This is a genomic window from Flavobacterium sp. 83, assembly GCF_000744835.1.
In the GTDB taxonomy this organism is placed as follows: domain Bacteria; phylum Bacteroidota; class Bacteroidia; order Flavobacteriales; family Flavobacteriaceae; genus Flavobacterium.
The window spans coordinates 461,374-692,059 of the sequence record NZ_JQMS01000001.1 but is presented as its reverse complement, the minus strand read 5'-3'; the positions used below and the strand labels follow the sequence as shown (position 1 = coordinate 692,059).

At 34.1% G+C, this 230,686-nt stretch carries 179 protein-coding genes, 8 tRNA genes, 6 rRNA genes and 2 riboswitches (2 of these 195 running past the window's edge); of the genes, 123 read left to right on the top strand and 70 right to left on the bottom strand.

Going from position 1 to position 230,686, the window contains the following annotated elements:
* Positions 1–153 carry the 5' end (the start) of an acyl-CoA dehydrogenase family protein gene (locus T410_RS03100; protein ID WP_035668615.1) on the bottom strand. It extends 1,026 nt beyond the left edge of the window, so only the first 153 of its 1,179 coding nucleotides appear in the window; its start codon is at positions 151–153; its stop codon lies off the left edge, out of view.
* A 433-nt stretch (positions 154–586) separates the two neighbouring features.
* Positions 587–799, bottom strand: coding sequence for a helix-turn-helix transcriptional regulator (locus T410_RS03095; protein WP_035668613.1), 213 nt, complete (start codon positions 797–799; stop codon positions 587–589).
* Positions 800–1,271: 472 nt separating this feature from the next.
* Here T410_RS03095 and T410_RS03090 point away from each other — a divergent pair, with 472 nt between their 5' ends.
* Positions 1,272–2,375: a redoxin domain-containing protein gene (locus T410_RS03090; RefSeq protein WP_035668612.1), complete on the top strand. Its 1,104-nt coding sequence runs from the start codon at positions 1,272–1,274 to the stop codon at positions 2,373–2,375.
* A 102-nt stretch (positions 2,376–2,477) separates the two neighbouring features.
* Here T410_RS03090 and T410_RS03085 read toward each other — a convergent pair whose 3' ends face one another.
* From T410_RS03085 to T410_RS03075, 3 genes are read right to left on the bottom strand one after another with little or no spacing between them, the layout of a single operon-like run.
* On the bottom strand, positions 2,478–3,191 hold the full coding sequence (locus tag T410_RS03085; protein WP_035668611.1) for a tRNA1(Val) (adenine(37)-N6)-methyltransferase: 714 nt from the start codon (positions 3,189–3,191) through the stop codon (positions 2,478–2,480).
* A gap of 55 nt (positions 3,192–3,246) precedes the next feature.
* A complete protein-coding gene (gene rimM / locus T410_RS03080; RefSeq protein ID WP_035668609.1) occupies positions 3,247–3,771 on the bottom strand; it encodes a ribosome maturation factor RimM in 525 nt (174 codons plus the stop codon).
* A 15-nt stretch (positions 3,772–3,786) separates the two neighbouring features.
* Entirely contained in the window at positions 3,787–4,347 is a 561-nt protein-coding gene (locus T410_RS03075; protein WP_035668607.1) for a 30S ribosomal protein S16, read from the bottom strand.
* 201 nt (positions 4,348–4,548) lie between these two features.
* On the opposite strand from T410_RS03075, the gene T410_RS03065 reads away from it, so the two are divergent.
* Positions 4,549–5,028 (top strand): DUF6252 family protein, encoded by a 480-nt coding sequence (locus tag T410_RS03065; RefSeq protein WP_035668602.1) that lies wholly within the window; start codon positions 4,549–4,551, stop codon positions 5,026–5,028.
* 154 nt (positions 5,029–5,182) lie between these two features.
* Positions 5,183–5,545 (top strand): RNA-binding protein, encoded by a 363-nt coding sequence (locus T410_RS03060; RefSeq protein ID WP_035668600.1) that lies wholly within the window; start codon positions 5,183–5,185, stop codon positions 5,543–5,545.
* A gap of 110 nt (positions 5,546–5,655) precedes the next feature.
* Here the strand turns inward: T410_RS03060 and leuB are convergent, their stop codons facing one another.
* From leuB to T410_RS03020, 7 genes are all read right to left on the bottom strand, one after another.
* Complete coding sequence (leuB, locus tag T410_RS03055; protein WP_035668598.1) at positions 5,656–6,717, bottom strand: 3-isopropylmalate dehydrogenase; 1,062 nt, start codon at positions 6,715–6,717, stop codon at positions 5,656–5,658.
* A gap of 38 nt (positions 6,718–6,755) precedes the next feature.
* Positions 6,756–8,282: an alpha-isopropylmalate synthase regulatory domain-containing protein gene (locus T410_RS03050; RefSeq protein WP_035668595.1), complete on the bottom strand. Its 1,527-nt coding sequence runs from the start codon at positions 8,280–8,282 to the stop codon at positions 6,756–6,758.
* 138 nt (positions 8,283–8,420) lie between these two features.
* The gene (gene leuD / locus T410_RS03045; protein ID WP_035668592.1) at positions 8,421–9,017 is read right to left on the bottom strand and encodes a 3-isopropylmalate dehydratase small subunit; all 597 of its coding nucleotides are present in this window, start codon (positions 9,015–9,017) and stop codon (positions 8,421–8,423) included.
* Between the two features lie 154 nt (positions 9,018–9,171).
* The gene (leuC, locus tag T410_RS03040; protein WP_035668590.1) at positions 9,172–10,566 is read right to left on the bottom strand and encodes a 3-isopropylmalate dehydratase large subunit; all 1,395 of its coding nucleotides are present in this window, start codon (positions 10,564–10,566) and stop codon (positions 9,172–9,174) included.
* Between the two features lie 573 nt (positions 10,567–11,139).
* Positions 11,140–13,767, bottom strand: coding sequence for a carboxypeptidase-like regulatory domain-containing protein (locus tag T410_RS03030; RefSeq protein ID WP_035668586.1), 2,628 nt, complete (start codon positions 13,765–13,767; stop codon positions 11,140–11,142).
* 1 nt (position 13,768) lies between these two features.
* Positions 13,769–14,554: a GLPGLI family protein gene (locus T410_RS03025; RefSeq protein ID WP_051929338.1), complete on the bottom strand. Its 786-nt coding sequence runs from the start codon at positions 14,552–14,554 to the stop codon at positions 13,769–13,771.
* 59 nt (positions 14,555–14,613) lie between these two features.
* Positions 14,614–14,811 carry a hypothetical protein gene (locus tag T410_RS03020; RefSeq protein ID WP_035668583.1) on the bottom strand — a complete coding sequence of 66 codons (198 nt, stop codon included), beginning with the start codon at positions 14,809–14,811 and terminating at the stop codon, positions 14,614–14,616.
* A gap of 370 nt (positions 14,812–15,181) precedes the next feature.
* Between T410_RS03020 and dnaE the strand changes: the two genes are divergently transcribed.
* From dnaE to T410_RS02995, 5 genes are all read left to right on the top strand, one after another.
* Complete coding sequence (gene dnaE / locus T410_RS03015) at positions 15,182–19,726, top strand: DNA polymerase III subunit alpha (protein ID WP_035668580.1); 4,545 nt, start codon at positions 15,182–15,184, stop codon at positions 19,724–19,726.
* 219 nt (positions 19,727–19,945) lie between these two features.
* Entirely contained in the window at positions 19,946–20,263 is a 318-nt protein-coding gene (gene trxA, locus T410_RS03010; protein ID WP_035668578.1) for a thioredoxin, read from the top strand.
* Between the two features lie 158 nt (positions 20,264–20,421).
* Positions 20,422–21,360, top strand: a complete 939-nt coding sequence (locus tag T410_RS03005) for a DUF58 domain-containing protein (protein ID WP_035668576.1) — start codon at positions 20,422–20,424, stop codon at positions 21,358–21,360.
* A gap of 87 nt (positions 21,361–21,447) precedes the next feature.
* Positions 21,448–21,521: transfer RNA gene (locus T410_RS03000), tRNA-Asp, on the top strand.
* A gap of 171 nt (positions 21,522–21,692) precedes the next feature.
* Positions 21,693–21,766, top strand: a tRNA-Asp gene (locus tag T410_RS02995).
* A 60-nt stretch (positions 21,767–21,826) separates the two neighbouring features.
* Here the strand turns inward: T410_RS02995 and T410_RS02990 are convergent.
* Positions 21,827–22,327 (bottom strand): DUF456 domain-containing protein, encoded by a 501-nt coding sequence (locus tag T410_RS02990; protein ID WP_035668574.1) that lies wholly within the window; start codon positions 22,325–22,327, stop codon positions 21,827–21,829.
* 56 nt (positions 22,328–22,383) lie between these two features.
* On the opposite strand from T410_RS02990, the gene T410_RS02985 reads away from it, so the two are divergent.
* The 3 genes from T410_RS02985 to T410_RS02975 are packed head-to-tail and all read left to right on the top strand — an operon-like array spanning position 22,384 to position 24,002.
* Positions 22,384–22,767, top strand: coding sequence for a hypothetical protein (locus tag T410_RS02985; RefSeq protein WP_152556926.1), 384 nt, complete (start codon positions 22,384–22,386; stop codon positions 22,765–22,767).
* Positions 22,768–22,809: 42 nt separating this feature from the next.
* Positions 22,810–23,286 carry a hypothetical protein gene (locus T410_RS02980; protein ID WP_035674006.1) on the top strand — a complete coding sequence of 159 codons (477 nt, stop codon included), beginning with the start codon at positions 22,810–22,812 and terminating at the stop codon, positions 23,284–23,286.
* A 2-nt stretch (positions 23,287–23,288) separates the two neighbouring features.
* The gene (locus T410_RS02975) at positions 23,289–24,002 is read left to right on the top strand and encodes a DUF4184 family protein (RefSeq protein ID WP_051929337.1); all 714 of its coding nucleotides are present in this window, start codon (positions 23,289–23,291) and stop codon (positions 24,000–24,002) included.
* Here T410_RS02975 and T410_RS02970 read toward each other — a convergent pair.
* Positions 23,999–25,096, bottom strand: a complete 1,098-nt coding sequence (locus tag T410_RS02970; protein WP_035668569.1) for a glycosyltransferase — start codon at positions 25,094–25,096, stop codon at positions 23,999–24,001. The genes T410_RS02975 and T410_RS02970 overlap by 4 nt on opposite strands.
* Positions 25,093–26,037, bottom strand: a complete 945-nt coding sequence (locus T410_RS02965) for a hypothetical protein (protein WP_035668567.1) — start codon at positions 26,035–26,037, stop codon at positions 25,093–25,095. The genes T410_RS02970 and T410_RS02965 overlap by 4 nt, the downstream gene beginning before the upstream one ends.
* Positions 26,038–26,092: 55 nt before the next feature.
* On the opposite strand from T410_RS02965, the gene ruvC reads away from it, so the two are divergent.
* The 5 genes from ruvC (at position 26,093) to T410_RS02940 (ending at position 29,875) form a co-directional block, all read left to right on the top strand.
* Positions 26,093–26,647 (top strand): crossover junction endodeoxyribonuclease RuvC, encoded by a 555-nt coding sequence (ruvC, locus tag T410_RS02960; RefSeq protein WP_035668566.1) that lies wholly within the window; start codon positions 26,093–26,095, stop codon positions 26,645–26,647.
* Positions 26,648–26,709: 62 nt separating this feature from the next.
* Positions 26,710–27,843: a radical SAM family heme chaperone HemW gene (gene hemW / locus T410_RS02955; protein WP_035668563.1), complete on the top strand. Its 1,134-nt coding sequence runs from the start codon at positions 26,710–26,712 to the stop codon at positions 27,841–27,843.
* A 73-nt stretch (positions 27,844–27,916) separates the two neighbouring features.
* Entirely contained in the window at positions 27,917–28,702 is a 786-nt protein-coding gene (locus T410_RS02950; RefSeq protein WP_035668561.1) for a cyclase family protein, read from the top strand.
* A 26-nt stretch (positions 28,703–28,728) separates the two neighbouring features.
* A complete protein-coding gene (locus T410_RS02945) occupies positions 28,729–29,100 on the top strand; it encodes an MmcQ/YjbR family DNA-binding protein (RefSeq protein WP_035668560.1) in 372 nt (123 codons plus the stop codon).
* A 64-nt stretch (positions 29,101–29,164) separates the two neighbouring features.
* Positions 29,165–29,875, top strand: coding sequence for a PH domain-containing protein (locus tag T410_RS02940; RefSeq protein WP_035674001.1), 711 nt, complete (start codon positions 29,165–29,167; stop codon positions 29,873–29,875).
* Positions 29,876–29,958: 83 nt separating this feature from the next.
* Here the strand turns inward: T410_RS02940 and T410_RS02935 are convergent, their stop codons facing one another.
* From T410_RS02935 to T410_RS02925, 3 genes are all read right to left on the bottom strand, one after another.
* Entirely contained in the window at positions 29,959–31,059 is a 1,101-nt protein-coding gene (locus T410_RS02935) for a DUF4407 domain-containing protein (protein WP_035668557.1), read from the bottom strand.
* Positions 31,060–31,227: 168 nt separating this feature from the next.
* Positions 31,228–32,829 (bottom strand): phosphoenolpyruvate carboxykinase (ATP), encoded by a 1,602-nt coding sequence (gene pckA / locus T410_RS02930; RefSeq protein ID WP_035668555.1) that lies wholly within the window; start codon positions 32,827–32,829, stop codon positions 31,228–31,230.
* Positions 32,830–32,909: 80 nt separating this feature from the next.
* On the bottom strand, positions 32,910–33,296 hold the full coding sequence (locus tag T410_RS02925) for a DUF423 domain-containing protein (RefSeq protein ID WP_035673998.1): 387 nt from the start codon (positions 33,294–33,296) through the stop codon (positions 32,910–32,912).
* A 210-nt stretch (positions 33,297–33,506) separates the two neighbouring features.
* Here T410_RS02925 and T410_RS02920 point away from each other — a divergent pair, with 210 nt between their 5' ends.
* The 5 genes from T410_RS02920 (at position 33,507) to T410_RS02900 (ending at position 38,336) form a co-directional block, all read left to right on the top strand.
* Positions 33,507–34,877, top strand: a complete 1,371-nt coding sequence (locus T410_RS02920; protein ID WP_035668553.1) for a saccharopine dehydrogenase family protein — start codon at positions 33,507–33,509, stop codon at positions 34,875–34,877.
* 385 nt (positions 34,878–35,262) lie between these two features.
* Positions 35,263–36,231, top strand: coding sequence for a hypothetical protein (locus T410_RS02915; RefSeq protein WP_035668551.1), 969 nt, complete (start codon positions 35,263–35,265; stop codon positions 36,229–36,231).
* 179 nt (positions 36,232–36,410) lie between these two features.
* Complete coding sequence (locus T410_RS02910; RefSeq protein ID WP_035668549.1) at positions 36,411–37,505, top strand: DUF3644 domain-containing protein; 1,095 nt, start codon at positions 36,411–36,413, stop codon at positions 37,503–37,505.
* A 293-nt stretch (positions 37,506–37,798) separates the two neighbouring features.
* Positions 37,799–38,050, top strand: coding sequence for a type II toxin-antitoxin system ParD family antitoxin (locus tag T410_RS02905; protein ID WP_035668547.1), 252 nt, complete (start codon positions 37,799–37,801; stop codon positions 38,048–38,050).
* The gene (locus T410_RS02900) at positions 38,043–38,336 is read left to right on the top strand and encodes a type II toxin-antitoxin system RelE/ParE family toxin (RefSeq protein WP_035668545.1); all 294 of its coding nucleotides are present in this window, start codon (positions 38,043–38,045) and stop codon (positions 38,334–38,336) included. The genes T410_RS02905 and T410_RS02900 overlap by 8 nt, the downstream gene beginning before the upstream one ends.
* Positions 38,337–38,469: 133 nt before the next feature.
* Here the strand turns inward: T410_RS02900 and T410_RS02895 are convergent, their stop codons facing one another.
* Positions 38,470–39,858 (bottom strand): dipeptidase, encoded by a 1,389-nt coding sequence (locus T410_RS02895; protein ID WP_035668544.1) that lies wholly within the window; start codon positions 39,856–39,858, stop codon positions 38,470–38,472.
* Between the two features lie 106 nt (positions 39,859–39,964).
* Between T410_RS02895 and T410_RS02890 the strand changes: the two genes are divergently transcribed.
* Positions 39,965–40,046 (top strand) — tRNA-Leu (locus T410_RS02890).
* A gap of 922 nt (positions 40,047–40,968) precedes the next feature.
* Here the strand turns inward: T410_RS02890 and T410_RS02885 are convergent.
* Both T410_RS02885 and T410_RS02880 read right to left on the bottom strand, forming a co-directional pair.
* Positions 40,969–41,694 carry a GDSL-type esterase/lipase family protein gene (locus T410_RS02885; RefSeq protein WP_035668542.1) on the bottom strand — a complete coding sequence of 242 codons (726 nt, stop codon included), beginning with the start codon at positions 41,692–41,694 and terminating at the stop codon, positions 40,969–40,971.
* Positions 41,681–42,757: an acyltransferase family protein gene (locus T410_RS02880; protein ID WP_035668540.1), complete on the bottom strand. Its 1,077-nt coding sequence runs from the start codon at positions 42,755–42,757 to the stop codon at positions 41,681–41,683. Before T410_RS02880 ends, T410_RS02885 begins: the two co-directional genes overlap by 14 nt.
* Positions 42,758–44,130: 1,373 nt before the next feature.
* Here T410_RS02880 and T410_RS02875 point away from each other — a divergent pair.
* From T410_RS02875 to acs, 8 genes are all read left to right on the top strand, one after another.
* Positions 44,131–44,550, top strand: a complete 420-nt coding sequence (locus T410_RS02875) for a helix-turn-helix domain-containing protein (RefSeq protein WP_035668538.1) — start codon at positions 44,131–44,133, stop codon at positions 44,548–44,550.
* A gap of 106 nt (positions 44,551–44,656) precedes the next feature.
* Positions 44,657–45,952: a DcaP family trimeric outer membrane transporter gene (locus T410_RS02870; protein WP_035668536.1), complete on the top strand. Its 1,296-nt coding sequence runs from the start codon at positions 44,657–44,659 to the stop codon at positions 45,950–45,952.
* Positions 45,953–45,985: 33 nt separating this feature from the next.
* The gene (locus T410_RS02865) at positions 45,986–47,521 is read left to right on the top strand and encodes an MFS transporter (protein WP_035668534.1); all 1,536 of its coding nucleotides are present in this window, start codon (positions 45,986–45,988) and stop codon (positions 47,519–47,521) included.
* A 10-nt stretch (positions 47,522–47,531) separates the two neighbouring features.
* Positions 47,532–47,756: a DUF6814 family protein gene (locus T410_RS02860; protein ID WP_035668533.1), complete on the top strand. Its 225-nt coding sequence runs from the start codon at positions 47,532–47,534 to the stop codon at positions 47,754–47,756.
* Positions 47,757–48,069: 313 nt separating this feature from the next.
* Positions 48,070–50,775 (top strand): sensor histidine kinase, encoded by a 2,706-nt coding sequence (locus T410_RS02855; protein ID WP_035668531.1) that lies wholly within the window; start codon positions 48,070–48,072, stop codon positions 50,773–50,775.
* A 3-nt stretch (positions 50,776–50,778) separates the two neighbouring features.
* Positions 50,779–51,141 (top strand): response regulator transcription factor, encoded by a 363-nt coding sequence (locus T410_RS02850; RefSeq protein ID WP_035668529.1) that lies wholly within the window; start codon positions 50,779–50,781, stop codon positions 51,139–51,141.
* A gap of 18 nt (positions 51,142–51,159) precedes the next feature.
* Positions 51,160–53,067 (top strand): AMP-binding protein, encoded by a 1,908-nt coding sequence (locus tag T410_RS02845; protein WP_035668526.1) that lies wholly within the window; start codon positions 51,160–51,162, stop codon positions 53,065–53,067.
* Between the two features lie 17 nt (positions 53,068–53,084).
* Positions 53,085–54,992 (top strand): acetate--CoA ligase, encoded by a 1,908-nt coding sequence (gene acs, locus T410_RS02840; RefSeq protein ID WP_035668523.1) that lies wholly within the window; start codon positions 53,085–53,087, stop codon positions 54,990–54,992.
* Positions 54,993–55,146: 154 nt separating this feature from the next.
* Here the strand turns inward: acs and T410_RS02835 are convergent, their stop codons facing one another.
* The 4 genes from T410_RS02835 to T410_RS02820 form a co-directional block, all read right to left on the bottom strand.
* The gene (locus T410_RS02835) at positions 55,147–57,996 is read right to left on the bottom strand and encodes an alpha-amylase family glycosyl hydrolase (RefSeq protein ID WP_035668521.1); all 2,850 of its coding nucleotides are present in this window, start codon (positions 57,994–57,996) and stop codon (positions 55,147–55,149) included.
* A gap of 67 nt (positions 57,997–58,063) precedes the next feature.
* Entirely contained in the window at positions 58,064–59,152 is a 1,089-nt protein-coding gene (locus T410_RS16395) for a SusE domain-containing protein (protein ID WP_051929336.1), read from the bottom strand.
* Positions 59,153–59,172: 20 nt separating this feature from the next.
* Positions 59,173–60,768, bottom strand: coding sequence for a RagB/SusD family nutrient uptake outer membrane protein (locus tag T410_RS02825; RefSeq protein ID WP_035668518.1), 1,596 nt, complete (start codon positions 60,766–60,768; stop codon positions 59,173–59,175).
* 17 nt (positions 60,769–60,785) lie between these two features.
* Positions 60,786–63,728 carry a SusC/RagA family TonB-linked outer membrane protein gene (locus tag T410_RS02820; protein ID WP_035668515.1) on the bottom strand — a complete coding sequence of 981 codons (2,943 nt, stop codon included), beginning with the start codon at positions 63,726–63,728 and terminating at the stop codon, positions 60,786–60,788.
* Between the two features lie 236 nt (positions 63,729–63,964).
* Here T410_RS02820 and T410_RS02815 point away from each other — a divergent pair, with 236 nt between their 5' ends.
* The 8 genes from T410_RS02815 to T410_RS02780 all read left to right on the top strand — a co-directional run bounded on the left by T410_RS02815 (position 63,965) and on the right by T410_RS02780 (position 75,456).
* The gene (locus T410_RS02815; protein WP_035673993.1) at positions 63,965–64,990 is read left to right on the top strand and encodes a LacI family DNA-binding transcriptional regulator; all 1,026 of its coding nucleotides are present in this window, start codon (positions 63,965–63,967) and stop codon (positions 64,988–64,990) included.
* Positions 64,991–65,180: 190 nt separating this feature from the next.
* Positions 65,181–66,701: an MFS transporter gene (locus tag T410_RS02810; protein WP_035668512.1), complete on the top strand. Its 1,521-nt coding sequence runs from the start codon at positions 65,181–65,183 to the stop codon at positions 66,699–66,701.
* On the top strand, positions 66,694–67,353 hold the full coding sequence (pgmB, locus tag T410_RS02805; protein WP_035673990.1) for a beta-phosphoglucomutase: 660 nt from the start codon (positions 66,694–66,696) through the stop codon (positions 67,351–67,353). Before T410_RS02810 ends, pgmB begins: the two co-directional genes overlap by 8 nt.
* Before the next feature lie 96 nt (positions 67,354–67,449).
* A complete protein-coding gene (locus T410_RS02800) occupies positions 67,450–69,753 on the top strand; it encodes a glycoside hydrolase family 65 protein (protein ID WP_035668510.1) in 2,304 nt (767 codons plus the stop codon).
* Between the two features lie 241 nt (positions 69,754–69,994).
* Positions 69,995–71,800: a glycoside hydrolase family 13 protein gene (locus tag T410_RS02795; RefSeq protein ID WP_238567337.1), complete on the top strand. Its 1,806-nt coding sequence runs from the start codon at positions 69,995–69,997 to the stop codon at positions 71,798–71,800.
* 33 nt (positions 71,801–71,833) lie between these two features.
* A complete protein-coding gene (locus T410_RS02790; RefSeq protein WP_035668509.1) occupies positions 71,834–73,492 on the top strand; it encodes an alpha-amylase family glycosyl hydrolase in 1,659 nt (552 codons plus the stop codon).
* An 81-nt stretch (positions 73,493–73,573) separates the two neighbouring features.
* Positions 73,574–74,251: a glycerophosphodiester phosphodiesterase family protein gene (locus tag T410_RS02785; protein WP_035668506.1), complete on the top strand. Its 678-nt coding sequence runs from the start codon at positions 73,574–73,576 to the stop codon at positions 74,249–74,251.
* Positions 74,248–75,456 (top strand): NAD(P)/FAD-dependent oxidoreductase, encoded by a 1,209-nt coding sequence (locus T410_RS02780; RefSeq protein WP_035668503.1) that lies wholly within the window; start codon positions 74,248–74,250, stop codon positions 75,454–75,456. The genes T410_RS02785 and T410_RS02780 overlap by 4 nt, the downstream gene beginning before the upstream one ends.
* Positions 75,457–75,499: 43 nt before the next feature.
* Here T410_RS02780 and T410_RS02775 read toward each other — a convergent pair whose 3' ends face one another.
* Positions 75,500–75,976, bottom strand: coding sequence for a TspO/MBR family protein (locus tag T410_RS02775; protein WP_035668501.1), 477 nt, complete (start codon positions 75,974–75,976; stop codon positions 75,500–75,502).
* A gap of 112 nt (positions 75,977–76,088) precedes the next feature.
* Between T410_RS02775 and T410_RS02770 the strand changes: the two genes are divergently transcribed.
* The 6 genes from T410_RS02770 to T410_RS02745 all read left to right on the top strand — a co-directional run bounded on the left by T410_RS02770 (position 76,089) and on the right by T410_RS02745 (position 81,056).
* On the top strand, positions 76,089–77,192 hold the full coding sequence (locus tag T410_RS02770) for a diphosphomevalonate/mevalonate 3,5-bisphosphate decarboxylase family protein (RefSeq protein ID WP_035668498.1): 1,104 nt from the start codon (positions 76,089–76,091) through the stop codon (positions 77,190–77,192).
* Between the two features lie 41 nt (positions 77,193–77,233).
* On the top strand, positions 77,234–77,428 hold the full coding sequence (locus T410_RS02765) for a hypothetical protein (RefSeq protein ID WP_035668497.1): 195 nt from the start codon (positions 77,234–77,236) through the stop codon (positions 77,426–77,428).
* Positions 77,429–77,484: 56 nt separating this feature from the next.
* Positions 77,485–78,423: a mevalonate kinase gene (locus tag T410_RS02760; RefSeq protein ID WP_035668496.1), complete on the top strand. Its 939-nt coding sequence runs from the start codon at positions 77,485–77,487 to the stop codon at positions 78,421–78,423.
* Between the two features lie 36 nt (positions 78,424–78,459).
* Positions 78,460–79,416 carry a geranylgeranylglycerol-phosphate geranylgeranyltransferase gene (locus T410_RS02755; protein WP_035668493.1) on the top strand — a complete coding sequence of 319 codons (957 nt, stop codon included), beginning with the start codon at positions 78,460–78,462 and terminating at the stop codon, positions 79,414–79,416.
* Between the two features lie 286 nt (positions 79,417–79,702).
* On the top strand, positions 79,703–80,611 hold the full coding sequence (locus T410_RS02750) for a pseudouridine synthase (protein WP_035668491.1): 909 nt from the start codon (positions 79,703–79,705) through the stop codon (positions 80,609–80,611).
* Positions 80,612–80,693: 82 nt separating this feature from the next.
* Positions 80,694–81,056, top strand: a complete 363-nt coding sequence (locus T410_RS02745; RefSeq protein ID WP_035668489.1) for a nuclear transport factor 2 family protein — start codon at positions 80,694–80,696, stop codon at positions 81,054–81,056.
* Positions 81,057–81,228: 172 nt separating this feature from the next.
* On the opposite strand, the gene T410_RS02740 is transcribed toward T410_RS02745, so the two are convergent.
* Complete coding sequence (locus T410_RS02740) at positions 81,229–81,621, bottom strand: lipocalin family protein (RefSeq protein ID WP_035668487.1); 393 nt, start codon at positions 81,619–81,621, stop codon at positions 81,229–81,231.
* A gap of 335 nt (positions 81,622–81,956) precedes the next feature.
* A tRNA-Phe gene (locus tag T410_RS02735) sits at positions 81,957–82,029 on the bottom strand.
* Positions 82,030–82,127: 98 nt separating this feature from the next.
* On the opposite strand from T410_RS02735, the gene T410_RS02730 reads away from it, so the two are divergent.
* The 6 genes from T410_RS02730 (at position 82,128) to T410_RS02705 (ending at position 88,394) form a co-directional block, all read left to right on the top strand.
* Positions 82,128–82,859, top strand: a complete 732-nt coding sequence (locus T410_RS02730) for a type III pantothenate kinase (protein ID WP_035668485.1) — start codon at positions 82,128–82,130, stop codon at positions 82,857–82,859.
* Complete coding sequence (locus tag T410_RS02725; RefSeq protein WP_035668483.1) at positions 82,856–84,106, top strand: membrane protein; 1,251 nt, start codon at positions 82,856–82,858, stop codon at positions 84,104–84,106. Before T410_RS02730 ends, T410_RS02725 begins: the two co-directional genes overlap by 4 nt.
* A 48-nt stretch (positions 84,107–84,154) precedes the next feature.
* A complete protein-coding gene (gene lptC, locus T410_RS02720; RefSeq protein ID WP_035668481.1) occupies positions 84,155–84,709 on the top strand; it encodes an LPS export ABC transporter periplasmic protein LptC in 555 nt (184 codons plus the stop codon).
* Between the two features lie 21 nt (positions 84,710–84,730).
* A complete protein-coding gene (locus T410_RS02715; protein WP_035668479.1) occupies positions 84,731–84,925 on the top strand; it encodes a hypothetical protein in 195 nt (64 codons plus the stop codon).
* Positions 84,926–84,928: 3 nt separating this feature from the next.
* On the top strand, positions 84,929–86,188 hold the full coding sequence (locus T410_RS02710; RefSeq protein ID WP_035668477.1) for a hemolysin family protein: 1,260 nt from the start codon (positions 84,929–84,931) through the stop codon (positions 86,186–86,188).
* Positions 86,189–86,297: 109 nt separating this feature from the next.
* Positions 86,298–88,394, top strand: a complete 2,097-nt coding sequence (locus T410_RS02705; protein ID WP_035668475.1) for a peptidylprolyl isomerase — start codon at positions 86,298–86,300, stop codon at positions 88,392–88,394.
* Positions 88,395–88,520: 126 nt separating this feature from the next.
* Here T410_RS02705 and T410_RS02700 read toward each other — a convergent pair whose 3' ends face one another.
* Both T410_RS02700 and T410_RS02695 read right to left on the bottom strand, forming a co-directional pair.
* The gene (locus T410_RS02700; RefSeq protein ID WP_035668472.1) at positions 88,521–89,438 is read right to left on the bottom strand and encodes a GYDIA family GHMP kinase; all 918 of its coding nucleotides are present in this window, start codon (positions 89,436–89,438) and stop codon (positions 88,521–88,523) included.
* 100 nt (positions 89,439–89,538) lie between these two features.
* Positions 89,539–90,855 carry a hydroxymethylglutaryl-CoA reductase, degradative gene (locus T410_RS02695; RefSeq protein ID WP_035668470.1) on the bottom strand — a complete coding sequence of 439 codons (1,317 nt, stop codon included), beginning with the start codon at positions 90,853–90,855 and terminating at the stop codon, positions 89,539–89,541.
* Positions 90,856–91,124: 269 nt separating this feature from the next.
* Here T410_RS02695 and T410_RS02690 point away from each other — a divergent pair, with 269 nt between their 5' ends.
* The 4 genes from T410_RS02690 to T410_RS02675 are packed head-to-tail and all read left to right on the top strand — an operon-like array spanning position 91,125 to position 97,070.
* Positions 91,125–93,293, top strand: coding sequence for a S9 family peptidase (locus tag T410_RS02690; protein WP_035668469.1), 2,169 nt, complete (start codon positions 91,125–91,127; stop codon positions 93,291–93,293).
* A gap of 6 nt (positions 93,294–93,299) precedes the next feature.
* On the top strand, positions 93,300–94,784 hold the full coding sequence (locus tag T410_RS02685) for a peptide MFS transporter (RefSeq protein WP_035668468.1): 1,485 nt from the start codon (positions 93,300–93,302) through the stop codon (positions 94,782–94,784).
* Positions 94,785–94,799: 15 nt separating this feature from the next.
* The gene (locus tag T410_RS02680) at positions 94,800–96,563 is read left to right on the top strand and encodes a peptide MFS transporter (protein WP_035668466.1); all 1,764 of its coding nucleotides are present in this window, start codon (positions 94,800–94,802) and stop codon (positions 96,561–96,563) included.
* Between the two features lie 45 nt (positions 96,564–96,608).
* Positions 96,609–97,070: a thioredoxin family protein gene (locus tag T410_RS02675; protein WP_035668464.1), complete on the top strand. Its 462-nt coding sequence runs from the start codon at positions 96,609–96,611 to the stop codon at positions 97,068–97,070.
* A gap of 3 nt (positions 97,071–97,073) precedes the next feature.
* Here T410_RS02675 and T410_RS02670 read toward each other — a convergent pair whose 3' ends face one another.
* From T410_RS02670 to surE, 5 genes are all read right to left on the bottom strand, one after another.
* Positions 97,074–99,110 carry a ComEC/Rec2 family competence protein gene (locus T410_RS02670; protein WP_035668461.1) on the bottom strand — a complete coding sequence of 679 codons (2,037 nt, stop codon included), beginning with the start codon at positions 99,108–99,110 and terminating at the stop codon, positions 97,074–97,076.
* 65 nt (positions 99,111–99,175) lie between these two features.
* Positions 99,176–99,676 carry a C40 family peptidase gene (locus T410_RS02665; RefSeq protein WP_035668459.1) on the bottom strand — a complete coding sequence of 167 codons (501 nt, stop codon included), beginning with the start codon at positions 99,674–99,676 and terminating at the stop codon, positions 99,176–99,178.
* A 36-nt stretch (positions 99,677–99,712) separates the two neighbouring features.
* Positions 99,713–100,825 carry a lipid-A-disaccharide synthase gene (gene lpxB / locus T410_RS02660; RefSeq protein WP_035668457.1) on the bottom strand — a complete coding sequence of 371 codons (1,113 nt, stop codon included), beginning with the start codon at positions 100,823–100,825 and terminating at the stop codon, positions 99,713–99,715.
* Positions 100,826–100,922: 97 nt separating this feature from the next.
* Positions 100,923–101,195, bottom strand: a complete 273-nt coding sequence (locus T410_RS02655; protein ID WP_035668455.1) for a hypothetical protein — start codon at positions 101,193–101,195, stop codon at positions 100,923–100,925.
* A gap of 68 nt (positions 101,196–101,263) precedes the next feature.
* Positions 101,264–102,061, bottom strand: coding sequence for a 5'/3'-nucleotidase SurE (gene surE / locus T410_RS02650; RefSeq protein ID WP_035668452.1), 798 nt, complete (start codon positions 102,059–102,061; stop codon positions 101,264–101,266).
* A gap of 210 nt (positions 102,062–102,271) precedes the next feature.
* On the opposite strand from surE, the gene T410_RS02645 reads away from it, so the two are divergent.
* Together T410_RS02645 and T410_RS02640 are read left to right on the top strand one after the other, a co-directional pair.
* Positions 102,272–104,551, top strand: a complete 2,280-nt coding sequence (locus T410_RS02645) for a carboxy terminal-processing peptidase (RefSeq protein WP_035668450.1) — start codon at positions 102,272–102,274, stop codon at positions 104,549–104,551.
* Between the two features lie 136 nt (positions 104,552–104,687).
* On the top strand, positions 104,688–105,527 hold the full coding sequence (locus T410_RS02640) for a DNA/RNA non-specific endonuclease (RefSeq protein WP_035668448.1): 840 nt from the start codon (positions 104,688–104,690) through the stop codon (positions 105,525–105,527).
* Between the two features lie 156 nt (positions 105,528–105,683).
* Here the strand turns inward: T410_RS02640 and rodA are convergent, their stop codons facing one another.
* From rodA to purH, 6 genes are all read right to left on the bottom strand, one after another.
* Entirely contained in the window at positions 105,684–106,919 is a 1,236-nt protein-coding gene (rodA, locus tag T410_RS02635) for a rod shape-determining protein RodA (protein WP_035668446.1), read from the bottom strand.
* Between the two features lie 17 nt (positions 106,920–106,936).
* On the bottom strand, positions 106,937–108,889 hold the full coding sequence (gene mrdA / locus T410_RS02630; RefSeq protein WP_035668444.1) for a penicillin-binding protein 2: 1,953 nt from the start codon (positions 108,887–108,889) through the stop codon (positions 106,937–106,939).
* The gene (locus T410_RS17190) at positions 108,886–109,392 is read right to left on the bottom strand and encodes a hypothetical protein (protein WP_035668442.1); all 507 of its coding nucleotides are present in this window, start codon (positions 109,390–109,392) and stop codon (positions 108,886–108,888) included. Before T410_RS17190 ends, mrdA begins: the two co-directional genes overlap by 4 nt.
* Entirely contained in the window at positions 109,385–110,209 is an 825-nt protein-coding gene (mreC, locus tag T410_RS02620; protein WP_035668440.1) for a rod shape-determining protein MreC, read from the bottom strand. Before mreC ends, T410_RS17190 begins: the two co-directional genes overlap by 8 nt.
* Before the next feature lie 94 nt (positions 110,210–110,303).
* Positions 110,304–111,332, bottom strand: coding sequence for a rod shape-determining protein (locus T410_RS02615; RefSeq protein WP_035668436.1), 1,029 nt, complete (start codon positions 111,330–111,332; stop codon positions 110,304–110,306).
* Between the two features lie 54 nt (positions 111,333–111,386).
* Positions 111,387–112,913 carry a bifunctional phosphoribosylaminoimidazolecarboxamide formyltransferase/IMP cyclohydrolase gene (gene purH, locus T410_RS02610; RefSeq protein WP_035673985.1) on the bottom strand — a complete coding sequence of 509 codons (1,527 nt, stop codon included), beginning with the start codon at positions 112,911–112,913 and terminating at the stop codon, positions 111,387–111,389.
* Between the two features lie 164 nt (positions 112,914–113,077).
* On the opposite strand from purH, the gene T410_RS02605 reads away from it, so the two are divergent.
* On the top strand, positions 113,078–114,328 hold the full coding sequence (locus T410_RS02605; RefSeq protein WP_035668435.1) for an ABC transporter permease: 1,251 nt from the start codon (positions 113,078–113,080) through the stop codon (positions 114,326–114,328).
* A 141-nt stretch (positions 114,329–114,469) separates the two neighbouring features.
* Here the strand turns inward: T410_RS02605 and accD are convergent, their stop codons facing one another.
* From accD to T410_RS02590, 3 genes are all read right to left on the bottom strand, one after another.
* The gene (gene accD / locus T410_RS02600) at positions 114,470–115,324 is read right to left on the bottom strand and encodes an acetyl-CoA carboxylase, carboxyltransferase subunit beta (protein WP_035668433.1); all 855 of its coding nucleotides are present in this window, start codon (positions 115,322–115,324) and stop codon (positions 114,470–114,472) included.
* A gap of 104 nt (positions 115,325–115,428) precedes the next feature.
* Complete coding sequence (fbaA, locus tag T410_RS02595) at positions 115,429–116,496, bottom strand: class II fructose-bisphosphate aldolase (protein ID WP_035668431.1); 1,068 nt, start codon at positions 116,494–116,496, stop codon at positions 115,429–115,431.
* Positions 116,497–116,556: 60 nt separating this feature from the next.
* Positions 116,557–119,118 (bottom strand): BamA/TamA family outer membrane protein, encoded by a 2,562-nt coding sequence (locus T410_RS02590; RefSeq protein WP_035668429.1) that lies wholly within the window; start codon positions 119,116–119,118, stop codon positions 116,557–116,559.
* Positions 119,119–119,155: 37 nt separating this feature from the next.
* Here T410_RS02590 and T410_RS02585 point away from each other — a divergent pair, with 37 nt between their 5' ends.
* The gene (locus T410_RS02585) at positions 119,156–119,887 is read left to right on the top strand and encodes an RNA methyltransferase (RefSeq protein ID WP_035673982.1); all 732 of its coding nucleotides are present in this window, start codon (positions 119,156–119,158) and stop codon (positions 119,885–119,887) included.
* 22 nt (positions 119,888–119,909) lie between these two features.
* On the opposite strand, the gene T410_RS02580 is transcribed toward T410_RS02585, so the two are convergent.
* From T410_RS02580 to T410_RS02560, 4 genes are all read right to left on the bottom strand, one after another.
* Positions 119,910–120,614: a porin family protein gene (locus tag T410_RS02580; protein WP_035668427.1), complete on the bottom strand. Its 705-nt coding sequence runs from the start codon at positions 120,612–120,614 to the stop codon at positions 119,910–119,912.
* Position 120,615: 1 nt separating this feature from the next.
* Complete coding sequence (gene ubiE, locus T410_RS02575; RefSeq protein ID WP_035668424.1) at positions 120,616–121,347, bottom strand: bifunctional demethylmenaquinone methyltransferase/2-methoxy-6-polyprenyl-1,4-benzoquinol methylase UbiE; 732 nt, start codon at positions 121,345–121,347, stop codon at positions 120,616–120,618.
* Positions 121,348–121,926: 579 nt separating this feature from the next.
* Positions 121,927–122,409 (bottom strand): dihydrofolate reductase, encoded by a 483-nt coding sequence (locus tag T410_RS02565; RefSeq protein ID WP_035668419.1) that lies wholly within the window; start codon positions 122,407–122,409, stop codon positions 121,927–121,929.
* Positions 122,410–122,422: 13 nt separating this feature from the next.
* Positions 122,423–122,755, bottom strand: a complete 333-nt coding sequence (locus T410_RS02560; protein WP_035668417.1) for a 2TM domain-containing protein — start codon at positions 122,753–122,755, stop codon at positions 122,423–122,425.
* A gap of 236 nt (positions 122,756–122,991) precedes the next feature.
* On the opposite strand from T410_RS02560, the gene T410_RS02555 reads away from it, so the two are divergent.
* Together T410_RS02555 and T410_RS16655 are read left to right on the top strand one after the other, a co-directional pair.
* A complete protein-coding gene (locus tag T410_RS02555) occupies positions 122,992–123,288 on the top strand; it encodes an isoamylase early set domain-containing protein (protein WP_035668415.1) in 297 nt (98 codons plus the stop codon).
* Between the two features lie 68 nt (positions 123,289–123,356).
* Positions 123,357–124,708 (top strand): IS3 family transposase gene (locus tag T410_RS16655; RefSeq protein WP_369793010.1). Its coding sequence is split into 2 segments (ribosomal slippage): positions 123,357–123,819 and positions 123,819–124,708, totalling 1,353 coding nucleotides; the frame shifts between segments, so codons are not numbered across the junction.
* Between the two features lie 80 nt (positions 124,709–124,788).
* Here the strand turns inward: T410_RS16655 and T410_RS02540 are convergent.
* The 4 genes from T410_RS02540 to T410_RS02525 form a co-directional block, all read right to left on the bottom strand.
* On the bottom strand, positions 124,789–125,613 hold the full coding sequence (locus T410_RS02540) for a thymidylate synthase (RefSeq protein ID WP_035668413.1): 825 nt from the start codon (positions 125,611–125,613) through the stop codon (positions 124,789–124,791).
* A 90-nt stretch (positions 125,614–125,703) separates the two neighbouring features.
* On the bottom strand, positions 125,704–126,333 hold the full coding sequence (locus T410_RS02535; RefSeq protein ID WP_035668411.1) for a bifunctional nuclease family protein: 630 nt from the start codon (positions 126,331–126,333) through the stop codon (positions 125,704–125,706).
* A gap of 137 nt (positions 126,334–126,470) precedes the next feature.
* The gene (locus T410_RS02530; protein ID WP_035668407.1) at positions 126,471–127,451 is read right to left on the bottom strand and encodes an electron transfer flavoprotein subunit alpha/FixB family protein; all 981 of its coding nucleotides are present in this window, start codon (positions 127,449–127,451) and stop codon (positions 126,471–126,473) included.
* Positions 127,452–127,523: 72 nt separating this feature from the next.
* Positions 127,524–128,270, bottom strand: coding sequence for an electron transfer flavoprotein subunit beta/FixA family protein (locus T410_RS02525; RefSeq protein ID WP_035668404.1), 747 nt, complete (start codon positions 128,268–128,270; stop codon positions 127,524–127,526).
* 454 nt (positions 128,271–128,724) lie between these two features.
* Here T410_RS02525 and T410_RS02520 point away from each other — a divergent pair, with 454 nt between their 5' ends.
* The 5 genes from T410_RS02520 to T410_RS02500 all read left to right on the top strand — a co-directional run bounded on the left by T410_RS02520 (position 128,725) and on the right by T410_RS02500 (position 136,274).
* Positions 128,725–129,705: a pyruvate dehydrogenase complex E1 component subunit beta gene (locus tag T410_RS02520; protein ID WP_035668403.1), complete on the top strand. Its 981-nt coding sequence runs from the start codon at positions 128,725–128,727 to the stop codon at positions 129,703–129,705.
* 134 nt (positions 129,706–129,839) lie between these two features.
* Positions 129,840–132,326, top strand: a complete 2,487-nt coding sequence (locus T410_RS02515; protein ID WP_035673979.1) for a DUF5686 and carboxypeptidase-like regulatory domain-containing protein — start codon at positions 129,840–129,842, stop codon at positions 132,324–132,326.
* 138 nt (positions 132,327–132,464) lie between these two features.
* Complete coding sequence (locus T410_RS02510) at positions 132,465–133,067, top strand: DNA-3-methyladenine glycosylase (protein WP_035668402.1); 603 nt, start codon at positions 132,465–132,467, stop codon at positions 133,065–133,067.
* Positions 133,068–133,172: 105 nt separating this feature from the next.
* Positions 133,173–133,703 carry an inorganic diphosphatase gene (locus T410_RS02505; RefSeq protein WP_035668400.1) on the top strand — a complete coding sequence of 177 codons (531 nt, stop codon included), beginning with the start codon at positions 133,173–133,175 and terminating at the stop codon, positions 133,701–133,703.
* Positions 133,704–133,814: 111 nt separating this feature from the next.
* On the top strand, positions 133,815–136,274 hold the full coding sequence (locus tag T410_RS02500; RefSeq protein WP_035668398.1) for a sodium-translocating pyrophosphatase: 2,460 nt from the start codon (positions 133,815–133,817) through the stop codon (positions 136,272–136,274).
* A gap of 65 nt (positions 136,275–136,339) precedes the next feature.
* Here the strand turns inward: T410_RS02500 and T410_RS02495 are convergent, their stop codons facing one another.
* From T410_RS02495 to T410_RS16865, 3 genes are all read right to left on the bottom strand, one after another.
* Positions 136,340–136,708, bottom strand: a complete 369-nt coding sequence (locus tag T410_RS02495; RefSeq protein WP_035668396.1) for a type II toxin-antitoxin system HigA family antitoxin — start codon at positions 136,706–136,708, stop codon at positions 136,340–136,342.
* Positions 136,709–136,711: 3 nt separating this feature from the next.
* Positions 136,712–137,008: a type II toxin-antitoxin system HigB family toxin gene (locus tag T410_RS02490; protein ID WP_035668394.1), complete on the bottom strand. Its 297-nt coding sequence runs from the start codon at positions 137,006–137,008 to the stop codon at positions 136,712–136,714.
* Positions 137,009–137,081: 73 nt separating this feature from the next.
* Positions 137,082–137,261: a hypothetical protein gene (locus T410_RS16865; protein WP_152556925.1), complete on the bottom strand. Its 180-nt coding sequence runs from the start codon at positions 137,259–137,261 to the stop codon at positions 137,082–137,084.
* A gap of 151 nt (positions 137,262–137,412) precedes the next feature.
* On the opposite strand from T410_RS16865, the gene T410_RS02480 reads away from it, so the two are divergent.
* The gene (locus T410_RS02480) at positions 137,413–138,960 is read left to right on the top strand and encodes a site-specific DNA-methyltransferase (RefSeq protein ID WP_035668392.1); all 1,548 of its coding nucleotides are present in this window, start codon (positions 137,413–137,415) and stop codon (positions 138,958–138,960) included.
* Positions 138,961–138,962: 2 nt separating this feature from the next.
* Entirely contained in the window at positions 138,963–141,596 is a 2,634-nt protein-coding gene (locus tag T410_RS02475; RefSeq protein ID WP_035668389.1) for a DEAD/DEAH box helicase, read from the top strand.
* Between the two features lie 66 nt (positions 141,597–141,662).
* On the opposite strand, the gene T410_RS02470 is transcribed toward T410_RS02475, so the two are convergent.
* The 3 genes from T410_RS02470 to metK all read right to left on the bottom strand — a co-directional run bounded on the left by T410_RS02470 (position 141,663) and on the right by metK (position 144,470).
* Positions 141,663–142,277, bottom strand: a complete 615-nt coding sequence (locus T410_RS02470; protein ID WP_035668387.1) for a deoxynucleoside kinase — start codon at positions 142,275–142,277, stop codon at positions 141,663–141,665.
* Positions 142,277–143,068, bottom strand: coding sequence for a hypothetical protein (locus tag T410_RS02465; RefSeq protein WP_035668384.1), 792 nt, complete (start codon positions 143,066–143,068; stop codon positions 142,277–142,279). Before T410_RS02465 ends, T410_RS02470 begins: the two co-directional genes overlap by 1 nt.
* A gap of 151 nt (positions 143,069–143,219) precedes the next feature.
* Positions 143,220–144,470, bottom strand: coding sequence for a methionine adenosyltransferase (metK, locus tag T410_RS02460; RefSeq protein WP_035673975.1), 1,251 nt, complete (start codon positions 144,468–144,470; stop codon positions 143,220–143,222).
* Between the two features lie 793 nt (positions 144,471–145,263).
* Between metK and T410_RS02455 the strand changes: the two genes are divergently transcribed.
* The 7 genes from T410_RS02455 (at position 145,264) to T410_RS02425 (ending at position 153,441) form a co-directional block, all read left to right on the top strand.
* Positions 145,264–146,547, top strand: a complete 1,284-nt coding sequence (locus T410_RS02455; protein ID WP_035668382.1) for an O-acetylhomoserine aminocarboxypropyltransferase/cysteine synthase family protein — start codon at positions 145,264–145,266, stop codon at positions 146,545–146,547.
* A 534-nt stretch (positions 146,548–147,081) separates the two neighbouring features.
* Complete coding sequence (locus tag T410_RS02450; RefSeq protein WP_035668380.1) at positions 147,082–147,291, top strand: hypothetical protein; 210 nt, start codon at positions 147,082–147,084, stop codon at positions 147,289–147,291.
* 229 nt (positions 147,292–147,520) lie between these two features.
* A riboswitch (SAM riboswitch) is annotated at positions 147,521–147,629 on the top strand.
* Between the two features lie 79 nt (positions 147,630–147,708).
* Complete coding sequence (locus T410_RS17185; RefSeq protein ID WP_238567336.1) at positions 147,709–148,671, top strand: alpha/beta fold hydrolase; 963 nt, start codon at positions 147,709–147,711, stop codon at positions 148,669–148,671.
* Between the two features lie 24 nt (positions 148,672–148,695).
* Positions 148,696–151,110, top strand: coding sequence for a bifunctional aspartate kinase/homoserine dehydrogenase I (gene thrA / locus T410_RS02440; protein WP_035668377.1), 2,415 nt, complete (start codon positions 148,696–148,698; stop codon positions 151,108–151,110).
* Positions 151,111–151,196: 86 nt separating this feature from the next.
* Positions 151,197–151,631 (top strand): OsmC family protein, encoded by a 435-nt coding sequence (locus T410_RS02435; protein WP_035668375.1) that lies wholly within the window; start codon positions 151,197–151,199, stop codon positions 151,629–151,631.
* Between the two features lie 46 nt (positions 151,632–151,677).
* Positions 151,678–152,850 (top strand): PLP-dependent aspartate aminotransferase family protein, encoded by a 1,173-nt coding sequence (locus T410_RS02430; RefSeq protein ID WP_035668373.1) that lies wholly within the window; start codon positions 151,678–151,680, stop codon positions 152,848–152,850.
* A gap of 180 nt (positions 152,851–153,030) precedes the next feature.
* Positions 153,031–153,441 (top strand): Rrf2 family transcriptional regulator, encoded by a 411-nt coding sequence (locus T410_RS02425; RefSeq protein WP_035668371.1) that lies wholly within the window; start codon positions 153,031–153,033, stop codon positions 153,439–153,441.
* Between the two features lie 148 nt (positions 153,442–153,589).
* Here T410_RS02425 and T410_RS02420 read toward each other — a convergent pair whose 3' ends face one another.
* Positions 153,590–154,372, bottom strand: a complete 783-nt coding sequence (locus T410_RS02420; RefSeq protein ID WP_035668369.1) for a sulfite exporter TauE/SafE family protein — start codon at positions 154,370–154,372, stop codon at positions 153,590–153,592.
* Positions 154,373–154,568: 196 nt separating this feature from the next.
* Here T410_RS02420 and T410_RS02415 point away from each other — a divergent pair, with 196 nt between their 5' ends.
* From T410_RS02415 to T410_RS02365, 11 genes are all read left to right on the top strand, one after another.
* Complete coding sequence (locus tag T410_RS02415) at positions 154,569–155,270, top strand: phosphoadenylyl-sulfate reductase (protein ID WP_035668367.1); 702 nt, start codon at positions 154,569–154,571, stop codon at positions 155,268–155,270.
* Between the two features lie 64 nt (positions 155,271–155,334).
* A complete protein-coding gene (cysD, locus tag T410_RS02410) occupies positions 155,335–156,234 on the top strand; it encodes a sulfate adenylyltransferase subunit CysD (protein WP_035668365.1) in 900 nt (299 codons plus the stop codon).
* Positions 156,235–156,393: 159 nt separating this feature from the next.
* Positions 156,394–157,638: a sulfate adenylyltransferase subunit 1 gene (locus T410_RS02405; RefSeq protein ID WP_035668363.1), complete on the top strand. Its 1,245-nt coding sequence runs from the start codon at positions 156,394–156,396 to the stop codon at positions 157,636–157,638.
* 87 nt (positions 157,639–157,725) lie between these two features.
* Entirely contained in the window at positions 157,726–159,816 is a 2,091-nt protein-coding gene (locus tag T410_RS02400) for a HEPN domain-containing protein (RefSeq protein ID WP_035668361.1), read from the top strand.
* Entirely contained in the window at positions 159,809–160,582 is a 774-nt protein-coding gene (gene cobA / locus T410_RS02395; protein ID WP_035668359.1) for a uroporphyrinogen-III C-methyltransferase, read from the top strand. Before T410_RS02400 ends, cobA begins: the two co-directional genes overlap by 8 nt.
* 2 nt (positions 160,583–160,584) lie before the next feature.
* Positions 160,585–161,229, top strand: a complete 645-nt coding sequence (locus T410_RS02390) for a bifunctional precorrin-2 dehydrogenase/sirohydrochlorin ferrochelatase (RefSeq protein ID WP_081897793.1) — start codon at positions 160,585–160,587, stop codon at positions 161,227–161,229.
* Positions 161,230–161,336: 107 nt separating this feature from the next.
* Positions 161,337–162,389, top strand: a complete 1,053-nt coding sequence (locus T410_RS02385; RefSeq protein WP_035668357.1) for an NAD(P)/FAD-dependent oxidoreductase — start codon at positions 161,337–161,339, stop codon at positions 162,387–162,389.
* 92 nt (positions 162,390–162,481) lie between these two features.
* Positions 162,482–162,598, top strand: a riboswitch (SAM riboswitch).
* Positions 162,599–162,844: 246 nt separating this feature from the next.
* Positions 162,845–163,846: a homocysteine S-methyltransferase family protein gene (locus tag T410_RS02380; protein ID WP_035668355.1), complete on the top strand. Its 1,002-nt coding sequence runs from the start codon at positions 162,845–162,847 to the stop codon at positions 163,844–163,846.
* A gap of 84 nt (positions 163,847–163,930) precedes the next feature.
* Entirely contained in the window at positions 163,931–166,612 is a 2,682-nt protein-coding gene (metH, locus tag T410_RS02375) for a methionine synthase (RefSeq protein WP_035668353.1), read from the top strand.
* Between the two features lie 79 nt (positions 166,613–166,691).
* Complete coding sequence (gene metF, locus T410_RS02370; protein WP_035668351.1) at positions 166,692–167,648, top strand: methylenetetrahydrofolate reductase [NAD(P)H]; 957 nt, start codon at positions 166,692–166,694, stop codon at positions 167,646–167,648.
* Between the two features lie 59 nt (positions 167,649–167,707).
* Positions 167,708–169,120 carry a pyridoxal-dependent decarboxylase gene (locus tag T410_RS02365; RefSeq protein WP_035668349.1) on the top strand — a complete coding sequence of 471 codons (1,413 nt, stop codon included), beginning with the start codon at positions 167,708–167,710 and terminating at the stop codon, positions 169,118–169,120.
* A 151-nt stretch (positions 169,121–169,271) separates the two neighbouring features.
* Here the strand turns inward: T410_RS02365 and gldA are convergent, their stop codons facing one another.
* Entirely contained in the window at positions 169,272–170,168 is an 897-nt protein-coding gene (gldA, locus tag T410_RS02360; protein WP_035668347.1) for a gliding motility-associated ABC transporter ATP-binding subunit GldA, read from the bottom strand.
* A gap of 149 nt (positions 170,169–170,317) precedes the next feature.
* Here gldA and T410_RS02355 point away from each other — a divergent pair, with 149 nt between their 5' ends.
* From T410_RS02355 to queA, 11 genes are all read left to right on the top strand, one after another.
* Complete coding sequence (locus T410_RS02355) at positions 170,318–171,571, top strand: dicarboxylate/amino acid:cation symporter (protein WP_035668346.1); 1,254 nt, start codon at positions 170,318–170,320, stop codon at positions 171,569–171,571.
* 442 nt (positions 171,572–172,013) lie between these two features.
* Positions 172,014–172,841, top strand: a complete 828-nt coding sequence (locus T410_RS02350) for a prephenate dehydratase (protein WP_035668344.1) — start codon at positions 172,014–172,016, stop codon at positions 172,839–172,841.
* The gene (locus tag T410_RS02345) at positions 172,838–173,986 is read left to right on the top strand and encodes an aminotransferase class I/II-fold pyridoxal phosphate-dependent enzyme (protein ID WP_035668341.1); all 1,149 of its coding nucleotides are present in this window, start codon (positions 172,838–172,840) and stop codon (positions 173,984–173,986) included. The genes T410_RS02350 and T410_RS02345 overlap by 4 nt, the downstream gene beginning before the upstream one ends.
* Positions 173,987–174,171: 185 nt before the next feature.
* On the top strand, positions 174,172–175,029 hold the full coding sequence (locus T410_RS02340; RefSeq protein ID WP_035668338.1) for a prephenate dehydrogenase: 858 nt from the start codon (positions 174,172–174,174) through the stop codon (positions 175,027–175,029).
* A gap of 73 nt (positions 175,030–175,102) precedes the next feature.
* Positions 175,103–176,185, top strand: coding sequence for a bifunctional 3-deoxy-7-phosphoheptulonate synthase/chorismate mutase type II (locus tag T410_RS02335; RefSeq protein ID WP_035668335.1), 1,083 nt, complete (start codon positions 175,103–175,105; stop codon positions 176,183–176,185).
* Positions 176,186–176,287: 102 nt separating this feature from the next.
* Entirely contained in the window at positions 176,288–176,935 is a 648-nt protein-coding gene (locus T410_RS02330) for a hypothetical protein (RefSeq protein WP_035668332.1), read from the top strand.
* Positions 176,936–177,135: 200 nt separating this feature from the next.
* Positions 177,136–178,113: a ribosome small subunit-dependent GTPase A gene (rsgA, locus tag T410_RS02325; RefSeq protein WP_035668329.1), complete on the top strand. Its 978-nt coding sequence runs from the start codon at positions 177,136–177,138 to the stop codon at positions 178,111–178,113.
* 52 nt (positions 178,114–178,165) lie between these two features.
* On the top strand, positions 178,166–178,618 hold the full coding sequence (gene dtd, locus T410_RS02320; RefSeq protein ID WP_035668326.1) for a D-aminoacyl-tRNA deacylase: 453 nt from the start codon (positions 178,166–178,168) through the stop codon (positions 178,616–178,618).
* A gap of 1 nt (position 178,619) precedes the next feature.
* Positions 178,620–178,946, top strand: a complete 327-nt coding sequence (locus T410_RS02315; protein WP_035668323.1) for a nucleotide pyrophosphohydrolase — start codon at positions 178,620–178,622, stop codon at positions 178,944–178,946.
* Positions 178,947–179,113: 167 nt separating this feature from the next.
* The gene (aroA, locus tag T410_RS02310) at positions 179,114–180,343 is read left to right on the top strand and encodes a 3-phosphoshikimate 1-carboxyvinyltransferase (protein WP_035668321.1); all 1,230 of its coding nucleotides are present in this window, start codon (positions 179,114–179,116) and stop codon (positions 180,341–180,343) included.
* Between the two features lie 161 nt (positions 180,344–180,504).
* A complete protein-coding gene (gene queA / locus T410_RS02305; protein ID WP_035668319.1) occupies positions 180,505–181,554 on the top strand; it encodes a tRNA preQ1(34) S-adenosylmethionine ribosyltransferase-isomerase QueA in 1,050 nt (349 codons plus the stop codon).
* A gap of 350 nt (positions 181,555–181,904) precedes the next feature.
* Here queA and T410_RS02300 read toward each other — a convergent pair whose 3' ends face one another.
* Entirely contained in the window at positions 181,905–182,639 is a 735-nt protein-coding gene (locus tag T410_RS02300; protein WP_035668317.1) for an SIMPL domain-containing protein, read from the bottom strand.
* Between the two features lie 188 nt (positions 182,640–182,827).
* Between T410_RS02300 and kynU the strand changes: the two genes are divergently transcribed.
* Positions 182,828–184,102: a kynureninase gene (gene kynU / locus T410_RS02295; RefSeq protein WP_035668314.1), complete on the top strand. Its 1,275-nt coding sequence runs from the start codon at positions 182,828–182,830 to the stop codon at positions 184,100–184,102.
* 103 nt (positions 184,103–184,205) lie between these two features.
* Entirely contained in the window at positions 184,206–184,634 is a 429-nt protein-coding gene (locus tag T410_RS02290) for a glycine zipper family protein (protein ID WP_035668311.1), read from the top strand.
* A gap of 76 nt (positions 184,635–184,710) precedes the next feature.
* On the opposite strand, the gene T410_RS02285 is transcribed toward T410_RS02290, so the two are convergent.
* Together T410_RS02285 and T410_RS02280 are read right to left on the bottom strand one after the other, a co-directional pair.
* Entirely contained in the window at positions 184,711–186,243 is a 1,533-nt protein-coding gene (locus tag T410_RS02285) for a cryptochrome/photolyase family protein (RefSeq protein ID WP_035668308.1), read from the bottom strand.
* 2 nt (positions 186,244–186,245) lie between these two features.
* A complete protein-coding gene (locus tag T410_RS02280) occupies positions 186,246–186,887 on the bottom strand; it encodes a flavin reductase family protein (RefSeq protein ID WP_035668306.1) in 642 nt (213 codons plus the stop codon).
* A 190-nt stretch (positions 186,888–187,077) separates the two neighbouring features.
* On the opposite strand from T410_RS02280, the gene T410_RS02275 reads away from it, so the two are divergent.
* Together T410_RS02275 and T410_RS02270 are read left to right on the top strand one after the other, a co-directional pair.
* On the top strand, positions 187,078–189,468 hold the full coding sequence (locus T410_RS02275; protein WP_035668304.1) for a penicillin acylase family protein: 2,391 nt from the start codon (positions 187,078–187,080) through the stop codon (positions 189,466–189,468).
* Positions 189,469–189,530: 62 nt separating this feature from the next.
* Positions 189,531–190,868: an NAD(P)/FAD-dependent oxidoreductase gene (locus tag T410_RS02270; RefSeq protein ID WP_035668301.1), complete on the top strand. Its 1,338-nt coding sequence runs from the start codon at positions 189,531–189,533 to the stop codon at positions 190,866–190,868.
* A gap of 154 nt (positions 190,869–191,022) precedes the next feature.
* Here T410_RS02270 and T410_RS02265 read toward each other — a convergent pair whose 3' ends face one another.
* Both T410_RS02265 and T410_RS02260 read right to left on the bottom strand, forming a co-directional pair.
* Positions 191,023–191,385 (bottom strand): cupin domain-containing protein, encoded by a 363-nt coding sequence (locus T410_RS02265; protein ID WP_035668299.1) that lies wholly within the window; start codon positions 191,383–191,385, stop codon positions 191,023–191,025.
* A 62-nt stretch (positions 191,386–191,447) separates the two neighbouring features.
* Positions 191,448–192,968: a helicase HerA-like domain-containing protein gene (locus tag T410_RS02260; RefSeq protein ID WP_035668298.1), complete on the bottom strand. Its 1,521-nt coding sequence runs from the start codon at positions 192,966–192,968 to the stop codon at positions 191,448–191,450.
* 374 nt (positions 192,969–193,342) lie between these two features.
* Between T410_RS02260 and T410_RS02255 the strand changes: the two genes are divergently transcribed.
* The 7 genes from T410_RS02255 to T410_RS02220 all read left to right on the top strand — a co-directional run bounded on the left by T410_RS02255 (position 193,343) and on the right by T410_RS02220 (position 199,925).
* Entirely contained in the window at positions 193,343–194,161 is an 819-nt protein-coding gene (locus T410_RS02255) for a MotA/TolQ/ExbB proton channel family protein (RefSeq protein ID WP_035668297.1), read from the top strand.
* A 75-nt stretch (positions 194,162–194,236) separates the two neighbouring features.
* Positions 194,237–194,848 carry a biopolymer transporter ExbD gene (locus T410_RS02250; RefSeq protein ID WP_035668296.1) on the top strand — a complete coding sequence of 204 codons (612 nt, stop codon included), beginning with the start codon at positions 194,237–194,239 and terminating at the stop codon, positions 194,846–194,848.
* 18 nt (positions 194,849–194,866) lie between these two features.
* The gene (locus T410_RS02245) at positions 194,867–195,415 is read left to right on the top strand and encodes a biopolymer transporter ExbD (protein ID WP_035668293.1); all 549 of its coding nucleotides are present in this window, start codon (positions 194,867–194,869) and stop codon (positions 195,413–195,415) included.
* A 39-nt stretch (positions 195,416–195,454) separates the two neighbouring features.
* Positions 195,455–196,249 carry an energy transducer TonB gene (locus T410_RS02240; RefSeq protein ID WP_035668291.1) on the top strand — a complete coding sequence of 265 codons (795 nt, stop codon included), beginning with the start codon at positions 195,455–195,457 and terminating at the stop codon, positions 196,247–196,249.
* A gap of 233 nt (positions 196,250–196,482) precedes the next feature.
* Complete coding sequence (locus tag T410_RS02230; protein WP_035668287.1) at positions 196,483–197,406, top strand: substrate-binding domain-containing protein; 924 nt, start codon at positions 196,483–196,485, stop codon at positions 197,404–197,406.
* A 16-nt stretch (positions 197,407–197,422) separates the two neighbouring features.
* Positions 197,423–199,093 carry a hypothetical protein gene (locus tag T410_RS02225; RefSeq protein ID WP_035673970.1) on the top strand — a complete coding sequence of 557 codons (1,671 nt, stop codon included), beginning with the start codon at positions 197,423–197,425 and terminating at the stop codon, positions 199,091–199,093.
* A 199-nt stretch (positions 199,094–199,292) separates the two neighbouring features.
* A complete protein-coding gene (locus T410_RS02220) occupies positions 199,293–199,925 on the top strand; it encodes a 7-carboxy-7-deazaguanine synthase QueE (RefSeq protein WP_035668285.1) in 633 nt (210 codons plus the stop codon).
* 121 nt (positions 199,926–200,046) lie between these two features.
* Here T410_RS02220 and T410_RS02215 read toward each other — a convergent pair whose 3' ends face one another.
* Both T410_RS02215 and T410_RS02210 read right to left on the bottom strand, forming a co-directional pair.
* Positions 200,047–200,589: a YfiT family bacillithiol transferase gene (locus T410_RS02215; RefSeq protein ID WP_035668283.1), complete on the bottom strand. Its 543-nt coding sequence runs from the start codon at positions 200,587–200,589 to the stop codon at positions 200,047–200,049.
* A 15-nt stretch (positions 200,590–200,604) separates the two neighbouring features.
* A complete protein-coding gene (locus T410_RS02210; RefSeq protein WP_035668281.1) occupies positions 200,605–201,321 on the bottom strand; it encodes a bifunctional 2-polyprenyl-6-hydroxyphenol methylase/3-demethylubiquinol 3-O-methyltransferase UbiG in 717 nt (238 codons plus the stop codon).
* 73 nt (positions 201,322–201,394) lie between these two features.
* Between T410_RS02210 and T410_RS02205 the strand changes: the two genes are divergently transcribed.
* Positions 201,395–201,889, top strand: coding sequence for a YkgJ family cysteine cluster protein (locus tag T410_RS02205; protein ID WP_035668278.1), 495 nt, complete (start codon positions 201,395–201,397; stop codon positions 201,887–201,889).
* A 60-nt stretch (positions 201,890–201,949) separates the two neighbouring features.
* Here the strand turns inward: T410_RS02205 and T410_RS02200 are convergent, their stop codons facing one another.
* A complete protein-coding gene (locus T410_RS02200) occupies positions 201,950–203,167 on the bottom strand; it encodes an exo-beta-N-acetylmuramidase NamZ domain-containing protein (protein WP_035668276.1) in 1,218 nt (405 codons plus the stop codon).
* A 110-nt stretch (positions 203,168–203,277) separates the two neighbouring features.
* Between T410_RS02200 and T410_RS02195 the strand changes: the two genes are divergently transcribed.
* From T410_RS02195 to T410_RS02130, 14 genes are all read left to right on the top strand, one after another.
* Entirely contained in the window at positions 203,278–204,513 is a 1,236-nt protein-coding gene (locus T410_RS02195; RefSeq protein WP_035673969.1) for an ABC transporter permease, read from the top strand.
* 932 nt (positions 204,514–205,445) lie between these two features.
* Positions 205,446–206,959: ribosomal RNA gene (locus tag T410_RS02190) — 16S ribosomal RNA — on the top strand.
* A 124-nt stretch (positions 206,960–207,083) separates the two neighbouring features.
* Positions 207,084–207,157 (top strand) — tRNA-Ile (locus T410_RS02185).
* 94 nt (positions 207,158–207,251) lie between these two features.
* Positions 207,252–207,325 (top strand) — tRNA-Ala (locus T410_RS02180).
* Between the two features lie 192 nt (positions 207,326–207,517).
* Positions 207,518–210,400, top strand: a 23S ribosomal RNA gene (locus tag T410_RS02175).
* A 144-nt stretch (positions 210,401–210,544) separates the two neighbouring features.
* Positions 210,545–210,654: ribosomal RNA gene (gene rrf, locus T410_RS02170) — 5S ribosomal RNA — on the top strand.
* A 1,485-nt stretch (positions 210,655–212,139) separates the two neighbouring features.
* Positions 212,140–213,653: ribosomal RNA gene (locus tag T410_RS02165) — 16S ribosomal RNA — on the top strand.
* Between the two features lie 124 nt (positions 213,654–213,777).
* Positions 213,778–213,851: transfer RNA gene (locus T410_RS02160), tRNA-Ile, on the top strand.
* A 94-nt stretch (positions 213,852–213,945) separates the two neighbouring features.
* Positions 213,946–214,019, top strand: a tRNA-Ala gene (locus T410_RS02155).
* A gap of 192 nt (positions 214,020–214,211) precedes the next feature.
* Positions 214,212–217,095 (top strand): 23S ribosomal RNA (locus tag T410_RS02150).
* Positions 217,096–217,239: 144 nt separating this feature from the next.
* Positions 217,240–217,349, top strand: a 5S ribosomal RNA gene (gene rrf / locus T410_RS02145).
* The 16S, 23S and 5S rRNA genes sit together here with 4 tRNA genes alongside, the layout of an rRNA operon.
* Before the next feature lie 1,163 nt (positions 217,350–218,512).
* A complete protein-coding gene (locus T410_RS02140; RefSeq protein WP_035668274.1) occupies positions 218,513–224,746 on the top strand; it encodes a gliding motility-associated C-terminal domain-containing protein in 6,234 nt (2,077 codons plus the stop codon).
* Between the two features lie 62 nt (positions 224,747–224,808).
* Positions 224,809–225,726 carry a type IX secretion system membrane protein PorP/SprF gene (locus T410_RS02135; RefSeq protein WP_035668272.1) on the top strand — a complete coding sequence of 306 codons (918 nt, stop codon included), beginning with the start codon at positions 224,809–224,811 and terminating at the stop codon, positions 225,724–225,726.
* Positions 225,727–225,743: 17 nt separating this feature from the next.
* A complete protein-coding gene (locus T410_RS02130) occupies positions 225,744–227,624 on the top strand; it encodes an OmpA family protein (protein WP_035668269.1) in 1,881 nt (626 codons plus the stop codon).
* Between the two features lie 61 nt (positions 227,625–227,685).
* Here T410_RS02130 and T410_RS02125 read toward each other — a convergent pair whose 3' ends face one another.
* Positions 227,686–228,267: a tRNA-(ms[2]io[6]A)-hydroxylase gene (locus tag T410_RS02125; RefSeq protein WP_035668268.1), complete on the bottom strand. Its 582-nt coding sequence runs from the start codon at positions 228,265–228,267 to the stop codon at positions 227,686–227,688.
* A 110-nt stretch (positions 228,268–228,377) separates the two neighbouring features.
* On the opposite strand from T410_RS02125, the gene T410_RS02120 reads away from it, so the two are divergent.
* Entirely contained in the window at positions 228,378–229,619 is a 1,242-nt protein-coding gene (locus tag T410_RS02120; RefSeq protein WP_035673966.1) for a glycosyltransferase, read from the top strand.
* Between the two features lie 55 nt (positions 229,620–229,674).
* On the opposite strand, the gene T410_RS02115 is transcribed toward T410_RS02120, so the two are convergent.
* A protein-coding gene (locus T410_RS02115) for a pyruvate dehydrogenase complex dihydrolipoamide acetyltransferase (RefSeq protein WP_035668265.1) crosses the window boundary here: on the bottom strand, positions 229,675–230,686 show its 3' portion. It continues 632 nt past the right edge of the window; the window shows 1,012 of its 1,644 coding nt (coding positions 633–1,644); the start codon falls outside the window, past its right edge; it ends in the stop codon at positions 229,675–229,677.

Below are 230,686 nucleotides of genomic sequence, written 5' to 3'. Positions count from 1 at the left end.
TGGAAATTCTGCTTTTTGAGCATATTCTTCTATAATAGGAGAGACTTCGCGTTTTACCCATGCACGGGCAGAATCACGAACTAATTTGTGTTCTTCTGTTAGTAAATCGTCTAGGTTATAATAGTCTGGAGCTTGAAATAAGTCTGGTTTCATGGTTTGGTAATTTTATATGACGCAAATTTACATAAAGAAATATAACAAAAGTATTAATAAATGTTATATTTTTATATTTTTATTCAAAATAACGAAACGTTACAATTAATTAAGGTGTTTATTAAAGCGTAATTTTAATGGAAGGAATAAGTATTGTACCAATTTACGATAAAATCAGGAATTGTAGCTTGCAATTTATTTTAAATATGGAAGTTGAGTTATTTGGATAGAATTCCAAATTACATTTTCAAGTAAAAATCTTTTGTCAATTCGATGTATTCTGGGGTATAGATGTGTCTGGCGGCCTCGACTACTAAAAAGAGAAGTTTTGCAAAATTGTCTCTCAATGCTTTAATTTCTTCTAATTTTTATACGAATTTTCTTGTAGTCTCTACTATGTGGTTAGGTAATTATGAAAATTATTCTGACTACCCTAATAATCTCCACTTACACTTTCATTATTCAGTACATAAATACCATCTTCGGGTTCGTAAATGTTTTCTAAAGGTGTATCAAGAACTTTTGCGATTTTATCACATTCCTTCTTGGATATTTTAGTAAGTCCATTTTCTCGGCAATCATATTGTGATTGGGATGTTCCAAGTGAATCTTCAATTTTTTCTTGAGAAAGGCTTCCTTGCAACACGCATATTGGTTAGTTTTTGTTTTATCATAAGAGACAATTTTACCAAAAACAGCAATTATGCTTTTATTATGACGAAAAAAGGATTTCGAGAATTAATTTTAAATGTAAATTTGAACAATTATTCTTACATTTGTTTTTATAGAAAGCCAAGTGCCAGGGTCGTTTCTTGAAATGGGAGTTTGATGGTTTATTTCCTTATTAATTAGATTATCTAAAATAAAAAAAATAAGTTTAAAAGAGATAAAAACGGTCTTAAAAGAGATTTGTTTCAACTGTGGTTGTAGTGGATACACTAGTAGCAGTTGTCGAGGGAATTAAAAAAATAAAGCAGTAAATGATTATAATAGATTCATCTATTATAATCATTTACTATCATATAAAATTGGTGCTACTAAAATTTAACATAAAGTAAAAAAGCATTAAAAAAAACCGTACTTTTAAAAAAGCTAGGGTCAATATATCACTTAAACTTATGAAAAAATATTATTTGCTTTTTTTATTAATAGTAAGCTGTCAAAAATCATCTAATAAATTTAACACTCCGTATTCTATAAATGTAACTGTAAAATTTAATATTTCTAAAATACCTGATGGAGAAGTTTTTTATTTGCACAAACTTCTTTTAGACTATACAGCAATAGTAATAGATTCTTGCGTGAAAAGAAATAATTTGCTCCGTTTTAAGACAAAAACGAAGGAAAGCTTTATAGGAATCATTAAAAATAAAAATAATAGTGTACAATTTATCGCTACAAATGATTCCATATATATTGTTTGGAATGATTGGGATGAAATAACTAAAAAACGAATAATAGTTAATGGTGGTGAAAATGATTTTTTCGAAAAAAATCATTCAAAATACGTTTTTCCATACAATAGAAATCTGAATGTTAACTTGCAAATATCTAAATATGGCATTGTTAACTCAAGAGACAAAGATTATCTTTACTTGGCAAACTATGAGAAACAATTTTATAATTGGATTAATGAAAACTCAGATAAGTATTATTCAACTATAAAGCTTTATGAAAACAGCAGAAATCTCTCAAACAATACACTTTTAAAATGTTTAGAATCTTTGAGAGAAAATTTTAAAAACACTTTCGTCTATAACACTTTGCAAGAATATTTCAAAAACAGGAAAAATTCACAAATAGGAGAACGTTTTATGGATTTTAAAGTTATTAATAGTGGGCAAAAAACAGTAAAAAGTGAAAGTATTTTTGAATCAAATAAAGAAAAATACGTTTTGGATTTTGGTGCCAGTTGGTGTAAATATTGCATAATTCAAGCAAGAGAAATAAATAAAAACTATTCAAAGATTGATACTTCTAAAATTCAAATAATATCTTTAAGCATAGATGAAGATAAGGATCGCTGGTTGTTATACCATAAAAAAGAAAATTATAAATGGAAGGGTTTTCTCATTAACAAAAATAAAGGAAATGATAATATACGCTCAATTATTTCAACAATCCCCGCCTATTTTGTATTAGATAAAGATAAAAAAATTATTGGTAAATATGATGCTCTTGATAGCATTCCTTTTTTAAAACTTCCAAAAACCACCTTATGACTGAGAGCTATACCTATCTCTTCCATTATTTGGAAAGAGGGCAAATTGAGATTCGAAATTTATTTAAATAAGGGAGTTAATGTATTTGGATAAAATTCCAAATTACATTTTCAAGTAAAAATCTTTTGTCAATTCGATGTATTCGGGTGTGTATTGATGTCTTGAAGTTTCAATAATTAATTCATCAATAGTAACGATGGTATTTTCATTTCGGCTAAAAGCCAATAAACTTCGCTTGATTTCGGTAGTTGGGGTTCCTTTTACGTGAGTGATTTTCAAAGGAAATAATTCGTATGCCGCGGCAAGAGCCAAAAAAAGTTCTTCTTCTTTAAAAGGAATTATTACTGTGAAAATACCGTTTTCAGAAAGTAACAAGTCAGCCGCTTCAATTAAATCTTCAAAAGGCATCGCATCAGTAAAACGGGCTAAGTCGCGTTGTTCGTTTTGGGATTTGTAATCTTCAGTGTAAAATGGAGGATTGGAAACAATTAAATCGTACTCGTCTTCTGGTTCTTCTACAAATTCATCCAGACCGGCATGAAAGCAAAATAGGCGATCACTCCAAGGGGAGTTTTCAAAATTGTCTACGGATTGTTCGTAGGCTTCTTCGTCGATTTCCAAAGCGTCAATTTGTTCTGCGTTGCTTCTTTGCGCAAGCATTAAAGCGATAATTCCAGTTCCGGCTCCAATATCTAAAATGCTAAATGGATTGTTTTCAATTGGTGTCCAAGCGCCAAGTAAAACACCGTCGGTTCCAATTTTCATGGCACAACGATCTTGTTCAAGAGAGAATTGTTTGAATTGGAATTTGGACATAAGATTTCAGATTAACGATTTTTGATTTCAGATTTCGATTAACCGATTAAACCTTTTATAGGTACATTTCGATCAATCCTTCTGGTAAATCCATAACGACTTTTTTGTTTTCTCTGTCGATTTTTATCAAGAAATGATCAATCATGGGAATGAGAATTTCTACATCACCGTTTAAAACTTCAAAAAGAGGTTGGGCGGTAGTGTCATTTATGGATTCAATTTTTCCAACAACGCCTAAGCGTTTGTCTTCGACTTCAAAACCAATAACTTCATGGAAGTAGAATTTATTGCCGGTAAGTTTTGGCAACATATTTAAGGGAAGATAAATGGCGTTGCCTATAATAGCATCAGCATCTTCTTCGGTATTCATATCTTCAAAACGAATTCTAAGAAAGTCGTTTTTGTGTAGCGAACTATTTTCAATAAAAAAAGGAACCAAGTGTTTGTTGCATTCAACAAACACTGATTCCAAGTTTTCGTATAACTCAGGTTCGTCCGTGTCTAAATAGGCAAGAACTTCTCCTTTGAAACTAAATTTTTTAGCGATTTTACCTAAATAGAAACAATCTTCTTTACGCATATTCGCCTTCTAAAATTATGCTTCAGTTGTTTCGTTATTTTCTTCTGCAGCAGGAGCTTCTTCAGCTTCAACTTCAGCAACTTCTTCTTCAACAGCTGGAGTTGCGGCAGCAATAGCATCAGCCTCTGCTTGAGCGGCAGCTGCTAAACGTTTTGCATTCACTTCTTGTTCTGCTTTGAAAGCTTTTGCTTTATCAGCAGCTTGTGCTTTAGTCAATCCTTCTTTTTTAGCGTCAACTTTTCCAGCTTTAGCTTCTAACCAAGCAGCTAATTTTGCATCAGCTTGTTCTTGAGTTAAAGCTCCTTTACGAATACCTCCATCAAGGTGGTGTTTCAATAAAGCACCTTTGTAAGAAAGAATTGCTTTAGCAGTATCAGTAGGTTGAGCACCATTGTGCAACCATTTTACTGCGCTATCAAGGTTCAATTCGATAGTAGCTGGGTTAGTGTTTGGATTGTAAGTACCAATTTTTTCTAGGTATTTACCATCTCTTTTTGAGCGTGCATCTGCAGCTACAACCCAGTAAAAAGGCTTTTGTTTTTTACCGTGTCTTTGTAATCTAATTTTTACTGACATAATCTTGTGATTAAATTTTGAGGTACTCGACCTCGATTAATTAAGGGTGCAAAGATACATTTTTTATCGATAAATACTAATCCGATTGGTATTTTAATGAACAGTAATGTATTAGAGTGAATTTGATGTGTATTTTTCATCTCAATTTTAATTTTTTTAGCTATAATATCATACTTTTGTTTGTTTAAAAGATGCATTTTTATGAAAAAATATTTTTTGTTTGTTGCTGTGATTTTTTCTTTAGTTTCTTGTCAGGAAGATGTTAGTTTTAATAATCCTTCTTTGCAGGGCTTGAAAGACAATGTGTTTTGGAGGGCCGTTCAGTCCAACGCAATAAAATATCCTGATGGATCTTTGCTTATTGAAGCGTATACTAGCAATGAAATTTTATCTTTAAAGGTTAATTCTACTATAGCCAAAACTTATTTTTTAGGGACTAGCGATTCTAAAAAAGTAACCTATGTTTTAACTGATGTTACAGGTAGTATGATTACTTTTTCTACAGGTTTTGGTATTGGAGATGGTCAAATTGTTATTACGGAATATGATACTGTGAACAATACGGTTACTGGAACATTTAAATTTAATGCAGTAAATATTTATAATAATCCGTTAGCTGGCCAAATTTTAAATTATCAACAGGGTGTTTTTTATAAAGTTCCTGTGTCACTTGTTCAATAAACTATGGGAAGTTGGCTTTGTAAATAGCTTCAATTGGGTTCTTTATAATGTTCTTGTTATTTTTACATTTAAAATAAAAAACATAAATAAGCTAATATATAGTGGATTAGAATAAAATAAGAGTACATTTGTTCTATTATTTAAATAAGTACATATGAATATTTTTGTTGGAAGTCTTCCATTCAGTATTGAGGAAGCAGATTTAAGAGAGTCTTTCGAGGCTTACGGAGCAGTTGATTCAGTTAAAATCATTACTGATAAATTTACTGGAAGAAGTAAAGGATTTGGTTTTGTTGAAATGACAAACGATGACGAAGCTCAAAAAGCAATTGATGAATTGAACGGAGCTACTGTTCAAGGACGTGCAATTGTAGTAAACAAATCTGAGCCAAAACCAGAAGGTGAAAGAAGAAGTTTTAACAATAACAGTCGTGGTGGAGATTCACGCGGTGGTTATGGTGGTGGAAACAGCCGTGGTGGAGATAACCGTGGTGGTGGAAACAGAGGAGGATATTAATATTTTTTTCTACAATATAAAAAAAGGTGTCAATTTATTGACACCTTTTTTGTTTGGTAGATATTCTGTAAAAATGCAATACGTTGCATTTCTACAGAATTATAATTATTTTACAAATTTGCAACTAACCAGTCACCAACTTCGCTAGTTTTATACGCTTTAGCATCTTTTCCGGCTAAATCCTCTGTTACAATTCCTTGTTCCAATGATTTGTTTACTACTGCTCTAATCGCTTCTGCTTCTTCTTTTAATCCAAAAGCATCTTCAAACATCATTGCTGCAGATAATACTGTCGCTAATGGATTAGCAATGTTTAATCCTGTTGCTTGTGGATATGAACCGTGAATAGGTTCATATAATGATGTATGTTCTCCTACTGATGCTGATGGCATTAATCCCATAGAGCCAGATATCACAGAAGCTTCATCTGTTAATATATCTCCAAATAAGTTTTCTGTAATCAATACGTCATAAGAGTTTGGCCATTGAACTAAACGCATCGCTACAGCATCAACGAATTCATAACTCACCGTTACTTCAGGATATTCTTTTTCCATAGCTTGTACTGTTTCTCTCCACAAACGAGAAGTTTCCAATACGTTTGCTTTATCAACACAACACAATTTTTTTGAACGTGTCATAGCAAGTTCAAAACCTTTTTTTGCTAAACGTTTTACTTCAGCTCTTGTGTACGTACAAGTATCAAAAGCGGTTTCACCATCGTCTTTTCTTCCTTTTTCACCAAAATAAATTCCTCCGGTAAGTTCTCTAAGGAAAATTAAGTCAGTTCCTTCTATGCGTTCTCTTTTTAATGGAGAGTTGTCAATCAAAGATGGGAAAGTAAATGTAGGACGTACATTAGCAAATAAACCTAATTTTTTACGCATTAACAATAAACCTTGTTCTGGTCTTACAGGGGCACTTGGGTCGTTATCGTATTTTGGGTGCCCAATAGCTCCGAATAGAACTGCATCGGCAGCCATACAAATTTCATGCGTTTCATCAGGATAAGGAACTCCAACGGCATCAATAGCACAAGCTCCTGTAAGAGCCGGGGTCCAGTTGATTTCATGGTTAAATTTTTTTGCAATAGCATCCGAAACTTTTACAGCTTCATTGATTACTTCTGGTCCAATTCCGTCACCGGCTAAAAGGGCTATGTTAAATTTCATTAGGTAAGTTTTATATTAATATCGTTTTTTATTTATTGTTATTGGGCTGTAACCACATTCAACATCTTTTGTGTTGCAATAATTGCAGCAACTGTTTGGTCTGAATCTAATCCTCTCGTTTTAAATTCTTTTCCATGATTAGTCCATGTAATTATGGTTTCGCATAATGCATCAGAGCTACTTCCTGGCGGAATTCGAACAGCATAGTCAATCAATTTAGGCAATTCCATTTTTTTACTTTTATATATTTTTGCTAAAGCATTCATAAAAGCATCAAATTGTCCATCACCTTGAGCGTGTTCTTCGATTACTTCACCATCTATTTTTAAACATAGGGTAGTCGAAGGGCGCATTCCCTTGGCATGAACTAATACATAGGATTCTACCACAATTTTCTCTTCATAAGTCTGACTGTCTAAAACATCAGAAATTATATAAGGTAAGTCTTCTTTGGTAACGGTTTCTTTTTTGTCACCTAATTCAATGATGCGTTGAGTAACTAATTTTAGATCTTCGGGATTTAATTTCAACCCTAATTCCTGAAGATTTTTTTCAATATTTGCCTTGCCAGATGTTTTTCCTAATGCATATTTTCGTTTTCTTCCAAAACGTTCCGGAAGTAAATCATTGAAATATAAATTATTTTTATTATCACCATCAGCATGAATACCTGCTGTTTGAGTAAAAACGTTGTCACCCACAATAGGTTTGTTTGCTGGGATTCTATAACCGGTGAACGTTTCTACCAATTTACTCACAGAGTATAAAGAAGATTCTTTCACGCTGATTTTTATTTCTGGTAAAAAGTCGTTGATTACAGCAACGGTACTTTCCAATGGTGCATTTCCAGCGCGTTCTCCCATTCCGTTTACGGTTACGTGAAGTCCTTGAATACCGGCTTTTACAGCTTCCATTACATTGGCAATACTTAGATCGTAGTCGTTGTGTGCATGAAAATCAAAATGGGTATTTGGGTATCGCGCTATAATTTTCGAAATAAATTCGAAAGTTTCAGAAGGGATTAAAACTCCTAAAGTGTCAGGAAGTAAGACTCTTTTTATAGGCTGTTTCGTCAAAAAGTCTAAATATTGAAATACATATTCAGGTGAATTACGCATTCCGTTACTCCAGTCTTCTAAATACACATTGGTCTCAATATTGTTTTCTTGAGCTAATGCAATGGCTTGAGCAATTTCGGTAAAATGTTGCTCGGGCGTTTTCTTTAGTTGGTGGGTTAAATGGTTTAAGGAACCTTTGGTTAGTAAATTCTGGACTTTAGCTCCAGTTTTTTTCATCCATTCGATAGAAAGTCCACCGTCAACAAAGGTTAGAACTTCTATTCGGTTAGAATATTCTTTCTCATTTGCCCAAGTCATTATTCCTTTTACTCCCTGAAATTCGCCTTCACTTACGCGTGCCGAAGCAATTTCAATTCTATCAATATTTAATTCTTCCAGCAACAATTGTGCAATGGTTAGTTTTTCTGCAGCAGAAAATGATACTCCCGAGGTTTGTTCACCGTCACGGAGCGTCGTATCCATTATTTCAATTTTTCTTTTTTCCATTATGAATTTGATGCTAAAGCGGTTTTGATTTCAGTAATTTGAAATCTTGTTACTGTATTTTATAAAATTGTAAAAAGCAGTTACTAAGCTCACAATAATGTTAAGCTTACAGTAACTGCATTTTTATTGTTTGTTTTTTTAGTAAGGAAGGGTATTGGCAAACCCAACAATGTCTTCTTTGATATTTTGCAAATAATCAATATCATCAAAACCGTTGATCATATTGTCTTTTTTATATCCAGAGATATCAAAAGATTCTTTTTGACCAGTTGTTTTTAATGTAATGGTTTGTTCTGGAAGATTGATTTCCAATTCTGTTTTTGGATCAGCTTCAATAGCATTGAAGATTGTTTCAGCAAATTCAGGGCTTACTTGAACTGGTAAAACACCAATGTTTAAGCAATTTCCTTTGAAGATATCTGCAAAAAAACTAGAAACAACTGCACGGAATCCGTAATCGTAAACTGCCCAAGCTGCGTGCTCTCTTGATGAACCCGAACCAAAGTTTTTTCCGCCTACTAATATTTTTCCACTGTAAGTTGCGTCATTCAATACGAAATCTGCTTTTGGAGTATCATCTCCGTTGTATCTCCAGTCTCTGAAAAGATTGTCTCCAAAAGCTTCACGTTTAGTAGCTTTCAAGAAACGTGCTGGGATAATTTGATCGGTATCCACATTTTCTATTGGTAGTGGCACTGCACTACTCGTAAGGATATTAAATTTATCGTATGCCATTGTGATTTATGATTTATGATTAACGATTTCTGATTTGAATAGTAAGCGTTAATGTTTTTTTGTAAAAAGTATATTTCTAACTTGTTGTCAGTTCGAGCGCAGTCGAGAATTATAAAGCGTCTCGGCTGCTCTCGACATGACAAAAGCGTTTGTTTTAAAACAAATCTCTAGGGTCTGTTAGTTTTCCAGTAACTGCTGCTGCTGCTGCCATAATTGGAGAAGCTAACAAAGTTCTTGAACCAGGACCTTGACGACCTTCGAAGTTTCTGTTTGAAGTACTTACTGCATATTTTCCAGCTGGTACTTTGTCATCATTCATCGCTAAACAAGCGGAACAACCTGGCTGACGCAATACAAAACCAGCTTCAGTAAGAATGTCTAAAAGACCTTCTTCTTTAATCTGTGCTTCTACTACGTGAGAACCTGGAACTAACCAAGCCGTAACATTATCTGCTTTTTTTCTTCCTTTTACAATTTCTGTAAAAGCTCTAAAATCTTCAATTCTACCATTGGTGCAACTTCCAAGAAAAACAAAATCAATTGGTTTGCCAATCATCACGTCATTTTCTTCAAAGCCCATGTAGGCTAAAGATTTTTTATAAGTTTCCTCACCACCTTCTACTTGGTTAGCGTTTGGAATATTTTTTGAGATACCAATTCCCATTCCAGGATTTGTACCATAAGTAATCATTGGTTCAATATCAGCTGCGTCGATATTCAATTCTGCATCAAAAATTGCGTCAGCATCAGTTTTTAACGTTTTCCAATATTCAACTGCTTTTGTCCAAGCTTCGCCTTTTGGAGCGTATAATCTTCCTTCTAAAAAGTCAAATGTTTTTTGGTCTGGAGCAATCATACCACCACGAGCACCCATTTCGATACTCAAGTTACAAACGGTCATACGCCCTTCCATAGACATGTCTTCAAAAACATTTCCTGCATATTCTGCGAAATATCCTGTACCTCCAGAAGTAGTCAATTTTGAAATGATATACAAAGCCACATCTTTAGGTCCTACACCTTTACTTAAAGTTCCGTTTACGTTGATACGCATTTTCTTTGGTTTGGGCTGCATGATACATTGAGTAGCCATAACCATTTCAACCTCAGAAGTTCCGATACCAAAAGCAATAGCTCCAAAAGCACCATGTGTAGAAGTGTGTGAATCTCCACAAACGATTGTCGCACCCGGTAAAGTAATTCCATTTTCAGGACCTACAACGTGGACAATTCCATTTTTTTGGTGACCTAATCCCCAGTGAGAAATACCATATTCTGCTGCGTTATCTTCCAATGCTTTTAATTGATTGGCAGATAATGCGTCTGCAACTGGCAAGTGTTGGTTTATTGTTGGTGTATTGTGATCGGCAGTTGCAAAAGTGCGTTCAGGGTATAAAACCGAAATCCCTCTTTCTTTTAAACCTAAAAAAGCTACAGGACTAGTAACTTCATGGATGAAATGACGGTCAATAAAAAACACATCTGGTCCATCTTCAATTTTACGCACAACATGCGAATCCCATACTTTGTCAAATAATGTAGTACTCATTTTAAATATTTTTTAAGTGTATTTCTTTTTTTACAACCCAATTATTTACATAAAGTTGTAACAATGGGAACAAATTTAAAAAAAGAAATAAGGTTGTCAATTTTAATATTTCATTATATACGATACCCAAACTGTTTTTACAACACCTTACCTCTTATGTTATAGGTTTGTGGTTTGAATGCCTTCTGTTTATTTTGATATTAAATTTCTTTTTAAAGCTATTTTTATTTTAAATAAGTCCAATATGATAATTTGCAAATTTATCGCTATTTTGGTGTAAATCAGGTTTTTTTGATTCAAAAAATATAACAAAACGAATTAAAATAGTAATAATTAACAAAATTAGCATCGTATTTTGTTTTCTAAAGAATGCCTTTTTTAGGCTTTTTACATAACTAAAGCAGTATTTTTTTTGGGCTTTTATTTCAATTTGTTTTGGTGAAATACTACGACATCCAAAATACATACAGTGCGTTTATTTTTCTTTTTAATGGGGTAATATGAAAGGTATTGTTGAGGAATGAAGGGGAGAATAATTTTTAGGATTGATTTTTTTAATGAAATCCCGGAAATTTAAAACCTATATTTTGCAGTGAATAAGAAATATCGTGGTACTAGTTTAATTGTTGATTTATAAGAAGTATAATTATCTAAAGATACTAAAGTAAATTCGTTTTCATTAGTTAAATTGTTTAATATCATTCGATAAGAAAACCTGCTTTCTTCTGGATTGTAATTTATAACAGCATTAATAAACGAATAATTATTATTATTATTATTCATTTGATAATAGGTACTGTTTATTTCAGCTAACCATGTTTTTGATATTTTATAATTGCTATTTATAAAAAAATCGGTTGTTTCGTTTTTCGTCAAAACCCCATTAAATTTTGATTGAAAATAATTGTAATTTACACCAAAGTCAAAATTTATTGGAAGTTTCAAATAGGTAGTTCCGGAAAATTTGTAAGTACTATTGTAACTTTTTAGGGAGCTAAATTCTGAACTATTTACTTTTGTTGGGTTTGTATTCCAATTTTGAAAAGTTTCAAGTTTTGTCGCTAATTTTATTGTTCTAAAATAATTTACTATATTAAAATTTTCATTATAACTATCCCCCCCTTTGGTGAGTATGTAATTTTCAAAATTAAAATTATTCGTAATTGTACTTTCACTGTTAAATATTTTTTCAGATTTTAAATAGAAAAAATAAGAACTTATTGAAAATCGTTTTTTATCATTAAATAAAGTATGAGAAAAGGAGAGTACTTTGTTTTTTAAAAGTCCATCATAGGTTTTTCCTTTTCTAAAACTTCTATAATCGGTTAATTGAGAATTAGTTGTTAAATAATTTATTTCTGGTAAATTATTATTATCAGCATAACTAAAAGTAAAATTCCCCAGACTAGTTTTCTTAATGTTTAAGGAAGCTTTTGGATTAAATATAGAGATATTGTTTATTGTAGAATTAGTATCAAAACGATTTTGGGTATAGTTTAAACTGGCTGTAAAATCAATTTTTCTGGAAAAGTTGTATCGGATGGCGTTTTCAACAGAAAAAATGTTCTGCTTTAATGTGGTATGATTTTCATAATCAATAGTGTGATTGTTTTCTATTATGAAGTTGTTGTTCAGTATTTCCTTGCTATTCTCATATTTTAAGCCAATTGTATATTCGAGTTTTCTATACCGGGAAATTAGTTTGCTTTTTATCCCAAAATATAAAATAGAATTATGTGCAATTTGCGAAGCTAAAGCATCTGGACTAGCATTTAAAAACTGATTTAAAAATGGAGAAGTAATTTTGCTTTTTTGATTAATTAGATCATTCCCGAGATAAATATAATTATTTAAAATTTTGGTGTCAGATATTCTATAACTATGATTTAGATGGTTGTAAAAAGTTTGTTTTTTGTCTTTATACGCTTGATCAATTTGACTTTTGTTGAAAATCAAATCTGCATTAATACTGTTTGGATTGTTTTTATAAATCAATAGGTTTGTTAAATAGTTATCTTCATTTGCGAAATATTTTAATTCTAACTCTCCTGATGATAATATCTTTTTACTTTGATATAAATTTGTTTCAGTATTCAAAATTGGATTTGCTCCAATGTTAAAAATAGTTTTTGATAGTGAGTTTTGTTTTTGATTATCGCTTGCAAAATAGCCAACACCACGCATAGTAATATTAGGCTTTAATTTTTTTGTAAAACTTAGAGAATTGTACAAAGCTTTATTAAAAACACTTTGTGATTTACTGAAAGAGCTATTTTCGTTACTGCTAATGTTGTAATGATTTTGGACTGTTTTCTCTAATCTGTCTTTGCCAAACAAGTTGTTTTCTGTAATCGCTTTACTCACCTGATCGGTTGCTTTTTCACCAGAATTATTATAATCTGCTAAATAGAAAAGTTTAATTTTCTTTTTTAGCAATCCTAAATTAATTCCTTCTTTCCAGCGGTTTTCAGTGACAATACCTGAACCAACCATAATATTTCCAAACCAAATGTTTTGTTTGTCTTTTTTGAGTTTTAAGTTCAGCGCAACTTTGTCTGAGTTGCTTAATTTTTTCAAAATTGGATTGTCTTCAAAACCATCAATAATCTGTACTGCATCAAGCACTTTTGCGTCAAGGTTTTTAGATAATAATTTATAGTTTTTATCAAATAAATCTTCGCCTTCAATCAATAATTTGTCAATAGGTTTTCCGTGTGCTTTTATGGAACCATCATTTTGAACTTCAATCCCAGGCATTTTTTTTAGAATATCCTCTAGGGTTTGTTCAGTTTTGTTTCCAAATGACGCCACTTTTATTGTAGTGGTGTCTCTGTCTATTTTTATTTTTTGATTGACTTCAATGACTAGTTCTTTAAGGGATTCTAATTTTTCTTCCAAAATAAAAGATTGAGAAATGCTTTTTTCTGAGGTTAAATCTAGTTGTACTTCTTTTTTTGAATAACCCAAACAGGAAACTGTAATAGTTATTTTATTATTTCGGGGTTTTATAAAGAGTAAACTGTAATTTCCGTTTTCATCAGTATACGAATAGGTTAGTGTGTTTTCAGTACTATCTAAAATCACAACAGAAGCACTTTCGATGCTTCTGTTGTAATTGTCTTTTGCTGTACCAGACAATTTTATTTCTTGTGAAAAAAGTGAAAAAGATAAAAATAATAAAAGGAATAGGATTTTTTGCATTTTATTCGAATTCAACGAACATATTTGACAATTGAGGAGCGCCAAATTGTACATCTGGATATATTTTTTTAGCTAATTTTTGTTTGTCTTTTATTATGTTTATTTGTTCTTTTTGGAAAATTTTAAACTCTTCGTTCGATTTAAACGTAATTCCTTTGGGAATACTTATATATTTTACGGACTCTTTGTTTTTTGTTGGATATTCAATATTTTTAAAGTACCAATAAACAAATTTATTGACATCATAAGCTTCAAGAATTAGCCCTGGTAGACCATTTAACTTCCATGGACCAAAAGGGACAGCTATTTCTGGACTATACCAGGCAGTATAATTTCTACCTCTAAATATTGCTGTTGCTCTTTTGCATGTAAAATTTCCAATTTTTTTTGTTTCTTTTTCAATTGTCCAATTTATTTTTGGGGCTATTTCTTTTATATAAATTTGTTTTCTGTATAAGAAATTTGACCACATGGTATTTTTTTGTATGTGATAAACGACTTGATCGCCTAGTGGACTTACTTTCATTCCATTGTAACTAGATGTCTGTCCGCCATCTTCACTTTGAAATGTTCTCTTTTCATTAATTTTTTCAGGTTTTTCAAGACTATCTTTTGCGGTTACGTAATAGGATTGTTCCCTATTAAAAATAATATATGCATTGCTGTCTAGTCCTTTTGCGTATCCAATATCTAAAGCTTCAATATAGCCATAATTGGCTATGCCCTTTAGTTGTGAAAACATAATTATAGTGTTTAAAAGAGCAAGAAATAAAAATGTTTTTCTCATGTTTTTGTAATGATGTTAAAATGCTTTATGCTGTTGTTATATTTTAGATTAAAACTATTTTAGCAGAAAAAATTAGCTAAAGATTGAGCGCCTGACCCTGAACAATCACATGTGAAAGTTCCACTTCCACTTCCGTCAGTACAATGATACCAATATTGCATCAACCGTACAGGTTTTTTATTTGTATTTTTTTCTTTCATACCAAAAGAACTTAAAGTAATAATACTAATTGCGGATAACATAATTATTTTTTTCATAAATTTTATTTTTTAAAGATTTAAAGCAGCATAAAGCCCTGCAAATTTTGTATGAAAAAAACTACTAAACAATACCCACTTTTAGTGATATTTAGAGAAAAACACACAATGCGTTTATTTTTCTTTTTAACGAAGCATTATTGAGTGATTTTATGCTAAAAGATAAAGTAATTCGTAGGGTGATTCTTAACGATTATTTTGAATTTTTTTGTTCGGATTAAGGTGTTATTCTAGCTAAAAAAAACTTAAATTTGAAATTCATTTTTTGTGATTTATTATAAATTTAAAGTGTTTAAAACCAGTTAAATGCACAGTTTAAATCTATAGGTTTAGGCACCCTTCCTTTCGGGGAGGGCTGGGGAGGGGATTTATGTACTTAATATTCGATACCGAAACTACAGGATTACCAAAGCGTTGGGGCGCTCCCATTTCAGATACGGATAACTGGCCGCGTTGTATTCAAATCGCTTGGCAGTTGCACGACGATATGGGTAAACTCGTCGAGCACCAGGATTATTTGGTGAAGCCCGAAGGTTTTAATATTCCCTATGATGCGGAACGAATTCACGGTATTTCTACGGAATTGGTGGAAGCCGACGGAATTTCTTTGGCAGAAGTATTAGAAAAATTCAATATCGCTTTAGGCAAAGCCAAATTTATTGTAGGTCAGAATTTAGGTTTTGATATCAATATTATGGGCTGCGAATTTTACAGAATGGGTGTTGAAAGCCAAATGAGCTCCATGCCAATTCTGGATACGTGTACCGAAGTTACCGCTTCCTTATTGAAATTGCCGGGTGGTCGAGGTGGGAAATTCAAATTACCAACCTTAACCGAATTACACTCTTATCTTTTTAATAAACCTTTTGGTGAGGCGCACAACGCAACTGCCGACGTAGAGGCAACCACGCGTTGTTTCCTCGAGTTAATTCGTCGTGATGTTTTCACTAAAGAAGAACTCGATGTAGAAATTGGCTATTTTAAAGATTTCCAAAATAAGAATCCTCATGAGATTCAGCTTATAGGATTAAAGCATATTAATCTTAAGGAAGCATCTGATAAAATTCGCCAGCAGTTTGGAGAAAAACAAGCGCCGACAGTTTCAAGTGCAGCGCTTTCTGAGAATAAAAAGGTACTTGTTGATATGCCTTTTGTGCATTTACACAATCATACGCAATTTTCAGTATTGCAATCTACCATTAGTATTGCTGCGCTGGTGAAAGCGGCATCGCAGCAAAAAATGCCTGCGGTTGCCATGACGGATCATGCCAATTTAATGGGGGCTTTCCATTTTGTCCGTGATATTTTATACCATAATAAAGCCGCTGAAGCCAAGAATAAAGCCGCTATAGAAAATGGTGAAGAACCTACTGAAGTTCCAATGAAGCCTATTGTAGGTTGCGAATTTTTTGTATGTGAAGACCATAAAAATAAGTCGGTAAAAGACAATGGGTACCAGATAGTACTTTTGGCGAAGACCAAAAAAGGCTATCATAATTTGGCTAAAATGTCTTCCATCGCCTATACCGAAGGATTTTATTATGTGCCAAGAATCGACAGGAAAGTGATTCAGGAATTCAAAGAAGATATTATTGTTTTGTCTGGAAATCTTTATGGTGAAATCCCAAATAAGATTTTAAATATTGGTGAAAACCAAGCCGAAGAAGCTTTGCTTTGGTGGAAAAATGAATTCAAGGAAGATTTTTACATTGAGGTGATGCGTCACAATCAGGAAGATGAAAATCGAGTAAATACGTCTTTGATTTCATTAGCAAGGAAACATGATGTCAAGATTATTGCGACAAATAATACCTTTTATATAGACAAGGAAAATTCGAATGCGCACGATATTTTACTTTGTGTACGTGACGGTGAAAAACAGACAACGCCTATAGGTCGTGGTCGCGGATATCGTTATGGATTGCCCAATCAGGAATACTATTTCAAGTCGGGAGACGAAATGAAGCAGCTTTTTGCAAATTTGCCGGAAGCGATTTCGAATATTTCGGAGATTGTGGATAAGATTGAAATTTTCGATTTAGCTCGTGAAGTTTTATTGCCAAAATTTGAAATCCCAGTTGAATTTAATAATCCCGAAGATGCAGTAGATGGCGGAGTACGAGGTGAAAATGCGTATTTAAGGCATCTTACCTTTGAAGGGGCTAATCGCCGTTACAAAGAAATTACACCTGAAATTCAGGAACGACTGGATTTCGAGTTATTGACAATATCTAATTCCGGTTATCCGGGGTATTTCCTAATTGTGCAGGATTTAATTGCCGAAGCAAGAAGTATGGGCGTTTCAGTAGGACCTGGTCGGGGTTCTGCGGCAGGATCGGTGGTGGCCTATTGTTTGAAAATCACCAATATTGACCCATTGATGTACAACCTGCTTTTTGAGCGTTTCCTGAATCCTGATCGTGTGTCACTACCCGATATTGACATCGATTTTGATGATGAAGGCCGAAGTAGTGTAATGGACTATGTAATCAGGAAATACGGATCGAAACAAGTAGCGCAAATTATCACGTATGGTAAAATGGCAACAAAATCGGCGATTCGAGATACAGCTCGTGTGCTGGATTTGCCATTATTTGAGGCTGATAAAATTGCGAAATTGATTCCAGGAATGATGCCGTCAAAATGGAATTTGGCGCGATTTTTAAATGAAAAAGAAGATGTCATTAAGAAAGCCGTTCGTCCGGAAGAATACGATAAAATCAAAGAATTAATAGGACTTGCTAATGAAGATGATTTGGGTGGAGAAACCATTCAGCAAGCTAAAGTTTTAGAAGGGAATTTAAGAAATACAGGGATTCACGCTTGTGGAGTAATTATTACGCCAAGCGATATTACTAATTTTGTTCCTGTGGCTACCGCCAAAGATTCCGATTTATATGTGACCCAATTTGACAACTCGGTCGTGGAAAGTGCCGGATTGCTTAAGATGGACTTCTTGGGTTTGAAGACCCTGACCCTGATAAAAGATACCGTCAAATTAGTAAAATACAGAACTGGAATTGACCTCAATCCAGATGAATTCCCAATTGATGATTTAAAAACATATGAGCTTTTTCAACGAGGTGAAACGGTTGGGATTTTTCAGTACGAGAGTGCGGGTATGCAGAAATATATGAAGGAATTGAAGCCAACGGTTTTTCCTGATTTGATTGCCATGAATGCCTTGTATCGTCCTGGTCCGATTGCCTATATACCGAGTTTTATTAAACGTAAAAACGGGGAAGAGCCTATTGAATATGATTTGGATGACTGTGAAGAATTACTGAAAGATACCTACGGAATTACCGTTTACCAAGAACAGGTAATGCTTTTGTCTCAGAAACTGGCTGGTTTCTCTAAAGGTGATGCCGACGTTTTGCGTAAAGCGATGGGGAAAAAGATGATTGATGTGTTGGCTAAAATGGAGCCAAAGTTTATCTCTCAGGCTATGGAAAAAGGTCATGCCAAAGATAAGTTAGAAAAAATTTGGAATGACTGGAAAGCTTTTGCCGAATATGCTTTTAATAAGTCACACTCGACTTGTTATGCTTGGGTTGCCTATCAAACGGCTTATTTGAAAGCGAATTATCCGGCCGAATATATGGCGGCTGTGCTGTCAAATAACATGAGTGACATCAAGCAGGTTTCGTTCTTTATGGAGGAATGCAAGCGTATGGGATTACAGGTTTTAGGACCCGATGTGAATGAATCGTTTTATAAATTTACCGTAAATGATGATTATGCGGTTCGTTTTGGAATGGGAGCTGTAAAAGGTGTTGGCTCTGGGGCTGTGGCTACGATTGTTGAGAATAGAAAAGATGGAAGATATAAATCGATTTTTGATTTGACCAAACGTATTGATTTGCGTGCGGCGAATAAAAAAGCATTGGAGAATCTGGTTTTGGCTGGAGGATTTGATTCTTTTTTAGGTACAACGAGAGCGCAGTATTTTCATGATGATGGCGATGGAATTACCTTTTATGAAAAAGCGATTCGGTATGGGTCAAAGTTTCAGGAAAATGAAAATTCATCGCAAGTGAGTTTGTTTGGTGATACCAGCGAAGTGCAAATTGCGGAGCCTATTGTGCCGCCTTGCGAGGATTGGAGTACGATGGAAAAACTCGCTAAAGAAAAAGAGGTTGTTGGGATTTACATCTCGGGACATCCGCTGGACGATTTTAAATTTGAAATGAAGTATTTCTGCAATTCGAAATTGGAAATGCTTAAAAACATGGAGCTTTACGTGGGTAAAACCCTTACTTTTGGAGGTATTGTTTCTAATGTACAAAGACGGATAGCCAAAAACGGTAAGGAATGGGCGATTTTTAACTTAGAAGGTTTTGACGAAAGTTTTGAATTTAAAATATTTAATGAAGAGTACCTAAATTTTCATCGATACCTGCTTCCTAATAATTTTGTTTATTTTAAAATTCTGATTAAAGACGGATGGGTTAATAGAGAAACTGGAAAAAAATCGGAACCAAGAATGCAGTTTACTGATGCAAAACAATTACAGGATGTATTGGATATTTTCGCTAAGAAATTAATCTTGCTTCTGAATATATCAGATTTAGAAAATGATTTTATCCATAAATTAAGTCACCTCTTTCAAGAAAATAAAGGAGATAATACAGTTTCTTTTGAAATTATGGAACTGGAGAAAATAAAACGACTAGTTACCGTAGCTCCTGTTGAAATAGAAAATGAGGAAGAAGTTTTTGTCGACGAAAATGAAGATTCTGAAATGGAAGCTCTCGAAATTCCAGAGACAAGTACTGTAGCAAAATTAGAAGAAGTAGAAGAAATTAAGGTTGTAACCAAGCTGACTATGCCAAGCAGAAAATTGAAAATTAAAATCTCAAATGAATTACTAGTGGAGCTGGAGAAAATGCAAATTAACTTTAAGTTGAATTAGAGCACTATGTCCTAGCCCTGATGGAAGCGGCATCCTTTCCTTGCCTTCTTTAGGCAAGGAAAGATACAGCGTACAGCAGGAAAAAGCTCCTGAATTTATTAAAAATAGCAATTGACAATACACTTATAATCAAAACTAATTTATGAATGTAGTTTGATTAGTTTTTAATTTCTAAATTTGTACTCAGGATTGAAACCTTAAACATTTAAATAAAAAAATATGGCTTTAGCAATAACAGATGCTACTTTTGATGAAGTAGTTTTGAAATCAGACAAACCGGTAATGGTGGATTTTTGGGCAGCATGGTGTGGACCTTGTAGAATGGTTGGGCCAATCATTGACGAAATCAGCGAAGAATACGCAGGGAAAGTAGTGGTAGGAAAAGTTGATGTTGATGCTAACCAAGAATTTGCTGCAAAATACGGGGTGAGAAATATTCCAACAGTGTTGGTTTTTCATAACGGAGAAGTAGTAGGAAAACAAGTAGGAGTTGCTCCGAAACAAACCTACGCAGATAGTTTAGACGCTTTGTTGTAATCGGTAGATTATGATTTACATAGAATCTGTACGGATTCAGATAAAAGGTTTGGCGAAAGTCAGACCTTTTTTTTGTTTACTGAATTTATTTCACCTTCTTTATCTAGTTTCTGTAATCTTTTAATTTAAATCATTTAATCTTTTAATACATTTGAGATATGAAGATCGAATCGCAAATAGAGAAAGTTTCCAGTTTTCAGCATCTTGAATTGCTGGCTAATCAGGTTGTGGAAGGTTTTATTTCGGGAATGCATAAAAGTCCGTTTCATGGATTTTCGGCAGAGTTTGCGGAACACAAAGTCTATAATGTTGGGGAAAGCACTAAACATATCGATTGGAAGTTATTTGCCAAAACAGATCGTTTGTTCACGAAACGATTTGAGGAAGAGACCAATTTGCGTTGCCATATCATTATTGACAATTCCTCGTCGATGCATTATCCCAAATTAAAAGAGAGTCAGCAATTCTATGAAAACAAAATTGGTTTTTCGGTTTTAGCCTCTGCGGTTTTAATGAATCTTTTAAAGAAGCAACGCGATGCTGTGGGACTAAGTGTGTTTTCGAATGAATATGAGTATTACGCGCCTGAAAAAGGCAGTGATCGCCATCACAGAATGATTTTAAACACACTCGAAGGATTGTTAGAAAAGCCTGTGGCCAAAAAAAGCACCGATACAGTTACATTCTTGCATCAAATAGCGGAGAAAATGCACCGCCGTTCGATGATTATCCTATTTACGGATATGTTTCAGTCCGGTTCTGATACTTCTGGAGATGAAGCGCTGTTTAATGCCTTGCAACATTTGAAACACAACAAGCATAAAGTAGTTTTGTTTCACGTTGTGGATAACAAAACAGAGCTGAATTTTGACTTTGATAACGCACCAAGAAAGTTTATTGATGTGGAAACGGGAGAAGAAGTGGTCGTTTTTGCGGATAATGTAAAAGAAGAATATGGAAAACAAGTAGAAAGTTACTTCAAGAAGCTAGCGTTAACCTGCGCGCAAAACCGAATAAAGTATATTCCGGTAAGTGTAGATGAAAGTTTTGAAAAAATTTTAATGACATACTTGGTTGAAAAACAAAACTTTGGATAAAATGGTGAATTTTTATCAAATATTTTTTCAAAAAACGCTTGTGTAAACGGAAATCTATTGTATCTTTGCCACCGCAATAAAGCAGCAGGTTTGGTAGTTCAGTTGGTTAGAATACATGCCTGTCACGCATGGGGTCGCGGGTTCGAGTCCCGTCCAGACCGCTAATATTGGGGAAAGCCTTTCATAACTGAAAGGCTTTTTTGTCCCAATAAGGTATATAAAGCTAGTTGTGTTGTTTGCTGCGAATTTGTAACTCGTAGCGGGTTTAGTAGTTAGACCAATGAAAAGCTTTCCACTTTTTGTGGATAGCTTTTTTGATTGAAAATAAAGCAGGTTTGGTAGTTCAGTTGGTTAGAATACATGCCTGTCACGCATGGGGTCGCGGGTTCGAGTCCCGTCCAGACCGCTAGATTTAAGAGAGCCTTTCGTAATTGAAAGGCTTTTTTGATTTCACGAAGTTTGTAAATTAAAACAACTCTGATTTATTCTCCCACACAATCCAAAAAAACAATCCTAAATACATCATACAAATTACAAACTTCATAAAGCTGGATGCCAGTAATCCTATAAATGATCCTGCGGCTGCTTTCAAAGCCCGTTTGTGATTTTTAGAGTCGTAGATAAGTTCTCCGACTAGAGCGCCGACAAAAGGCCCTATAAGAAAGCCAAATGGAATAGGAACAATAATCCCAATAACTAAGCCAATATTTGTTCCCCAAATACCATAGGAGCTTCCACCAAATTTTTTGGTTCCTCTCGAAGGAATTACATAATCCAAAACAGAAATAGCTATAGTAATTAATAAAGCAATTCCAAGAATCCAATAATTAGTTGGAACAGCGTTAGTGAAATAAAGTAATAGTAAACCAATCCAACTGATACTTGGTCCAGGTAAAGCGGGTAAAAAACTCCAAAAAATGCCTATAATCATACACGAAAAACCCAGAATTAAAAGTATTATATCCATAGAATTATTTTAGTAATTTTGAAAACCAATAAGTAATGTCTATTTTCTAAACGAATATGAGAAAAATAATTTTAGTATTTTTCATTGTGCTATTTTCCATGCTTTCGTCTGAGTGTATGCAAGCTCAAGAGAAAACAGTGATTACTAGTGATGTCATTTTGAAAGAAACGTTATATAATGCTAATAAGGTAAAAGTATCAAATTTTTCTTTGAAACAGTTTGATGCTCTTTTTTTTGAATTTTTTGATAAAAAAGCCAATCCTAATTTAGTATTAACTAAGGAAGAATTCTATAAATATACTATTCAGATTGCTATTTTTTCAGATCGGTTGGCCGCATTATATCCGGATCAAAAAGAAATTGCTGCTCTAAACAAGAAGAAATGGTTTGCTGAAACCTACGAAGATTATTTGCTTTCTAAAGCAACTCAAAAAAAATAATTGTATTTTTATAAAATATTAGTTCAATTGAAAAACAAAACCTTGAAGCACTTTTGCCTTTTTTTAGTAATTATACTTTTTAATTCCTGTCAATATTTCGAAAAGCAAGTGCCTTCGGAAAAGGAATTGTTGCAAAAGGAATTGAAATCTATCAATTGGAAAGAAGTCGATGAATTTCCATCGGTTGTAGATTGTGAAAAAATAGAGAATAAAACGCAACGTCAGCAATGTTTTTTTGAAGTTTTAACGCAATTAATTCAGGAGAAGCTGAGCGTTGATACGCTGTCAGTTCTTTATCCGGAATTAGACACGATTGAAGTAAAGGTTACTGTTTTTCCAAATGCAACGATGCAATTTGAACCACAGTTTCCAAAAGATTCCGTGGCTTATGATCGAATCAAAATTGATAGTATCTTAAAAGCACGCTTGGTCGGTTTTCCAAAAATTAATCCTGCCATTAAGCGTGGAATTCCTGTAAAAACCCAATTTATTCTTCCTGTAATTCTAAAAGTGGAGTAGTTATGCCATTTACTTTTTCACATCCAGCTATTGTTTTACCGTTTTTTAAAAATAAAAAATGGTCTATTACTGGATTAATTATAGGTTCAATGGCACCAGACTTTGAATTTTTTTTTAGAATGAGAACGCAGAGCGAAATTAGTCATACTTTTCATGGTTTATTGTTAATTGATTTTCCTCTAGCAATTATAGTCGTCATTTTATTTCATGGAATACTAAAAAAGTCGCTAATAAGTAATTCACCTGATTTTGTACAAAATAGGTTAGTGGAGTTGAAAAATTCAAATTGGTTTGATTATTTTAAAAAAAATAGTTTCATAGTGATTCTGTCTTTTTTTGTTGGAGCGTTTTCTCATTTTTTTTGGGATTCACTGACGCATTGGGATGGTTATGTTGTACAAAGGGTTTCTTTTTTGAATATCCTATTGTTTTCATTCCCAATTTATGATTGGATCCAATACATCAGTTCTATTGTCGGACTGGTAGCGTTAGGGTTGTGTTTTTTTAAAATACCGCAAAATTCTGACAGCACTAGTAATGTCTCCCTTGTTTTTTGGATTATTACCTTGTTTTTTGCTTCAATAGTTGTTTTTTTGCGCTTTACGCTTGTTGTGGGCTGGCATAGAGTTGCTGATATTATAATTGGGGTTCTATCATCAATTGTAATTGCATTAACGTTTACTAGTGTTATTTTTATGAAGTATAAAAGATCTTAAAATCGTCGCCCTTTCCATTCGTATTTCCCAAACAACGAATATAAAGCTACACTTATGCTGAAAAAAGGATAGAATAAGTTGCTTAAAATCAAAAAACGTGTTTTTGTTTGTGTTAAAAAATTATTGGTTTTGCATATCAAAATTGAGTCAACGATGAACTTTAAAACAAATAATATAAAGACATTTTGAAAAGGAGTTAAGCATAAGAGCCAAGTGGTAATAATTACGAGCCAACTCAAATTTCCCGCAAATACCAATATTCCCAATCTTTTCCCAAAAGTACTTTGATACGAACTGGTTTTTGAGGCCCAGCGTACTCTCTGATAAAATAACGATTTCCAATCATCCATTGGTTTTGTGATGACAATATTGTTTTTAGATTTCAAATAATGGACTTTTTCTGGAAACTGGGCGATAGCTTTTTGCAAAAGGAAAACATCATCACCGCTGGCAATTTTATCATTTCCATTGAAACCATTTAATGCTTGAAAAAGAGATTTTGTATAGGCAAAGTTGGCGCCATTACACATGAATCCTTTTTTTATTCCAAAACTGCCAATTGTTGCTCCTTGTAAACTGGTCAAATCCAGTTGCTGGAAATGGTGTAGAAATGAGCTTTTGCAATCGTACGTTACGGCTCCGGCAATCATAGCAACATCATGAAGCTGAATGTAATTATTTAATGTCAATAACCAGTTTTTATTGACAAGGCAATCAGCATCGGTGGTGATAATCCAATTCGTGTTTACAGTTTGCATTGCGGTCACGATTGCGTCTTTTTTAGGCGAATTAGTAACCCGAATGTTCTTTATTACTGAAACTTTAAACTCTAAATGTGGAACTCTAAATGCTTCTTCTGATTCATCGTCTACCAAAATCACGGTAAACAATTCCATCGGATAATTCAACTTGGATAAACTGTCTAATAAAAGAGGCAGGTTTTTGGCTTCATTTCGAAAAGGAACAATAATTGAGAATTTTGTTTTTGGCTTTAAGCCTATGTAATCAATAGTATTTACTTTGGTAAAACCATAAATAAGAAAGACAATCGCCAAGCAATAGAGGATTATAATCAAGTACAAAACAAAAATCATATCGAATTTTTAGTTTTGAAATTCAATACATAATAACTGCCGATTATTACCGGTAAAACGACATTTAGAAACCACATAAGCGTGGTTATGAAAATTACAATCCATTCGTTTACGCCAAGAATTCCAAAGAAATAAACGGCCACACTTCCTTTTACGGCAAAATCCAAAAACTGAAAAGTGGGTAAGGAGGAAGCCAGAAAATAAACACTAGTTATCGTGGAAATGGCTGTTAAATAAGGCAAGTCAACATCAAAAGCAAGGAACAAAAAGTAATATTGGTGCGAGAAAACCAGAAAACGGCAAATCGCTAAAAAGATGTTTTTTTGATGAGTGCGTTTTGGGATTTCGTTAATCTTATGAATCAGTTTTTCTATGGAATAGCCTTTTATTGCAATTTTTTTGACCGAAAATAAAACAATGAAAAGGAGTGCCAAAATTCCAAAAAGAATTCCCACCGTTTTTGTGGTAATCACATTGTATTGCGAGTTGAAATACAATAACCCGAAAACCCCAAAAATAACTGTCAAAATCATTTGAATTCCGTTGCAAATCAGGTTTAAAAAAATGACTTTTTTAGTTTCACTTTTATCGAAAAATAATGCTTTTCCGGCATATTCGCCCACGCCGTTTGGTGTAAAAAGTCCCGCGGTTAACGCGCCCAGAACTTGTTTGGTTGCTTCGCCCAAAGATATTTTATGGATAAATTTGACTAAATTTTGCCATTTCAAGATTTCAAAAAACCGATTCAAAACACTGAGAAATAAAATGAAGGCAATTCCGCTAATAGATTGGTTTTTCTGGAATAGAACAATGAATTTTTGCCAATCAAGTTTGTCGTTATTGGCCAATTGATCGTAAATAAAATAAAAGGCGCCTCCCACAATCAAAAGTTTGATTAGAAGTACAAGGAATTGCTTAGTTTTGTGTGGAATTGAAATCATTGGTGCAAAGAAACAAAACTTTAAACTTTTAGACTTTAAACTTTAAACTAAATCATTGGCAAACGAACGCATCATATTAGGAATTGACCCTGGGACAACGATTATGGGTTTTGGATTGATAAAAGTTGTCAACAAAAAAATGGAGTTTTTGCAATTGAATGAATTGCTGTTGTCCAAATACGACAATCATTATCAAAAACTAAAAATCATTTTTGAACGCACCATTGAGTTAATCGATACACATAATCCAGATGAAATCGCAATTGAAGCGCCTTTCTTTGGCAAAAACGTGCAATCGATGCTGAAGTTAGGACGCGCGCAAGGCGTTGCCATGGCAGCGGGACTTTCGAGAGATATTCCCATTACGGAATACGAACCCAAGAAAATAAAAATGGCAATTACCGGAAACGGAAATGCCAGCAAAGAACAGGTTGCTAAAATGTTACAGCAACTTTTAGGACTGAAAGAATTACCTAAAAATCTGGATTCAACCGATGGATTGGCCGCGGCGGTTTGTCATTTTTTCAATTCTGGGAAAGTGGTTGGTGCTAAAAGTTATACCGGTTGGGATGCTTTTGTAAAACAAAATGAAGAACGAGTTAAAAAATAGTTTTCAGTCGCAGTTTTCAGTCTCAGTAACTGGAAACTGCGACTGCGACTGAACACTAATAAATGAGCGGAATCTACATTCATATCCCTTTTTGCAAGCAGGCTTGTCATTACTGCGACTTTCATTTTTCGACTTCCATGAAGAAGAAAGAGGAGATGGTTTTGGCTATTGCCAAAGAAATTCAAATGCGCAAAAGTGAGTTCGAAAAGGAACAGGTTGAGACTATTTATTTTGGTGGAGGAACGCCTTCGGTTTTAACTTCTGAAGAGATTAATTTTCTGATTGCTGCAGTTTATAATAGCTATTCTGTTTCAGAAAATCCTGAAATCACGCTTGAAGCGAATCCTGATGATTTGTCAAGTGAACGAATAATTGAATTGTCTAAAAGTAAAATCAATAGGTTAAGCATTGGAATCCAGTCTTTCTTTGAAGACGATTTACAATTGATGAACCGCGCTCATAATTCGGCGGAAGCCAAAAAATGCTTAGAAGAAGCGACAAAGTATTTCGATAATATTTCTCTTGACTTGATTTACGGAATTCCAGGAATGAGCAACGAAAAATGGAAGCAAAATATAGAAACCGCTCTGAGTTTTGGGATTCCGCATATTTCGAGTTATGCCTTGACAGTAGAGCCTAAAACAGCTTTGAATAAACTGATTCAGTCGGGAAAAATTGCTGCTCCTAAAGATGAAGTTGCCCAAGAACATTTTGCTATTTTGGTGGAAATACTAGAAGCTAATGATTTTATCCATTACGAATTGTCGAATTTTGGAAAGGCCAATTATTTTTCCAAGAACAATTCGGCGTATTGGTTAGGAAAAAAATATATTGGAATTGGCCCTTCGGCACACAGTTATAATGGTGTTTCAAGAAGTTGGAATATTTCGAATAATTCGCTGTATTTAAAATCCATAGAAGAAGATAAACTGCCAAACGAAACAGAAACGCTATCAGTTGCAGACCGATACAACGAATATGTTATGACTGGTCTGCGAACAATTTGGGGCGTTTCTTTGGATAGAATTGAGAATGAATTTGGAGTTGACTATTTAAAATATTTGAAGAAACAGATTCAGAAGTTCTTGAACGATGATTTGATTTACATTGAAAATAACATTCTAAAACCCACCAAAAAAGGAAAGTTTTTGACAGATGGAATAGCATCAGACTTATTTTATTTAAATTTGGAATAACAAATCAACCGCAAAGTTCACTAAGCTTTGTGCGCTCAGTGCCTTCTTTGTGAACGTAGTGTTTAAATAAATTATGATAGCAACTATTAACAACGAATTTAAAGTCGATTTATCAAAACCAATTGATATTTCGATTCCATTAACGAATACCGCTGAAAATCCAATTGCTTGGTATATCGAAAAACCAGTAATCGAACCCGTTGTTTTTGGGGATTGGATTGGTAAAGTTTCAGAAGGGAAATCATCCACCAATTTTAATAATATTTTCTTCAATCCACACGGACACGGAACCCACACCGAATGTCTGGGGCATATCACACGAGAATTTTACAGCATTAATCAATCGTTGAAACAGTTTTTCTTTTTCGCGGAATTGGTTTCGGTTGTGCCGGAACTGCTAGGAGAGGATTTGGTAATCACTATGGATAGCATCTCGACTGCGCTCGATGTGACATTGAAATTAGGTGTTCCAAAAGAAGCACTAATCATTAGAACGCTTCCTAATTTTAAATTAAAAAAATCTTTAAAATATTCGCATACAAATCCGCCTTATCTGGATGAAGCTGCTGCGCGGTTCATTCGCGAAAGCGGGATTCAGCATTTGCTGATTGATTTACCCAGTGTCGATAAAGAAAAAGACGATGGAAAATTATTGGCGCACAAAGCCTTTTGGAATGTAACCGATATCAACAATTTGAATGCTGATGCAAGATTAGAATCGACAATTACAGAAATGATTTTTGTTCCGAATGAAATACAAGACGGAAGTTATTTGTTGAATTTGCAAATTGCCTCTTTCGAGAATGATGCGAGTCCGAGTAAACCAGTTTTGTATGCTATTTTAAATAATGAATCATAAATTTGGAATGAAAATAATTTCATAAAATGAACTTAGTAACGTATTACGAATATTGTCTTTCAAAAAAAGGAGTGACGGAACATTTCCCTTTTGACGAAGATACTTTAGTTTTTAAAGTGGGTGGGAAAATGTTTGCGTTGTCGTCTTTAAACCAATGGGAGAAAGGACAACCAGCAGTAAATTTGAAATGTGATCCGGAAAGAGCACAGGAATTACGTGCGGAATACGATGCAATTCAACCGGGTTTTCACATGAGTAAAATTCATTGGAATACAATAAAAATAAATACAGACGTTTCGGATACGCTTGTCAAAGAATTGATTGATTATTCCTATGATTTGGTTTTCAAAAGTTTAACAAAGAAATTGCAAAACGAAATTATTGAATTAGAAAATTAGGCATTACTTTTGCGAACAAATTTTGATTAAAATTATAAACACTGAAATAAATTCAGCCTATCATATGAAAGAACAATTTAAAAAGTTTCTAAACGAAGAACAAGATCCAAAAGCTATTGAAAAAATCGCTTCAAAATTGAGTGATTTATTGATGAAAAATGAAGAAATAGGGTATATCGCTGTACAAAAAAAACCGGCAATTACCGTTTTGCCTGATAGTATTGTGTTGACTAACAAAAGAATCATCATTTGTCAGCCAAAAAATCTTGGACTATCCATGAATTTTATTGATTACACGTGGGACGAAATAGAAGGAACTTTTGTAAAAGAAAATATTCTGGGTTCTGAGTTTTCTTTTACGACCAGAACTAATATGGAGGTTTCTATTGATTATATTCCTAAAATTCAAGCTAGAAAGATTTTTACGTATGCTAAAGAACAATTGGATATTTTGAAAAGTGGTACTATTCCAAACGCTCCAATAACGGATGAAGTTTCTATTGCTTCAATAGAAAAAGTAGAAGTTGTCGAAGAAATGGAAACGGAAGAAGTGATTAGTTTTGCCGAAATAATGCCTGTTACGCCACCAGTTTATACTATGGAAAACGAGCAATTCAATACTTCAGCTGAGGCTCCAAAGGAAAGTGGACTTAGCGGATTATCCCAAGATGAACTTTTTGAAAAATTACAGAATTATAAAAAATTATTGGATAACGGATTGATTTTGCAAGGTGAATATGACGCCTTCAAAAAAGAAATTTTGAGCTATATGTAATTAGTCTTAAGCCCGAAAGTCATAAAGTCAAAAGAAATGCATTATCTTTTCACTTTATGACTTTCGACTTTTTAACAGTAAGACTAAAGCGTTCTTTTTTGCTTTTCTACAAAATTATTGGATTGTAATTCTAATAAATCACTAGCGTTTTTTCGTTGTAAATCATACAGTTTCTTATCGTCTGCAATATCTTCATAGACCTTGTCATGCATGGAAGCGCTAGTTTTTACTAAAAGACCTCGTTGGTACTTATCCTGCTCTATAGTAGCTTTTAAGGCCGTTTCCAGATCTTCCAGTTTAAAATCATATTCTCCTTTTGGAGATAAGAGTTTGGCGATTATCGGTGAAGTTTCAATGGCTAAAAATAGTAGCATTATAAAAAATGAAGGCAACCAAGGCAATTTATCCAGAGCATTGATTCGAGCCATTAAACCGTCGAATCCATCAATAATAGGCTGGGTTTCGGTAACCTTTTTGTCTAAATCAGTTTGAAGTGTTTTGTTGTTTTTCTCCATTTCGGCAATTTTAGCCAAGTTGGTTTTTTGTAGCGTGTCCAATTCTTTTTTAACCAAATCATGTTTGGCTATTTTCTCTTTAAAAACGGGACCTTTGCCTAGTTTTTTAGTTCCGGCAGTTCCTTCGGCTTCTGTAATATAAGTTTCGTAAAGTGTATTGACTTCCTTTTCTTTATTGGTGATTTCTGATTTTAATTTATCGATTTCGGCTTTATTCTTGTCTAAATCTGATTTGAAATAATTGGCTACTTCTTTTTTGTTATTCAATGCCATTGCGTTTTTCTCTTTCAATAAAACGGTATTAATTTCTTTTTCGAAGATTTTAATTTCTAAGGGTTTCGATATAACGATAGCAATAATCACCGCAAGAATAATTCGGGGTGTTGCCTGTAGAAATTCACTTCCCAGTTGGTCTCTTTTTCGAATAGTGGAAACAATAAAACGATCCAGATTGAAAATTAGTAAACTCCAAACGATACCAAACGCGATTGCGGGATAAATACTGTCAAAAACAGTAAAAAGCGCATAGGAGCTGGCGAGAAAAGCCATTACAGCGGTAAAAAAAACAGTGGCGCCAATACCGACATATTTAGTTTGTTCGCCTTCGGAACAGCCTTCAAGAAGATCTTTATCGGCTCCGGAACAAAGGATGAAAAATTGTTTTAACATGATTGATTTTTTTTTTTGATTGATGATTACAAATTTAACGCCAAAAAATGAATATTGGTATAAATACTTGATAGGTATTTGTTTAAAGCTTTTTGTTACGAATCGTGTTAAATAAAAAAGAGCTGCTCACAAGGAACAGCTCTTTTTCTTTTTTGAATTATAATTAACTTATGCTAAAGGCGCTCCTGCCATAATTTCGGCATTTGCAAATTCTTCAAATTGAGCAAAATTAGCTTTGAATTTTTGAGCTAATTCTACCGCTTTTTTATCGTATAGTTCTGGATCTTCCCATGTATTTCTTGGATTTAGGATTTCGCTGGGAACATTAGGGCAAGTTTGTGGTTTTGCAATTCCAAACACTTTGTGATTCTCAAACGCTACATTGTCTAATTCTCCATTTAATGCTGCGGTAATCATGGCACGAGTGTATTTCAGTTTCATTCTGCTTCCTGTTCCGTAAGGGCCGCCAGTCCAGCCAGTATTGATTAACCAAACTTTTACATTAGCATCTTTCATTTTTTTGCTCAACATTTCAGCATATTTTGTAGGGTGCAAAGGCATAAAAGGGGCACCAAAACAAGCCGAAAAATTAGGTTGAGGTTCTGTAATTCCTTCTTCGGTACCAGCAACTTTTGCAGTATATCCTGAGATAAAGTGGTAAGCCGCCTGACCTGGAGTCAGTTTTGAAATTGGAGGTAAAATTCCGAATGAATCAGCGGTTAAGAAAAATATATTTTTAGGATTTCTTCCTATTGAACCGGGCTGTATATTATCAATATGGTAAATTGGGTAGCTTACACGAGTATTTTGAGTAATTGAAATGTCTTCAAAATCTACTTCATTTGTGCCTTTTTTAATGCCTATGTTTTCTAGAATAGCTCCTTTTTTAATCGCTCTAAAAATATCTGGTTCATTTTCTTCGGTGAGATTGATCACTTTTGCGTAACAGCCTCCTTCGAAATTAAAAACGGTATTTTCATTAGTCCAGCCGTGTTCGTCATCACCAATTAATTTTCTGTTTGGATCAGCTGATAAAGTTGTTTTTCCAGTTCCTGACAATCCAAAGAAAATTGCGGTGTCGCCCTCTTTCCCTACATTGGCACTGCAATGCATGGGTAAAGTGTTTTTGAAAACAGGCATAATGAAATTCAACGCTGAGAAAATTCCTTTTTTCATTTCTCCTGTATAACCCGTTCCACCTATTAAAACTACTTTTCGGGTAAAATCCAATATAGCGAAATTCTTTTGGCGTGTTCCGTCCACTGCCGGATCCGCTAAGAAACTTGGTACACATAATAACGTCCATTCTGGAGTGAAATCAGCTAATTCCTGTATTTCCGGTCTCAAAAACATATTGTAACAAAATAAATTTGCCCAAGCTGTTTCTGTAATCACGCGAACATTGAGCCTATAATTTGGATCGGCACATACATAAGAATCTCTTGCAAAAACCTCTTTGTTAGCTAAATAGGCAGTAACTTTATTGTACAAAGCTTCAAAAGCATCTGGTTCAAATGGAAGGTTTACTTTTCCCCACCAAACTTGGTTTTCAGTAATGCTGTCTTTTACTATAAAACGATCTTGCGGAGAGCGTCCCGTATATTCTCCTGTATTTATTGCCAATGCTCCAGTAGAAATTTCAATACCTTGTCCTGATTTGATGGTAATTTCATGTAATTCATCAGGGGATAGTTGGTAATGAACGGTTGCGTTTTCAATTCCTAAGTCTTTTAACGAAATCGATTGCGTGAAAAGGGTGTTATTGTCCATAAATTTAAATGTTGTGTGTGTGTTTTTATAGACTGCAAAAGTAGAAATTATATTTCAGATAGAATTTTTTTATCCAAATTTTATGATTTTTTATTTATTATTTTGGTCAATAAAACGCCCCAGGCCAGTATTAATAGGAGTCCGCCGATGGGAGTCACAAATCCGATGGCTTTGAAATCAAATGAGGTGAGGTCATTCGTTGCCAATAAATAAATGGACCCTGAAAATAAAATTACACCAAAAAGCACTAAAAAATAGATCGTTTTTTTTGCTTTTTGGGATAGGTCATTTGTGAGTCCAATAAACAATAAAAAGACAGCATGGTACATTTGATAGCGTACTCCGGTCTCAAAAGTAGAAAGCTGCTCAAGGGACAGTACTTTTTTTAGGGCATGTGCGCCAAAAGCACCTAAAATTATCGCTATCATCCCAAATAGTGCTCCGGTTGAAATTATCTTCTTGTCCATTTTTTTTAAATTTATTTGCATTACAAAAGTATCTTATATCTATTTATTCTAAAAGGAATCGATAAGAATCTTTTTTTTGAGGTCTTTTATTTAGAAAGCGCCTATTTGAGTGGTTTTTTGCCCTTGTATTAAATTATTTTTGAGTTTTTAAGATTTGCATATTGTTATAAATACAACAATATTGTATATTTGTGTTATATTTATATAATTATGAGGGTAATTTTAATCATTGGAGCAGGAAGATCAGCATCGTCGTTGATACACTATCTTTTAAATAAATCAGAAAAAGAGCATCTCCATCTGATTATTGGAGATTTATCATTGGATTTAGCGCAAAAGAAGACCAATAATCACCCCAATGCTACGCCTATAGCCTTAGATATTTTTGATGAAAATCAAAGAAAAGAAGCCATTCAAAAAGCCAGTATTGTTATTTCCATGCTGCCGGCACATTTGCATATTGAAGTGGCACGAGATTGTATTGTTTATAAAAAACACTTAGTCACGGCCTCTTATGTGAGTGATGCCATGCAGGATTTAGATGTTTTGGCAAAAGAAAACAACTTGATTTTCATGAATGAAATTGGTCTTGATCCGGGAATTGATCATATGAGCGCCATGAAAGTCATTGATGAAATTAAGGATAAGGGAGGCAATATGCTTTTGTTTGAATCTTTCTGTGGCGGATTAGTAGCACCGGAGTCCGATACTAATCTTTGGAATTATAAATTTACATGGGCGCCACGAAATGTGGTGTTGGCCGGACAAGGCGGAGCAGCTAAGTTTATTCAAGAAGGGACGTATAAATACATTCCGTATTGTAATTTATTTCGTAGAACTGAATTTCTGGAAGTAGAGGAGTACGGCCGATTTGAAGCTTATTCCAATAGGGATTCGCTCAAATATCGTAGTGTTTATGGATTGGATGATGTTCTCACCTTATATAGAGGAACCATTCGGAAAGTTGGATTTTCCAAAGCTTGGAATATGTTTGTACAATTGGGTATGACAGATGACAGTTATGTTATGGAAGATTCAGAAAACATGAGTTACCGCGAATTTGTGAATTCCTTTTTGCCATACCATCCTACGGATTCTGTAGAAATCAAAATGCGTTTGATTCTTAAAATCGACCAAGATGATATCATGTGGGACAAACTTTTAGAACTGGATTTGTTCAACCGCAATAAAAAAGTAGGCTTGAAAAATGCCACTCCGGCACAAATTCTGGAGAAAATCCTGAGCGACAGTTGGACGCTTCAGCCCAAAGACAAAGATATGATTGTCATGTACCATAAATTTGGGTACGAATTAAATGGCAAAAAAGAGCAAATAGATTCTAAAATGGTTTGCATTGGCGAAGACCAGACCTATACCGCAATGGCCAAAACCGTAGGTTTACCAGTTGCAATGGCTACATTATTAATTCTGAATGGTAAAATCACCACTCCGGGAGTACAGTTGCCAATTCGTAAAGAAGTCTATTTGCCTATTCTGAAAGAACTGGAAGAATACGGTGTTGTTTTTAAGGAACAAGCCATGCCTTACTTGGGTTATAACCCTGATAAAGATTTTAATTAGTAGTTTTTTAGATTTTTTAGTTTGATAAATCCGCTCCTCTTGATAAAAGTCTAGAGTTGCGGATTTTTTTATGAATATTATTTATTGAATACCTTTTTGGGCGTGACCCTACGTAAAAACTTCGGGTCGGGCTGTACGCTGCAATCTTTATGTTTTTAAAGAAAAAACATAAAGGATTTTCGCTGCCATCCCTCACGTAAAGCATTGCGTTAATTTGAAATCGTTTTATTTATTTGTAAGAAAATTTAATTATATTTGAAAACAAAAGCGCAATTCAATAGCGACTATACATCTTAAATTGGGTAGATTGTCGCTACTTTATAGCGAGTATATACAAGTTAGGCGTCAGCTTAAAACCGAACAGAATTTAACAAACAAATAAAAAATGACATATTACGGAATAGTGGATAAGATAAAAGATGAACATAAAAATGGTGTTTACGGAAGAAGGCAATTAACCAAAGAAGAAATCTCAGTTTTTAAATTTTCGGAAAATGCTACAACTAAAGCTTTAGTAAAAGGTTTCGTAGGTAGTTTAGAAATCTTTTTTCCTTTCACAAGTAAAGCTATTTCAATATTTGATTCTTTATATAAAAAAAGTAAAAAAGTTTCTATAAAAAGACAATATGGTAATGATGACAAAACTATTAGAGGGATTGTCTTTCAAAATGACATTCTAAACAATGATTATGAAATAGATACAGATTCGAATTTATTTTATGGTTTATTTGACAGTTTTACATCTAAAGAAAATGCTTTTAAAAAATTAATGAAATCTAAAGGAGGTTCAACTTTAATTATAATTGAGCGTAATTCTTTACCTAAAAATATGCATTTTGGCGGAGAATTGGGTCGTTTTAATTGTGGTTTGTATTGCAGTCATCCAAAAAACGAAAACTTACTTATTCCATTAGAAAATTCAAACGAACTAATTAAAACATTAATCTTAGAAGAAACGTTAAGTGCATATGAAGCTTTAGGAGCTAAAAAAATAATAATTGAAGATAAGACGACAATTACTGCCGATTCAACTGCGAACTATAAAGGAGCAAGTGGAGGAGTAAATGGAGGATTTGAAAAAAACATATTAAGAGAAAAACACTTCGGAAAAGGAACTTTTGATAAAGAAAGAGCATTAAAAAATAGTCTATTTATACACGACTTCCCAAATATCAAAACAACTCTAAATGGTAGAATTAGCGGAAATCAACTTTTAGAAAAATTTACTGAAAATGTAAACTTGAACGTAGGTTTAGATTTAGCTGTAATGGGCTTATTTAAAGCAAATGCAAATTTTGAATATAACCGAAAATGGTATTTTGAAGTTGAATTTTATGACAAAAACGAATTGTAAAATATGGAAAACAAAAAAGCCGAACGCCTAACAGCTGTTTTGATATAGCTGGAGTTTAGTGGAATTACCGTTTCGTATCAAGTTTTCGTTAAGCCGAAAATTGAGCGGTTACGAACTTCCAGCCATTTCAAAGTGGCAAAACGTTATGCGATACCTTGGAAAACAACTAACAGAATTATATGCAATTAAGAAAAGGTAAAACGAAAACACTTTTGGAAAGTTCAATTGATTGTGCTTTATTATCAGTAGAAATTTATAATAAACCAAGAGCGCCATTCCGAGTAGAAAGTTTTATCACTCATATGATTATGTCGTGGACAAGGCTTTTGCAAGCACATTTTAATCATACAATTGGAGAGACTTTTTTTTACAAAGAGACAAACGGAAGGTTTAAAATAATTGACGGAGAAAAAAAAGCTTGGGAATTAAAAACCTGCATACAGAAATATGGAGCGCTTTCAGAAGGGGTAAAATCTAATCTTGAATTCTTCATAAAACTTCGAAATAAAATTGAACACAGGACAATATCCAAAGACGAAATTGGACTAATGATTTTTGGAGAATGCCAATCTCTATTGTACAATTACGAGAATGAATTAATAAAACTATTCGGCTCTGAATATGCAATAAATGAAAGCTTAGCTTACTCACTACAGTTTTCAAGATTGAGAACAGCAAAACAAGTCGAAGCAAATAAACAATTATTATCAACCGAAGTTAGAGAAATTAAAGATTTTATTGAGAAATATAGATTAAACATAAAAGAAAGCGTATTTAATACTCAGGAATTTAGTGTCAAATTAATCCAATTACCAAAAATAGCTAACACAAATAGAAATGATTTAGCAATTGAATTTGTAAATTGGAATTCAATTTCAGAAGATGATAGAATTAGTTATGAAAAAATAACAGCATTGATAAAAGATAAAGTGCAGAAAACAGAAGTTATAAATCCTGCTAAATTAAAACCAGGTGCAATAGTAACTTTTGTAAATGAAAACTACCAAAATAATTTTAATCATTACGACCATAAATGTTTGCTATATATATTTTCAATTAAACCGACAAAAGAAGATGGTAATAACATTGACCCATTTGAAACGAATACTAAATATTGTCATTATGATGAAGCTCATAATGATTATTTATTTCAAGAAGAATGGAGTAATTTCATATTAAGCAATATAACTAGCGGTATGTTAACTAGAGAAATTTGGAAAACAAATTTTGACAACAAAATCAAACTTGAAATAAGTAATTATGAAATCGAATAGAAAAGGCATCGCATAACCGTCGTTTGGCAATATGGCGGGTTTTGGCTTAATGGAAAGTTGGTTTTGTACTTGAAATATTAGCCTGCTCCGCAAAGTATTGTTGTGTATGCTGCGCAAATGCCTCTGACTCTACGTCCACAATAATGGGCAATTAACATAAGTAAGTTTAAACGGAATATAAGATTGGGAACGCCAAAAAAAAATTGCAAAGCTTGTAAAAACGGTATGTTAGATTTTAGAAAAAACTTTGTGAATATTACCAAATTTTGGTACTTTAGTAAAAAAATAAAGTCATGGGAAAGAACACATCAATCTCTTTAGGAAACCATTTTGAGGATTTTATAGATAAAAGTGTCTCAAAAGGTCGTTTTCAAAATGCAAGTGAAGTAATTCGAGCTGGTCTTCGTATGTTAGAAGAAGAAGAAGATAAAATCTTAATGTTAAGAAATGCAATACAGGAAGGTATTGATAGTGGACTTGCAAAGGACTACGATCCAAAAAAGCATTTAGAAATGTTACAAGCAAAGAAAAAAGGGAATGGCTAAATATTATTTGACAAACTTAGCTGTTAACGATTTAGCTGAAATATGGAATTATACTTATGAAGAATGGTCGGAAAAACAGGCCAATAAATATTATAAACTTATATTAGAATCGTGTCAGGAATTAGCAAATTACCCAAGCTTCGGGAAAAATTATGAGTTAGTTCAATCGGATCTTTTAGGATATAAAGCGAATCATCACATTATTTTTTTTAGAATTATTTCAGCCAAAGAAATAGAAATACTAAGAATACTTCACGAAAGGATGGATTTGAAATCTAAGCTTTAAACTCCACAAAGTGTTCGTTACATATAGGATTAAGATTAGGTACAAAGCCAGACCTGCTTTTTTCGGCGGGGAATGCCAAAAAAAATCCGCTCATTAAGAACGGATTTAAATGAATTTTCTTTGTGGCAAAATGCTACTTACTCAACTCCACAAAATATTTATAAAACAATGGGATGGTTTCAATTCCTTTCAAGTAATTAAATATTCCAAAATGTTCGTTTGGTGAGTGAATTGCATCACTGTCCAAGCCAAATCCCATCAAAATGGTTTTGCTTTTCAGTTCTTTTTCGAATAAAGCAACAATAGGAATACTTCCTCCTGAACGTACTGGAATAGCGGGCACACCAAAGGTTTCGGTATAGGCCATATTAGCGGCTTTGTATCCTATACTGTCAATTGGAGTTACGTAACCTTGTCCGCCGTGATGAGGGGTTACTTTTACGGTAACGCCAGCTGGAGCAATACTGATGAAATGTTTGGCGAACAGTTCCGTGATTTGTTCCCAATCTTGGTTAGGGACTAATCGCATCGAGATTTTGGCGAAAGCCTTACTTGCAATAACCGTTTTGGCACCTTCGCCAGTGTATCCGCCCCAAATTCCGTTCACGTCTAGCGTAGGACGAATCGAGTTTCTTTCATTGGTTATATAGCCGCTTTCGCCATAAACATCGTTAAGATCGAGTGCTTTTTTATAATTTTCTAAGTTGAAAGGCGCTTTGGCCATTTCAGCTCTTTCTTCAAGCGTCAATTCTTGAACGTTGTCATAAAAACCCGGAATGGTAATGTGATTGTCATCATCATGAAGCGAGGCAATCATTTTTGCCAGAACGTTTATCGGGTTGGCAACCGCACCTCCGTACAATCCAGAATGTAAATCACGGTTTGGTCCTGTAACTTCTACTTCTACATAACTTAATCCGCGTAATCCTGTAGTGATGGATGGTTGCTGGTTAGAAATCATTCCGGTATCCGAAATAAGAATTACGTCATTTTTTAGCTTTTCCTGATTGCGTTCCACAAACCAACTCAAACTTTTAGAACCCACTTCTTCTTCGCCTTCAATCATAAATTTTACATTGCAAGGCAAAGTATTGCTTTGAACCATATATTCCAATGCTTTTACGTGCATGTACATTTGGCCTTTATCATCACAGGCTCCACGGGCAAAAATGGCGCCTTCGGGATGAATTTCGGTCTTTTTTATAACGGGTTCGAATGGGGGAGACGTCCATAATTCCATTGGATCGGGTGGTTGAACATCATAATGACCGTAAACGAGAACCGTTGGTAATGATTTATCAATAATTTTTTCACCGTATACAATTGGATAACCAGGAGTGTCACAAATTTCCACAAAATCACAACCTGCTTTTTCTAAGCTTACCTTTACTGCTTCGGAAGTGTCGATAACATCTTGAGAATAAGCGGTGTCTGCACTTACGGAAGGGATTTTTAATAATTCAATTAATTCGTTTATGAAACGATCTTTATGTTCTTGAACGTATGATTTTATGTTTTTCATTGTTGATTTAGTTTATATTTCAAAAGTACAAAAAAGAGTATGAATATTTTTTGTGAAATTTTCTTTGAAAATTGGAAGTTATGTGTATCTTTGCACCCACAATTACGCGGATATGGTGAAATTGGTAGACATGCCAGACTTAGGATCTGGTGCCGCAAGGCGTGTAGGTTCGAGTCCTATTATCCGCACTTTAAAAACGCAAACTCTTTATTTATAAGTGTTTGCGTTTTTTGTTTTTAGAACTTGCCCAACCATTTCAAATAAGGGTAAAAAACAACCTCTTTTTTTAATATTATTTTCAGTCTAAAAATATCTTTATTAAGGGGTGAAAATAAAAACTACGTTAATGTATTAGTTATTTAATCTTTGAAATAAATTGAAAACCAATCTTTGACAATCAGTTTATATCAGTTAACTGGATAATTAATTTGTTGCCATTTACTGCCAAACCCAAAAAAACAAATTACGTAAATATATTAGTTTTATCTACTTTAGACTATAACTGAAAAAAGTATTGATTAATCAATCTTAGAAAAAACGGATTAAGCAACTATTAATTCAATTGTTTTATTGGTATTATAAGTTGTGTTTAAGCATAAACATGAATTAATAGAAATTAATTAATGTTTTCACGCGCGTAACGGATTGTCAGATATTCAGTATAAATCAATTAATTTGATAGATGCATAACAGATAGGCATATATTGTTTGAGGTTGCAGCCGCGTAACATATAATTGAAAATAATTTTTAGGTGTTGCGCGCCCGTATTTTTTCGATTTTCTAATTCTTTATATATAGGGTGCGTAATTACTTCTATTGTGATTGCCCAAAAACTTTTAAGGCGCGCGTATTAGTTAGATTTTAATTGAAAAAAGTTGATTAATCAAACTTGAAATTAAATGAAAGTATTTGTTTAAAAATTAACTACATTATCTTTAATTTAAGGAATTATCAGCAGCTCCTTACTCATTGCTTTATAATTAATGGATAGTCTTTAAGCAAATGCCTTACGTTTTTTTTGTTATTATACGACAAGTGTAATTAAGATTATAATTTCTTTATTTTAAGTATAAAAGAAGTTATTGCGTTGTCTTGCATTTTGTGCATTTTCATCGTTTTGAAATTCTAATTTTCACATCCAAATAAATTGGCCAAATGCTGTTAAAAATAATTAAGTGACCACTGTCATTTGGATGAATCAAATCATTTATGCAAAGGTCTTCTTGCCAATTTAAGGTTTGTAAATTGGCAACCGGATTATAAATTTCTACATATCTATTACCATATGCTTTTTCAAGTCGCCGATTCAAATCATACAGTGCTTTTCTTTGTTCAAACGGAAGTGGATTTCTGGGAAGTGTAGATGTAATTATATATTCAACTTTATTTGAAATGCATAAATTAGTCATCAATTCCATGTTATTAAGGTATTCATCAATAGAATATCCAGAAGCAATATCATTTGTTGTAATAGAAAATATAATAATTTTAGGGAGCAAATTAATTGCGGCGTCTATATTTCTTAATTTGTCCGGTTTTATATTACGATAATTTGGTGAATTATAAGGTAAAAAAGTATAAGTTGTAGATCCTGATATACTAAGATTTATAATCAAATCGGATGACGCCTTTTTAAGTAATCCTACCCAAGACTGATTTGGTGAACTTGCTCCTATACCAAAAGCATTTGAAGAACCTAAAACTACTACTACAATTTTATCATTAACTAGTTCGTCTGTAATGTTTTTTGATGCGCAACCTTGACATAAATAAAAAATTATTCCAAATAATAAGATTCTGTTCAGTGATTTATAAATGTTGTTATTTGAATACATACTCTGAAATGAATTTTGATTTAAATTTTAATTTAAAAAATATTTGTTGAATAGCAACACAAAATATCAAAACAATTAAAAAATGGATAATATCATACAACAATTGAAATGGATAATCAAATACAATTAAATTATTTTTATAAAGAATAAAGTTGGTTATTCTAAGAACAAAGGGGTGAATTAAATAAATAAAATAAAAAGAAATTTCAATCGGTAGGACAAACTTTATTTTATTAAAGATTACATTTAAAAGATAGAACAGAAAAAAAGAATAAGCAATATTTCCAATTCTTAATGTACTTAAATTATCTATATTGTGACCGTAAACAAGTATTATCATTGATTCTAAATTAGAAACAATGTAACAGATAAAAGTTATTAAAAGAAGTTTATTTTTACTTCTAAATAGATTTACATTTGCTATTTGATTATTATAAACATTCATCAACCTCCCTAATGTAAATATAAAGAAAAATCCGCAAAACCATACAGTGTGTGAGGTGATTGTAAACTTTAAGTATAAATTAATGTAAGAAATCAACCAAACTGACACAAATACAATTAATGATTTAATAAGGTACTTCGTTTTAATAAAATAATTAATAATTAACGTAATAAAAAGTGCAGGCACAAACCAATAGTTGGTTAAAAATATATTTTCTATTGATTTTATTGCAAAAAGATAAAAACTTAGATTTTCTTTTATCCCAAAATTAGGTTCTATAATCCCAACAAAGATGAGCGTTGGTATCATAAAAATTATGAAATAAGGATGTAAAAGGCTCTTTGATTTTTTCCTAACAAAAACAGTAAATTCTTTAAATTTAACCACTTGCATTTCGAAAAGAAATCCAGAAATAATAAAGAATATTATAGTTCCTGCTTTGAATATATTTATATAAAGCGTATGAGTTAATAATTGATAGTAATAAATTTCAGTACTCTTTTCTGTTATATTCACTAAGTTTTTAGCTATTCCCAAATTTAACAAAGCTGTATGCGTTACAAGTATTGAAAGAATAGCAATTAAACGAATATTCTCGAAGTTTTTGATGTTAATCATTTTCTTAAGGTAGTTTTTGGGATTATAAGATTGTTTCTTAGTTATCTTTTTATAAGATTATTTATTCGTTACTACATAAATTAAATTTGAGTTATAGTTTTCATTTACACAATGTAGCAGGTTAATGATATTTAAAATATAAATCACTTTATTTTAGATAATTACATGTTTTTTTGATGTGATTTATATTAATAATTACAAATGTAACATCTTAAAAATTATTTACAATATGGGTTTACGTAAACGAGTTAATTTATTTTGTATTTAATAAATTATAATCCTAAATGAGGTAATAAGTTTATTTGTTGAGGTTGGTAAATCCTGATTTGTTTTGTTTTTTGGTTTCCTTTTGCGTTCCTGATATTGTGTACAATCTCTTTTATTTATGTTTCAAAATCTGACTTAATTCATTGTTTAGATAAATGCTTTCTTTTGATTTGCTCGAATACTTTTCTATCTGTTTTGTAGTAGTATTTTAATCCCGTATGACTTAATAAAATATTGTTGTTTTTCTGCATTGAAATATTAATTTTCGTTACCTGACAAAGTATTTTTTTTGACTAAATTGTATTTGGTAGAGGTGGTGGGAATTAACAATATAATTAAAGGGTCAAAATTTGCACCCCTACTATTTAAAAAGTCTATTTTTTTACTCATTATTTCAGTTGTTTGTAATTGTATTTTATCTGAGTAGTAAGAGGTTAAATTTTTTAATATTCCTTTGTGTGGGTAGTGGTTTGTTTTGGTTGGTTTACTGAGTAGCTCAATCCAGTAAACAGGGTTTTTATAGTTCGATATACTGCGGTATTTAAATTCTAATCTTTAAAAACAACTTGTCCTGTATCTTCGGTAAGTCATCTTCTGCGAGTAATATGAAGGTAGACTTGATGTCCATCAATTGAAAAATCTTGAACTGTTATCACATCAAAGAATCCTTTGGAACTTAGTTTGTCTTGATGAAATTATTTTGAAATAGAATTTATCTCCTGCAAAAAAGAGGAAGAATTTCTTCTCCTTTTTTATAGGAAGTTAATTCAAAGTATTCAACAATGATTTCAGCTAATAATAAATTGAGAAGGTCTACAGAAGTATTTTGCATTTGTATCTAATTTTAAAATACAAATATCAAAATTTAATATTTTTCCACAATGTTTAGACTTGATTCCATAACATCAAGTCCGTAAATCTCTTTCTTTACTTGATTAAATCCTCATCCCAAGACAAAACTACATTTTCTTAAAACTCATTAATTTTGTCAAAACCCAATCTATTTGCCAACAAAAATAAAGGGTTCGCATTTTTTTTAGTACTTTTTTATCAAATTCAAATTGTAATAATTGCTAATTTGCTATATTTATGCAAAATATATATATATGGAGATTTTAGCCTGTCCAAAGTGCCAAGGAAATCAAATCACTAAAAGTGGTGTAATAAACAGCAAACAAAGGTATTTATGTAAAAAATGTAGGTACTTTTTCACTGTTAATAAAATTGGAAAAAAGATAGATGATTACTATGTCACTAAAGCATTACAACTCTACTTGGAAGGATTGAGTTATAGAGAAATTGAACGCATTATCGGGGTTTCCCATGTTACGATAAGCAATTGGGTAAAGGCCTTTAACATAAAAAAACCATCTCATGCTAATTACCACCCTACTTATAAGATATTTAACCATTTAGAACTAGTAGAATATTTAAAAAACAAAGCATTGCTTTCTGGTGCTGGAATGATAATAACAGAGCTTGGAGACAAATTTATGCTTATAAAATGGGAACGTTTTAAAGATTAGCTATAGTCCTTTACAACTATATATAGCTTAATTTTTTTTACAAACAAAAAATTAGAATTTGGTAGTGTTGAAACTAACCATTCCACTAACCAAACTTTAACCTATTATGAATAAATATTATTTCATCCTTGTATTGGGAATTGCTTCTCTAAAAGGATACGCTCAAACTCCGGCCCCAGCGGTTACGGTCTCGCCAGAAAAAGAATGGGATATCAGTTTTTATGGCTTTGTAAGAACGGATTACATTTGGGACACCCGGAAATCTGTAATGGCAAGAGAATATGAATTAAACTTATTTCCTTTGGATGAAGTTCTAGACGCGAATGGAAAAGATGTTAATGCGGTAGGACAATCTAATTTCCTTTCTGTAACTTCCAGATTTGGCGTAAAAATCAAAGGCCCAAGTGTTTGGGGAGCTAAGACATCATCCGTACTAGAAGGGGATTTTTATGGAAATGTAGAAGGATCATCCATTGGAATGTTACGATTAAGACAAGCGTATGTAAATATGGATTGGTCCAAAACATCCTTGACAATGGGACAAACTTGGTATCCACAATTTATTCCTGAATGTTTTCCCGGTGTTGCTAATTTCAATACAGGAATTATGTTCAACCCTTTTGGCTGGGCAACCCAAGTCAAATTAAAACAGATGTTAAGCAAACAGTTATCTGTAACGTTTGCAGCTTACAAAGAGCGAGAATACCCAACTGCCGCTGCGGGAACTGTAGCTACAGGAACTCAAAATGCAGCTTCTATAAATTCAGCGTTACCATCACTTGACGCACAACTGCAATACAAAGGAAAAAATGTATTGTTGGGCCTTGGAGCGGAATACAAATCACTGCAACCTTTGACAGTATACAACAATAAAGCAACTACCGAAAAAGTGAATAGTTCATCTATTTTTGGTTATGCTAAATATTCAAATGATAAAATCTCCATTAAAGCATACGGAATTTCAGGCGGAAACTTAAATAATCTTGTTATGTTAGGTGGTTATACAGGAACTGTAGCAAATGGAATTCAAACGTACACTCCAGTTAAGACTAGTGCTTTTTGGCTAGATCTTGCGAGCAATGGTAAAAATATCGCACCCGGATTATTCTTTGGATACACAAAAAATAGCGGGTCAAATACAGCCGCAACCGATTTTCCATCTATTTATATGAGAGGAATTACTGTTTCGGGGACTGGTTCAGCAGCAACAGCCAGAGTTGTAGACAATGTTTGGAGAGCTTCTGTAAGAGTTGATTTTAAGAAAAACAAATTCAGAATCTCACCAGAAATAGAATATACTGCAGCGACTTGGGGCAAAGCGGACCTTTTTGGACAAGCAAACAGCGACAAAAAAGATGTTGGTAACCTAAGAGCAATGGTTTCCTGTGTCTATGCCTTTTAAAATAATTAACCAAACCACTATAATATCAATTTTATGAAAGAAAAATCAACAAAAGGAATTTGGAAAGTCATTTCCGCATCCTCCATGGGAACAATGATTGAATGGTATGATTTCTACATTTTTGGAAGTTTAGCCGTTGTAATTTCAACTAAATTTTTCCCTGCCGATAATCCAACAGCAGCCTTTTTGGCAACACTAGCCACTTTTGCAGTTGGTTTTGTAGTTCGTCCATTCGGAGCACTTTTCTTCGGAAGATTAGGAGATTTAATTGGAAGAAAATATACGTTCATGGTTACCCTACTTTTAATGGGGGGAGCTACATTCCTAATAGGTTGTATTCCTAGTTATGAAACTATTGGATTCATGGCGCCTTTATTAGTATTAGTATTGAGAATGCTTCAGGGTCTTGCTCTTGGTGGTGAATATGGCGGAGCCGCAACTTATGTGGCTGAACATGCACCAGTAGGACAACGCGGATATTGGACTTCATGGATTCAAACTACCGCAACGGTTGGTTTGTTTATTTCATTGATGGTCATTTTGGCTACAAGAAACGTCTTGACACCGGAACAGTTTGACGAATGGGGATGGAGAGTTCCGTTCTGGGTTTCTATCATCATGGTTGGAGTTTCGTATTTGATTCGAAAAAACATGGATGAATCTCCGGTTTTTGCTAAAGCTAAATCTGAAGGAAAAACGAGTTCCAATCCTTTAAAAGAAAGTTTCGGAAATCGTTACAATTTAAAATTTGTTTTATTGGCTTTATTTGGAGCTACCATGGGACAAGGGGTTGTTTGGTACACCGGGCAATTTTACGCCATGAGTTTCATGAAAACGGTTATGTCTATTGATTCTTCTCAAGTGGACACTTTATTAGGAATTGCATTAATTCTAGGAACACCATTTTTCATAGTATTTGGTTGGCTAAGTGATAAAGTAGGTAGAAAATATATTATGATGGGCGGAATGTTATTGGCCATTTTATTATACAGACCTATTTACAAACAAATGTATGAAACCACTTCTGTAAAAAATAAAACTGAAATTGTTGCTAATACAAAAGTAGTTTCTGAACTGAAAGAGAACAAGAAACAAACTATGGATTCCATTTATACCACTAATAAAGAGTACTCTGACGGAACCACATTTCTTGAAGTAAAAACGGTATCTTTAGAGAATGGAAAAGCAAAGATAGTTGACGGAAAACCAAAAATTGAAACCAAAACAACTATCAATATTAATTGGAATGACAAGTGGACTTTAATCTTTTTGATATTTATACAAGTACTGTTTGTAACTATGGTTTACGGTCCTATTGCAGCATTCTTAGTAGAGATGTTCCCCGCAAAAATCAGATACACATCCATGTCATTGCCTTATCACGTAGGAAATGGAATTTTTGGAGGATTGCTCCCTGCCATATCCACTTATTTTGTAACGCATGGTAAAGATGCCGGAGACGCTGAGTTTTATCTGGAAGGACTTTGGTATCCAATTGTTATTGCCTCTGTCTGTTTTGTAGTAGGAATGATTTACATTAAAAATAAAGATAAAAACGCTCACATTTAAAAAAATAGCTATGAATCAGATAAAAAGAGTTTTAGGATTAGTTTGGATCGCATTAGCAATTGCAGCTGCCTATTTTTGCATCTTTACCTTTGGATTGCCAAAATTCATGTCCGGTAAACAAGAGGATTTAGTATTTGGAATTATCATCTTATTTATACTAACACCATTAATTGTTTTAGGGCTAGGTACCTTTGGCTATTTTTCCTTAATGGGTGATTACGATGAAAAAAAATAATTATTAAATAAATTTCTAATATGCAGTCTCTACATTAATCTGTAGAGATTGCTTATTTTCATTATAATAAAATCGCCAGTAAGAATGACGGTACTATTTTCCGCAGAAAAGTAAATATTATTTCGAATGAAAAAAAGACACGAACAAAAGTTAGTTATACTTTCAATGCTAATGCTATTAGCGTTGAACATACCACTTTTGCTTTTATTTGACAGTTCTAAACCGCTTTTTGGTTTCCCAATCGTGTATATCTATATTTTTTCGGCATGGTTATTTTCAATTGCCATCACCTACCTAATCATAAAAAGATATTATGAGTAGCATAGGACTTTTATTGATTTTAGCACTTTACGTATCCATTCTTTTTTTCATTGCCTATTGGGCCGAAAAAAGAAGCCATTCAAAATGGACAAACAATCCCTACATCTATTCTTTTTCCTTAGCGGTTTATTGCACCGCATGGACCTATTATGGAAGCATTGGTGTTGCAGCAGAATCTGGTTTAAGCTACTTGCCTATTTACTTAGGTCCAATAATAATTATCCCCACCTGGATGGTTATCCTCAAGAGAATTATCCGAATTTCGAGAGTAAATAAAATCTCTAGTATTGCGGATTTTATTTCTTTACGATACGGAAACAGCAGATTTCTTGGTGCATTGGTTACTATGATTTGTGTTTTTGGCATTGTTCCCTATATTTCTTTACAGTTAAAATCAATTTCAGACACTTTTCATATTGTTACAAAAACGCAATCAAGTAATAATATTTTTACGGACACTACTACTTATGTTTGTCTGGCGCTCGCTTTATTTGCCTCGTATTACGGAACAAAATACGTAGACGCTTCCGAGAAAAGACGCGGAATCGTTACGGCAGTCGCAATGGAATCTATCCTGAAATTAGTTTTCTTTTTAATTATCGGGATTTATGTAACCTATTTTGTTTACGATGGTTTCGGAGACATTTACGCCAAAGCTGCTGTCCTTGAAAATTTCGAAAAAAAGAATTCGATCGGTGACTTAACAAATGGAATAAATTGGTTTTTCCTTTGCCTACTATCCATGTTTGCCATTTTTTTATTACCAAGACAGTTTCATACCGCAATTGTTGAAAATAATAAAGAAACTCATATTCGAACAGCGATATGGCTTTTTCCATTGTATTTATTGCTATTCAATATTTTTGTTTTCCCAATTGCTTGGGGAGGAAATATCCTTTTTCAGGGAAAAGGACTCAATTCTGACACCTATTCCTTGTTGATCCCTCAATTTTTCAACAATAATTTCTTGACCGTTTTAGTATTTCTCGGCGGATTTTCGGCTGCCATATCCATGATTATTGTTTCGTCTATTGCATTGGCAACCATGCTAAGTAATAACCTGTTGATTCCTTACGGTTTCATTGGTTCCCTCGAGAATTCTTCTCAAGAAAAGAACAGCAAACGAATCGTGAACAGTAGAAAAATAGGCATTTTTTCGCTCATCATTTTGGCGTATGCCATCTATAGAATTTTCATTTTAGATTACTCTTTGGTTTCCATCGGCTTGGTTTCTTTTGTAGTTATCGGACAATTAGCACCTTCGTTTTTTGGAGCATTATTCTGGAGAAGAGGTTCGAAAAAAGGAGCTATAACAGGAATTATTGTTGGTTTTTTGATTTGTTTTTACACTTTATTAATTCCCTACGCCATTGGAATCACAAAATCGTCGAGCCTCTTTATTCAGGAAGGCCCATGGGGAATTGCATTGTTGAAACCGTTTCAACTTTTTGGATTGGATTATCTAGAACCTATTCCCCACGCTGTTTTTTGGAGTTTGTTTTTTAATGTTATCTGTTATGCCGCTATTTCTGTAAGTTTCAAAGGGAATTACAGGGAACGTAATTATGCCGAGATGTTTGTGGATATTGACAAATACATCACCAATCATGAAGATGCATTTGTATGGAAAGGAACGGCCTATATTTCTGATATTCAAAAAGTTTTACAGCGATTTTTGGGAGAAGAAAGAACAAAAAGAGCCATGACCATTTTCAATTTAAAATACAATATTGATAAAAACATCACCACCGCCGATGCACGGTTTATAAAGTTTGCGGAGAATTTATTGACAGGACATATTGGTACGGCTTCCGCCAAAATATTAATATCAAGTGTTGTAAAAGAAGATAAAATTAGCCTGACTGAAGTATTGCGAATTCTCGAAGAATCCAAGGAGAACATAATTATCAACAAGAAATTAACGGATACTTCCAATGAATTAAAAAAAATATCCATTCAACTGAAAAATGCCAATCAGGAATTGGTCAATAAAGACATTCAAAAAGACGAATTTCTGGACACGGTAACCCATGAGTTACGAACTCCAATAACCGCGATTCGCGCAGCAAGCGAAATCCTTCATGACGATGACGATATTCCAGAGGAATTGAGAAAACAGTTCTTGCTAAACATCATTTCCGAATCGGATCGTTTGAATCGTTTGATAGACAAGATTCTGGATTTAGAAAAATTCGAAACGGGAAAACAAAAAATTTATCTTTCGAAAAATAACATTTCTAAAACCGTTGAAAAAACAATGCTTTCAGTGAATCAATTGATTAAAAACAAAAAAATAAGCATTGAGTTCAATGAAGCCTCTAAAGAAATAAAAGCCTTTTATGATGAAGAACGAATCATTCAGGTCATTTATAATTTGTTATCAAACGCTATTAAGTTCAGTTCAGAAACTGATGGAAAAATTAGCATCAAAATAACAGAGAAAAAAGAAGTTGTTGAAGTCAGCATCCATAATAATGGCAAAGGAATTAAAGATGAAGATTTTGAAGCCATTTTTGATAAATTTTATCAATCAAGAAATCAAAATGTAAAAAAACCAATTGGCAGTGGATTAGGGCTAGCCATTTGTAAACAGATTATAGAGCACCATAAAGGAAAAATTTGGGCTGAAAGTACTGAAGGAAATGGAGCTACATTTATTTTTACGCTGCCCAATTATAATACTACTGAAAATTATTAAAAAATGAAAAAAATTTTAATTGTAGATGACGAACCAAATATTGTAATGTCGCTCGAATACACATTCAAAAAGAACAATTTTGAAGTTTTCATTGCACGCGACGGACAGGAAGCTTTAGAGATTTTGAAAAATCAACTTCCTGATGTAATCATTCTGGATGTAATGATGCCAATGGTTGACGGCTACGCTACATTGGAACAAATTAAAAAAGACGAACGACTGAAACATTGCAAGGTCATTTTCCTAACGGCAAAAAATAAAGAAAAAGACATTGAAAAAGGCCTTTCATTAGGTGCAAATCTCTATGTCGTCAAACCCTTTTCCTTAAAAAAATTAGTAGAACAAGTGCAGGATTTAATTCAATAATTTAGAATTTCCAATATCATGAATTACAAAGATTTTTATACTAAAAGCATCCAGCATCCAGAAGAATTTTGGGCTGATCAGGCAAACGCAATCGAGTGGTACAATAAACCGGAAACTATTTTGTCGAAAGGCGAAAATGAATATCCGCTTTGGTACAAAGATGGAGAATTGAATGTTTGTTATTTAGCATTAGACAAGCACATTCAAGATGGTTTTGGAGACCAAGTTGCTCTTATTTATGATTCCCCTGTAACACAAACTGTAAAAAAATATACTTTTTCGGAAGTAAAAATTGAAGTGGCAAAGCTCGCAGGAGGCATGCAATCATTAGGTTTGAAAAAAGGCGACAATGCCGTTATATACATGCCAATGATTCCTCAAGCTGCCTTTGCAATGTTAGCTTGCGCAAGAATTGGAGTAACACATTCGGTAGTTTTTGGTGGTTTTGCACCGCATGAATTGGCTATTAGAATTGACGATTGCAAACCCCGAGTGATTATAACTGCTTCTTCAGGAATCGAAATTGATCGCTTAATCGCATACAAACCATTAGTGGATGAAGCAATTGAACTAGCTTCACACAGACCAAAGAAAGTAATTGTTTTCAATAGAAAATTAGGCGCGAGAGTTCCGTTTAAAAAATATGATGTTGATTATGATGCCTTAGTTTACGGCTCCGAAGAAACTGCTTGTGTTCCGGTAAATACAACCCATCCTTTGTACATTCTTTACACATCAGGAACTACAGGAAAACCAAAAGGAGTTGTGAGAGATACCGGCGGTTGTGCCGTAGCGCTAAAATTCTCCATGACACATATCTATAATGTAAAACCAGATGAAGTTTTTTGGGCTGCATCGGATGTGGGTTGGGTAGTTGGACACAGTTTTATCGTTTATGGCCCTTTAATTAATAGAAATGCGACCATTGTTTTTGAAGGAAAACCAATCAGAACTCCAGATGCAAGTACATTTTGGAGAATAATTGCCGAGCACAAAGTCAATGCCATGTTCACGGCTCCAACAGCTATTCGTGCAATCAAAAAAGAGGACCCTAACGGTGATTTCATAAAGCAATACGATTTGAGTTCGTTGAAAACTCAATTTCTTGCTGGAGAACGTTGTGATGTTGCTACATTAGAATGGTATTCCGAACACATTCCTGTTCCCGCAATTGACCATTGGTGGCAAACAGAATCAGGCTGGCCAATGATTGCTAATATGATGGGCGTTGAACAATTGCCTATAAAACCTGGTTCCGTAGGGAAAGCAGTTTGTGGTTATGACATCAAAATTTTTGGCGAAGACGGAACCGAATTAGGTCCTAATGAAGAAGGGTTTGTAGTACTTAAATTACCTTTACCTCCGGGTACTTTACTTGATTTATGGAATGATAATCCTAGATTCAAAGCCGGGTATTTGGATAAATTCCCAGGCTATTATTTCTCTGGGGATGGCGGATTTAAAGATGATGAAGATTACATTTTTATCACTGGAAGAGTGGATGATGTAATCAATGTTGCAGGACATCGCCTTTCAACAGCCGAAATGGAGGAAATAGTTGCTTCGCATTCTTCCGTTGCAGAGTGCGCCGTTATTGGAATAAATGACGCTTTGAAAGGGCAAATTCCTTTGGCTTTGGTTGTAACCAAATTAAATGAAGAAATAGAGCATTTTCAATTGGAACAAGAAGTAATAAAATTAGTGCGTCAAAAAATTGGCGCAGTAGCTTCTTTGAGAAATGTAGTACTTGTGGAACGCCTACCTAAAACCCGTTCGGGAAAAATCCTTCGAAAATTAATGCGCAGCATTGCAGATGGGGATGACTATCAAATCCCATCAACAATTGATGATGAAAATATCGTTGGTGAAATTGATACCGTATTAAAAAAATATGAAATTGGAATTTATAATAAAAAACAAGAATAACTAAATTAATCTAAAACATGAGTCGCTATAAAATTAATACTTTAGAAGAATACTTTAAAGAATATAAAAAATCAGTCCGTGAACCCAGAAAATTCTGGGACAAAATTGCAGCTGAAAACTTTACTTGGTATCAACAATGGGATAAAGTTGTTGATTTTAATATGGCCGAAGCCGAAATTAAATGGTTTACTGGTGCCAAAGTCAATATTACTAAAAACTGTATTGATAGGCATCTTACTAAAAAAGGGGAGAAAACTGCAATTATTTTTGAGCCTAATGATCCAAAAGAAGAAGCATTGCATATTTCCTATAATGAATTGCACCAACGTGTTTGCAAAATGGCAAATGTGTTGCGGGAACAAGGCATAAAAAAAGGAGATCGCGTTTGTATTTATTTACCAATGATTCCTGAACTTGCCATAACAACATTGGCTTGTGCCAGAATTGGAGCAATCCATTCGGTTGTTTTTGCTGGATTTTCGGCTTCAGCAGTAGCTACCAGAATTAATGATAGCGATTGTAAAATGGTTATCACCTCAGATGGAGGTTATCGCGGAAACAAAACCATTGACTTAAAAGGAATCATTGATGAATCATTGACAAACTGTCCCGGTGTTTCTAATGTTTTGGTAGTAAAAAGAACCAATACTTCAATAAACATGAAAGCTGGTCGTGACCAATGGTTACAGCCTCTTTTAGACGAAGCTTCAGATAATAATGTCGCTGAAATCATGGATGCCGAAGACCCTTTATTTATCCTTTACACTTCTGGTTCAACTGGAAAACCAAAAGGAATGGTGCATACTACTGCAGGTTATATGGTTTACACCGCCTATACTTTCAAGAATGTATTCAATTATGAAGAAAATGATGTTTTTTGGTGTACCGCTGATATTGGTTGGATTACCGGGCATTCTTATATTCTTTATGGCCCATTATTGAATGGTGCAACAACCGTTATTTTCGAAGGTGTTCCTTCTTATCCTGATTTTAGTCGCTTTTGGGAAGTAATCGAAAAACACAAAGTAACACAATTCTATACAGCTCCAACTGCTATTCGTGCTTTAGCAAAAGAGAGCTTAGATTTCGTTCGAAAATTCCCTTTACAATCCCTCAAAGTGATTGGTTCAGTAGGGGAACCCATCAATGAAGAAGCCTGGCATTGGTACAATGACCATGTTGGAGATAAAAGATGCCCAGTTGTGGATACGTGGTGGCAAACCGAAACAGGAGGGATTATGATTTCACCTATTGCCTTTGTGACTCCAACTAAACCTACGTATGCTTCCTTACCATTACCTGGGATTCAGCCCGTGCTTATGGACGAAAAGCGTAATGAAATTGAAGGTAATCAAGTTACGGGGAGTTTATGTATTAAATTTCCTTGGCCTGGAATAGCCAGAACCATTTGGGGAGACCATCAACGATATAAAGACACTTATTTTTCTACTTTTCCAGGGAAATATTTCACTGGCGACGGAGCCTTGAGAGATGAAGTGGGCTATTATAGGATTACAGGTCGTGTGGACGACGTCGTAATTGTTTCAGGACACAATTTAGGAACTGCGCCTATTGAAGATGCCATTAATGAGCATCCTGCGGTAGCAGAATCTGCCATTGTAGGTTTTCCTCATGACATCAAAGGAAATGCCTTATATGGATTTGTAATTCTAAAAGAAACTGGTGAATACCGCGACAGAGAAAATCTTAGAACAGAAATCAATCAACAAATTTCAAACCAAATTGGACCTATTGCAAAACTCGATAAAATTCAGTTTGTCTCTGGCCTGCCAAAAACCCGTTCCGGAAAAATCATGCGTAGAATTTTACGTAAAATAGCCGAAGGTGATTATTCGAATTTTGGAGATACCACAACATTGTTGAATCCGGAAATTGTAGAAGAAATCAAAAACGGCAAAATTTAAATTTTGTTTTTTAGTTGTAGTTGAAAACTGTTTCATTTATGAAGCAGTTTTTTTGCATAAAAAAGGCTGTCTTTCTATAAAAATACCCCCAGATAATGTCTAATTATTTGGGGGCAGTTCATCTAAGGACAGCCTTTACTTTTGTTAGTTATTTTTAAATTTTTAAAAACTTCATAACTTGAACTTCATTATTCTCGTTATATGCTTTTACTATATAAAGCCCTTTATTCAAATCATTGACAGCATATTGATAGGAGGCAGCCTGACTTGTATTAAAACTTTTTACTAATTGTCCAGTAATTGAAAAAACTTGAACTTTTGAACTATTTGTATTTAAAGTAAAATAATTAGTGGCGGGATTTGGATATAAATAAATGCCCTCCTTTTTTTCAAAATTGGCAATTGCTAATGAAGCAATTTTATTGCCATATATTCTAAACTCTCCTGCTGGAATAGCTATTGTCGCAGCAACATTAGCAACATTTATAGTCGAATTATCCATCAAGTTGTACCACGTTCCGGTATATGGAAAACCAGTAGCTACATTTTGAGCAGAGACATCAAAATTAGCCAAAATCAACACATCTTTAAGTTGTGTCGATGCCAAAGCACTATTGGTAATTTTAATATTTGGAGTTAGTGTAGTGCTACTTGCCATAGTTGCAGTACCTATGAAAACGGGTTCGTTTATTTTTAAGGCAATCATTTTGGCCCAATCCGTATAGATTTTGCCTCTATTAGCATCACCTAACCAATTATTGACCCATTGCGGTTGCTGCTTCGTATCCAACTTACAGTCTCCTGCAATCGCATCTGAAGATGTATTTACGGTCCCGTTATTACATGCAAAAATTGATAAATCCCATCCTAATTCTCCAAAATGCCAAATCATTTTTGGACCTGGAACAAGAAGAGATACAGCTCCTAAAGCTGACATTCTAGAGAGTGCCGTTGCTGGTGTTTTTACATTATACCCATTTAAATTAGCACCATATTGTATGTTTTTATACATCAATCGTTCCTCATCATGACTTTCAGCATAGCCCATCAATCTGTTTTTGGTAAATCCGTGAGCTGTGCTATTCATTCTGGAAATATCATTACTGGAATTATAACCCATTGTTAATTGGTTGTAAGGATCAGTCATTTTACCCCATAGCATAATCCCTTTACTAGGTGTTTCAGTGATTCTGTAATTTGCCCATTGCTGTTCTTCGCTATCTGTTCCTAAATGTTCAAAGATTGTGTAATGTGTTGGGTCTAAACTCCAGGAATAATCAGCATAATCTTTTAAGATAGTAACACGGTCTGCCTGATAGGCATTGGTGCACGTTTCGTCACTAGCAGTACAGTTTTGTGTAAAACCTTTGGTTAAATCCCAGCGAAAACCATCAATTTTATATTCTTGAATCCATTGTTTAACTACTCGTTTTACATAGTTTTTTGTCAAAAGCGAAGCATGATTAAAATCATTCCCCACACTATAACTGTGTTTTGCAACCGTATTGAAATACGGATTTTCGCTTGAAGGGCCACCCCAACCGTCACCATCAGGATCATTCATCCACATTCTCACCATTGGGTTTCGATCAAAGGCATGGTTTAAGGCCACATCCAGGATTACTGCAATTCCGTTTTTATGACATATATCAATCAATTCTTTAAATTTGCTCGAAGTTCCATAAAACTTATCTAAAGCCATATGAAAGGAAGTATTGTAACCCCAACTTTCGTTTCCTTCGAATTCCATTACGGGCAACAACTCAATTGCATTTATTTTTAGATTTTTGAAATAATCCATTCTATCAATAACACTTTGATAACTTCTACCAGCATCAAAATCCCGAACTAAAAGCTCATAAACAACTAGTTTCTCTTTTTCTGGTTTTACAAAATTAGTAGTCGAACTGCTCCAAGAATAAGGGACTTGACCTGTTTGCAAAACGGTTACTTCTCGTTCTTGCCCAGCCGGATAAGTTGGCAAATTAGGATAGGATGCCGCAGGAATAGTTGGGTCATCAAAAGGTGATAAAACTAGTGTTGAATATGGATCAGCAGTTTTTACCAAAGATGGTGTCCCTGCAATAGGTGTTGCATCAACTACCCAATATTGATAGGTATAATTTGTACCCGATGTCAATCCTGTTAATTCCAACCAAAACTTACCTGAAGTAGGGTCTTTTTTCATCGAATAAGCCGAAGTCGGTTGCCAGTTATTGAAGCTTCCTGCTACATAAACAAAATCCTTCAATGGTGCATCGAGAACTAAAGTTGCTTTTGTAGCATCGGCAGTGTTATAATTGATTCCGTCCAGTAATCCGGCAGGCATTGCCGCACTAACTGTTCCGGGATTTACAATTACACTAAATTTTTTGGTAATGGTAGTACTCCCTTGCGTTACCTCTAATGAGTAATTTTTATTACTGGTAACATTTGCATCGCTAAAAGTATAACTTGCAGTATTCAAATTAGTGTTTATACTCGTGCCATTTGCTTTTAAGCTATAATTCGCATTTCCTCCAGTGTTGTTTGCAGCAACATTTAAACTTGTTCCTGAAGTAATAATCGTAGTGCTATTTTGGGCTGGTGTTGTTAAATTTACTTGAAAAGCCCCGACATTAAAAAAAGTGTCAGCGGTCTGCATATTCCCGGCATCATTTCTTAATACCACGCAAATTTCTGTAACAGAACTCGTATTAGGAATTCCAAAATAAGTATATAAATCAGGAGTCAGATCTAATTTATATGTCGTTCCAGAAACTAACGTTAATGCAGGCTGTGTTGAATTGTTTCCCCATGTTCCCTTAACGTTTTGCCATCTTGCACCATTTACAGTCAAACCGATATGTGCATATATTGTACCTGTATATGCCGCTAATGGTGTCCCGGTTTTGTTAAAATTAAGCGTGACAATTCCACTAGCAATTGCAGGTGATGGTGTAGTTGTAAACTGAGCAAACCCTAAAGAAGATATTAGCAGAAATAATAAAGTGATTTTTTTCATTTCATTTATTTATTAAATTTATATAAAAAAGGGCTACCCATAAGATAGCCCTTTCAAATTTAAAAAATTATATTTTAACCATAGTATAAGAGTATGCTCTTGGATTACTTAAATCTAAAGTGATTAAATAAGTTCCTGCGGTTGTACCAATATTAGTTCCGCCAGCTTCAAGTTTACCGTCGGCGCCAGTATCACCAAAGTTATAATCCCAATTATTATTAGCTCTAAATTTTAATCCGTTATCCGGTGCAGCTTGAGTAGTTAAAACAGCTGTTACTGTCCATTTTTTAGTAACCTTATCATAAGTCATCGGAGTATCTGTGCTCCATCCGCCTGGTGTAGCATTTCCAACTATTCCCCATGAAAGTTTAGTAGCTTTATAAGTTAATTTTTCAGTATCAACTTCCATTTTGTAATAACCTGAATCAGTTGATAAATTTCCACCAATTGTACTAATTAGACCTGCACCACCAGTACCATAGTTTGTACCATTCCAATTAGTTTGTGTTGAAAATTTGAATCCTTGACCATCTGCAGTTCCGTCTTGTGCATTTTCAAAATAAACATATCCTTCAAAAGCAGTTTTTCCATAACCATCGGCCGCAACAGTTGCTGCGCTTGATTGTGTCCAATCTGAACCATAACCAGAAGCACTTTGATAACCACCTGCGATCCATAATTTAGGATTTTCAGTAGTGTAAGGAGTAACAACAATTCCAATTACATTAGAATACATTGAAGCCAAAGCTCCAGCAGTTGCTTTAACTCTTACTTGAAATTCACCAGGAGTAAAAGGAGTTGCTTTTAAGGATAATGCAGCACCATTCATTGATACCACTGAAACTGACACTTGGTTTTGAGAAGGCAATGAACTCCCTATTTCTTTAGGCGTTTTAAAATCATTTCCTTTCACATCCATTTCAACAACATAATTCACTTGAACATCTCCACCAAAATTAGCAGATTTCCATGTGAAACGCTCTGCTTGAGCAGCTGCATTTTCAGGTTTTAGAATATAGGCTGCACCGGCAGTTGGAGCAGTCAAAACAGGAGCATCTACTCCTTCAATAACGGGTCTGTCTTGAACATCTTCTACGCTGCAAGACAAAGCAACTACTGCAAATAATGCTATTAGTGATTTAGTTATATTTTTCATTTTTTATATTTTTTTAATTGTTAATATCCAGTATTTTGTTGCAATTTTTGATTTGTAGCCAATGCCTTTGCCGGAATAGGAAATAAATCTCTGTACGATTGGGTAGGTGAACCAGATGCAGAACCACCTTTCCAAGGCCAGATATAACTACCTCCGGTAAATTTTCCAAAACGAATTAAATCCGTTCTTCTATGTCCTTCCCAGTGCAATTCTCTTGCTCTTTCGTCAAGAATGAAATCTAATGTTAAATCTCCTTGTGTTACTGTAGCACCTTTAGCTCTTGTTCGCAATGCATTTACATAAGCAGTAGCATTTGTAATAGTGGCACCAGCAGCACCTCTAACAGCACATTCTGCATACATTAAGTAAGCATCTGCTAAACGGAAAATTGGAAAATCTGCATCAGAGAAGTTACCCGCTTTATCCGAACCTTGCTTGCCATTAACGTCAACATTTCTAAATTTTTGAATCGCAAAACCATCAGTGAAATTACTGATATCTTTAATTTCTTTTGTTTGACCATTTTTATAGAATTGTCCGCGAGTATCAATAGTGTTTGCGTCAAATTTATCAACAAAGGCTGCTGTAGTTCTGATTCCACCCCATCCACCGTTAATTCCGAAGCTTGCCGCATTCATGCTACCTCCAACAGGAGCGTGTGTCAAGAATGTAGTTCCTCCGTAGGTCTGAGTGCGAAGTCCATCAAAAGCGATAGCAAATATAAATTCGTTTTGAGCTCCATTTTTATCATTATCAGCCAAAAATAATTGGTTGTAATTTGTGTGTAAAGAATAGGCAGAACTTGTTATTTTTGAAATTAAAGGGACTGCTTCTGCATAATGATCTGTACCAATATATACTTTTGCGTTCATGTATAATTTAGCTTGTAACATCCACGCAGCAGCTTGGTCTACACGAAAAGCTTCATTTGATTTTGGTGCTTTCAACAATGGAGTAATCGCTGTTAATTCCTCATCAATAAATTTGTACAACTCAGCTCTTGTTGCATATTCTGGATAATAAAATGTAGTTGGAGAATCCTCAGTTACCAAAGAACCACCTCCAAAAGTATCAATTAAGTGCCAATAGGTTATTGCTCTCAAGAAACGAGCTTCTGCTCTATAAGTAGCTATTTCAGCTTTCAAAGCGGAATCAATTCCTCTAGCTGCTAATTTTTCGTCCGTAGTTTGACGCAAAAATTCATTACAGTTTACAATTTGAAAGGAGAAACGAGCAAAAGTTGCATTGATAAAATTGTCCGAAGTTGTCCAAGCCTGAGAATGAAAATCCTTAATAGTTCCATCATTCCACCCAATAACTGCTTCATCAGTGGTTAATTCTTGCATCATCCAGTACCCTCTAATGTATTGACTTGTTCCTTCATCAATACCTGAAATATCAGGAGAACCGGCAGGTCCTTGTTGACCCGAAGTAGCAAAACCAGCATATAATTTAGCTAAATTTTGTTTGTAGGATTCCGGTGTGCTAAAAAACTCAGATCCAGGGATGGAAGATCCAGTATCAGGTGATTGGTCTAGTTCACTTGTACATGATGGGAATGCCATCACCAACAGTAACAAAGATATACCCAATAATTTTTTTTGTATATTTTTCATTTTTCTTGTTATTTGAATTAGAAATTAACGTTTAGCCCTAAAGTGAAAGTGATAGGTCTTGGATATAAATTTTTATCTATACCTCCAGAAATCTCAGGATCTAATCCACTGTATTTAGTGATAATAAGAACGTTTTGAGCAGCTAAGGTTAATTTAACTAATGAGCTTGAATTTGGTTTTTGATTAAAAGTATACCCAACACTTACATTGTCTAATCTAATAAAAGAAGCATTTTGAATGTAATAATCTGAATGTAATTGTAAATCATTTGATTTTGCAAAACCGGTTTCTAAAAGATTAGCAACTCCGTTATTCAAATCTGTATTTCTTGTTAGTACATTATTGTAAACTCCTTTGTTAGAATCTACGTTGTTGTAATTAAAATTACCCCAAGATCCTCTCCAATTCATTCCCATGTCCCAGTTTTTATAAGTAACACTAGTGTTAAATGCATAAAATACATCAGCTGCTGGTTTATGGAAACGGTATTTATCATCAGCATTCACAACACCATCTTTATTTCTATCTATAAAAATCCCATCAAGTGGCTTTCCATCAACTCCATACGCTTGTTCGTAAACTAAAAATGTATTAGGAGAATATCCCACTTGGTGGTTTTGAATATAGTTACCTGTTCCTCCATCAATACCTCCTACGTCAGTAATTCCTGGAGTATTGTCTTGAGAAGTTGTCAACTTAGTAATTTTAGAGTCTTGGAAAGTAATATTACCACCTATTGTCCATTCTAAATTGTCAGTTCTTACTGGCACTACTTCTGCTGCTATTTCGATACCTTTATTCTCAATAGTTCCTATGTTATAATTGTCAGCATTTGAAAATCCAAAGAATGCCGGATTATCGGTGAACAATAATAAATCTTTAGTGGTTCTTTTATATGCATCAACGGTCCCTGTAAGTCTGTTGTTAAAAAGACCAAAATCAACTCCAGCATTAACAGTAGTAGTTTGTTCCCATTTTAGATTACTATTGTAAGGTTGTGGTCTGTATGTTGTATAAAAAGTATTTCCTAATTGATATTGAGCTGCAGTGTTTGATGCTAAATACAACGGAATAGATGGGTAAGGATTTCCAATATTTTGTTGTCCTGTTATACCCCAACCACCTCTCAATTTTAAACTAGAAATAGTAGTTACATCTTTCAAGAAACTTTCTTCGTTCAATTTCCAAGCTACAGCAACAGCAGGGAAATTTGACCAGCGATATTCAGGTGTAAATCTTGAAGTTCCGTCACGTCTATAAGACATAGTCAATAAATACCTATCAGCAATCGTTACATTTGATCGTACAAAAAAGGATTGCAAATTGATACGTGTTGGTGTAAACAATTCTTCTGTTGTTAGGTTATTTTCAAAATTATAACCAGACTTGTGTTTAGATTCTTTGAAATCTTGGTAAGAATATCCACCAGTTACATCAAATTGTGTAGCGATTGATGCTACTTTTTTGTTGTAGTTCAAATACAAATCCATTAATTTATTATTTCTGGATTCAATATTTTTATACGAATTATTATATCCAGAACCTTTAAGGCCGTTACGATAATCAGCGGCTGTGTTACCATAACCGGTACCGCTCATTTCATCATAACCAAAATTAGCAACTGCTTTCAATTCTGGTAGAAAATGCATTTTATAATCTACTTGTACATTTCCTAAACTTCTATAAAAACCACCATAATTGTTTTGTTGCTCAATTTGAGAAACTGGATTAACACCTGCTAATTGATTGATTTCTGTTGGGGAAGTTAACCATTCGAAATAAGTGCCATAAGCATTTCTTACAGGTTGAGTTGGGTCAAAACCTATTGCGCCACCTATTGCGCCATTATTGCTATAGTTACTGTTTATTAATGAGGTATTGTTGTTGAACTCAATTTTTAAATGTTTGTCCAAGAAATTACCAGTTACGTTAGCTCCTAGAGTTGTTCTTTCTACATTATCTCTTTTCAAGATACCGCTCAAATTAGCATATCCTACAGAAGCTCTGTAAACTACGTTATCAGTACCACCGCTTAATGCAATGTTGTGATCTGTACCAATCGCTGTTCTGAATATTTCCTTCTGCCAATCCGTGTTAGCAGCACCCACTAATGCTTGTTGAGCAGCATTACCATTAGTTGCAACAAAATCTCTGAATTGAGTGCTTGATAAAGCATCCACTTTTTTCGTAATTTCAGAAACTTGAAGATTTGCGTTATAGCTTACTTTTAATTCGCCTGATTTTCCTTTTTTGGTAGTAATAATAATTACTCCATTTGAGGCGCGAGAGCCATAAATAGCAGTAGCCGAAGCGTCTTTTAATACCGAAATAGATTCAATATTGTTTTGATTAATAGTTGCTAATGGATTTCTACCACCTTCTACACCACCATTTGCAACCGGAATACCGTCAATCACATACAAAGGATCATTATTTGCAGATAAAGAAGATCCGCTTCTAATTCTAATTACAGGATCTACACCTGGAGAACCACCTCCATTAATGATTTGTAATCCCGCTACTTTTCCTTGAATCATTTGATCTGCAGAGGCAACCGGTCCTTTATTGAAATCTTTTGATGTCAATACTGTAACAGCTCCTGTAGCATCTTTCTTCTTAACGGTACCGTAACCCACTTGGATTACAACTTCTTTAAGTTGATTAGAATCTTCTTCCAAAGAAACGCTTACTGATTTTTGAGAATCAAAATTGACAACAGTATTTTTGTAACCAATAAAAGAAAAAACGACTTTATCGCCTTTCTTAACATTTGATAACTGATATTTACCATCAAAATCTGTTGAAACGCCATTTGAAGCGCCTTGTACATTTACATTTACTCCAGGAATGGGCTGACCTGATACTTTATCAAGAACAACACCATTAAGAGTATTCTGAGCCAGAATACTAAAAGGTAGTAACAGTACTAAAAATAACAACTTTTTATAAATTGTTTTCATACTTTTTGTTTAAATTAATTTGAATTTTGGTTGTTTTATTAAATTTTAATTTTACTTCGAATAGCAAACTTAACAAAACGATAACGTTTTCGACACGGCTCATTTTAAATTGATTTACGAAAACGTGGTAGTGTTGAAAACTTTAAATTTAACGGATGCTTTTATGGTATAAATTGCCATTCATAAAAATAAAACATACCTTTATTACCGAATTAATTTTTTTCAATTCCCGCATTATGAAAAGAAAGGTCACCCTTAAACAAATTGCAAAAGAACTTGATGTGTCCATTTCAACCGTTTCAAAATCATTGAGAAACAGTCCTGAAATAGGAGAAGAAACCAGACTGAAAGTTCAGGCATTTGCTAAATTTTACCACTATAAACCAAACAATATTGCCCTTAGCTTAAAAAATAGAAAGACAAAAACTATTGGGATTATAATTCCGGAAATAGTCCACCATTTTTTTTCAACGGTTATTAATGGAATCGAACAGGTTGCAAATGAAAATGGATATAGTGTAATCATCTGTCTGTCGGATGATTCATTTGATAAAGAAGTACTTAATATGGAATTGCTTGCTAACGGAAGTATTGACGGCTTCATTATGTCACTTTCTAAAGAAACTCAATTTAAAGGTGATTTTCATCATATTACCGAAGTTATCGATCAAGGAATGCCCGTAGTAATGTTTGACAGAGTTACCAATGAAATTCTTTGTGACAAAGTAATCATAGACGACAAACTTGCCGCTTATGAAGCAGTTCAAAGTTTAATAGATAAAGGACGAAAAAAAATTGCTCTTGTTACAACGGTTGATTATGTAAGCGTAGGTAAACTTCGAACAGACGGGTATATAAAAGCGCTATTAGATAACGACATCCCTTTTGATGAGAAGCTAATTATAAAAATAGAAAATGTAGACACTTGCGAAATCACCATTGGAAGATTGCTCGAAGACAAAGCCATTGATGCCGTATTTGCAGTAAATGAACTTTTTGCAGTAACCATAATAAAAACGGCTAATAAAATAGGTTTGAATGTCCCAAAAGACTTGGCTGTGATTGCTTTTACGGATGGGATTATATCAAAATATTCAACCCCAACGATCACAACCGTTAGTCAAAGTGGTATAAAAATGGGAAATAAAGCAGCAAAAATGCTTATTGAAAGATTAGAAACAGAACTAGATGATGATGAGGCAGAAAATTATAAAACAGAAGTAATTGAAACGCATTTAATCGAAAGAGAATCTACCAATTAATAAATAGTATTGTCTAATTTATTCATTACTACAACCTTGTAGTTGATATTTTTTTACTTTATTTGTTTCTGAAAAGTAAATGATTGGAATAAATTTTTATATTTACCCCTCAAAACTTTTACTTTTACTTCGAAAACAAGATAAGTTTTGATAAGCAAAGCGCTTATCGTATAATAATTAAATTACGATAATGGAAAAGCGTAAATTAAGTTTCTGGCAAATTTGGAACATGAGTTTCGGTTTCTTAGGAATACAATTTGGTTTTGCACTGCAAAACGCAAATACTTCAAGAATTTTTGAAACATTAGGTGCAAAAGTTGATGAAATCCCTATTTTATGGATTGCGGCTCCTGTTACTGGTTTGATTATCCAACCCATAATAGGTTATTTTAGTGATCGAACCTGGACAAGATTAGGCCGACGAAGACCATACTTTTTAGTGGGTGCTATTTTATCATCACTTGCGTTATTTATAATGCCCAATTCGCCATCCTTATGGATTGCAGCTGGAACATTATGGATGATGGACGCTTCTATCAATATTTCGATGGAACCTTTCCGTGCCTTTGTAGGCGATAATTTACCCGAAAATCAACGTACTTTAGGTTTTGCAATGCAGAGTTTTTTCATTGGACTTGGTGCCGTTGTTGGTTCTCTACTTCCTTACGTTTTTACGAATGTTTTTGGCGTAAGCAATACTGCCGCAGAAGGGATCATTCCTGATTCTGTAAAATGGTCATTTTATATAGGAGGAATTGTTTTTCTATTGGCTGTATTGTGGACTATTTTTAAATCTACGGAATATTCACCCGAAGAATTACAAGCTTTTGAACAAAAAAACAAAGATGCTGAAGATATAGCCCCAATTGAAACCGAGTTTGAATCCAAAGCTAACATCAAAAGACAATTTACTTTAGGACTCCTAATGACTTTATTAGGAAGTATTGTTTCATTTATAATTTTCGAAAACGGACTTACTAAAGAACTCTATATTTTATTTGTGGGTTTAATTGTGATTGGAATTTTATTTATGATTGCTTCCAGACTTAGAATTATCCAAATGAAAAATGGTTTCACCATCATCATGACCGATTTATTGAACATGCCAACCACAATGAAAAAACTGGCTTGGGTTCAATTCTTTTCTTGGTTTGCACTTTTCTCCATGTGGATTTATACTACGCAAGCCGTTACACAACATATTTTTGGAACAACTGATACGACCTCTAAAATATACAATGACGCTGCTGACTGGGTTTCAGTACTTTTTACTGTTTATAACGGAGTAGCAGCCGCAGTCGCTTTTTTATTGCCGGTTATTGCAAAAAAAGTAGGTGTTCGATATACGCATTTACTGGCATTGTGCTCAGGAGGTGTAGGATTACTTTCTATTTATTTTATTGGAGACAAATATTTACTATTAGTTCCAATGATAGGAGTTGGTATCGCATGGGCAAGTATTTTATCAATGCCTTACGCCATGTTATCAGGCGCTTTACCCGCTGCAAAAATGGGATATTACATGGGAGTTTTTAACTTTTTTGTAGTTATTCCTCAAATTGTTGCTGCAACAATACTTGGTTTTGTTGTCAAACAATTTTTTCAAAACGAACCTATTTACGCATTATTAATTGGCGGCGTATCAATGATATTTGCCGGTTTGCTTACACTTAGAGTAAACAACAGAACAAAAATTGAAATTCATGAATAATAAAAAAGCATTCATATTTGACCTCGATGGAGTGATTGTAGACACAGCAAAATATCATTATTTAGCTTGGCAAAAAATCGCAAATGAATTAAATATTGATTTCACACTGGAACACAATGAATTATTAAAAGGAGTCAGCCGCGTGCGTTCTTTGGATATTATATTAGAATTAGGAAAAGTGGAAGCTTCGCAAGAAGACAAAGACAAATGGTTAGTTCAAAAAAATGAGGATTATTTATCCTATTTGGTTGACATGGATGAAAGCGAAATTCTTCCAGGGGTTTTTCCAGTTTTACAATTTCTAAAAGAAAATGGCCAACCAATCGCATTGGGTTCTGCCAGCAAAAATGCCAGACCAATATTAGAAAAAACAGGAATCCTTTCCTATTTTGATGTTATTGTAGATGGAAATGATGTTACTAATGCAAAACCTGATCCAGAAGTTTTCTTGATTGCAGCTAAATTATTAAATACAAATCCAGAAGACGCTATTGTTTTTGAAGATTCAGTTGCGGGTATTCAAGCAGCTAATATTGGAAAAATGACGAGTATAGGAATTGGTGAAGAATCCATTTTGCATGAAGCAAAATTTATCTTCAAAGACTTTACCGAAATACATACTGATTTTATAGAAGAATTAATTAAAGAATAAAGAAACAAGGTTCAAAAAACATAAAAAAATCTGATTGAATGTCCATCATAACAATCATTGAATTTTTAAATCATTGAATTTTTTAAATTAGAAAAAATGAATCAAGATTATATAAAACCAGACAATTGGTCTATCATAGAAGAAGGATTTGATGTAGAAAGTGTGAAATCATCTGAGAGTCTGTTCAGTATTGGTAACGGAGCGATGGGTCAGCGTGCTAATTTTGAAGAAACCTATACTGGAGAAACATTTCAGGGAAGTTATATTGCAGGAATTTATTATCCGGATAAAACCAAAGTAGGCTGGTGGAAAAACGGTTATCCCGAATATTTTGCTAAGGTTTTAAATGCGCCAAACTGGATTGGAATCGATATCGAAATCAACGGAGAAAAACTGGATTTGAACACCTGTTCCGAAGTTAAAAATTTTCGCCGTGAATTGAATATGAAAGAAGGTTGGTACAATCGTTCTTTTGAAGCGACTTTGAAAAACGGAACGGAGATTTCGGTAAACATTCGTCGTTTTCTTTCTATCGTTTTGGATGAAGTGGGACTTATTAATTACGAAATCACTCCTTTAAATAAAGATTCAAAAATAGTTTACAAACCCTATATCGATGCTGGTGTAACCAATGAAGATGCTAACTGGGAAGAAAAATTCTGGGAACCTCTTGATGTGAAAAAATCTGGAAATGAAGCTTTTGTAACGGCTCAAACGTTTAAAACCCATTTCAAAGTAACCACTTTCATGCAAAATAGCATTTTGAATAATGGTGAAAAAACGGCTATTTCTCCTTCAAATATTGATGCAACTACTGATAGAATTCAATTTAGTTATGATGTAATTGTGGCTCAAGGCCAAAAATCATCTATCCAAAAAATTGGTGGTTACACGGTTTCCTTAAACCATGACAATACTGTTATTGCTGCTGAGAAAGTAATTCAATCCGCCTTAGCGTTAGGATATGATAAAATGCTACAAGACCAAATTGATGCTTGGGCAAAAATCTGGGAAATGTCGGACATTACCATTGAGGGCGATGTAAAAGCACAACAAGGAATTCGTTTCAATATTTTTCAGTTAAATCAAACCTATTTAGGTAAAGATTCCCGTTTGAATATTGGACCAAAAGGATTTACAGGCGAGAAATACGGTGGTTCTACCTATTGGGATACCGAAGCGTATTGCATTCCGTTTTATATGGCTACCAAAGACCAAGAAGTAGCCCGAAATTTATTGACATACCGCTACAATCAATTGGACAAGGCAATTGAAAATGCTGCGAAATTAGGATTTACTAACGGGGCTGCCTTGTATCCAATGGTAACAATGAATGGAGAAGAATGCCATAACGAATGGGAAATTACTTTTGAAGAAATTCATAGAAATGGCGCTATCGCATTTGCCATTTATAATTTTTACAGGTACACTGGTGACTATAGTTACATTCCTGAAAAAGGATTAGAAGTGTTAATAGGAATCGCTCGTTTCTGGCATCAAAGAGCCAACTTCTCGACTAATTTAAATCAATACGTAATTCTTGGCGTTACGGGGCCAAATGAATACGAGAATAACGTAAACAATAATTTCTACACGAATTATATTGCAAAATGGTGTTTGGAATATACCTACGAACAAATTCAAAAAGTGTCCCTAGAATATCCTTCAGATCACAAAAGAATTACTGAGAAAGTAAAAATATCGGATTCGGAATTGCAATCTTGGAAAAAAGTATCTGATAATATGTACTTCCCTTTTTCGGAAGAACACAATGTGTACTTGCAACAAGACGGTTTCTTGGACAAAGATTTGGTTCGCGTAGCTGATTTGGATAAAAGCCAAAGACCAATCAATCAAAAATGGTCTTGGGATAGAATTTTACGTTCGCCTTATATCAAACAAGCCGATGTTTTACAGTGTTTTTATTTCTTTGAAGATCATTTTTCTAAAGAAGAACTGAAAAATAATTTTGAATTCTATGAATCCTTCACAGTTCACGAAAGTTCGCTTTCGCCTTGCGTACACTCGATTCAAGCAGCTTTATTAGGCAAAATGGATATGGCGTACACGTTCTATTTGAGAACTTCACGCCTAGATTTAGATGATTATAATAAAGAAGTGGAAGAAGGGTGTCATATTACATCTATGGCAGGAACTTGGATGAGTATTGTTGAAGGTTTTGGAGGAATGAGAATTAAAGACGATATGCTCCATTTTTCTCCAAAAATACCAAAAGAATGGAACGGGTACTCCTTTAAAATAAATTTCAGAAACCAAATTTTGAAAGTGGCTATAAACCACAAGGAAACAACATTTTCAATAGATGGCAACAAGGAATTAGCGATAGTTGTAAACGGTAAAAACATAATTGTAACAGCCGAAAATCTGGTTACTGTTTAAAAAAATAAATGGTTAGAACTTGTAGTTAATTCAAATCATTTTATCTAAAGCCTCATTGGGCTTACATACAAACAATCCCAATAAACATTGGGATTGTTTAATTGATAATAGTTTCTAAAATTTGTTTTAAACTATTGTCGCAAATATGATGTCAATAAAATACAATTTAAAAATGAATAAAATTGGTATATTACCCTTCCTAAATAAGAGCTTTCTAAAAATAACCTTATTCCTTTTTTTTATGTCTTTATCATTAAACGCACAAATCCAAAAAATTGAACCGCCTTTTTGGTATGCAGGCATGAAAAACCCAGAATTGCAAATTATGTTCTATGGTGAAAATATAGCACAATATCAAGTTACCGTATCTAATGCAATAAAAATTACTAATGTTAAAAAAACAGAAAATCCGAACTACATTTTTGTTACGATTGATACTAAAAAAGTCTCGGCAACTGATTTGATTTTTACTTTTAAAAACAATAATAAAGAGTCGTTTACCCAAAAATATGCTTTAAAGAAAAGAAGAGATAATTCAGCACAACGCAAAAGTTACGATGCTTCGGATATGATGTATTTGCTGATGCCGGATCGTTTTGCAAATGGGAACAGAAATAATGACAGTGAAAATGCCACTACAGAAAAATTTAACCGCGAATTACCGGGAGGAAGACATGGCGGTGACATTGAAGGGATAATCAAAAACTTAGATTACATCTCCTCACTAGGTGCAACAACAATATGGAGCACGCCACTTTGCGAAGACAACGACGCGGCTTTTTCCTATCATACTTACGGTCAATCTGATGTTTATAAAATAGATCCACGTTACGGAACCAATGATGATTATGTGCGTTTATCAAATGAAATGCATAAGAAAAACATGAAATTAGTGATGGATTATGTGACAAATCACTGGGGAATTGAACATTGGATGATGAAAGATCTACCTACAAAAGGATGGATTAATCAGTTCGATACTTATACTCAAACTAATCATAAAAGAACCGTTATAAATGATACTCATGCCTCGAAAGTTGATACTGAAACATGCTTGAATGGGTGGTTTGCACCGTCTATGCCTGATTTAAACTTAGCTAATCCTTTAGCTTTGAAATACTTGATTCAAAATGCAATTTGGTGGATTGAATATGCAAATTTAGATGGATTTAGAGTGGATACTTTTAATTATTCCGACCCAAAAGGAATTGCTAAATGGACAAAATCTGTTACTGATGAATATCCCAATTTTAATATTGTTGGTGAAGTTTGGATGCAAAGCCAAGCACAGATTTCCTATTGGCAAAAAGACAGCCCGATAAGTAAAATACAAAACTACAATTCCAATTTGCCAAGTGTAATGGATTTTACTTTATACGAAGCGGCAAGCAAAGCTTTCAATGAAGATGACGGAACTTGGGACAAAGGAATGATGAAGTTATATGATAATTTTACTAATGATTTTCTCTACCCAAACACAAATAATATGCTCATTTTTGTTGAGAATCATGACACCAATCGTTTCAATCAGACGTACGGGAATGATATTAGAAAATACAAAATGGCAATGGCTTTGATGGCTACCGTTCGAGGAATTCCGCAGTTGTATTACGGTAGTGAAATAGGCATGGCCGGAGACAAAAACAAAGGCGATGCAGACATTCGTCAAGATTTTCCTGGCGGTTGGGAAGGTGATGAAAATAATGCTTTTACCAAAGAGGGAAGAACACCAGGGCAAAGTGAGTATTTTGATTTTACATCCAAATTATTCAATTGGAGAAAAACAAAATCAGCCATTCATTCAGGGAAAATGACACATTATATTCCTGAAAATAATGTTTATGTTTATTTTAGACATAATGCTACTGAAAGTATAATGGTGTTAATGAATAACAGTAATGAAACTCATACTGTAAAAACAAATCGTTTCAAAGAAAACATCAAAGACTTTAAAACCGGAAAAGATGTGATTTCTGAAGTTACATTTGACTTTACAGATGAAATTACAATGGAACCTAAATCAGTTTTGGTTTTAGAGTTGAAATAATTTAAAGCAAATAAATCCTTTAGTGCTATAAAAATGAAAAAATATTCAATCCCACTTTTACTGGCGACGGTGGCAATTTTAAACAGTTGCTCTAGTACAAAAATGGTTTCTGAGAATGCTAAAACACCTTTCGTTTGGGAAGGTGCTACTGTTTATTTTTTGATGACTGACCGTTTCAATAATGGAGATACTTCAAATGATGTTTCATTCAATAGAACAAAAACTACGGGAAAACTACGTGGTTTTGAAGGCGGTGATATCATAGGGATTTCTAAAAAAATCGACGAAGGTTATTTTGACAAACTGGGAATTAATGCCATTTGGTTTACACCAATAGTAGAACAAATTCACGATGGTGTTGACGAAGGAACAGGATTAAGTTATGGTTTTCATGGCTATTGGGCTAGAGACTGGACGAACTTAGATCCTAACTTTGGAACAAAAGAAGACTTAAAAGCATTAGTAGAAAAAGCACATGCACACGGAATCAGGATCATTCTTGATGGTGTTATCAATCATACCGGACCCGTAACTGCTGAAGATACAGTTTGGCCAAACGACTGGGTGAGGACAGGACCCAATTGCGAGTATAAATCTTTTGAAACCACAACTGCTTGTACTTTGGTATCAAACCTTCCGGATATAAAAACAGAGAGCAATCAAGCGGTCCCTTTACCTCCTTTTTTAATCGAAAAATGGAAAAAAGAAGGACGTTACGAACAAGAAATAAAAGAACTGGACGCGTTTTTTACTCGTACCGGTTATCCAAGAGCGCCAAAATATTACATCATCAAATGGCTAACTGATTATATCGCAGATTATGGAATTGACGGTTATAGAGGCGATACTGTAAAACATACAGACGAAACGGTTTGGGCCGATTTCAAGACACAATGTAATTACGCTTTTGATACTTGGAAGAAGAACAATCCGACAAAAGTATTAGACAACAATGCTTTTTACACCATTGCTGAAGTTTACAATTATGGAATCAGTGGCGGGCAAATTTTTGATTTTGGAGATAAAAAAGTCAATTATTATCAAAATGGATTCAATAACATGATCAATTTTGAATTCAAATGGGATGCGCAAAAAGACTATGAATTTATTTTCTCCAAATATTCTGATAAGCTAAACAATGACTTGAAAGGATATAGTGTTTTAAACTACTTGTCTTCGCATGATGACGGTGGACCATTTGATGCTAGAAGAACAAAAAGCAAAGAAGCAGGGACCAAATTATTACTAAGTCCTGGACTTTCTCAAGTTTATTATGGTGATGAAAGCGCTCGTTCTCTAGTAGTTGAAGGCACTCAAGGAGATGCTACATTGCGTTCGTTCATGAATTGGGATGCTATTAAATCTAATCCTGAAACACAAAAAACGTTGTTGCACTGGCAAAAATTAGGGCAATTCAGAAAAAACCATGCTTCAGTTGGAGCAGGAATCCACAGACAAATTTCAGCAAAGCCATATACTTTTTCCAGAACTTTTACAAAAGGAGAATATTTGGATGCCGTAGTAATTGGGCTTGATTTACCAATTGGCAAAAAAGAACTTAGTGTAAGTTCCATTTTTAAAGATGGGACTAAAGTAAGAGATGCCTATTCCGGGAAAGAAGTACGCGTTGCTAATGGAAAAGCAACAATCGATTCAGAATTTGACATCGTTTTATTGGAATTGAAAAAATAATTTTTAAAATGATTTAAATCCAAACGTCTTTAGAAATGAAGGCGTTTTTTTTATGTTTACCTTTACAAAAAATAAATAACGATGCTTAGAATCGCACATCGCGGCGCCAAAGGTTCTGAACCGGAGAACACCTTAATTTCGTTCCAAAAAGCATTAGATATGCAAGTGGATGGAATTGAACTCGATGTACAATTGAGTGCGGATGGAGAACTAATTGTTATCCATGATGAAACTATAGATAGAACGACCAATGGAAATGGTTTTGTAAAGGCGCTCTCTTTAAGCGAGTTGAAAGTATTTCGAATAAATGGAACACACAAAATCCCAACGTTAAAAGAAGTATTTGATTTAGTTAACCAAGACTGTTTTATCAATATTGAATTAAAAAATTATGATACGACAGAGAAAGTAGTTTCACTGATTGAAAAGTATGTCGCTAAAAAAGGATGGAAATACGATCGCTTTTTAGTTTCTAGTTTTGATTGGAACGCTTTGCAACAAGTAGCCTTTTTAAATGATAAAATTCACATTGGCGTTTTAACAGAAACTAATTTAGACTTGGCTTTGGCTTTCGCCAAATTCATTCAGGCAAAATCCATTCATCCACATTTTCACTTATTGACAAAAGAGAATACAGCAAAGATGCAGGAAAAAGGATTACAGGTTTTTCCTTGGACCATCAATGAAATAGAAGACATTCAAAAAATAAAAACATTCAACGTAAACGGAATCATTACTGATTTCCCAAATAGAATATGAACCAGAATTTTGATATAATAATAGTAGGCGGAGGCGCAGCAGGTTTTTTTACTGCGATTAATATTGTGGAGAAAAACCCAAAACTGAAAGTCGCCATTCTGGAACGTGGAGCCGAAGTATTGCAAAAGGTTCGCATTTCAGGTGGTGGAAGATGCAATGTGACACACGCTTGTTTTGAACCGAATGAATTGGTGAAATTTTATCCGCGTGGCGAAAAAGAATTGCGAGGTCCATTTCATCAGTTTTGCTCTGGAGATACGATTGAATGGTTTGAACAACATGGCGTAGAACTAAAAATTGAAGCTGACGGCCGTATGTTTCCAGTTTCGAATTCCTCACAAAGCATTATTGATTGTTTCTTGAAAGCTACTCAAAAACTAGGAATTGCAGTACTTACGGGACAAAGCGTACAATCCATTTTCAAGAAAGATACCGCTTGGAAAATCGAAACGCAAAACGAAAACTATCTTGCTGAAAAAGTGATTCTGGCCACAGGAAGTAATCCTAAAGTATGGGAAATGCTCCAAACTTTTGGACACGCTGTTGTCAGTCCAGTTCCTTCCCTATTCACTTTCAATATTAAAGATTCCAGAATAAAAGAATTACCCGGAGTTGCGGCACAAGTTACTGTAAAAGTAAAAGACACCAAACTTTCATCAACTGGACCTTTGTTAATTACCCATTGGGGAATGAGCGGTCCGGCTATTTTGAAATTATCTGCTTGGGGCGCCCGAATCTTGCATGACAAAAATTATCAGTTCACTATTTTCGTAAATTGGTTGAATGATGCAGACAAAGAAGATGTCGAGAAAAAGCTTAAAGAATTAAAGCAAGAACACGCAAAAAAATCAGTTTCCAAGAAATCTCCATTCGAATTAACCAATAGATTATGGGAAAGTTTAGTACTTGCTTCCGGAATTGAAGTGGAGACGAAATGGGCTGATTTGTCAAAAATACAATTGCAAAATCTTGCGAATCAATTAACGAATGGGACTTTTCAAGTCAACGGAAAAAGCACCTTTAAAGAAGAATTTGTAACTGCCGGCGGAATTGATTTAAAGGAAATCAACTTCAAAACAATGGAAAGTAAACTGCACGAAAACTTATATTTTGCTGGTGAAATCGTCAATATTGATGCCATTACCGGAGGATTTAACTTTCAGAATGCATGGACAAGCGGATTTATTGTAGCCAATGCTATTTAAAAAATAAGCCCTTTAAATTTTAATAATCTTAAAGGGCCAATTATTATCTATTCAACCACCAAATACTTCCATTCAAAACCGCAGCAAAACTTACCCAAGCTAAATACGGAATGAATAAATAACCTGCGATTCTATTAATTTTAGAAAATTGTATATAGGTTTCATAAATCATTAACCACAATACGATAATCTCTAAACCTGCCAGCATCGGGTTGTGCAATCCAAAGAACAAATAAGACCACAATGCATTTAATGCCAACTGTGTTGCAAAGAAAATCAACGCTTTTTTTACAATCTCTTTTTCAAATTCGATTCGGTTCCAGACTAGTCCTGCAGCAACACCCATCATAATGTAAAGCATACTCCAAACGGGTGCAAAAATCCAATTGGGCGGATTAAAACTAGGTTTAACCAAAGTTGGGTACCAAGTCACAATTGCAGAACGGGTAACCATTCCTGACAAATAACCAATCGCAAGACAGGTTACAACTATCGTTAAAATTCGAGTAATCTTAGTCATAATTATATTTTCTAATGTGCTTCAAATTTAATCAAAACTTTAGTACAAATCGATAAATAAACAAATCAAAGGATAAATCAAAAAAAGTATCTTTGCGTAAATTTTTAAATTCATGATTTCAGTAAACGATTTTATTCCATCAAAATATACGCATTCGGTTGAAAAGGGAAATTTCCAATGGAGCGCGCCCAGTAATATTGCCCTTGTAAAATATTGGGGTAAAAAAGATAATCAAATTCCAGCGAATCCTTCGGTGAGTTTTACGCTGAATAATTGTAAAACGATTACCAAATTGGCTTTCGCAAAAAAAAATACTTCGACTGCGCTCAGTACTACAAAAAATGATTTCTCATTCGATTTGCTTTTTGAAGGAAAACCAAAAGAAGATTTCAAACCAAAAATTCAAAAATTCTTGGAACGAATTGAAATTTATTTACCATTTTTGAAAGACTATCACTTTACAATTGACACGGAAAATACATTTCCGCACAGCTCGGGAATTGCCTCATCAGCCTCTGGGATGGCGGCTTTGGCAATGAACTTGATGAGTTTAGAAAAAGCGTTAAACCCAGAAATGACAGAGACATATTTCTATCAAAAAGCATCTTTACTAGCTCGTTTAGGTTCAGGCAGCGCTTGTAGAAGTGTAAAAGGACAAGTTGTTGTTTGGGGAAATCATGCAAATATCTCCGGAAGTTCTGATTTATTTGGTGTTGAATTTCCAAATGCCATTCATGCTAATTTTAAGAATTACCAAGATACCATTTTACTGGTTGACAAAGGTGAAAAACAAGTTTCGAGTACGGTGGGACATGATTTGATGCACAATCATCCTTTTGCCGAAAGGCGATTTGCACAAGCGCATGAAAATTTAGATCAACTGATTTCAATTTTTGAAAGCGGAAATCTGGAAGAATTTATCAAAATTGTGGAAAGTGAAGCGTTGACTTTGCATGCCATGATGATGACCTCAATGCCTTATTTTATATTAATGAAGCCAAACACATTGGAAATCATTAATGCGATTTGGAAATTTAGAAATGACACTAAAATTCCAGTTTGTTTCACGCTGGATGCAGGTGCAAATGTTCACGTTTTATATCCTGAAAATGTAGCGATTGCTGTTTTACAATTTATTAAGGACGAATTAGTTGGCTATTGCCAAAATGGTCAGTACATTTGTGACGAAATTGGAAATGGAGCTGTGTTGAATTAGTTTGTTTTTTTTATATCTTTAAGTTTTAAAGCGCTGAAATTATGGACATTCAATCAGAGAAATTAGAATTGATTAAATTGTTATTAGAAACTAATGACAAAAACATAATTGAATCTGTAAAAAACATTTTCAAATCAGAAAAAAAAGATGTTTGGAAAGAATTATCTCCTGAAGAACAAGAAGAAATTGATCTAGGAATTCAAGAAGCAAATCGTGGAGACCAAGTCGATTTATAAAATTACCTACTAAAACACCTAATTATCAACCCCAAATTGCTAATTTACAATCTAATATGAAAGGACCTTTATTTTATTCAAAAATATTACTCTTTGGAGAATACGGAATTATTCGTGATTCAAAAGGATTGTCCATTCCTTATAATTTTTATAATGGTGCGCTTAAAAGAGAGGAGAATCCATCTGATGAAGCGATAAAATCAAATGGCCACTTAAGACGTTTTGTTACTTATTTAGAAACGTTACAGAACGAGCAGCCAGATTTAGTTGTTTTTGATTTAGCTACTTTAAAAAACGATGTTGAAACTGGAATGTATTTTGATTCCAGCATTCCCCAAGGATATGGTGTAGGAAGTAGTGGCGCTCTCGTAGCAGCTATTTACGATAAATATGCACAAAATAAAATCACGGTTCTGGAGAATTTAACTCGTGAAAAATTATTGCAACTAAAAAATATATTTTCTCAAATGGAGAGTTTTTTTCACGGAAAAAGTTCTGGTTTAGACCCTTTAAATAGCTATTTGAGTATTCCAATTCTGATCAATTCTAAAGATAATATAGAAGCTACAGGAATTCCAACACAAAGTTTAGATGGAAAAGGTGCAGTATTTTTGTTAGATTCAGGTATTGTGGGCGAAACGGCCCCGATGGTGAATATTTTCATGGAAAACTTGAAAGACAAAGGTTTTCGCGCCATGTTGAAAAATCAATTTGTAAAACACACTGATGCTTGTGTAGAAAATTTCCTTGGTGGAGACATGAAATCATTGTTTATGAATACCAAGAAATTATCAAAAGTAGTTTTGAATAATTTCAAACCAATGATTCCAGAGCAATTCCACGGAATTTGGCAAAAAGGAATCGACACTAACGATTACTATTTAAAACTGTGTGGTTCTGGCGGTGGCGGTTATATCTTAGGATTTACGAAGGATTTAGAACGCGCAAAATTATCGCTGAAAGATTACAAACTAGAAGTCGTTTATCAATTCTAAAACTTTAAACCTAAAAATTAAACTCGAATAATTATTATGCTAAGCAGGCAGCACAAACTTTTATTGATGAAAATTATAAGTTTGTTTTCTGTCGTAAGAGGCTATAACATTCCAATAATTATTTTAGCGCAGTATCTTTCGGCTATATTTATTCTTGCGCCGGAGATAAGAGCTTTAGATATTCTGCTTGATTTTAATTTATTCTTAATTGTTTTTGCCTCTTCGTTGACGATTGCTTCTGGCTACATCATTAATAACTTTTACGACAGCAAAAAAGATTTAATCAATCGTCCGAATAAATCCATGCTCGACCGTTTAGTAAGCCAAAAAACCAAACTTTCGGTTTATTTTTCACTCAATTTTATTGTCGCCTTAATGTCAATGTTTGTGTCTTGGCGTGCTTTCTTATTCTTTTCTGTTTATATATTTTTTATTTGGTTCTATTCTCATAAAATAAAAAAATATCCTATTATAGGGAATTTGACAGCTTCTTTATTAGCTGTTTTACCTTTTTTTGCCATTTTATTGTATTATTATACTAAAATTTCATTTAACGATATCGAGACATATAAAAGTCAATTTGCTGTAATTTTTGCCCATGCTACTTTTTTATTTCTACTGCTTCTAGTTCGGGAAATGATTAAGGATTTAGAGAATCTTAAAGGAGATTTAGCTAATGACTACAAAACTATACCTATTATATATGGCGAAGTGGTTTCGAAGAAAGTAATCACGATTTTAACCATTTTAACTATTTTGCCTGTTTATATTTTAATCGAAATTTACGATGTAGGTTATATGGATATTTATTTTTATACCTGTCTCATTATCTTGATTTTCTTCCTTCTTTACTTATGGAAATCGAATACTAAAGCACAATTCCTATTGCTTCATAATGTATTGAAATTCCTTATTGTAGCTGGTGTGTTTTGTATTGTGCTTATCAATCCAAGTGTCTTATGGCATGGAAAAAGATTGTTATTGATGTTTTAATTTTTTTGTACGACTAAAGGTTAACCTAATTTTATCAAAAAACTCCTAATTTCTCGATTAGGTCAGCCCCGATTAAAACGGCATCCTTTCTAGTTCTGAACTTGTTTCAGGATCCTGAAATAAATTCAGGACTAGAAAGATACAGTGGAAAGCGGGAAATAGCTACAGAAAAACTAAATCAATACTGCTTAATCAGCTTATTAATTAGATAGTTAGCGTTTTCTAATTGTGAAAAATCGTTTGTCAATTATATAAATACTATCTTTGCGGAAATTATTGGAATATTATGAATAACAAGGAAGGCAATAGTAAGAAAAGTGGTCCAAGAGCGAATAGCTCAAGGCCAAGTTCGAATAAGCCAAAACCTGCCATGCAGAAGCGCGCTCAAGGGCCAAAAAAAGTTAAAGTAAATACTAAAGTTGCCGATATCGCTACTGATAAAGTAGAGAAAAAACCAAATCAAGCACCAAAGAGACCGAAAGTTAAAGACGAAATCAGATTGAATAAATATATTGCTAATTCTGGTGCTTGCTCGCGTCGTGATGCTGATATTTACATTCAATCCGGAACGGTAAAAGTAAACGGAATTCCTGTTACTGAAATGGGATATATGGTAAAACCGGGAGATGTTGTGAATTTTGACGGTTCGACTTTGACACCGGAGAAAAAAGTGTACATTTTACTGAACAAACCAAAAAACTTTACGACAGCCATGGACGAAGGTCAGGAATATCGTAATGTATTGGAATTAGTAAAAGGTTCTACAACTGCCAAGATTGGCGCAGTAGGAAGAATGGACAAGAATACAACTGGTTTGTTATTGTTCACGAACGATACGGATATGATTCGTAAATTTACTTTACCAAGTCAAAAATCATCTAAAATATACCAAGTTTCATTAGATAAAAACTTGAAATTTGAGGATTTAGAAAAAATAAACAAAGGTTTGACTCTAGATGGACACCGTGTTTTTGTCGAAGATGTAAGTTACATTGACGGAGAAGCAAAAAGTGAAATTGGCTTGCAATTAAGATCGTCTAACGTAAAAGTAGTTCGTTCTATTTTTGAACACTTCAGTTATGATGTATTGCGCATTGACAGAGTTTCTTTTGCTGGTTTGACCAAAAAGAATTTACCAAGAGGAAACTGGAGATTGCTTACAGACCAAGAAATTATCAATTTGAAGAACGTTTAATATTTCTTTGAAATTATAAAATTAAAATCCCTTTCGCGCTAGCGAAATGGGATTTTTTAATTAAAAATAGAAACCAAGGACCATGACACCAGAAAAATTACAATCTATAGCTTTTAAATGGTTTGAAACTTTTAATAATAAAGAGTTAGAAAAGCTATTGTCTTTATATGATGAAGATGCAGTACATTTTAGTCCAAAACTAAAAACATACAAACCTGATACTAATGGTTTTGTTACTGGTAAAGAAGCGTTACGAGAATGGTGGCAAGAAGCTTTTGAGCGTTTGCCAAGTTTGAATTATAAGGTAAAATCATTGACCGCAAACGGTGACCGAGTTTTTATGGAATATATAAGAACCGTGAACGGAGAAGAAGATTTGCTTGTTGCGGAAGTATTAGACATTAAGGAAAATAAAATAATTGCTTCCCGAGTGTATCACGGATAAAAATCAACTTAGCATAAAACGCAAATCCCATTAAGTTTCAATCTAATGGGATTTGTATTTTTTACAAGATATTATGTTCACATAATAAATTCTATTAAACGTTTCTTTTTCAATATTTCAAATAAAAAAAATAGTTGCAAATTAGGGTGATTTTGCATTATGAGCAAAGATTTTATCCTTTTGAAAAAATCAAAGTTGCTGAATCAGCCCCGTCTGAAATTTTCACTTTTAAGGTTGAACTGTTAACGCTAATAATCTCACCTGAAAACGAATCTGTCCCATCTGTGATTGTAATTATATTTCCTTTTTGTGACCAAGTGCCAACTGATAAATCCAGTACACAAGTTGTACCCGAATAATCAGCTTCATTGTATACACCATCTGTTTTAAATTCCAAGTAATTTTTGGAACATCCCAGTTCATTACCATCATAATCTGTTTCGGGAGAAGTTACCCCATTGACTGTAAAACTCATTTTGCTAAAATTCCATTTACCAACAATTGAATCTGATTGTGATGGATTGTCATTACTACAAGAAGTGAAAATTAATCCTAAAAATAGCACAAAGACGAATTAATTATTTTTTTTATATCAAATTTATTTAAAGAGTTAATATATTTAAATATACAATATTTATTGAAAATCAAATACTTACGACATATTCTTATTAAAAAAAAACAAAATGATGTGAATTAATTCACTACAAATAATTGTAATTATCCAGCATTTAGGATGAAGAAAAAAAATAAACATTTTGCTGTAGTTTTTAAAACAAAATAATTTACACGGATAAAAATCAACTTAGTGTAAAATTCCAACTTCCTTTAGGTCTTGGATTTGGGTTTTTTTTACGGAAGTGTAATAAAACAAAAAACCCGAATATTTCTATTCGGGTTTTGTGGTACCTCCAGGGATCGAACCAGGGACACATGGATTTTCAGTCCATTGCTCTACCATCTGAGCTAAGGTACCGTGCTATTGCGGGTGCAAATATAGGATGATTTTTAGTTTATCCAAAACAATTTTTAAAAAAAATCAATTCGTATCTTCGCAAGATCAAAAAAACAAATATGATTCTAGCTGTTGATGTCGGAAATACAAGAATTAAAGCTGCTGTCTTTGAGGGTGATATGCTTTTAAAAAATTTCGTTTTTGCTAAAAATGAGTTGCAAAAAAATATTCAAAATATTTTAAAAAAATACTGTAATGTTGCTGATTTGATCATTTCATCGGTTAGTGATGTCGAAAAAAAATCGTTTTTGGAATTTGAAAATGATTTAAAAGTTCATTTTATGACTCATGAAAGCAATTTTCCTTTTGTTAATTGTTACGGTACTCCTAAAACTTTAGGAATTGATCGGATGGTTTTGGCTGCTGGGGCAACATTGCAATTTCCAAATCAAAACCGATTGGTAATTGATGCGGGAACTTGTGTTACATTTGATTTTATAGATCAAGATAATAATTACCTTGGTGGAGCAATAGCTCCAGGATTGCGTTTGCGTTATGAGTCATTGCATAATTTTACTGCAAAATTGCCGTTGCTGACGCTTGAGAGCCCTGAAGGGTTGATAGGAAACTCAACTTCGGAATCAATTCATTCAGGTGTTGTTAATGGATTAGTCTATGAGATTGACGGTTTCATCGATGAATATAGTCGACTGTATTCAAATTTTATAATAATTTTAACGGGTGGAGACACAGAATTTTTGGCTAAACGATTAAAAAATACCATATTTGCCAATTCAAATTTTCTTTTAGAGAGTTTGTGTCAAACATTTCAATATAAAAATCAAAAATGATTAAAAAATTTATAATAAGCGCTTGTTTGCTTTTGTCACTTGTGTCCTTTGCTCAGGAAGGAACTTCATCGCCGTACTCTTTTTATGGAATTGGCGACATAAGATTCAAAGGAACGCTTGAGAATCGTTCAATGGCAGGAGTTGCAGTCGAACAAGATAGTATTCATATCAACTTAGAAAATCCGGCTAGTTATGCAAATCTAAAATTAACTACCTTTTCATTAGGAGGAACATACGCTACAAAAAACTTAAAAAGTAATAGTGGTTCTGCAAGTACACGCAGTACTACGTTAGATTATTTAGCTGTTGGCTTACCTTTGGGTAAATTTGGAGCAGGTTTTGGATTAATTCCTTATTCATCGGTAGGTTATAAAATTGAATCATTGTCTGCGATTGATGGAGCTTTAAACAGACGTTTAAGTGGGAAAGGTGGTTTAAATAAAGTTTTTTTAGGTGTAGGTTATAAAATAGCTCCTAATTTCAGTATTGGAGCTGATGTTCATTATAATTTTGGAAAAATAGAAACGAATAGTTTAGAGTTTGTGACTAATGTACCTGTGGGTACGCGTGAGTTGAATACAGCTGATTTGTCAGGTGTGAATTTCAATATCGGAACAATGTATCAAGCTAAAATAAGCAAAAAACTAAACCTTTATACAAGTTTAAATTATACTTTGGAAAGTAGTTTAACCTCTAAAAATACTAGAAATATTTCTAGTGTGAAATTTAGTTCAGCATTTGATGTGGCTGTTGTAGATGTTCTTGCTAATCAAAATGAACAAATGAATGTTAAAATGCCTAGTAAAATATCGTTTGGAGCGGGAATAGGTGAGTCCAAAAAATGGCTTATTGGGGGAATGGTTGCCTATAAAAAAACTTCAGGTCAGGAAAATAGTTATAATCAGGCTTCTAATGTGGGGTATGGAAGATATGGAAGTGTTAGCTTAGGAGGGTATTATATTCCAAGTTATAACTCTTTTTCTAGTTATGCTAAAAGAATTGTTTATAGAGGAGGAATCAAGTATGAAAAAACTGGTTTGATGGTCAATGCAGAATCTATCAACGATATGGGATTTACTCTAGGGTTAGGGTTGCCAATTACGGGTAGCTTTTCTAATATTAATTTAGGTTTTGAATTAGGGAAAAGAGGGACTACAAATGCAAATCTTGTTCAAGAGAATTATGCTAATTTTAGTGTTGGCTTTTCTCTTAATGATAAATGGTTCGATAAACGAAAATTCAACTAAAACACTAATCTAGTATATATAATCACATTACTTTGTTAAGTATAGCGTATGCCTTTACTAAAAAAATATATATTCTTTCCAGTAGTCACAGTTTTTGCTGTGACTCTGTTTTTTGGGTGTGAAAGTAATTTTAAAGAAGTTCAGAAAATAAATTTTTCTGAGTTTGTTCCTTCAGGTGATGCTGATAAGGTTAATTTGAAGTATACTGATTCAGGATTGATTAAAGCAGTTTTGATGAGTCCTAAAATGTTAGATTATTCAAGTGTGGATTTCCCGTTTACTGAGTTTCCAAAAGGTATCGATGTCACCCTTTACGATAATAAAGCAAAGAAAACTTTTATAACTTCAAATTACGCGGTTTCTTACAAGATCACTGGGATAATTGATTTACAGGGTAAAGTAAAAATTAAATCTGAAAATGGTCAGACCCTGGAAACGGAACAATTGTACTACGATCAAAAAAACGAATGGTTTTTTACAGAAAAAAAGTTTAAATTTACTGATAGTAAAGGAACGTCCAACGGACAAGGAATTGATTTTAGTAAAGACTTTAAAGTGATTAACTCACAAAGAATAGCTGGTGAAATACAAACAGCCGAATAATTTTATAGATTCAAATAAATCATGACGTACTTAAAATACACCCCTTATCTTTATCTTGTTTTTGGAGCTTACTTCATTTATGATGGTATAACTAAGTTTAATGCACCTGATGGCACTCCTTGGCTGAGTTTTCTTATCGCAGGATTAGCAATCTTTATGTTTTTCTTCCGAATGAAATTTGCTAAAAAATTTGAAGATCGAAATAAAAAATTATAGCACATGGAAATTAGTATTATAATACTGTGTTTAATACTATGTGCTTTTTTTTCAGGAATGGAGATTGCTTTTATTTCTTCGAATAAAATTTATCTTGAAATAGAAAAAAAACAAGATAACTTCGTCTCTAAAATACTTACAAAACTTACCGAAAAACCTTCTAAATTTATTGCTGCTATGCTTATTGGAAACAATATAGCATTAGTTGTTTATGGTTTTTTTATGGGTGAATTATTGATGAATTGGATTGAGTCTTTGGGATTTCATTTTTCAAGTTTATTGAATTTGTTTCTTCAAACATTGCTTTCAACATTGATAGTTTTGATAACTGCGGAATTTTTGCCTAAAGTGTTTTTTCAAATTTATGCGAACGTCTTAATAAAGTTTTTTGCTGTACCTGCTTATCTCTTTTATATTTTATTTTATTTTATTTCTACTTTTTTTATCTGGGTTTCGGATTTTGTTTTAAAGAAATTTTTTAAAACCGAAGGAGACCAAGTGCAATTATATTTTAGTAAAGTGGAACTTGGTAATTACATAACAGAACAAATGAGTACGGTAGAAGATGATGAAGAAGTGGATTCTGAAATATTAATGTTTCAAAATGCATTGGAGTTCTCAGGAGTCAAGGCAAGAGATGTGATGAGCCCCAGGACTGAAATCGTAGCAATTGATGTGTATGATTCTATTGAGGAATTGAATAAGTTATTTATAGAAACAGGGTATTCTAAAATTGTCGTTTATGAAAATTCACTAGATGATATTGTAGGGTATGTGCATTCATTCGATTTGTTTAAAAAGCCGAATAGTATCAAAGAAATTGTAATTTCTGTTGAATTTGTTCCGGAGACCATTTACATTAAGGATGCAATGAATTTGTTGACAAAAAAAAGAAAAAGTGTAGCAGTTGTTTTGGATGAATATGGCGGAACTTCTGGAATTATTACCATAGAAGATATTGTAGAAGAACTTTTTGGGGAAATAGAAGACGAGCACGATTCAGAAGAAGAATTAATTGAAAATGAACTCGAAGATAATGCCTATATTTTTTCAACGCGACTTGACGTGGAGTATTTAAATCAGACCTATAAACTTCGTATTCCCGAAAGTGATTCTTATGGAACTCTTGGTGGTTTTATAGTTGATCATACCAAAGAAATTCCTCAAAAAGGGGATGTTATTGCAATAGGAATCTTTCATTTTGTTATAGAAGAAGCCACAAACAAGAAAATAGAATTAGTTAAAATGTCGCTAAGAGACTGAAATTTTTTATAAAATTGAAATTTCTTGTAAAATAAAACGCTACTACTATAATTATTAATTAGATAATTGTATTTTCGCAAACTGAATATAAAAATTAACAACAATAAAAATGGCAGTTTTAGCAAAAATTAGACAACGTTCCGCCTTATTAATAGCAGCTATTGCTATAGCATTATTTGCATTTATAATACAAGATCTTATTGGTAAAGGTGGTCTTGGTCAAAATACCAAAGATGTAGGAAGTATTGATGGGAAAGACATCGCATTTGAAGATTTTAGAATCAAAGTAAGCAATGTTGAGAAAAGTCAAGAAGGAATTACTTCAACAGCTGCAGCTAACAGAGTTTGGGATCAAGAGGTTTCTATCGCTTTATTGACTTCTGAGTTTGATAAACTAGGATTGAGAGTAGGTGAAAAGCACTTATTAGAAGTTTTAAAAGCAGATCAGAATATTGGTAAAAATCCATTGTTCATGAATGCTGCCGGTATGTTTGATATTGCAAAATTCAAAGAATATTTCAAATCAAATCCAGCTCAAGCACAATACTTGAAAGACAGAGAAAAAGATGCTGAGTTGAATGCGAAGTATCAAATATATAATACTTTGATAAAAGCAGCAGTTTATACTACTGAAAGTGAAGGAAAGTTGAAATATGAAATGGAAGCAAATAAAGTTAACTTTGCTTACGTTGCAGGTTTATATTCCACAATTAAAGACAGCGATGTAAAAGTTACTGATACGGAGATTGTAGATTTCATGAAGAAAAATGAAAAAAAATACAAAGCTGATGAATCTCGTGAAGTAGAATATGTATTGATTGAAGATAAAGCTTCAGCTTCTGATGAGAATGAAGTTAAATCTAAAATAAACGGATTGTTAACCGGAAGTGTGGTTTATAATCAAGCGACTGGTAAAAACGATACTTTACCAGGATTTAGAGCAGCTACAAATAACATCGAGTTTGTAAATTCAAATTCTGATGTTCCTTATGATTCAACGTATGTTGCTAAGAAAGATTTGCCTGCAGTTGATGCGGATAGATTGTTTAATCTTGCTCCAGGAGAAGTTTATGGACCGTATATGTTTGGAAAATACTACTGTATTTCAAAATCTATGGGTAAAAAATTAGGTGTAAATGTAAAAGCTAGCCACATTTTAATTAGTTATGAAGGAACACAAGTTCCTAATCAAAAAGAAAAAAGAACTAAAGAGCAAGCTAAAGCAAAAGCAGAAGCGATATTAGCACAGGTGAATGCAAATCCAGACAGTTTCTTGATGTTAGCCTTTACTAATTCTGATGATTCATCATCGCAGCAAGGTGGCGATTTAGGATATTTTGGTCCAAACCAAATGGTGAAGCCGTTTAATGATTTTGTTTTTAGTAATCCAATTGGTAAAGTAGGATTAGTTGAAACACCTTTCGGATTTCATATCATCAAAGTTACTGATAAACAAGACGGAATTCGTTTGGCAACAGTAGCTCAAAAAATTGAAGCTTCAGAAGCTACTTCAGATAAAATATTTACTCAGGCAACTAAATTTGAAATGGATGCTGCTGATAAAGATTTTGACAAATTAGCAAAAGACATGAAACTTACAATTGCAGCTCCAGTTACTGTAAAAGCAATGGATGAAACTTTTGGTCCTTTAGGAAATCAAAGAACAATCGTAAGATGGGCTTTTGAAGATGATACTAAAGTAGGTGCTGTAAAAAGATTTGAAGTGGCTAATCTAGGTCATGTTATCGCTAAAGTTAAAAATGTCGATAAATCTGGTTTGGTTTCAGTTACAGTAGCTAGGCCATATGTAGAGCCAATTCTTAAAAACAAGAAAAAAGCAGAATTAATTAAAGCTAAAATGACTGGATCTTCTCTTGAAGCAATTGCTAAAGCTACAGGGTCATCTGTTCAACAAGCAACTGCTGTTACAATGGAAAACCCAATGTTAGTTGGTGCAGGTCAAGAGCCTCAAGTTGTAGGAAATGCATTTGCATTAACAGCAAATAAGTTATCAGCTCCGATTGAAGGAAATACAGGTGTTTATGTTGTGAAAAACATGAGTACAGTAAAAGCTCCAGCTTTGAAAAGTCATGAAGCTTACGTTGCTAAATTGAAAGCACAAAGCGCTTCAGATGTAAATAGAGTTATTCCTGCATTGAAAGGGAATGCTAAAATTGAAGACAATAGAAAACAATTCAATTACTAATATTCGAGTAATTAATTTTAAACATAAAAAATCCCGATACAATTTAGTGTATCGGGATTTTGTTTTTGATATAGTTTTTTGTTTGAAAGTTAGATCAGAATTTAAAATGAAAATTGAACTTTAGGATTAAGATAAAATCATTTCGTCATAAGGGATAATCGTTTTGTATCCTTTTGAAGCAAAATAGTCATTAGGATTTTCAGTTGCAATTGCCATTACAAAATCGCCTCCCCAAGCGCCAAGGCTTTTGATTACTCCATTAAAGTCTGGAAATAAAGATTCCTTTACGGTTTCCATTTCCAGTATGATACTCATTTCTGTTTCATGTTTTTCTAATGCTGCAGCAAATGATTTAACGGTTGTTGCTTTTAAAACTTCGAAAGTTATTTTGTCATTTATAGCAATGGTTCGGTCTAAATTATTTTTTTTATTGATGTTATAGGAAGCTATTGCAGTTTTACTGCTTTGTTTTTTGTTGAGATATACAAAATAGATATTTTCTGTAAATTGCGGACTAAAAATGACTTTCTCAACAATAGGTTTTCCTTCTTCTAGATGATATAAAATAGGAGTGTCGTTTTGGGCGCAAGCAATATCATAGCCGCTTCCTCCAAAACTGTTTTTAAGTAGCGTAAAGGCATCAATTTGTAACCATTGAGCAATGTTGTTTATTAAAGTAGAAGAGGTGCCTAAGCCCCAGCTTTTAGGAAATCCAAGTTCAGTGGTAATGGTGTATCCTTCGGAATTCTGAATGAATACAGAATTTAATAGATAAGCTTCGTGAAGAATGGTTATCAATGTTGATTTTACTGATTCACTTTCTGAATTTCTATTATTAGCAATGTCGGAAAATGAAATGGAATCTTCAAACCAAATGCTTCCATCAGCATCGTAGCTTTTCCAAATTATTTCTTTGTTGCTTCCTTTTTCTATAATTAGGTTTTGTCCTAATTTTGTGGGTAATGCAAAAGCTTTTGCGCCATCTAAAACAAGATATTCTCCCGTGATTAAAAGTTTTCCGTTACTGTAAAAGGTTTGTTTCATATGATTTTTTTTAGCCCCGATGGGAACGGCATCCTTTTGTGACGGGGTTCGGCACAAAAGATATAGTGTACAGCGGGATTAAGCTCTTGATAGATAGGATTTATTTTCTTAAGTTTTCGATGAAATCAACTACTGCACTATGTGAAATAGTATTTTTCTTGAAATGTTTGTGTATCAAAATGCGTTCATCATCACTGGCTTCAAACTGATTGATGATATTGTTTAAATGCATTTTCATGTGTCCTTCTTGAATACCGGTAGTTGTCAAGGAGCGTAAAGCAGCAAAATTTTGTGCTAAACCTGCTACTGCTACTACTTCCATTAATTCCATGGCTGAAGGTTTTTCAAGCATTTCTAATGACAGTTTTACCAATGGATGCAAAGAGGTTAGTCCTCCAACTGTTCCCAGAGCTAAAGGTATTTCCAACCAAAAACTAAAAATGCCATTCTCTATTTTAGCATGTGATAAACTGGAATAGTGACCATTTCTTGAGGCAAAAGCATGAATTCCAGCTTCGACGGCACGAAAATCATTACCCGTAGCTAGTACAACAGCATCGATTCCGTTCATTATTCCTTTGTTGTGGGTTACGGCGCGATAGGGTTCTACTTCGGCAATTTGAACTGCTTGAACGAATCGTTCTGCAAATTCTTGCGGATTGGTAATGTGTTTTTCTCTTAAATCTTCAATAGGGCAGGAAACTTCAGCTCTTACCAAACAATTCGGAACGTAATTAGAGAGGATACTCATGACTACTTGAATGTTTTTTTCTGTTATTGAGAAGAGATTGTAAACTAGTGCTTCTTCTCTTAATGTTTTGGCAAATTGCTCTAAACAGGAATTAATGAAATTTGCACCCATGCTGTCTTTGGTTTCAAATGTGGCATGAAGCTGAAAATAATTAGGCAGTAAATTAGTTTTGTCTTTCAGGACAATATCGAGAATTCCACCGCCGCGTTTTTGCATGTTTTTAGTGATGGATTCCGTTTCCGAAAAAAACTTTGCCTTGGTTTGAATAAAGAATAATTCTAATTTAGAAATGTCTCCCGTAAAAATAAAGTGCACCTGACCAATTTTTTCTGTGTCGATAACAGTGGCTTTAAACCCTCCTCGGGTGGACCAAAATTTTGCTGTTTTTGAGGCGGCGGCAACAACGGAACTTTCTTCAATAGCCATGGGAATGGCTCGGTATTTGTTGTTGATTAAGAAATTTGGAGCCACTCCTAGCGGAATATAGAAGTTAGTTATTGTATTTTCAATGAATTCATCGTGTAATTTCTGTAATTTTTCATCTGAATTCCAATAGTTTTTAAGAAGTGTTATTGCTTCAGAAGGACTTGAAAAGTATTCTTTTGCAATCCAATCAATTTTTTCATCTTTAGATAATTTAGAAAATCCGGATACAGCGTTATTCATTCTCAATAGATTATAGTATGTATACCTGCAAAGATACGCTTTTAGCTGTTTTAGTCATATCATATTATCTTCAATAAATTGTCGGCTTTAATATTGTTTTTAACATTTAACACATCAAATGTGAAATAATTGTAAATTTTTCACTAAAATTGAGGGTTTTTATATTTAAATCAATAGGACGAAATAGTCACGATTAAAAATAAGAATATCTAATGAAAATAATGCCTCATGGCATAAACTATATTCCCAAAATTTAATATTATTTATAAATGAATTCAAACAAAATTACAGCCTTACTTTTATTCTTGTGTTTTACTGTTTTTGGTCAGCAAAAAATCACAATTGATGAAATCTACAACGGTACTTTTCGTGCCAAAGGGATGGATGAATTACAATCCATGAAAAATACCAATCAATATACGGTATTGAATTTTGACAGAGCTTCCAGAAGCATGCAAATTGATTTATATGATTTTGCTTCCTTGAAAAAAATAGCTGTTTTAATTGATACTAAAGACCATAAGGAATTGCCTATGATTGATAGTTATACTTTTGATGCTCAAGAAAAATTGATTTTGCTAGCGTGTAACTCCAATCAAATTTTTCGTCATTCTTTTACTGCAGATTATTATTTGTACAATATTGTAACCAAAGAATTAACAAAGTTATTTGATTTTCAGATTCAGGAACCTACCTTTTCTCCAGATGGTAAAAAGATAGCTTACGCTAAAGAAAATAATTTGTATGTATATGATTTGGCGTCTAAAAAATCAACTCCAATTACTACGGATGGGAATAAAAATAATATTATCAACGGAATTACGGATTGGGTTTACGAAGAAGAATTTGCTTTTGTAAGAGCATTTGACTGGAGTACGGACAGTAAGAAAGTAGCTTATATTCGTTTTGACGAAAGTCAGGTTCCTGAATTTTCAATGTCAATATTTGCTAAAGATTTATATCCTAAAATTGAAACATTTAAATATCCAAAAGCGGGCGAGAAAAACTCATTGGTTTCATTGCATATTTATGATGTAAATGCCAATGCAACCAAAAAAGTTAATTTAGGGAACTACAATGATTTTTATATTGCCAGAATAAAATGGACTAATGATGCCAATTTACTATCCGCACAAGTATTGAATCGTCATCAGGATAATTTAGACTTGTTATTTGTTGATGGAAATTCAGGCACAGCAAAAGTTGTTTTGAATGAAAAAGACAAAGCGTATGTTGACGTTACAGACAACTTGACTTTTTTGAAAGACAATAGTTTTATCTGGACTAGCGAAAAAGACGGTTTCAACCATGTTTATTTATATGATAAAAATGGAAAATTGAAAAATCAAATAACCAAAGGAAAATGGGAAGTGACGAATTACTATGGTTTTGATGAAAAAACAAAGACCGTTTTTTATCAATCAGTAGAAAATGGATCAATTAACAGAGACATTTACAGAATTAGCCTTGATGGAAAAAATAAAGTCCGTTTGTCTAAAAACGTTGGGACAAATACCGCTACTTTTAGTCCAAATTTTCAATACTACATTAATACGTTTTCTAGCACATTACAGCCTACTACCTACACTTTGAATGAAGCCAAAACAGGAAAGCAAGTTCAAGTTATTGAAAATAACGAAGCATTAGCAGCAAAATTAAAAGCATATAGCTTACCGTCTAAAGAATTTTTTGTTTTAAAAACAGAAAAAGGAAATGAGTTGAATGCATGGATGATAAAACCAAAGGATTTTGATGCTACTAAAAAATATCCTGTTTTTATGTACCAATACTCAGGACCGGGATCCCAACAAGTAAATAACGACTGGAATGCAAATGATGATTACTGGTTTATGATGTTAGCGCAACAGGGTTATATTGTGGCTTGTGTTGACGGACGTGGAACTGGTTTTAAAGGTGCTGATTTTAAAAAATGCACACAAAAAGAATTAGGGAAATTCGAAGTTGAAGATCAAATTGATGCAGCAAAAGTTATTGGAAATTATTCTTTTGTGGATAAATCCAGAATTGGAATCTGGGGATGGAGTTTTGGAGGATTTATGGCTTCTAATTGTATAATGAAAGGGAATGACGTTTTCAAAATGGCTATAGCCGTTGCTCCGGTAACCAATTGGCGATTTTATGATAGTGTTTACACAGAACGTTACATGCAAACACCTCAGGAAAATGCAAGTGGTTACGATGAGAACTCTCCAATAAACCACGTTGAAAAATTAAAAGGGAAATTCCTTTTGATTCATGGTTCAGGAGATGATAATGTGCATGTACAAAATTCTATGCAAATGATGGAAGCGCTAATTCAAGCAAACAAGCAATTTGATTCTCAAATTTATCCGGACAAAAATCACGGAATTTATGGAGGTAAAACTAGAATTCAATTGTACACCAAAATGACTAACTTTATCAAAGAAAATTTATAAATAAATATGGATGCAAAGCTAACTATAGAACAAATACAAAATTTTCAGGGAAAGTATCCTAAACAATTATGGTACTTGTTTATGGTAGAAATGTGGGAACGGTTTTGCTTTTACGGCATGAGAGGGGTTCTTACTTTTTTTATGGTAGACCAACTTTTATTAAAAGATGAGGCGGCTAATTTGCAATATGGTGCAATACAGGCTTTTGTTTATGCTTTTACGTTTATAGGAGGGATTTTTGCCGATAAAATTTTAGGTTTTAGAAAGTCACTTTTTTTTGGAGGTATTGTAATGATCTTAGGGAATCTTTTAATCGCTTTTTCTCCTCAAGACATGTTTTATTATGGAATTGCATTTTCTATCATTGGAACCGGTTTTTTTAAACCTAATATTTCATCCATGGTTGGAGAATTATATCATGAAAGTGATCACCGTAGAGATGCAGGGTATGGGATGTTTTATGCAGGAATTAATATAGGCGGCCTTTTAGGAGGTGCTTTGTGTATTTATTTGGGTAAATATTATTCTTGGAAATTGTGTTTCTTGTCTGCGGCAATTGTAATGATTTTTGGTCTTCTGACTTTTTTGTTTACAAAAAAACATCTAGGTCCAATAGGTGACTCTCCTTTGTTAAATTTGACTTCAAGTAAAAGAAAAATCAGAGAGATTTCAGTTTACGTCTGTTCGTTGTTGAGTATTCCGTTTATATTTATCATGGTAAAGAATACGGATTATACGGATTATTTTATGTACACTATCGGGATTATTGCAATTTCGTATTTCATTTTCGAAGTGATTAATTTGAAGCAAATCAATGCTCAAAAAAAACTAATTGCAGCCTTCTTATTTATATTTTTCTATTTTTTATTTAATGCTATTTACGAACAAAGTGGAGGTTCATTATCGCTTTTTGCCAAAGATAATTTAGATACTAGTTTGTTATTTTTTAATATTGATCCTAATGTAGTCAATAATAGCTCAAATACTTTTTTTGTGGTTGTTTTTAGTCCTATAGTTGGATTACTCTGGTTATGGATGGCTAAAAAGAAAATAGAGCCAAATACCGTAATTAAATTTGGAATTGGATTTTTATTTCTTGGCGCCTCATTTTATATCTTTTATTACACTCGATTTTTTGCAAATGCTGAAGGAATTACATCTTTGAATGTTTTTACTTTTGCCTATTTGGTCACTACAATTGGTGAACTATGTTTAGGTCCAATAGGGATGTCTATCATTACAAAGCTTTCGCCAAAACGATTGTTTGGTATGATGATGGGGTTGTGGTTTTTAGCGAGTGCCTTTGGGCAGTTAGCGGCAGGAAAATTAGGTGCTGAAATGTCCAGATCAAATACAGGGACAACTTTAGTTTCTAAACTTCAATCCTACACAGAAGGTTATTACCAATTAGCAGTTTATTCGATTGTTGCGGGTGTTTTTCTAATAATTATGACACCATTGATTAAAAAATTAATGCAAGAGGTTAAATAATTAAAACTAAATTAAATGTCAGATTCAAATTCAAATGATTTTTTTAGAAATCCAGTTTTAGGTCAGCCGGCTGGATTGTTTGTTATCTTTTTTACAGAGATGTGGGAAAGATTTTCATACTACGGAATGCGTGCTTTATTAGTTTTGTTTTTAACATCTTCAATAATGGGCGACAATCCTGGATGGGGATGGCCTAGAGAACACGCCTTGGCTATTTATGGTTCTTATACTGCATTGGCCTATTTGACGCCTATTTTGGGAGGGTATATTGCTGATAAAATCATTGGGTATCGCTGGGCTGTTATTTACGGTTGTTTATTAATGACTTTAGGACATATATCAATGGCTTTGGAAGAAGCAAGTCATGCTTTTATGTACCTTGGGTTGTTTTTCTTAGTTTTAGGAATCGGTTTGTTTAAACCTAATATGACTTCGATTTTGTCTCACATGTATAAAGATAAAATAGAGAAGAAAGACGGTGCTTTCAGTATTTTTTATATGGGAGTAAATTCGGGAGCTTTTTTAGGAATGCTTTTGTGTGGTTATATTGGTGAAAGTGAAAATTGGGGTTGGAGTTATGGTTTTGGACTTGCAGGAATATTTATGTTCATTGGAATGCTTCAATTTTATTTCACTCAAAATATTTTTGGAGATATTGGTCTTAAACCTGTTAAAAATGAAATTGTAAATCATAATGAAGATCCATCTGTTGCAAAATTAAACCCGTTTTCAGCTTTTGATCTTTCAATTATTGGTTTGGTTTCGGTACTTGGTCTAGCTTGGATTATTAATGACCCAGTATCTAAAATATCCAATTTTAATTTGTTTGATTTTAATGTAGGTAGTCTTTCTGGAAGTAACTTCGTAATTCTATTTTCATTGTTGCTTTTTGTTTTTGTTTTAATAAAAAGAATTACTCAATACACTCCTGTTTTAAGAGACCGAATGATAGCGGTAATAATTTTGGCATTTATCACCGTATTTTTTTGGGCATCCTTTGAGCAAGCCGGTGGTTCTATGACCATTTTTGCGAGTGATTACACCAATAGAATTTTAGTGGGGAACTCTAAAATTATTTTTAATATTGTAAATACTATTTTGACGGTTACCCCAATGGCAATTATAACGTTTGTTTTAATGAAACTATATAAGCAAACGTTCAAAAAATATGCTTTAGGGAATGTTGTTTTAGCAATTGGTTTTGCAATTATTTGGTTTTTGGTAATCTACATGCTCAAGGATCAGTATTTACAGGTTAAAGCTGAAATTCCCGCTACTTGGTTTGGGATTCTTAATTCTTTATTTATTATTACATTTTCACCTTTGGTGGCTAAATTATGGGAGAGCAAATACAATCCGCCAGCGACAATTAAAAATGGATTAGGAATGATACTTCTAGGAATAGGTTTTGGTGTTTTAGCTTTTGGGTCAAGTACTATTCCTGCTGGGGCAAAAGTAGCTTCAGTAAGTTTAATCTGGTTGGTTTTGGCTTATTTTTTCCATACTATGGGAGAATTGTTTATATCGCCAGTTGGGCTCTCTTATTTGAGTAAATTAGTTCCAAGTAGAATGATTGGTATTATGTTTGGAATTTGGTATCTGGCTATTGCAATTGGTAATAAAATTGCTGGTACAATGGGTGGGATGATTGATGAAATTACATCGCAATATTCTATGACAACTTTCTTCTTGATTTTTACTTTAATACCAATAGGTATCGGAGTGTTAATTATGCTTTTAACTCCTGTTGTTAAAAAAATAATGCATGGTATACATTAATTCTGGTATTGTTTTTGTTTAAATTTGTACAAAAATAAATCGATTATGAGAAAAATATATTTAATAATTGTATTCTTTATAGGAATCATTTCTTCACAGGCACAAGAGCTCAATTGGCATACCGATGTTAAAGAAGCGATTGCCATTGGTAATAAAGAAAAAAAACCATTGTTGCTGTTTTTTACAGGTAGCGATTGGTGTGGGTGGTGTATCAGATTGCAAAAAGAAGTATTGAAAACTCCTGAATTTCAAAAATGGGCAAATGAAAATGTAGTACTTGTAGAATTAGATTATCCTAGAAGAACTCCTCAAACTCCCGAAATTAAAGCACAGAACAATGAATTGCAACAGGCTTTTTCAATCCAAGGTTTCCCAACAATTTATTTTGCAAACGGAACCGATAAAGAAGGAAAAGTAAATTTTGAAGGATTAGGTAGTACAGGATATGTGGCGGGTGGACCAACCGCTTGGCTTGAAGTTGCTAATGGAATTCTGAAAAAGAAATAATTTTCAATTTAGTTTATAAAATCCCTTTTCACCAGTTGCGTGAAAAGGGATTTTTTGTTTATAGCAAGTAGCTTTCCAATATTTTTGAAGGGTCTTGTAATTTGATGCATCGGCAACAACTATTTTGGGGTGTATAGATTGAAATAAACGCTCTAAATTTATCTTTGGGGATTGTGTAAGTAATAAAACATCAGGTTTTATATTTTTCGGATAAATTCCTAAACTATCCAAAATCAGAATTTTTTTACCGTTGAAAAAAGCAGTGTTTTGAATTCTTTTTTTAGTTTCCAAAGTGCTGAAATTTCCAACTAAATAAGAGGTTAGGATATTGTTTGTTTGACAAGTTTTTAAAATACTGTCGTTACCATATAAGGTGATTTTTTTTCCGTTTCTTTCTGTAATCAATGTGTTTTTCTTGGAATTGAAAACCACCCATTCTTCTTGGTTTTGTATGTCGGATTCATTTTCTATATATGAAATCTGCAGTAAGATAAACGAAATTAAAATCATGGCCAGTTTATTGAAACTTGGCTTTTTGAACCAAAGCACAGCGCTGATTATTATTAAATAGAAGCTGATTAAAAAATACAAATTAAAAGGAATGTTTTGAATGATGAATTGCTCTAATGAGGCAATAGAATTGATGATTTTATTCAAGTAAAAAACACTCCATTCCAGTGGTTTGGAAAGTAATAAAGGAACATAACCAAATGCTGCCAATACCATAACTACAACACCTAAAACCATTACGATGCTAAGTAATGGAATGATAATTAAATTGGTCACAAAGAATAAGCCGGGAAATTGATGGAAATAATAGATACTCAATGGTAAAGTACCTATTTGTGCCGCGAAAGAAACCGTGAGGATATCCCAAATGTATTTTGAAATTTTATTTTTTGGTAACCAAATAGAAGTTAAAAGTGGTTGTAACCAAATGATGAAAAACAACGCGATATAACTTAACTGAAATCCCACATCAAATAAAAAGGAAGGTTGAAAAAGTAATATAAGCAGCATAGATACCAACAAAGTGTGGTAAATATTTACACTTCTGCGCAAATGGCTGCCTATTGCAACAAACGAAAACATAACTACAGAACGTACTACAGAAGGGGCTAATCCTGCGATTAATCCAAATAAGGATAATGAAGCCAGAATAATTATCAGTTTGATAAAAGAGCCTCGTTTTGTATTAGGTAAAGGTTTTAGAATGAAAGTGACAAAAAGTAATATGAATCCAATATGTAATCCTGAAACCGATAAAATATGCACAGCGCCGGCATATTGATAATCCCGAATAATTTCTGGAGAAATATCTTGTTGTTGTCCCATTATTAGCGCAACAGCTACATTTAATTCGGTTTTATGGAAGTTATTTTTCTCAAGGTTATGGATGATTTTTGTTCGTAATCGAGAAGTATAATACCAAATGTTCTTATCTATTTCTGAACTGACACTAATATCTTCAGCATCTGCATAGAGTTGGGCATAAATTTGTTTGTTCTCTAAATAATTACTGTAATCAAATTGGTTAGGGTTATACGGAGGACTATTTTTATATAAAGTGCCTCTAATTCGTAATTGTGTTCCAATTTCAATTTGATGATTCAAACTGTCCTTTCTAATATTTAAGAGTATCCTGCCTGAGTTTTCTGTTTGATCAATGTGGTTCACAAGTGCAACATAACGATCATTAAAATTTGAACTTTTTAATTTTTCGCGTAGTGTAACGGAAATCAAATGCGGTTTTTCAAAAATAGAATTATAATGGATATAATTACTTTTTTGGTAATTATCAGTATGGACAATTAATGTTGTTGCTCCTATAAAAAACGAAAGTACATAGGTGGATATGCCAAAATAAACATTTTTAGTGTAATTTTTTATCGATAAATAATAAAAAGAACTAAAAGTGATTATGGAAACAATAAGAAGAATAAATACTACTATAGGATTGGTTTTCAAATAAAAAGGAAATAGAATTCCTAGTATGAAACCAAAGGTTATTCTCGCTAAAGGAAATTGTAATACTTTCATTTATCTAAAGTACAATTTTTTAGTAAGAATAACTTTATTTTTTTATAAACAAATATTGAGCGTGTTTATCTGAGAATTCTATTTATTTGGACAAAGGAGTTTTGGTAGTACGGCTCTTTTGTAGAAGAAATTATCACACCTTTGGAAGTAGAGGAATGAATAAATTTTACATCCTCATCTGAAACTTCAATTACCATCCCTACATGATTAATTTGAGACTTTCTATTGGTTTTAAAAAATATTAGATCTCCTTTTTTGATATTATCGCGCTCTTTATCAATGATTAATCCTAATTTTGATTGTTCAAAAGAGGAACGAGGGAGTTGAATGTTATAAGAATTAAAAACGGAATAGATTAATCCTGAACAGTCAAAACCTGCCTTTGTTGTGCCTCCACTTTTATATTTAATGCCAAGATTTTCAGAAGCGGAATGAATTAATTGTGCTATTAAATGCTTTGTTCTGTCAGTGTCTACCTCCGTTTTTCTTTCAGGAACAATAACAGAACTTGATTTACATGCTGTAAAAAAAATAAGAATCAATAAAAGGTAAAGCAGTTGTTTCAAAAGATTTGTTTTTTGTAGATTTTATAAGAATTGGTATCAATGCAAATCAGCCACAATCAATTTTGCTGTTTTTTCGCTGGCACCAATTCCGCCTAGTTTTGCTTCTAAAACGTCATACTTCTCTAAAAGTTGTTTCCGATGATTAGTTTCCAGAATTTTTTTCAATTCTTCTCCAATACGTTTCGTCGTGCAGTCTTCCTGAATTAATTCGGTGACAACTTCTTCGTCCATAATCAAATTCACTAACGAAATGTATTTTAGTGTAATGATTCGTTTCGCAATTTGATAGGAAGCCCAGCTGCCTTTGTAGCAAACTACTTCAGGCACTTTAAAAAGTGCTGTTTCAAGCGTTGCCGTTCCTGATGTAACTAATGCTGCCGTTGCGTTTTGCAATAATGCATAGGTTTTATTGGATATGAATTTTATATTTTCATTCGAAATGAAATTCTCATAAAATGAATATTCCTGACTTGGTGCTCCAGCAATAACAAATTGATATTCTGGAAAATCAGTAACAACACTCAACATCACCGATAACATTTTTGTTATTTCTTGTTTTCGGCTGCCAGGTAAAATGGCTATTATGGGTTTTTCGTTTAGTTTATTTTCTTTTCTAAAAATGGAGGAGGCAATTGGAGTTTGGTTATGGATTGCATCAATCAATGGATGACCTACAAATTCAACTGGAAAATGATGTTTGTCTTCGTAAAAGCTTTTTTCGAAAGGTAAAATGACATACATCTTGTCAATGTCTCGTTTGATTTCTGTGATGCGGCTTTCCTTCCATGCCCAGATTTGAGGTGAAATATAGTAATGGGTTTTCATACCTAATTCTTTTGCCCACTTTGCAATCCGTAAATTAAAACCAGGATAATCGATGAATATTAGAACATCCGGTTGAAATTTCAGAATGTCATTTTTACATATTTTTATATTGTTCAAAATGGTTTTCAAATTAAAAATCACTTCAATAAATCCCATGAAAGCTAATTCTCGATAGTGCTTCACCAAAGTTCCACCAACATTTTGCATCAAATCACCACCCCAAAACCGTATATCAGCGTTAGGTTCTTCCTTGTAAAGTGACTTCATCAAATTTGAACCATGTAAATCTCCTGAAGCTTCTCCAGCAATAATATAATATTTCATGTTTTTAGTTTTGGAGTTTTAAATTTTGATATTGGTAATAAATTAGTAACTATTACAGTCAATATTTTGTATGTAGCAAAGATATGAATATTGTTTTTCAAATAAATAAAGATACTATTGTCATAACAATTACAGCAAGAACTACTCCGCGGGCCATGAGTTCTTTGTTTAATTTCAGTAAAATTCCAAATACCACTAAATCAAGAATAGATCCTAAAGTGATTATTTTGCCCAGTTTGCCTTCAAATTGCATAATTTTGATACCGTTGATAAAATCAAAATCAGTGAAAAAAGTAATGAAAAGGTAACTCCCCAGTATTGAAGCTATAATTCCAATTATAAATCCTTCTAATAAATCAATTTTATTCATATCAGTAAATTTTTATTTGTCAGCGGTTATATATAGTATCGCTTTTTATGTATTGTTGCTATCGCAAACTATTTTTTAGTGGCGATTTCATTCCAATTCCAGGTGTTAAGTTGTTGTGTTACATGATGAGCTGTCAAATCAAATTGTACGGGAACTATAGAAATATATCCATTTTTTAATGCCCATTCATCAGTATCTTCACCGTGGTCCTGGTTTACGAATTCTCCTGTAAGCCAATAATAATCTTTACCCTGAGGTGTTTTGCGTTTATCGAATTTTTCCATCCAAATAGCTTTCGCCTGACGACAAATCTTGATTCCCTGAATTTCTTTTTCTTTCAATTTGGGGAAATTCACATTGAGGACAACCCCATCAGGAAGCTTATTTTCAAGAACTTCCAATGTTATTTTTCGGATGAATGACTTTATTTCTTCAAAATTAGCATTCCAATCATAATCTAATAAGGAGAAGCCAATAGCTTGAATTCCTTCTATGCCAGCTTCAACAGCAGCACTCATTGTCCCGGAATAGATTACATTTATTGAAGAATTGGAGCCGTGATTCACACCTGAAACACATAAGTCTGGTTTTCGTTTCAAAATTTCGCTTACGGCAAATTTAACACAATCTACGGGAGTTCCGGAACAACTGTATTCTGTAATGCTATCGTTTTCTTTTGAAATTTTATTTAAATAAAGGGTGTTATTTATGGTAATACCATGTCCCGTAGCGCTTTGTGGAGCATCTGGTGCGACAACTACTACTTCTCCAATTTCAGCCATTACTGTTATTAATGCCCTGATTCCCGGAGCTGAAATCCCGTCATCATTTGTAACTAATATTAAAGGTTTTGAGTGTTTTGTCATTTTATGTTTTCAAAAAGTAATTTCTAATTTAAATCTTTAAATAGCAAATGTAGTTACACAAAACCATATTATATAAACAAAGAAAATAAAATTTATTAACTTCAGATATTTAACCCAGATGAAAAAAAACATTTTTATATCTTTAACAAAAAATTATGCAGTCCTTGTTATACTTGGCATAGTTTTTACCGTAATTTAGTTTAAAAATTGATGAATACTATTATTGACTTTATGAAAAGAAATTATAAAATACTTCTTGTTGTTGTTTGTCTCTCAGCAACATTATTTGCATTTAAAATTAATGCATCAAAAGAGGAAGATCCAGATAAAGATAAGTTGCTATTAGAACTATTAACTTTTGTAATTCAAAAAGGACATTATAATCCTGCAGCTATAGATGACACTTTTTCCAAAGGAATTTATAAAGATTACATCCAAGCTTTAGATCCTTCTAAACGATTCTTCTTGCAGTCTGATATTGATGAATTTTCAAAATATGAGACTGAATTAGACGATGAATTATTGAATAAAGATTTAACTTTTTTTAATCTTACTTACGATCGTTTGATGAAAAGAATGGAAGAAAGTAAAAAGATATACAAAAGTGTTTTGAGTCAACCATTTGATTATAATATTGATGAGACTTTTAATACGGATTATGAAAAAGCACCTTATTCAAAAGACGAAAAGGAACTTGCTGACAAATGGCGCAAACAGATTAAATTGTCAACACTTTCATCATTGACGGATCGCCTTAAAATTCAAGAAAATAAAGCCAATGGAGTTATAGAACAAGATGATAAAGTCAGTTCGGATTTTTTAAACAATGGCGAAAAGGGTAAAGTTGACATTATTAATCCTGCTAAGGAGAAAAGCAATAAAGCAGTTGATGCCGGTAAACCTAAAACTTTTACAGAATTAGAAAAAGAAACAAGAGAAAGTGCTTTGAAATCATTAGATGAGTATTTTGGTTTTATGAAAGATTTAGATAGAAATGATTGGTTTTCAGTTTATATCAATTCAATTACATCACGATTTGATCCACATACCAGTTATTTTGCACCCGAAGAGAAAGAACGATTTGATGTAAGTATCAGCGGAAAATTAGAAGGAATTGGTGCTCGTCTTCAAAAGAAAAATGATTTTACTGAAATATCTGAACTTATTTCTGGAGGTCCGGCATGGAGAGGGAAACAACTTGAAGCAGGAGACTTAGTGATGAAAGTTGCTCAAGGTAACGAAGAAGCGGTAGATGTTGTTGGGATGCGTCTTGATGATGTCGTAAAAAAGATTAAAGGGCCAAAAGGGACTGAAGTGCGACTTACCGTTAAAAAAGTAGATGGAACGATTAAGGTTATTTCAATTATCAGAGATATTGTTGAGATTGAAGAAACTTATGCTAAATCAAGTATTGTAAATAAAAACGGACTGAAATATGGGGTTATTTATTTGCCAAAATTCTATATTGATTTTGAAAATAAAGATGGTAGAGATGCTGGAAAAGATATTGCTAAGGAAGTGGAACGTTTGAAAAGTGCTGGAGTTAGTGGTATTGTATTGGATGTCCGCGATGATGGTGGAGGTTCGTTATCAACTGTTGTAGATATTGCAGGTTTATTTATAGAACAAGGTCCTATAGTTCAAATAAAATCAGCTGGTAGGAAAAAAGAAGTACTGTTTGATAAAGATAAAAAAATTGAATGGGACGGTCCGCTAGTAATTATGGTGAATAGTTTTTCAGCATCAGCTTCTGAGATTTTAGCAGCTGCAATTCAAGATTATAAAAGAGGGATTATCATAGGTAGTAAACAAACTTATGGTAAAGGAACAGTGCAGAATGTGATTGATTTGAACCAGTTTGTTCGTAATAGTGCGGTGGGAGATTTAGGAGCAGTAAAAACTACTACACAAAAATTTTACAGAATCAATGGAGGTTCTACACAACTTGAAGGAGTTAGCAGTGATATTGTTATGCCAGACAGATATGCTTATTTAAAAATGGGGGAACGTGATGTGGATAATGCGATGCCTTGGGATAAAATAGATCCTGCTGATTATACAGTATGGAATAAAAATACAAATTTTAATCAGGCAATTGCCAATAGTAAGAAAAGGATTTCTCAAAGTTCCCAATTCCAATTGATTGAGGAAAATGCAAAGTGGATTGACAGTAGAAGTGAAGACAATAACTATAGTTTGAACATTGATAAATTTAAAACTGCTCAAAATGAAATAGAGGAAAAAGCTAAAAAATATAAACCTTTAGTTGATTATAAAAATGCACTCAAGTTTGCATCATTACCTTATGAGATGGATGAAGTTAATAAAGATTTGATTTTAAAAGAAAAAAGAGACAGATGGCATGAAGCATTATCAAAAGATATTTATGTTGAAGAAGCATTAAATGTTTTGGATGATTTACAAGCGAAAACAATTGTAAAAAAGAGTCTTCCCGCGAAATTAAAAAAAGAGAAATTAGCTAAATCTTAAATTAGTTTCCTCAACCTCTTGGATTGCTTTTATTGTAAATACGCTCTAGTTGTTCTAATAGGAATAATTGGAGCGTATTTAGTTTTATGGTGTATTGTTTTTTCTTTAATTTAGGATGATTTAAATAGTAATAGAAATGAGAAAGTATAAGTTTTTATATTCAGTTGTTGGTTTGTTTATTTTAACTTTTATTACTTCCTGTAAGAAGGATTCAAATAATCGTGATTCAGTTGAACTGAATAGTTTTCAAGTGAATAAAAAAACTTTTGTAGAAGGATATTCTCAAAAATCAAATCTCTCTTTTAACTTTTTGCCATCTTCAACAACTAATCAAATTGTAAAACACGAATTTTTTACATTATCGTATAATGAAGAACATGAGCAAGCAGAATGGGTAGCTTACGAATTGAAGAAAAATTATCTGATAAATAATAGTTTTCAAAGACCCTTTTTTGTTGAAGATTCTAAAGTAAAAACGGGTTCTGCCGATTGGAGGAATTACAAGAAATCAGGTTTCGATAAAGGTCATTTATGCCCGGCAGGCGACATGGAATTCTCGAGAAATGCTTATAACGATACCTTTTTTACTTCCAATATTTCTCCACAGTTGCATCCTTTTAATGAAGGAGTTTGGAATAGATTAGAACAAAAAGTTCGTTATTGGGCTACAAAATATGATGGTGTTTATGTTGTTACTGGTGGAGTTTTAGAATCGTCACTTAAAACTATAGGAAGAGAAAATGTTTCGGTCCCAAAGTATTTTTATAAAATTTTGTTAGATAAGTTCGATGGAGAATATAAAATGATTGCTTTTATTGTTCCAAATGAAGCAAGTGATAAACCTTTGTATGATTTTGTTGTTTCGGTCGATTATATTGAAAAATTGACAGGAATAGATTTCTTTCCTAAATTAGAGGACAGAATAGAAAATCAATTGGAAAAAAATAGTGATTATAAAAGTTGGAGTTTTAATTAGCCCTGATAGTAATGGAAAGCTTTTGATGGCTCGTTTATTAGTTTTTATATTTTTTCAAAGCGACCAGCGGAAGCTCTTGAAAAAATAATTAAAACTTTAACGAGGTAAAAAACTTGAAATGAATAGCAGGATTTAGCTCCCAATATGACATTCCATTTACCATTCATTTACTTTATTGGCATCCATTTTAATAAATATAAATAGTAAAATAGTAAAACCCCAAAGTCCTGATCCTCCATAAGAAAAGAAAGGCAGCGGTACTCCAATTGTTGGAAAAACCCCTATGACCATTGCAATATTTACAAAGAAATGAATGAATAAAATTCCTGCTACACAATAGCCATAAACCCTGCTAAATTTTGTTTTTTGTCTCTCTGCAAGGTATATTAATCTTAGAAATAAGCCTACGAAAAGTCCAATAACAACTAATGAACCTATGAATCCCCATTCTTCACCTACTGTTGTAAATATATAATCAGTGTGTTGCTCTGGTACGAAACCTCCTTTGGTTTGTGTTCCTTCAAGAAAACCTTTGCCTATCCAGCCTCCTGAGCCAATTGCAATTTCGGATTGGTTGGTATTATACCCAATTCCCTTCATATCCACTGATTTTCCAAGCAAAATATTGAAACGATCTCTATGATGTTGCTTAAATACATGCACAAATACATAATTTACTGATAATACAAATCCAGTGATTATGGCGAATAGAATTCCGCTTAAAACTATGTTTCTGTCTGATAGCCGAGATTTGAAATGTATAATGATGAGAACCAATAGTGCTAATAAAATCACATATTGAGGTTCTAATACTAATGTAAGTACAAATAAGAGAATCGTAATAAAGCCGGTCCAAACATACCAGGAAGGAAGTCCTTCTCGGTATAAAACGATAATGAAAATGCTGTAAATAAGTGCGCTTCCCGGGTCAGGTTGCGGTAATATTAGCATTACTGGTAAAAAGACGATTGCAAGAGCCTGTATTTGCCTGTTAACATCTTTCAAATTAATTTGAGGATCACTTAAGTATTTGGCTAATGCCAATGTTGTAGCTGCTTTTGCAAATTCGGAAGGTTGTAAGGTGAAACTTCCTATGCCATACCAACAACGTTGTCCCGCGATGGTCTTACCAAATGCAAACAAACCCAGCAATGATAATAGAGAAACGCCAAAAATAATACTAGCATATTTTTCGTAGAACTTCCCATCAACATAAAGTACAATAAAAATCAACGGAATTGTTAATATAATAAATATAAGCTGTTTGTCGGAGGTTCCTTCCATAGAGGATAAGGAAGAGGAATAAATGTTTAACCAACCCATTATTACTAATAGGCAATAGATAATGATACATATCCAGTCAAGATTGTTCGTTACGCTTTGGTTTTTCATTTGAAATAGGTTGCTTATTAGTTTTCTTTAGTAGAATCTACTGTAATAATTGGGGCCGCCGTTTTAATTATAGGATTTACTATTTTTTTATTTAGAAGAGAATCTTTAGGGACTGTTTCTATTAAGCTGGCTTCTTTCATTCCGCCTAATTTTGCATATCGGTCTTGTAAACTTCTTTCAAGTATTCTTTTTTCTAAATCTGTTCTAGTTATTTTTTTTCTAAGATATTTCTCAATCATTAAACTGGCAATAGGTCCTGCTATTGTAGCTCCAAAACCACCATTTTCTACTAAAATTGCTATTGCGATCTTGGGATTGTCTTTTGGTGCAAAAGCAACAAATATAGAGTGATCCTCGAGTTTTACTCTTTTTCCATCGATTTTTGCATAATTCTCGGCTGTTCCAGTTTTACCACAAATGTCAATTCCTGGTACATTCAATCCATGTGCTGTTCCAAAATTATACACATCGAATAAACCGCTAATCATTGGTTTGTAATACTTTTTGTCTATTGTGGTGACGTGTTTGGTCGTGAATTTTTTATCAATTTTCTGACCTTCAATTTTTTTGATGATGTGAGGGGTGTAATAATATCCTTCATTTGCAACTGTTGCCATCATATTTGCAAGTTGGATAGGAGTCATTAAAACTTCTCCTTGACCGATGGAATTGGATATGATAGTTTTTCCACTCCAACGCCAATCAGGATATATTTTCTTATACGTTTTTGAATTGGGTATCTTTCCTTTTTTTCCAGTAGGTAAATCGTAACCCATAAATTGACCCAGTCCAAAACTCTTTACGTGATTGCTCCAAACATCTACTGCATAGGGTGCGCTATTATATTTTCCTATAATTCGTAAGTAAACATTTGCAAAATAAGTATTACAAGAATTATAAATCCCGTTGTGCAATTGATGTGGTCCAAAACCATGACAAGCCATAAATCGACCTGGTGCATAACTAAATCCATGATGACACATGAAGGTCGTTTGTTCATTTATTACTCCTTCTTGAAGGCCTATTAAGCCAGTTAGGATTTTAAATGGTGATCCCGGAGGATATTCTGCCAGCAATCCACGGTCATAAAGAGGTTTTGCTATTGAATCATGATATAGTAATGTGTAGTTTTTAGATCGTTGTCTTCCTACCAGTATTCCTGGGTCATAAGATGGTGCAGTAACAAGAGCTAGTATTTCACCAGTTTTTGGCTCTATCGCAACAATTCCTCCTCTTTTATTGATCATTAATTGTTCGCCATACTTTTGAAGCTCGGCGTCAATAGTCAGGTTTATGTCTTCTCCTTGTACGGCAATAGTGTCGTACTTGCCTTCTTTGTAGGAACCAATTTCTCTATTATATTTGTCTTTTTGGAAGTATTTTACACCTTTTGTTCCTCGTAAAATATCTTCGTAGCTTTCTTCAACACCTTGTCGTCCAATTAAATCACCACTATTGTAATAAGGGTTTTTTGCAACCAATTTTTCGTTCACTTGTGTGATAAATCCAAAAACGTTAGCGCCAAAGTCTACTTCATAATCGCGTAATGAACGTTTTTGAAAGTAGAAGCCTTCATATTTTCGTATTTTTTCCTGAAAAGCAGCAAATTCACTTTTATTTAATTGAGGTAAAAAAACCGAAGGTAATCTGGGACTATATACCTTGGCTTTTGCCATTCTTTTTAAAAATTCTTCTTTTGTAATATCCAGTAGTTGACAAAATTCCAAAGTGTCAATATCTTTGACATCTCTAGGAATAACCATGATGTCATAAGAAGCCTGATTTGCAACTAATAATTTGCCATTTCTGTCATAAATATAACCTCTTTCCGGATAATCATATTTTATTTTTATGGCATTATTGTCTGATTTTAGTTTGAACGAATCATCTATAATTTGTAAATAGAAAATTCGTATTACTAGCAATGATGCTGCAACAATGATTAAGGAAGGCAGCAATAATTTTCTCATCTTTTGTTTGGCTTAATATGATATATTATTATAATGCAAATTAGTATTGTAAATATACTACTGAGGAGGGTTCGAAGTAAAACGTCTAAGATAAAACTGAATTGAAATGCTTCTAGTACGAATAATACTAAGTGATGAATTACAACTGACATTAATATAAAAGAGAATCTTTCAGGTGTTAAAACATCATTTAATCGCACTGTTTGGTATTCATAGCTTAATCCAAATGAAAATTTAAAAATATAAGGTCTGAAATAGGCTAAAAGGATACAGGCTGTGGTATGGATACCTCCAGAATTACTGAACATATCCATAATAAGACCTAAGAAGAAACTGGCGATCAATAATCCTGACTTATTACCGTTTACAGGGTATAATATTATAAAAAGAAGGTAAGGAAATGGACTTATATAGCCCAAAAAATTCATATTATTAAAAATAATAATTTGGACTGCTAATAGCAGTACAAAACGGAAAATATTGACTAACAACGTGCTATTCATCTTTTTTTCCTTTTTCTAAATTAATAAGTTCTTCGCGGTTTTTGCTTTTTATGATGTAAACATGACCTAAATTGGTCATATCATTGAACAGTTTTACATCAAGAGTGTAATAGTTGGTCTGATTATCAATATAAATTTTAGAAATAGTTCCAATATTGATATTTTCAGGAAAAATAACAGATTGTCCGCCGGTTACGATCGTATCTCCTTTTCTTATTGCTGCTAATCGAGGTACATCTATCAATTGAACAAAACCAGTACTTTTTCCATTCCAAACCAATGAACCAAAATGATTTGATTTTTTAATCTTGGCGTTAATTTGAGATTTTTTATTTAAGATACTAATTACAGTCGCATAATGTGGAGAAGTATTGTCAATGATTCCTACAATCCCTAAGCTGTTTATCACACCCATATCTGGTTTTACACCTTGCAATTCACCAGAATTCAGTGTTAAATAATTTTCATAAACATTGTATGAATTGTGGATCACTTTTGAAACGATGATGTCTTCAGCTTTTACACCTTTTAAGCTGTCTAATTTTTGTACGGCAGTAGTATCTTTGCGATTAAATAGAAGGTTTTTTAATTCAGCATTTTCCAGTGCAAGTGCATCATTTTGAGTTTTTAAATTCAAATACTCATTTATGGAATTAACTTTTTCGTAAACTCCGCCACTTAAAAAGTTAGCAGAACTTATTATTTTACTTCTGTGAAAAGAATGAGATTGAATAGTGAGCACAAGTGAAATGCCCAAAAGCAGCAAAAACAGTAATCGATTACTGTTTTTAAATATAAAATTAAATATTTGCTGCATGTACTATTGGTTATTTTGTTTCAGGATTTATGTTAAATTGATACTTATAAGTAAACCAAGGTTTAAATTTTTAGTATTATTTAAATTAAAAACCTTATTTTATCAAGATACTTTTGAATTTAGTTATGTTTTTCAATGCCATACCAGTTCCTCGAACTACAGCTCTTAATGGATCTTCAGCAATGTAAACAGGTAAATCTGTTTTTTGAGAAATTCTTTTGTCAAGACCTCTTAACATAGAACCACCACCTGCAAGATAAATACCAGTATTGTAAATATCAGCGGCTAATTCTGGAGGTGTTTGAGACAAAGTTTCCATTACGGCATCTTCAATTCGTTGAATTGATTTATCTAATGCTTTAGCAATTTCACGGTAAGACACTTCTACTTGTTTTGGTTTACCGGTAAGTAAATCTCTTCCTTGAACTGACATGTCTTCTGGAGGAGTTTCTAAATCTTCGATTGCGGCTCCAATTTGGATTTTTATTTTCTCTGCGGTACTTTCTCCAACAAAAAGATTGTGTTGGGTACGCATGTAATATACAATGTCATTAGTAAACACATCACCTGCAATTTTTACCGATTTGTCACATACAATTCCACCTAATGCAATGACAGCAATTTCAGTTGTTCCACCACCGATATCAACAATCATGTTCCCTTTAGGTTGCATAATGTCAATGCCAATACCAATAGCGGCTGCCATAGGTTCGTGTATTAGATATACTTCTTTTCCGTTAACTCTTTCACAAGATTCTTTAACCGCTCTCATTTCCACTTCGGTAATACCGGAAGGAATACAAACAACCATTCTTAATGCGGGAGTAAACATTCTTTTCTTTAATGCCGGTATACTTTTTATAAACATACTGATCATTTTTTCAGAGGCATCAAAATCAGCAATTACACCATCTTTCAACGGTCTTATCGTCTTAATGTTTTCATGTGTTTTACCCTGCATCATGTTTGCTTCTTTCCCTACAGCAATAATTTTGCCTGAAACTCTATCACGAGCAACTATTGAGGGACTGTCAATTACGACTTTATCATTATGTATGATTAAAGTATTAGCGGTACCAAGGTCTATCGCGATATCCTCGGTCATGAAATCAAAAAATCCCATAAGTTTTTTAAGGGTTAAAAAGTTATAAATTTGTGACGTGCAAAGTTAAACAAATTAATGTTTAAAATGACGAGTTCCTGTAAATACCATTGCAACTTTATTTTCATTACAATAATTGATGCTTAATTCATCTTTAATGGATCCTCCGGGTTGAATTACAGCAGTTATTCCTGCTTTTTTAGCTATTTCTACACAGTCAGGGAAAGGAAAGAAAGCATCACTTGCCATAGACGCGCCATGTAAATCAAATCCAAAAGTTTTTGCTTTTTCAATGGCTTGTAATAAGGCATCAACTCTTGATGTTTGCCCTGTACCAGAAGCAATAAGTGTGCCGTTTTTTGCGAAAACAATCGTATTTGATTTTGTATTTTTACAAATTTTAGAAGCAAATATTAAATCTTTAACTTCTTGTTCGCTTGGTGCTATAGTAGTAACGGTTCTTAGGTCTTCTTTATTGTCGGTTATGTTATTTCTTTCTTGAACTAAAATTCCGTTTAAGCAAGTTCTTACTTGTTTTTGCGGTAAAGCTACTTCGTTTTGAATTAATATAATTCTGTTCTTCTTCTCTTGTAAAATTGCAGCAGCTTCTGTGTCATATTCTGGAGCAATAACTACTTCACAAAATAATTTGTTTATTTCTGTTGCAGTTGCTATGTCAATTTTAGTATTAGAAATCAAAACACCTCCAAAAGCAGAAGTTGGGTCACATGCCAATGCTACATTATACGCTTCACTAATAGTTTCTCTAGTAGCTAGGCCACAAGCATTATTGTGTTTTAATATGGCAAAAGTTGGGCCGTCATTTTTGAATTCATTAATTAAATTTACGGCAGCATCTACATCTAATAAATTGTTATAGGATAATTCTTTTCCGTGAACTTTTTTGAACATAGCGTCAAAGTCACCAAAGAAAAATCCTTTTTGATGTGGATTTTCTCCATATCTTAAGACTTGACCGTGAGCAATACTTTGTTTGTAAACGGTTTCGTCTGTATTGAAATAATTGAAAATTGCGGTATCATAGTGTGAGGAAACATGAAACGCTTTTGTAGCTAATAATTTTCTGTTAGCAAGAGTAGTAGCTCCGTTTTGATCTGTAATTAGATCTAAAAGTAAGCTGTACTCATCAACAGAAGCCACTATTACAGTGTCTTTGAAGTTTTTTGCGGCTGCACGAATTAAAGAAATACCACCAATATCTATTTTTTCAATAATATCTTCTTCACTTGCTCCTGAAGCAACTGTTTTTTCAAAAGGATATAAATCAACTATCACTAAATCAATTTGCGGGATGTTGAACTCTTGCATTTGTTGTACATCACTTTCATTGTCCTGACGGTTTAGGATTCCTCCAAAAACTTTTGGGTGCAATGTTTTTACTCTTCCGCCAAGAATGGAAGGATAAGAAGTTACGTCTTCAACAGGAACTACAGGGATTCCTAAATTTTTTATAAAATCTTCAGTTCCTCCAGTAGAGTAAAGTATAACATTTTGTTCATGCAGTTTTCGAACAATTGGTTCAAGACCTTCTTTTGAGAATACTGAAATTAATGCAGATTGAATAGTTTTTGTCGTGTTCATTGTGTAGTTATAATTATAAAGTGCAAAAATAGTTTTTTTTTGATTATAAAATTCAATGAATTTGTGTAACATTATCTTAAAAAAATATACCAATTGATAGGCGAGTTTTTATTAAGTTTATTAATTAAATTTTTAGAAATTTACTTTAACTCAAATAAAATTTTATGTTAGTTTATCTTCGATTATTAAAAGAAAGTTTTGGTTTTGCTATGAATGCTTTACGAAACAATAAATTGAGAACTTTGCTTTCTTTATTAGGGGTTACTATTGGTATATTTTCAATAATAGCCGTGCTTGCAGCTGTAGATTCATTGGATAGAAAAATTACCAAAGATTTAAGCAGCCTTGATAAAAATACAATCTATTTAATGAAATTTTCTTTTGGTCCCTCAGATATTCCGCAGTGGAAAAGAGAGCAGTTCCCTAATGTAAAGTATGATGAATATACGTATATGAAGGGGGTTATGACTAATACAGACCAAATGGGATATCAAATATTCACTAAAAGAGAATCTATAAAATACGATTCAAAAACAGTTAGTGATGTTAATATTGTTCCGGTTTCCCATGAATTTATTGATATTCAGGGATTAGAGTTTGAAGAAGGCAGGTTTTATAATGAGTCTGAAGCTAATTCAGGTGCTACAGTAATTGTTTTAGGAGATGAAATCGCTAAATCGTTATTTGAGAATCTTGATCCAATTGGGAAAAATGTACGTTTATATGGTAAAAGATTTACAGTTATTGGTGTTTTGAAAAAACAAGGGGCTGGATTGTTTGGTGACAGTGATGATACTTCTGCTTTTATCCCGGTTAATTTTGTTCGTCAATTGTACGGTGATAATAATACTTCTTTGACTAATGTCATCATCTTCAAGCCTGAAAGGGGGGTGGATATGGATTCATATAAAGGTGAGATTTCTCAGAAATTAAGAAGCTATAGGGGTTTGAAAGCAGGAGAAATTGATAATTTCTTTGTTAATGTGTTTTCTGGTTTTACTGATTTTATTGATGGTATTTTAGGTCAAATGAATGTAGTGGGCTGGATTATCAGTGGCTTTTCATTACTTGTAGGTGGTTTTGGAATTGCGAATATTATGTTTGTTTCCGTTAAAGAGCGTACTAATTTAATAGGAATTCAGAAATCATTAGGAGCGAAAAATAGATTTATATTATTTCAGTTTTTATTTGAAGCAATAATACTTTCAGTTATTGGTGGAGTAATTGGGCTTTTATTAGTTTGGATAATTTCAATGATTTTAACAAGTGTGTTGGATTTCGAATTTGTTTTGGGAATGGGGAATATTTTTTTAGGGACTGGACTAGCCGCCATTATTGGGCTAATTTCAGGGATACTTCCTGCAATAGCTGCCTCAAAATTAGATCCTGTTGAGGCTATTAGAACGGGAATGTAAAATAATTCCTTATGGTAATAAAACAATCTGAATTTTAAACAAAAAGGCTTTCAAAATTATTTGAAAGCCTTTTTGTTTAAATAGTAAAAAGATAAAAATTAAAGTATGTAAACAAAAATCCCGATTGCTCGGGATTTTTGTTTATCTAATATTGTTGTTTTGAATTAAATCAATGTACAAGTTGATCTTGTCCTTCAATTCTTTTCTAGGTGCTATAAAGTCTAAGAAACCATGTTCAAGAACAAATTCAGCGGTTTGAAAACCTTCTGGTAAATCTTTACCAGTTGTGTCTCTTACTACTCTAGGTCCTGCAAAACCAATTAATGCACCAGGTTCAGAAATATTAATATCTCCTAGCATAGCATAAGAAGCCGTTGTTCCTCCTGTTGTTGGGTCTGTACATAGTGAAATGTAAGGCAATTTTGCTTCGGCAAGTTGAGCTAATTTAACAGATGTTTTAGCTAGCTGCATCAAAGAATAAGCTGCTTCCATCATTCTTGCTCCACCTGATTTAGAAATCATTACAAATGGTAATTTGTTTTGAATAGCGTGATCGATTCCTCTTGCGATTTTTTCTCCCACTACAGCTCCCATAGAACCACCAATAAAGGCGAAATCCATACAACAAATTACTAATTCTTTTCCTTTAGATTTTCCAACTCCGGTGCGCACTGCATCCTTAAGTTTGGTTTTTTCCATAACGTCTTTCAACCTATCTGCATATTTTTTTGTGTCAACAAAATGCAAAGGGTCTTTAGAAGTCATGTTTTTATCTAGTTCAACAAATTCATTGTTGTCAAATAAAATTTGAAAATATTCTGCACTTCCAATTCTAACATGAAAACCATCCTCGGGACTTACAAATAAGTTACGAGCTAGTTCATCGGCGTCAATAATTTTTCCAGTTGGAGATTTGTACCAAAGCCCTTTTGGGATGTCCATTTTGTCTTCGGTAGCAGTAGTAATCCCTTTTTCTTTTCTTTTAAACCAAGCCATTTTTCTAGTGTTCAGTGTTCAGTAATCCGTTCCTGTAGTTTCTGGTTTAGATTTCAAATCCCGATAGTTACATCGGGATTTGAAAAACTTTAAACTTAATTTTATTATAGTGTATTCACATTGTTTAAGTCAGCAAATGCTTGCTCAAGTCTTGTGTTGAAAGTAACTTCACTTTCACGTAACCATTTTCTTGGGTCGTAATATTTTTTGTTTGGAGCATCAGAACCTTCTGGATTTCCAATTTGAGTTTTTAAATAGTCAATGTTTTTAACCATATAATCACGAATACCTTCAGTAAATGCAAATTGCAAGTCAGTATCAATATTCATTTTTATTACACCGTAGCTAATACCTTCTCTGATTTCTTCTAATGTAGAACCTGAACCACCGTGGAAAACGAAATCTACTGGATTAGATCCTGTGTTGAATTTGTTTTGTACGAAGTCTTGAGAATTTTTTAAAATTTTAGGAGTTAATTTTACATTTCCTGGTTTGTAAACTCCGTGAACGTTACCAAAAGCTGCAGCAATTGTAAATTTTGGGCTTACTTTTGAAAGTTCTTCGTATGCGTAAGCAACTTCTTCAGGTTGAGTATATAATTTTGAGCTGTCTACATCAGAGTTGTCAACACCATCTTCTTCACCACCTGTGATTCCAAGTTCGATTTCTAGTGTCATTCCCATTTTGCTCATTCTTTCTAAATAACCTTTGCAAATTTCGATGTTTTCTTCGATAGGCTCTTCAGATAAATCAATCATGTGAGAAGAGAACAATGGTTTTCCAGTTTTAGCAAAATGTGCTTCTGAAGCATCTAATAAACCGTCAATCCAAGGCAATAATTTTTTTGCACAATGGTCAGTATGTAAGATTACAGTTGCTCCGTAAGCTTCTGCCAAAGTGTGAATATGTAATGCTCCAGCAATTCCACCAGCGATAGCTGCTTTTTCACCTGCATTAGAAAGTCCTTTTCCAGCGTTGAATTGTGCTCCTCCGTTAGAAAATTGGATGATAACTGGTGCGTTTAATTTTGCAGCAGTTTCAAGAACTCCATTGATTGTATTTGATCCCGTAACATTTACTGCCGGTAATGCAAATCCTTTTTCTTTAGCATAGTTAAAAATTTCCTGAACCTGATCTCCTGTAGCTACGCCTGGTTTTATGTTGTGTGCCATTGTAATTCTTTTTTAATTGTTTTTTAGTTTTTAGTTTGCAAAAATAAGAATTAATTAGCATTAGAAAGGATAATTTATACCAAAATTTAAAACAGAGTGCCCAAAATTGTATTCCCGAAACCATCGTTTGTTAGTTTCATTGGCCGGATTGTAGGTTTTAAACCCTAAATCAAATCGGATTACAAAAAAACTTAAATCGTATCGAAGCCCAAATCCAGAGCCTAAAGCGATGTCTTTTAAATCAGAGAAATTTTTAAATGTAGATTTTTCATCAGTAACATTATCGAGTACATTCCAGATGTTTCCAGCATCAGCAAAAAGTGCTCCTTTCAAACTGCCTAATACTTTAAATCTAAATTCGCCACTAATGGCTATTTTCATATTTGCTTCATTGAAATCATTAGAAGCACCGCTACTTCCAGGGCCTAAGCTATAAGGTTGCCAAGCTCTATTGTCATTTGACCCTCCTGAAAAATAACTTCTTGAAAAGGGAACGTTATTTGAATTACCAAAAGGGACAGCTATTCCAAAGAATGTTCTAATGGCAAATACTTTTTCTTTTGTCAGATCCCAATGTTTAATATAATCGAATTCCGTCTTTATATATTCGGAATATTCTAAATTAAATATTTGATAATTGTTGTCTGAATTCTTAGGTAAGTTTGTTGCTTTAGAAAGTAAGGATAATAAAGTTCCAGCAGATTCAATTTTTGTTCGGAACAGATAAAAATTATTATCTGAAAGATCAGTTTTTGTTGTTTTAGAAAAACTATAACTAGTAGCTAAAATAAAATCATTCTCAGTAAGTCTAATTCTTCTTTCTTCGATGCTTTTTATTGATGCATAATCGTTAAGGTTTGGAAAAACAGTAGGGCTTGTGCCTAAAACATCATTAACAAAATTTTTGGTCCCATTCTCAATAATTAAGTCATTGTTTTCATTAAAGTATAGTGGATTAACTCCGTAGCCAGGTTTTTGGGCTATGTTGTTCAGAGCATTGTAGGAAGATCTGTATACATTGAAATAGTTTTGTGGATTTAAATTACGAACAAATTGCGCATTGAATAAATCAAAACGTGCTGTGTTGTTTCTTTTCGGGGTCCAATTATACGTTAATGCTCCAGTGAAATTTTCTTTGTCCAAACCAATATTTCTTTGTTTTGCAAAACCCACTGTAATAAGAGTGGAAGGAATCATGCTTTTTGGAATAATTTTCTCGGTTCCAAAAGGGATAAAAATTCTTGGGAAGTTTAATTTTAAATCTACACCGTATTCTGAAACATTAAAAAAAGTATTGTTAGGATTTGCTAAATCTTTTGACGAACCTATGTTTCCTCTGGCGGCTATTTCTAAAGTTTCGGCACCATTAAATACGTTTCTAATAGTTTCTGAAGCGCTTAATCCAATTCCAATATCTTGGATGTTAGAGTGTGTAACATCAAACGTCGTTCCAAAACTATATTTTTTTCTTGGTGTCAGATATACTTTTGCAATTAAGGAATGCGCAGTTGAGTCTCTTTTATCTACTTCGTATTGTATAGATGGGTAATTAAAAATTTTCAAATTACTCAAATAACGGGTGGTTAAAACTGTCTTATAGTCAGCAAACAAAGTTCCTTTAGTAATAAAAATTGCATTTGTTATGGCGCGAGGTCTGTATCTTATTTTTTCGTGACCGTACAAATTAAAATTATTATAGTTTATACTGTCAGTGATTTGTCTATTATTACTGTTAGGAGAATAATCAGTATAGATATTTACATCACTAATTTTGTACATTTTGAAAGGTTCCGTTTTACTGGAGTCTTGTTGCTGGTAGGAATAATTATTAATTACTAAATTTACATTTGCTTTATTAACTTTTTTAATCGTGTCTAAATCAAAAGAGATGTAATTAGGTTGAAAATAATAAACTCCATTGTTTCTAAAGTGTGTGGTTATTCGGTTTTTTTCATCTTCAAAATCGGAGGTTTTATACTGGTTTCCTGATTTAATAAAAGTTTTGTTTTTTATGGCTTCGTACATTGAATCCAATACGGGTGTCGAAATAGTTGTTCTTAAGGAATCTAATAAATAAGGTTTAAATGTAGTTATGGCATACTTTATCTTTGCTTTTTTAGTTTTTAAAGTATCTGTTGTGTAGGTAGCTTTAACATTAAAAAAACCATTGTTAAAGTAGTAATACTTTAATCGTAATATCGATTTGTCAGTTTTAGTTGGGTCAATAATTACTGGAGGTTCTCCGGTTTTTTTTAAGAAATCATGGATTCCATGATAAAAAAAGGATTTTCCAAGTCGGTCTACTTGTTTTGCTGAAAGCAATTTGGATTGTCTTTCATATTTACCAGGATTATTTGTGAACTTTGCCTGATAAGTAGAGTCCGGATTTAGATTGGCTAAATTGTATAAATTTAAACGAAGACGATAGCCTAGGAAGGTGCTGTTTGGTTTTTGATACAGTTGATTAAAGATGATTTCTTCTTTTGTGGCTTTATTATTTACCAAAATTTCATTTTTAGTAAGCAGATGTTTGCCGTCTGGAACTCTTTTTACAGCGTTACAAGCACATATTAATATTGCAATTAGAATAAATGCTGCTATTTTTGTAGAAATCTTTTTCAAGTGTTATAAAATATTTAATTCAAAAGTACATTATTTTATGGTTAGTAAAAACCAAATAAAACTTATAACGAGTTTACAGCAAAAAAAATATAGATTCACCAATAAATTATTTTTTGCCGAAGGTGTAAAAGTGATTCAGGAATTATTACAGTCAAATTTTGAGTTGGATCATTTGTATACCACACAAAACGATTTTGAAGAAGTTTTAAAAGAGAAAAAGACGTTGATTGATGACAGCGATTTAAAAAAAATAAGTGCCCTTTCTTCTCCTAATTCTTGTTTGGCAGTTTTTAAGATGCCAATGGAGAAAGCATTGATACATTCAGGATTGATTCTAGCTCTTGATAGTATTCGTGATCCCGGAAATCTAGGAACTATATTGCGACTATGTGACTGGTTTGGTATTCATCAATTAGTATGTTCAAAGGAAACGGTTGACATTTATAATCCAAAAGTGGTTCAGGCTACAATGGGTTCTATTGCAAGGGTAAATGTTTCCTATGTTGATTTGCAGGTCTTTATCGGGCAAACTAAATTACCTGTTTTCGGTACTTTTATGGATGGCGATAATATTTATAAAACTAGCTTGCCTCAAGAAGGAATAATTGTAATGGGAAATGAAGGCAATGGAATTTCACCTGAAATTGAAAAATCGATAAAAAACCGACTCACAATTCCTCGTTTTGGAGAAATTCAAAAAACGGAAAGTTTGAATGTTGCTACTGCAACGGCTATTATTCTTAGTGAGTTTAGAAGAACTTCGTTATAAAATCAAGCGTAATAACTGTTCTTTAATGAAAGGTAAAATTGATAAAAACAGCTCGTGACTTTATTGATTCGATATTACTTGTCCAAGGACTATTTGGGTCTTTGTCTCTAATTAGTTCGTCTTTAAGGCCAAAAACACCTCTTATAGAAGGAGAGAATATAAAATATTCTGAAAACAAATCAATTCCAAAGCCTAATTCGTAATTTGTTGTCCAAGGTTTTACCCTAAAACGTTGTTCTAAATTATCGTCTATTGATTTTGAATTGCTCGATAAATTTAAAGTTGTCGATAGTCCTCCTTCAATATACGGACGTACATTGCCGGTTCTAAGTGTGGAGAATTTCAATAATAGCGGGAAGTGGATATAAGTGCTGTTCACTTCTCTAAGTGCATCTGTTTTTTTCATGAAATCAGGATAGTATAAATCTCTTTTGGTATAATATAATCCAGGTTCAAATCGCAAATTTACGTATTCATGAAGTTTTAAATCACCTACAATTCCAACATTAAAACCAGTTGTTTTTTTTACCTGTATATCTGGGCCAACTGTTTTGTAGTCTATTTTAAAATCATAAGAATTGAATCCAAGATAATATCCAAAATAAACCCTTTTATTTTGGAAATTTTCTAAGTTAATAATTGGGTCCTTACTGAACATGCTTTTAGTAAACTGAGCAAATCCGTTCAGGCTAAAGGTTAATAGGATTAAAACAACTGTTTTTTTCATTTTATTTTTTAGAAGCAGAATAAATAGTAGCTACGCCAAATGTTTGCGGCATATCTTTTACATCTATAAACCCAATTTTTCTCAAAATATTGTTCAATTTTTCTCCATAAGGAAATGCTGCGGAAGATTCAGACAAATAGCCGTAAGCTACATTGTCTTTGGAAAATAATTTTCCTATTATAGGTAGGATGTTTTTGCTGTAAAAATTATAACCTTGTTTATAAGGTGTTTTTTCAGGAACCGAGGTTTCTAAAATTACAAAGACACCATTTGGCTTTAAAACTCTTAAAATTTCTGCTAAACCTTTTTCAAGCGTTTCAAAATTCCGAACCCCAAAAGCGACTGTTATAGCATCAAAATAATTGTCTTCAAATGGCATATTCTCAGAGTCAGCCAAAAGCATTTCAATAGTGTTAGATAATTTTTTTGATGCAATTTTTTTCACACCTACTTCCAGCATACCAGCAGAAATGTCTAATCCAATAATTTTTTCAGCATTAGTTTGTGATAACAAAATGGCTAGGTCACCTGTGCCAGTTGCAATATCTAAAATTATTTTCGGATTAGATTTAGCAACGATTTCTAAAACTTTTTTACGCCATTTAATATCTATGCCAAAAGAAATGACTCGATTAAGATTGTCATAATTTCCAGATATGGTGTCAAACATTTTTGCAACTTGTTCCTTTTTGCCTAAAGTAGAATCTTTGTAGGGTGTTATGTTTTTTGACATTTTTTTAATTTTCACAAATATAATACAAACTAAACAAACAAAGAATGGGTTTCTGTATAAGGGGTAAACTTTATTTTATTTGGGTTAAATAGTACTCTTTTAGATTTTTTTTAGGGAATGATATAAATTCAAAATATCACTAAAAGTGGGTATTGTATCAAAGTTTTTAATTGTTCAATTTTGGTATAAATATTTTAAATTATTTTTTCAATGATTAAAAGGGATTCAATGACCCAAATCAAATGGTTGTTTCTTGCGTTAACTTTATCATTTGTTCTTGTAAGCTGTGTTGAAAGTACTATTTTACAAAGTAGTATTGTATTTAAAGCGCAACATACGTTCTTAGGATTAAATTTGTTTTTGGAAATTTTAATTTTCTTTGTCTTTAGTACCTTCGTGGTATTTGGTATTAAAGGCTTTTTTGAGATGTATTCTCAGAAATCATCAAATGCTATTATCTTCATTTCTGGAGTATTATTAGTATTTGTGATTTTTATTTTATGTTATCAAATACTGTTTCAAGAATAGGTCATTCTCTTATCATTGTTAAAAAAGAAAACATCCCTTATGGGATGTTTTTTATTTTCTAGAAAAAGTTTGATAGGTATAACTGTAAAGGTGTTTTTCATCTTTTTGATTAAATTCAGATGCTGTGATTTCCCATTCATTAAGATTAATTTCAGGAAAAAATGCATCTGCTTCAAAATTATGATGAACTTTAGTGATTTCAATTTTATCTGTAAAAGAAAGTCCCAAGTTGTAAATTTCGCCTCCTCCTATAATATAAGTTGTTTCATTTTTAGGGCATATTTCTAATGCTTTATGCATGCTGTCAACTACAATACAGCCTTCCGGTTGGTATCCCTCTTGTCTGGAAATAACAATATGGGTCCTATTTGGTAACGGTTTAGGGAAGCTTTCAAATGTTTTGCGTCCCATTATTATATAATGTCCAGAAGTTAGTGTTTTGAATCTTTTGAAATCATTTGGGAGGTGCCAAACTAATTCATTATTTTTACCAAGAGCATTGTTTTCGGCAACTGCCGCAATCATTACTATCATAGTTCTTTATGTTTTATGTAGAGGATTCTTCGTTAATCTTTGTTTGTAATTGAGTGATTTTTTTTTGTTGTAAAGTTACAAGTCTGTCTATTTGTTCTCTTTCCCAATTTTTATTCATAAAACGATCAGTAATGTAAACTTTTATAAAATGTAATATGAATATAAAAAACCAGATAGTAACTCCCCAAATATACCAATCTGCTTCTGCATCAATACCAAAAAATTTATTGGCTACAAATAAAAAAAAACTTCCTAAAAGAAATAAAACAAAATGGAAATACAACCTCTTTTTTTGCTTAATTCGTCTTCTAGCATACTCATATTGTTCGTGTTGTTCTTTTTCCATAGGTTAAATTTTGTTTATAAAGATAAATTTTATTTTGAAAAGGCACAATTTTGATTGGGGATTATTTAGTAAGAAAACGTTTTCTTATTTTGGATATAAAATTATTACCATGTTAAATTAGTAATTTGTTTAAAAATTAACATAGTTTATGTCTTTCTGTTAAAACTTCATAAGCTTTGTTGAAACTTCAATTGAATTTATTTTCTTTGCTACATAATTCTAAAAATGAAATAGTTATGTCAATAAAGAAACAATTTGTAAAAACAAAACCGGTTTGTAAAGTTACATTTTCGGTAGAAGCAAAGCAAGCTCAATCAGCATCTGTAGTTGGTGATTTCAATAACTGGAATTTGGCTGAAGGAGCTTTAAGTAAATTGAAAAATGGTACTTTCAAAGCTACATACGACTTGAATAAAGATGCCTCTTATGAGTTTAAATATGTAATTGACGGTGAGTTTGTTAATGAGCCTGAAGCAGATTCATTTATATGGAATGACTTTGCAGGTACCGAAAACAGTGTTTTATCTGTTTAATTAATAATAAAAAAATCCGCTATATTGGACATGCCCCAAAAAGTTAGACACTATTTGGGGCATTTTTTATGGAAAGAAAAGTTAAGTATGGTTACACATTTAAACTTGAATGTGTACAGGAGGTTTTAAACGAACATCAGTCTTGTTGTTCCGTTTCAAAGCAAAAGGGATTTTCGAAATCGCAACTACAAAAATGGGTTAGATTGTACAATAACTATGGAGGCAAAGGATTATTGCCATCTAAAAACAGGATCTATTCCATTGATTTTAAAATGAAAGTTTTAAAATCGTTATCAGAAGAACATCTATCTTTAAGTAAAGCATGTTTGTTGTTTAATATTCCATCAGAATCTACTATTGTAAAATGGAAGAAAGATTTTGCTAATTTTGGTATTGAAGGATTAAAACCAAAACTTAAAGGCAGACCAATATCTATGAGTGATTATAAGCGTAAAAAACGTAAATCAGACAAACCTTTAACAAGAGAGGAAGAACTCTTAAAAGAGAACGAAAGACTTCGTTGTGAGAATGAATTGCTAAAAAAGTTACAAGCCTTAATTCAAGCCAGGAGAAATCCCAAGCCATAATGGAGTTAAGGCATAAATTTGATTTAGAATTACTTCTAGATTTAACAAAAATGGCACGTAGTAGTTTTTATTATCATCAAAAGCAGAATAAATTACCTGATAAATACAAAGAAATCAAAGAGTTAATTAAAGCCATTTATCAAAGCCATAAAGGGCGCTATGGTTACAGAAGAATAACCGATGAACTCCAAAATAGAGCAATGATTATCAATCATAAAACAGTTTTTAGATTAATGAAATTACTGGGATTAAAAAGTCTTATTAGATTAAAGAAATATAAATCATATAAAGGCGAACAAGGTAAAATTGCACCAAATGTTCTAAAAAGAAATTTCAAAGCAGTTGCACCAAATCAAAAATGGGCAACCGATATAACCGAGTTTAATGTCTCGGGTCAAAAATTGTATCTATCGCCTATTATTGATTTATTTAATCAAGAAATAATCAGTTACGAACTAACAGAACGCCCAGTGTTTAATCAAGTAGTTATAATGCTCAAAAAAGCATTTAAAAAAATACCTAATAACACTAATCTAACACTGCATTCAGATCAAGGCTGGCAATATCAAATGAAACAATATCAGTATTTGCTGAAAGAAAAAGGAATTGTACAAAGTATGTCAAGAAAAGGAAATTGTTTAGACAATGCTATAATTGAAAACTTCTTTGGAATATTAAAATCTGAACTGTTTTATCTTAAAAAATACACATCATTAGACCAATTAAAAAAGGAAATAAATGAATATATAAAATATTACAATAAAGATAGAATCAAGTCGAATTTAAACAAAATGAGCCCGATACAATATCGAGCTCATTATTATCAAAATTAATTATAAATTTGTCTAAACTTTTGGGTGCAGTCTATATAGCGGATTTTTTTTATTATCTTAGAATTTAATTAGGTGTCGTTTTATACCGCAACATTGCCTTTTATTAGGGCGTGCGGTTCATAACCTTCTAATGTAAAATCTTCAAAAGAAAAATCGAATATATTGTTTATTGCTGGATTCAAAATCATTTTTGGTAATGGTTTTGGTTCGCGTGATAATTGTAATTCGAGTTGTTCGAAATGATTATTATAAATGTGTGCATCGCCAAAAGTGTGGATAAATTCACCGGTTTTTAATCCGCAGACTTGTGCAATCATCATCGTTAACAATGCATAAGAAGCAATATTAAAAGGTACACCCAAGAAAATATCGGCGCTTCTTTGGTATAATTGACAGGATAATTTTCCGTCGGAAACATAGAATTGAAAAAAAGCATGGCATGGCGGTAACGCCGCTTTGTTATTGGCTACATTTTCGTCAAATGATTTTTTTGTATCAGGAAGCACAGAAGGATTCCAAGCTGAAACAAGCATTCTTCGGCTGTTTGGATTGGTTTTTAGTTCTGAAATAAGTTCAGTAATCTGGTCGATTTCTTCGCTATTCCAGTTGCGCCATTGATGACCATAAACAGGACCTAAATCCCCATTAGCATCAGCCCAAGCGTCCCATATTTTCACTCCGTTTTCTTGAAGATATTTAATATTAGTGTCTCCTTTAAGGAACCAAAGCAATTCATAAATAATAGATTTTAGATGTAGTTTTTTGGTGGTAACCATAGGAAAGCCTTCACTCAAATCAAAACGCATTTGATAACCAAATACACTTTTGGTTCCTGTTCCGGTACGATCACCTTTTTGGCAACCATTCTCCATAACGTGTTGCACTAAATCTAAATATTGCTTCATTTTATTTGGGGATTAATCGGTTAATCGGTTTTAGTTTAATCGTGAAACGGATGTTGGATTAGCAGTTATAGTAATCAACAATTAAACAAATTACGATTCTCTTTTTGAAATTTCGTCTCTAATTTTAGCAGCTTTTTCATAATCTTCATGCGATACAGCTTGGTCAAGTAATTCGTTCAATTCCTGCAAACTATGTTTAGAGTAGGTTTCGCCGGATTGATTGCTTTCTTCTTCATGACCAAAAGTGTCCGGATTAGAAAGGACATCGTCAATTTCTTGAGAATCTTTATTGGCTTCAAGCGGGTTTGCTTTTAAATAAATACCAGCTTTGTCCAGAATATTTTTATAGGTGAAGATTGGTGCATTAAAGCGCAGTGCCAAAGCAATAGCATCAGATGTTCTAGCGTCTATAATTTCTTCGATTTTATCTCTTTCGCAAATAATACTGGAGTAAAAAACTCCATCGACTAATTTATGTATAATGACTTGTTTTACCACAATGTCGAAACGTTCAGCAAAATTTTTGAATAAATCATGCGTTAAGGGACGTGGTGGTTTTATTTCTTTTTCTAATGCAATAGCGATAGATTGGGCTTCAAATGCTCCGATTACTATAGGCAACTTTCTTTCTCCATCGACCTCATTCAAAATTAGAGCGTATGCTCCGTTTTGGGTCTGACTATATGAAATTCCTTTTATAGATAATTTAACTAAGCTCATAGTTGTGATAATGGGAAAGTACGTTGTACTAGTTCTTTAATAAAAATCAGGTTCAATTTTATATAAAAAAATTGCTACCTAAAAGCAAAGATACAAATATCTTTTTTTTAGGTAGCAATTTATATAGATTTGTTGAATTATGCGTGCTGTGCTTTGAAAGCTTTAAATTTCTCAATTAATTTTGGGACAATTTCAAAAGCATCTCCTACAATTCCGTAATCAGCTACCTTGAAGAATGGTGCTTCGGGATCGCTGTTGATGACTACTTTTACTTTTGAAGAGTTGATTCCTGCAATATGTTGTATAGCTCCCGAAATTCCTATTGCAATATACAAGTTAGTTGCAACGGGTTTTCCTGTTTGTCCTACGTGCTCACTATGAGGTCTCCAGCCTAAATCTGAAACCGGTTTTGAACAAGCTGTCGCTGCGCCAAGTACCGAAGCTAATTCTTCGATCATTCCCCAGTTTTCAGGCCCCTTCAAACCACGTCCACCAGAAACTACAATATCAGCATCGGCGATGGAAACTTTTCCGGAACCCTTTTCTACGGATTCTACCTTTACTCCAAAATCATTATCTTCAATTGATGGATTGAAATCTTCTTCGGTAGCGACGCGATTAATCGCGTCTGTACTAATGAAAACACCATACGAGTTTTTTGCAAGACCAAGTACTTTTATGTCAGTAGCAATTTCGGTGATATTGAAAGCTTTGTTTGAAAATGCATTTCTTTTTACTTGAAAAGGAGCTGTACTTACTGGTAATCCAACCACATTTGAAGCAAATCCAGCTTCCAGGGCTACTGCAACAAGTGATGAAAGGTAAATACTATCTGTAGTTGAGGAAAGCAAAATTAATTTTGCATTTTCTTTTTCAGCAGCTTGTTTGATGGCATCAGCATATGCTTTTGCAGTAAATCCGGATAATTTATCGTTGTTCACTTTTAAAACTTTGTCTACTCCGTATTTTGATAATTCCGAAACATCACCTGCGTTTACTGTTACGGCTGTAACAGTTGTTCCTAATGATTCGGCTACTTTTTTTGCATAAGAAGCTAATTCGAAAGCTACTTTCTTAAATTTTCCTTCTGCATATTCTGCATATATTAATATTGACATAATTTTTTTGTTTAAGTTTCAGGTTTAAAGTTTAAAGTCTTGGAACTGAAAACTGCGACTGAACACGGATTACTAGATTACTTTCGCTTCGTTGTGTAATAAATTGATTAATTCATCTAAATTGTCAGGTGAAATTAATTTCACGGCTGATTTAGGTGCTGGTTTCTCAAATTTCACCGCTTTCGTATTCACTGGAGCTTCTACTGGTTCTAATATGCTTAATACTTTAGTTCTTGCGGTCATAATTCCTCTCATGTTTGGTATACGCAAGTCCTTTTCTTCAACCAATCCTTTTTGGCCTCCAATTATTAAAGGCAATGAAGTGCTTACCGTTTCTTTTCCTCCGTCAATCTCACGCACTGCCTTTACATTAGATCCATCAACTGTAATACTTGTGCAAGAATTTAGGAAGTTGTACCCAAGAATTCCAGCAACCATACCAGGAACCATTCCTCCATTATAATCAAGTGATTCTTTTCCCGCTATGATAACATCGTATGAGCCATTTTTAATTACTTCGGCAAGTTGTTTGGCAACAAAAAAACCGTCTTTAGGAGTTGCGTTTATACGAATGGCTTCGTTTGCGCCTATTGCTAATGCTTTTCTTAAAGTAGGTTCGGTTTCTGGTCCTCCTACATTGACAACAGTTACGGTCGCACCTTGTTGTTCTTGGAACCAAATAGCACGTGTTAAACCAAATTCATCATTTGGGTTGATTACGTATTGTACGCCATTTGTGTCGAATTCAGAGTCACCATTGACGAAATTAATCTTTGATGTAGTATCAGGAACGTGACTGATGCAAACTAATATTTTCATAAGTATGTTTTTTATTATTCTAAATTTCTTTTACAAAATTAGAATAATATTTTGAATAATTTACTATGCGTGCATAATATTTTCAAAAACTATTACGATTTCGTAATTTTAAAGTAAAAGCGGGATGTTTTTTGACAAGAGACTTATTATTTTTGGATTTGAATGAATTAATTAAAAAAAATTAAACAAATGGTGGTCAAATTGTTGCTTTGGGCTTCTCGATTTAATGCTTAAATCCAGAAGGGAAATTGCTTGAAATATACAAATTTTCAATATTATATCGATTTCGTAGCCCGGATAGTAGCGGCATCCTTGTTGTGGTTCCTTTAACCACAACAAGATATAGCGTATAGCCGGAAATAGCTCCTGATTAATTTAAAGTGATTTATGCTTTTAAGTGGTTTAAAATATTTATTTTTGCTTTTCGAAAATTACACACATACAACATACAACTATGAGAACTATACAATTTAGAGAGGCCATTTGCGAAGCGATGAGTGAAGAAATGCGTCGCGATGAGTCCATATACTTAATGGGTGAAGAAGTTGCAGAATATAATGGTGCTTACAAAGCGTCTAAAGGAATGCTTGCTGAATTTGGCGAAAAAAGAGTTATTGATACTCCAATTGCTGAACTTGGTTTTACAGGTATTGCAGTAGGATCAGCAATGAATGGTTGCAGACCAATTGTTGAATATATGACTTTCAATTTCTGTTTAGTAGGGATTGATCAAATAATAAATAACGCTGCCAAAATGCGTCAGATGACAGGTGGGCAATTTAATGTTCCTATTGTTTTTCGTGGGCCAACCGCTTCAGCAGGACAATTAGGAGCGACACACTCACAAGCACTTGAAAACTGGTTTGCGAACACTCCAGGGCTTAAAGTTGTTGTTCCATCAAATGTTTATGATGCTAAAGGTTTGTTGAAATCAGCTATTCGTGATAATGATCCTGTGATTTTCATGGAATCAGAACAAATGTATGGTGATAAAGGGGAAGTTCCAGATGGTGAATATACTATTCCAATTGGTGTTGCTGATATTAAACGTGAAGGAACTGACGTAACGATTGTTTCTTTTGGAAAAATCATTAAAGAAGCTTATATCGCTGCTGATGAACTTGCTAAAGAAGGAATCTCCTGTGAAATCATCGATTTAAGAACAGTTCGTCCTTTGGATTTTGAAACGATTTTAACATCGGTGAGAAAAACAAACAGATTGGTGATTCTTGAGGAAGCTTGGCCTTTTGCAAGTGTTTCTTCTGAGATTACTTATTTAGTTCAAGAGCGTGCTTTTGATTTTCTGGATGCGCCTATTCAACGTATCACTACAGCTGATACTCCGGCACCTTACTCTCCAGTATTGCTTAAAGAATGGTTGCCTAATGCGGGTGATGTTGTAAAAGCGGTTAAAAAAGTATTGTATAAAAAATAGATTTTTTAAGATTTTGATTTTTAGATAAACTTTAACAGTCAACGATCTTAATTTAGAATAATCTAGATTTCTAAATACCTATATTTGAAACTTCATCAATTGTTTATTTGATGAAGTTTTTTTTTTGAATGATTATGAAAAAGCGTTTCTTATTTATCTTATTTTTTTTGTTTGCTTCAGCACATGTTCTTTTTGCACAAACAAAAGTTAGCGGAATTGTTGTAGACAAAGCAGCTCAGCCCATTCCTTTTGCCAATGTTGTTTTTAAAGATTCAAATGAAGGTGTAGTTTCTAATGAAGACGGGCGTTTTTACATCGAATCTGCCAAAACGTATACAGTCATCGTAATATCATCGGTGGGATTTTCTGAAAAGGAAATTACTTTAAATAAACTGGTAAATTACAATTTTAAAATTCAGTTAAACGAAGCCGAAAGCTTGAATGAAGTCGTCATTTTTACGGGTAAAACCTCTAAAAAGAATAATCCGGCACTTGAAATTCTCAGGAAAATTTGGGAGCACAAGCGTAAAAATGGCTTAAATTTATTTGCGCAATACCAAATGGAAAAGTATGAGAAGGTAGAGTTTGATATGAATACCATTGATAGTGCTTTTATGAAAAATAAGCTTTTCAAAGGCATGGAATTTATTTTTAATCAAGTAGATACTTCCAAGATTACAGGGAAAACCTATTTGCCTGTTTTTATAAATGAATCTTTGTATGATGTGTATGGGGATACTAAATTGAAAAAGGTAAAAGAGAAAATGAAAGCCAATAAAACGTCTGGTTTTGAAGGGAATCAACAAATTTTGTCTTTTGTAAAAGATTTATATTCGGATTATAATATCTATGAAAATCACCTTACTTTTTTTGATAAAAGTTTTACCAGCCCATTGTCTACTACAGGCGTTGATGTTTATAATTATGTATTAAGGGATAGCGCGGTTGTTGATAAAAAATGGTGTTACAACATTGTCTTTTATCCCCGTCGTAAAAACGAACTGACTTTCAAAGGTGATTTTTGGGTAAATGATTCCACATTTGCTATCAAAAAAATCAACATGGCCGTTACAAAAAGTGCCAACATCAACTGGATAAAAGATATTTATTTAGAACAGGAATTCGAAGTAATGAATGATTCTGTTTTTCTTTTGACTCGAGATTATATGATGTCGGACTTTGCTTTAAACAAAAAAGAAAAATCAAAAGGACTTTATGGAAAGCGAACCTCTTTCTACAGAAACCACGAATTCAATAAAGAGAAACCAATTTCGTTTTATAAAGAGGAGGTTAATTATGTTGATAAATCGGTTTACGATAAATCAGATGATTTTTGGCATGAAAACCGTTTTGAAAACTTGAGCAAAGATGAATTAGGCGTTTATAAAATGCTTGACACTTTGAAGAACGTTAAAAAATTCAAACAAATAACAAGTTCAGTAATGGTGCTCGCCAGTGGTTATGTACAATTTGGTCATATCGATTACGGGCCTATTTTTTCAACATTTGGATACAATGAAGTTGAAGGTGTTCGTTTGCGCAGTGGCGCAAGAACTTACTTTGGCACTGCTGATACTTGGCGATTACAAGCCTATACTGCCTATGGTTTCAAGGATGGTAAGTTTAAATATGGGTTTTCTGGAAAATGGATGGTTGATAAAAAAAACCGACTTATTTTATCTGGAGGAAACCGGCGTGATGTGGAACAAATAGGTTCGAGTTTGACCTCCTCAACGGATGTTTTGGGTCGAAGTAACGCTTCATCAACGATTTTTTCTTCGGGGAATAATGGTAAACTGACAAACATTAATTTAAGTACCGTTGCTTTAGAAATAGAACCTGTCAAAAATCTAACCTTTCAAACGGGATTCTCGTATCGAACTTTAGAGTCTGCTTCGCCTACATTTAGTTTAGATTACTATACAGATTCAGGGCAGAGAATTACTAAAAGCGAGGTAAAACAATCGGAATTTAATCTTCGAGTAGATTATACGCCTAAAAGAAAGACTATTGGGGTTGCTGTAGAAAGAGATAATGTAGACAGTCCTTTTAGTGAGGTTTTTGTTAATTATAGCCACGGATTTAAAGGGTTGTTGAATAGTGATTTTAAATATGAAAAGATCCAATTGTATTATAAACAACCTATAATAATAGGGCCCTTAGGGCGCTCAAATATTATTTTAGAAGTGGGGAAAACCTTTGGCACAATTCCATTGGGATTAATGAGTGTCATTCCTGGTAACCAAACTTTTTTCTCTAATGAAAACACCTTTAGCAACCTTAATTATTATGAGTTTATATCAGATCAATATACAACATTACAATGGAATCATAATTTTCAAGGGAGGTTGTTTTCTAGAATCCCTTTTATGAGAAAACTGAATTGGAGAGAAATTATTGGGGTAAAAGGAGTTTACGGAACTATTTCGGATGCTAATAGAGCAATTAATGCTTCCGGATTAACCTATAATGCTCCTGACAATGTCTATTGGGAATATCATGCAGGTATTGGAAATATTTTTAAAGTATTCCGCATTGACTTCGCATGGAGAGGCAATTATTTAAACACACCGGATACTAATCGTTTCTCTGTAAAAGGATCGTTTGGATTCTTTTTCTAATGGGAACTTATTTCAGATTCAATTCATACTTTTTTATTTGGAGCTATTTCCAGCTTTACACTATATCTTTTTATAAGGCGAAGAAAAATCGCCTTATAAAAAGGATGCCGTTTCCATCTGGGCTAAAAAAATCAGATTATGCAACAAGCCATTGACTATCTTTTAGAAAAAGAAACTATTTTCAAAGAAATTATTGAACAATATGGGATGCCAACCATTCCAATAAGGCCACAAGGATTTGAAACTTTGGTGTTGTTAATTTTAGAACAGCAAGTATCCATAGATTCAGCCAAGGCGACTTTTTTAAAGTTAAAGGCCAAAGAAAAGAACTTTGTACCTTTGGCACTTCTTACTTTATCAGATGAAGAGTTTAGAAATCTTGGCGTAAGCCGCCAAAAAACATCTTATATTAAAGCGTTGTCAACTGCAATACTGAATAAAGATATTGATTTAGAAAGTTTGTCGTCCAAAACCGCTCAGCAAGTTCGACAAGAGCTCATTAAGATAAAAGGAATTGGAAATTGGACTATCGATATCTATTTAATGTTTTGCCTTCAAGAGCCAGATTTACTGCCATTAGGAGATATTGCGGTAGTAAATACCATAAAAGAATTACTGGATATTCATAATAAAGAAGACATGGAAGTTCATACTACAAAATGGAGTCCGTATCGTTCCGTGGCTACCTATCTTTTGTGGCATCATTATTTGAACAAAAGAAATCGAACGGTGGTTTACTAAAGTGCTGTTTGTTAAAATTTAATGAAGAGATAACATTGATTTTTTATTGTTGAAAGAGATTCTTTACTTATTTTTGCATCCATAAATATAGAAAAGAAAACAAAAATGACAGCAGACAAATTAACAACTTTCGATGTCTTAATCGAAATACCAAGAGGAAGTAGAAATAAATACGAATATGATTTCGAAATAAAAAGAATGCGTTTTGACAGAATGTTATTCTCGTCAATGATGTATCCAGCTGATTACGGATTTATTCCTGAAACTTTAGCATTAGACGGAGATCCATTAGATGTTTTGGTTTTAGTAAACGAGCCAACTTTTCCTGGATGTGTAATGGAAGTAAAACCTATCGGTGTTTTCCACATGGCAGATGATAAAGGACCAGATGAAAAAGTTATCTGTGTACCGGTTTCAGATCCAATTTGGAATTCATTAGAAAATTTATCAGATATCAATCCTCACTTATTAAAAGAGATTGAGCATTTCTTTCAAGTGTACAAAGATTTGGAAAATAAAGTAGTAGATGTAGAAGGATGGGGAGATGTTAACGAAGCCTTTGCAATTATCAAAGAATGTACAGATCGTTTCAACGCAATTGAAAATAAACCAGAAGGATTGTTTAGTATTAAATAATTTTCATCTATAATTTTTACAAAAAAAGCAATATTCCGTTAGGAGTATTGCTTTTTTGTTTAAATTCGTTTGGTAAAATTACTAATACTAACCAAAAACCAAAAGAAATTTATGAATACAATAATGATTTACTTGCCAATAGTTATGGCAATTGTAGGACTTCTGTTCATGTGGGTTAAAAGAGCTTGGGTATTAAAACAAGACGCTGGAGATGGTAAGATGAAAGAGATTTCAGATTATATTTACGAAGGTGCATTAGCTTTCCTTAAAGCAGAATATAGGTTATTGGCTTTCTTCGTAGTAGGAGCAAGCATCGTTTTAGCCGGAGTTTCATTTGTCGTTCCTACAACACATATATTAATAGTAGTTGCTTTTGTTTTCGGAGCATTTTTCTCGGCCTTGGCGGGAAACATGGGAATGAAAATTGCAACAAAAACCAATGTTAGAACAACACAAGCTGCCCGTACCAGTTTGCCACAAGCTTTAAAAGTTTCTTTTGGTGGTGGGACAGTAATGGGGTTAGGTGTTGCAGGTTTAGCCGTTCTTGGTTTAACCTCTTTCTTTATTTTCTTTTTCCATTTTTTCATGAATGGTGTTTGGACCTCTTCTGAAGACATGACCAAAGTGTTGGAGACATTAGCAGGTTTTTCTCTTGGAGCAGAATCTATTGCTTTGTTTGCTCGTGTTGGTGGTGGTATTTATACAAAAGCTGCCGATGTTGGTGCTGATTTAGTGGGAAAAGTAGAAGCTGGAATTCCCGAAGATGACCCTCGTAATCCGGCTACAATTGCAGATAATGTTGGGGATAATGTGGGTGATGTTGCCGGAATGGGTGCCGATTTATTTGGTTCTTATGTAGCGACAGTTTTGGCAGCTATGGTTCTGGGTAATTATGTTATCAAAGATATGGGTGGGAAAATTGAGGATGCCTTTGGCGGAATCGGACCCATTTTACTACCAATGGCAATCGCCGGTTTTGGAATATTATTTTCTATCATCGGAACCATGTTGGTTAAAATTACGGATACTAATGCAAAAGAAAAACAAGTGCAAAAAGCGTTAAATATTGGAAACTGGGTTTCTATAGCTTTAACTGCAATTGCTTGTTTCTTTTTAGTTCAATATATGTTGCCTTCAACCATGAAAATGGAGTTTTATGGAGAAGGGATACAAGATATCTCATCGATGAGAGTTTTCTATGCAACCATCGTAGGATTAGTGGTTGGAGCTACAATTTCATCTGTTACAGAATATTACACGGGATTAGGGACTAAACCAGTAATGGCAATTGTACAAAAATCGAGTACTGGAGCTGGGACAAATGTAATTGCAGGTTTGGCAACAGGAATGATTTCTACGTTTCCAACCGTTTTGTTGTTTGCTGCTGCCATTTGGACTTCTTATGCTTTTGCAGGATTTTATGGTGTGGCTTTAGCAGCTTCGGCCATGATGGCAACAACGGCTATGCAACTGGCAATTGATGCTTTTGGCCCCATATCGGATAATGCAGGTGGAATTGCTGAAATGAGTGAACTACCAAAGGAAGTGCGTACAAGAACGGATATTTTGGATTCTGTTGGAAATACAACTGCTGCAACAGGAAAAGGTTTCGCTATTGCTTCAGCTGCATTGACCTCATTAGCTTTATTTGCGGCGTACGTAACTTTTACCGGAATTGACGGGATTAATATTTTCAAAGCGCCTGTTTTAGCGATGTTGTTTGTTGGTGGAATGATACCCGTTGTTTTCTCTGCTTTAGCGATGAATTCTGTTGGAAAAGCTGCGATGGATATGGTGTATGAAGTACGTCGTCAGTTTAGAGAAATTCCGGGAATTATGGAAGGAACCGGAAAACCGGAATATGCTAAATGTGTTGATATTTCAACCAAAGCCGCTTTACGCGAAATGATGTTGCCAGGAATTTTGACTATCGGTTTTCCAATAGCAATTGTTTTACTTGGTAAATTAGTTTATGGAGACAACAACCAGTTAATTGCTGAAATGTTAGGAGGATATATGGCTGGAGTTACTGTATCTGGTGTGCTTTGGGCCGTTTTCCAAAACAATGCAGGTGGTGCTTGGGATAATGCTAAAAAATCCTTCGAAGCAGGGGTGTTAATTAACGGTGAAATGACATACAAAGGCTCTGATGCGCACAAAGCAGCTGTAACTGGAGATACTGTTGGTGATCCGTTCAAAGATACTTCTGGACCATCGATGAATATTTTGATTAAATTAACTTGCTTAATCGGTCTTGTAATTGCACCAATTTTGGGTAACGGAAGTCATACCATTTCTGATAAAGCATCTTGTTGTGTGGCTTCAGGTAAATGTATTTCAATGTCAGCAGAAGAATGTAAAGCTAAAGGTTGTACAAATAAAACCTGTGAACACATGAATGCAGAAGCGATGTCAACTCATATGATTTCTAAAGAAGTTTCGATTCAAAAAACTAATGCCAATGGTATGGTTGTGGCTACAGTAACGACCACCATAAATGGTAAAGTGGATACGCAAGTTTTCGAGGGAACTGATGAAGAAGTTCAGGCGAAAATCGATGCTTTGAAATAATAAGCTAAAAGCATATAAATAAAATGCCTCACAATTGTGAGGCATTTTTGTTTGAAATTATAAAATTATTGTTCTAATGCATATTCTTTGATTAAAGTTGAAGCTGGAATATGAAGTGTTTCTGTTAAAACTCTAATTTGTTTAATAGTTAAAGCTCTTCTACGTTTAAAAATTTCAGTTACTCTCGAGCGGCTATTCAAAATAATGCCTAAATCGGCATCTGTAAGTCCGTTTTGTTCCATCATGAACTTAATCGCTTCAATTGGGTCGGGTTCAGGAATTGGGTAATGTATTTGTTCATACTTTTCTATCAGTGTAACTAAAATATCCAATTCGTCTCCTTCATTGGTATTAGGTTTAGCGTCAAAAAGAAGGTTTACCCTTTCTAAAGCTAAATCATAATCTTTTTCTGTTTTTATAGGATTTATTTCCATTTTTTATAAGTTTTTAATGTCTTTCAAATTATCATATTCAGGATGAGTCCCTATAAATAATATATAGACAATTTGTGTTACATAATTAATTTTTACGATTAACCGATAATGATTGCCACAAATATTGAAAACCACTTTGTTGTTACCTACAAAATCTGCTGAGCCAAAAATTGATTTTACATCATTGGAATTGGTGAAAATATTTTTGTCAATAACTTGATACCAAGACAATAATTGTTGTTTTGAACTTGGATATTTTTCCCAAAAATGCTGTAAAGTTCTTTTAGCAATTATTCTCATACGTTACTTTGAATACCAAAGATAATTAAAAATTCCCTATTTGGGAAAAATGATGATTTGTACTTTAAAATTTTTATTTAGAGATTTTTAAATCTTTGATTAATTCAATAGGTTCTACTTCAAGGGCTGACGCAATTTTAAAAAACAAATTCATTGTCATACCTTGATTTTTATCAAAAATTAAGCGGATAGCTTTTTCATCACAACCTACTTTTTTTGCAAACTGAAGTTTATTCCCTTTATATTTTTCCATAAAGAGAATATAGATTCTTTGGGTTAAGGTTTCCTTTATATAATCTAGTTGTGTTTGCACTAAACAAATAAAACCATCAAAAAGAAAATAATCGATTTTATCATTCGGAGTTTTATCCGAAAATTCTATATTTGGACAAAGTAAAAAATAAATGCCTACACTACATTGGATTGGTAAAGACAAAATCATCAATCATCATCAAGAAGTTCCTTATAAAGTCCTAAATCACGAATATGGTTTTTCTGAAAACGGAAAGATCGAAACTCCTACTGATTGTGGAAGTCTCATTATCAATGGCGATAATCTAGAAGCCTTAAAATCATTATTACCCAAATACGAAGGAAAAGTTAATTGTATTTACATCGATCCGCCCTACAATACAGGAAATGAAAGCTGGGTTTATAACGACAATGTCAATTCTCCAAAAATTAAAAAATGGTTGGGAAAAGTGGTGGGCAAAGAAAGTGAAGATTTAACGCGACACGACAAATGGTTGTGTATGATGTATCCCAGACTAAAATTGCTTCATAAACTATTGGCTAAAGACGGTGCGATTTTTATTTCTTGTGATGATAATGAACAAGCGAATCTTAAAATAATTTGTGATGAAATTTTTGGAATTTCAAATTTTGTTACAAGTATTCATTGGAAAAGAAGCGAAAGTCAAAATAATAATTCCAACTTATTATCAATTGTAGGAGAGTTTATAGTTTGCTATGTTAAAAATAAGAATGGAAAAGTTTTTAATAAATCTGAATTACAAAACACTGCATTAAAAGAATATAGATATGAAGATCAAATAGGAAAATTTAGAAGAGGTACAATTGTAGATAATAGTAGAGGAAAACATTTACTTGAGGTTGTTTCGCCATCTGGTCAAACCAAAACTATAAAAAGCATAAGAAATAGAGATTTTTTTGATGAAAAAAGTAATCAAGATTTGATTTATTGGACAGAAACAGGAACACCTTATCTTAAATTATATCTGGATAATTCAGAAGGACAAATTTCTAGTAATTGGTTCGATAATGTTGGAGTTAATGAAGATGCTTCAGAGGAGTTGACTAAAATGGGTTTGATTTTTCCTTTTTCAAAACCTTACACTTTAATTGATAAAATAATTAAAATTTCCACAAACAAAAACTCCATAATCCTAGACAGCTTCGCTGGTTCAGGAACAACAGCCCACGCCGTTTTAAACTTAAACAAACAAGACGGAGGTAATCGTAAATTCATTTTAATAGAAATGGAAGATTATGCTGAAACCATTACTGCCGAGCGTGTCAAAAGAGTCATCAATGGTTATGCCGATAAAGAAGGAACTGGAGGTAGTTTTGATTATTACACCTTAGGCGAACCGCTTTTTGACGAAAACAATAACTTAAACGAAACGGTTAGCATCGATAAAATAAGAGAATACGTTTGGTTTACCGAAACCCGATGTTCTTATTCCCCTCCATTGGAGGGGTGTCCGCAGGACGGGGTGGTTTTTTTAGGAACCCACAACGACACCAGCTATTATTTTATCTACGAAAAAGACAATTTAACCACGCTAGATTATGAATCTTTAGCTCAATTTGTCCAACAAAAAGCGGAACGCTATATTATTTATGCCGATAATTGTTTGTTGCCTGAAACTTTTATGAGAGATAAAAACATTGAATTCAAGAAAATTCCAAGAGATATAACTCGTTTTTAATTATGGAACTAAAAACCTACCAAAAGCAAGTTATTGACGATTTGCAACTTTATTTTGAGTATTTGCAAAACCATAAAAAAGCGGATAAAGCTTTCAATTCTTTTTGGCAGGAAAAAGTGGGTTTCTATAATCCATTAACTGGCGAAGGAATGCGCCCGTATCAAAACACCGTTCCAAATGCAGTACATTTAAGTATAAAAGTGCCAACTGCAGGAGGGAAAACTTTTATTGCTTGCAATGCGTTGAAAACTATTTTTGATGCAATGCCAGATACTAAGGCAAGAGCGGTTGTTTGGTTGGTACCCTGGAGCAATTTATTAGATCAAACGGTACGAAATCTTTCGAATCCCGATCATCCATATTGTCAGAAATTGAACTCATTGTTCAATCACCGAGTTCAAGTGTATGAAAAACGGGATTTATTACAAGGGGCTAATTTCAATCCATCATCGGTACAAGAACAATTGAGTATTATGGTGGTGAATTTTGCGTCCATAAGAGCCAAGAATAAAGAGGATAGGAAATTTAATGAACAAAATTCTAATTTATCCAGTTTTTCAGATTCTATTGATGATGAAATTGTTTTAGAGGGTACAGAAAAAGAAGCGTTAATCAATGTCATAAGAAGCTTAAATCCAATTTTAGTTGTTGACGAAAGTCATAATGCCGAAAGTGATTTGAGTGTCGAAATGTTGAATAATCTCAACCCAAGTTTTATTTTAGATTTGACCGCAACGCCTAAGCAAAATGCTAATATTGTGAGTTTAGTTTCGGCTATTGAACTCAAAAAAGAGCATATGGTTAAGTTGCCGGTTATCGTTTATAATCATCAAAACATAGAAGGCGTTATAGAAAGTGCGTTGCATTTGCAAAATAAACTGGAAACAGAGGCTAAAATTTTGGAAGAAAATGGAGGAAAGTACATTCGTCCAATAGTTTTGTTTCAGGCACAATCCAAAGGAAAAGAAGATAATACCACTTTTGACAAATTGAAAGCCCAATTGATTGCTGTTGGAATTCCAGAAGAACAAATCAAAATCAAAACTGCCAATAAAGACGAGTTGAAAAATGAGGATTTAATGAGTGCGGCTTGTCCTGTTCGTTATATTATTACCATTAATGCGTTGAAAGAAGGTTGGGATTGCCCGTTTGCTTATATCTTGGCTTCCTTGGCTGATAAATCTTCGGAAGTTGATGTTACGCAGATTTTGGGACGTGTTTTACGCCAACCCTATGTGATGAAACATAACAGCACGATGTTGAATTTATCGTATGTAATTACGGCTTCGGTTAAGTTTCAAAACACTTTGCAAAATATTATCAAAGGATTGCAGCAATCCGGTTTTAGCGAAAAAGATTATCGAGAAAAAGACGTTATGCCAGAATTTGTAAAAGAAGAAGTGAAGCAAGAAACATTAGATAATTTCTTTTTTCCTGAGCAGATAGGAGTTGTAGAAGAAGGTTTGATTGATATTCAAAAAATTCATTTCAATCCCAATGAAATGAGTAACTCTCCTAATATTGCTGTATTTGAAATGGAAAAAATGGCAATTGAAGATAGTCTAAAAATGGAGATTCAAATTGCCAATCAGGAAAATTCAAATACAGTTCAACAAATTTATTCTGAAGTGGGAATGAAAGTGAAACAATATAAAATGCGTGAAAGTGTTGCTGAACAAGCTTCGGCAATTGTATTACCAAAATTTGTAGTTGAAGTTCCTCAAAATGAATTTCTTTTAATGGAACAAGGCGACACGCAATTGTTAGACAGGGTGAATCTTTTGAAAGATTTTAAGCTTTCGGATAAAGATATTCAAATCCCTTTTAAAAGTATTTCTTCGGATTTATATAAAATTGATACTGAAAAAACGAATGATGGCGGTTATAAAATGGTTTCGTTCAAAATAGAGAATGTAGTTCAAGAAAAAATGACGGAATACATTTTAGCTAAACCTAAAGAAGGACAAATTAAAGATTTAGCGCATTTTGTAGTCAAGCAAATTGATAAATTACCACCTATTGCCGATAATGAAATTAAGAAATACGTCACTAGAATTTTAGAGAATATGTCCGCACAGGAGTTGATAGATTTCAATCAATATAAACTGACGTATTCTGATTCTATTAAAGATAAAATCAATCAATTAGCCGATATTTATGCAGAAGAGAAGTTTAATGATTGGCTCGAAATCCCTAAAATTAAAACAGAACCCAATTGGAAATTTGAAAAAGCCATAATTCCAACAAGAATTGGAAATGACATTGGTAATTCATTGTATGTTCACGAAGGTGATATGAATGGATTAGAAGAGCAATTTATTTTGGAAATTTCCAGTTCATCAAATATTGCTTTTTGGCATCGCAATTTGGGCAGAGGAAAAGGTTTTGCATTGAATGGTTATAAATCGAATCATTATCCTGATTTTATTTTGGTTACTAAAACCAATAAAGTAATCGTTGTGGAAACCAAAGGTTCCCATTTGAATAATCCTGATACGGCTGCAAAATTAAGGTTAGGGAAATCTTGGGCCAGACTTTCGGGAACTAATTATAATTATATGATGGTTTTTGATAAAAATGCGATTGATGGTGCTTATAATTTAGAGAAAGCAATAAGCTTGATAAAACAAATGTAGATTAATGGAAATACTTGTAATAAAAAAATGCTTCACAATTATGAAGCATTTTTTTGTTGTGTAAATCTAAAATAACCCATTTAGCTCCGCATCGATACGATTAAATATGTTTCCTAAATCTTCTGGATTATCCACAAAATTAATATTGTCAACATCTATAATTAATAATTTACCTCGGTCATAGGTATGAATCCAGGCTTCATAACGTTCATTCAGTCGGCTTAAATAGTCAATAGAAATGGTAGATTCGTAATCACGCCCGCGTTTGTGTATTTGACCTACAAGATTTGGGATAGAGCTTCTCAAATAAATTAATAAATCAGGGGCTTTAACCGTTGATTCCATTAATTCGAAAAGAGAAGAATAGTTTTGAAAATCACGATTTGTCATTAAACCCATGGAGTATAGATTGGGGGCAAAAATATGTGCATCTTCATAAATCGTTCTGTCTTGAATAACTTTTTTGCCACTCTCCCGAATTTGCATTATTTGACGAAAACGGCTATTCAAGAAATAAATCTGCAGATTAAAAGACCAACGCTCCATTTGATGATAGAAATCATCCAGATATGGATTGTCAACTACATCTTCAAAATGGGGTTCCCACTTAAAATGTTTAGCCAATAATTGTGTTAAAGTTGTTTTTCCTGAGCCAATGTTTCCTGCTACTGCTATGTGCATTACGGTATTGTGATTTTATAATTTGTAATTCCTTCAAATGTAAAAATAGATAAAATTTGGTCTTTGTAGCTGAATTTTTTAAACGTTTTTTCTGAAATTTCAATTTCGAATTTTTGATTCTTTTCAATGTCTTCAATTGTCAGAATGGAGTTCTTGGAAAAGATAAATTGATTGTCGTTGATGATTTCTATCGAATCAAAATCAGATGTTTTTCCTTTCTTTGTTATTTTTCCAAAAATGTCACAGGAAAACCAATTGTTTTTATCATCTATCCAATAAAAAGCATTGAAATTTGATTGATAGTATTTTATGCTTTCCGGGAAAGAAGTGGAAATTACTTTGTAGTCATTTTTTAAATAATCATAAAGTCCAATTTGCTGATTCAAAATGTTGTAAACCCATAATTGGTTCTGAGAAGCTATTCCTATAGCGTTCACAACTATTGGAATTAGATTTTCTGAGAAGTTTATTTTCTGAGTTTCGTTCAGTTGATTGTCAAGTAGAATAACAGTATTGAAATTTTCGTAGAACAAAACAATTTTTAAAGGATTTAGTAAATCTACTTTCGTGATTTTTCCCAATGTAATGTTTTTGTATTCTAAAGATTCGTTGTCTTTTATTTTAGAAAAGACATTGTTCTTAATCGTATAGTAGGAGCCAAATTGATCGTATCCTAAAAATTGATCGGCGTCAATAGTTACCTGATTTATCTTCGAAGAAAGTAGTTTTTGGTTTTGTCCAAATGCAATCGAGATTGTAGTAAAGCAGCAAAATAGAATCAGGTTTCTCATAATTCAAGCAAATTACAAAAAAAGTGCAAAACTATTAGTTTTTGACTATTAAGTTAAATTTTTCTGCTTGCTGTTTTTTTAGCTTACTAGTGCTAAAATAAAAACCCAGCTCAATCGAGCTGGGTCATATGTATAAATAGAATTGTAATTTTTACAATCCAAATGCTGTTTTGACTTGGTCTACGAAATCTAATTTTTCCCAAGTAAACAATTCAACAGTGACTGTTTTTTCGTTTCCACCTGGAGCAGAGAAAGTTTTAGTTACCGTTTCTGGAGTACGTCCCATATGTCCGTAAGCTGCAGTTTCACTGTAAATTGGATTTCTTAATTTTAAACGTTGCTCTATAAAGTAAGGACGCATATCAAAAATAGCTTCTACTTTTTTAGCAATTTCACCATTGGTTAAATTCACTTTTGAAGTTCCGTAAGTATCAATAAAAATACCCATTGGTTTTGCAACTCCAATTGCATAAGAAACTTGAACTAAAATTTCATCTGCAACACCTGCTGCAACTAAGTTTTTAGCGATATGACGAGTTGCATAAGCAGCACTTCTGTCTACTTTACTTGGGTCTTTTCCAGAGAATGCACCACCACCGTGAGCACCTTTTCCACCATATGTATCAACAATAATTTTTCTTCCTGTAAGTCCAGTATCTCCGTGAGGTCCTCCAATTACGAATTTTCCTGTTGGATTAATATGGTATTGGATTTTATCATTGAATAAATGAGCATGCGCAGGATTTTTAGCAATAATCCTTGGAATCAAAATTTCAACGATGTCTTTTTTGATTTTTGCTAACATTGTAGCTTCTTCATCAAAATCATCGTGTTGTGTAGAGATTACAATTGCATCAATACGAGTTGGCTTATTGTCATCACTATATTCTAAAGTTACTTGAGATTTAGCGTCAGGACGTAAATATGTAATTTCGTTATTTTCACGTCTTAAAATAGCTAATTCCTGCAATAATTTATGAGATAAATCAAGTGCCAATGGCATATAATTTTCTGTTTCATTAGTTGCATAACCAAACATCATTCCTTGGTCTCCGGCTCCTTGCTCTTCAGGGTTTTTTCTGTCGACACCTTGATTGATATCAGCGGATTGTTCATGAATAGCCGAAAGAATACCGCAAGAATTGGCTTCAAACATGTATTCGCTTTTCGTGTAACCAATTTTCTTGATTACATCACGAGCGATTTGTTGTACATCTAAATAGGTGTTAGATTTTACTTCACCTGCTAAAATTACTTGACCTGTAGTCACTAATGTTTCACAAGCTACTTTTGATTCTGAATCAAATGCTAAAAAATTATCAATTAATGCGTCTGAAATTTGATCTGCAATTTTGTCTGGATGTCCTTCGCTCACAGATTCTGACGTAAATAAATATGCCATAATAAATATAAATTTAAAATTAAGGGAGGAAAATAATTGCTGGAAAATACTAAAGGAGAGTTTCTGCTTTAGCATTTTTTCTACTGAAAATTTTTCAGCATCCATAATGAATTCGTTTCATTATGAAGAGGTTGCAATCAGTTCAAATTTTTCCTCTTGTATTCGAGTGCAAATGTATGAAACCATTTTGAATTGCAAATTAATCTTTTGTTTTTTTTAATTTAAATGAAGAAATTTAACATATTCTACTATTTCTATAGAGTTTATAAAATAAATTGATTTTTGTTTGGTAGATTCAAAAAAAGTTTGCAATTTTGCCTCATCAAATAAGGAAAAAATGAAATTAGTTACTATCAATATGTGTTGCATGATGCCGGAATCTTCCGCAGAGGGTACTATTGTGTAGTTTTAAATTTTAAAAATATATAAGTAAGACCTCTGCTAACCGCAGAGGTTTTTTTATTTTATGTTGAATCCATGATTTGAAAATTTAAAGAAGTAAAAAGAAATAAAAAGAAAGATAAATTCAATTTTGTCAAACTGATAAATAAAACCAATGATTAAAACAGTAGTAAATAAAGTGATGATGTGTTGTATGATGCGTATGTGCATCCCAATCTACTATTGCCAAAAGTGAAAGATAGAATCTTTGTTATAGTTCCAACTATAAGTCCTTTTGGTAAGCCATCCAAAAGGACTTTTTTTTACTCAATAATCTGAAAAATCAATAATCTGAAAAATCAATAAGTTCACAATCTAAAATTAATAATACTAACATTAAAATCTAAACATCATGAGCACACAAAAATTTGCAACAAACGCACTACACGCAGGACACGACGTAACAAAAAACGCAGGAACTAGAGCCGTTCCTATTTATCAAACTAGTTCGTATGTTTTCAATAACTCGGAACATGCCGCCAATCTTTTTGGTCTTGCTGAACCCGGATTTATCTATACAAGATTGAATAATCCAACAAATGACATTCTGGAGCAGCGACTAGCTACTTTAGAAGGCGGGATTGGAGCAGTAGTTACCGCATCAGGAACTGCCGCAATTGCCACAACGTTATTGGTATTGCTAAAAGCGGGTGATCATATTGTGGCTTCCAACAGTTTGTATGGCGGAACGTATAATTTATTAAAAGTTACTTTGCCAAGGTTAGGGATTACCACCACGTTTGTAGATCCATCTAATCCGGCTAATTTTAAAAATGCTGTCCAAGAAAATACCAGAGCATTTTTTGTAGAATCTTTGGGGAACCCCAAATTAGATGTATTGGATTTGAAAGCTATTTCGGCTGAAGCCAAAGCATTCAAAGTACCTTTTATTGTTGATAATACGGTTGCGTCTCCGTATTTATTGAACCCAATTCAATATGGAGCCGATATTGTCATTCACTCTTTGACGAAATACATAACCGGTAACGGAACTTCCCTGGGAGGTGTTATTATTGATGCAGGAAAATTCGATTGGGCAAATGGGAAATTTCCAGAATTCACAGAACCTTCTGCGGGTTATCACGGGTTAGTGTATCACGAAGCACTTGGGAATGCCGCTTTCATCGCTAAAGTTCGTATAGAAGGGTTGCGAGATTATGGTGCTGCTTTGAGTCCGTTCAATGCTTTTCAAATCATTCAAGGGTTAGAAACTTTAGAAATGCGTGTCAAAAGACATAGCGAAAATGCTTTGGCTTTGGCCCAATGGTTGGAAATTCAGGACGAAGTGGCTTGGGTAAACTATCCGGGATTGAAATCAAGTAAATATTATCTTTTAGGTCAGGAATATTTGCCAAAAGGACAAAGCGGGGTAGTTACTTTTGGATTAAAAGGAGGATTTGAAGCTGCCAAAAAAGTAGCCGATGAAACTAAAATATTCTCTCTTTTGGCTAATATTGGTGATACAAAATCACTGATTATTCATCCTGCCAGTACCACACACCAGCAATTGTCTGACGAGGAACAAATTGCAACGGGAGTTTCTAAAGACTTAATCCGTCTTTCTGTTGGTTTAGAAGATATTGAAGATTTAAAAGCCGATTTAAAAGCTGTTTTCGAAACGATTAATAAGTCGTAATTAGTTTAGTCTTTTTGCTTTAGTTCTCTAATATATATTAGGTAAAAACCATAGTGTAAATTATTTTTAAACTTTATTTGGAAAATTCAAAAACAATTACCATATTTGTTACAGCAAAAAAAAACAAAGATGAAATTTAATGTGTGCAATATGTCAAAAGCCATTCAGGATAAATCCTGCGGGTCGCTTATTGCTTAAGTTTAAATTAAAAATTTATATAGCAAAAGCCTCCCAGATAACGGGAGGCTTTTTTTTTGGAAATGCATCAGTTGTAATTTTTTAAACATAAAAAAACAAGAATAAAATGAATACGTTAAATCAACAGAAAATAAATAATTTAAAGGCCACAAAAATGATTTGTGTCAATGTCATTATGTGTATTTATGTCTGTTGATTCCAAAAGTATAAGTTTATAACACAACTTAAAACCCTTTTGGATATGTATCTAAAAGGGTTTTTTTTATTTATTCTGAATTTGCTTCAGAATCTATAAATTAATCAAAAGAAAAAAATAATAGCTAATATCTTAAAATTATGAGAACATTAAAAAATTTCCCAAGAACCTTTCGGTTACTAAAAAACTTTAGTTTCAGGAATAGAACAGAAAATAACAATGATTTGAAAAATGATTTGATTCATCCAAGATTTGAAGTGTCAAAAAACGATCCTTTGGCACAAAAAATAGTATCAAATTCTTTACTTTTTCTAATGTATTCAGAAGAGAATGAAGAACTGTTTATTTAAAGATTCGAATTTCAAGATCGGTTTTGAATCTGTAAAATTGTTGCTTAAAGTGTTTTTTCGACGAAGTAGAACGCCTAATATTGGTATTATTTCTTCGTCGGAAAGGCAATTGTGGGTTGTTTTTCCAGATTGTTTTTCAATGTAACAATTAGAATCAATTTGTATAAAAATTTGTTTCTTAAAAAAAATAGTAGTTAATTTGTGCCTTTAAGTTCAGAACTGTATTGAAATGTTATAAAGAAAGGCAGAGGGATTAGACCCGATGAAGCCTTAGCAACCCTTCGATTTATCGAAGAAGGTGCTGCATTCTACCACATCATAATGTGGAAAGATAACACTAAGAATTCTCCTAGTTTACTTCTAGCTTTCTTTCTAATATTTCCAGACACAAATCAAAAAATCATAAAAGATTTGAAATTGGAAAATAAACCAACACCTATTACATTACAAAATTTCACTACCGAAAGTGGTGCTTTTTATGCTACCTTAAACTTAAGTTTTCAAGTTTTTGGTCCGGCTTTACATACAGCTCCAATAGTTTTGGTAAATCATGCATTGACTGGAAATTCCCAAGTTGTGGGAGAAAACGGTTGGTGGAATGATTTAATTGGTGAAAACAAAACCATAGATACAAATAAATATACGATACTGGCTTTTAACGTTCCCGGAAATGGTTTTGATGCTACCATCATTGAAAATTATTTGGATTTTAATGCCAGAGATATTGCCAGAATTTTTATTGAAGGCGTTCATTTTCTTAAAATAAAACAACTGTACGCTATAATTGGCGGATCGGTTGGTGGAGGAATTGCTTGGGAAATCGCGGCTTTGGAACCAAAAATCACACAGCATTTAATTCCTATTGCGACAGATTGGAAATCGACAGATTGGTTGATTGCCAATTGCTTTTTGCAGGAGCAAATTCTAAATAATTCTTCGAAGCCAATTGAAGATGCTCGGATTCATGCGATGCTTTGTTATAGAACTCCAGAATCGTTCAAGTCAAAATTTGACAGAACTACTAATGCCGAATTAGCCATTTTTAATATTGAAAGCTGGTTGTGTCATCATGGTGAAAAACTCCAAAAACGATTCCAGCTTTCCTCTTATAAAATGATGAATCAATTGCTTAAAACAATCGATATTACACGAAATAGAGGGTCATTTGAATCAATTGCTTCCAAAATTGAAGCTGATATTCATATCATAGGAATCGATTCTGATTTGTTTTTTACGGTAAGTGAAAATAGAGCGACTTATGAAGAATTAAAAAAATATAAAAACAATATTACCTATCAAGAGATTGTTTCCATTCACGGACACGATGCTTTTTTGATAGAATACAAACAATTAGATAATTTGCTTGCTTCTATTTTTTAGAGCGCACAATATAAAATACATACAATGAAAATATTAAAATTTGGAGGTAAATCTCTATCGAATGGCGAGGGAATAAACAAAGTTGTCGCTATTATTACGGATAAAGTAAATCAAGGAGAAAAAATTGCTATAGTAGTTTCGGCAAGAGGAAATGCTACAGATGAATTGGAAGAAATTTTAGGAGTTGCTTCTAAAAATGCTAATTATAAAGAATTATTTGAAAACTTTAAAAAATACCAACAAGACGATTATGATGAAGTTGATTTGTCAGAAGAATTCAATGTTCTTGAAAAACTTTTTGAAGGCGTAAGTTTGATAGGAGATTACAGTAATAAAATTAAAGATCAAGTGCTTTCAAAAGGGGAGTTGCTTTCTGCAAAATTACTGACGGCTATCTTAATTAAAAATGGAGTAAATGCGCGTTTTGCTGATTCAAGAGAATTAATTAAAACGGATTCGAAATTTGGAGATGCACAACCTTTGGAACAACTTTCCAAGAAAAACGTAATCAATTATTTCAAACAAAATAACGGAACAACTGTAAATATTGTTACTGGATTTATTGGTTCAAACAGTAAAAATGACACGACAACTTTAGGAAGAAACGGAAGTAATTATACCGCTTCATTGATTGCTAATTATATTGATGCCGAAGAACTACAGAATTACACCCATGTTGACGGAATTTATACTGCGAATCCAGATTTAGTTGCTGATGCTAAAAAAATTGATCATTTGACTTTTAACGAGGCAAATGAATTGGCAAATTTTGGAGCAACGATACTGCATGCCAAAACGATTATTCCTTTATTGGAAAAAAACATTCCGCTTCGTATTTTAAATACTTTTAATCACGAAAATAAAGGGACATTAATCACTTCTAATTCTAATAAAGAAGGAATTAAAACACTTTCAGTTCTTGAAAATGTGTCATTGGTAAATCTGGAAGGAAGAGGTTTGCTTGGAAAAACTGGTGTTGATGCCCGTATTTTTAGAGTGATGGGAGACAATGATATCAGCGTAAGTATTATTTCTCAAGGTTCTTCTGAAAGAGGAATTGGATTGGTAGTTGACGCTGATAAGGCGACAAAAGCAATGATTGAATTGGAGAAAGAATTCGAAAATGATTTCTACTCGAAGGATGTGAATAAAATTACGGTTACTGATAATGTTTCGGTGATTTCTATCATTGGTCAGGATTTGAGTACGTTCCATAAGCCTTATACGGCATTGATAAAAAATAAAATTATCCCTATACTTTTCAATAACACTGTTACGGGTAAAAACGTGAGTTTGGTGGTTAAAAAATCGCAACTTCACAAAGCGTTAAATGTAATTCACGGAGAGATTTTTGGAGTTTCTAAGAAAATTAATATTGCCATTTTTGGACATGGTTTAGTTGGAGGAACGTTGATTAATCAAATACTGGAATCAGCAACAACGATTGAGAAAAGGAAAGATATTAAATTGAATGTATTTGCAATCGCTAATTCAAAAAATGTGCTTTTAAATAAAAATGGCGTTACTCCAAATTGGAGAAATGAAATTCAAAATAATGGTTTTTCGTACACAATTAATGATATAATTGCTTATGCAAATGAGCATCATTTAGAAAATTTAATTGCTATTGATAATACGGCAAGTCCTGCTTTTGTAGAAAATTATATTTCTTTGGTAGAAAGTGGTTTCGATTTGATTTCTTCTAATAAAGTAGCGAATACATTAAGTTATAGTTTTTATAAAAAACTAAGAAAAGTATTAGCCGACAATCAAAAGAGTTATTTGTATGAGACGAATGTTGGAGCGGGATTACCATTGATTGATACGATAAAATTGTTGCATCTTTCAGGAGAAAATATCACAAAGATTAAAGGAGTTTTCTCCGGTACTTTGAGTTATTTGTTTAATAATTTCTCTGCTAAGGACGTTCCGTTTAGCGAAGTTTTAAAAGAAGCTATCGATAATGGATATACAGAACCGGATCCGAGAGAAGATTTATGTGGAAATGATGTGGGTAGGAAATTATTAATTTTGGCAAGAGAATTGGATTTGCAAAATGAATTTGAAGAAATTGAAATTCAGAATTTAATTCCGGAACATTTACGAGAAGGAAGTGCATCGGAATTTTTAAATAAACTAACTGAATTTGATCCAATTTATGCTAAAATAAAAGCGGAACAAAAGCCGAATCACGTGTTGCGATATATAGGAGAATTGTCGGGTGATTTACAAAATGACAAAGGGAATCTAGAAGTAAAATTAGTTTCGGTACCTTCGGATACAGCTTTGGGTGGATTGAAAGGTTCCGACTCTTTCTTCGAAATTTATACAGAATCGTATGGAGACAGACCAATCGTAATTCAAGGAGCTGGAGCAGGATCAGCTGTTACAGCGCGTGGTGTTTTTGGAGATATATTGAGATTGTCAGATAAAGGGTAAGGATTTAAGATTATAGATTGCTTTGCCTATTCGCTCTTTCAGGCTCAGGTAAGGGTTTTTGATTTAAGATATAAAAAAAATACAAAATGAAAATAACATTAGACAGAGTAAACGAAAATTTCCATTTCGAATTAAAAAATGACCGTGGACATATTGTAAATGTAGATGCTAGACCTGATTTTGGAGGGAATGATATGGGGCCAAGCCCAATGGAATTAGTGTTAATGGGTGTTGCAGGATGCAGTGCGATTGATATGATTTCGATTCTAAAAAAGCAGCGTCAAGAAATTACTTCTTTCAAAGCTGAGGTTGAAGGGGAGCGCGTGCAAGTTGGTGAAGCAAAACCTTTCAAAGATATCCATGTTGTTTTTTCTCTTGAAGGCAATATCAAAGAAGACAAAGCAGCAAAAGCAGCACAATTATCATTCGAAAAATACTGTTCAGTTTCAAAAACATTGGAACCAACGGCAACAATACATTATAAAGTAGTTTTGAATGGAGTGGAATTAGCCAAAATCTAATTTCATCATTTTAAAACTTAGACTTTAAACTTTTTAATAAAAAAAAATGAACGAACAAGAATTTGGTTTTGAAACCAAAGCCATACGCAATCAATTAGAACGCACTCAATATTTAGAGCATTCCGTGCCTTTGTACTTAACTTCTAGTTTCGTATTTGAAGATGCCGAAGATATGCGTGCCTCATTTGCCGAAGAGAAAGATAGGAATATTTATTCTCGTTACAGCAACCCGAATACGAACGAGTTTATCAATAAAGTTTGCCAAATGGAAGGGGCAGAATCTGGTTTTGCTTTTGCATCCGGAATGGCGGCAGTATATTCTACCTTAGCCGCTTTGTTAAACTCGGGAGATCATATCGTTTCTGCAGGAAGCGTTTTTGGAGCAACACATTCTTTGTTTGTAAATTATTTTCCAAAATGGGGGATTGAAACCACTTATTTTGATATTAATAAACCCGAAACTATTGAAAGTTGTATCAAGCCAAATACTAAAATTCTTTTTGCTGAATCGCCTACGAATCCAGCAATAGATATTATTGATTTGGAATTACTAGGAGCTATTGCCAAAAAACACAATCTGATTTTGATTATCGACAACTGCTTTGCAACACCATATTTGCAACAACCTATTAAATGGGGAGCGCATTTGGTAGTCCATTCGGCAACAAAATTAATGGATGGTCAAGGTAGAGTCCTGGGTGGAATAACTGTTGGTGATGCTGAATTGATTCAAAAAATCTATTTATTTTCTAGACTTACCGGACCTTCTTTATCACCGTTTAATGCCTGGGTATTGTCTAAAAGTTTAGAAACTTTGGCAATTCGTTTAGACAGACACTGCGAAAATGCTATGAAAGTAGCTGAATTTTTAGAACAACATCCTAATGTAAATAAGGTAAAATATCCGTTCTTGAAATCGCACCCACAATATACAATTGCTCAGAAACAAATGAAATTGGGTGGCAATATTGTTGCTTTCGAAATCAAAGGTGGTCTTGAAGCCGGAAGAGCTTTCTTGGATAAAATAAAACTGTGTTCGTTGTCACCTAATTTAGGAGATAGCAGAACTATTGTAACGCATCCAGCCTCAACAACGCATAGTAAATTATCTGTTGAAGAACGTTTGGCAGTAAGTATTACCGATGGGTTAGTTCGTGTTTCGGTAGGTTTAGAAACAGTAAAAGACGTCATTGCCGATTTGGAGCAGGCACTTTCGTAAATTTTTTTGAATGAAAGATTAATGATTTTTGATTGCATATTTAGTATGTCTCAAAAATCATTAATCTCCATTTGCCATTCTTAAATCAAAAAGTATATTTTTGTTGTTATATTAAAGATAGATTTCAGATTGCTTTGAAATCAAAATCAGCAATCCTTAATCTTTAATCAAAAATCAATTATGCTCTCCAAAAAAACAAAATACGGAATAAAAGCATTGACTTTTTTGGCTCGCCAAGAAAATCAAACTCCTGTTGCTATTGCTGATATTGCAAGGTCAGAACAAATTTCAATTAAGTTTTTAGAAAGTATTTTGTTGCTTTTACGTCATTCTGGTTTTTTAGGTGCCAAAAAAGGAAAAGGAGGTGGCTACTATCTTATAAAAGAGCCGAAAGATATTGATATGGCAAAAGTCTATCGCATCCTTGAAGGTCCCATAGCGTTGTTGCCTTGTGCTAGTCACAATTTTTATGAAAAATGCGACGATTGTACAGACGAATCTTTGTGTGCCGTTCGTAAATTGATGATGAAAGTTCGAGACAATACCTTAATGATATTAGAAAATAATACCTTGGCGGATATTGCTTTTTAGTCTGTTCTGTCAAATAAAATTGTAATAAAAAAGCCCAATTCAATTAATTTAATGAATTGGGCTTTTTTTGTAAAAAGAGATTTGGTGAAAAATTGACTCTTTAACCATATTAAAAAATCAATTTTAATTTGAATAGTTCGTCATAAAACTAAAAAACCAATTTATATCCCACAAAAAATAACATTATTGCAATGGCATTTCGAAGGAACAAATCAGGTACTTTTCCACTCAACATACTTCCTATAAAAATGCCGGGAAGTGACCCTATTAATAACTGTCCTAATAATCCTAAATCTAAATTTCCCATTGAAGCGTGTCCTATTCCTGCAACAAGAGTTAAAGGAACAGCATGAGCAATCTCCGTTCCAACCAATCGAGGAGTTGGTAAAAGCGGGTACAAGAAAAATAAAGTAACTGTACCTAAAGCACCAGCTCCTATTGAAGTCAAGGTCACAGTTGCTCCCAGCATTACACCAATAGCTACCGTTAATACATTTTGAGTTTTACTTTCGCTATGAAATTTATCACCTGCATGTTTTTGAGAAAAAACTAAGAGTTTCTTTTTGAATAAAATAGCTACTGAAGTGAAAAGTAGCGCCCAACCCAAACTGTATTTTATTACAGCATTTATAGTTGAAATGTCTGTTTTAATACTATTTAATATCCATAAAGTTAGTAAAGCTGCAGGAACACTGCCTAAAGTAAGCCAGCCGGTGATGGACCAATTTATATTGCCTTTTTTATGATGTACAAACACGCCACCCATTTTAGTAAAAGCTGCATATAATAAATCGGTTCCAACAGCAGTCGTTGGTGGAATACCAAACCATAATAAAATAGGAGTCATCAAAGATCCGCCTCCTACACCTGTCAATCCTACTACAAAACCTACTGTTAAACCTGCAACAATTAATCCTAATTGAAAATCCATAAAAAAATTTTTGACAAAAATAAAGACTATTTTATAATTATCCTATAGATATGGTAGACTTTATGAAAATAATTAAAAAACAAAAAATTAATCGAAAAAAATCAAATATTATTTTTTACTTTAGAAATAAGTACTATTTTTGCATAGTAATCTACTAAACCGATAGGGTAATAGATTTTATAGTAAAAATAATAAAATGAGCGCAGCAACAGTAACTAGTTTATTAGAAAAAACAGCAAACTTCTCTATTGAGGAAACGTTTGCTTTTTTGGCTAATGAATACAAAGATAAAGTGGTTTTTTCAACCTCTTTTGGACAGGAAGACCAAGTGATTACGGCTTTAATTTCCAAAAATGATTTGCCTATTACCATTTTTACTTTGGATACAGGAAGATTATTTCAAGAGACTTATGATGTTTTTCATAAGACTTTGAAAAAGTATAAAATAGACATTAAGACCTTTTTTCCGGAAGCTAGTGCTGTGGAAGAATTATTAAATACAAAAGGTCCAAACAGTTTTTACGAATCAGTTGAGAATAGAAAAGAATGTTGTTTTATTCGTAAAGTAGTGCCGTTGACTAAAGCATTGAAAGGAAATGAAATTTGGATTACTGGCTTACGTGCGGAACAATCAGAAAACAGAAATGATTTGGCTGCTTTTGAATACGATGTTCATTTTAATATCATCAAATTCAATCCATTGTTGAAATGGACTTTGGCAGACGTTCAAAAATATATTGATGATAATAATGTGCCACAAAACGCTTTACACAAAAAAGGGTTTGTAAGCATTGGTTGTGCGCCTTGTACAAGAGCCATAGCCGAAGGTGAAGACATTAGAGCAGGAAGATGGTCGTGGGAATCGAGTCATAAAGAATGTGGTTTACACCAAAAATAATTATAAATTATAAATGATTTGTGAATCTTTAATTTTTCAATCATTTAATCTTTAAATAAAAAAAATGAGTTCAATATTAAAAACAAACGCTTTAGAAAGCGAAGCGATATACATTTTTAGAGAAGTAATTTCTCAATTTGACAAACCGGTTTTGCTTTTCTCTGGTGGGAAAGATTCAATTACATTGGTACGTTTAGCCCAGAAAGCTTTTTTTCCTGCTAAAATTCCTTTTCCATTGTTGCACGTAGATACAGGACATAACTTTCCAGAAACTATTGCGTTTAGAGATAAATTAGTAGCTGAATTAGGATTGGAATTAATTGTTCGTAATGTTCAGGATGCTATTGACGAAGGGAAAGTTGTAGAAGAGTCTGGAAAATATTCAAGCAGAAACAGTTTGCAAACGACTACATTATTGGATGCTATCGAAGAATTCAAATTTGACGCTTGTATTGGTGGAGCTCGTAGAGATGAAGAAAAAGCAAGAGCCAAAGAACGTATTTTTTCTGTGCGTGATGATTTTGGACAATGGGATGAAAAAAATCAACGCCCGGAATTATTTGATTTATTGAACGGAAAAATTGAAAATGGTCAAAACGTACGTGTTTTTCCAATTTCGAACTGGACAGAGCTTGATGTTTGGAGCTATATCGAACAAGAGCAAATAGAAATTCCATCTATTTACTTTTCGCATAAGCGTAAAGTATTTATAAGAGATGGTATGATTTGGTCGCATTCTCCTTTCGTGTTTCAAGAAGAAGATGAGGAAATCGAAGAAAGAATTGTTCGTTTTAGAACGGTTGGAGATATGAGTTGTACTGCTGCGGTTGATTCATATGCAGCAACTATTCAAGAAGTGGTTGGTGAAATTAGATCTTCCACTATTTCTGAAAGAGGAGCCAGAATTGATGATAAACGTTCTGAAGCTGCAATGGAAAAAAGAAAACAACAAGGATACTTTTAGAAAATAATTATAAGTTATGAATTATAAATTATGAATTGTTCCGAGACATTTAAAATTTAAAATTCAACATTTAAAATAAAAAAATCAAATTTAGAAGTGTATGTAAGGTGTTTTGGGAAACTTGAAACCTTAAACTTTTAAACTTTAAACAAAATTCAGATGGAAGTTTTAAAAATAGCAACAGCAGGAAGTGTAGATGACGGAAAAAGTACATTAATCGGGAGATTATTATACGATACAAAATCGTTGACTACAGATAAGATTGAAGCAATAGAAAAAAGCAGCAAGCAAAAAGGATACGATTACTTAGATTTCTCATTGGCTACCGATGGTTTGGTTGCTGAGAGAGAACAAGGAATCACGATTGATGTGGCTCACATTTATTTTTCGACTGCAAAGAAAAGTTACATCATTGCCGATACTCCAGGTCACGTTGAATATACACGTAACATGGTTACCGGAGCTTCAACTTCACAAGTTTCAATTATTTTGATTGATGCTCGTAAAGGAGTTATCGAGCAAACGTACCGTCACTTTTTTATCAATAATTTATTGAGAGTAAAAGATGTAATTGTTGCAGTAAACAAAATGGATTTAGTTGATTATTCAGAAGAAGTTTACAATAAAATTAAAGCAGACTTTCAGGCATTAAATGCAAAAAGCGCTTTCAAAGAACAGAATGTAAGTTATATTCCACTAAGTGCAATCAATGGTGGTAATGTTGCCGATAAATCAGAAAATATGCCTTGGTACACAGGACAGACGGTTTTGGAACATTTGGAATCATTGGAACCAAATGATATTTACGAAAACGGAATTGCACGTTTCCCTGTTCAAACAGTTATCAGACCAAAAACAGAGGAATATCACGATTTTAGAGGATATGCTGGGAAATTATACGGGAACAATATTAAAGTAGGAGATGCCGTTACGGTACTTCCTTCTTTAACAGAATCTACAGTAACAAATATTCACTTTTTTGATAAGCAATTTGATGAAGCTACGGCTGGTTCTTCTATCACTATAGAATTAGATAATGACATCAATGTTACAAGAGGTGATATGATTGTGAAATCTAATGAACTTCCTAAAATTGAAAAAGACATCACAACAACTGTTTGTTGGATGGACAGTAAAAAATTAGTGGCAGGTGCAAAATATTATGTACAGCACAATAGCAATCGAGTTTTGGCAAAAATTGATAGTGTGAAAAATGTAATTGCAACTGATTATTCTGGAACAACTCCAGCGACTCAATTAGCTATAAATGAAATTGGAGAAGTAACTATTAAATTGAGCAAAGCCATTTATTTTGATGCCTATACGGACAACAAATCAAACGGTGCTTTTATCTTAATAGATGCTGCAACCAATACAACAGCGGGAGTTGGTTTTATAAAATAATTTTAGCTTTTGCTAAAAAAATAAAAAAGTTAAAAGATATAGATTAACAGCTAAAAGCCCAAAGCTAATAGCTAAAAGCTAAAAAAGATGCAAAGTTTTAGAACCGAAATAGAAGATCCGATTGTTCAAAAAGAGATTATCGATTTAGAGAAAAAAATTCATTCATTCCGAAGTGGACAAATTGACGATGAGCGTTTTCGTAGTCTTCGTTTGGCACGTGGTATTTACGGTCAACGTCAAGAAGGCGTGCAAATGATTCGTATTAAATTGCCATACGGAAAAGTGACTAGCGAGCAATTGAAGAGAATTACTGAAGTGTCAGATAAATATTCTACGGGACGTTTACACATTACTACCCGTCAGGATATTCAAATTCACTATGTAAGTTTAGACAGAACACCGGAGCTTTGGTCTGAGTTAGCCAAAGATGATATCACTTTGCGAGAAGCTTGTGGAAACACAGTGCGTAATATTACTGGAAGCGAATTAGCCGGTGTAGATGTTGACGAACCATTTGATGTATCACCTTATGCACACGGTTTGTTTCAATATTTATTGCGTAACCCAATTTGTCAAGAAATGGGACGTAAATTCAAAATATCATTCTCCTCTTCTGATAAAGATACTGCTTTGAGTTATTTACACGATTTAGGATTTATTCCGAAAATTGTAAATGGTGAAAAAGGGTTCAAAATAATGTTTGCCGGTGGTTTAGGTTCTCAACCAAGTCACGCTGAATTGCTTTCAGAATTTGTACCGGTGAATCAAATTATCCCTACAGCAGAAGGTATAATTAGAGTTTTTGACCGTTATGGCGAAAGAGCAAAACGTTTGAAAGCACGTATGAAGTTTTTAATCAAAGACTTAGGGCGTGATGAATTTTTACGTTTGGTTGACGAAGAGAAAAAAGCCTTGCCTTTTCATACTTACGAAATTGACACTACCGCTTTTGAAGGACCAATTACAGAACCTTTGTTAGCAGTGCCATCAGTAACGATTGGTGATGTTGAAGCTTTTGAAGCTTGGAAAAAATCAAATGTGATTGCACAAAAACAAACAGGTTATGTGGCTATTGGTGTCAAAGTGCTTTTAGGAGATTTTTATACTGACAAAGCAAGATTATTAGCAGATTTGATTAAAAATTACGGGGCTAATGAGTTGCGTTTTTCATTAAGACAAAACATCGTTTTACGTAATATTAAAGAAGAAAATCTAGCGTTCTTTTACCAAGAATTAGCAAAATTGGATTTTGTTGCTTTAGGATATGACACTATCGGAGATATCACGGCTTGTCCGGGTACAGATACCTGTAATTTAGGTATAGCAAGTAGTACTGGTATTGCAGATGAATTAGAAAGAGTATTAAAAACAGAATACCCACAATACAGCAACAATCAAGAAATCACTATTAAAATTAGCGGTTGTATGAATGCTTGCGGGCAACATAATATGTCTGAAATTGGTTTCCAAGGAATGTCAATTAATGCAGGAAAACTAGTTGCTCCAGCACTTCAGGTATTGTTAGGTGGAGGAAATTTAGGAAATGGAGTAGGACGTTTTTCTGATAAAGTAATTAAAATCCCAAGTAGAAGAGGACCAGATGCGTTGCGTTTTATCTTAAATGATTTTGATGCCAATGGAAACGGACAATCATTCTTGAATTATTACGATGCCAAAGGAGAGAAATATTTCTATGAATTCTTGAAACCATTAGCTGATTTGACTAACCTGACTGAAGCTGATTTTGTAGATTGGGGTAATGCCGATAACTACGTAAAAGCAGTTGGAGTAGGAGAATGTGCGGGTGTTGTCATTGATTTAGTGGCTACTTTGATATTTGAGGCTAAAGATAAAATGATTTTCGCGCAAGAAGCTTTCGAAGAAGCAAAATGGTCGGATGCAATTTATTTGGCATATGCAGGTTTTGTAAATGGAGCGAAAGCAATATTATTGGCTGAAAACCAAAAAACAAATCACCACGCTGGAATTATCGACTTATTTGATACTGTTTTTATCGAAAGTAATAAAATCGAATTGGATTCAACTTTCAAAGAGTTAGTATATCAAATTAAAGCGAATGAGCCTTCTGAGGAATTTGCAAAAAAATACATTCAAGAAGGAGTTGCCTTTTTTGATAAAATAGAAAAATACAGAGCAAAAGATTTAGCTGATGCATAATACAATACAACCAAAAGTAACTTTAGTAGGTGCTGGTCCCGGCGACCCAGATTTACTTACTCTCAAAGGAGTAAAAGCACTTGCTGAAGCGAATGTGGTTTTGTATGATGCGCTGGCCAATGAAGAAATAATGAATCATGCTCCAAAAACTGCCATAAAAATATTTGTGGGTAAAAGAATTGGAGCGCATGAATATTCGCAAGATCAAATCAATCAGTTGATTGTAGATAATGCGCTTACGTATGGAAATGTGGTTCGGTTAAAAGGTGGAGATCCATTTATTTTTGGTCGTGGAAGCGAAGAAATAGAATTCGTAGAAAGTTTTGGAATCCCTACATTTGTAGTACCCGGAATTTCATCGGCAATTGCAGTTCCCGCTTATCAAGGAATTTCTTTGACCAAAAGAGGCGTTTCCGAAAGTTTTTGGGTTATTACAGGCACCACTTCCGATAGGAATTTGTCAGATGATGTAGCGCTTGCAGCACAGTCGTCAGCAACAGTTGTGATTTTGATGGGAATGAGTAAATTAGCACAAATTGTGTCTTTATTCCAAAAAGAATCCAAAGGAGAAACTCCCGTTGCGATTATTCAAAACGGAACTACTCCACAAGAAAAAGTGGGTGTTGGAACGATTAACAGTATCCAACAAGTTGTTATGGAGAACAAGTTAAGTTCACCAGCAATAATTGTTATTGGAGAAGTGGTAAAAGAAAGTGTCAAGTTCAAAGGGTTTTACGAAGAATTTATAGCAGCAGAAATAAGATAATAATGGAGCAAAACGAATTATATTCCAACAATCAAGACTCGGCACCCTTTCCTTCGGAGAGGGCTGGGGAGAGGAACGAATTATATCCTGTTTTTTTAAAATTACACAACCTCAACGTACTTATTGTAGGAGGAGGAAATGTGGGTTTAGAAAAGTTATCGTTTATGCTAAAATCCAGCCCAAATGCAAATGTTGAGGTCGTTGCACCAAAGTTTTTGTCGGAATTGGAAGAGTTAGTTAAAAAACATCCTTCGGTGAAATTAACGAAAGCTAAGTTCAAGAAAAAGATGTTGAAGAAACGGCACATGGTTATTGCTTGTACCGATGATTTGAAAGTCAATAAACGAGTATTCGATTTATCCCGAAAAAGATACTTGATTTGCAACATTGCTGATACGCCACCATTATGTGATTATTATTTGGGAGGAATCGTAACCAAAGGAAATGTCAAAATAGCCATTTCAACAAATGGTAAATCACCGACAACTGCCAAAAGATTACGAGAGTTTTTCGAAGAAATAATTCCGGACGATATTAATAAAATGGTCGAAAACCTAAATGAATATCGCAAAACGTTGAAAGGGAATTTCGAGGAAAAAGTTCAAAAAATGAATGAAATCACCGAAGCGTTAAAAAATAAAGAATAAAAGAGCCAATAAGTAACGAATGATATTTGTCATTTAAAATGGTAAAAATCAATCGTTAATTTGCAATAAAATAGTTTAGCATAATTACACACATAAAGAATAAAAAAATGGTTAAAACAGACATATTAATTATAGGAGCCGGACCAACAGGTTTATTTGCAGTTTTTGAAGCAGGATTATTAAAACTAAAATGTCATATTTTGGACGCGCTGCCACAAGCGGGCGGACAACTTTCAGAATTGTATCCAAAAAAACCTATTTATGATATTCCAGGATTTCCTGAAGTATTAGCAGGTGATTTAGTTGATAATTTGATGGAACAAATCAAACAATTCGAGCCGGGTTTTACGTTGGGTGAACGTGCTGAAACTATAGAAAAACAAGAAGACGGTAGTTTTATTGTAACCTCAAATAAAGGAAAGAAATTTCATGCTTCGGTTGTTGCAATTGCTGGAGGATTAGGAAGTTTTGAACCAAGAAAACCACTTATTGAAGACATTGAGTTTTACGAAGATAAAGGGATAAAATATTTCATCAAAAATCCAGAGAAATTTAGAAACAAAAGAGTTGTAATTGCCGGAGGTGGTGATTCTGCTTTAGACTGGAGTATTTTCTTGTCTAATGTAGCTTCTGAGGTGACTTTGATTCACCGAAGAAATGAATTCAGAGGTGCTTTAGATTCTGTTGAAAAAGTACAGGAATTGAAAAATTCGGGAAAAATAAGAATGATCACACCTGCTGAAGTAGTTGGTTTGAATGGAGCTGAACATTTGGAGTCTATTGATATAGAGGAAAATGGAGCGCACCGTACTATAGAAACAGATTATTTTATTCCTCTTTTTGGATTAACTCCAAAATTAGGTCCTATTGGAGACTGGGGATTAGATATTGAAAAAAATGCAATCAAAGTAAATAATGCTTTGGATTACCAAACGAATATTCCTGGAATTTTTGCCATTGGTGACGTAAATACATATCCTGGAAAATTAAAATTGATTCTTTGTGGATTCCACGAAGCGACTTTAATGTGTCAGGCAGCATACCAAATTATCAATCCAGGTAAGAAATATGTGTTAAAATACACTACAGTTTCTGGTGTTGACGGATTTGACGGAACTCGTAAAGAGGCTCCAAAAGCGGTGGTGAAAGCTATTGTATAACAACTTAACATAAACTAGTTAAAAAATATAGCGCTAATACTTGCAAGTATTAGCGCTATGTCTTTACTTTGCAGTGTTCCTATATTTATTGACAGTTATCACGAAAGGCGGAGGGAAAGACCCGATGAAACCTTAGCAACCCTTTATCTTTAAAGAAGGTGCTACATTCTACTTTAAACTGAAAATTCAGTATTTAAGATAGATAACACAAGAATACTTCCACAGTATTTCTCAAACCTTTTCTTGACAAAATATCGATAATTTTTTAGAGCGAATGATTGGCGCAAATTTTGCTATCATCCTTCCTGCTGTTCGCTATATCTTTTATTCTGAACCCCAGAATAAAACGATGTTGCTGCCATCAGGGCTAAAAATAAACAATAGTGAATTTTTGTAATTAGTAATTAAAAGAATAAGTCCCGATACTTTTCGAGATTTAAAAGAAATAAAAAGGTATGTCAAATATTCAAAAGGCTATAAAAGAGAGAATTCTTGTTTTAGATGGCGCAATGGGAACGATGTTGCAGCGCTATAATTTTTCCGAAGAAGATTTTCGTGGAGAACGTTTCAAAGATTTTCCACATTCTCTAAAAGGAAACAACGATTTATTATCACTGACTCAACCACAAGCTATCAAAGCAGTTCATGCCGCTTATTTTGAAGCAGGAGCTGATATAGTAGAGACCAATACGTTCTCAAGTACGACTATCGGAATGGCAGATTACCATTTGGAAGAATACGTTTATGAACTGAACTACGAATCGGCAAGAATCGCCCGTGAAGTAGCTGATGAATTCACAGCCAAAAATCCAGAAAAACCTCGTTTTGTAGCGGGTTCAATAGGACCAACAAACCGTACAGCCAGTATGTCGCCAGATGTAAATGATCCAGGTTACAGAGCAGTAACTTTTGATGATTTGCGCATTGCCTATAAACAACAAGTAGAAGCTTTGATAGACGGAGGGAGTGATTTATTATTGGTAGAAACTATTTTTGATACACTAAATGCCAAAGCAGCACTTTTTGCTATCGAAGAAGTAAAAGACGAACGCAAGATTGATATTCCCATCATGGTTTCAGGAACCATTACTGATGCTTCTGGAAGAACACTTTCTGGACAAACGGTAGAAGCTTTTTTGGTATCGGTTTCTCACATTCCATTGCTAAGTGTTGGTTTTAATTGTGCTTTGGGAGCTGATTTATTAAAACCATATTTGCAAACTTTATCGCAAAACACTTCTTTTAATGTTTCTGCACATCCTAATGCAGGATTACCAAATGCTTTTGGAGAGTATGATGAAACGCCGCAAGAAATGCAAGCACAAATCAAAAGCTATTTAGATGATAATTTAGTGAATATCATAGGCGGTTGTTGTGGAACAACCCCAGAACACATCAAGTTGATTGCTGATATCGCTAAGGAGTATAAACCGAGAGTATCAACAGAAACAATGTAAAACGTAGAGACACGATTTATCGCGTCTGAATTATAGCCATAAAATCATTGTAATTATTGGGTTTGAGGCACAAAAAAATAAAAAATGGCACAAGCAGAAACTAGAAGAAACCTTGTTTTATCGGGATTAGAACCTTTAATCATTACGCCGGAAAGCGTATTTGTAAATATTGGGGAAAGAACAAATGTTACAGGTTCTAGAAAATTCCTTCGGTTAATCAAGGAAGAAAAATACGAAGAAGCACTTAGTATTGCAAAAGAGCAAGTGGAAGGTGGCGCACAAATCATCGATATTAATATGGATGAAGGAATGCTGGATGGTGAATATGCCATGACAAAATTCCTGAATTTAATAGCTGCCGAACCGGATATTTCTCGTGTGCCAATAATGATTGACAGCTCAAAATGGGATATCATTGAAGCGGGATTAAAAGTAGTGCAAGGAAAAAGTGTGGTGAATTCTATTTCTTTGAAAGAAGGAGAAGAGCAATTCATTCACCATGCTAAATTGATTAAGCGTTATGGTGCTGCAGCAATTATAATGGCTTTTGACGAAACTGGACAAGCAGATAATTTCGAACGCAGGATAGAAATTTGCCAACGTTCTTATGATATATTAGTGAACAAAGTTGGTTTTCCTCCGCAGGATATTATTTTCGATTTGAATATATTTCCGGTGGCTACAGGAATGGAAGAACACCGCTTGAATGCTTTGGATTTCTTTAGAGGAACCAAATGGGTTCGAGAGAATTTACCTCATGCACACATCAGTGGAGGTGTAAGTAATGTTTCGTTTTCGTTTAGAGGAAATGACACGGTTCGGGAAGCGATGCACTCGGTTTTCTTGTATCATGCGATAAAAAACGGAATGACAATGGGGATTGTAAACCCAGAAATGCTTTCTATTTACGACGAAATTCCAAAAGACTTATTAGAACACGTTGAAGATGTAATTCTAAATCGTCGTGATGATGCTACTGAACGCTTATTGGATTTTGCTGAAAATGTAAAAGGAGATGTCAAAAACAATGAAAAAGCAGTTCAAGAATGGCGCTCAGGAACAGTCCAAGAAAGAATAACGCACTCACTTGTAAAAGGAGTGGATGCCTTTATAGAAATCGACGTTGAAGAAGCGCGATTAGCTGCTGCAAAACCTATCGAAGTCATTGAAATCAACTTGATGACAGGAATGAATGTTGTGGGTGATTTGTTTGGTTCGGGTAAAATGTTTTTGCCACAGGTGGTGAAATCAGCTCGTGTAATGAAGAAAGCGGTTGCTTATTTGTTGCCTTACATTGAAGCCAGCAAACAAGCGGGTGACAAGCAAGGGAACGGAAAAATCCTGATGGCAACAGTAAAAGGAGATGTACACGATATTGGTAAAAATATTGTTTCAGTGGTTTTGGCTTGTAATAATTATGAGATTGTGGATTTGGGTGTAATGGTAGCTCCAGAGAAAATTATTGCTGCAGCTATAGAACACAACGTTGATATTATTGGTTTAAGCGGATTAATAACGCCATCATTGGATGAAATGGTGTATCTCGCTAAAGAATTAGACAAAAGAAATATTAATATTCCTGTAATGATTGGTGGAGCAACAACCTCACGAGCACATACCGCTGTGAAAATTGCGCCGCAATATAAATCAACAGTGATTCACGTAAACGATGCTTCAAGAGCAGTTACGGTAGCAGGAAATTTATTGGATCAGAATAGAAAAATTTATGCTAGTGATATTCGTGCTGAATATGATGCGTTTAGAGAAACATTTTTGAATCGTTCGCGCGATAAAAATTTCTTAACCATTGAGCAAGCGCGCAAAAATAAATTGCAGTTGGATTGGGATAATTTTACGCCTGTAAAACCCAATGTGATTGGAGAGCAAATTATCGAAGTCGATTTGGATGTTTTAGTTCCGTATATTGACTGGACGCCATTTTTTAGAACATGGGAATTGTTTGGAAAATATCCAGCGATTTTGACGGATGATGTAGTAGGGGAGCAAGCAACGTCTGTTTTTGCAGATGCACAAGAAATGTTGGAAGTTATTTTGAAAGAAAAGAAACTGACCGCCAAAGGAATCTACGGAATTTTCCCTGCTAATCAAGTCAATGATGATGATATTGAATTAACCGACGAAAACGGAAAACTATTACAAACGTTCTTGACCCTTCGTCAACAATCACAAAAAACTAAAGGAGCGCCTAATATCGCTTTAGCTGATTTTATTGCGCCAAAAGAAAGCGGTAAAGCGGATTATATGGGTGCGTTTTGTGTAACAACCGGTTTTGGTGTGGATGAATGGGCGGCTGAATTCGAAAGAGATTTGGACGATTACAATTCGATTATGGTAAAAGCATTGGCAGATCGTTTTGCAGAAGCTTTCGCCGAATATTTGCACGAAAAAATACGTAAAGAAATTTGGGGTTATTCATCAGATGAAAACATGAGCACCGAAGCAATGATTGCCGAAGAGTACAAAGGAATTCGTCCGGCACCAGGATACCCAGCTTGTCCAGACCATTTAGAAAAACCAACGATTTGGAAACTTTTGAATGTGGAAAAAGAAATCGGAGTAACTTTGACCGAGAGTATGGCAATGTGGCCCGCTTCTTCAGTTTCAGGATATTATTTTGGAAACCCAGAAAGTAAGTATTTTGGACTTGGAAAAATAAAAGAAGACCAAGTTATTGATTACGCAAAACGCAGAAGCGTTTCGACAGAAGTAGCAATGAAATGGTTGAACCCGAATATAGCAGATTAAAACATAGTCGTAAAGTCAAAAGTCATAAAGTCCAAAGGACGTGACTTTCGACTTTTGACATTCAAACTTTAAGACTTAGATGAAAGTAACACAGCATATAGAAGCAGCAAAAGGAGAAACATTATTCTCTTTCGAAATCATTCCGCCTCAAAAAGGCAAAAGTATTCAGGAATTATACGATAATATTGATCCATTAATGGAGTTCAGACCACCATTTATAGACGTAACAACTTCTCGCGAAGAATACATTTACGTTAATAAAGGCAATGGTTTGTTAGAAAAAAAACTAACCAGAATGCGTCCTGGAACTCTAGGAATTTGTGCGTCTATCAAGCACAAGTATAACGTAGATACAGTTCCTCACGTACTTTGCGGTGGTTTTACCAAAGAAGAAACTGAGTATTTATTAGTAGATTGTCACTATTTGGGAATTGATAATGTGATGGCCCTACGTGGTGATGCTATGAAAGATGAACAATCTTTTGTGCCGAAAGAAGGAGGAAATAATTTTGCGGTTGATTTAGTGAAACAAATTAACCAATTGAATTGCGGAAAGTATTTGCACGATGTAATGGATATTGATAACAAAGCTAATTTTTGTATTGGAGTTGCGGGATATCCAGAGAAACATTTGGAGTCTCCGTCTTTAATTTCTGATTTAAAGAGACTGAAAGAAAAGGTTGAAGCAGGTGCTGATTATGTAGTGACGCAAATGTTTTTTGATAATGCAAAATATTTTGAGTTTGTTGCCAAAGCTAGAGAAATGGGAATTACTGTTCCTATTATTCCAGGAATAAAACCTATTGCAGTGCAAAGACACTTACAAGTATTGCCACAGATTTTTCGAATCGATTTGCCTGAAGATTTGATAAATGCTGTAGATAAATGTAAAAATAATGCTGACATCAGACAAGTAGGAATAGAATGGGCAATTCAACAATCATTAGAATTGAAAGCTGCGGGCGTTCCCGTGTTGCACTATTATTCTATGGGAAAATCAGAAAATATCCGACAAATAGCGAGTCAAGTTTTTTAATTGATATAATTTAAAAAGGGCTGATTCTTCAGCCCTTTTTTTTATAAAATCGAAACCAAATGAATCCAGTCCTCCAACAAGATTTAAAAGATATTGAAAAAATCCTTGTAATAGTAAAACAACAAGGAATTGATTTTCTACATTCAATGGATAACGTTCCCACTTCTACTAAGAATTCTATAACTACCGATAGAAATCTAAACGATTCTGGTTTGGGAGCACTGTCTGCTTTGGAAGAATTTAACCAACGTTTAGCACCTTTGATGGTTTCTCAAGCAGGGCCAAGATATTGGGGCTTTGTAACTGGTGGTGTAACTCCAGCATCTATTGTTGGGGATTGGTTGACGACCATTTACGATCCAAACGCGCAAGCCACAAACGCACAAGGAGGTGTTTCAGCTTTAATAGAAATTGAAACGATTAATCTGTTGTTGCAATTGTTGGATTTACCAAAATCATTTTTGGGAGGATTTGTGACTGGAGCTACGATGTCTAATTTTACCTGTTTGGCGGTGGCGAGACAATGGCTCGGAAACCAATTAGGAAAAGATTTTGCCAAGAATGGAATTTCAGAACCTATAAACATTCTTACCGCTACGCCACATTCTTCTTCGGTAAAATGTTTGGCAATGTTAGGTGTTGGAAGCCAGAATTTTACTAAGATAAAAACTATTGAAGGAAATCGTGAAGCGATAGATATTGCCGATTTAGAAAAAAATATTGAAAGCCTAAACGGAAAGCCATTCATTTTAATATCAAGTGCAGGAACAGTCAATACGGCTGATTTTGATGATTTCAATGCCATTACCAAACTGAAAGAAAAATATAATTTCTGGTGGCATATTGATGCTGCTTTTGGAGGTTTTGCCGCTTGTTCTCCAAAATACAAACACCTTGTAAACGGTTGGGAAAACGCCGACAGTATTACAATAGATTGCCATAAATGGATGAATGTGCCTTATGAAAGTGCGTTTTATTTGGTAAAAGAACAATATAAAAATCTTCAAATTGAAACCTTCCAAAACTCTAATGCGCCATATTTAGGAAATCCGTTAGACAATTTTAGTTATCTTAATTTTTTACCTGAAAACTCAAGACGCTTAAAAGCTTTGCCGGTTTGGTTTTCATTATTGGCCTATGGCAAACAAGGTTTTCAGGATATTATAGAGAATAGTGTTGCGATGGCGTTGCAATTTGACAGTTTCATTACTCAAAATGAGAACTTCGAATTGCTGGCACCAACTCGCTTGAACAACGTATGCTTTACTTTGGCTGGAGACCACAATCAAGAAAAAGTCAATTTGTTTTTGTCTCATCTTAATGACAAAGGGAAAGTGTTTATGACGCCAACGGTTTACGAAAACCGAAAAGGAATTCGGGCTTCATTTGTCAATTGGAGAACTAATGAAAAGGATATTCAAATTGCTGTGGAGGAAATGAAAACGAGTGTTTTGGAGTTAGGGATAGGGTAAGTTTTAATGTTGGTATCAATTTTCCCCAGCAACTTGTCATTCTGACGAAGGAGGAATCCCACGTGCTGAGATTCCTCCTTCGTTGATTGAAAAGTTAAAGGTTTTGTATTTAAACGAGTTCTCTTTTTTATCTGAAAACTGTAACCTGATACTACTTCGTAATCTCCCTGAAAACAGCCTCCAAGTTTTTATTCTTCTGATTCAGTTGTAACGTTTTCAAGCCATTTGCTGTTGCAAAATCAAAAACGGCCGGGCGCATGTCTTTGTCGGTTGTAAAGGTTAATTCCCAAGTCATGTCGTGGGTATTCTTATAGGAAGTAAGATTTTCGATTTTAGCAATGGCTTGTTCTTCTATTTTATAATCAAATTCCACTTCGATAACTTGTTCCTTATCTTCAGAAATTAAGTTATCCAGTTTTTTATCGGCAACGATTTTACCGTTGTTGATGATGATTACGCGGTCGCAAATCGCTTCTACTTCCTGCATTATGTGCGTAGACAGGAAAACGGTTTTGTCTTTTCCTACGTTTTTAATGACGTTGCGTATTTCGATTAATTGGTTTGGATCTAAACCGGTAGTTGGTTCATCAAGAATCAAAACATCTGGATTGTGCAATAACGCATTGGCAAGACCTACACGTTGGCGGTATCCTTTGGATAATTGTCCTATTTTTTTATGACTTTCAGAGCTTAAACCGGTCAGTTGAATTACTTCTTCGATTCGGGATTTAGCTACTTTATAAACATCGGCATTAAAAGCCAAATATTCTCTCACATACAAATCCAAATACAACGGATTGTGTTCCGGTAAATAGCCAATGGAAAGTTGCACTGCTTTTTGTTGGCTGTTCACATCATTTCCATTTACTAATGCGGAACCTTCATCGGCATTGATATAGGTTGTCAATATTTTCATCAAAGTCGATTTTCCAGCTCCATTTGGACCTAAAAAACCAACGATTTCTCCTTTATTTACAGAAAACGAAATGTTATCCAGTGCTTTTTGGGCACCATAACTTTTGGATATGTTATTTACTTCTATTGACATGGCATTTTATTTGTTGCAAAAGTAAACAGAATAATCATTGATTTATTGTTTTTTGTGGTTCAATAGGTAAAAAGCCTTTTGTCAAAGTTTATTAAGCAAGATGATATTCTATTTTAGATTTATATATTTACAATAAACTATATAGAGATATGAATTTAAAAAATACACAATCGGGCAATTTCTTAAAAAATTATAAAAGCATTTTATTACTTCTTGGAGGAATTCTAGTAGGGAGCATATTGGGTTTGGTTTTTGGAAAAGGAGTAGAAGTTATTAAACCTTTGGGAGATATATTTCTGAATTTATTGTTTACTGCAATCATTCCGTTGATATTTTTTACCATTTCATCATCGATAGCCAGTTTAGAAAAGTCAGAGAAACTAGGACGATTATTTGTGATTGTAATTGGTGTTTTTTTAAGCACTGTATTGATTTCAGCTATTTTGATGATTGTAGGGGTATTGTTGTTTCCTATTCAGCAAGACATCATCATTTCAAAAATTCCGTTAGAATCGATTCAAGCAAGTTCAGCAGGTTCACAAATTACACAATTGCTTACCGCTAATGATTTCTTCGAATTGTTATCTCGTAAGAATATGCTAGCACTTATCATATTCTCGTTTTTAATAGGATTTGCCAGTTTGCATTCGGGTGAAAAAGGGAAAGATTTTAGTCGTTTCCTGAATTCAGGAAACGAAGTAATGAAGCAATTGTTACACATGATTATGAAAACGGCTCCAATAGGTTTGGGGGCTTATTTTGCCTATCAGGTTGGGATTTTTGGACCACAATTATTTGGTGCCTATGCAAAGCCTTTGGGTCTTTATTATGCAGTTTGTGCTTTTTACTTTGTTGTATTTTTTAGTTTATATGCTTTTATTGCTGGAGGAAGAAAAGGGTTGAATGTATTTTGGAGAAATAATATCACTCCTTCATTAACAGCATTAGGAACCTGTAGCAGTATTGCAACAATTCCAGCCAATCTGGAAGGGGCAGAACACATGAATATTCCAAGTCATATCAGAAATGTAGTTATTCCACTTGGAGCACCTTTGCATAAAGATGGTTCGAGTATGTCGTCAGTGATAAAGATTGCAGTTATTTTTGCCATGTTTGGGAAAGATTTTACAGATCCACATACATTGCTTTTAGCATTAGGAATTACAGTAATTGTTTCGGTTGTCGAAGGAGGAATTCCAAATGGGGGTTATATAGGGGAAATTCTAGCAATAACTGTTTATGGATTTCCAATGGAGCAAGCTTTACCAGCGGCGATGATTGTGGGAACCTTGGTAGATCCTATGGCAACTTTATTGAATGCTAATGGTGACTTGGTTTCGGCGATGTTAGTGACCCGAATTGCTGAAGGAAAAAAATGGCTTTCGGTAAAAGTAGCTGCTTAACTGTTATTTTGAACCAAAATTAATACAAAAGACATTTTGAAATCTGTAATAAACAATGATTTTAAAATCATTTGTTTAAGTATTTGGTAATAAAAAGGTTGTTTCACAAAGAATTCTTTTTTTGTTACATAAAATAATATTTTTTTTTTGGTCATTTTGAAATAAGTCCTACATTTGCAGTGTAATTATTAAAAATAACACAACATATAATGTCTAATAACCGTTTTTATTTTAGCAACACATATTATTTCTTTTTTAGGAAGTAAGGGATTGTGCTATGGTTATTTGAAAAGCAAAAAACAAATAAAACTAATATACAATCCTGATGAAAATCAGGATTTTTTTTTGAATATAAATGAAATAAGCAAAATAGAAAATTGGTAGAATACAAATCAAAATTTATCAAAATTTCATTTTCAAATAAAACAAAGAGTAATTTCAAATGAGTACAAAGATTGCAATACAAGGTATAAAAGGCTGTTTCCATCATCAGGTGGCACAAGAATATTACTATCAGAATGTTGAGGTAGATGAGTGTTTGTCTTTTGAAGAATTGGTAGATAGTTTATTGTCCGGAAAATCAGAACAAGCGGTTATGGCTATAGAAAATTCTATAGCGGGACCAATTATTCCAAATTACGCTTTGATTGACAAAAATAATTTGCACATCATAGGAGAACATTATTTGGATATTCATCAAAATTTAATGGCGTTGAGAGGTCAAAAAATAGAAGATATCCAAGAAGTACATTCGCATCCAATGGCATTGTTACAATGTATGGAGTTTTTGAAAAAGTATCCAAACATAAAATTAGTTGAAGATAAAGATACTGCTGAAACAGCCAGAAGAATACACCAAAATCAATTGAAAGGGATTGCGGCAATTGCGAGTAAAACCGCTTCAGAAATGTATGATTTGGAAATTTTGGCTCCAGAAATTCAAACGATAAATAATAACATGACGCGATTTGTTATTATTAAAAAGGAGAATTCATTTGTTGCAGAAAATGAAATAAACAGAGCTTCTATCAAATTTGAATTGGATCACAAACGCGGAAGTTTGGCAGCGGTTCTAAATGTAATGAGTGATTGTAAATTGAATTTAACCAAAATACAATCGTTGCCAAAAATAGAAACGCCTTGGAAATATTCCTTTTTTGTAGATGTTACTTTCGAAAAATATGAAGATTATGCTAAGGCAAAAGCATTGCTGACCATTATGGCAGAATACTTTAAAGTGTTAGGCGAATATAAAAATACAAAACCATGATTACTACAGCAAAACGTCTGGATATAATTGAAGAATACTATTTCTCCTCAAAATTGAGAGAAGTAAGACAACTGGCTTCTGAAGGGAAACCCATTATCAATATGGGAATTGGAAGCCCGGATTTACAGCCTTCACAAGCGGTTATTGATGCAGTAGTTCTGGCGATGCAAGACGAAAATGCGCATCAATATCAAAGTTATCAAGGTTTACCGGAATTGAGAAAAGGAATGGCTGATTTCTATCAGAATAACTTTCAGGTAGCATTGAATCCTAATACTGAGATTTTGCCTTTGATGGGTTCCAAAGAAGGGATTATGCATATTTCTCTGGCTTTCTTGAACGAAGGAGATCAGGTCCTGATTCCAAACCCGGGATATCCAACGTATACTTCGGTTACGAATTTAGTAGGGGCGGTTCCTGTTTATTATGACTTAAAAGAAGTAAATAATTGGGAACCTGATTTTGAAGCTTTGGAGAAATTAGATTTATCGAAAGTAAAAATCATGTGGATTGGTTATCCGCACATGCCAACAGGTGCAAGAGGAAGTCTGGAGTTGTTTTCAACCTTGGTGGCTTTCGCCAAAAAGCATGACATTTTGTTAGTCAACGACAATCCGTATAGTTTTGTTTTGAATGACCATCCGATGAGTTTGTTGCAAGTAGAAGGTGCAAAAGATGTGGCTTTAGAGTTGAATTCTTTGAGCAAAACTTTCAACATGGCAGGTTGGAGAGTTGGAATGGTTTTAGGAAATGCAGCTTGTATCGATGCAGTTCTAAAAGTAAAAAGCAACATGGATAGCGGAATGTTTTACGGGATTCAAAAAGGAGCAATTGAAGCTTTGAGAAGTGACAAGACTTGGTTTGAATCGATGAATGCGATTTATAGAAAACGCAGGATTCTTACGGAACAACTGGCTGAGAAATTGGGTTGTAAAGTTTATAAGGAAGGTGTTGGATTATTTGTATGGGCAAAATTGCCTGATGGAATTACATCAGCAGAGAAATTTATTGATGAAATTTTATATGACAAATCTATTTTCATTACCCCAGGAACAATTTTTGGTTCTAATGGAGAAGGATATATACGGTTTGCACTTTGTGTAAAAGAAGAAAAAGTACAAGAAGCAATTGACAGATTTGCGTAACGTAGAGAGGCGATTTATCGCGTCTAACTATAGGTTTTGAAAAAATAGATACGTTTAAAGAAAATCAAAAAGTTCTGAAAAACGAGATGCCCTAGCCCTGATAGCAGTGGAAATCCTTTTACTTTTTTTCTTTAAAAAGTAAAAGATTGAAACGAATAGCAGGATTAGCTACAAAAAAATAAGAAATGAAAGTATTTGTAATAGGAATAGGATTAATAGGAGGTTCGATGGTATTGGACATCAAGACGCTACATCCGGAAGCCAAAATTTATGGGATTGACACGAATGAAAGTCATTTGGCAGAAGCCATCGCTTTAGGGGTTGTTGATGCTGGCGCGACTTTTGAGGATTTAAAACACGCCGATTTTGTAATTGTTTCTGTTCCTGTTGATGTTGCGTTGACAGTTTTGCCAAAAGTATTGGATGTTATTGGTGATCATACAATTGTTTTTGAAGTGGGTTCTACTAAAACTCCAATTTGTGAAGCAGTAGCCAATCATCCTAAAAGACGAAATTTTATAGCAACGCATCCTATTGCAGGAACTGAGTTTTCAGGACCTTCGGCAGCGATAAAAGGATTGTTTCAAGGGAAAACGAATATTATTTGTGAGGTAGAGAAAACGACTTTCAAATTGCAGGAAAAAGCGTTACAACTTTTTATGGCTATGGGAATGAGAATTCGTTATATGGATCCTAAATCACATGATAAGCATATTGCTTACGTGTCGCATTTATCGCATATCAGTGCATTTATGCTGGGAAAAACGGTAATTAATAAAGAGAAAGACGAGCAGGATATTTTTGATATGGCAGGTTCTGGTTTTGAAAGCACAGTTCGTTTGGCCAAAAGTTCACCGGCAATGTGGACGCCTATTTTTAAACAAAACAGGAAACAGGTTGTAAAAACGTTGGATGAATATATTTCTAATTTGTCAAAATTTAGAGAATTATTAGAAAAGGAAGATTATGATGCAATTTACAATGAAATGCAAAGTGTTAATAAAATAAAAGAAATATTAAACGGAATAAATATAAAAAAGTAATCAGCAATAAGTTGCAGGTTACAGTTAAAGAGAACAACACAGAATAAAATAAAAAAAGTAAAAATTAAAAAAGATGGAAAACAAGAAAGAAATGAGAAATTGGTTGAATGAATTCAATTTGACTCATCCATTTGTGATCGCAGGACCTTGTAGTGCTGAAACAGAAGAACAAGTATTGAAAATTGCACATGAATTGAAAGATTCAGATGTAAGTGTTTTTAGAGCAGGAATTTGGAAACCAAGAACGCGTCCGGGAGGATTTGAAGGTGTTGGAGAAATAGGATTGAAATGGTTGCAAAAAGCAAAAGCAGAAACAGGTTTACTAATGGGAACGGAAGTTGCAACTGCTGCTCATTGTAAATTAGCTTTAGAACATGACATTGATGTTTTATGGGTTGGTGCTCGTACAACTGCAAATCCATTTGCGGTTCAAGAGATTGCTGATACATTAAAAGGTACTGATAAAATTGTATTGATTAAAAACCCTGTAAATCCTGATATGGCTTTATGGTTAGGTGGAGTTGAGCGTTTATATGCTGCTGGAATCAAAAATTTAGGAGTTATTCATAGAGGTTTTTCTACATACGAAAAAACGAAATACAGAAACATTCCAGAATGGCAGATTGCTATCGAATTGCAAAACAAATTCCCTGATTTACCATTAATCATCGATCCATCACATATTACAGGAAACCGTGATATGATTCTTGAAGTGACTCAAGAAGCTTTGGATTTGAATTATGACGGTATGATTATCGAGACACACAATGATCCAGACAATGCTTGGAGTGATGCTGCACAGCAAGTAACGCCAGACGCTTTGAAACAAATTTTCAAAGATTTGAAAGTGAGAAAACATGATGATGCATCGGATGAATTTACCAATAAAATGACAAAATTGAGAGCAAATATCGATGTTTTGGATGCTAATTTATTGGAATTGTTAGGGAAACGTATGAAAGTTGCTGACGAAATTGGTCAAGTGAAAAAAGACGCAAACGTTGCTGTATTGCAAAACAATCGTTGGAATGAAATCCAAGAGAAAATGATTTTGGAAGGTGGAAAAAAAGGATTGACAGAAGAATTTATAGTTAAATTATTCAAAAACATTCACCAAGAAAGTATTGGACATCAAGAAAAAATCTTGAACGCTTAATTAGCGAAATTAAATAAATTATTTTTTATTAAACCTACAATTTGTTTTGTAGGTTTTTTTTTGTATTATTGCGTAAAAATTTAACTATTTAATCTGTAATTCATGAAACAAAAAATTTTAACAGCTATTTTTCTATTTACATCAGTAATGGCGTTTTCTCAATTTGATGGTGTAAAACAAGTGTTTGAGTCTCCAAATTTAAAGCAAGAAATAGCGACTCATAAAACGGTAGCTATTTTACCTTTCAAAGCCACAATTTCATTTAAAAGATTGCCTAAAAATTTTAATGAAGTCGCTAATAAAGAAGATGAGAAAAATTTAGGAATGAATATGCAATCTGGGCTTTATACTTATTTGTTAAGGAAATCTTCAGATTACACGGTTGCTATTCAGGATATTGACAGAACAAATGCTTTGTTAAAGAAAAACGGAATTTTTGAAATATTAGATGAACAATCCTCGGATGAAATTGCCAAAATACTAGGTGTTGATGCAATTATTAAATGCAGTTATGCCTACGAGAAAACAGGGAGTGAAGGAGCAGCGATTGTGAAATCGTTATTAATAGGTTTTGGTACGGGAAAGGTGGCGACAGGAGAATTGACAATGCAAATAAATAATGCTAAAGATGGAGGTCTTTTGTGGAGATTTTATAAGCAGATGAATGAAGATGTTATGAGTTCGCCAAGTGCTATGATGGAGAGAATGATGAGAAAAGTAGGGCGTAATTTTCCTTATGAAAAAGACTAGTCAGGATACACTATTTTTTTAAGTTTTAATCCCCATTTCTTTCTTATAAAGAATGGGGATTTTCTATTTCTAATGGGTAGTAATAGGAATTGAAGTGAAAAACTTTAAACTTTAAACTTTAATAGGGAAACAAAGAATTATCTTTGCAAAGTCTAAGGTTTTAAAACAAAAAGCCTAATTCATAAATTGTAAATTAAAAAATGACAGGACTAGTATACAAATCTACAGGAAGTTGGTACACCGTGAAATCCGAACAAGGGGATTTTATCGAATGCCGTATGAAAGGGAAATTTAGAATTAAAGGAATTAAAAGTACCAATCCTATAGCAGTAGGCGATGTTGTGGATTATGAGCTGGAAGAGACATCAGATACTGTTACGGGAACCATCCATAAAATACACGATCGTAAGAATTATATTGTTCGGAAATCAGTGAATTTATCCCATCAGATGCATATTATTGCTTCTAATATAGATAGGGTTTTCTTGCTGGTTACTATAAATAATCCGCCAACAACTTTTAATTTTATAGATCGTTTTCTGGTTACCGCCGAAGCGTATGGTATCGAAACTATTTTGGTTTTTAATAAAATTGACACATTTGACGATGCTACTTTAGATGAGCAATTGTATATGCAGCATGTGTATCAGGAAATTGGATACAAATGCCTTCGTGTTTCTTCGACTGAAATGAAAGGAATTGAGGAATTGAAAGCAATGATGATTGGCAAAGTAAGTATGTTTTCAGGACACTCTGGGGTGGGAAAATCAACTTTGGTAAATGCCATGGAACCTACTTTACATCTAAAAACAAAAACAATTTCTGAAGCAAGCAAACAGGGGCAACACACTACAACTTTTGCCGAGATGTACGATTTGTCTTTTGATGCTAAAATTATTGATACGCCGGGTATCAAAGGTTTTGGAATTGTGGATATGGAAAAAGAAGAAATCAGTGGCTATTTCCCTGAATTTTTCAAATTGAAAGAACAATGTAAATTCAATAATTGCTTGCATAAAGACGAACCACATTGTGCTATTAAAACCGCATTAGAAAAAGACGAAATCGCTTGGTCCCGTTATAGAAGTTACCTAAAAATTCTGGAAGGCGATGATGAAAATTACCGTACTGATATTCATAATGAAGACCGAATTATTAGCGATAAAACGAGGGAATAGTTGTGAATATTTATAATAATTCACCATTTATAATTTATAATTCACCATTATTTTGAAAGTTGTAATTCAAAGGGTTTCCTCCGCCTCCGTAACCATAGACAACAAAATTGTAGCCAATATCCAAAAAGGATTGTTGGTTTTAGTTGGTATTGAAGATGCCGATGCACAAGGAGATATAGATTGGCTTGTTAATAAGATTACTAACATCCGCATTTTTGGGGATGAAAATGATGTAATGAATTTATCTATTGCAGCTATCGACGGAGATATAATTGTGGTAAGTCAGTTTACGCTTTATGCTTCCACCAAAAAAGGAAATCGACCGTCTTATATTAAAGCCTCAAAACCAGAAGTAGCGATTCCATTATACGAAAATTTTGTAAAACGTCTAGAAATAGAGTTGGGAAAGAAAGTGCAAACAGGGGTTTTTGGTGCGGATATGAAAGTTGCATTAGTCAATGATGGACCAGTAACGATAGTAATAGATAGTAAAAATAAAGAATAAAATGAACCTAAAAAACTCGCAACTAGACGTAGATACTTGGATAAAAGAACACGGCGTTCGTTACTTTAACGAATTGACAAATATGGCGCAACTTACTGAAGAAGTAGGGGAAGTAGCCCGTATTATTGCGCGCCGTTACGGTGAACAATCCGAGAAAGAGAGTGATAAAAACAAAGACCTAGGTGAAGAATTAGCCGATGTGGTTTTCGTGGTTTTATGTTTAGCAAACCAAACCGGAATTGATTTACAAGCTGCTTTCGATAAAAAAATGGATTTGAAATCTATCCGTGACAAAGACCGCCATAAAAACAACGAGAAACTTAAATAATTTGTGAATTGTAAATTATGAATTGTGAATGAGGGAGTAAATTATGAATTATAAATTATGAATTATAAATGAGGAGTAGTAAATTGCGCCCCTAAACTATTTGAGTAGAAAGTTAAAGTTATATTCCATAACTGATAACCGATAACTCACAACTCATACTTACAAAAATGAATTTAAAATTAAGTACGAATTCACAATTCACAATTGATAATTCACAATTAAATATTACTGGCTCAAAAAGCGAAACCAACCGACTATTATTGTTGCAAGCTTTGTTCCCCAATATTACTTTGGCCAATACTTCAAACTCAGATGATAGTGAAGTGATGCAAAAAGCTTTAAAAGGAAATGTAGAAATTGTAGATATTCATCATGCGGGAACAGCAATGCGTTTTTTAACGGCTTATTTTGCGGTAAACGAAGGTAGAGAAGTTGTGTTGACTGGTTCTCAGAGAATGACGGAACGTCCAATAAAAGTTTTAGTGGAAGCATTAGAACAATTGGGTGCAAAAATCTCCTATGAGAAAGAAGTAGGTTATCCGCCTATTCGAATCAAAGGACAAAAAATTACAGCTTCTAAGGTTAATATTCCTGCAAATGTGAGCAGTCAATACATATCAGCGTTATTATTGGTAGCGCCAAAATTAGAAAACGGTATCGAAATCACTTTAGTAGGTGAAATTACTTCGGTTCCTTATATCAAAATGACATTGGCTTTGCTGAATGATTTGGATATTAAAACCAGTTTTGAGGGAAATGTGATTACCGTTTATCCAAAAACAGAAGTAGAATCAAAAGTAATGACCGTAGAATCCGATTGGAGTTCTGCATCATACTTTTTTAGTTTGGCTGCTTTGGCTGAAAATGCTACTATTTCACTAAACAGTTATAAAGAAACCAGCTTGCAAGGTGATTCGGCTTTGGTTGAAATCTACAAACAAATGGGTGTTGATACGCATTTTGAAGGAAACAAAATGACTCTGGTAAAACAGTCTAACTTTAAACGGGAAACTTTAAACTTAGAATTAAATAACACGCCCGATATCGCCCAAACCATAGTGGTTACTTGCCTTGGATTAGGAATAGGTTGTCATCTTACAGGACTTCACACCTTGAAAATTAAAGAAACGGACAGACTGGAAGCACTGCGAATTGAGCTGACAAAACTAGGGGCGAATATATCGGTTACAAATGATAGCTTGACGCTATTGGCTTCAAGTGAAATCAATCACAATGTTACAATCGCTACGTATAACGATCACAGAATGGCAATGGCATTTGCACCATTAGCATTAAAAGTGCCGATAATTATCGAAAATGCAGAAGTGGTTTCTAAATCATACCCTGATTTTTGGGAAGATATGAAAAGTTTAGGTTTTGAAATTTCCGAAAAATAAGAGTTGTAAACACTAGTGAATCAGTCACTTTTGAAAATAAAAGGCAAAACACTTGACAACCCCTATCTCACAATCGTATATTTGCACACGATTTAGAATTTTGCTGTCCTGAGCGATGTTGATGGGCCTAATTCATAAGTCATAACTCATAAATTTTTTAAATGAAATTATCACATTTTCAATTCGATTTACCAAAAGAACTTCTTGCCGAATATCCAGCTGAAAACAGAGACGAAGCACGTCTAATGGTTATTGATCGTAAAAAGGGGACTATAGAACATAAAATGTTCAAAGATGTTATCGATTATTTTGATGACGGAGATGTTTTAATTCTGAATAATACAAAAGTTTTTCCAGCGCGTTTGTATGGAAATAAGGAAAAAACAGGAGCAAGAATCGAAGTTTTTTTACTTAGAGAATTAAACTCTGAACAAAGACTTTGGGATGTTTTGGTTGATCCGGCTCGTAAAATCAGAATTGGAAACAAATTATATTTTGGAGACGATGATTCATTAGTCGCTGAGGTAATTGACAATACCACTTCTCGTGGAAGAACATTGCGTTTCCTTTATGATGGTTCTTATGAAGAATTCAGAAATAAATTAACAGAACTTGGAGAAACTCCAATCCCAAAATACATTTCAAGAGACGTAACTCCAGAAGATGCGGACCGTTACCAGACTATTTATGCAAAAGAAGAAGGAGCTGTTGCGGCACCAACTGCAGGATTGCACTTCTCTAAACATTTATTGAAAAGATTAGAAATAAAAGGAATAAAATTTGCCGAAGTAACGCTTCACGTAGGTTTGGGAACTTTTAATCCAGTTGAGGTAGAAGATTTATCAAAACACAAAATGGATTCTGAAGAATTAAAAATTACTCAGGAAGCATGTGATATCGTTAATGATGCCAAAGTAAAAAGGAAACGTATTTGTGCAGTAGGAACAACTTCTATGCGTGCCGTAGAAAGTTCAGTTTCATCGCAAAGTACACTAAACCCATTTGATGGTTGGACTAATAAATTTGTATTTCCTCCTCATGATTTTAGTATTGCGACGTGTATGATTACAAATTTTCACACGCCAAAATCTACTTTATTAATGATGGTTTCAGCATTTTGCGGACATGATTTAATGAAAAAAGCCTATGCAGAAGCAATCAAAGAAGGATATAAATTCTATTCTTACGGTGATGCCATGATGATCATATAATTTGAATTTATTTCAGATTCTAAATAACAAAATCTCGTCAGTAATGGCGAGATTTTTTTTATCCTGAGCGCACGAAGGAGGGTGTGACCCGTTGAAAAAACGGGTCGGGCTGTACGCTGTATCTTTATTTTCTTAAAGAAAGAAAATAAAGGATGCCACTTCCATCCCTCACACGACGTTTTGTGTATAAAAGTAATTTTAGTACAAGTAGGAATTTTGAAACTTAAAACTATATTCCAGTTTGTGTCTAAGTAAATTTGTAAAAGCTGTTTTTATCAAGTCGAGCGCAGTCGAGACTCCCTGTTGAGTCTCGACTGCGCTCGACTTGACATATATTCTCAAACCTACATTTAATTCACTTGGTAAACCAATTTCACCGTAATATTGGCCGTTTTGTTCTTGGATTGCGTATTGAATGAACCTCCGTAAGAAAAATCTTCGGATGAGTTTTGACCCGTTATTTGAAACACTCCCATATCTGATTTTTTTAAATTTCCAAGATTTGCATCCGCATTTTCCGCAATGCTTTTTGCTCTAATACTTGCGTCTTTTGTAGCTTCAGCAATCATTTTGATTTTTAATTCGGCTAATTTGGTGTAATAATATTCAGGAGGACTCGAATAGAATTCAACACCCGAATTAATCAATTCGCTGGATTGTCTCGAAATTTCTTCAATCTTATTTACTTCCTTTGATTGGATGCTCACACTTTGAGTTAATGTGAAACCAGTAAAAATTTGTTGTTTTGTAGTTCCATTTTCATTAAAAATCGTTTCGAAATCTTTGTTAAAGTTTACTGCCGAAAACACCATTTCATTCGGAGCAATTCCTTTGCCTGATAAATAGCTTTTGATTTTTTCTCTGTCGGAATCAAGTGATGCATACGCCTCTTTTAAAGTTGTGCTTTTTTTAGAAAATGAGCCGCTCCAAACTATTAAATCCGAAACGAAGTCTTTTTTCCCTAAGCCAGTAACACTTATAGTATCATTGTTCTTATTTCGATTCTGAAAGGCATTCGAAAATAAATAAGCTGAAATCACCACAGCCACCGAAATAATAATAACGTTCAAATTGTTTTTAAGCATCACTTAGAGTTTTTTTAATTCAATCAAATATAATCAATAACGAATTAGTTTATGAAAGAGTATAGTATAGAGGAATTATTTTTCGTTCGCGAACTACTTTTTTTTAACTTTTATCGTTCTGTCTGAAATGCTAAAGTCTTTTATCTATCTATCTTTTTTTATTACTTTTACTGAACAAAATCCAAACAATGACTTTCGAAAATACCCTTGAATTTGCACAAAAACTTGATGCACAAGATCAATTAAATAAATACCAAAATGAATTTATTTTTCCAAAGGTAAACGGGAAAAAGGTGATTTACTTCACCGGGAATTCATTAGGATTACAACCTAAACGCACTAAAGCATACATAGATGAGGTTATGAATGATTGGGCAAACCTTGCCGTTGAAGGTCATTTCTATGCTCAAAAACCGTGGTGGGATTACCAAGAGCGGTTTGCGAATCCTTTGAGTAAAATAGTTGGGGCGCTTCCAAGTGAAGTTACCGTGATGAATACATTAACAGTGAATCTTCACCTGTTGATGGTTTCTTTTTATCAACCTACAAAAATCAGATATAAAATCATTTGTGAAGAAAAAGCATTTCCTTCGGATCAATATATGTTTCAAAGTCAGGTTCATTTTCACGGGTACAAACCAGAAGATGCAATTGTAGAAATCAAGCGTCGTGAAGGCGAACATAATATTCGTTTAGAAGATGTTTTGGCTAAAATTGAAGAAGTAGGAGAGGAGTTGGCTTTGGTTTTAATTGGCGGTGTTAACTATTATACGGGACAAGTTTTTGATATGAAAACCATAACGGCTGCAGGTCATAAAGTAGGAGCTTATGTAGGCTGGGATTTAGCCCACGCTGCTGGAAATGTAAAATTAGAATTGCACGATTGGAAGGTGGATTTTGCTGCTTGGTGCAGTTATAAATACATGAATTCAGGACCTGGAAATGCTTCGGGATGTTTTATTCATGAAAAGCACCATAATAATTCAGACTTGCCAAGATTTGCCGGTTGGTGGGGGCACAATAAAGAACGTCGTTTCAAGATGGAACAAATTTTCGATCCTATTCACAGCGCCGATGGCTGGCAAATAAGCAACTTGCCGGTACTTTCTTTAGCTCCTTATTTAGCATCAGTAGAAATGTTTGATGAAATAGGAATGGACGCTTTGATTTTAAAAAGAGATAAAATCACTTCCTATTTAGAGTTTATTCTGAAGGAAATAGACAAGGAAGTTGATAGTAGCTTCGAAATCATTACGCCGTCAAATCCATCTGAGAGAGCATCGCAATTATCAGTATTGCTGCATGGAGAAGGACGAAGTTTATTTGACTATCTTATGAAAAATGGCGTGATAACGGATTGGAGAGAACCTAATGTTATTCGTTTGGCTCCAGTTCCTTTATATACTTCTTTTAAGGATATGTATTACTTTGGTCAAATATTGAAAGCAGGTATTTTAAAGTAGTGTTTTCCTGAAATTATATAAAAAATAGTTTAAATTCTATAAGTTTTATGGAATGGTTTGACCGTTTCTTTGTAGAGTTTAAAATTTAAAATAAATATAAATCATGAAAAATATACACATTATAGTACTATCATTAGTTATTATTTCTTGTCAAAATCAAGGAAAAATGGAAATTCAAAAAGCCAAACAAGTTAGTATTGATTCTATGAAACAAGTTAGTGCTGATTCGATGACTGCTGAATTTGAAAAACAAAAAGTTATCGATTCCATGCAAATTGAAATGGCTAAAGTAGTGACTCAAAAAGAAGTTGTTGTAGTCAATCATCAAGCGGCTGCTACGACCACAACTACAACCACAAAAAAGAAAGGTTGGAGTGGTGCTGCAAAAGGAGCAGTAATTGGAGCAGGTGTTGGAGCTGTTACCGGAGCGATTATCAGTAAGAAAAAAGGTCAAGGAGCCATAATTGGTGGTTTGGCAGGAGCAGGAGTAGGAGCAGGTACAGGTGCGATTATTGACGGAAGTAAAAAATAGTAGGTAAATTTTATATTAAAAGAGTGTTTATATTCTACCGAATGTAAGCACTCTTTTTATTTTTGGCAGGTTCGGTTTAATATGAATTCATGTTTTCAATAATGGCGTTGGCCTTTACTTTGATTTTATATAATTCTTCGGGATTCATTTTGTTCAATAAATTCAACATCATTCCCATACGTTGGTTTCCTTTGAAATACTCTTTTTTCTCATCCAGGAAATTCCAGTATAAAGTATTAAAAGGACAGGCTTTTTCTCCAAATTTGTCTTTGACATTATAATGACAGTTACTACAATTATTACTCATTTTATTGATGTAGCTTCCAGAGGAAACATACGGTTTTGTAGCAATAATGCCACCATCCGCATATTGTGACATGCCACGAGTGTTCGGCATTTCGACCCATTCTATAGCATCTATGTATACGCCAAGGTACCACGCGTCTACTTCATCAGGATGAATTTGTGTCAGTAAGGTAAAATTCCCTATCACCATGAGGCGTTGAATATGATGTGCATAAGCTTCGTCTAAACTTTGATTGATAGCGTGGCTCATACAATTCATTTTGGTTTTACCCGTCCAGAAAAAATTTGGTAACTTGTTGTAGTTTTGTAAGGCATTCATTTGGGCGTAATTGGGCATTTCTTTCCAATAAATTCCTCGAATATACTCACGCCAACCCAGAATTTGTCTCACAAATCCTTCTACTTGTGAGATGGATATGTCAGCTTCATTGGCATGATAAAAAGTAATAACGGTCTCGATTACTTCCTTTGGCGAAAGCATTTTGCTGTTCATGGCAAAAGACAAGCGAGAATGAAAAAGGAATTTTTCATCGGTATGCATTGCATCTTCATAGTCACCAAAATGTTTCAGCAGATTAGTACAGAAATAATTTAAAATTTCCAGCGATTGCTCACGAGATGTAGGCCAGCTGAAATTGTTCTCATCAATGTTTCCAAAAGTGACTATGCCAGTTTCTTTTATTTGGCTTACAACCTCAGAAACGTTTTTATGAAAGTTTTTTTCCGACGGAACAGGAACTTCACCTTTGTATTTTTTTCGATTATCAGCATCAAAATTCCATTGGTTTCCCAAAGGAGTTGAACCATTCATCAAGATATGATGTTTTTTACGCATGTTGCGATAGAAATTCTCCATCAGCAACAACTTCTTTCCTTCAAAAAAAACGGAAAGTTCGTTACGCGTCGTATAAAAATGTTTGGAGTCAAAAACTTCTGACTTTATTTTTAGATTGGAACAAATTATTTTTAATTGTTGGTCCAGTCTGTATTCATCAGGTAACTGGTATTCGAATTTTTCAATTTTGTATTTTTCGATACAAACGGTAATGATTTTTTCTAAATCATGTGGATTCTCAGTATCGGTGATTTTAAAATAGATGGCTTGATGTCCAAGTGATTGTATCGCTGTGTAAAAATTCCTCATCGATAGAAAAAACGCTACAATTTTTTGAATATGATGTTTTACATAATCAGTTTCCTGGCGCATTTCTGCAAGGAGATAAATAGTATTGTTATCACTTTCCTGGAGCCAAGAGTGTTCTAAATTTAACTGATCTCCAAGGATTAATCGTAGCTTTTTCATTGCTATTTTTTAAAAAATGAAGTAGAAGGGGTTTCTTTTCGAGCATATTGAAAACGATCCACTAATTTGGGTAAACAATATCCATCAAGTCCATTTAGTGCTATAACATTCCCTTTGTCAATTTGTAACCAGCCATCTTTGTGCTCTAATTCTTCTTCAAAAAACAAATTCTCAATAGAAGCTATAATGTGAATGGTGTCATTTTCCTTGATATAATATTCGTTTACATATTTGCAATACAATTGAACTGGACTTCCTTTTACGAAAGGAATTTTAATGTCATTTTTATATTCTTCCTCTAGATTTGTTTTGTCAAATTCAGAAATTCCTATCTCATAATTTGCTGATGTATGATGCGCATCTTCAATCATATTCACCGTAATGTGATTTACTGTAAAATAACTCGTTTCTCTTATATTTTTATACGTATCTCTCGGAACGGTTGTAGGTCTCATTATGAATCCAATTAATGCAGGATCGCTTCCTAAATGGGTTACACTGCTAAAAATGGCTACATTGGATTTTCCGTCAATGGATTTTGTGGCAATTAAATTAGCAGATTTATATCCAGTACAGGAATTGATTAAATTTAATCTTTCGATTTTCTCCATTTTAGAAATCGCGTCTCTGGAAATATGTTTCATGTTTTTTGAATTTTGAACAAATATACTTTTTTGTTTAATTAAATTAAAAATAAATTAAACAAAATAATTAAATTAAAAATAAATTAAACAAAATAATTACATTTGATATGTTATAATCCAAATGCTTTGAAAATAAATAATTTAAAATAACTTTCAAATCCTATATATTTGTTTGTCAATTTATTCAAAAATGAAAAAACTCAAAAAAGTCCTTCTGGTTTTACTTTCGTTGCTAGTGATTATAACAATAAGTTTAATTGTTTATGGGTTTTATCTAAAACCAAAATACGAAGGCCAATTACAACTGAAAAATATTCAGAAAGAAACTACGGTATATTTTGATGAATTTGGGGTGCCGCATATTTATGCCAATAGTTCAAAAGACGCGATGGAAGCTTTGGGTTATGTGCATGCGCAAGATAGATTGTGGCAAATGGAATTGATGCGGCGTATTGCTCCGGGGCGTTTGTCTGAGATATTTGGTTCAGTTGCGTTGAAAAACGATAAGTTTTTTGCGGGATTGGGAATCGAAGAAGCTTCAGTAAAAGCGATTGCAGCATTGAATAAAAATAGTGCAAGTTATCAATTGACAATGGCATATTTGGATGGAATTAATCAATATTTAGATGAAGGAAAAACACCAATTGAGTTCAGTTTGGTTGGAGTTAAGAAACAGAAGTTTACGATAAAGGATGTCTATAATATTTTTGGATACATGTCTTTCAGTTTTGCGATGGCTCAAAAATCAGATCCATTATTGACTGATATTCGAAATAAATATGGAATGGAGTATCTCAAGGATTTTGGAATTGACGGTTCTTTCAATACCACTCGAATAAAAAATGCCAAAGAAAAACCACAGCAATACAGCGCTATTGCAAAGTCTATTGCATCACTTTTAGATCAGTCACCCATTCCTCCATTTGTGGGAAGTAATAGCTGGGTTATAGCACCAAAGAAAACTAAAAATGGTAAAGTGATTTTTGCCAATGATCCTCACATTGGCTTTTCACAACCTGGAACTTGGTATGAAGCGCATTTGATAACGCCTGATTTTGAATTGTACGGTTGTTATTTAGCGGGAACGCCCTATCCTTTGTTAGGTCACAATCGGGAATATGCTTATGGTTTGACGATGTTTGAAAATGATGATATTGATTTATATCAAGAAGAAAATAATCCAACTGATGGTAATGTTTACAGAACGCCAAATGGTTTCAGTCGCTATGAAGTTCGAAAAAAAATCATAAAAGTTAAAGATTCTACAGATGTAGTTTTAAATGTAAAAGTGACGCGTCACGGTCCTATTATGAATGACTTGATTGATGGTTTAAATAAAAAGAAACCCGTTGCAATGTCTTGGATTTATACGCAACAGCCCATTCAGATTCTCGATGCGGTTTATATGCTTTCACACGCCAAAAGTAAAACCGATTTTCACAAAGGAGTAGCTTTAATTGCTGCACCGGGATTGAATGTGATGTATGGTGATGCAAAAGGAAATGTGGCTTGGTGGGCGACTGGGAAATTATACAAGCACAATGAAGGTGTGAATACTAATTTTATTCTGGATGGAGCTAGTGGTAAAGACGATATTACCGAATATCTGGATTTCTCCAAAAACCCTTCGGCAGAGAATCCAAATTGGAATTATGTATATTCGGCTAATAATCAACCGGAACCAATAGATGGATTTTTATATCCTGGTTATTACCTTCCTGAAGACAGAGCCAAAAGAATTACCCAGTTATTAGATCCAAAATCCAATTGGGATAAGGAGTCTGTCAGTAAAATGATTTTCGATAATACTTCATTAATTACACCACAAGTTCTTTCAAATTTATTTTCGAGTGTTAATTATAATGCACTTTCTGATAATGAAAAAGAAGCCATTACTATCTTAAAATCTTGGAAAGGATCAAATAATCTTAATGACGTGGCTCCGACAATTTATAACAAATGGATTTATTTTTATTTGAAAAATACTTTTGAAGATGAACTCGGAAAAGTTGGTTTCAAACAATTTCTAGGAACGCACATTATGAAGCAAATTGTTGCAAAACAAATGGCTAATGCTAATTCGCTTTGGTGGGATAATATTACCAGTAAAAATATAGAAGAAACCAGAAAACAAATTCTATCACAATCGTTTAAAGAGGCAGTTATTTCATTAGAAAAGCAATTAGGGAATTCAGTGCCAGCTTGGACTTGGAATAAAGTACATGTTTTAGAGCATCAACATCCATTGGGCAAAGTGTCGGCATTGCGAAGAATTTTCAATGTAGGACCTTTTGAAGTTTCAGGTTCCAATGAGGTAATTAACAATCAGTTTTTTGATTACACAGATGAAGCAAATTATGTTGTAAAAGGAGGCCCTTCAACGAGAAGAATTATTGATTTTTCGGATATAGAAAACAGTTGGAGTATTCTGCCAACAGGACAATCCGGAAATCCATTGAGTTCACATTACAGCGATCAAGCGGAACTTTACAATGCAGGAAAATTTAGAAAAATGAAACTAAATAAGGATGAAATTGTTAGAACTTCAACAAAATTGGTCTTTGTTCCCTATAAAAATTAATAGTTTTAAAGTCCTTAGTCTAATAAAATCAGTAATTTTGCCTAACTTTTTATAAAAAATTAATGCAAACTCCCAAAAAAATAGCGGTTGTAGGTTCTGGATTAGTAGGATCTTTATTGGCTATTTACCTTCGCAAAGCAGGACATATAGTTCATGTTTATGATAGAAGTCCAGATATTAGACAAATTCAGTTTTCAGGACGTTCCATTAATTTAGCCATGTCTAACCGAGGTTGGAAAGCGCTGGATGGAGTAGGAGTGGGGGATGCGGTGCGTGAAATTGCAATTCCTATGGATAAACGTGCCATTCATCTTGTGGACAAACTTAATTTTCAAAATTACGGACAAGAAGGGGAATCTATTTATTCGATTTCGAGAGGAACCTTAAATAGAAAAATGATCGATTTGGCGGAAGCCGCGGGAGCTCAATTCTTTTTTGAACATAAAATTTGGGATGTAACTTTAGATGATGCAACCTTGCATATTGGAGAAACTGAAAGAGGAGCTTGGCAAGAAAAAAAATACGATATGGTCTTTGGTGCCGATGGTGCTTTTTCTAGAATACGTCACCGCATGCAACGTCAAAGCATGTTTGATTATTCACAAGAATTTCTGCCTATTGGGTATAAAGAATTAAATATTCCTGCAAATCCTGACGCCACACATAAATTGGATAAAAATTCTTTTCATATTTGGCCTCGAGGCGAATACATGTTGATTGCATTGCCTAATTTAGACGGTAGTTTTACGTGTACCTTGTTTATGCCTTTTGAAGGAGAAAATTCTTTTGCGGCATTAAAAAATCAAAAAGAGGTCGAAGCTTTTTTTGAAAAGAATTTGCCGGATACGATTGATGTAATTCCAAAATTGACAGAAGATTTCTTCAATAACCCAACAAGTACGTTGGTAACCATGAAATGCTTTCCTTGGACTTATGAAGATAAAATTGCTTTAATTGGTGATGCTTGTCATGCGATTGTGCCATTTTATGGACAGGGAATGAATGCGGGCTTTGAAGATATTTCAGTACTATATGAAATGATTGAAAAGTATGGTGATGATTGGAAAACTATTTTTTCTGAATATCAAAAATCTCGTAAACCAAATGCGGATGCAATCGCAGAACTGTCCTATCGTAATTTTATGGAGATGAGTTCTAAAACTGCTGATGAAAAATTCCTATTGCAAAAGAAAATCGAAAAATCCTTCTCGGATAAACACCCTGATAAATGGATACCGCTTTATAGTAGAGTAACGTTTAGTGATCGTCCTTATGCCGAAGCTTTGGCAATTGGGGATTATCAAAACGCCATTATGGAAGAAGTTTTAAAAATGGAAAACATTGAAAATATTTGGAATAGCGAAACTGTAGAGAACAAAATATTGGAATTATTGCAATAGTTCTTTTGGAGTTATTTAAGGTCAGTTCGCTTTGTCCGTTTCTAATTAATAGTAGAAATCCCATCTCTTTTTTTTAAATAAGATGGGATTTCTGCTTTAAACGAAGTGAATCAAACTCCTTAGAAATAAAATCAAGTAAGGCATTCGAGACTATTTATTCCTCACGGTGTACTTTTGTGAAATCGAAAGCAGGTTTGCAAATGGCAATATATTCACATGGTTCTTCAAAAGGATTAGAATATTGTACCCGAGTGTTTTTCTCAATTTTTATAGATTGACCAGCTTCAAGAATTACAGTTTCATTTTCAATAAGAAATTGTTTTTTTCTTTTTATGATGTAGCTGTATTCTTCAAATTCTGGTGTTTGAAAGGATTCGCTCCAATGAGGTGGTGCAATCATATGTGCGATTGAAATATCTGGATTGTTTGTGGTAGCAATTCCGTGATGCTCTTCAATTAATTTACCATCTGTTGTTGGAACAACAAATGGTGTTTTTTGAATAAAATATTTTTTCATTTTTTGAATTGATTTTTGAAATACTCTTCAAGCAAGATGGTTCTAAATGGATGTTGTAGTATTTATTTCTTTAATATTTTTGTTAAAATACTAAAAGCACCTCTTATGAAAGTTGCACTAGTCAATACTTTCAAAACAGATTTCCCTACAACACTAGCTGTGCTTGGCCCGTTATTTTCTTCTTTCTCAATTGTTTTTTCTTGTTCTTGTGCTGCAACTTCTTGTTCGACAATAGTTATTTTTTTATTTAGCATTTCGTAAGCGCTTTCACGATCAATAAGTTCGCTGTATTTCTTTACCAGTTTTGACTTAGAATTGATTTCCTGAATTTCACTTTCAGTCAAAATATCCATTCTGCTCATCGGTGCACGCATCATGGTAGCTGCAAGAGGAGTAGGAATTCCTTTTTCGTTCAATGCAGTGACCAAAGCTTCACCAATTCCAAGGCTAGTCAGTACTTCATCAGTTTTATAATATTCAGATGTTGGATAATTGTCAGCTGTTTGTTTAATTGCTTGTCGGTCATTTGCTGTAAAAGCCCTTAAAGCATGTTGTATTTTTAGACCTAATTGTGCTAAAACGCCGCTTGGAATATCCATAGGATTTTGAGTAATAAAGTAAATCCCAATTCCTTTTGAACGTATTAATTTTATGATAGTTTCTATTTGTTCTAATAGTGCTTTGCTGGCTTCATTAAATATTAAATGGGCTTCATCTATAAAAATCACTAATTCAGGTTGGTCGGCATCTCCTTTTTCAGGCATCTGTTGGTATATTTCAGCTAATAAACTAAGCATAAATGTCGAAAATAATTTTGGTCTATCCTGAATGTCTGTCAAGCGAAGGATGTTGACATATCCCTTGCCATTTTCGTCAATTCGCATTAAATCTTCAATATCAAAAGACATTTCTCCAAAAAATAAGTCAGCACCTTGTTGCTCTAACTCAATGATCTTTCTAAGAATAATTCCAGTAGTTGAAGTTGAAATTTTACCATAATCTGCAGTAATCTCGTCTTTTCCTTCTTCGGTTATATAATTAATTACTTTTTTGATGTCTTTAAGATCTAACAAAGGCATTTTATTATCATCGCAGTATTTGAATATAACAGCAATAACACCTGCTTGAGTGTCGTTTAATCCTAATATTCTTGAAAATAGGACAGGGCCAAATTCTGATACTGTTGCACGAAGGCGTACTCCATTTTGTTCAGACAAAGTCAGTAATTCAACCGGAAAGCTGGAAACACTGTATGGGATGTTAATTTTAGCATGACGTTCGGTAATAAAAGGTTTTTCTTCCCCTTCTTTTGCAATACCACTAAAATCACCTTTTATATCCATCATCAATACTGGAATTCCAAAAGAGGACAACTGTTCTGAAAGGACCTGAATAGTTTTAGTTTTTCCTGTTCCGGTAGCACCGGCAATTAAGCCATGTCGGTTTATTGTTTTTAATGGTATTTTTACATGGGCGTCAGCTAAAGCTTCTCCGTCTAAGATTGCTCCGCCTAAAATAATGCTTTCTCCTTTTGAAATATAGCCGGTAATGATGTTTTGTATAAAATCTTCTTTTCTGCTCATAATGTTGTTGAATTAAAATTCATTTTTAAGGTATTAATTTTCTAATTTTCATTAATAAAGTGTTAACTGCAGTTTTCTTGCTTTTTTATTGTTAATAATAAAAAAAAATATTTTAAGCTGTTTCAATCTTAATGTTGAAATATTATCTCAATATCTCATAAAAACTTATAAATTTTTTTGTGAAATAGCGGATTTCAATGTGAATTCTGATATAAATGTAAAATTTATTTTAGCAAATATTTTTTCGGAATAAAATTAATCAGAATAAAATTAAAAAAAGTTTTTTTATTTAAACTAAAAATATAAATTTGCTCCACTACAAGTTTATTATAACTAAAGAATAAATTATTTAAAACTATTAAAATTAAAAAAAAATGGCAAACGTTAAAAAAGAAAACGGTTCAAAAGGTGGAGGAATGATTTCAGGAATCATTATTGTAGCATGTGTTTTTGTTGGATGGATAGTATGGAATTTTATAATGGGTAATGGTGCTAACTTCGAGGGTGGAGTTAATACAGGTCACCCACTACCGGGTAATTACTTGGCAATGGTTTATAAAGGAGGTCCTATTGTGCCTATTTTATTAGGATGTTTGTTAATGGTTATTGTGTTTTCATTCGAGCGTTTTGCGGTTATTTCAAAAGCAGCTGGTAAAGGAAATCTTGATCAATTCATGAAAAGTGTACAAGGAAATATCACTACTGGTGATATTGATGGTGCGATCGCTTTATGTGACAAACAAAAAGGATCTGTTGCAAATGCAATTAAATCTGCTTTATTGAAATACCAAGATGTTAAAAAAGAAGGATTAGATAGCGAAGCTGCTGCTGAAACAATTCACAAAGAAATTGAAGAAGCAACTTCATTGGAAATGCCAATGTTAGAAAAACATATGACTATTCTTTCTACATTAGTTTCTTTAGGAACACTTGCAGGTTTGTTAGGTACAGTAACCGGGATGATTAAGGCGTTTGGTGCTTTGGCTTCTGCTGGAACTCCAGATCAAGCTGCTCTTGCAAATGGTATCTCTGAAGCCTTGATTAACACTGCAACGGGTATCTCTACTTCTGCATTAGCAATCGTTGCTTACAACTTTTTTACTTCTAAAATTGATACTTTGACTTATTCTATTGATGAGGCTGGTAATACAATTGTAAATACTTACAGACACTTCAGAAGTACACAAAAATAATTAATAATTTAATTTATAAGAAAATAGCAATCTTGTAAAAGAGCTGTTTTCTTATAAATATTAAAAAATATATTAATGGCTATAAAAATGTCCAAAAAAGCAGCGTCTATTGACATGACTGCTATGTGTGATGTGGCTTTTCTTTTGCTTACGTTCTTTATTTTGACCGCTACAGCTAAGATTCCAGAAGCATTACCGGTAGATACGCCAGCCTCAACAGTTCAGTCTAAGCTTCCTGATGCAGATTTAGCGACGATTACTATTGGTAAAGGTAAAGTGTTTTTTGACCTAAAAGGAAGAGAAGTTCGTAAAAGAACTTTGGAATTGATGGGACAAAAATATGGTGTTGCATTCACAGAAGATGAATCGTCAAAATTTGCTTTAATGGAAGGAATTGGGGTGCCAATTTCAAATCTAAAGCAACTTATCTCTATGAAAACTGCAGAGCGAAGTAAAGAAGGTGTTCAGCCTGGAGTTCCTAAAGATTCACTTGATAATCAATTGAAAGAATGGATTTACAATGCTCGTATTGCAAATATTGAGGTCGATGATAAAGAATTGCAGTTTGCTATAAAAGGAGATGCAAAGGAAGAATATCCATCTATTAAAAAGGTAATGGATATTTTACAAGACCAAAAAATCAATAGCTTCAATCTGGTTACTGGTTTGAGAGCAAAAGATAAATAACTAAAAAAATACACTAAAATGGCTGAATTAAATACCGGCGACGGTGGAGGCAAAAAAGGTGGAAAGGTAAGAAGTAAAAAATCAGGTTCAAAAGTAGATTTAACTGCTATGGTGGATTTGGCATTCTTATTGATTACTTTCTTTATGCTTACTACTACGTTGTCTAAACCGCAATCGATGCCTTTGGGTTTGCCAGATAAAGAAGATGATAAAACTAAGGATAAGCCAATTAAAGTTGACGAAAACCGTACTATGACTGTATTATTAGGAGATAATGATAAAATGACATATTATATGGGTTTATTGGCTACTCCAATTGCTGGTCCTAAGGAAATTTCTTATGGTAAAGAAGGTATTCGTAAAGAATTATTGAAAAGAAAAAAATCAGTTTTAGAGTACACTGGTAAGAAAGATAAAGGGATGATTGTAATTATCAAACCAAGTAAAAAATCAAATTACCGTAATTTAGTAGATATTCTAGATGAAATGGCTATTGTTGATGTTCCAACATATGCAATTGTAAATGATTTTACTCCTGAGGAACAAAAATTGTTAGAAGGTAAGTAAGATTTATCTTATTACTCAATAACCTAATAACTAAGAAAAATGAAATTAGATATATTCACAAATCAATGGCTTGATATTGTATTCGAAGGTCGTAATAAGGCCTATGGTGCTTATGAGCTTCGAAAAACAAATACGAAGACTACGGTTAAAGCTCTTGTGCTTGGCGCAATTGTTTTCGCTCTTGCTGTTAGTGCGCCACTTATAATGAGTCTTATTCCTAACTCTTCAGATGATTCTGATACAATAGATACTAAGATTACAACTGTAAAGTTGCCGCCTAAGAAAGAAGAAGTAAAAAAAGATCTTCCACCACCCCCACCACCTCCTCCAAAAGTGGATCAGGTAAAATTTGTTAAGCCAGTTGTGGCTAAAGCAGATGAGGTTACAGAAGAGCCACCTAAAATTGTTGAAATTAAAGACAAGAAATTAGGTGCTGAAACTATTAAAGGTGATCCAGATGCTGAATTGTCTGTAGAACCAGTTGGGAACGGACCTAGTGCTGTTGTAGAAGAAGATACTCAGATTTACAACACTGCAGGTATTGAAGTAAAACCTGATTTTCCAGGTGGTATGGAGAAATTCTACAAGTTTGTTGGAAATAACTACCAGACTCCTGAAGAAGAAGGTTTAAAAGGTAAAGTTTACGTTACTTTTGTTGTTGAAAAAGATGGTTCATTAACTGATATCAAAGTAATCAGAGATATTGGTTACGGTACAGGAAAAGAAGCAATCCGTGTTTTGAACAAATGTCCTAGATGGAACCCAGGAGAGCAAAATGGTAAAAAAGTAAGGGTGCTTTATTCTCTTCCAATTACTATTCAATCTGCTGAATAATGTTAAATAACATAGTAAGTAATATTAAGAAGAAATCGCTTAAAGAGCGATTTCTTCTTGTTTTAGGAATTTTGTTTTTTCTGGTTTACCTTATTTTAGGTTTATTTATTATCTTTATGAAGAATTTTCCGTTGGCAATTCAATCTAATTATAGGATTGCTTTTGGGGTATTACTTATAGTATATGCTTCTATTAGATTCTTTCGAATTATTAATGATAACAAAAACTAGATTATGAAAAATTATGCTAAAATTTCGTATTTTGTTTTTCTTGCGGTAATAGTGTTTTTCTTAGCTTGTAATCGTTCTAAAAGTTCAAAAGATAATGAAACCATACTGAAAGGTTCAGTTTCAATTTTTGTAGATGAAACTTTGACACCTATTATTGAGGATCAAGTAGCTGTATTTGAAAGCAAATATGATGCTAAAATAAAACTTATTTCAAAATCTGAAGCTGAAACTGTTAATTCATTGTTTAACGAGAAAGCTTCTATAGCTATTTTAGCTAGGAATTTGACAACTGAAGAATTGAAGATTTTTGATCAAAGAAAAATCATACCTAAAGTAACAATATTCGGTACAGATGCGATTGCCCTGATTTCTAATAAGAACAATAAGGATACTATTATAGCGTTAAAAGATGTTATTAATTTTATGCAGGGGAAATCTGTCCCATCCATTAAGGGGTTAGTTTTTGATAATCCAAATTCAAGTACAGTTCGATATATTAATTCTCTCGCAGGTTTAAAAGCTATTCCTGAAAAAGGTGTTTTTTCATTTAAAACCAATGATGAAGTTATTAAATATGTTTCTGAAAATGATGGAATGATAGGAATTGTAGGAGTTAATTGGCTTTCTCAACCAATGCCTAATATGCAAATATATGTAGAGAAAGTGAATGCTTTAAATGTTAAAGGGCTTACTAGTGATAATTCATTTTCTCCTTCCCAAAATAATATAGCAGAAGGCAAGTACCCTTTGGCACGCGATTTGTATATAATAAATTGTCAAGGATATTCAGGTCTAGGAATGGGTTTTGCTTCATTTGTAGCTGGAGATATTGGACAAAGAGTAATTTTAAAATCTGGTTTGCTTCCTGTTCGTATTCCCGGCAGGAATATTACAATAAGGAATAAAATTGAAAATGATAAAAAATAAATTAACTACAATAAAGATGAATAAATTTAAAATTTTTAGTGTTGCTTTATTGGCTACGGTAACTGTAAGTCAAGCGCAAGATTTAAATCCGGCGAAAAAAGCAATTGATGCAGAGCAGTTCGATAGTGCAAAATCTATTTTAAAATCGATCGTAAACTCTAAACCATCGAACGGGAGAGCCGCTTTCCTTTTAGGGAATGTTTATCTTACTCAAAACGTAGCAGATAGTGCTAAAATTTATTTTCAAAAAGGATTATCTGGAACTGAAGGGGCTAAACTTAATTATATAGGTTTAGGTCAATTAGACTTAGATAATGGAAATGTTGCTGCAGCGCAAGCAAATTTTGCATTGGCTACTAAAGATATGAAAAAGAAAGATGTGGAAGAATATATCTACATCGGGAAAGCATATATGGCGGCTAATAAGCCTGATTATAAAAGTGCTTTGTCTATTTTAACAAGAGCAAAAATTAATAATCCTCAGGATGCTCAAGTTTTGTTAGAACTAGGTAATGCTTTTTATGGAGATAAAAATCAGAATGAGGCATATGTTGCATATCGTGATGCCTTTCAAGCTGATCCAGCCTTAATTAGAGCTAAAATGCAATTAGGTGTTTTACTTAAAGGGGCTAAAGCGTATACTGAAGCAGTAAAAGCATATGATAACGTAATTGCTACAAATGCAAGTTACGGACCTGTTTACCGTGAATTGGCAGAAACATATTATTTATGGGGAAGAAATGAGCCATCAAAAGGTAAAGACTACTTGCAAAAAGCATTGGGGTATTATGAAAAATATATGTCTTTAACTGATTATTCGCTAGCATCTCGTATGCGTCATGCTGATTTTTTAATCTTAGCAGGTGACTACAAAGCATTGGAAGTTGAAGCTAATAAAATGAAAGAATTAGATAAAGTAAATCCTAGAATTTTACGTTATTTAGGTTTTGCTGCTTATGAAAATGGAAATGTTGATGTTGCAATTCAGTCATTAGAAAGTTTTATTTCAAATCCTGCAAATAAAGTTCTAGCTATAGATTACCAATATTTAGGTTTTTCCAAAATTAAAAAATCAATAAGTGCTGATGGTAAAACAGTAGATGCATCGCTTTTTAATAATGGTGTTTCCGATGTTAAGAAAGCGGTTGATATGGAAATTTCTATTACTAACAACCTTGCAGATATTGGAAAAAAATTATACGAACAAAAATTATTCAAGGAAGCTGCTTCAATTTATGAACTAGCAACTACGAATAAAGAATCTAGAAATTTCTTACTTGATAATTTCTACCTTGGTAACTCATTATATTATGATAATACTAAAAAGGATGTTGTTAAGCCAGATCCTATAGCACTACAAAAAGCTGATGTAGCTTTTGGAAATGTTATTGAGGCTTCGCCATCTACTCAGGATGCTTATATCTTTAGAGCGAGAACGAACAGATTGCTTGAAAAAGATGATATGATGGTAAAATATTATGAAGCTTATATTGCAGTTGTTACTGAAAAAGGAGCTGAAGAATTAGCTAAACCTGCAGTGAAAACTAAATTGATCGAATGTTATAATAACATGGCTGCTAGTTTTGCAAATACTGATAAAACAAAAGCAAAGGAGTATTTTAATAAAACACTTGCATTAGACCCAACTAATAACTATGCAAATGAATCATTGAAAACTTTAAAATAATATTTTGTATATGATATTAAACCGCTAACTTTTATGAAGTTAGCGGTTTTTCTATATTAGAACAATTGTATTAATTAATAGTTTATATTTTGGTATAAATCGACTGAACGGATAAGATCTCATTATTTTAGTAAGCATTTACTAAATATCAAATTAACTCATTTTCTAATTAACTATCTTTGCACTTTAAAATAAAATAATGTTATCAAAAGAAATACAATTAGAAGTTAACAAAGGAGCTATGCTTCCCTTGATGGAAGAGTTTTATACCATTCAAGGCGAAGGATTTCATACGGGAACTGCCGCATACTTTATTAGAATAGGCGGATGCGATGTTGGGTGTCATTGGTGTGATGTTAAAGAAAGTTGGAATGCCGAATTGCATCCTCCAACAGGGATTGATTTGATTGTTTCAAATGCAAGTAAATATTCAGAGACTGTTGTAGTAACTGGTGGAGAACCTCTAATGTGGGATATGTCTTTGCTAACGCAAAAGCTAAAAGAAAATAACAGAAAAGTTCATATAGAAACTTCAGGAGCATATCCATTAACAGGGGTCTGGGATTGGATTTGTTTGTCTCCAAAGAAAAATAAATTACCTACGGAAACTGTTTATGATAATGCACATGAGTTGAAAGTAATCATTTATAATAAACATGATTTTATTTTTGCTGAAGAGCAAGCTGAAAAAGTGAATAATAATGCTATTTTATTCCTGCAGCCAGAATGGAGTAAAAAAGAAGAAATGACTCCACTTATAGTCGATTATGTGATGAACAATCCGAAATGGCGTGTTTCTTTACAAACGCATAAATATTTGAATATTCCTTAGAAATTTAAAACCCCAAACAACAATTTGTTGTTTGGGGTTTTAAATTAAATATAGTTTATGATTATTTTTCGGAATTTTTACTTCTTGCAATCCGATTGCCTGGTGAGCATTACTCCTAAAACTACCACCCTTTTTGTTTTTTTAGTTCAGTGATGTGTGCTAAATGGTGGTTTCCATGCCAAGCATAAGTTCCTATTATTTCCTTCAACTGAAATGCTGCGTTATGCTCAGGATGAATAAAGGATTTTTCTAAATCAGCTTCAGAAAGACTATTCATTAGATATGCCAAACGAAAGTGTAATCCTTCCAGAAAAGACAGCGTAGGCTGAATGGGCATTGTTAAATTATCATGTAATTCCGCCCAACGATCTTCGTGATAAAATTTTATTACGGGTTTGTCTTCAGTCAATGTCCATTTAATCCTAATGAAACAATTCATGTGACTGTCTGCGCAATGATGAATTACTTGACGAATTGTCCAGCCATCTTGACGATACGGTGTTTCTAGTTGTTCATCGGTTAAATGAATTACTTCTTTTTTCAATCGTTCTGGGAAACTTGCAATTTCTGCTATTTTATTAGTTAGGTATTCTTTTGAATAAGTTTCTGGGGCAATAAATTTTCCAATAGGATAACTCAATTTTTCTAATGATGTATTTTCCATACTATAATTTTTTTTTTAAATTGAAAGTTTAGCTAAATAGTCATAATGCTCCCCTTCAAGAATTAACTCGCACTGTAATCCATTGGCGAAAGCCGCATTTTGCAAGGTATTGTAATCTAGGTAGAGCCAAGGAAATTCTTCTTCTTTTTCGTTTTTATAGCGTATTGTAAAAGTCAATTCGCCATAATAGCCTTTACTCGGAATCCATTTTCCTCCATCTTCATCATTATCAAACATGTAAATAATATCCGATGAATCAATTAAAATTTGTCCATTTGAGTTTAGCAACCTTCTCAATTTCTGTAAAAATTTAGTGGTTTCTTTAAGTGTTCCAAAAATGCCGGTGCCATTCATTAATAATAAAATGGTGTCAAATTTATTTTCGGGATTTTCAGCATCCATTTCAAGGATATTTTGAACATGAACATCTTTCAATCCGCGAAGTTTGCAAGCTTCAACTGCATTTTGAGAAATGTCAATTGAATGAACAATAAGATTTTTTTCGTTTTGTAGATACAAACTATGGCTTCCTGCTCCACAACCTACATCCAAAATTTTTCCCTTTGCAAGTTGTAAGGCTTTTTGTTCCAATTTTGGCATTTCATTATAAGAACGAAATAAATAGGCAACACTCATTTCTTCTTCTTCAGAAATGGAGGTTTCCGTGATTAAATCTTCAGGAAAATTATTGGTTTGAAAATCAAGTATGGCTTTGCCAAAAAGGTCTTTCATCTTTTTTGTTTAAAGTTTAAGGTTTCAGGATTCAAGTTTGTTACTTTTGTGGTTCCAACTTTAAATTTTAAACTTGAAACATATTTTAAACAATCTTCCTAAAGAAGCCAAAGATAAGCATATAGAAAATAAAAAGTATTTCGATAAGCTGAAAAAGAAGACGCCAAAAAATTTGGATTATGTGATGCAGGATTTGCATGACGCCGAATTCAAGAAGACGGATTGTTTAACGTGTGCCAATTGTTGTAAAACTACCGGACCATTATTTACAGATGCGGATATTGAGCGTGTTTCAAAATATCTTAGGCAAAAGCCACAACAGTTTATTGAACAATATTTAAGAATCGATGAAGACAGGGATTATGTGTTGCAAAGTGTGCCGTGTACTTTTCTGGATAATGAAAATGCATGCATGATTTATGATGTTCGCCCAAAAGCGTGCAGAGAATTTCCACATACAGATAGAAAAAAGTTTCAACAAATTACGGATTTAACTTTGAAGAATGTGGCTATATGTCCCGCTGCTTTTAATATTGTTGAGGAAATGAAAAAGAAGTTGCCTCTTTAAAAATTTCCCATCTCGTCTCCCTCTCCTTTTAGAGTCCCGAGGCTTCGGAAGAGGTGAGGATTAATAAATCAAATATTTCGTTCTCATTTCTTTAAACTCAATTAACCCTTTCTTCCAGCTTTCTCTGATTTCCTCTTCCGGAATTCCATTTTCTATTTGTTGCTGTAGTTTTTTAGTTCCTGCTAGTTTAATAAAAAAAGGATTGAAAAATTTCGATTTGTCATTTGTAGTCTGATAAGCTTTAATTAACCATTTTAATTCCAGTCGATTTACTCTTGTCTGTGTTGACAAATCTTCTCCGTAACATTCTATACCATTATAAACAGGATTTTGTGCGCCCAAATTTGGTTTCGGAATAAAAGTAAAGGTGCTTTTCGGTAAATATGGAGAGCCGTAAATCTGGAATTGTTTTTGGGTGCCACGACCCACACTTACATTCGTCCCTTCAAAAAGACATAAACTCGAATATAGATTCACAGCTTGGTCATTTGGAAGATTAGGAGAAGGTTTTACAGGGAGGCTATAATTCATTTTTCGGTTGTAATTAATACATGGAATTACGGTTAGCTTGCATTGCGCACCATTCTTTAGCCATTTATCGCCATTTATCATTTTAGCATACTCACCAATTGTCATTCCGTGAAGCAAAGGAATTGGATGCATACCCACAAAACTGGTGAATTCTTTTTCTAAAATGGGTCCGTCTACAATACTTCCGTTAGGATTTGGTCTGTCAAGGATTAAAAGGGGAATATTATTTTCAGCACAAGCTTCCATAATATAGTGCAATGATGAAATATAAGTGTAAAATCGTGCGCCTACGTCTTGCAAGTCAAAAACCATAATATCAATATCGGCTAGTTGTTCTGATTTCGGTTTTTTATTATCTCCATAAAGAGAAATAATTGGCAGCCCAGTTTTAGAATCTTTACCGTCAACTATATGTTCGCCTGCATCCGCAGTTCCGCGAAAACCATGCTCAGGTGCAAATATTTTTTGGATAGCAATATTTTTTTGTAATAGAAAATCTACCAAATGAGTTTTATTGGATAGAATTCCTGTCTGGTTAGTTACAATTCCAATTCTCTTGTTCTTTAATAATGGGAGATAGTTTTTATAATTGTCGGCTCCAGTCTTTATTGCTGCGGATGAATTGTTTTTAGCTTTTTCTAAATCCAATTTTACAGTTCCGCTTAAATCTGTTTTTCTAGCTGAACAGGAAGTCGAAATGATTATTAAGAAGGTGAGGCAAAGAAATGTCTTGGAAAATGGTATCATATGGGTTCAAATAAAATTAATGCCAATTAGTGTAATTCGTGTTTTAGCTGTATTTTTGGCACAAGCGACGCGAACTGGCGATGCAAATCCAAATTAGAAATCGAATCAAATTGAATTTAGAATATTTCATAGCCAAACGACTCATAACTGCTAAAGATTATAAAAGTAGCATATCTGCGCCAATTATAAAAATTGCAATTTCGGCAATTGCCATTGGTATGATTATGATGATTGTTTCGGTAGCAACGGGAATTGGGCTGCAACAAAAAATCCGCGAAAAGGTTTCGGCTTTCAATGGACATATCATTATTTCGAATTATGATAATAATCAATCCGAAGTTACATTAGTTCCCATTTCTAAAAAACAGGATTTTTATCCAAAATTCACAGCTGTTCCCGGAGTGAGTCACATTCAAGCTATCGCCAGTAAGGCTGGAATCATCAGAACCGAAACAGCTTTTGAGGGAATCATCTTCAAGGGAGTAGGCAGTGATTATAGATGGGATAATATAAAGGAGTATCTGGTTTCTGGAAAACTTCCAGATTTTTCAAAAAATATCAATCAAGAAGTATTGATATCGCAATTCCTTGCCAATAGATTGAATCTAAAAGTAGGGGATTCCTTCAATACATTCTTTATAAAAGAAAGCCAAAATCAATTACCTAACATCCGAAGATTTAAAACCACAGGTATTTTTAACTCTGGTTTTCAAGAATTTGATGCTACATATGTAATAGGTGATATCCGTCACATGCAGCGTATCAATAAATGGACGCCAGATCAAGTAGGTGCTTTCGAAGTTTTTGTAAATGATTTTGATAATATAAAGTCAATAGGGGAGCAAGTCTATGAACAAACATCGTCAACACTCGATACTAAAACCATAATCGAAAAATACAGCTATATATTCGAGTGGCTTCAACTATTCGATTTCAATATCATCGTCATATTAGTAGTCATGATACTTGTTGCTACGATTAATATGGTTGTTGCACTACTAGTATTAATACTCGAGCGAACCCAAATGATAGGAATACTAAAAGCATTAGGAGCTAATAATTGGTCAGTTCGAAAAATATTTCTATACAATGCCTTTTATCTTATCGTAAGAGGATTGTTTTGGGGTAATCTTATCGGAATCTCATTATTGTTAATGCAACAACAATTTGGGATAATCCAATTGAATCCCGAAAATTACTACGTCAATCAAGCCCCGGTCTACCTAAATTGGGGATATATATTGTTGTTGAATTTACTAACAGTTACCGTTTGTTTCTTAGTATTGTTAATTCCTTCCTATATAATAACCAAAATTTCACCGGTGAAAGCAATACGTTTCGATTAAAATAGTTATTTGGGCGCTCCCCATTATAAAAAAGAGGCAACTATCATTGTGGATAGTTGCCTCTTTTTTATAATGGGTCGGGCTATCCGCTGCAAGTCCTCGAAAAATTCCATTTCATTTCATTTTTCTGTGGGCTTTTCGCTGCTATCCCTAGCGCGGGTACTGTTTCAATCGACTTTGTTATTTAGGCAAAGATGAAATCACATCACTAATATTAATATTGCTTCCTTATGTATAAGAGTGAAGTATCAGCTATTTCGAGTACCTATATATAATGTTGCTCGTAGTTTTCATCGATAAAGTCGCTTTTGCTACTGATATTCCCAAAGGTTGTGAAAGGAGAGTAAAATAGTTAGGTTTCAATAACCATGTTTTCAGCGAGTTAAAGTTTAAGTTAAGAGAACGTCAAAAAAAAGTGATTAAAAAGCTTGAAAAAGGGAATAAAGGGACTACTTTTGCACCCGCAATGACGCATACGTTCTTTAATATACTGACAAGTAACACGAATTAGCATAGAGAATTTATTTTCTAAAAAAGATTCAGAAAAGCTTGTGAGATTAGAAAACGGATGTTACATTTGCACCCCGCAAAACAGTGGAAGTTCCTTGAAAGATTGATAAGAAATAGAGAAGATAGAGGAATTAAATTTCTTTAAAAAACTTCAAAAATTTCTTGCCAGTTGAGAAAAGAAGTTGCACTTTTGCACCCGCTTTGAGAAACACTTTAATTAGAGTTGACAAGGTAAAGAAACTGAGATAAAATTCAGTTTTAAGCCAAGCAGAACACGTTCCTAGACATATTGAATTGACAGCCGTTTTGAAAGAGATTTCAAGACAAAAGAATAAGAGTAATAGAATCGAGAGATTTGAAAAAACCACTAGAATTTAGTCGAATAAACAAAGAGAACAGATTTATCTGAACTCACACAATATACGATGAAGAGTTTGATCCTGGCTCAGGATGAACGCTAGCGGCAGGCTTAACACATGCAAGTCGAGGGGTATAGGTTTTCGGACCTAGAGACCGGCGCACGGGTGCGTAACGCGTATGCAATCTACCTTTCACAGAGGGATAGCCCAGAGAAATTTGGATTAATACCTCATAGTATAGCAGTTTCGCATGAAACCACTATTAAAGATTTATCGGTGAAAGATGAGCATGCGTCCCATTAGCTAGTTGGTAAGGTAACGGCTTACCAAGGCTACGATGGGTAGGGGTCCTGAGAGGGAGATCCCCCACACTGGTACTGAGACACGGACCAGACTCCTACGGGAGGCAGCAGTGAGGAATATTGGACAATGGGCGCAAGCCTGATCCAGCCATGCCGCGTGCAGGATGACGGTCCTATGGATTGTAAACTGCTTTTGTACAGGAAGAAACACTACTTCGTGAAGTAGCTTGACGGTACTGTAAGAATAAGGATCGGCTAACTCCGTGCCAGCAGCCGCGGTAATACGGAGGATCCAAGCGTTATCCGGAATCATTGGGTTTAAAGGGTCCGTAGGCGGTTTAGTAAGTCAGTGGTGAAAGCCCATCGCTCAACGGTGGAACGGCCATTGATACTGCTAAACTTGAATTATTAGGAAGTAACTAGAATATGTAGTGTAGCGGTGAAATGCTTAGAGATTACATGGAATACCAATTGCGAAGGCAGGTTACTACTAATATATTGACGCTGATGGACGAAAGCGTGGGTAGCGAACAGGATTAGATACCCTGGTAGTCCACGCCGTAAACGATGGATACTAGCTGTTGGGCGCAAGTTCAGTGGCTAAGCGAAAGTGATAAGTATCCCACCTGGGGAGTACGTTCGCAAGAATGAAACTCAAAGGAATTGACGGGGGCCCGCACAAGCGGTGGAGCATGTGGTTTAATTCGATGATACGCGAGGAACCTTACCAAGGCTTAAATGTAGATTGACCGGTTTGGAAACAGACTTTTCGCAAGACAATTTACAAGGTGCTGCATGGTTGTCGTCAGCTCGTGCCGTGAGGTGTCAGGTTAAGTCCTATAACGAGCGCAACCCCTGTTGTTAGTTGCCAGCGAGTCATGTCGGGAACTCTAACAAGACTGCCAGTGCAAACTGTGAGGAAGGTGGGGATGACGTCAAATCATCACGGCCCTTACGCCTTGGGCTACACACGTGCTACAATGGCCGGTACAGAGAGCAGCCACTGGGCGACCAGGAGCGAATCTATAAAACCGGTCACAGTTCGGATCGGAGTCTGCAACTCGACTCCGTGAAGCTGGAATCGCTAGTAATCGGATATCAGCCATGATCCGGTGAATACGTTCCCGGGCCTTGTACACACCGCCCGTCAAGCCATGGAAGCTGGGGGTGCCTGAAGTCGGTGACCGCAAGGAGCTGCCTAGGGTAAAACTGGTAACTAGGGCTAAGTCGTAACAAGGTAGCCGTACCGGAAGGTGCGGCTGGAACACCTCCTTTCTAGAGCCTTAGTGTTAGTATTTATACACGCTAGGGAAAGAAGACGAAAGTTCAAGTTGGAAACAAATGCCAATATTTTATTACTCTTGCTGTTAGTTCAAATAATACCATTTAAGAATAAGAGTGTCTCGTAGCTCAGCTGGTTAGAGTACTACACTGATAATGTAGGGGTCGACAGTTCGAGTCTGTCCGAGACAACTATTTTAGACTTAAAAGAAAAGAAGAAATTCTAGAGTTGAGGAGTTATGAAGTGAAAATTCATAATTCATAATTCACAATTCATAAATAGATTGGGGGATTAGCTCAGCTGGCTAGAGCGCCTGCCTTGCACGCAGGAGGTCAACGGTTCGACTCCGTTATTCTCCACTATCTTGAGTAGTAATTATTAAGGATTGGGTAGTAAGTATGACTTACGACTTTATAATTAATAATTCATACCTAAAGAAAAAGTTCATTGACATATTGAGATAAGAAAATAATAAAAAGTAGAAAGCATTTTTTGCTTGTTTATTTATAGACAAGTAGAAGAAACGGCACATTTTAATTAATGTGTTGGTACAATAAGCAAAATAAGGGCGTATGGGGGATGCCTTGGCTCTCAGAGGCGATGAAAGGCGTGATAAGCTGCGAAAAGTTACGGGGATTGGCACACACGATATGATCCGTAAATACCTGAATGGGGCAACCCACTATGTTGAAGACATAGTACACCGATAGGTGGGCAAACCCGCTGAACTGAAACATCTAAGTAGGCGGAGGAGAAGAAAACAAAAGTGATTCCGTAAGTAGTGGCGAGCGAACGCGGATTAGCCCAAACCAATGATGTTACGGCATTGTTGGGGTTGTAGGACCACGACATTTGTTGCGGATAGAATTAGAATCTACTGGAAAGTAGAGCCAAAGAAGGTGATAGCCCTGTATAAGTAATAGAAGATAACGATAGTGGTATCCTGAGTAGGGCGGGGCACGTGAAACCCTGTCTGAATTTGGCGGGACCATCCGCTAAGGCTAAATACTCCTGAGAGACCGATAGTGAACCAGTACCGTGAGGGAAAGGTGAAAAGAACCGTGAATAACGGAGTGAAATAGATCCTGAAACCATACGCTTACAAGCGGTCGGAGCCCTTTCGTGGGGTGACGGCGTGCCTTTTGCATAATGAGCCTACGAGTTAACGTTGCTGGCAAGGATAAGTGGTTAAGCCACGGATCCGTAGCGAAAGCGAGTCTGAATAGGGCGCTTTAGTCAGTAGTGTTAGACGCGAAACCGTGTGATCTACCCATGGGCAGGATGAAGCTGTGGTAACACATAGTGGAGGTCCGAACCGGTTGACGTTGAAAAGTCTTCGGATGACCTGTGGGTAGGGGTGAAAGGCCAATCAAACTCGGAAATAGCTCGTACTCCCCGAAATGCATTTAGGTGCAGCGTTATGCATAAAGTTATATAGAGGTAGAGCTACTGATTGGATGCGGGGGCTTCACCGCCTACCAATTCCTGACAAACTCCGAATGCTATATAATGTTTCATAACAGTGAGGGCTTGGGTGCTAAGGTCCAAGTCCGAGAGGGAAAGAACCCAGACCATCAGCTAAGGTCCCCAAATATACGCTAAGTTGAAAGAACGAGGTTTGTCTGCCCAGACAGCTAGGATGTTGGCTTGGAAGCAGCCATTCATTTAAAGAGTGCGTAACAGCTCACTAGTCGAGCGGACGAGCATGGATAATAATCGGGCATAAGCGTATTACCGAAGCTATGGATTTACAATTAATTGTAAGTGGTAGGGGAGCATTCTAACAGGGTTGAAGGTGTGTCGTAAGGCATGCTGGACTGGTTAGAAAAGAAAATGTAGGCATAAGTAACGATAATGCGGGCGAGAAACCCGCACACCGAAAGACTAAGGTTTCCACAGCTATGCTAATCAGCTGTGGGTTAGTCGGGACCTAAGGCGAACCCGAAAGGGACAGTCGATGGACAACGGGTTAATATTCCCGTACTAGTTATTACTGTGATGGGGTGACGGAGTGATGAAAGCGCCGCGAACTGACGGAATAGTTCGTTGAAGTACCTACCTATAAGCTGCGCAGGCAAATCCACGCGGCTTGGGGAAATACGATAGTACTCGGAGTCTTCGGACAAAGAGATAGTGCGCCTAAGGGCTTCCAAGAAAAACCTCTAAACTTCAGGTAATAAGTACCCGTACCGCAAACCGACACAGGTAGTCGAGGAGAGAATCCTAAGGTGCTCGAGAGATTCATGGCTAAGGAATTAGGCAAAATAGACCCGTAACTTCGGGAGAAGGGTCGCCAGCAGCAATGCTGGCCGCAGTGAAGAGGTCCAGGCGACTGTTTATCAAAAACACAGGGCTCTGCAAAATCGTAAGATGAAGTATAGGGCCTGACACCTGCCCGGTGCTGGAAGGTTAAGAGGAGATGTTATCTTCGGAGAAGCATTGAATTGAAGCCCCAGTAAACGGCGGCCGTAACTATAACGGTCCTAAGGTAGCGAAATTCCTTGTCGGGTAAGTTCCGACCTGCACGAATGGTGTAACGATCTGGACACTGTCTCAGCCATGAGCTCGGTGAAATTGTAGTAGCGGTGAAGATGCCGCTTACCCGCAGTGGGACGAAAAGACCCTGTGCACCTTTACTATAGCTTAGTATTGACCTTGGATAAATGATGTGTAGGATAGGTTGGAGACTGTGAAGTGGCGTCGCTAGGCGTTGTGGAGTCATTGTTGAAATACAACCCTTTGTTTATCTGAGGCCTAACCCCGTTTTGCGGGGGACATTGCTTGGTGGGTAGTTTGACTGGGGTGGTCGCCTCCAAAAGAGTAACGGAGGCTTCTAAAGGTTCCCTCAGTACGCTTGGTAACCGTGCGTAGAGTGCAATGGCATAAGGGAGCTTGACTGAGAGACATACAGGTCGATCAGGTACGAAAGTAGAGCATAGTGATCCGGTGGTTCCGCATGGAAGGGCCATCGCTCAAAGGATAAAAGGTACGCCGGGGATAACAGGCTGATCTCCCCCAAGAGCTCATATCGACGGGGGGGTTTGGCACCTCGATGTCGGCTCGTCACATCCTGGGCTGGAGAAGGTCCCAAGGGTTGGGCTGTTCGCCCATTAAAGTGGCACGCGAGCTGGGTTCAGAACGTCGTGAGACAGTTCGGTCTCTATCTACTGTGGGCGCAAGAAATTTGAGTGGATCTGATTCTAGTACGAGAGGACCGAATTGGACAAACCTCTAGTGTATCTGTTGTCACGCCAGTGGCATCGCAGAGTAGCTACGTTTGGAAGGGATAAGCGCTGAAAGCATATAAGCGCGAAACCCACCACAAGATGAGATTTCTTTTAAGGATCGTGGGAGATGACCACGTTGATAGGCTATAGATGTAAAGGCAGTAATGTCATAGTCGAGTAGTACTAATAATCCGTAAGCTTATGTACGCTTTTCCCCGGGGTAACCCGGGGAAGAAACTTTCTCAACACTTTTTGTTTTCTTTATCTCAGTATGTTAAGATATTATGTAGTTAATTGTCAATTATAAATCGTCAATTGTTACAATAATTGCCCAAAGCAATTATAACCTCTTAAGGTGGTTATTGCGGCGGGGCTCACCTCTTCCCATCCCGAACAGAGTAGTTAAGCCCGCCTGCGCAGATGGTACTGCAGTTATGTGGGAGAGTATGTCGTCGCCTTTCTTTAATCTGAACTTGTTTCAGATTCTATTAAATCCTCATCATTAATTTGATGAGGATTTTTTTTGTTAATTAATTTTGATTATTAAGAATTAATGGGCTCAATTCTAAAAGTTTGGGATTAGACAAAAAGATTAGATAATCTGAACAAGAAGAAACTAATCTTTCGCAACCCTTAAACGGGCTTCTAAATGCTTTTATTTTGGTATCAAAAGCTTCTGCAGTTAGTGCTTGTATTATCAAAATGATTTAGTATTGATTGAAATTCTGGTTATTGTATTAAGGGTAGTATTGAAGTTTTAAAGCCATTTTTTTTACTTTTCTGTATTAATGATTTATTTTAGTATAGCGATTTGTTTGTTGTTATTGTAAATCCAATAGGACATTACCTATTCAGAAGGGTTTTTGGGATCTAATTTATGATTATTAAATCTACTCATGGTCACTGTTTGTTTCTTGGTATTGCTAATTCCTTCCTATATAATAACCAAAATTTCACCTGTGAAAGCCATCCGTTTTGATTAAATAGTAATTTGGGCGTTTCCCATTATAAAAAAGAGGCAATTATCTTGATGGGTAGTAGTCTCTTTTGTTATAATGTGTCGGGCTATCCGCTACAAGTCCTCAAAAAAATCCATTTCATTGCATTTTCTGCGGGCTTTTCGCTGCTATCCCTAACGCGGGCCATCGTTTTGGGAACTTTGTCATTTGTGTGAAGGATAAATTTCTACCTGATAATTGCATTTCATTTTACTTTGTCATTTGGACAAAGGAGAAATATCACTCATTGGTATTCATTTGCTATGTTGTATATAGGATTGTAGCTTTTACATGTACGAGTATTCGCTACCTGGTATATATAATGATTGCCACTAATTCTATTGATTTAGGTTGTCTCTTCTTCGGAGAGGGTCTGTTAGAGTAAAAAACTTCGCGTCACAAGAATCACGTTTACAGCGAGTTGAAACAAACATTAGTACAACATTAAAAAAAAGTGATTAAAAAGCTTGAAAAAGGGAATAAAGGGTCTACTTTTGCACCCGCAATGACGCAGAAGTTATTTGATAAACTGGCAAGATATACGAATCCAAGGAGAGAATTTATTTTCTAAAAAAGATTCAGAAAAGCTTGTGAGATTAGAAAACGGATGTTACATTTGCACCCCGCAAAACAGTGGAAGTTCCTTGACAAACTGATAAGAAATAGAGAAGATAGAGGGATTAAATTTCTTTAAAAAAACTTCAAAAATTTCTTGCCAGTTGAGAAAAGAGTTTGTACTTTTGCACCCGCTTTGAGAAACACTTTAAGGAGTGTTGATAAAGAGAAGAAAAGATAAGAACACGTTCCTAGACATATTGAATTGACAGCCGTTTTGAAAGAGATTTCAAGACAAAAGAATAAGAGTAATAGAATCGAGAGATTTGAAAAAACCACTAGAATTTAGTCGAATAAACAAAGAGAACAGATTTATCTGAACTCACACAATATACGATGAAGAGTTTGATCCTGGCTCAGGATGAACGCTAGCGGCAGGCTTAACACATGCAAGTCGAGGGGTATAGGTTTTCGGACCTAGAGACCGGCGCACGGGTGCGTAACGCGTATGCAATCTACCTTTCACAGAGGGATAGCCCAGAGAAATTTGGATTAATACCTCATAGTATAGCAGTTTCGCATGAAACCACTATTAAAGATTTATCGGTGAAAGATGAGCATGCGTCCCATTAGCTAGTTGGTAAGGTAACGGCTTACCAAGGCTACGATGGGTAGGGGTCCTGAGAGGGAGATCCCCCACACTGGTACTGAGACACGGACCAGACTCCTACGGGAGGCAGCAGTGAGGAATATTGGACAATGGGCGCAAGCCTGATCCAGCCATGCCGCGTGCAGGATGACGGTCCTATGGATTGTAAACTGCTTTTGTACAGGAAGAAACACTACTTCGTGAAGTAGCTTGACGGTACTGTAAGAATAAGGATCGGCTAACTCCGTGCCAGCAGCCGCGGTAATACGGAGGATCCAAGCGTTATCCGGAATCATTGGGTTTAAAGGGTCCGTAGGCGGTTTAGTAAGTCAGTGGTGAAAGCCCATCGCTCAACGGTGGAACGGCCATTGATACTGCTAAACTTGAATTATTAGGAAGTAACTAGAATATGTAGTGTAGCGGTGAAATGCTTAGAGATTACATGGAATACCAATTGCGAAGGCAGGTTACTACTAATATATTGACGCTGATGGACGAAAGCGTGGGTAGCGAACAGGATTAGATACCCTGGTAGTCCACGCCGTAAACGATGGATACTAGCTGTTGGGCGCAAGTTCAGTGGCTAAGCGAAAGTGATAAGTATCCCACCTGGGGAGTACGTTCGCAAGAATGAAACTCAAAGGAATTGACGGGGGCCCGCACAAGCGGTGGAGCATGTGGTTTAATTCGATGATACGCGAGGAACCTTACCAAGGCTTAAATGTAGATTGACCGGTTTGGAAACAGACTTTTCGCAAGACAATTTACAAGGTGCTGCATGGTTGTCGTCAGCTCGTGCCGTGAGGTGTCAGGTTAAGTCCTATAACGAGCGCAACCCCTGTTGTTAGTTGCCAGCGAGTCATGTCGGGAACTCTAACAAGACTGCCAGTGCAAACTGTGAGGAAGGTGGGGATGACGTCAAATCATCACGGCCCTTACGCCTTGGGCTACACACGTGCTACAATGGCCGGTACAGAGAGCAGCCACTGGGCGACCAGGAGCGAATCTATAAAACCGGTCACAGTTCGGATCGGAGTCTGCAACTCGACTCCGTGAAGCTGGAATCGCTAGTAATCGGATATCAGCCATGATCCGGTGAATACGTTCCCGGGCCTTGTACACACCGCCCGTCAAGCCATGGAAGCTGGGGGTGCCTGAAGTCGGTGACCGCAAGGAGCTGCCTAGGGTAAAACTGGTAACTAGGGCTAAGTCGTAACAAGGTAGCCGTACCGGAAGGTGCGGCTGGAACACCTCCTTTCTAGAGCCTTAGTGTTAGTATTTATACACGCTAGGGAAAGAAGACGAAAGTTCAAGTTGGAAACAAATGCCAATATTTTATTACTCTTGCTGTTAGTTCAAATAATACCATTTAAGAATAAGAGTGTCTCGTAGCTCAGCTGGTTAGAGTACTACACTGATAATGTAGGGGTCGACAGTTCGAGTCTGTCCGAGACAACTATTTTAGACTTAAAAGAAAAGAAGAAATTCTAGAGTTGAGGAGTTATGAAGTGAAAATTCATAATTCATAATTCACAATTCATAAATAGATTGGGGGATTAGCTCAGCTGGCTAGAGCGCCTGCCTTGCACGCAGGAGGTCAACGGTTCGACTCCGTTATTCTCCACTATCTTGAGTAGTAATTATTAAGGATTGGGTAGTAAGTATGACTTACGACTTTATAATTAATAATTCATACCTAAAGAAAAAGTTCATTGACATATTGAGATAAGAAAATAATAAAAAGTAGAAAGCATTTTTTGCTTGTTTATTTATAGACAAGTAGAAGAAACGGCACATTTTAATTAATGTGTTGGTACAATAAGCAAAATAAGGGCGTATGGGGGATGCCTTGGCTCTCAGAGGCGATGAAAGGCGTGATAAGCTGCGAAAAGTTACGGGGATTGGCACACACGATATGATCCGTAAATACCTGAATGGGGCAACCCACTATGTTGAAGACATAGTACACCGATAGGTGGGCAAACCCGCTGAACTGAAACATCTAAGTAGGCGGAGGAGAAGAAAACAAAAGTGATTCCGTAAGTAGTGGCGAGCGAACGCGGATTAGCCCAAACCAATGATGTTACGGCATTGTTGGGGTTGTAGGACCACGACATTTGTTGCGGATAGAATTAGAATCTACTGGAAAGTAGAGCCAAAGAAGGTGATAGCCCTGTATAAGTAATAGAAGATAACGATAGTGGTATCCTGAGTAGGGCGGGGCACGTGAAACCCTGTCTGAATTTGGCGGGACCATCCGCTAAGGCTAAATACTCCTGAGAGACCGATAGTGAACCAGTACCGTGAGGGAAAGGTGAAAAGAACCGTGAATAACGGAGTGAAATAGATCCTGAAACCATACGCTTACAAGCGGTCGGAGCCCTTTCGTGGGGTGACGGCGTGCCTTTTGCATAATGAGCCTACGAGTTAACGTTGCTGGCAAGGATAAGTGGTTAAGCCACGGATCCGTAGCGAAAGCGAGTCTGAATAGGGCGCTTTAGTCAGTAGTGTTAGACGCGAAACCGTGTGATCTACCCATGGGCAGGATGAAGCTGTGGTAACACATAGTGGAGGTCCGAACCGGTTGACGTTGAAAAGTCTTCGGATGACCTGTGGGTAGGGGTGAAAGGCCAATCAAACTCGGAAATAGCTCGTACTCCCCGAAATGCATTTAGGTGCAGCGTTATGCATAAAGTTATATAGAGGTAGAGCTACTGATTGGATGCGGGGGCTTCACCGCCTACCAATTCCTGACAAACTCCGAATGCTATATAATGTTTCATAACAGTGAGGGCTTGGGTGCTAAGGTCCAAGTCCGAGAGGGAAAGAACCCAGACCATCAGCTAAGGTCCCCAAATATACGCTAAGTTGAAAGAACGAGGTTTGTCTGCCCAGACAGCTAGGATGTTGGCTTGGAAGCAGCCATTCATTTAAAGAGTGCGTAACAGCTCACTAGTCGAGCGGACGAGCATGGATAATAATCGGGCATAAGCGTATTACCGAAGCTATGGATTTACAATTAATTGTAAGTGGTAGGGGAGCATTCTAACAGGGTTGAAGGTGTGTCGTAAGGCATGCTGGACTGGTTAGAAAAGAAAATGTAGGCATAAGTAACGATAATGCGGGCGAGAAACCCGCACACCGAAAGACTAAGGTTTCCACAGCTATGCTAATCAGCTGTGGGTTAGTCGGGACCTAAGGCGAACCCGAAAGGGACAGTCGATGGACAACGGGTTAATATTCCCGTACTAGTTATTACTGTGATGGGGTGACGGAGTGATGAAAGCGCCGCGAACTGACGGAATAGTTCGTTGAAGTACCTACCTATAAGCTGCGCAGGCAAATCCACGCGGCTTGGGGAAATACGATAGTACTCGGAGTCTTCGGACAAAGAGATAGTGCGCCTAAGGGCTTCCAAGAAAAACCTCTAAACTTCAGGTAATAAGTACCCGTACCGCAAACCGACACAGGTAGTCGAGGAGAGAATCCTAAGGTGCTCGAGAGATTCATGGCTAAGGAATTAGGCAAAATAGACCCGTAACTTCGGGAGAAGGGTCGCCAGCAGCAATGCTGGCCGCAGTGAAGAGGTCCAGGCGACTGTTTATCAAAAACACAGGGCTCTGCAAAATCGTAAGATGAAGTATAGGGCCTGACACCTGCCCGGTGCTGGAAGGTTAAGAGGAGATGTTATCTTCGGAGAAGCATTGAATTGAAGCCCCAGTAAACGGCGGCCGTAACTATAACGGTCCTAAGGTAGCGAAATTCCTTGTCGGGTAAGTTCCGACCTGCACGAATGGTGTAACGATCTGGACACTGTCTCAGCCATGAGCTCGGTGAAATTGTAGTAGCGGTGAAGATGCCGCTTACCCGCAGTGGGACGAAAAGACCCTGTGCACCTTTACTATAGCTTAGTATTGACCTTGGATAAATGATGTGTAGGATAGGTTGGAGACTGTGAAGTGGCGTCGCTAGGCGTTGTGGAGTCATTGTTGAAATACAACCCTTTGTTTATCTGAGGCCTAACCCCGTTTTGCGGGGGACATTGCTTGGTGGGTAGTTTGACTGGGGTGGTCGCCTCCAAAAGAGTAACGGAGGCTTCTAAAGGTTCCCTCAGTACGCTTGGTAACCGTGCGTAGAGTGCAATGGCATAAGGGAGCTTGACTGAGAGACATACAGGTCGATCAGGTACGAAAGTAGAGCATAGTGATCCGGTGGTTCCGCATGGAAGGGCCATCGCTCAAAGGATAAAAGGTACGCCGGGGATAACAGGCTGATCTCCCCCAAGAGCTCATATCGACGGGGGGGTTTGGCACCTCGATGTCGGCTCGTCACATCCTGGGGCTGGAGAAGGTCCCAAGGGTTGGGCTGTTCGCCCATTAAAGTGGCACGCGAGCTGGGTTCAGAACGTCGTGAGACAGTTCGGTCTCTATCTACTGTGGGCGCAAGAAATTTGAGTGGATCTGATTCTAGTACGAGAGGACCGAATTGGACAAACCTCTAGTGTATCTGTTGTCACGCCAGTGGCATCGCAGAGTAGCTACGTTTGGAAGGGATAAGCGCTGAAAGCATATAAGCGCGAAACCCACCACAAGATGAGATTTCTTTTAAGGATCGTGGGAGATGACCACGTTGATAGGCTATAGATGTAAAGGCAGTAATGTCATAGTCGAGTAGTACTAATAATCCGTAAGCTTATGTACGCTTTTCCCCGGGGTAACCCGGGGAAGAAACTTTCTCAACACTTTTTGTTTTCTTTATCTCAGTATGTTAAGATATTATGTAGTTAATTGTCAATTATAAATCGTCAATTGTTACAATAATTGCCCAAAGCAATTATAACCTCTTAAGGTGGTTATTGCGGCGGGGCTCACCTCTTCCCATCCCGAACAGAGTAGTTAAGCCCGCCTGCGCAGATGGTACTGCAGTTATGTGGGAGAGTATGTCGTCGCCTTTCTTTAATCTGAACTGGTTTCAGATTCTATTAAATCCTCATCATTAATTTGATGAGGATTTTTTTTGTTAATTAATTTTGATTATTAAGAATTAATGGGCTCAATTCTAAAAGTTGGGGATTAGACAAAAAGATTGCTTAATTTAAATAAGAAGAAATTGGTCTTTCGCAACCCTTAAACGGGCTTCTAAATGCTTTTATTTTGACATTGAATGACTCCGCAGATGCATTTGTACTTCTATTGTTAAAATTGTTTTGGATAGATTGGTAATTAAAAGTTATCCTATTAAGGATAATCTTGGAGTTTTTAAACCCTCACTGATTTACTTTTTTGTGCCAATTGGCTAATTTGGCAAAACCAATTATTTTACCAGTTGTTTTTTTTGTAAGATGGTGCGCAAGTCTGTGTTGGATTATATGCTTTTTGAATGTCATGATACAATTCAAATACAATTTACTACATGGTCTGTTTTGTTGTTATTCCAATCTTTTTTTTTCTAATTTTTTATGTTTTTGTGTGTGTTTAACCAATACGTTTGATATGTAAATAGACGAACATATCTCTGAGTGGAAAATATTGAATGGTTATTTTGTTTAAAAATCCTTTATATGTTAGCTATGGAATGTAAAATTCTTTATTAAGTTTTTTTCTTCTGAAGAAAAAATTAATTTTTATAGGATTTTTTTAATGAGTTTGGATTAAAATGTTCTAGCAAAAATTTTATAAATATTAGTTTGAAGAAAGTTAGGTGTTTTTGTAATGTAATTTTTTTTTTAATCTTTAGTTTTTCTTATTAAGTTTAGATGTCGTTTTTATTTTGAAAGTAAGTATTGTGCTTTTATAATTGATTTGAAATTTATATTGTTATGTTAGATAAATTATTGTTTAGTGGTATTGCTTTAATGAATAAATTATTTTATTATAATACTATATTTATTTTTTTTAAAATTGATATCTCATTAGTAATTGGTTAGTCATTTTTGCATGTTTTTTTATGAAATATTTTCGCAAAAAAAAGGACTAAATATGTGTTAATAATTTTGTTAAAATCTTATTAAATTTCAAATTTTAACTTGAAAGAAAAACTTTATTTTTATTTTTTTTAAATTATTAATCGTTTATTTTTAATTATTAGTAATAATATATTAACAACAAAATTCATTTTATGAAAAATAAATTACTTTTATTTTTACTATTTCATTTGCTATTAGGGAGTAAATTAATCGCAAAAAATTTAGTTACTGTTGTAAATGCGCATAATGTAAATTTGGAGATAGTGTCAAAAAACACTTCTTTTGATACAATAAAAAAACATAAGCGTAGCTCAAGAGTTTTAAAAACTGTAGCTCTTTTAACTCCTCCTGCAACAACTGCAGGAAGCTCTTGCGGAGATGGTATTAATCCCTCACAAGTCAATGTTTATGCATTTGGTAGTGCTTCGGAAACTATTGAATGGTTTGCATCTCAAACTTCAGCGAGTCCAATATTTACAGGTAATGTTTATAGTCCTAGTATTATTACAACTAAAACGTATTATGTACGTAGCCGATCAGGGAGCGATGTTAGTATACGTGTCCCGGTTGTAGCGTCTATCTATTTTACTCCTCCTTCAGTTACTTTGTCAGCTTCACCAGTTAATGATGCATTAAATCCATTATGTTTAGGAACGTCAGTTACTTTTACAGCTTCAGGCGGAGCTGATTTATTTGAGTTCTCAGTTGATGGTGTCGTTATGCAGTCTATGTCTCCAAGCAAAATATTTACAACCAATGTTTTGACTGATGGGCAAGTGGTAAGAGTGCGTACAAGATATCAAGTAAGTATGGATGGATCTATTACTGAAAGAACATGGGGGACTGGAGCTTTAGAAGATAATTTTCTTTCAGCACCATTGTCAGTTAATGCTTCTACTGGGTATATTAATTCGTTGAAAATTAGTGCTTCGGAAAATAAATTGGTTTTAGGTATTTCGGGGAAGGTTTTAAATAATAGGAGTATATTATTATTTCTTGATACAAAAGCTGGGGGATTTAATGTTTCTAATTATGGTGATGAGTTAGATTCAGATCCTTTGGTTAGATCTTTTAATCTTTTTAATAATAATCCAAGTACATTCGATTCATATTTTCAAGCGGATTATTGTTTAGTTATATCTACCGATGCAGGAGAAACGAATTATTATGCGAATGTTATAGAATTAAAAACTGGGACTTCTATCAAAACCTATGTAGGAAGTGCTGCTACTGGCTTTCCTTCAGCTGTAATGGGTGTTAATAAAAATAATTCTGGTATTAATGACTATAATCTTGGTTTTGAAGTTGAAGTCTTAAAATCTCTTATTGGTTATACAACAGGGGATATTAAGTTTTTTGGATTAACTATGAATGATAAAGAAGATGGTAGTCAGGCTGTTACTAATTCTTTTTTAAGCCCAGAAAGGAGTAGTAATTTGGATTATGGAATTGGTTCGGTTGATTATAATTTGAAAGATCCAAATCCTGTTGTAGTTTCCTCAACTGCACTAACTCCTTGTTATTCGGAAGCAAATATCATGATGAATTTTGTTTCTATTCCAACAACTATAAGTGTTGTTCAACCTACATGTGCTATAAATTCTGGTGCAATTATAATAACAACGCAACCCGGGATAGAATATAGTTTAAATGGTGGTGCTTATCAAGATTCTAATGAATTCTTTGGATTAGCTCAAGGAAGTTATATATTGAATGTTAGAAAAAAAACAGGATCTTCTTGTGTTATTTCTTCGTCAGATCCGATTGTAATTAATGCTGTTCCAGTGCCGCCAACTGCCCCAACCGCTTTGAGTGTTGTTCAACCAACTTGTGGTGTTCCGTCAGGAAGTATTGCTGTAGCAACACAATCAGTAGTAGAATATAGTTTGAATGGAACTACTTACCAATCATCAAATAGTTTTACAGGATTGGCAAAAGGGAACTATACATTATATGTTAGAAATCAATCTGACAATAGTTGTGCAACTCCATCAGTTTCAGTAGTGACAATTAATGCAGTTTCAGTAGTACTAGTTCCAACCGCTTTAAGTGTTGTTCAACCAACCTGCGGTGTTCCGTCAGGAAGTATTGCTGTAGCAACACAATCAGGCGTAGAATACAGTTTGAATGGTACAACATATCAAACATCAAATACCTTCACAGGATTGGCAAAAGGGAACTATACATTATATGTTAGAAATCTATCTGACAATAGTTGTTTAACTCCATCGGCTTCAGTTGTTACAATTAATGCAGTTCCAAGTCCACCAACTGTACCAACAGCTTCAAGTGTTGTTCAACCAACCTGTGGTGTTCCGTCAGGAAGTATTTCTGTAACAACACAATTAGGCGTAGAATACAGTTTGAATGGAACAACATATCAAACATCAAATACCTTTACGGGATTGTCAAAAGGGAACTATACCTTATATGTTAAAAATCAATCTGACAATAGTTGTGTAACTCCATCGGCTTCAGTTGTTACAATTAATGCAGTTCCAACTCCACCAACTGCGCCAACAGCTTCAAGTGTTGTTCAGCCAACATGCGGTGTTCCGTCAGGGAGTATTGCTGTAGCAACACAATCAGGCGTAGAATACAGTTTGAATGGAACTACTTATCAAACGTCAAATACCTTCACAGGATTGTCAAAAGGGAACTATACCTTATATGTTAGAAATCAATCTGACAATAGTTGTATAACCCCATCAGTTTCAGTTGTGACAATTAATACAGTTCCAACTCCACCAACTGCACCAACTGCTTCAAGTGTTGTTCAGCCAACATGTGGTGTTCCGTCAGGGAGTATTGCTGTAGCAACACAATCGGGAGTAGAATATAGTTTGAATGGAACAACTTACCAATCGTCCAATAGTTTTACGGGATTGTCAAAAGGGAACTATACCTTATATGTTAGAAATCAATCTGACAATAGTTGTGTAACTCCATCGGCTTTAGTTATTACAATTAATGCAGTTCCAACTCCACCAACTCCACCAACAGCTTTGAGTGTTGTTCAACCAACATGCGGTGTTCCGTCAGGGAGTATTGCTGTAGCAACACAATCAGGCGTAGAATACAGTTTGAATGGAACTACTTACCAATCATCAAATAGTTTTACAGGATTGGCAAAAGGGAACTATACATTATATGTAAGAAATCTATCTGACAATAGTTGTGTAACTCCATCGGCTTCAGTTGTTACAATTAATGCAGTTCCAACTCCACCAACTGCACCAACAGCTTCAAGTGTTGTTCAGCCAACCTGCGGTGTTCCGTCAGGGAGTATTGCTGTAGCAACACAATCGGGAGTAGAATACAGTTTGAATGGAACTACTTATCAAACGTCAAATACCTTTATAGGATTGTCAAAAGGGGATTATACTTTATATGTTAGAAATCTATCTGACAATAGTTGTGTAACTCCATCGGCTTTAGTTGTTACAATTAATGCAATTCCAACTCCACCAACTGCACCAACAGCTTCAAGTGTTGTTCAGCCAACATGTGGTGTTCCGTCAGGGAGTATTGCTGTAGCAACACAATCAGGTGTAGAATACAGTTTGAATGGAACAACATATCAAACATCAAATAGTTTTACAGGATTGTCAAAAGGGAACTATACCTTATATGTTAGAAATTTATCTGACAATAGTTGTGTAACTCCATCGGCTTCAGTTATTACAATTAATGCAGTTCCAACTCCACCAACTGCACCAACCGCTTTGAGTGTTGTTCAACCAACTTGTGGTGTTCCGTCAGGAAGTATTGCTGTAACAACACAATTAGGAGTAGAATACAGTTTGAATGGTACAACATATCAAACATCAAATACCTTCACAGGATTGGCAAAAGGGAACTATACCTTATATGTTAGAAATCAATCTGACAATAGTTGTGTAACTCCATCGGCTTCAGTTGTTACAATTAATGCGGTTCCAACTCCACCAACCGCACCAACAGCTTTAAGTGTTGTTCAACCAACCTGTGGTGTTCCGTCAGGAAGTATTGCTGTAGCAACACAATCAGGCGTAGAATACAGTTTGAATGGAACTACTTACCAATCATCAAATACCTTCACAGGATTGGCAAAAGGGAACTATACATTATATGTTAGAAATCTATCTGACAATAGTTGTATAACCCCATCAGTTTCAGTTGTGACAATTAATGCAGTTCCAACTCCACCAACTGTGCCAACCGCTTTAAGTGTTGTTCAGCCAACCTGTGGTGTTCCGTCAGGAAGTATTGCTGTAGCAACACAATCAGGAGTAGAATACAGTTTGAATGGAACAACTTATCAAACGACAAATACCTTCACAGGATTGTCAAAAGGGAACTATACCTTATATGTTAGAAATCAATCTGACAATAGTTGTATAACCCCATCAGTTTCAGTAGTGACAATTAATGCAGTTCCAGTAGTACTAGTTCCAACAGCTTTAAGTGTTGTTCAACCAACCTGCGGTGTTCCGTCAGGAAGTATTGCTGTAGCAACACAATCAGGCGTAGAATACAGTTTGAATGGAACAACATATCAAACATCAAATACCTTCACAGGATTGTCAAAAGGGGATTATACTTTATATGTTAGAAATCAATCTGACAATAGTTGTGTAACTCCATCGGCTTCAGTTGTTACAATTAATGCAGTTCCAACTCCACCAACCGCACCAACAGCTTTAAGTGTTGTTCAGCCAACATGTGGTGTTCCGTCAGGAAGTATTGCTGTAGCAACACAATCAGGCGTAGAATACAGTTTGAATGGAACAACTTATCAAACGACAAATACCTTCACAGGATTGTCAAAAGGGGACTATGCATTATATGTTAGAAATCAATCTGACAATAGTTGTATAACCCCATCAGTTTCAGTTGTGACAATTAATGCAGTTCCAACTCCACCAACTGCACCAACAGCTTTGAGTGTTGTTCAACCAACCTGTGGTGTTCCGTCAGGAAGTATTGCTGTAGCAACACAATCAGGAGTAGAATACAGTTTGAATGGAACAACTTATCAAACGACAAATACCTTCACAGGATTGTCAAAAGGGAACTATACCTTATATGTTAGAAATCAATCTGACAATAGTTGTATAACCCCATCAGTTTCAGTAGTGACAATTAATGCAGTTCCAGTAGTACTAGTTCCAACAGCTTTAAGTGTTGTTCAACCAACCTGCGGTGTTCCGTCAGGAAGTATTGCTGTAGCAACACAATCAGGCGTAGAATACAGTTTGAATGGAACAACATATCAAACATCAAATACCTTCACAGGATTGTCAAAAGGGGATTATACTTTATATGTTAGAAATCTATCTGACAATAGTTGTGTAACTCCATCGGCTTCAGTTGTTACAATTAATGCAGTTCCAACTCCACCAACTCTGCCAACAGCTGAAAGTACAGTTCATCCAACATGTGCCGTTCCATCTGGAACTTTAGTAGTGGCTGCACAATCAGGAGTAGAATATAGTTTGAATGGAATAACGTATCAAACTTCAAATGTTTTTTCTGGCTTAACTCCAAATAATTATGTCTTATACGTAAGAAATATTACTGATAATACATGTTCTGTTCAAAGTACTTTAAGCGTAACAATCAACCCTCTTCCTCCGTTGCCTTTAGTGCCAACATTAGTACAAATTATGCAGCCAACTTGTTTACAACCTCTGGGTAGAATTCAGATTGCTGCACAAGCTAATGTTCAATATAGTATTGGTTATGGATATCAAGATGATGCTGAGTTTTTAAATTTAGCACCCGGAAAGTATACAATGAGTGTGCGATTTACAAATAGCATTGCTTGTATCAGTACAGGTTCTCAAATAACTATTAATCCTGTCCCTCCACAAATTCAATTTCAAATTTCAGGAGAATGTGATTCTAAAGATTATGTTTTAACTGCTAGTCCAATTTCATCGTCTTATGATTCTAATAATGTTGATTATGAATGGAAAGATAGTAATGGATCACTTATTGGAACTAATTCTAATATTTTAAATGTATCTGATGTGGCTGCATCTACCTTAGGGCAAGTGATATTTCCTATTAAGTATAGTTTAACTGTTAAGTCGATTGCTACTGGTTGTGAAACAACAGATAATGTTACAATTGAATCTATTTATTGTAATATACAAAAAGGAATTTCTCCTGATGGCAATGGCTCAAACGACTATTTTGATTTAAGATTAATGGATGTAAAAAACTTAGAGATATTTGATAGATATGGTATTAAAGTTTACAATCAGACTAATTATACTGATCAATGGAAAGGTCAGTCCAATAACGGAAATGAACTTCCAAGTGCAACCTATTATTATGTGATACAATTTAATAATGGAGAAACAAAAACAGGTTGGATTTATCTAATCAGAGAAAAATAGTAATTAATAAATTTGTTGATTATGCAATTCTTACACTCTAATAAATCGAAAAACAAACAGATATGAACAAAATATTTTTGACGTCTTTTTTGGTTCTTATAACCTGTATAGGTTTAAAAGCGCAACAAAATCCCCATTATACCCAATATATGTATAATATGAATGTAATGAATCCAGCATATGCTGGTTCAAAAGAAAGTATTTCTTTTGGACTTTTATATCGAAAACAGTGGGTGAATATTGAAGATGCGCCAACAACTTTTAGTTTTTCCGGACATGGAGCTGCTGGGAAAAATGTTGGTTTAGGATTGTCGTTTATTTCTGATAAAATTGGGCCAGTTACAGAACAAAATGTTTATGGAGATTTTTCTTATACTTTAAATTTAGGAGGAGAGCAACATTTGGCTTTTGGCTTAAAAGCCGGAGCTTCTTTTCATAAAGTAGGTTTAAGGGATATTCAATCTAGTTTGCCTGATCCTTCAGAAGGTATTTTTGGTGAAGATATAAATGATGTGAAATTAAATGTAGGAACAGGAGTTTTTTATTACACAGATAAATATTATGTTTCCTTATCAGTACCTAATATGTTAAATTCAGCGCACTTAGATTATAATGGGCGTGAATATGGCTCGGACGTTTCCCATTATTTTTTAACTGCAGGATACGTATTTGACCTTAATTATGAATTGAAATTTAAGCCATCGTTTATGTTGAAATCAGCTTTCAATGTAAAACCATCTCTTGATCTTTCCACAAATTTTTTATATCAAGAAAAGTTTGAGATTGGAGCTACGTATAGATTAGAGGATAGTTTCGGTGCAATGATTAATTTTGCAATAACACCGGAATTGAAAATAGGTTATGCATATGATCATATTATATCGGATCTAAAAGTAACAGCGCCATCTTCTCATGAATTCATTTTGTTATATGATTTATTCACACCAAAAAAAGTTTCTCGTTCTCCGAGATTTTTCTAATTTAATATAAATAGTTAATGAAAAAAATTAATATACTGTTGTTTGTTTTGTTTGTAAGTGTTTCAATATCTGGACAAAACAAAGGAACTAAAGCAGCTGATAAATTATTTAAAAGATTTGAATATGTTCAAGCAACACAAAAATATCTAGCTCTAATTCATAGTGGAAATTCAGATGGATATATATATAAGCAACTTGGAGATTGCTATTATTTTATGAATAATTCAATTGAATCAGAAAAATGGTATTCAAAAGCATTAAAATTTAGTCAAGTTGACAATATTTATTTTTATAGATATGCTCAAGTGCTGAAATCTAATAAAAAATATGATGAAGCAAATGAACAAATGATTCGGTTTTCATCAAATTTACCTAATGATAGTCGAGCTATAGCTTTTACTAAAGATCCAAATTATCTTTCTAAGTTAAATTCTATTGACGAAGCTTTTGAAATAAAAAAGATAGATATTAATACAAAACATTCGGATTTTGGTGGTGTTTTATATAAAAACGCACTATATTTTGTAAGTTCAAGAAATGAAAAAGCAACTATTTATGGTTGGAACAACGAACCTTTTTTAGATATTTATCAATCAAATTTTAAAGAAGATGGTACGTTTGCTGAACCAGTTTTAGTTAAAGAATTAAACACGAAATACCATGAAGGTCCTGTGAGTATTTCTAGAGATGGTAATACAGTGTATTTTTCAACTGAAAGTTTAAATGATAATTTATTTGAAAACGACAAGGTAAATAAATTGAAATTTGGACAAGTTTATATTTATAAAGCCACTAGAGTTGAAGGAAAGTGGACTAACATAACTTCTCTTTCATTTAATAGTAAAAGTTATTCTACAAGTAATCCTTCAATTGATTCGGAAGGTAAATATCTTTATTTTTCATCTAATATGCCTGGTTCGATAGGAGGTATGGATATTTGGAAAGTTGCAATAAATAGTGATGGTACATATGGGGATCCTAAAAATTTAGGAGACAAAATAAATACAGATGGAGATGAGGCGTTTCCTTATATTACTGATGAAAATATATTATACTTTTCTTCTAAGGGTTTGACTGGTTTTGGTGGATATGATATTTTTTCTAGTGATTTAAATATAAATGAGCCTCCTGTTAATGTAGGAAAACCTGTAAATTCTGAAAAAGATGATTTTGCGTTTTCTTTTAATAATGAAAGAAACTTAGGTTTTTTATCTAGTAATAGAGATGGTTCGGATGATATATTTAGTGCAAAACCTATTTACAATGGGAAAATCTCGCTTTCTGTCAAAAATGCAAAAGATGGAATAATTATTCCAAATTCTAAAGTTTTAATTCAAGACAAGAATAAAACTTTTTTAGATACTAAATTTTTAAAAGAAAATTCTGAACTTTTATATAATGTACAACCTAATACAAACTATATTTTAGAGATATACAAAGATGGTTTTGTAACTAAATCAATTGAAGTATCAGAGATTAAAAGAGGTACTGCAATGATTAATGTTTTATTAGATCCTATTGAAGAAGTCGTTGTTAGAGATAACGAGAGTATTATTCTTAATCCTATATATTTTGAATTTAATAAAAGTGATATTACAAATAAGGCTATTAATGAACTTGATAAATTAGTATATGTAATGTCTCAGAATGATCAAATAAACATTTTTGTTAAATCACATACAGATTCAAGAGGTTCAGATGCTTATAATTTAAATCTTTCGCAAAAGAGAGCCAAATCTACGGTTCAATATGTAATTTCAAAAGGGATAAGTAATGATAGGATTTCTGGAAAGGGATTTGGCGAATCAGAACCAAAGATTAATTGTAAAAAGGATTGTACAGCCGATGAATATTCTTTAAATAGACGTTCTGAGTTTATGATTGTTAAAAAGTTATAATTTATTATTATATATTTTAAACTTAAAAAGCCAATTCTATTTTAGAATTGGCTTTTTAAGTTTAACCATGTATGGTTTCTTGTTTTCCATAGTTGGTAATAATAGAAGTTTCAAATTCAATCCATTCTTGCCAACGTTTATCAACATCAAAATTGTCAACATATTTTCTGGCAAAGCCAAGAAAAGTGGTGTAATGTCCAGCTTCTGAAATCATTAATTCGCGATAAAATGCGGCTAGTTCTGTATCTTTTATGTTTTCAGAGAGCACCTTAAAGCGCTCACAACTTCGGGCTTCAATCATAGCGGAAAATAACAAACGATCACACAAAGCATCTTTTCGGCTACCATCTTTTTTCATGAATTTAAAAAGCTCATTTACATAATGGTCTTTTCGTTCGCGACCTAAAGTTAAACCTTTGCTTTTAATTAAGTTATGAACCAATTGAAGGTGATCTAATTCTTCTTTTGCTATAATCAACATTTCGGTTACTAATTCTTCTAATTCAGAATTGTAAGTGACTAAACTTATTGCATTTGAGGCTGCTTTTTGTTCGCACCAAGCATGATCAGTTAATATTTCTTCAATATTTGATTCGACAATATTTACCCAACGTGGGTCTGTGGCTAATTTTAATCCTAACATCTTATTGAAATTTATTTAATGCAAAATTAGTCTTTTCTTATTGATTTTTGTTTGAAATGATGTTATTGCCATCTAAATTGTATTATTTTGCAACTGAAATTGTAAAAATTATGAATAAGATGCAACAGCTTTTAATTATTGGTTTCGTTTGGCCAGAACCCAATTCATCAGCAGCAGGAGGAAGGATGTTGCAATTAATATCGCTTTTCAAAGGGCAAGGATTTAGTATAACTTTTGCAAGTCCAGCTCAGGAAAGTGATTTTATGGTTAATCTGGAAGAACATGGAATTGAGAAGAAATCTATTGAGTTGAATAATTCTAGTTTTGATTTTTTTGTAAAAGAACTGAATCCAACAGTAGTTTTGTTTGACCGTTTTATGATGGAAGAACAATTTGGTTGGCGAGTCGCTGAAAATTGTCCCAATGCATTGCGATTGTTAGATACAGAAGATTTACACTGTTTGCGATTAGCAAGGCAGAAAGCATTCAAGGAAAATCGTTCTTTTAGTATTTTTGATTTATTTCTTGAAGAGGTTGCAAAACGGGAAATAGCGAGTATTTTGCGTTGTGATTTATCATTGATGATATCGGAATTTGAAATGGAACTTTTGGAATCGACTTTTAAGATAGAAAAAGGTTTGTTGCATTATCTCCCTTTTTTATTGGATACAATCGATGCTTCTTATATTGAAAAAACACCTTCTTTCGAAAATCGAAAAAATTTTATTTTTATAGGAAATTTTCTTCATGAGCCTAATTGGAATGCGGTTCAGTATTTAAAAGAAACTGTTTGGCCTTTAATTAGAAAACAAATGCCAGAAGCTTTATTGCATATTTATGGAGCTTATCCTTCGCAAAAAGTATTGCAATTACACAATGTTAAAGAAGGTTTTGTAATTATGGGTCGTGCGAATGATGCCCAAGAAGTGGTTTGCAATGCCCGAGTTGTTTTAGCTCCTTTACGTTTTGGTGCCGGAATAAAAGGGAAATTAGTGGAAGCGATGCAATGCGGAACACCAAGTGTTACTACAACAATTGGTGCTGAATCAATGCACGGTGATTTGCTTTGGAACGGCTTTATTGTTGATGAACCAACTGTTTTTGCAGATAGTGCAGTTCAATTGTATCAAGACAAAATTATTTGGCTAAAAGCCCAACAAAACGGAATCGCAATTATCAATCAGCGGTATTTGAAAAAAATATTCGAGGATGATTTTGTAAAAAAAGTTGAGATGTTACAAACTGATTTGCAGAAACATCGTTTGACTAACTTTATGGGAGCTATGTTGCAACATCATACATTGAACAGTACAAAGTATATGTCGCGTTGGATAGAAGCTAAGAATAAATAAAAAATCCCGTCAAGTTATAAAACAAGACGGGATTTGTATTTTAAAGACCAAGTTATTACGCAAGCATCGTAACTGGGTTTTCTATGAATTGTTTCAATGTTTGTAAAAATTGAGCTCCTGTAGCACCATCAATAGTTCTGTGATCGCAAGCTAAAGATAACATCATTGTATTTCCTACTACAATTTGTCCATTTTTCACTACTGGTTTTTCTACAATTGCTCCTACTGATAGGATCGCAGAGTTTGGTTGATTGATAATAGAGTTGAATTCGGTAATACCAAACATACCAAGATTAGAAACAGTAAAAGTACTTCCTTCCATTTCAGTAGGTAATAGTTTTTTGTTTTTAGCTCTTCCTGCAAGATCTCTTACGTTTCCGCCAATTTGTGATAAACTCATAGCATCTGTAAATCGTAATACAGGTACTACTAGACCGTCTTCAACAGCTACGGCAACTCCAATATTCACATGATGGTTGATGATGATAGCATCTTCTCTCCACTGTGAATTTATTTTTGGATGTTTTTTCAAAGCTAATGCACAAGCTTTTATTACCATGTCGTTAAAAGATACTTTTGTATCAGGGACGCTGTTAATGATAGCTCTTGATTTCATCGCATCATCCATAGTTACCTCTATTACTAAGTTGTAATGTGGAGCTGTAAATAAAGATTCTGCTAAACGTTTAGCAATGATTTTTCGCATTTGCGAATTCTTGATTTCTTCTGTGAAAACTTCTCCTGCTGGAACAAATGGTTTTGCTGCGGCAACAGTTTCTGTTTTGGCTGGTGCGGAAGTTGCAGTAGCCGGTGCAGCTGTAGTTTGTGGTGTGAAGTTTTCAATATCGCTTTTTACGATACGCCCGTTTTCACCTGAACCTTTCACTTGAGTTAATTGAATTCCTTTGTCACTTGCAATTTTCTTTGCTAATGGTGATGCTAAAATTCTCTGTCCGTCAGTTGATGCTTCTTGTACAATTGGTTCTGCTGTTTTTTCAGCTGGTGCTGCTTTTGCTTCTTCAGTTGCAATAGGGGCTTGTGGAGATCCTCCAGTTTTATAATTTTCA

Coding starts and splice junctions, on each gene's coding strand:
- T410_RS03090 (WP_035668612.1), top strand. CDS start 1,272: ATGAAAAAATATTATTTGCTTTTTTTATTAATAGTAAGCTGTCAAAAA.
- T410_RS03085 (WP_035668611.1), bottom strand. CDS start 3,191: ATGTCCAAATTCCAATTCAAACAATTCTCTCTTGAACAAGATCGTTGT.
- rimM (WP_035668609.1), bottom strand. CDS start 3,771: ATGCGTAAAGAAGATTGTTTCTATTTAGGTAAAATCGCTAAAAAATTT.
- T410_RS03075 (WP_035668607.1), bottom strand. CDS start 4,347: ATGTCAGTAAAAATTAGATTACAAAGACACGGTAAAAAACAAAAGCCT.
- T410_RS03065 (WP_035668602.1), top strand. CDS start 4,549: ATGAAAAAATATTTTTTGTTTGTTGCTGTGATTTTTTCTTTAGTTTCT.
- T410_RS03060 (WP_035668600.1), top strand. CDS start 5,183: ATGAATATTTTTGTTGGAAGTCTTCCATTCAGTATTGAGGAAGCAGAT.
- leuB (WP_035668598.1), bottom strand. CDS start 6,717: ATGAAATTTAACATAGCCCTTTTAGCCGGTGACGGAATTGGACCAGAA.
- T410_RS03050 (WP_035668595.1), bottom strand. CDS start 8,282: ATGGAAAAAAGAAAAATTGAAATAATGGATACGACGCTCCGTGACGGT.
- leuD (WP_035668592.1), bottom strand. CDS start 9,017: ATGGCATACGATAAATTTAATATCCTTACGAGTAGTGCAGTGCCACTA.
- leuC (WP_035668590.1), bottom strand. CDS start 10,566: ATGAGTACTACATTATTTGACAAAGTATGGGATTCGCATGTTGTGCGT.
- T410_RS03030 (WP_035668586.1), bottom strand. CDS start 13,767: ATGCAAAAAATCCTATTCCTTTTATTATTTTTATCTTTTTCACTTTTT.
- T410_RS03025 (WP_051929338.1), bottom strand. CDS start 14,554: ATGAGAAAAACATTTTTATTTCTTGCTCTTTTAAACACTATAATTATG.
- T410_RS03020 (WP_035668583.1), bottom strand. CDS start 14,811: ATGAAAAAAATAATTATGTTATCCGCAATTAGTATTATTACTTTAAGT.
- dnaE (WP_035668580.1), top strand. CDS start 15,182: ATGTACTTAATATTCGATACCGAAACTACAGGATTACCAAAGCGTTGG.
- trxA (WP_035668578.1), top strand. CDS start 19,946: ATGGCTTTAGCAATAACAGATGCTACTTTTGATGAAGTAGTTTTGAAA.
- T410_RS03005 (WP_035668576.1), top strand. CDS start 20,422: ATGAAGATCGAATCGCAAATAGAGAAAGTTTCCAGTTTTCAGCATCTT.
- T410_RS02990 (WP_035668574.1), bottom strand. CDS start 22,327: ATGGATATAATACTTTTAATTCTGGGTTTTTCGTGTATGATTATAGGC.
- T410_RS02985 (WP_152556926.1), top strand. CDS start 22,384: ATGAGAAAAATAATTTTAGTATTTTTCATTGTGCTATTTTCCATGCTT.
- T410_RS02975 (WP_051929337.1), top strand. CDS start 23,289: ATGCCATTTACTTTTTCACATCCAGCTATTGTTTTACCGTTTTTTAAA.
- T410_RS02970 (WP_035668569.1), bottom strand. CDS start 25,096: ATGATTTTTGTTTTGTACTTGATTATAATCCTCTATTGCTTGGCGATT.
- T410_RS02965 (WP_035668567.1), bottom strand. CDS start 26,037: ATGATTTCAATTCCACACAAAACTAAGCAATTCCTTGTACTTCTAATC.
- hemW (WP_035668563.1), top strand. CDS start 26,710: ATGAGCGGAATCTACATTCATATCCCTTTTTGCAAGCAGGCTTGTCAT.
- T410_RS02950 (WP_035668561.1), top strand. CDS start 27,917: ATGATAGCAACTATTAACAACGAATTTAAAGTCGATTTATCAAAACCA.
- T410_RS02945 (WP_035668560.1), top strand. CDS start 28,729: ATGAACTTAGTAACGTATTACGAATATTGTCTTTCAAAAAAAGGAGTG.
- T410_RS02940 (WP_035674001.1), top strand. CDS start 29,165: ATGAAAGAACAATTTAAAAAGTTTCTAAACGAAGAACAAGATCCAAAA.
- T410_RS02935 (WP_035668557.1), bottom strand. CDS start 31,059: ATGTTAAAACAATTTTTCATCCTTTGTTCCGGAGCCGATAAAGATCTT.
- pckA (WP_035668555.1), bottom strand. CDS start 32,829: ATGGACAATAACACCCTTTTCACGCAATCGATTTCGTTAAAAGACTTA.
- T410_RS02925 (WP_035673998.1), bottom strand. CDS start 33,296: ATGGACAAGAAGATAATTTCAACCGGAGCACTATTTGGGATGATAGCG.
- T410_RS02920 (WP_035668553.1), top strand. CDS start 33,507: ATGAGGGTAATTTTAATCATTGGAGCAGGAAGATCAGCATCGTCGTTG.
- T410_RS02915 (WP_035668551.1), top strand. CDS start 35,263: ATGACATATTACGGAATAGTGGATAAGATAAAAGATGAACATAAAAAT.
- T410_RS02910 (WP_035668549.1), top strand. CDS start 36,411: ATGCAATTAAGAAAAGGTAAAACGAAAACACTTTTGGAAAGTTCAATT.
- T410_RS02905 (WP_035668547.1), top strand. CDS start 37,799: ATGGGAAAGAACACATCAATCTCTTTAGGAAACCATTTTGAGGATTTT.
- T410_RS02900 (WP_035668545.1), top strand. CDS start 38,043: ATGGCTAAATATTATTTGACAAACTTAGCTGTTAACGATTTAGCTGAA.
- T410_RS02895 (WP_035668544.1), bottom strand. CDS start 39,858: ATGAAAAACATAAAATCATACGTTCAAGAACATAAAGATCGTTTCATA.
- T410_RS02885 (WP_035668542.1), bottom strand. CDS start 41,694: ATGTATTCAAATAACAACATTTATAAATCACTGAACAGAATCTTATTA.
- T410_RS02880 (WP_035668540.1), bottom strand. CDS start 42,757: ATGATTAACATCAAAAACTTCGAGAATATTCGTTTAATTGCTATTCTT.
- T410_RS02875 (WP_035668538.1), top strand. CDS start 44,131: ATGGAGATTTTAGCCTGTCCAAAGTGCCAAGGAAATCAAATCACTAAA.
- T410_RS02870 (WP_035668536.1), top strand. CDS start 44,657: ATGAATAAATATTATTTCATCCTTGTATTGGGAATTGCTTCTCTAAAA.
- T410_RS02865 (WP_035668534.1), top strand. CDS start 45,986: ATGAAAGAAAAATCAACAAAAGGAATTTGGAAAGTCATTTCCGCATCC.
- T410_RS02860 (WP_035668533.1), top strand. CDS start 47,532: ATGAATCAGATAAAAAGAGTTTTAGGATTAGTTTGGATCGCATTAGCA.
- T410_RS02855 (WP_035668531.1), top strand. CDS start 48,070: ATGAGTAGCATAGGACTTTTATTGATTTTAGCACTTTACGTATCCATT.
- T410_RS02850 (WP_035668529.1), top strand. CDS start 50,779: ATGAAAAAAATTTTAATTGTAGATGACGAACCAAATATTGTAATGTCG.
- T410_RS02845 (WP_035668526.1), top strand. CDS start 51,160: ATGAATTACAAAGATTTTTATACTAAAAGCATCCAGCATCCAGAAGAA.
- acs (WP_035668523.1), top strand. CDS start 53,085: ATGAGTCGCTATAAAATTAATACTTTAGAAGAATACTTTAAAGAATAT.
- T410_RS02835 (WP_035668521.1), bottom strand. CDS start 57,996: ATGAAAAAAATCACTTTATTATTTCTGCTAATATCTTCTTTAGGGTTT.
- T410_RS16395 (WP_051929336.1), bottom strand. CDS start 59,152: ATGAAAAATATAACTAAATCACTAATAGCATTATTTGCAGTAGTTGCT.
- T410_RS02825 (WP_035668518.1), bottom strand. CDS start 60,768: ATGAAAAATATACAAAAAAAATTATTGGGTATATCTTTGTTACTGTTG.
- T410_RS02820 (WP_035668515.1), bottom strand. CDS start 63,728: ATGAAAACAATTTATAAAAAGTTGTTATTTTTAGTACTGTTACTACCT.
- T410_RS02815 (WP_035673993.1), top strand. CDS start 63,965: ATGAAAAGAAAGGTCACCCTTAAACAAATTGCAAAAGAACTTGATGTG.
- T410_RS02810 (WP_035668512.1), top strand. CDS start 65,181: ATGGAAAAGCGTAAATTAAGTTTCTGGCAAATTTGGAACATGAGTTTC.
- pgmB (WP_035673990.1), top strand. CDS start 66,694: ATGAATAATAAAAAAGCATTCATATTTGACCTCGATGGAGTGATTGTA.
- T410_RS02800 (WP_035668510.1), top strand. CDS start 67,450: ATGAATCAAGATTATATAAAACCAGACAATTGGTCTATCATAGAAGAA.
- T410_RS02795 (WP_238567337.1), top strand. CDS start 69,995: ATGTCTTTATCATTAAACGCACAAATCCAAAAAATTGAACCGCCTTTT.
- T410_RS02790 (WP_035668509.1), top strand. CDS start 71,834: ATGAAAAAATATTCAATCCCACTTTTACTGGCGACGGTGGCAATTTTA.
- T410_RS02785 (WP_035668506.1), top strand. CDS start 73,574: ATGCTTAGAATCGCACATCGCGGCGCCAAAGGTTCTGAACCGGAGAAC.
- T410_RS02780 (WP_035668503.1), top strand. CDS start 74,248: ATGAACCAGAATTTTGATATAATAATAGTAGGCGGAGGCGCAGCAGGT.
- T410_RS02775 (WP_035668501.1), bottom strand. CDS start 75,976: ATGACTAAGATTACTCGAATTTTAACGATAGTTGTAACCTGTCTTGCG.
- T410_RS02770 (WP_035668498.1), top strand. CDS start 76,089: ATGATTTCAGTAAACGATTTTATTCCATCAAAATATACGCATTCGGTT.
- T410_RS02765 (WP_035668497.1), top strand. CDS start 77,234: ATGGACATTCAATCAGAGAAATTAGAATTGATTAAATTGTTATTAGAA.
- T410_RS02760 (WP_035668496.1), top strand. CDS start 77,485: ATGAAAGGACCTTTATTTTATTCAAAAATATTACTCTTTGGAGAATAC.
- T410_RS02755 (WP_035668493.1), top strand. CDS start 78,460: ATGCTAAGCAGGCAGCACAAACTTTTATTGATGAAAATTATAAGTTTG.
- T410_RS02750 (WP_035668491.1), top strand. CDS start 79,703: ATGAATAACAAGGAAGGCAATAGTAAGAAAAGTGGTCCAAGAGCGAAT.
- T410_RS02745 (WP_035668489.1), top strand. CDS start 80,694: ATGACACCAGAAAAATTACAATCTATAGCTTTTAAATGGTTTGAAACT.
- T410_RS02730 (WP_035668485.1), top strand. CDS start 82,128: ATGATTCTAGCTGTTGATGTCGGAAATACAAGAATTAAAGCTGCTGTC.
- T410_RS02725 (WP_035668483.1), top strand. CDS start 82,856: ATGATTAAAAAATTTATAATAAGCGCTTGTTTGCTTTTGTCACTTGTG.
- lptC (WP_035668481.1), top strand. CDS start 84,155: ATGCCTTTACTAAAAAAATATATATTCTTTCCAGTAGTCACAGTTTTT.
- T410_RS02715 (WP_035668479.1), top strand. CDS start 84,731: ATGACGTACTTAAAATACACCCCTTATCTTTATCTTGTTTTTGGAGCT.
- T410_RS02710 (WP_035668477.1), top strand. CDS start 84,929: ATGGAAATTAGTATTATAATACTGTGTTTAATACTATGTGCTTTTTTT.
- T410_RS02705 (WP_035668475.1), top strand. CDS start 86,298: ATGGCAGTTTTAGCAAAAATTAGACAACGTTCCGCCTTATTAATAGCA.
- T410_RS02700 (WP_035668472.1), bottom strand. CDS start 89,438: ATGAAACAAACCTTTTACAGTAACGGAAAACTTTTAATCACGGGAGAA.
- T410_RS02695 (WP_035668470.1), bottom strand. CDS start 90,855: ATGAATAACGCTGTATCCGGATTTTCTAAATTATCTAAAGATGAAAAA.
- T410_RS02690 (WP_035668469.1), top strand. CDS start 91,125: ATGAATTCAAACAAAATTACAGCCTTACTTTTATTCTTGTGTTTTACT.
- T410_RS02685 (WP_035668468.1), top strand. CDS start 93,300: ATGGATGCAAAGCTAACTATAGAACAAATACAAAATTTTCAGGGAAAG.
- T410_RS02680 (WP_035668466.1), top strand. CDS start 94,800: ATGTCAGATTCAAATTCAAATGATTTTTTTAGAAATCCAGTTTTAGGT.
- T410_RS02675 (WP_035668464.1), top strand. CDS start 96,609: ATGAGAAAAATATATTTAATAATTGTATTCTTTATAGGAATCATTTCT.
- T410_RS02670 (WP_035668461.1), bottom strand. CDS start 99,110: ATGAAAGTATTACAATTTCCTTTAGCGAGAATAACCTTTGGTTTCATA.
- lpxB (WP_035668457.1), bottom strand. CDS start 100,825: ATGAAATATTATATTATTGCTGGAGAAGCTTCAGGAGATTTACATGGT.
- T410_RS02655 (WP_035668455.1), bottom strand. CDS start 101,195: ATGAATAAAATTGATTTATTAGAAGGATTTATAATTGGAATTATAGCT.
- surE (WP_035668452.1), bottom strand. CDS start 102,061: ATGACAAAACACTCAAAACCTTTAATATTAGTTACAAATGATGACGGG.
- T410_RS02645 (WP_035668450.1), top strand. CDS start 102,272: ATGAATACTATTATTGACTTTATGAAAAGAAATTATAAAATACTTCTT.
- T410_RS02640 (WP_035668448.1), top strand. CDS start 104,688: ATGAGAAAGTATAAGTTTTTATATTCAGTTGTTGGTTTGTTTATTTTA.
- rodA (WP_035668446.1), bottom strand. CDS start 106,919: ATGAAAAACCAAAGCGTAACGAACAATCTTGACTGGATATGTATCATT.
- mrdA (WP_035668444.1), bottom strand. CDS start 108,889: ATGAGAAAATTATTGCTGCCTTCCTTAATCATTGTTGCAGCATCATTG.
- T410_RS17190 (WP_035668442.1), bottom strand. CDS start 109,392: ATGAATAGCACGTTGTTAGTCAATATTTTCCGTTTTGTACTGCTATTA.
- mreC (WP_035668440.1), bottom strand. CDS start 110,209: ATGCAGCAAATATTTAATTTTATATTTAAAAACAGTAATCGATTACTG.
- T410_RS02615 (WP_035668436.1), bottom strand. CDS start 111,332: ATGGGATTTTTTGATTTCATGACCGAGGATATCGCGATAGACCTTGGT.
- purH (WP_035673985.1), bottom strand. CDS start 112,913: ATGAACACGACAAAAACTATTCAATCTGCATTAATTTCAGTATTCTCA.
- T410_RS02605 (WP_035668435.1), top strand. CDS start 113,078: ATGTTAGTTTATCTTCGATTATTAAAAGAAAGTTTTGGTTTTGCTATG.
- accD (WP_035668433.1), bottom strand. CDS start 115,324: ATGGCTTGGTTTAAAAGAAAAGAAAAAGGGATTACTACTGCTACCGAA.
- fbaA (WP_035668431.1), bottom strand. CDS start 116,496: ATGGCACACAACATAAAACCAGGCGTAGCTACAGGAGATCAGGTTCAG.
- T410_RS02585 (WP_035673982.1), top strand. CDS start 119,156: ATGGTTAGTAAAAACCAAATAAAACTTATAACGAGTTTACAGCAAAAA.
- T410_RS02580 (WP_035668427.1), bottom strand. CDS start 120,614: ATGAAAAAAACAGTTGTTTTAATCCTATTAACCTTTAGCCTGAACGGA.
- ubiE (WP_035668424.1), bottom strand. CDS start 121,347: ATGTCAAAAAACATAACACCCTACAAAGATTCTACTTTAGGCAAAAAG.
- T410_RS02565 (WP_035668419.1), bottom strand. CDS start 122,409: ATGATAGTAATGATTGCGGCAGTTGCCGAAAACAATGCTCTTGGTAAA.
- T410_RS02560 (WP_035668417.1), bottom strand. CDS start 122,755: ATGGAAAAAGAACAACACGAACAATATGAGTATGCTAGAAGACGAATT.
- T410_RS02555 (WP_035668415.1), top strand. CDS start 122,992: ATGTCAATAAAGAAACAATTTGTAAAAACAAAACCGGTTTGTAAAGTT.
- T410_RS02540 (WP_035668413.1), bottom strand. CDS start 125,613: ATGAAGCAATATTTAGATTTAGTGCAACACGTTATGGAGAATGGTTGC.
- T410_RS02535 (WP_035668411.1), bottom strand. CDS start 126,333: ATGAGCTTAGTTAAATTATCTATAAAAGGAATTTCATATAGTCAGACC.
- T410_RS02530 (WP_035668407.1), bottom strand. CDS start 127,451: ATGTCAATATTAATATATGCAGAATATGCAGAAGGAAAATTTAAGAAA.
- T410_RS02525 (WP_035668404.1), bottom strand. CDS start 128,270: ATGAAAATATTAGTTTGCATCAGTCACGTTCCTGATACTACATCAAAG.
- T410_RS02520 (WP_035668403.1), top strand. CDS start 128,725: ATGAGAACTATACAATTTAGAGAGGCCATTTGCGAAGCGATGAGTGAA.
- T410_RS02515 (WP_035673979.1), top strand. CDS start 129,840: ATGAAAAAGCGTTTCTTATTTATCTTATTTTTTTTGTTTGCTTCAGCA.
- T410_RS02510 (WP_035668402.1), top strand. CDS start 132,465: ATGCAACAAGCCATTGACTATCTTTTAGAAAAAGAAACTATTTTCAAA.
- T410_RS02505 (WP_035668400.1), top strand. CDS start 133,173: ATGACAGCAGACAAATTAACAACTTTCGATGTCTTAATCGAAATACCA.
- T410_RS02500 (WP_035668398.1), top strand. CDS start 133,815: ATGAATACAATAATGATTTACTTGCCAATAGTTATGGCAATTGTAGGA.
- T410_RS02495 (WP_035668396.1), bottom strand. CDS start 136,708: ATGGAAATAAATCCTATAAAAACAGAAAAAGATTATGATTTAGCTTTA.
- T410_RS02490 (WP_035668394.1), bottom strand. CDS start 137,008: ATGAGAATAATTGCTAAAAGAACTTTACAGCATTTTTGGGAAAAATAT.
- T410_RS16865 (WP_152556925.1), bottom strand. CDS start 137,261: ATGGAAAAATATAAAGGGAATAAACTTCAGTTTGCAAAAAAAGTAGGT.
- T410_RS02480 (WP_035668392.1), top strand. CDS start 137,413: ATGCCTACACTACATTGGATTGGTAAAGACAAAATCATCAATCATCAT.
- T410_RS02475 (WP_035668389.1), top strand. CDS start 138,963: ATGGAACTAAAAACCTACCAAAAGCAAGTTATTGACGATTTGCAACTT.
- T410_RS02470 (WP_035668387.1), bottom strand. CDS start 142,277: ATGCACATAGCAGTAGCAGGAAACATTGGCTCAGGAAAAACAACTTTA.
- T410_RS02465 (WP_035668384.1), bottom strand. CDS start 143,068: ATGAGAAACCTGATTCTATTTTGCTGCTTTACTACAATCTCGATTGCA.
- metK (WP_035673975.1), bottom strand. CDS start 144,470: ATGGCATATTTATTTACGTCAGAATCTGTGAGCGAAGGACATCCAGAC.
- T410_RS02455 (WP_035668382.1), top strand. CDS start 145,264: ATGAGCACACAAAAATTTGCAACAAACGCACTACACGCAGGACACGAC.
- T410_RS02450 (WP_035668380.1), top strand. CDS start 147,082: ATGAGAACATTAAAAAATTTCCCAAGAACCTTTCGGTTACTAAAAAAC.
- thrA (WP_035668377.1), top strand. CDS start 148,696: ATGAAAATATTAAAATTTGGAGGTAAATCTCTATCGAATGGCGAGGGA.
- T410_RS02435 (WP_035668375.1), top strand. CDS start 151,197: ATGAAAATAACATTAGACAGAGTAAACGAAAATTTCCATTTCGAATTA.
- T410_RS02430 (WP_035668373.1), top strand. CDS start 151,678: ATGAACGAACAAGAATTTGGTTTTGAAACCAAAGCCATACGCAATCAA.
- T410_RS02425 (WP_035668371.1), top strand. CDS start 153,031: ATGCTCTCCAAAAAAACAAAATACGGAATAAAAGCATTGACTTTTTTG.
- T410_RS02420 (WP_035668369.1), bottom strand. CDS start 154,372: ATGGATTTTCAATTAGGATTAATTGTTGCAGGTTTAACAGTAGGTTTT.
- T410_RS02415 (WP_035668367.1), top strand. CDS start 154,569: ATGAGCGCAGCAACAGTAACTAGTTTATTAGAAAAAACAGCAAACTTC.
- cysD (WP_035668365.1), top strand. CDS start 155,335: ATGAGTTCAATATTAAAAACAAACGCTTTAGAAAGCGAAGCGATATAC.
- T410_RS02405 (WP_035668363.1), top strand. CDS start 156,394: ATGGAAGTTTTAAAAATAGCAACAGCAGGAAGTGTAGATGACGGAAAA.
- T410_RS02400 (WP_035668361.1), top strand. CDS start 157,726: ATGCAAAGTTTTAGAACCGAAATAGAAGATCCGATTGTTCAAAAAGAG.
- cobA (WP_035668359.1), top strand. CDS start 159,809: ATGCATAATACAATACAACCAAAAGTAACTTTAGTAGGTGCTGGTCCC.
- T410_RS02390 (WP_081897793.1), top strand. CDS start 160,585: ATGGAGCAAAACGAATTATATTCCAACAATCAAGACTCGGCACCCTTT.
- T410_RS02385 (WP_035668357.1), top strand. CDS start 161,337: ATGGTTAAAACAGACATATTAATTATAGGAGCCGGACCAACAGGTTTA.
- T410_RS02380 (WP_035668355.1), top strand. CDS start 162,845: ATGTCAAATATTCAAAAGGCTATAAAAGAGAGAATTCTTGTTTTAGAT.
- metH (WP_035668353.1), top strand. CDS start 163,931: ATGGCACAAGCAGAAACTAGAAGAAACCTTGTTTTATCGGGATTAGAA.
- metF (WP_035668351.1), top strand. CDS start 166,692: ATGAAAGTAACACAGCATATAGAAGCAGCAAAAGGAGAAACATTATTC.
- T410_RS02365 (WP_035668349.1), top strand. CDS start 167,708: ATGAATCCAGTCCTCCAACAAGATTTAAAAGATATTGAAAAAATCCTT.
- gldA (WP_035668347.1), bottom strand. CDS start 170,168: ATGTCAATAGAAGTAAATAACATATCCAAAAGTTATGGTGCCCAAAAA.
- T410_RS02355 (WP_035668346.1), top strand. CDS start 170,318: ATGAATTTAAAAAATACACAATCGGGCAATTTCTTAAAAAATTATAAA.
- T410_RS02350 (WP_035668344.1), top strand. CDS start 172,014: ATGAGTACAAAGATTGCAATACAAGGTATAAAAGGCTGTTTCCATCAT.
- T410_RS02345 (WP_035668341.1), top strand. CDS start 172,838: ATGATTACTACAGCAAAACGTCTGGATATAATTGAAGAATACTATTTC.
- T410_RS02340 (WP_035668338.1), top strand. CDS start 174,172: ATGAAAGTATTTGTAATAGGAATAGGATTAATAGGAGGTTCGATGGTA.
- T410_RS02335 (WP_035668335.1), top strand. CDS start 175,103: ATGGAAAACAAGAAAGAAATGAGAAATTGGTTGAATGAATTCAATTTG.
- T410_RS02330 (WP_035668332.1), top strand. CDS start 176,288: ATGAAACAAAAAATTTTAACAGCTATTTTTCTATTTACATCAGTAATG.
- rsgA (WP_035668329.1), top strand. CDS start 177,136: ATGACAGGACTAGTATACAAATCTACAGGAAGTTGGTACACCGTGAAA.
- T410_RS02315 (WP_035668323.1), top strand. CDS start 178,620: ATGAACCTAAAAAACTCGCAACTAGACGTAGATACTTGGATAAAAGAA.
- aroA (WP_035668321.1), top strand. CDS start 179,114: ATGAATTTAAAATTAAGTACGAATTCACAATTCACAATTGATAATTCA.
- queA (WP_035668319.1), top strand. CDS start 180,505: ATGAAATTATCACATTTTCAATTCGATTTACCAAAAGAACTTCTTGCC.
- T410_RS02300 (WP_035668317.1), bottom strand. CDS start 182,639: ATGCTTAAAAACAATTTGAACGTTATTATTATTTCGGTGGCTGTGGTG.
- kynU (WP_035668314.1), top strand. CDS start 182,828: ATGACTTTCGAAAATACCCTTGAATTTGCACAAAAACTTGATGCACAA.
- T410_RS02290 (WP_035668311.1), top strand. CDS start 184,206: ATGAAAAATATACACATTATAGTACTATCATTAGTTATTATTTCTTGT.
- T410_RS02285 (WP_035668308.1), bottom strand. CDS start 186,243: ATGAAAAAGCTACGATTAATCCTTGGAGATCAGTTAAATTTAGAACAC.
- T410_RS02280 (WP_035668306.1), bottom strand. CDS start 186,887: ATGAAACATATTTCCAGAGACGCGATTTCTAAAATGGAGAAAATCGAA.
- T410_RS02275 (WP_035668304.1), top strand. CDS start 187,078: ATGAAAAAACTCAAAAAAGTCCTTCTGGTTTTACTTTCGTTGCTAGTG.
- T410_RS02270 (WP_035668301.1), top strand. CDS start 189,531: ATGCAAACTCCCAAAAAAATAGCGGTTGTAGGTTCTGGATTAGTAGGA.
- T410_RS02265 (WP_035668299.1), bottom strand. CDS start 191,385: ATGAAAAAATATTTTATTCAAAAAACACCATTTGTTGTTCCAACAACA.
- T410_RS02260 (WP_035668298.1), bottom strand. CDS start 192,968: ATGAGCAGAAAAGAAGATTTTATACAAAACATCATTACCGGCTATATT.
- T410_RS02255 (WP_035668297.1), top strand. CDS start 193,343: ATGGCAAACGTTAAAAAAGAAAACGGTTCAAAAGGTGGAGGAATGATT.
- T410_RS02250 (WP_035668296.1), top strand. CDS start 194,237: ATGGCTATAAAAATGTCCAAAAAAGCAGCGTCTATTGACATGACTGCT.
- T410_RS02245 (WP_035668293.1), top strand. CDS start 194,867: ATGGCTGAATTAAATACCGGCGACGGTGGAGGCAAAAAAGGTGGAAAG.
- T410_RS02240 (WP_035668291.1), top strand. CDS start 195,455: ATGAAATTAGATATATTCACAAATCAATGGCTTGATATTGTATTCGAA.
- T410_RS02230 (WP_035668287.1), top strand. CDS start 196,483: ATGAAAAATTATGCTAAAATTTCGTATTTTGTTTTTCTTGCGGTAATA.
- T410_RS02225 (WP_035673970.1), top strand. CDS start 197,423: ATGAATAAATTTAAAATTTTTAGTGTTGCTTTATTGGCTACGGTAACT.
- T410_RS02220 (WP_035668285.1), top strand. CDS start 199,293: ATGTTATCAAAAGAAATACAATTAGAAGTTAACAAAGGAGCTATGCTT.
- T410_RS02215 (WP_035668283.1), bottom strand. CDS start 200,589: ATGGAAAATACATCATTAGAAAAATTGAGTTATCCTATTGGAAAATTT.
- T410_RS02210 (WP_035668281.1), bottom strand. CDS start 201,321: ATGAAAGACCTTTTTGGCAAAGCCATACTTGATTTTCAAACCAATAAT.
- T410_RS02200 (WP_035668276.1), bottom strand. CDS start 203,167: ATGATACCATTTTCCAAGACATTTCTTTGCCTCACCTTCTTAATAATC.
- T410_RS02140 (WP_035668274.1), top strand. CDS start 218,513: ATGAAAAATAAATTACTTTTATTTTTACTATTTCATTTGCTATTAGGG.
- T410_RS02135 (WP_035668272.1), top strand. CDS start 224,809: ATGAACAAAATATTTTTGACGTCTTTTTTGGTTCTTATAACCTGTATA.
- T410_RS02130 (WP_035668269.1), top strand. CDS start 225,744: ATGAAAAAAATTAATATACTGTTGTTTGTTTTGTTTGTAAGTGTTTCA.
- T410_RS02125 (WP_035668268.1), bottom strand. CDS start 228,267: ATGTTAGGATTAAAATTAGCCACAGACCCACGTTGGGTAAATATTGTC.
- T410_RS02120 (WP_035673966.1), top strand. CDS start 228,378: ATGAATAAGATGCAACAGCTTTTAATTATTGGTTTCGTTTGGCCAGAA.